General features: G+C 37.8%; 212 protein-coding genes, 3 tRNA genes, 2 pseudogenes and 1 CRISPR repeat array (2 of these 218 cut by a window edge). Of the genes and pseudogenes, 98 read left to right on the top strand and 119 right to left on the bottom strand.

Translation table 11 applies throughout. The annotated features are described in order from the left end of the window. The 3 genes from SDEL_RS05190 to SDEL_RS05180 all read left to right on the top strand — a co-directional run. Positions 1-163 carry the 3' portion of a CoA-binding protein gene (locus tag SDEL_RS05190; RefSeq protein WP_012856798.1) on the top strand. 272 nt of this gene lie to the left of the window's left edge, so only the last 163 of its 435 coding nucleotides appear in the window; the start codon falls outside the window, past its left edge; its stop codon occupies positions 161-163. Next, a complete protein-coding gene (gene ilvA, locus SDEL_RS05185; protein ID WP_012856797.1) occupies positions 160-1371 on the top strand; it encodes a threonine ammonia-lyase in 1212 nt (403 codons plus the stop codon). The genes SDEL_RS05190 and ilvA overlap by 4 nt, the downstream gene beginning before the upstream one ends. 143 nt (positions 1372-1514) lie before the next feature. After that, the gene (locus SDEL_RS05180; RefSeq protein ID WP_041666299.1) at positions 1515-1772 is read left to right on the top strand and encodes a site-specific integrase; all 258 of its coding nucleotides are present in this window, start codon (positions 1515-1517) and stop codon (positions 1770-1772) included. A 254-nt stretch (positions 1773-2026) separates the two neighbouring features. Here SDEL_RS05180 and SDEL_RS05175 read toward each other — a convergent pair whose 3' ends face one another. From SDEL_RS05175 to SDEL_RS05155, 5 genes are all read right to left on the bottom strand, one after another. Beyond that, positions 2027-2839 (bottom strand): nucleotidyl transferase AbiEii/AbiGii toxin family protein, encoded by an 813-nt coding sequence (locus tag SDEL_RS05175; RefSeq protein WP_012856796.1) that lies wholly within the window; start codon positions 2837-2839, stop codon positions 2027-2029. After that, the gene (locus SDEL_RS11680; protein ID WP_012856795.1) at positions 2829-3212 is read right to left on the bottom strand and encodes a hypothetical protein; all 384 of its coding nucleotides are present in this window, start codon (positions 3210-3212) and stop codon (positions 2829-2831) included. Before SDEL_RS11680 ends, SDEL_RS05175 begins: the two co-directional genes overlap by 11 nt. Before the next feature lie 106 nt (positions 3213-3318). Further along, positions 3319-3501 carry a hypothetical protein gene (locus tag SDEL_RS05165; RefSeq protein WP_148209249.1) on the bottom strand — a complete coding sequence of 61 codons (183 nt, stop codon included), beginning with the start codon at positions 3499-3501 and terminating at the stop codon, positions 3319-3321. Positions 3502-3898: 397 nt separating this feature from the next. After that, positions 3899-4318 (bottom strand): hypothetical protein, encoded by a 420-nt coding sequence (locus tag SDEL_RS05160; protein ID WP_012856793.1) that lies wholly within the window; start codon positions 4316-4318, stop codon positions 3899-3901. Continuing rightward, positions 4308-5132, bottom strand: a complete 825-nt coding sequence (locus tag SDEL_RS05155; RefSeq protein ID WP_041666297.1) for a DUF2778 domain-containing protein — start codon at positions 5130-5132, stop codon at positions 4308-4310. Before SDEL_RS05155 ends, SDEL_RS05160 begins: the two co-directional genes overlap by 11 nt. 235 nt (positions 5133-5367) lie before the next feature. On the opposite strand from SDEL_RS05155, the gene istA (SDEL_RS05150) reads away from it, so the two are divergent. Together istA (SDEL_RS05150) and istB (SDEL_RS05145) are read left to right on the top strand one after the other, a co-directional pair. After that, on the top strand, positions 5368-6474 hold the full coding sequence (gene istA / locus SDEL_RS05150) for an IS21 family transposase (RefSeq protein ID WP_012856716.1): 1107 nt from the start codon (positions 5368-5370) through the stop codon (positions 6472-6474). Beyond that, the gene (gene istB / locus SDEL_RS05145) at positions 6465-7286 is read left to right on the top strand and encodes an IS21-like element helper ATPase IstB (protein ID WP_012856717.1); all 822 of its coding nucleotides are present in this window, start codon (positions 6465-6467) and stop codon (positions 7284-7286) included. The genes istA (SDEL_RS05150) and istB (SDEL_RS05145) overlap by 10 nt, the downstream gene beginning before the upstream one ends. Positions 7287-7326: 40 nt before the next feature. On the opposite strand, the gene SDEL_RS05140 is transcribed toward istB (SDEL_RS05145), so the two are convergent. Further along, a complete protein-coding gene (locus SDEL_RS05140; RefSeq protein ID WP_083762459.1) occupies positions 7327-8379 on the bottom strand; it encodes a hemagglutinin repeat-containing protein in 1053 nt (350 codons plus the stop codon). Here SDEL_RS05140 and SDEL_RS05135 point away from each other — a divergent pair. Both SDEL_RS05135 and istB (SDEL_RS05130) read left to right on the top strand, forming a co-directional pair. Then, entirely contained in the window at positions 8360-8914 is a 555-nt protein-coding gene (locus tag SDEL_RS05135) for a transposase (RefSeq protein ID WP_049767067.1), read from the top strand. The two genes, SDEL_RS05140 and SDEL_RS05135, sit on opposite strands and share 20 nt — an antisense overlap. After that, positions 8905-9723, top strand: a complete 819-nt coding sequence (gene istB / locus SDEL_RS05130) for an IS21-like element helper ATPase IstB (RefSeq protein ID WP_012856791.1) — start codon at positions 8905-8907, stop codon at positions 9721-9723. The genes SDEL_RS05135 and istB (SDEL_RS05130) overlap by 10 nt, the downstream gene beginning before the upstream one ends. A gap of 19 nt (positions 9724-9742) precedes the next feature. Here istB (SDEL_RS05130) and SDEL_RS05125 read toward each other — a convergent pair whose 3' ends face one another. Further along, entirely contained in the window at positions 9743-10294 is a 552-nt protein-coding gene (locus SDEL_RS05125; protein WP_041666293.1) for a POTRA domain-containing protein, read from the bottom strand. An 822-nt stretch (positions 10295-11116) separates the two neighbouring features. On the opposite strand from SDEL_RS05125, the gene SDEL_RS12440 reads away from it, so the two are divergent. The 24 genes and pseudogenes from SDEL_RS12440 to SDEL_RS12415 all read left to right on the top strand — a co-directional run bounded on the left by SDEL_RS12440 (position 11117) and on the right by SDEL_RS12415 (position 48751). Further along, the gene (locus SDEL_RS12440; RefSeq protein ID WP_049767066.1) at positions 11117-11365 is read left to right on the top strand and encodes a transposase; all 249 of its coding nucleotides are present in this window, start codon (positions 11117-11119) and stop codon (positions 11363-11365) included. A gap of 75 nt (positions 11366-11440) precedes the next feature. Beyond that, positions 11441-11593: a hypothetical protein gene (locus SDEL_RS12435; RefSeq protein ID WP_245391396.1), complete on the top strand. Its 153-nt coding sequence runs from the start codon at positions 11441-11443 to the stop codon at positions 11591-11593. Then, positions 11586-12296, top strand: a complete 711-nt coding sequence (locus tag SDEL_RS12270; protein ID WP_049767064.1) for a transposase — start codon at positions 11586-11588, stop codon at positions 12294-12296. Before SDEL_RS12435 ends, SDEL_RS12270 begins: the two co-directional genes overlap by 8 nt. 378 nt (positions 12297-12674) lie before the next feature. Continuing rightward, a complete protein-coding gene (locus SDEL_RS05115) occupies positions 12675-13436 on the top strand; it encodes a glycosyltransferase family 2 protein (RefSeq protein WP_012856790.1) in 762 nt (253 codons plus the stop codon). Between the two features lie 130 nt (positions 13437-13566). Continuing rightward, positions 13567-16101, top strand: a complete 2535-nt coding sequence (locus SDEL_RS05110; RefSeq protein WP_012856789.1) for a calcium-binding protein — start codon at positions 13567-13569, stop codon at positions 16099-16101. Between the two features lie 36 nt (positions 16102-16137). Beyond that, positions 16138-16458, top strand: coding sequence for a hypothetical protein (locus SDEL_RS05105; RefSeq protein WP_012856788.1), 321 nt, complete (start codon positions 16138-16140; stop codon positions 16456-16458). Beyond that, entirely contained in the window at positions 16452-16955 is a 504-nt protein-coding gene (locus SDEL_RS05100) for a DUF5625 family protein (RefSeq protein ID WP_041666290.1), read from the top strand. Before SDEL_RS05105 ends, SDEL_RS05100 begins: the two co-directional genes overlap by 7 nt. A gap of 12 nt (positions 16956-16967) precedes the next feature. Then, positions 16968-18716, top strand: coding sequence for a calcium-binding protein (locus SDEL_RS11660; RefSeq protein WP_012856786.1), 1749 nt, complete (start codon positions 16968-16970; stop codon positions 18714-18716). Positions 18717-18755: 39 nt separating this feature from the next. Then, entirely contained in the window at positions 18756-19034 is a 279-nt protein-coding gene (locus SDEL_RS05090; RefSeq protein WP_012856785.1) for a hypothetical protein, read from the top strand. Beyond that, a complete protein-coding gene (locus tag SDEL_RS05085; protein ID WP_041666288.1) occupies positions 19028-19540 on the top strand; it encodes a DUF5625 family protein in 513 nt (170 codons plus the stop codon). Before SDEL_RS05090 ends, SDEL_RS05085 begins: the two co-directional genes overlap by 7 nt. Before the next feature lie 15 nt (positions 19541-19555). Next, positions 19556-21313 (top strand): calcium-binding protein, encoded by a 1758-nt coding sequence (locus tag SDEL_RS11655; RefSeq protein ID WP_012856783.1) that lies wholly within the window; start codon positions 19556-19558, stop codon positions 21311-21313. 39 nt (positions 21314-21352) lie between these two features. Beyond that, positions 21353-21628 (top strand): hypothetical protein, encoded by a 276-nt coding sequence (locus SDEL_RS05075; protein ID WP_012856782.1) that lies wholly within the window; start codon positions 21353-21355, stop codon positions 21626-21628. 20 nt (positions 21629-21648) lie between these two features. Then, entirely contained in the window at positions 21649-22221 is a 573-nt protein-coding gene (locus SDEL_RS05070) for a DUF5625 family protein (RefSeq protein ID WP_012856781.1), read from the top strand. A gap of 17 nt (positions 22222-22238) precedes the next feature. Continuing rightward, positions 22239-24278 carry a calcium-binding protein gene (locus tag SDEL_RS11650; RefSeq protein ID WP_012856780.1) on the top strand — a complete coding sequence of 680 codons (2040 nt, stop codon included), beginning with the start codon at positions 22239-22241 and terminating at the stop codon, positions 24276-24278. Positions 24279-24351: 73 nt separating this feature from the next. Then, a complete protein-coding gene (locus tag SDEL_RS12375; protein ID WP_012856779.1) occupies positions 24352-24483 on the top strand; it encodes a hypothetical protein in 132 nt (43 codons plus the stop codon). After that, on the top strand, positions 24471-25709 hold the full coding sequence (locus SDEL_RS05055; RefSeq protein ID WP_012856778.1) for an ankyrin repeat domain-containing protein: 1239 nt from the start codon (positions 24471-24473) through the stop codon (positions 25707-25709). Before SDEL_RS12375 ends, SDEL_RS05055 begins: the two co-directional genes overlap by 13 nt. Before the next feature lie 14 nt (positions 25710-25723). After that, entirely contained in the window at positions 25724-26047 is a 324-nt protein-coding gene (locus SDEL_RS05050; protein WP_012856777.1) for a hypothetical protein, read from the top strand. Between the two features lie 129 nt (positions 26048-26176). Then, positions 26177-27373 (top strand): ankyrin repeat domain-containing protein, encoded by a 1197-nt coding sequence (locus SDEL_RS05045; RefSeq protein ID WP_012856776.1) that lies wholly within the window; start codon positions 26177-26179, stop codon positions 27371-27373. Next, positions 27363-41759: a calcium-binding protein gene (locus SDEL_RS12265; RefSeq protein WP_012856775.1), complete on the top strand. Its 14397-nt coding sequence runs from the start codon at positions 27363-27365 to the stop codon at positions 41757-41759. Before SDEL_RS05045 ends, SDEL_RS12265 begins: the two co-directional genes overlap by 11 nt. Continuing rightward, positions 41756-43063: a TolC family protein gene (locus SDEL_RS11645; RefSeq protein WP_012856774.1), complete on the top strand. Its 1308-nt coding sequence runs from the start codon at positions 41756-41758 to the stop codon at positions 43061-43063. Before SDEL_RS12265 ends, SDEL_RS11645 begins: the two co-directional genes overlap by 4 nt. After that, entirely contained in the window at positions 43048-45150 is a 2103-nt protein-coding gene (locus SDEL_RS05030) for a peptidase domain-containing ABC transporter (RefSeq protein WP_012856773.1), read from the top strand. Before SDEL_RS11645 ends, SDEL_RS05030 begins: the two co-directional genes overlap by 16 nt. Continuing rightward, positions 45147-46466, top strand: a complete 1320-nt coding sequence (locus tag SDEL_RS05025; protein ID WP_012856772.1) for an HlyD family type I secretion periplasmic adaptor subunit — start codon at positions 45147-45149, stop codon at positions 46464-46466. The genes SDEL_RS05030 and SDEL_RS05025 overlap by 4 nt, the downstream gene beginning before the upstream one ends. 284 nt (positions 46467-46750) lie before the next feature. After that, positions 46751-47932 (top strand): annotated as a pseudogene (locus SDEL_RS12420) (FIST signal transduction protein); the annotation flags it as partial. 162 nt (positions 47933-48094) lie between these two features. After that, entirely contained in the window at positions 48095-48751 is a 657-nt protein-coding gene (locus SDEL_RS12415) for a methyl-accepting chemotaxis protein (protein ID WP_425352956.1), read from the top strand. Between the two features lie 46 nt (positions 48752-48797). Here the strand turns inward: SDEL_RS12415 and SDEL_RS05015 are convergent, their stop codons facing one another. After that, positions 48798-49100: a hypothetical protein gene (locus SDEL_RS05015; RefSeq protein WP_012856770.1), complete on the bottom strand. Its 303-nt coding sequence runs from the start codon at positions 49098-49100 to the stop codon at positions 48798-48800. Positions 49101-49198: 98 nt separating this feature from the next. On the opposite strand from SDEL_RS05015, the gene SDEL_RS05010 reads away from it, so the two are divergent. After that, complete coding sequence (locus tag SDEL_RS05010; RefSeq protein ID WP_012856769.1) at positions 49199-49411, top strand: hypothetical protein; 213 nt, start codon at positions 49199-49201, stop codon at positions 49409-49411. A gap of 37 nt (positions 49412-49448) precedes the next feature. On the opposite strand, the gene SDEL_RS05005 is transcribed toward SDEL_RS05010, so the two are convergent. The 7 genes from SDEL_RS05005 to pnuC form a co-directional block, all read right to left on the bottom strand. Continuing rightward, positions 49449-52478, bottom strand: coding sequence for an efflux RND transporter permease subunit (locus SDEL_RS05005; RefSeq protein WP_012856768.1), 3030 nt, complete (start codon positions 52476-52478; stop codon positions 49449-49451). A 3-nt stretch (positions 52479-52481) separates the two neighbouring features. After that, positions 52482-53180 carry an efflux RND transporter periplasmic adaptor subunit gene (locus SDEL_RS05000; RefSeq protein ID WP_012856767.1) on the bottom strand — a complete coding sequence of 233 codons (699 nt, stop codon included), beginning with the start codon at positions 53178-53180 and terminating at the stop codon, positions 52482-52484. Next, positions 53177-54409 (bottom strand): TolC family protein, encoded by a 1233-nt coding sequence (locus SDEL_RS04995; protein WP_012856766.1) that lies wholly within the window; start codon positions 54407-54409, stop codon positions 53177-53179. Before SDEL_RS04995 ends, SDEL_RS05000 begins: the two co-directional genes overlap by 4 nt. After that, a complete protein-coding gene (locus SDEL_RS04990; protein WP_012856765.1) occupies positions 54406-55020 on the bottom strand; it encodes a TetR/AcrR family transcriptional regulator in 615 nt (204 codons plus the stop codon). Before SDEL_RS04990 ends, SDEL_RS04995 begins: the two co-directional genes overlap by 4 nt. Positions 55021-55113: 93 nt before the next feature. Then, positions 55114-55662 carry a peptide deformylase gene (gene def, locus SDEL_RS04985; protein ID WP_012856764.1) on the bottom strand — a complete coding sequence of 183 codons (549 nt, stop codon included), beginning with the start codon at positions 55660-55662 and terminating at the stop codon, positions 55114-55116. Next, positions 55647-56381, bottom strand: coding sequence for a choline/ethanolamine kinase family protein (locus tag SDEL_RS04980; RefSeq protein WP_012856763.1), 735 nt, complete (start codon positions 56379-56381; stop codon positions 55647-55649). The genes def and SDEL_RS04980 overlap by 16 nt, the downstream gene beginning before the upstream one ends. Beyond that, positions 56381-56983, bottom strand: a complete 603-nt coding sequence (gene pnuC, locus SDEL_RS04975) for a nicotinamide riboside transporter PnuC (RefSeq protein ID WP_012856762.1) — start codon at positions 56981-56983, stop codon at positions 56381-56383. The genes SDEL_RS04980 and pnuC overlap by 1 nt, the downstream gene beginning before the upstream one ends. A gap of 157 nt (positions 56984-57140) precedes the next feature. Between pnuC and ppsA the strand changes: the two genes are divergently transcribed. Then, positions 57141-59513, top strand: a complete 2373-nt coding sequence (ppsA, locus tag SDEL_RS04970; RefSeq protein WP_012856761.1) for a phosphoenolpyruvate synthase — start codon at positions 57141-57143, stop codon at positions 59511-59513. Here the strand turns inward: ppsA and SDEL_RS04965 are convergent. From SDEL_RS04965 to flgL, 4 genes are all read right to left on the bottom strand, one after another. Beyond that, on the bottom strand, positions 59510-60007 hold the full coding sequence (locus SDEL_RS04965) for an FKBP-type peptidyl-prolyl cis-trans isomerase (protein ID WP_012856760.1): 498 nt from the start codon (positions 60005-60007) through the stop codon (positions 59510-59512). The two genes, ppsA and SDEL_RS04965, sit on opposite strands and share 4 nt — an antisense overlap. Before the next feature lie 53 nt (positions 60008-60060). After that, the gene (gene acnB, locus SDEL_RS04960; RefSeq protein ID WP_012856759.1) at positions 60061-62622 is read right to left on the bottom strand and encodes a bifunctional aconitate hydratase 2/2-methylisocitrate dehydratase; all 2562 of its coding nucleotides are present in this window, start codon (positions 62620-62622) and stop codon (positions 60061-60063) included. 19 nt (positions 62623-62641) lie between these two features. After that, positions 62642-64771, bottom strand: coding sequence for an FtsK/SpoIIIE family DNA translocase (locus SDEL_RS04955; protein WP_012856758.1), 2130 nt, complete (start codon positions 64769-64771; stop codon positions 62642-62644). A 68-nt stretch (positions 64772-64839) separates the two neighbouring features. Then, positions 64840-67245 (bottom strand): flagellar hook-associated protein FlgL, encoded by a 2406-nt coding sequence (gene flgL / locus SDEL_RS04950; protein ID WP_012856757.1) that lies wholly within the window; start codon positions 67243-67245, stop codon positions 64840-64842. A gap of 168 nt (positions 67246-67413) precedes the next feature. Here flgL and SDEL_RS04945 point away from each other — a divergent pair, with 168 nt between their 5' ends. Beyond that, on the top strand, positions 67414-67692 hold the full coding sequence (locus tag SDEL_RS04945) for an HU family DNA-binding protein (RefSeq protein ID WP_012856756.1): 279 nt from the start codon (positions 67414-67416) through the stop codon (positions 67690-67692). Positions 67693-67775: 83 nt separating this feature from the next. After that, positions 67776-67860 (top strand) — tRNA-Leu (locus tag SDEL_RS04940). 75 nt (positions 67861-67935) lie between these two features. On the opposite strand, the gene SDEL_RS04935 is transcribed toward SDEL_RS04940, so the two are convergent. From SDEL_RS04935 to SDEL_RS12410, 6 genes and pseudogenes are all read right to left on the bottom strand, one after another. Then, the gene (locus SDEL_RS04935) at positions 67936-68976 is read right to left on the bottom strand and encodes a tyrosine-type recombinase/integrase (RefSeq protein WP_012856755.1); all 1041 of its coding nucleotides are present in this window, start codon (positions 68974-68976) and stop codon (positions 67936-67938) included. A 37-nt stretch (positions 68977-69013) separates the two neighbouring features. Continuing rightward, positions 69014-69253, bottom strand: coding sequence for a hypothetical protein (locus tag SDEL_RS04930; protein WP_012856754.1), 240 nt, complete (start codon positions 69251-69253; stop codon positions 69014-69016). Between the two features lie 22 nt (positions 69254-69275). Continuing rightward, positions 69276-70307, bottom strand: a complete 1032-nt coding sequence (locus SDEL_RS04925; protein WP_012856753.1) for a hypothetical protein — start codon at positions 70305-70307, stop codon at positions 69276-69278. After that, positions 70304-70870, bottom strand: coding sequence for a hypothetical protein (locus tag SDEL_RS04920; RefSeq protein WP_012856752.1), 567 nt, complete (start codon positions 70868-70870; stop codon positions 70304-70306). Before SDEL_RS04920 ends, SDEL_RS04925 begins: the two co-directional genes overlap by 4 nt. Beyond that, on the bottom strand, positions 70860-71360 hold the full coding sequence (locus SDEL_RS04915; RefSeq protein ID WP_012856751.1) for a hypothetical protein: 501 nt from the start codon (positions 71358-71360) through the stop codon (positions 70860-70862). The genes SDEL_RS04920 and SDEL_RS04915 overlap by 11 nt, the downstream gene beginning before the upstream one ends. Positions 71361-71710: 350 nt before the next feature. Then, positions 71711-72130: pseudogene (locus tag SDEL_RS12410) on the bottom strand (transposase); the annotation flags it as partial. 162 nt (positions 72131-72292) lie between these two features. Between SDEL_RS12410 and SDEL_RS04910 the strand changes: the two are divergent. Next, entirely contained in the window at positions 72293-73255 is a 963-nt protein-coding gene (locus tag SDEL_RS04910; RefSeq protein WP_012856750.1) for a hypothetical protein, read from the top strand. Positions 73256-73714: 459 nt separating this feature from the next. Here SDEL_RS04910 and SDEL_RS04905 read toward each other — a convergent pair whose 3' ends face one another. The 24 genes from SDEL_RS04905 to SDEL_RS04790 all read right to left on the bottom strand — a co-directional run bounded on the left by SDEL_RS04905 (position 73715) and on the right by SDEL_RS04790 (position 99200). Then, positions 73715-74254: an NERD domain-containing protein gene (locus tag SDEL_RS04905; protein ID WP_012856749.1), complete on the bottom strand. Its 540-nt coding sequence runs from the start codon at positions 74252-74254 to the stop codon at positions 73715-73717. A 27-nt stretch (positions 74255-74281) separates the two neighbouring features. Continuing rightward, positions 74282-75724 (bottom strand): dGTPase, encoded by a 1443-nt coding sequence (gene dgt / locus SDEL_RS04900; protein WP_012856748.1) that lies wholly within the window; start codon positions 75722-75724, stop codon positions 74282-74284. A gap of 148 nt (positions 75725-75872) precedes the next feature. Then, positions 75873-76742 (bottom strand): DUF7281 domain-containing protein, encoded by an 870-nt coding sequence (locus SDEL_RS04895; RefSeq protein WP_012856747.1) that lies wholly within the window; start codon positions 76740-76742, stop codon positions 75873-75875. Next, entirely contained in the window at positions 76742-80446 is a 3705-nt protein-coding gene (locus SDEL_RS04890) for an ATP-binding protein (protein ID WP_012856746.1), read from the bottom strand. Before SDEL_RS04890 ends, SDEL_RS04895 begins: the two co-directional genes overlap by 1 nt. Next, a complete protein-coding gene (locus SDEL_RS04885; protein WP_012856745.1) occupies positions 80436-81002 on the bottom strand; it encodes a condensin complex protein MksE in 567 nt (188 codons plus the stop codon). The genes SDEL_RS04890 and SDEL_RS04885 overlap by 11 nt, the downstream gene beginning before the upstream one ends. A gap of 1 nt (position 81003) precedes the next feature. Further along, on the bottom strand, positions 81004-82182 hold the full coding sequence (locus SDEL_RS04880) for a hypothetical protein (protein ID WP_012856744.1): 1179 nt from the start codon (positions 82180-82182) through the stop codon (positions 81004-81006). A gap of 21 nt (positions 82183-82203) precedes the next feature. Further along, entirely contained in the window at positions 82204-82890 is a 687-nt protein-coding gene (locus SDEL_RS04875) for a competence protein CoiA family protein (protein WP_012856743.1), read from the bottom strand. 65 nt (positions 82891-82955) lie between these two features. Continuing rightward, complete coding sequence (locus SDEL_RS04870; protein ID WP_012856742.1) at positions 82956-83870, bottom strand: helix-turn-helix transcriptional regulator; 915 nt, start codon at positions 83868-83870, stop codon at positions 82956-82958. Further along, a complete protein-coding gene (locus tag SDEL_RS04865; RefSeq protein ID WP_012856741.1) occupies positions 83870-85348 on the bottom strand; it encodes a DUF2779 domain-containing protein in 1479 nt (492 codons plus the stop codon). Before SDEL_RS04865 ends, SDEL_RS04870 begins: the two co-directional genes overlap by 1 nt. Positions 85349-85357: 9 nt before the next feature. Next, the gene (locus SDEL_RS04860; protein ID WP_012856740.1) at positions 85358-85579 is read right to left on the bottom strand and encodes a hypothetical protein; all 222 of its coding nucleotides are present in this window, start codon (positions 85577-85579) and stop codon (positions 85358-85360) included. Between the two features lie 37 nt (positions 85580-85616). Next, a complete protein-coding gene (locus SDEL_RS04855; protein WP_012856739.1) occupies positions 85617-87428 on the bottom strand; it encodes an ATP-dependent nuclease in 1812 nt (603 codons plus the stop codon). A 16-nt stretch (positions 87429-87444) separates the two neighbouring features. Next, positions 87445-89814, bottom strand: coding sequence for an AAA family ATPase (locus tag SDEL_RS04850; RefSeq protein ID WP_012856738.1), 2370 nt, complete (start codon positions 89812-89814; stop codon positions 87445-87447). Continuing rightward, positions 89801-90919 carry a metallophosphoesterase family protein gene (locus SDEL_RS04845; RefSeq protein ID WP_012856737.1) on the bottom strand — a complete coding sequence of 373 codons (1119 nt, stop codon included), beginning with the start codon at positions 90917-90919 and terminating at the stop codon, positions 89801-89803. The genes SDEL_RS04850 and SDEL_RS04845 overlap by 14 nt, the downstream gene beginning before the upstream one ends. A 187-nt stretch (positions 90920-91106) precedes the next feature. Continuing rightward, positions 91107-91361, bottom strand: a complete 255-nt coding sequence (locus SDEL_RS04840) for a hypothetical protein (RefSeq protein ID WP_041666278.1) — start codon at positions 91359-91361, stop codon at positions 91107-91109. Beyond that, positions 91354-91800 (bottom strand): type II toxin-antitoxin system Phd/YefM family antitoxin, encoded by a 447-nt coding sequence (locus SDEL_RS04835; protein ID WP_012856735.1) that lies wholly within the window; start codon positions 91798-91800, stop codon positions 91354-91356. The genes SDEL_RS04840 and SDEL_RS04835 overlap by 8 nt, the downstream gene beginning before the upstream one ends. A 159-nt stretch (positions 91801-91959) precedes the next feature. Then, on the bottom strand, positions 91960-92238 hold the full coding sequence (locus SDEL_RS04830; protein ID WP_012856734.1) for a hypothetical protein: 279 nt from the start codon (positions 92236-92238) through the stop codon (positions 91960-91962). Between the two features lie 113 nt (positions 92239-92351). Next, on the bottom strand, positions 92352-93173 hold the full coding sequence (gene istB / locus SDEL_RS04825; protein WP_012856717.1) for an IS21-like element helper ATPase IstB: 822 nt from the start codon (positions 93171-93173) through the stop codon (positions 92352-92354). Beyond that, positions 93164-94270, bottom strand: coding sequence for an IS21 family transposase (gene istA, locus SDEL_RS04820; RefSeq protein WP_012856716.1), 1107 nt, complete (start codon positions 94268-94270; stop codon positions 93164-93166). Before istA (SDEL_RS04820) ends, istB (SDEL_RS04825) begins: the two co-directional genes overlap by 10 nt. A 107-nt stretch (positions 94271-94377) precedes the next feature. Further along, positions 94378-94956 (bottom strand): hypothetical protein, encoded by a 579-nt coding sequence (locus SDEL_RS04815; RefSeq protein ID WP_012856733.1) that lies wholly within the window; start codon positions 94954-94956, stop codon positions 94378-94380. Continuing rightward, on the bottom strand, positions 94953-95480 hold the full coding sequence (locus SDEL_RS04810; RefSeq protein ID WP_012856732.1) for a hypothetical protein: 528 nt from the start codon (positions 95478-95480) through the stop codon (positions 94953-94955). Before SDEL_RS04810 ends, SDEL_RS04815 begins: the two co-directional genes overlap by 4 nt. 54 nt (positions 95481-95534) lie before the next feature. After that, complete coding sequence (locus SDEL_RS04805; RefSeq protein WP_012856485.1) at positions 95535-96902, bottom strand: IS4 family transposase; 1368 nt, start codon at positions 96900-96902, stop codon at positions 95535-95537. A 192-nt stretch (positions 96903-97094) separates the two neighbouring features. Further along, positions 97095-97601: a hypothetical protein gene (locus tag SDEL_RS04800; protein ID WP_012856731.1), complete on the bottom strand. Its 507-nt coding sequence runs from the start codon at positions 97599-97601 to the stop codon at positions 97095-97097. 512 nt (positions 97602-98113) lie between these two features. Continuing rightward, positions 98114-98737: a nucleotidyl transferase AbiEii/AbiGii toxin family protein gene (locus tag SDEL_RS04795; RefSeq protein ID WP_223295847.1), complete on the bottom strand. Its 624-nt coding sequence runs from the start codon at positions 98735-98737 to the stop codon at positions 98114-98116. A gap of 19 nt (positions 98738-98756) precedes the next feature. Continuing rightward, the gene (locus SDEL_RS04790; protein ID WP_012856729.1) at positions 98757-99200 is read right to left on the bottom strand and encodes a hypothetical protein; all 444 of its coding nucleotides are present in this window, start codon (positions 99198-99200) and stop codon (positions 98757-98759) included. Positions 99201-99919: 719 nt separating this feature from the next. Between SDEL_RS04790 and istA (SDEL_RS04775) the strand changes: the two genes are divergently transcribed. Together istA (SDEL_RS04775) and istB (SDEL_RS04770) are read left to right on the top strand one after the other, a co-directional pair. Further along, on the top strand, positions 99920-101026 hold the full coding sequence (gene istA / locus SDEL_RS04775) for an IS21 family transposase (RefSeq protein WP_012856727.1): 1107 nt from the start codon (positions 99920-99922) through the stop codon (positions 101024-101026). After that, on the top strand, positions 101017-101838 hold the full coding sequence (istB, locus tag SDEL_RS04770; RefSeq protein ID WP_012856717.1) for an IS21-like element helper ATPase IstB: 822 nt from the start codon (positions 101017-101019) through the stop codon (positions 101836-101838). Before istA (SDEL_RS04775) ends, istB (SDEL_RS04770) begins: the two co-directional genes overlap by 10 nt. A 20-nt stretch (positions 101839-101858) precedes the next feature. Here the strand turns inward: istB (SDEL_RS04770) and SDEL_RS04765 are convergent, their stop codons facing one another. Beyond that, positions 101859-102152 carry a hypothetical protein gene (locus SDEL_RS04765; protein ID WP_012856726.1) on the bottom strand — a complete coding sequence of 98 codons (294 nt, stop codon included), beginning with the start codon at positions 102150-102152 and terminating at the stop codon, positions 101859-101861. Between the two features lie 176 nt (positions 102153-102328). On the opposite strand from SDEL_RS04765, the gene SDEL_RS04760 reads away from it, so the two are divergent. Then, the gene (locus tag SDEL_RS04760; RefSeq protein ID WP_012856725.1) at positions 102329-102586 is read left to right on the top strand and encodes a helix-turn-helix transcriptional regulator; all 258 of its coding nucleotides are present in this window, start codon (positions 102329-102331) and stop codon (positions 102584-102586) included. A gap of 159 nt (positions 102587-102745) precedes the next feature. On the opposite strand, the gene SDEL_RS04755 is transcribed toward SDEL_RS04760, so the two are convergent. The 7 genes from SDEL_RS04755 to SDEL_RS12045 form a co-directional block, all read right to left on the bottom strand. After that, entirely contained in the window at positions 102746-103132 is a 387-nt protein-coding gene (locus tag SDEL_RS04755; RefSeq protein ID WP_012856724.1) for a HepT-like ribonuclease domain-containing protein, read from the bottom strand. Beyond that, on the bottom strand, positions 103125-103415 hold the full coding sequence (locus SDEL_RS04750; RefSeq protein ID WP_012856723.1) for a nucleotidyltransferase family protein: 291 nt from the start codon (positions 103413-103415) through the stop codon (positions 103125-103127). Before SDEL_RS04750 ends, SDEL_RS04755 begins: the two co-directional genes overlap by 8 nt. A 144-nt stretch (positions 103416-103559) precedes the next feature. Next, positions 103560-103817 (bottom strand): hypothetical protein, encoded by a 258-nt coding sequence (locus SDEL_RS04745; protein WP_012856722.1) that lies wholly within the window; start codon positions 103815-103817, stop codon positions 103560-103562. Positions 103818-103822: 5 nt separating this feature from the next. After that, positions 103823-104383, bottom strand: coding sequence for a ParA family protein (locus tag SDEL_RS04740; protein WP_012856721.1), 561 nt, complete (start codon positions 104381-104383; stop codon positions 103823-103825). Positions 104384-104442: 59 nt separating this feature from the next. Beyond that, entirely contained in the window at positions 104443-104673 is a 231-nt protein-coding gene (locus SDEL_RS04735) for a MerR family transcriptional regulator (RefSeq protein WP_012856720.1), read from the bottom strand. A 420-nt stretch (positions 104674-105093) separates the two neighbouring features. Next, positions 105094-105834: a 3'-5' exonuclease gene (locus SDEL_RS04730; protein WP_012856719.1), complete on the bottom strand. Its 741-nt coding sequence runs from the start codon at positions 105832-105834 to the stop codon at positions 105094-105096. Between the two features lie 401 nt (positions 105835-106235). Next, positions 106236-106373 carry a hypothetical protein gene (locus SDEL_RS12045; protein ID WP_190275667.1) on the bottom strand — a complete coding sequence of 46 codons (138 nt, stop codon included), beginning with the start codon at positions 106371-106373 and terminating at the stop codon, positions 106236-106238. A 19-nt stretch (positions 106374-106392) separates the two neighbouring features. On the opposite strand from SDEL_RS12045, the gene SDEL_RS04725 reads away from it, so the two are divergent. After that, the gene (locus SDEL_RS04725; protein ID WP_012856718.1) at positions 106393-106722 is read left to right on the top strand and encodes a hypothetical protein; all 330 of its coding nucleotides are present in this window, start codon (positions 106393-106395) and stop codon (positions 106720-106722) included. 40 nt (positions 106723-106762) lie between these two features. On the opposite strand, the gene istB (SDEL_RS04720) is transcribed toward SDEL_RS04725, so the two are convergent. Together istB (SDEL_RS04720) and istA (SDEL_RS04715) are read right to left on the bottom strand one after the other, a co-directional pair. Further along, positions 106763-107584, bottom strand: a complete 822-nt coding sequence (gene istB, locus SDEL_RS04720) for an IS21-like element helper ATPase IstB (RefSeq protein ID WP_012856717.1) — start codon at positions 107582-107584, stop codon at positions 106763-106765. Next, positions 107575-108681 carry an IS21 family transposase gene (gene istA, locus SDEL_RS04715; RefSeq protein ID WP_012856716.1) on the bottom strand — a complete coding sequence of 369 codons (1107 nt, stop codon included), beginning with the start codon at positions 108679-108681 and terminating at the stop codon, positions 107575-107577. The genes istB (SDEL_RS04720) and istA (SDEL_RS04715) overlap by 10 nt, the downstream gene beginning before the upstream one ends. 228 nt (positions 108682-108909) lie before the next feature. On the opposite strand from istA (SDEL_RS04715), the gene SDEL_RS04710 reads away from it, so the two are divergent. Then, the gene (locus SDEL_RS04710; RefSeq protein WP_012856715.1) at positions 108910-109101 is read left to right on the top strand and encodes a hypothetical protein; all 192 of its coding nucleotides are present in this window, start codon (positions 108910-108912) and stop codon (positions 109099-109101) included. A gap of 66 nt (positions 109102-109167) precedes the next feature. Here SDEL_RS04710 and SDEL_RS04705 read toward each other — a convergent pair whose 3' ends face one another. The 3 genes from SDEL_RS04705 to SDEL_RS04695 all read right to left on the bottom strand — a co-directional run bounded on the left by SDEL_RS04705 (position 109168) and on the right by SDEL_RS04695 (position 111682). Further along, positions 109168-109776 carry a hypothetical protein gene (locus tag SDEL_RS04705; protein WP_148209245.1) on the bottom strand — a complete coding sequence of 203 codons (609 nt, stop codon included), beginning with the start codon at positions 109774-109776 and terminating at the stop codon, positions 109168-109170. A 51-nt stretch (positions 109777-109827) separates the two neighbouring features. Next, complete coding sequence (locus SDEL_RS04700) at positions 109828-110679, bottom strand: SIR2 family NAD-dependent protein deacylase (RefSeq protein WP_012856713.1); 852 nt, start codon at positions 110677-110679, stop codon at positions 109828-109830. A 79-nt stretch (positions 110680-110758) separates the two neighbouring features. After that, positions 110759-111682, bottom strand: coding sequence for a helix-turn-helix transcriptional regulator (locus SDEL_RS04695; RefSeq protein ID WP_012856712.1), 924 nt, complete (start codon positions 111680-111682; stop codon positions 110759-110761). Positions 111683-111790: 108 nt separating this feature from the next. On the opposite strand from SDEL_RS04695, the gene SDEL_RS04690 reads away from it, so the two are divergent. The 4 genes from SDEL_RS04690 (at position 111791) to SDEL_RS04675 (ending at position 115561) form a co-directional block, all read left to right on the top strand. Then, positions 111791-112096: a hypothetical protein gene (locus SDEL_RS04690; protein WP_012856711.1), complete on the top strand. Its 306-nt coding sequence runs from the start codon at positions 111791-111793 to the stop codon at positions 112094-112096. Between the two features lie 139 nt (positions 112097-112235). Continuing rightward, entirely contained in the window at positions 112236-113504 is a 1269-nt protein-coding gene (locus SDEL_RS04685; protein WP_012856710.1) for a PDDEXK-like family protein, read from the top strand. Positions 113505-113648: 144 nt separating this feature from the next. Beyond that, positions 113649-115154: a PcfJ domain-containing protein gene (locus SDEL_RS04680; RefSeq protein WP_012856709.1), complete on the top strand. Its 1506-nt coding sequence runs from the start codon at positions 113649-113651 to the stop codon at positions 115152-115154. Between the two features lie 56 nt (positions 115155-115210). Beyond that, positions 115211-115561, top strand: a complete 351-nt coding sequence (locus SDEL_RS04675) for a DnaB-like helicase C-terminal domain-containing protein (RefSeq protein ID WP_012856708.1) — start codon at positions 115211-115213, stop codon at positions 115559-115561. A gap of 261 nt (positions 115562-115822) precedes the next feature. Here the strand turns inward: SDEL_RS04675 and SDEL_RS11640 are convergent, their stop codons facing one another. Continuing rightward, positions 115823-121930: a transporter substrate-binding domain-containing protein gene (locus SDEL_RS11640; RefSeq protein WP_012856707.1), complete on the bottom strand. Its 6108-nt coding sequence runs from the start codon at positions 121928-121930 to the stop codon at positions 115823-115825. A gap of 15 nt (positions 121931-121945) precedes the next feature. Further along, entirely contained in the window at positions 121946-123061 is a 1116-nt protein-coding gene (locus tag SDEL_RS04665; protein ID WP_012856706.1) for an HD-GYP domain-containing protein, read from the bottom strand. 167 nt (positions 123062-123228) lie between these two features. Here SDEL_RS04665 and SDEL_RS04660 point away from each other — a divergent pair, with 167 nt between their 5' ends. Then, on the top strand, positions 123229-123528 hold the full coding sequence (locus SDEL_RS04660; protein WP_012856705.1) for a DUF6172 family protein: 300 nt from the start codon (positions 123229-123231) through the stop codon (positions 123526-123528). A gap of 15 nt (positions 123529-123543) precedes the next feature. Here the strand turns inward: SDEL_RS04660 and SDEL_RS04655 are convergent, their stop codons facing one another. Next, positions 123544-124152: a hypothetical protein gene (locus tag SDEL_RS04655; RefSeq protein ID WP_012856704.1), complete on the bottom strand. Its 609-nt coding sequence runs from the start codon at positions 124150-124152 to the stop codon at positions 123544-123546. A gap of 129 nt (positions 124153-124281) precedes the next feature. Here SDEL_RS04655 and SDEL_RS04650 point away from each other — a divergent pair, with 129 nt between their 5' ends. Then, complete coding sequence (locus SDEL_RS04650; RefSeq protein ID WP_012856703.1) at positions 124282-124740, top strand: hypothetical protein; 459 nt, start codon at positions 124282-124284, stop codon at positions 124738-124740. A gap of 16 nt (positions 124741-124756) precedes the next feature. Here the strand turns inward: SDEL_RS04650 and SDEL_RS04645 are convergent, their stop codons facing one another. From SDEL_RS04645 to SDEL_RS04635, 3 genes are read right to left on the bottom strand one after another with little or no spacing between them, the layout of a single operon-like run. Continuing rightward, positions 124757-125635: a 3'-5' exonuclease gene (locus SDEL_RS04645; protein WP_012856702.1), complete on the bottom strand. Its 879-nt coding sequence runs from the start codon at positions 125633-125635 to the stop codon at positions 124757-124759. A gap of 57 nt (positions 125636-125692) precedes the next feature. After that, positions 125693-127384, bottom strand: a complete 1692-nt coding sequence (locus SDEL_RS04640) for a monovalent cation:proton antiporter-2 (CPA2) family protein (RefSeq protein WP_012856701.1) — start codon at positions 127382-127384, stop codon at positions 125693-125695. A 31-nt stretch (positions 127385-127415) separates the two neighbouring features. After that, on the bottom strand, positions 127416-128438 hold the full coding sequence (locus SDEL_RS04635; RefSeq protein WP_012856700.1) for a bifunctional 3,4-dihydroxy-2-butanone 4-phosphate synthase/GTP cyclohydrolase II: 1023 nt from the start codon (positions 128436-128438) through the stop codon (positions 127416-127418). Between the two features lie 104 nt (positions 128439-128542). Between SDEL_RS04635 and SDEL_RS04630 the strand changes: the two genes are divergently transcribed. Continuing rightward, a tRNA-Gln gene (locus SDEL_RS04630) sits at positions 128543-128617 on the top strand. 18 nt (positions 128618-128635) lie between these two features. Then, positions 128636-128711 (top strand) — tRNA-Met (locus tag SDEL_RS04625). A 624-nt stretch (positions 128712-129335) separates the two neighbouring features. Beyond that, positions 129336-136505: direct repeats of the CRISPR family, unit length 30 nt; unit sequence GTTTAAATACAAATCTTGTGTCGGTTCGAG. Between the two features lie 164 nt (positions 136506-136669). Here SDEL_RS04625 and cas2 read toward each other — a convergent pair. The 8 genes from cas2 to cas6 form a co-directional block, all read right to left on the bottom strand. After that, entirely contained in the window at positions 136670-136981 is a 312-nt protein-coding gene (gene cas2, locus SDEL_RS04615; RefSeq protein ID WP_012856699.1) for a CRISPR-associated endonuclease Cas2, read from the bottom strand. Then, entirely contained in the window at positions 136978-137982 is a 1005-nt protein-coding gene (gene cas1b, locus SDEL_RS04610; RefSeq protein WP_012856698.1) for a type I-B CRISPR-associated endonuclease Cas1b, read from the bottom strand. Before cas1b ends, cas2 begins: the two co-directional genes overlap by 4 nt. A 6-nt stretch (positions 137983-137988) precedes the next feature. Beyond that, positions 137989-138480, bottom strand: coding sequence for a CRISPR-associated protein Cas4 (gene cas4 / locus SDEL_RS04605; RefSeq protein WP_012856697.1), 492 nt, complete (start codon positions 138478-138480; stop codon positions 137989-137991). A gap of 4 nt (positions 138481-138484) precedes the next feature. Next, positions 138485-140698 carry a CRISPR-associated helicase/endonuclease Cas3 gene (locus SDEL_RS04600; protein WP_012856696.1) on the bottom strand — a complete coding sequence of 738 codons (2214 nt, stop codon included), beginning with the start codon at positions 140696-140698 and terminating at the stop codon, positions 138485-138487. Next, a complete protein-coding gene (gene cas5 / locus SDEL_RS04595) occupies positions 140698-141411 on the bottom strand; it encodes a CRISPR-associated protein Cas5 (protein ID WP_012856695.1) in 714 nt (237 codons plus the stop codon). The genes SDEL_RS04600 and cas5 overlap by 1 nt, the downstream gene beginning before the upstream one ends. Before the next feature lies 1 nt (position 141412). Next, positions 141413-142333, bottom strand: a complete 921-nt coding sequence (gene cas7i, locus SDEL_RS04590; protein ID WP_012856694.1) for a type I-B CRISPR-associated protein Cas7/Cst2/DevR — start codon at positions 142331-142333, stop codon at positions 141413-141415. Between the two features lie 12 nt (positions 142334-142345). Further along, positions 142346-144049: a hypothetical protein gene (locus SDEL_RS04585; protein WP_012856693.1), complete on the bottom strand. Its 1704-nt coding sequence runs from the start codon at positions 144047-144049 to the stop codon at positions 142346-142348. 321 nt (positions 144050-144370) lie between these two features. Beyond that, positions 144371-145093, bottom strand: a complete 723-nt coding sequence (gene cas6 / locus SDEL_RS04580) for a CRISPR-associated endoribonuclease Cas6 (RefSeq protein WP_012856692.1) — start codon at positions 145091-145093, stop codon at positions 144371-144373. 116 nt (positions 145094-145209) lie between these two features. Here cas6 and ybaK point away from each other — a divergent pair, with 116 nt between their 5' ends. From ybaK to SDEL_RS04560, 4 genes are all read left to right on the top strand, one after another. Further along, positions 145210-145686 carry a Cys-tRNA(Pro) deacylase gene (gene ybaK / locus SDEL_RS04575; protein WP_012856691.1) on the top strand — a complete coding sequence of 159 codons (477 nt, stop codon included), beginning with the start codon at positions 145210-145212 and terminating at the stop codon, positions 145684-145686. A 65-nt stretch (positions 145687-145751) separates the two neighbouring features. Then, positions 145752-146804, top strand: coding sequence for an FIST signal transduction protein (locus SDEL_RS04570; protein WP_012856690.1), 1053 nt, complete (start codon positions 145752-145754; stop codon positions 146802-146804). Continuing rightward, positions 146801-148036, top strand: coding sequence for a sensor histidine kinase (locus SDEL_RS04565; RefSeq protein WP_012856689.1), 1236 nt, complete (start codon positions 146801-146803; stop codon positions 148034-148036). The genes SDEL_RS04570 and SDEL_RS04565 overlap by 4 nt, the downstream gene beginning before the upstream one ends. Continuing rightward, on the top strand, positions 148023-149723 hold the full coding sequence (locus tag SDEL_RS04560; protein ID WP_012856688.1) for a two-component system response regulator: 1701 nt from the start codon (positions 148023-148025) through the stop codon (positions 149721-149723). Before SDEL_RS04565 ends, SDEL_RS04560 begins: the two co-directional genes overlap by 14 nt. Here the strand turns inward: SDEL_RS04560 and SDEL_RS04555 are convergent. Further along, positions 149720-150421, bottom strand: a complete 702-nt coding sequence (locus SDEL_RS04555) for a response regulator transcription factor (RefSeq protein WP_012856687.1) — start codon at positions 150419-150421, stop codon at positions 149720-149722. The two genes, SDEL_RS04560 and SDEL_RS04555, sit on opposite strands and share 4 nt — an antisense overlap. 113 nt (positions 150422-150534) lie before the next feature. Between SDEL_RS04555 and SDEL_RS04550 the strand changes: the two genes are divergently transcribed. Continuing rightward, on the top strand, positions 150535-151029 hold the full coding sequence (locus tag SDEL_RS04550) for a peptidylprolyl isomerase (protein WP_012856686.1): 495 nt from the start codon (positions 150535-150537) through the stop codon (positions 151027-151029). Between the two features lie 78 nt (positions 151030-151107). After that, positions 151108-152019: a bile acid:sodium symporter family protein gene (locus tag SDEL_RS04545; protein WP_012856685.1), complete on the top strand. Its 912-nt coding sequence runs from the start codon at positions 151108-151110 to the stop codon at positions 152017-152019. Between the two features lie 33 nt (positions 152020-152052). Here the strand turns inward: SDEL_RS04545 and SDEL_RS04540 are convergent, their stop codons facing one another. The 6 genes from SDEL_RS04540 to SDEL_RS04515 form a co-directional block, all read right to left on the bottom strand. After that, positions 152053-152712, bottom strand: a complete 660-nt coding sequence (locus SDEL_RS04540; RefSeq protein WP_012856684.1) for a LexA family transcriptional regulator — start codon at positions 152710-152712, stop codon at positions 152053-152055. Between the two features lie 226 nt (positions 152713-152938). Further along, the gene (locus SDEL_RS04535; RefSeq protein ID WP_012856682.1) at positions 152939-153502 is read right to left on the bottom strand and encodes a DedA family protein; all 564 of its coding nucleotides are present in this window, start codon (positions 153500-153502) and stop codon (positions 152939-152941) included. Between the two features lie 8 nt (positions 153503-153510). Beyond that, the gene (locus SDEL_RS04530; RefSeq protein ID WP_012856681.1) at positions 153511-154176 is read right to left on the bottom strand and encodes a lipid-binding SYLF domain-containing protein; all 666 of its coding nucleotides are present in this window, start codon (positions 154174-154176) and stop codon (positions 153511-153513) included. A 13-nt stretch (positions 154177-154189) separates the two neighbouring features. Continuing rightward, positions 154190-155962, bottom strand: coding sequence for an ABC transporter ATP-binding protein (locus tag SDEL_RS04525; RefSeq protein WP_012856680.1), 1773 nt, complete (start codon positions 155960-155962; stop codon positions 154190-154192). A 57-nt stretch (positions 155963-156019) separates the two neighbouring features. After that, positions 156020-157576 carry a ribonuclease Y gene (gene rny, locus SDEL_RS04520; protein WP_041666268.1) on the bottom strand — a complete coding sequence of 519 codons (1557 nt, stop codon included), beginning with the start codon at positions 157574-157576 and terminating at the stop codon, positions 156020-156022. Further along, on the bottom strand, positions 157482-158150 hold the full coding sequence (locus SDEL_RS04515) for a 5-formyltetrahydrofolate cyclo-ligase (protein WP_012856678.1): 669 nt from the start codon (positions 158148-158150) through the stop codon (positions 157482-157484). The genes rny and SDEL_RS04515 overlap by 95 nt, the downstream gene beginning before the upstream one ends. Positions 158151-158206: 56 nt before the next feature. Here SDEL_RS04515 and SDEL_RS04510 point away from each other — a divergent pair, with 56 nt between their 5' ends. From SDEL_RS04510 to acpS, 5 genes are all read left to right on the top strand, one after another. Further along, positions 158207-158758, top strand: a complete 552-nt coding sequence (locus SDEL_RS04510) for a TlpA family protein disulfide reductase (protein WP_012856677.1) — start codon at positions 158207-158209, stop codon at positions 158756-158758. Next, the gene (gene ftsY / locus SDEL_RS04505; protein ID WP_012856676.1) at positions 158758-159642 is read left to right on the top strand and encodes a signal recognition particle-docking protein FtsY; all 885 of its coding nucleotides are present in this window, start codon (positions 158758-158760) and stop codon (positions 159640-159642) included. Before SDEL_RS04510 ends, ftsY begins: the two co-directional genes overlap by 1 nt. Continuing rightward, positions 159635-160987 carry a DNA repair protein RadA gene (radA, locus tag SDEL_RS04500; protein WP_012856675.1) on the top strand — a complete coding sequence of 451 codons (1353 nt, stop codon included), beginning with the start codon at positions 159635-159637 and terminating at the stop codon, positions 160985-160987. The genes ftsY and radA overlap by 8 nt, the downstream gene beginning before the upstream one ends. A gap of 61 nt (positions 160988-161048) precedes the next feature. Then, positions 161049-161588, top strand: coding sequence for a flagellar basal body-associated protein FliL (gene fliL / locus SDEL_RS04495; protein WP_012856674.1), 540 nt, complete (start codon positions 161049-161051; stop codon positions 161586-161588). Next, positions 161585-161959, top strand: coding sequence for a holo-ACP synthase (gene acpS, locus SDEL_RS04490; protein ID WP_012856673.1), 375 nt, complete (start codon positions 161585-161587; stop codon positions 161957-161959). Before fliL ends, acpS begins: the two co-directional genes overlap by 4 nt. Here the strand turns inward: acpS and thiS are convergent. The 11 genes from thiS to ilvC are packed head-to-tail and all read right to left on the bottom strand — an operon-like array spanning position 161956 to position 170270. Then, on the bottom strand, positions 161956-162153 hold the full coding sequence (gene thiS / locus SDEL_RS04485) for a sulfur carrier protein ThiS (RefSeq protein WP_012856672.1): 198 nt from the start codon (positions 162151-162153) through the stop codon (positions 161956-161958). The genes acpS and thiS overlap by 4 nt on opposite strands. Then, positions 162153-163178 (bottom strand): SAM-dependent methyltransferase, encoded by a 1026-nt coding sequence (locus SDEL_RS04480; protein ID WP_012856671.1) that lies wholly within the window; start codon positions 163176-163178, stop codon positions 162153-162155. The genes thiS and SDEL_RS04480 overlap by 1 nt, the downstream gene beginning before the upstream one ends. Before the next feature lie 3 nt (positions 163179-163181). Next, positions 163182-164369, bottom strand: coding sequence for an aspartate aminotransferase family protein (locus SDEL_RS04475; protein ID WP_012856670.1), 1188 nt, complete (start codon positions 164367-164369; stop codon positions 163182-163184). A 40-nt stretch (positions 164370-164409) separates the two neighbouring features. Further along, positions 164410-165018 (bottom strand): trimeric intracellular cation channel family protein, encoded by a 609-nt coding sequence (locus SDEL_RS04470; protein ID WP_012856669.1) that lies wholly within the window; start codon positions 165016-165018, stop codon positions 164410-164412. Then, positions 165011-165418, bottom strand: coding sequence for a Holliday junction resolvase RuvX (gene ruvX, locus SDEL_RS04465; RefSeq protein ID WP_012856668.1), 408 nt, complete (start codon positions 165416-165418; stop codon positions 165011-165013). Before ruvX ends, SDEL_RS04470 begins: the two co-directional genes overlap by 8 nt. A 22-nt stretch (positions 165419-165440) precedes the next feature. Beyond that, a complete protein-coding gene (locus SDEL_RS04460; RefSeq protein WP_012856667.1) occupies positions 165441-166244 on the bottom strand; it encodes a sulfite exporter TauE/SafE family protein in 804 nt (267 codons plus the stop codon). An 8-nt stretch (positions 166245-166252) separates the two neighbouring features. After that, positions 166253-167023: a DNA-processing protein DprA gene (locus tag SDEL_RS04455; RefSeq protein ID WP_012856666.1), complete on the bottom strand. Its 771-nt coding sequence runs from the start codon at positions 167021-167023 to the stop codon at positions 166253-166255. Continuing rightward, complete coding sequence (locus SDEL_RS04450) at positions 167023-168156, bottom strand: divergent polysaccharide deacetylase family protein (protein WP_223295846.1); 1134 nt, start codon at positions 168154-168156, stop codon at positions 167023-167025. Before SDEL_RS04450 ends, SDEL_RS04455 begins: the two co-directional genes overlap by 1 nt. 24 nt (positions 168157-168180) lie before the next feature. Then, positions 168181-168420 (bottom strand): cell division topological specificity factor MinE, encoded by a 240-nt coding sequence (minE, locus tag SDEL_RS04445; RefSeq protein WP_012856664.1) that lies wholly within the window; start codon positions 168418-168420, stop codon positions 168181-168183. Further along, entirely contained in the window at positions 168417-169226 is an 810-nt protein-coding gene (minD, locus tag SDEL_RS04440; protein ID WP_012856663.1) for a septum site-determining protein MinD, read from the bottom strand. Before minD ends, minE begins: the two co-directional genes overlap by 4 nt. 21 nt (positions 169227-169247) lie before the next feature. Next, positions 169248-170270, bottom strand: coding sequence for a ketol-acid reductoisomerase (gene ilvC / locus SDEL_RS04435; RefSeq protein ID WP_012856662.1), 1023 nt, complete (start codon positions 170268-170270; stop codon positions 169248-169250). A 144-nt stretch (positions 170271-170414) separates the two neighbouring features. Here ilvC and SDEL_RS04430 point away from each other — a divergent pair, with 144 nt between their 5' ends. From SDEL_RS04430 to rpsR, 6 genes are all read left to right on the top strand, one after another. Next, the gene (locus SDEL_RS04430) at positions 170415-171227 is read left to right on the top strand and encodes an HDOD domain-containing protein (protein ID WP_012856661.1); all 813 of its coding nucleotides are present in this window, start codon (positions 170415-170417) and stop codon (positions 171225-171227) included. Continuing rightward, the gene (locus SDEL_RS04425) at positions 171224-173170 is read left to right on the top strand and encodes an RNB domain-containing ribonuclease (protein WP_012856660.1); all 1947 of its coding nucleotides are present in this window, start codon (positions 171224-171226) and stop codon (positions 173168-173170) included. The genes SDEL_RS04430 and SDEL_RS04425 overlap by 4 nt, the downstream gene beginning before the upstream one ends. Beyond that, on the top strand, positions 173163-174149 hold the full coding sequence (gene holA / locus SDEL_RS04420) for a DNA polymerase III subunit delta (protein WP_012856659.1): 987 nt from the start codon (positions 173163-173165) through the stop codon (positions 174147-174149). Before SDEL_RS04425 ends, holA begins: the two co-directional genes overlap by 8 nt. Positions 174150-174223: 74 nt before the next feature. Further along, the gene (gene rpsF, locus SDEL_RS04415) at positions 174224-174622 is read left to right on the top strand and encodes a 30S ribosomal protein S6 (RefSeq protein WP_012856658.1); all 399 of its coding nucleotides are present in this window, start codon (positions 174224-174226) and stop codon (positions 174620-174622) included. Positions 174623-174635: 13 nt separating this feature from the next. Continuing rightward, the gene (locus SDEL_RS04410; RefSeq protein ID WP_012856657.1) at positions 174636-175136 is read left to right on the top strand and encodes a single-stranded DNA-binding protein; all 501 of its coding nucleotides are present in this window, start codon (positions 174636-174638) and stop codon (positions 175134-175136) included. A gap of 18 nt (positions 175137-175154) precedes the next feature. Further along, a complete protein-coding gene (rpsR, locus tag SDEL_RS04405; RefSeq protein ID WP_012856656.1) occupies positions 175155-175421 on the top strand; it encodes a 30S ribosomal protein S18 in 267 nt (88 codons plus the stop codon). 47 nt (positions 175422-175468) lie between these two features. On the opposite strand, the gene lon is transcribed toward rpsR, so the two are convergent. Then, the gene (lon, locus tag SDEL_RS04400) at positions 175469-177892 is read right to left on the bottom strand and encodes an endopeptidase La (protein ID WP_012856655.1); all 2424 of its coding nucleotides are present in this window, start codon (positions 177890-177892) and stop codon (positions 175469-175471) included. 111 nt (positions 177893-178003) lie between these two features. Continuing rightward, on the bottom strand, positions 178004-178651 hold the full coding sequence (locus SDEL_RS04395; RefSeq protein WP_012856654.1) for an outer membrane protein assembly factor BamD: 648 nt from the start codon (positions 178649-178651) through the stop codon (positions 178004-178006). Between the two features lie 167 nt (positions 178652-178818). Here SDEL_RS04395 and fliW point away from each other — a divergent pair, with 167 nt between their 5' ends. The 6 genes from fliW to hpf all read left to right on the top strand — a co-directional run bounded on the left by fliW (position 178819) and on the right by hpf (position 185788). Further along, positions 178819-179211 (top strand): flagellar assembly protein FliW, encoded by a 393-nt coding sequence (fliW, locus tag SDEL_RS04390; RefSeq protein ID WP_012856653.1) that lies wholly within the window; start codon positions 178819-178821, stop codon positions 179209-179211. A gap of 49 nt (positions 179212-179260) precedes the next feature. Further along, positions 179261-183103, top strand: a complete 3843-nt coding sequence (locus SDEL_RS04385) for a choice-of-anchor L domain-containing protein (RefSeq protein ID WP_012856652.1) — start codon at positions 179261-179263, stop codon at positions 183101-183103. Continuing rightward, the gene (locus SDEL_RS04380; RefSeq protein ID WP_012856651.1) at positions 183103-183771 is read left to right on the top strand and encodes a hypothetical protein; all 669 of its coding nucleotides are present in this window, start codon (positions 183103-183105) and stop codon (positions 183769-183771) included. The genes SDEL_RS04385 and SDEL_RS04380 overlap by 1 nt, the downstream gene beginning before the upstream one ends. Then, the gene (locus tag SDEL_RS04375) at positions 183768-184721 is read left to right on the top strand and encodes a type II secretion system protein (protein ID WP_012856650.1); all 954 of its coding nucleotides are present in this window, start codon (positions 183768-183770) and stop codon (positions 184719-184721) included. Before SDEL_RS04380 ends, SDEL_RS04375 begins: the two co-directional genes overlap by 4 nt. Continuing rightward, the gene (locus tag SDEL_RS04370; RefSeq protein WP_012856649.1) at positions 184721-185182 is read left to right on the top strand and encodes a hypothetical protein; all 462 of its coding nucleotides are present in this window, start codon (positions 184721-184723) and stop codon (positions 185180-185182) included. The genes SDEL_RS04375 and SDEL_RS04370 overlap by 1 nt, the downstream gene beginning before the upstream one ends. Before the next feature lie 90 nt (positions 185183-185272). After that, positions 185273-185788: a ribosome hibernation-promoting factor, HPF/YfiA family gene (gene hpf / locus SDEL_RS04365; RefSeq protein ID WP_012856648.1), complete on the top strand. Its 516-nt coding sequence runs from the start codon at positions 185273-185275 to the stop codon at positions 185786-185788. Here the strand turns inward: hpf and recG are convergent. From recG to SDEL_RS04330, 7 genes are read right to left on the bottom strand one after another with little or no spacing between them, the layout of a single operon-like run. Then, a complete protein-coding gene (gene recG / locus SDEL_RS04360) occupies positions 185785-187629 on the bottom strand; it encodes an ATP-dependent DNA helicase RecG (RefSeq protein ID WP_012856647.1) in 1845 nt (614 codons plus the stop codon). The two genes, hpf and recG, sit on opposite strands and share 4 nt — an antisense overlap. Then, positions 187616-188866 carry a M16 family metallopeptidase gene (locus SDEL_RS04355; RefSeq protein ID WP_223295845.1) on the bottom strand — a complete coding sequence of 417 codons (1251 nt, stop codon included), beginning with the start codon at positions 188864-188866 and terminating at the stop codon, positions 187616-187618. Before SDEL_RS04355 ends, recG begins: the two co-directional genes overlap by 14 nt. 44 nt (positions 188867-188910) lie before the next feature. After that, on the bottom strand, positions 188911-189963 hold the full coding sequence (locus tag SDEL_RS04350) for a dehypoxanthine futalosine cyclase (protein ID WP_012856645.1): 1053 nt from the start codon (positions 189961-189963) through the stop codon (positions 188911-188913). Further along, complete coding sequence (locus SDEL_RS04345) at positions 189947-190453, bottom strand: hypothetical protein (RefSeq protein WP_012856644.1); 507 nt, start codon at positions 190451-190453, stop codon at positions 189947-189949. Before SDEL_RS04345 ends, SDEL_RS04350 begins: the two co-directional genes overlap by 17 nt. Beyond that, the gene (locus SDEL_RS04340) at positions 190431-190739 is read right to left on the bottom strand and encodes an AtpZ/AtpI family protein (protein WP_012856643.1); all 309 of its coding nucleotides are present in this window, start codon (positions 190737-190739) and stop codon (positions 190431-190433) included. Before SDEL_RS04340 ends, SDEL_RS04345 begins: the two co-directional genes overlap by 23 nt. Then, a complete protein-coding gene (gene hemL / locus SDEL_RS04335; protein WP_012856642.1) occupies positions 190736-192022 on the bottom strand; it encodes a glutamate-1-semialdehyde 2,1-aminomutase in 1287 nt (428 codons plus the stop codon). Before hemL ends, SDEL_RS04340 begins: the two co-directional genes overlap by 4 nt. Before the next feature lie 54 nt (positions 192023-192076). Beyond that, the gene (locus SDEL_RS04330; protein WP_012856641.1) at positions 192077-192409 is read right to left on the bottom strand and encodes a c-type cytochrome; all 333 of its coding nucleotides are present in this window, start codon (positions 192407-192409) and stop codon (positions 192077-192079) included. An 82-nt stretch (positions 192410-192491) separates the two neighbouring features. Between SDEL_RS04330 and folD the strand changes: the two genes are divergently transcribed. The 12 genes from folD to SDEL_RS04270 all read left to right on the top strand — a co-directional run bounded on the left by folD (position 192492) and on the right by SDEL_RS04270 (position 201834). Beyond that, positions 192492-193337, top strand: a complete 846-nt coding sequence (gene folD / locus SDEL_RS04325) for a bifunctional methylenetetrahydrofolate dehydrogenase/methenyltetrahydrofolate cyclohydrolase FolD (RefSeq protein WP_012856640.1) — start codon at positions 192492-192494, stop codon at positions 193335-193337. A 7-nt stretch (positions 193338-193344) separates the two neighbouring features. Beyond that, complete coding sequence (gene lepB / locus SDEL_RS04320; protein WP_012856639.1) at positions 193345-194175, top strand: signal peptidase I; 831 nt, start codon at positions 193345-193347, stop codon at positions 194173-194175. Then, on the top strand, positions 194172-194819 hold the full coding sequence (locus SDEL_RS04315) for a site-2 protease family protein (RefSeq protein WP_012856638.1): 648 nt from the start codon (positions 194172-194174) through the stop codon (positions 194817-194819). The genes lepB and SDEL_RS04315 overlap by 4 nt, the downstream gene beginning before the upstream one ends. Before the next feature lie 86 nt (positions 194820-194905). Beyond that, complete coding sequence (rpiB, locus tag SDEL_RS04310; protein ID WP_012856637.1) at positions 194906-195334, top strand: ribose 5-phosphate isomerase B; 429 nt, start codon at positions 194906-194908, stop codon at positions 195332-195334. 2 nt (positions 195335-195336) lie between these two features. Further along, the gene (locus SDEL_RS04305) at positions 195337-195669 is read left to right on the top strand and encodes a membrane protein (RefSeq protein ID WP_012856636.1); all 333 of its coding nucleotides are present in this window, start codon (positions 195337-195339) and stop codon (positions 195667-195669) included. Positions 195670-195959: 290 nt separating this feature from the next. Then, entirely contained in the window at positions 195960-196517 is a 558-nt protein-coding gene (locus SDEL_RS04300) for an adenine phosphoribosyltransferase (protein ID WP_012856635.1), read from the top strand. Then, on the top strand, positions 196517-197722 hold the full coding sequence (gene trpB / locus SDEL_RS04295; protein WP_012856634.1) for a tryptophan synthase subunit beta: 1206 nt from the start codon (positions 196517-196519) through the stop codon (positions 197720-197722). The genes SDEL_RS04300 and trpB overlap by 1 nt, the downstream gene beginning before the upstream one ends. Positions 197723-197726: 4 nt before the next feature. After that, complete coding sequence (locus tag SDEL_RS04290) at positions 197727-198416, top strand: DedA family protein (RefSeq protein WP_012856633.1); 690 nt, start codon at positions 197727-197729, stop codon at positions 198414-198416. Further along, positions 198406-199857: a leucyl aminopeptidase gene (locus SDEL_RS04285; RefSeq protein WP_012856632.1), complete on the top strand. Its 1452-nt coding sequence runs from the start codon at positions 198406-198408 to the stop codon at positions 199855-199857. Before SDEL_RS04290 ends, SDEL_RS04285 begins: the two co-directional genes overlap by 11 nt. Before the next feature lie 11 nt (positions 199858-199868). After that, a complete protein-coding gene (locus SDEL_RS04280; protein WP_012856631.1) occupies positions 199869-200438 on the top strand; it encodes a CheB methylesterase domain-containing protein in 570 nt (189 codons plus the stop codon). Further along, the gene (locus SDEL_RS04275) at positions 200439-201281 is read left to right on the top strand and encodes a CheR family methyltransferase (protein WP_012856630.1); all 843 of its coding nucleotides are present in this window, start codon (positions 200439-200441) and stop codon (positions 201279-201281) included. After that, positions 201265-201834, top strand: a complete 570-nt coding sequence (locus SDEL_RS04270) for an RBBP9/YdeN family alpha/beta hydrolase (protein WP_012856629.1) — start codon at positions 201265-201267, stop codon at positions 201832-201834. The genes SDEL_RS04275 and SDEL_RS04270 overlap by 17 nt, the downstream gene beginning before the upstream one ends. Positions 201835-201856: 22 nt before the next feature. Here SDEL_RS04270 and htpX read toward each other — a convergent pair whose 3' ends face one another. Further along, positions 201857-202708, bottom strand: a complete 852-nt coding sequence (gene htpX / locus SDEL_RS04265; protein WP_012856628.1) for a zinc metalloprotease HtpX — start codon at positions 202706-202708, stop codon at positions 201857-201859. Positions 202709-202819: 111 nt separating this feature from the next. Between htpX and SDEL_RS04260 the strand changes: the two genes are divergently transcribed. Both SDEL_RS04260 and metE read left to right on the top strand, forming a co-directional pair. Continuing rightward, positions 202820-203176, top strand: coding sequence for a hypothetical protein (locus tag SDEL_RS04260; RefSeq protein ID WP_012856627.1), 357 nt, complete (start codon positions 202820-202822; stop codon positions 203174-203176). Positions 203177-203219: 43 nt separating this feature from the next. Then, positions 203220-205415 (top strand): 5-methyltetrahydropteroyltriglutamate--homocysteine S-methyltransferase, encoded by a 2196-nt coding sequence (metE, locus tag SDEL_RS04255; protein ID WP_012856626.1) that lies wholly within the window; start codon positions 203220-203222, stop codon positions 205413-205415. Positions 205416-205517: 102 nt separating this feature from the next. Here the strand turns inward: metE and SDEL_RS11635 are convergent, their stop codons facing one another. The 4 genes from SDEL_RS11635 to SDEL_RS04235 form a co-directional block, all read right to left on the bottom strand. Further along, entirely contained in the window at positions 205518-206273 is a 756-nt protein-coding gene (locus tag SDEL_RS11635) for a hypothetical protein (protein WP_012856625.1), read from the bottom strand. Further along, positions 206270-206992, bottom strand: coding sequence for a hypothetical protein (locus SDEL_RS04245; protein ID WP_012856624.1), 723 nt, complete (start codon positions 206990-206992; stop codon positions 206270-206272). Before SDEL_RS04245 ends, SDEL_RS11635 begins: the two co-directional genes overlap by 4 nt. Before the next feature lie 101 nt (positions 206993-207093). Further along, positions 207094-207705, bottom strand: coding sequence for a 3'-5' exonuclease (locus SDEL_RS04240; protein ID WP_012856623.1), 612 nt, complete (start codon positions 207703-207705; stop codon positions 207094-207096). Beyond that, positions 207705-209510: a DUF294 nucleotidyltransferase-like domain-containing protein gene (locus SDEL_RS04235; protein ID WP_012856622.1), complete on the bottom strand. Its 1806-nt coding sequence runs from the start codon at positions 209508-209510 to the stop codon at positions 207705-207707. Before SDEL_RS04235 ends, SDEL_RS04240 begins: the two co-directional genes overlap by 1 nt. A gap of 80 nt (positions 209511-209590) precedes the next feature. Here SDEL_RS04235 and SDEL_RS04230 point away from each other — a divergent pair, with 80 nt between their 5' ends. Next, on the top strand, positions 209591-209893 hold the full coding sequence (locus tag SDEL_RS04230) for a hypothetical protein (RefSeq protein ID WP_012856621.1): 303 nt from the start codon (positions 209591-209593) through the stop codon (positions 209891-209893). Here SDEL_RS04230 and SDEL_RS04225 read toward each other — a convergent pair. Next, positions 209876-210526: an arylesterase gene (locus SDEL_RS04225; protein ID WP_012856620.1), complete on the bottom strand. Its 651-nt coding sequence runs from the start codon at positions 210524-210526 to the stop codon at positions 209876-209878. The genes SDEL_RS04230 and SDEL_RS04225 overlap by 18 nt on opposite strands. A gap of 74 nt (positions 210527-210600) precedes the next feature. Between SDEL_RS04225 and SDEL_RS04220 the strand changes: the two genes are divergently transcribed. After that, complete coding sequence (locus SDEL_RS04220) at positions 210601-211506, top strand: DMT family transporter (protein WP_012856619.1); 906 nt, start codon at positions 210601-210603, stop codon at positions 211504-211506. 251 nt (positions 211507-211757) lie between these two features. Here the strand turns inward: SDEL_RS04220 and SDEL_RS04215 are convergent, their stop codons facing one another. The 5 genes from SDEL_RS04215 to SDEL_RS04195 all read right to left on the bottom strand — a co-directional run bounded on the left by SDEL_RS04215 (position 211758) and on the right by SDEL_RS04195 (position 217084). Continuing rightward, complete coding sequence (locus SDEL_RS04215) at positions 211758-212384, bottom strand: LysE family translocator (RefSeq protein ID WP_012856618.1); 627 nt, start codon at positions 212382-212384, stop codon at positions 211758-211760. Positions 212385-212438: 54 nt separating this feature from the next. Beyond that, a complete protein-coding gene (locus SDEL_RS04210) occupies positions 212439-213431 on the bottom strand; it encodes a hypothetical protein (protein WP_041666265.1) in 993 nt (330 codons plus the stop codon). Between the two features lie 56 nt (positions 213432-213487). After that, positions 213488-214471, bottom strand: coding sequence for an acyltransferase family protein (locus SDEL_RS04205; protein ID WP_012856616.1), 984 nt, complete (start codon positions 214469-214471; stop codon positions 213488-213490). Continuing rightward, positions 214465-215109 carry a thiamine phosphate synthase gene (gene thiE, locus SDEL_RS04200; RefSeq protein WP_012856615.1) on the bottom strand — a complete coding sequence of 215 codons (645 nt, stop codon included), beginning with the start codon at positions 215107-215109 and terminating at the stop codon, positions 214465-214467. The genes SDEL_RS04205 and thiE overlap by 7 nt, the downstream gene beginning before the upstream one ends. Before the next feature lie 91 nt (positions 215110-215200). Next, complete coding sequence (locus SDEL_RS04195; RefSeq protein WP_012856614.1) at positions 215201-217084, bottom strand: methyl-accepting chemotaxis protein; 1884 nt, start codon at positions 217082-217084, stop codon at positions 215201-215203. 151 nt (positions 217085-217235) lie between these two features. Between SDEL_RS04195 and SDEL_RS04190 the strand changes: the two genes are divergently transcribed. The 10 genes from SDEL_RS04190 to modD all read left to right on the top strand — a co-directional run bounded on the left by SDEL_RS04190 (position 217236) and on the right by modD (position 225770). Continuing rightward, positions 217236-219008: a methyl-accepting chemotaxis protein gene (locus SDEL_RS04190; RefSeq protein WP_012856613.1), complete on the top strand. Its 1773-nt coding sequence runs from the start codon at positions 217236-217238 to the stop codon at positions 219006-219008. Between the two features lie 54 nt (positions 219009-219062). Next, positions 219063-219824 carry a class I SAM-dependent methyltransferase gene (locus SDEL_RS04185; RefSeq protein WP_012856612.1) on the top strand — a complete coding sequence of 254 codons (762 nt, stop codon included), beginning with the start codon at positions 219063-219065 and terminating at the stop codon, positions 219822-219824. A 105-nt stretch (positions 219825-219929) separates the two neighbouring features. Next, on the top strand, positions 219930-220964 hold the full coding sequence (locus SDEL_RS04180) for an ABC transporter substrate-binding protein (RefSeq protein WP_012856611.1): 1035 nt from the start codon (positions 219930-219932) through the stop codon (positions 220962-220964). Then, positions 220961-222001: a FecCD family ABC transporter permease gene (locus tag SDEL_RS04175; RefSeq protein WP_012856610.1), complete on the top strand. Its 1041-nt coding sequence runs from the start codon at positions 220961-220963 to the stop codon at positions 221999-222001. Before SDEL_RS04180 ends, SDEL_RS04175 begins: the two co-directional genes overlap by 4 nt. Further along, a complete protein-coding gene (locus SDEL_RS04170) occupies positions 221998-222780 on the top strand; it encodes an ABC transporter ATP-binding protein (RefSeq protein ID WP_012856609.1) in 783 nt (260 codons plus the stop codon). The genes SDEL_RS04175 and SDEL_RS04170 overlap by 4 nt, the downstream gene beginning before the upstream one ends. A 9-nt stretch (positions 222781-222789) precedes the next feature. Then, complete coding sequence (locus tag SDEL_RS04165) at positions 222790-223317, top strand: FmdE family protein (RefSeq protein ID WP_012856608.1); 528 nt, start codon at positions 222790-222792, stop codon at positions 223315-223317. A 43-nt stretch (positions 223318-223360) separates the two neighbouring features. Continuing rightward, the gene (crcB, locus tag SDEL_RS04160) at positions 223361-223750 is read left to right on the top strand and encodes a fluoride efflux transporter CrcB (RefSeq protein WP_012856607.1); all 390 of its coding nucleotides are present in this window, start codon (positions 223361-223363) and stop codon (positions 223748-223750) included. Continuing rightward, positions 223747-224058 (top strand): DUF190 domain-containing protein, encoded by a 312-nt coding sequence (locus SDEL_RS04155; protein ID WP_012856606.1) that lies wholly within the window; start codon positions 223747-223749, stop codon positions 224056-224058. The genes crcB and SDEL_RS04155 overlap by 4 nt, the downstream gene beginning before the upstream one ends. A gap of 78 nt (positions 224059-224136) precedes the next feature. Further along, complete coding sequence (locus SDEL_RS04150) at positions 224137-224919, top strand: TOBE domain-containing protein (RefSeq protein ID WP_012856605.1); 783 nt, start codon at positions 224137-224139, stop codon at positions 224917-224919. 32 nt (positions 224920-224951) lie between these two features. Continuing rightward, the gene (gene modD, locus SDEL_RS04145; protein ID WP_012856604.1) at positions 224952-225770 is read left to right on the top strand and encodes a ModD protein; all 819 of its coding nucleotides are present in this window, start codon (positions 224952-224954) and stop codon (positions 225768-225770) included. 96 nt (positions 225771-225866) lie between these two features. On the opposite strand, the gene SDEL_RS04140 is transcribed toward modD, so the two are convergent. From SDEL_RS04140 to SDEL_RS04115, 5 genes are all read right to left on the bottom strand, one after another. Next, positions 225867-226766 (bottom strand): formate dehydrogenase subunit gamma, encoded by a 900-nt coding sequence (locus SDEL_RS04140; RefSeq protein ID WP_012856603.1) that lies wholly within the window; start codon positions 226764-226766, stop codon positions 225867-225869. Between the two features lie 11 nt (positions 226767-226777). After that, positions 226778-227380 carry a formate dehydrogenase FDH3 subunit beta gene (gene fdh3B / locus SDEL_RS04135; RefSeq protein WP_190275665.1) on the bottom strand — a complete coding sequence of 201 codons (603 nt, stop codon included), beginning with the start codon at positions 227378-227380 and terminating at the stop codon, positions 226778-226780. A 7-nt stretch (positions 227381-227387) separates the two neighbouring features. Continuing rightward, the gene (locus SDEL_RS04130) at positions 227388-230246 is read right to left on the bottom strand and encodes a formate dehydrogenase subunit alpha (protein ID WP_223295844.1); all 2859 of its coding nucleotides are present in this window, start codon (positions 230244-230246) and stop codon (positions 227388-227390) included. 17 nt (positions 230247-230263) lie between these two features. Further along, positions 230264-230461 carry a twin-arginine translocation signal domain-containing protein gene (locus tag SDEL_RS04120; RefSeq protein WP_012856599.1) on the bottom strand — a complete coding sequence of 66 codons (198 nt, stop codon included), beginning with the start codon at positions 230459-230461 and terminating at the stop codon, positions 230264-230266. Positions 230462-230548: 87 nt separating this feature from the next. Further along, positions 230549-230686, bottom strand: partial view of a TorD/DmsD family molecular chaperone gene (locus tag SDEL_RS04115; RefSeq protein ID WP_012856598.1) — the 3' end only. Its footprint extends 606 nt past the window's final position; the window shows 138 of its 744 coding nt (coding positions 607-744); its start codon lies off the right edge, out of view; its stop codon occupies positions 230549-230551.

Genomic DNA, 230686 nt, shown 5'->3' with positions numbered 1-230686 from the left:
GGAGAGTTTATTAGAAGAAGTGTTACACAAAGGTGGTGTAAAAGTGTTTTGGTTACAGCTTGGCATTGTGAACAATGACGCATGCGAAAAAGCAAAAGAGCATGGGCTAATAGCCATTCAAAATCGATGTACAAAAGTAGAATACGAAAGGTTAATGAAGTGATCCCTCTTAGTGAAATAATACAAGCCAAACGACAAATCAGCCATATCATCACCAATACTCCTTGTGCTCTCGCACCCCTTTTAAGCGAAGAAGTTGGAGCTCAAGTCTATCTAAAAAAAGAGAATTTGCAAATTACAGGTGCGTATAAACTTCGAGGAGCCTACAATAAAATCGCTTCTTTGAGTGAAGAAGAACGCCAAAAAGGTGTCATCGCCGCAAGTGCGGGAAATCATGCGCAAGGTGTAGGGTATAGTGCTCGTAGTTTTGGCATTTCAGCAACCATCGTAATGCCTGAGGCAACACCTCTTCTGAAAGTTTCAGGTACCAAAGCCTTAGGTGCTGAAGTTATTTTGCATGGCGATAATTACGATGAAGCCTATGCCTATGCGCTCACCTACGCCAAAGAGCATGGACTGACGTTTATTCACCCTTTTGAAGATGAAAAAGTGATTGCAGGGCAGGGAACCATTGCTTTAGAGATGATTGATGAAATCAATGATTTAGATGTGGTCGTGATTCCTATTGGTGGAGGAGGGCTCATTAGCGGTATGGCATCTGCTATTAAACAGATTGACCCTAAGATTAAAATCATTGGTGTGAATGCCGCAGGAGCACCTGCAATGTGTCAATCCTTTCATGCCAAAAAAGCCATTAACTCCAAAAGTGTACGCACCATCGCTGATGGTATCGCCGTACGTGATGTAAGCGAATCTAATTTAGTGCATATTTTAGAGTGTGTGGATGAAGTGGTTACGGTGGATGAAGAGGAGATAGCTGCGGCTATTTTATTTTTGTTAGAGCGTCAAAAACTAGTCGTTGAAGGTGGTGGAGCTGCGAGTGTGGCAGCGATTATGCATCAAAAATTTCCTTTTAGTAAAGAGACTAAAATCGGGGCAGTTTTAAGCGGTGGGAACATTGATGTGCAAATGCTCTCGATTATCATTGAAAAAGGTTTGATTAAATCACACCGAAAAATGAAGTTGGTCATTACACTTATCGACAAGCCAGGCTCACTGATGCGTCTGACAGATCTCTTTAAAAATGCGAATGCTAATATTATTCAGATTGATTATGATCGTTTTTCAACGAAACTCTCCTATGGTGACGCACAAATTACCATTATGCTAGAGACCAAAGGACATGAACATCAAGAGGAGATTCGAAAACTCCTTAATGAAGCGGGGTATACGTTTAAAGAAGAGGTGTAAAACCTCTTCATAAACTTTAAGTTTATCCCTCTCACCAATAGCTACAACATAGACTTCAATGAAACCATTTCTATTAATTTTGGAAATGATAATCTAAGCAAGCGCTTCTTGCACAAAGACAGCTAACAGGGCTTTCAACCTTTGTGTTTCATTCAAAAGAGGGCAAACCCTATTTTAGTGAAACAAGCATTACGCAATCTATTCAAGAATTGTGTAAAAAGCTTCATATTGTAGACGGTGGTGGTTTGCAAAAAATGAGGCGAACGCATAATACAATGCTAAAGCAATTTGGCTTGCCTCTTGATTGGATTCTTCATCAAATGGGACATGAAATGGATGAAGTTAATCGAAATCATTATACGGGAACAATAACCGTTGATATCAGCAAAATAATTGCATGATTTTGACAATTATTGACACCTCATTGACACCAGTAAAGTTTAAGGTTGGGAATATCGTATTTTAGGGAGTTAGGGTGGTACTGAGGCCGGACTCAAAGAAATTAAATAAATCCCTAATTATAAGCCTTTTGCCCTTGTTATATAACTGTAGTACCGTAATCAGTACCGCTAAAAATAAAGTACACTGTATTCCACCTCGTTGATTATACTAAAATTAGTCTTTAATCTGATTATTGAGCTTTATAAATATCTTTTTATTTACTATTTTTAAATAATTCAAGTTCATCTATCACTTCATTTAAGGTATAAACTTTTTCTTTTGCTTGATCTGCTTTTTCTGCTAAAGTATAATCTTCTACATCATGCTTTTTGAATATATTGATCAACGCTTCTTTAATTTTAGCAGGTGCATTTTTTGCAACATCCAAATAAGATTCGATAGGCTCAACGAAGTCGATTTCATCTAGATATCTCTGAATATCAAGTTGTGTCAATGCACCATGTAAATCAGAAAAATCTTGGAGCGTAACAGCCTCAGAGTTTAAAAGCTTATCGAAAATCAACCTGTCATGGTGAAGCGCAACGCCTAAATCGATAATATCCCTTGATTTATTTTGATCTTTTCTATAAACAATTTTCTTTGCCAAGATATCTTCTAAACTTTCAACGTAAATCTTTTCATGGAAGAAAGCACGACTATCATCGATAATCACATTACCTATAAAATCTTGAGATACCAAAAGATCAATTTTGATATTTTCTTTCGTTAGCAACCTGATATGATTGGCAAGATCTATATATTTTCCAGTGTTAAACAGAGGTGAATCTTCTAACCAATGCTTTGGGCTTAGGTAATTAAGTACTTGGGGATCAGTCACGAATAAATCAATATCAAAACTTTTTCGATGTTGAAAATGATAAATTGCTAATGCAGTGCCACCGCCAAATCTCATAAATGAAAGGTCATTATTGGGTAGAAGCTTTTTACACTCAAAGAGTAAATCATTTAGTGCTTTAATTTGTTTTGCATAGGTTGCTAGAATAAATTCATGTCTTTTAATATCCATAATGTAGGACTTTATGTACTTTTTTCATTGGTATTTTAAAGTGCATTGCAAAATCTTCAATTTCTTCTTTCAGCGCTTCTGTTTTGATAATATCAAGAGCATATTTTTCAATAGGTTGCTCAGGTGTTTTTCCCATAAGAAGCTTTTTAATATCATTTGCACCAAGATGCTTACTTTCATTTCCAATGGAAGCATTGACCGTTGCTACAAGCATATCATAAGCTGTAGCGGACTTGTATAATTTTAGAATAGATTCTTTATCGACATTGGTTAAAAAATCAGCCAATGCCTTTTTAGAATGCCCTTCTTTTTTCCATTCATTTAAAGTCGATTGAGGAACACCAAAAATGTCAGCGATTTCTTTTGCTTTCATTGGAACTCCTTTTTTAGTAAAATTATACGACTATTGTATTTTTTTGTCAATTATAAAGGACTATACGATTTATCATTGAGGAGAAATGTAAGTTGTAAAGAAGAGATTACTTAACTTTTTTGCGATTATTGTTTACTCTCTTTATCATAGTATCAAGTTCAATATAGCTATCTGTAGGTGTATCCTTGCGGCTTTGAATAATATGATTTATTTCCATGAGCTCTGTTTGATCAACAATTGAGACAATATTTTTTTCAAACATTTTGCTTTTTTTTGCTTTTATATTCATCTGCATCGGTGTCTTCTGGGAGATGGTTTTTGAATTTTTCTAGCTCGTATTTCTGCTTTCTTTTTTTCAATACAATCTCTATTTTATCCTGTGATGCGTAAAATGGTAGTCATTGCATTTTCACTGTTTAAAAATAAACAAGTTTATGAGATGAATAGGTTTCTAAAACACGATGAACAAAAAGTGGCTTAAAGTCAGAAATTGATAGAATTTAAGGGAGGAGAAAGGTGGAAACTGTCCCCTTTATTTCTGCTCTCATTATAAAATTTGTATGCATACGTCATACGAAATATAAACACTGCATAAATACAAAATACAATAATTAGAAAATAAAATACTTTTTTCATTTGCTTTGCTCAATTACAGTTGGATTTATTCCAAGATCATTTTTCATCATTTAAAGTAGCCTGTCCTTTTTACCTCTAAAATAGCGAATAACCTTCAATATAATTTGTGCAAAAATCCAATTTAGTAAAATAAAAATGAAATTGAAAAATATTGCTATATAGAATTTTGAATTTTCGAGTAAAATTAAAAGAGAAGACATACTATCTATTTCATCTTTCCAAAATTGGCTTCCAATTAAATAACCAATAAAAATTGATATAAATTTTAATAAGATTTCTCCATATGATGGATAAATAATAAAATAAATCCATGATATTACTATTGGCAATAAAAACAAAAGAAGCATACGAGGGTCATCAAACCCTTTATGCTTTTCCAAATAGCTAACAATAATAAAACTAACAATAAAACTTATTAGTAAATCAGATAAGAGCCATATTTTTCTGAGTAAAATCAGCTTATTTGTCATATTTAATTTCCACAGGAATTTGAATCGTTGTATCTCGAATTTCTTTTAATATCCATTGATTTGGCGTTTCTCCACAATCAATACATCCAGCAGAACCATCCTTTTCTCCACCGTGCAAATACATTTGTGTTCTTCCAAATGTATCGGTTGTTGTGATAGGTTCAAGAATAACTCGGAAATCGCCCCAATCTCCATATGAGCTTATAATATTTGGACCTTTTTTAAGAAAAAGATTGACGTTACTCATCTCATTGGCTCCTTGATCTCGCCCCAAAATTCTATCAATTAAGCTCATATTTTGTGCTTTGGCTGGGTCTATTGTATATGTACCTGCAGGCGTTGGTCCTTTATCTTTTTGTTTAGGATCAGGATTTTCATTTCCTGATGTAACTCTCACAACACGAGGTTGTTGTTCGCCATCAATATAAAAATAAGCCGTACCAAATCTTGTTTTTCCATCAAAAGCTTTAATAAGAACATCAATTTTATTGATACTATTATCCCCCAACTCTTTATTCAACCCAGCAAACTCAGCATTATTAGCTAGCGTCTGTGATGATGTGCTTATCGAATTTGATCCAGTTGAAAGACTACCTTGTCCAGTAAAGTACAGTGCAAAGTCAGCGTAACTTGCAATGTTACTTCCAAAGTTTTGAGAGTACTCACTTCTGGCATCTCTGTACTCTTTACTTTGATCAAACTTTGAACCTTCTTGCGCATCGATGGCTCTTTGTGTTTCAGTTCCTGCTGTAGTTAGAAGATCAGCATTGCTGTTATTGTAAAAGTCATTCATGTATGCTTTTCCTGTTTCCAATGAAAAGAATCCTTTAATTTGGTATCCATCACGTCCTAGTTCTGTTGTGGCTATGAGTACATTCTCTATTGGTTTATAGCCTAATTCTATCATGACTTGTTGTGTTATGCTGTCAAGGGCGGAGTTAAAATGGGCAGTATAAAAAGCTGCTAAAAAGTAGTTTTTACAACCAAAAGCTTAAATGAGCAGATTAGTTCTGCTAAAGTCTTTTTTCAAATATATTGAAAGGAGACAGATGCTTAAAAAAGGTGATGTAAAAATGATTCATAAGATGCTCAAAGATGGTCTGAGTAAGAGTGCTATTGCACGTAAACTTGACATTAACAGAGATACCGTTGCGAAGTATGCGAAGCTGCCAGAGGGTTATATTCCTGTTATAAAAAGAGAACCTGTAGAGACAACGGTTGATCCGTATCTGCCCAATATAGCAAGAATGCTAGAAGAGGCACACGCATTAGGTATTTCTATCCCCAATACATCCATATATGATGAGATTCAGAAACTTGGTTATCGAGGAAGTCTTCGGTGGATGAAAGATATTATGCTTCGTTATGAGCTTCGTCAGAAAGTAAAAAACGAAGAACCACTTGTCAGATTTGAGACAAACAAGGCTCAACAGATGCAAGTGGATTGGGTTGAATTTCCCAAAGATAATTTATCTGCATTTGTTGCAACTATGGGATACTCTAGAGCATCTTATGTGGAATATGTGATGGATGAGAAAGTAGACACTCTCATAAAATGCCACATGAACGCCTTTAGTTATTTTGGTGGTGTGCCACATGAGGCACTCTATGATAATATGAAGACGGTTATTTCCAAACGCAATGCTTATGGATATGGTAAGCATAAATTCAATGAACAATTCCGCGACTTTGCCCAAAAACATTGTGGTATGGCTTTAAAAGTTTGTAAACCTTATCGTGCACAAACCAAGGGAAAAGTAGAGAGATTTAATCACTATTTCCGATACAGTTTTCACAATATGTTTAAAGTGAGACTTTCCCTGATGGGCTATAAGATGACATTAGAAAATGCCAATGCGGCAGTCATAGATTGGTTAGATTTTACAGCAAATGCGAGAATACATCAAACAACACTCCACAGACCGTTTGATCTGTTAGCAGAAGAGCAATTGCAGTTGCTTCCTCTGCCTAAGACTTATCATGGGATACACCCGCTCAAAGCCACCACTAAAAGTGTAACACAAGATAGCCAAACATCCAATAGAATAACTATTCACATTCCCACTCGTGATCTTCAAAGTTACGATCAATTTATACCTATGTTAGCGTATATAGTTTTACCTGCCTATACGCTAGGAGGTATATTATGGCATTAAATACACATATCGAAACGTTATGCAAAGAGCTTCAACTCTCAACCGTTAATGACGTTCATCATGAAATGGCTAATCGTGCCGCAAAAGAGGGTTGGAAATATGGTGAATATCTTTATGAGATACTCAAACTCGAAGCAAACAATAGAGCTGTACGCTCTCGTGCTACTTTGACAAAAATGGCAGGATTTCCAACCATTAAAACACTTGAACAGTTTGATTTTAATTTCACAGTTGGTGTAAATAGAAGACAAATTGAGGAGCTCTCAACATTAGAGTTTATCAAGCGAAATGAAAATATCATCCTTCTTGGACACTCTGGTGTTGGGAAAACCCATCTGGCTATTGCACTGGCGTATCAAGCTGTTCAAAAACGTATTAAAGCAAGATTTATCACAGTAGCTGATCTTATTTTGCAGATGAGTAACGCAAAAAAAGAGAAACGCTATGATTCATTTATACGTCAAGCCATTATGGCACCAGCGTTATTAGTCATTGATGAGATTGGCTATTTCCCAATGAGCAAAGAAGATGCTCATCATTTCTTTCAAGTGATCTCTAAACGCTATGAACGTGGTGCAACTATCGTTACATCCAATCTCGTCTTTAGTCAGTGGAGTGGCATCTTTGCCAATGATAAAGTGGTAACGACTGCCATTTTAGATAGATTATTACATCACTCCCATATTATCAATATTCTAGGAGATTCATTTCGTTTAAAAGAGAAAAAAGATGAGGGAATCGTAGATTCAGATTTGTATAAGTTTAAAGCTAAAAATTCGGTGAAAGGAGAAGAAATAACGCAAGGTGCTTAAGGTTACGTTTCGTAATTTTTTTACGAAAAAACTGCTGAATTTAACTCCGCCCTTGACATGTTATGCCGTTTGTAATTGCTTTTTTTTGTTCATCGGTGTATGCAGGAGAATTAAGCGCTGCAGCTAGGTCTTTATCTTGTGCAATTCTCTCTTTGACAGTTTCGTAAGTGATTTCTCTTTTTCTAAGCTCTGCACCAAATTCAGAGAGACCTACGGTTTGATTACTCACAACTTGGTTGATGGTATCAAGCAACATACCTGTTTTTACAAAGTCTTGAGCTATGAGCTTCCTTCCATCTTCCGTTAACAACCTATGATCTAACATAGCAGTCACCGAAGTACCTGTACTGCCAGAGTAAAGCTCTTTATTGACTTTTGTGGTATCACGGTTAAGTCTAGTAAGCTCATCGGAGTTGTCTGTATCGTTTACATGTAAAGCACCTTCACCTACCGTTGCTAAGGTTTTAGAGCTGGAGTAGCCCATTTGGTTAGAAAGTGATAAAGATGAGGAGTTAATATGTGTACCACTTTCATTGGTAGTTGGTTTGGCATCTTTAGTATCACCATAACCTATGTTTGTTCCCACACTGTAAGCGTTGCTTGAGTTGTACTGAGAATTGGTAGAGTTGGCGAAGGTTAAGGTATCTGTTGTTAAGTTAAGATTTCCATTGTCTTCAAACGCTCCTTGTTCATTGGTCTCTCCTGCTGCGATGAGTGCACCTTTGATGTGGGTGTTGTTTTCAACTTCGATATTAACTTTATCGCCTGTAAGAGAGGTCAGTACGGTTTGTTTACTTTGAGTGGTTCCTGCATTGGCACCGTAACTTGCCCCTGTACTGCCAAGTCCATCTCCTACTCTAGCACCTACCGTGTTGTTAAGTGCATTTTGTTGTGCACGTGAACTACTGGTGTAGTCTTTATCATTCCCTAAAGAGGCACTGACACTCACATTAAACCCTTTGGAGTTAGAGGAGCTACTATCTCGTTGAGACTCAACACTAAGGTCTCCGCCTACTTTAACATTCAAGGTATCGTCTGTTTGAACGGTGGCTCCTTTAAAGGAAGCATCGTTTGTGGTGGTGCGAACCGTCATTTTAGGACGTAATAGCTATGGTAGAGGCAAACATAAACTCAACCCACTCTTTGAAGACTTTGCCAAACATTCTCGTTTTAGCATTAAAGTCTGCAAACCATATCGTGCTAAGACCAAAGGAAAAGTGGAGCGGTTTAACCACTATTTGCGGTATAACTTTCACAATGGATTGCGTGTAAGACTGGGGATGAAACATTATGCACTTACTTTGGAAAATGCCAATGCAGAAGTGTTGAAATGGCTCGATACAACAGCCAATCGTCGTATTCATAGAACGACACTGCAAGTGCCATTTGAATTGTTGGCACAGGAGCAGCTGCAACTGCGTCCCATGCCTAAAGCCTATCAAGGAATCCACCCCAAAGCTTTGATTGAAAGTGTAGCTAAAAAATATACACCAATCAATTCATATCATGACATCGATAAACTCTATATTCCAAATCGTGATATTCAATGTTATGATGAGTTCATCCCTATTGTTGTTAATATCGTTCTGCCTATTAGTATTTACAGTGGGAGTGTATTATGGAATTAATCTCATCCATTGAAGAGCTCTGCAAAGAGCTTAATCTCTCCACGATTGGGAGCCAATACCATGATATAGCAACTTTGGCAGCGAAAGAGAATTGGCAGTATGTTCAGTTCCTTGAGGAGTTGCTACGCAATGAAGCTGATAGCAGATTGGGGCGTTCTACAAATACCTTAACGAAGCTTGCAGGATTTCCTGCTATTAAAACCCTAGAGCAGTTTGATTATACTTTCTCAGTGGGTGTGAACCGAAAACAGATTGAAGAGTTATCCAATCTAACATTTGTAAAAAAACATGAAAATATCATCCTCTTAGGTGAAAGCGGTGTGGGTAAAACCCATCTTGCCATTGCTCTTGGTTATAAAGCTGTACAGCATCGTTACAAGGTTCGATTTACGACTATCAGTGAGCTTTTAAGCAGTGCCAATAAAGCCAAAAAAGAGAAGAAATACGATAGCTTCCTCAAATCCATCACAGGACCATCGGTACTGGTTATTGATGAAATAGGATACTTCAATATGAGTAAAGAGGAAGCCAATCACTTTTTTCAGATTATCTCGAAACGCTATGAAAAAAGCTCTACCATCTTTACATCAAACTTAGTATTCAGTAAATGGGTTCAAGTATTTGCAGGGGATAAAATAGTCACAACAGCCATATTAGACCGAGTGTTGCATCACTCACATATCATCAATATACAAGGAGACAGCTACAGACTTAAAGAAAAAAAACAAACAGGAGTTTTACACTCAGAAATCTATAAGTTTGAAGCTAAATCTTCAAACCAAAGCAGTCAGAATTCAGAGGTGGTTTAAGTTTCAATTCGCAACTTTTTTACATTAAAAACTGACGACTTCTGCGCTTCGCTTGACAATAATCACCCACTTGTCCCATAAAAGCATTGTTAATGGAACGCTCATCGGGGGAGATGGACTTTATTTTCCCTTCCAGTGCAAAGAGTGTCACTTCGCCTTGAGAGATGTTTTGAGGTTTAAGATAAACTTGAGAGGTGATGTAACCCTTTTCAAGATAGAGCGCACTTAACTGTTTGGCTAAATTTGAAAGTTCTGTAAGTGTTGTGCATTTTCCAATGTATGGGCGGTAAAAAAACTCTTTTTCGCTCTCACGAAGGAGGGTAATGCCCTCATCTTTAATAGCTTTTATCTCAAAGCATGGCTCATCTTTTAAAGGAAGTAATTCAGGTTTTTTCACATCATAGCGTATGATAGTTTCATCTTGACGCTTCTCAAGCTTTTCAAAAACCTCTTTTTGTTTTTCAAATTGCTCACGCTGTTGGATTGCCTCGGTAAATGAATCTGCAAAAATTGCATATTTGTTTCCAAAGAAACAAAAAAGAAGAAGGGTAGAAATAATACGAAAAGGCATAAAATTCCTTATGTGAGATGTGGTGTCCAAACAACGGGACAATGTAGGGTAAAAGTTAAAAGCATTTAAAAGGTGTGATTATATTTATTATTATCTTAAATTTTATAATAAATATAACTTTGATCTTAAGAGGATAGAGATAATTAAACTTTGAAAATTTTAGAAATGTATACAAACACATCCGCAAGCCCCTGTTTTTGGGCACGATAAATAGCAGTAATGTAAAAAGAGGATGAGTTTTCGCTGAATGTTTTATTAATTTAAAAAAGTAGTTTATTAAATTAATAATATAAGAATAACAAAGAGTGTAATATTTCATTGATAAAGCGTAAAACCACACAAGAAACTGGCCAAAGTTTAAAACTTGTGTGGTTATCCTTTCGATTAATTTAAAATAACTTCAGCGATTCTACACCCTATACTATTAATAGTAACTTAAAAATTAAAATACTTTTATCATTAGCAAAAACTAATAAATACTCCTTTTTTCTTACTATCAGATACAATAATTTCTTTGGACATTTAATTGCTCTTCTTGGAATGATGAAATTAAATTAAAGGGTAAGGAATCTTGTTGGAAAAGTAGTCAAAACAGGAATCGATAATGTAAAAAACTATTTGGTGTCAAGTGAAGTGCAATTTTAGTCATATAAAATTTTCTAAAAGGCCTAAAACACGAATAGACCTTTCAAAATATATACTTAGTCGCCCCTGAAAAGCCAATTAATCCCCTAGATTCAAGGCTTTCATAGCCATTTTACAGTATAATTTCGACCATAAACAAGGGGTTTACCCCTCTATTTCTGGTCGAAAAGGATCTCTTTGCTTCCTAAAATGACACCTACAAATCAACCCAATCTTTTCTATGGCTCTTTAATGGATATGCTAGATTGTAATGATCCATTGATTGCTTTGGCTGATGCGATTGATTGGGGAAAAATAGAAGAGGCATTGTGTGGATATTACTCTTTGGATAAAGGAAGACCTGCTAAACCGTTACGTTTAATGGCAGGATTGTTGATGCTTAAATATTTAGAGAATCTTTCCGATGAGAATGTGGTCGTGCAATAGAAACGTAATCCTTATTACCAATACTTCTGTGGGTTGAGTGATTACCAGTGTGGGCTACCCTGTGATGCAACAAAATTGGTAAAATTTCGTAATCGTATTGGTCAAAGTGGTGTGGATGCCATCTTTGGTGCTAGTGTAGCCTTACACCCTGAAGCATCACAAGAAGAAACACAAAGCACGCAGTGCTATGAAACGTTTACACACCATTGCAGGAATATTAATGCGTGATATGCAAAGAAGCTTTACACAAGAACAAATAGAATCCTACACTGAACAATTTTCACTTTACACAAAGGTACTTTCCCAAAAAAGAGGCGATACCCATAAGATTTACTCCTTGCATGAACCTTATATTTATGCCATGGCAAAAGGGAAAGATCATAAAAGTTATGAATTTGGTGTTAAGGCTTCTATTGCCACCACCTATACCCATGGGATTGTGGTAGGAGCCGTTGCCCATGAAACCAATGAGCATGACTCTAAAACATTGAAGGCTGTCCTCGCCCATGCATCCACACACAGACACACACCTATTGAAAAGGCAACTTGTGATGGAGGATACCGTGGTGTCAAAGAGGTCAACACCACACACATTTGCATCCCAGAGATTCATTTAAAACGTGACACGAAAGAAGAAAAAGAACAAAAGAGAAAACAGTTTAGACGCAGAGCGGCAGTGGAGCCTACCATTGGACATCTCAAACATAACCACAAGATGGCACGAAACTATCTCAAAGGCTTTATCGGGGATCAAATCAATTTACTAATGGCTGCATGTGCTTGGAATCTGAAAAAATGGATGAATATCTTCATCCATGCTCTTTTTTTAGCAAAAGATTACAGGCAAGTTATGGTTAGTACCCAGTATATTAAACTCTATTGGAATCTGTGGCTTTGGCTTTGGTTGACTCAAAGAGAAAGCAGGCTATAATTTGTGATGTTTTTGAGTTTTTTCAGGCTCGACTACTTATTTTTTCACTTCATCTCACAACAATTGATAAACAATAATACTATTTATTACTATTTTAAGGTTAAAGGGAATAAAATAATATCCCATTAGACAATCAGATATATTTGCGTAACTCAAAACGGGGGCGTATTGAGCTGTAGAATTATCTGGATGGTAAAAAGTATTGAGTAAACATTAATGGACTTCAATCTCTTTCCTTCCTACTATAGTTTCTCTCTAACATTTCCTCAACGTGTGATAATCGCTCTTTATACATTACTTTAGTCACGTATTGCCTTTACATGTAAAATGTGTCCGTAGGACATAGACAATAACCGCCTTTAAAAAAAACAAGGTTACATGAAAGAAAATAAAATGATCCATCAGCATTTAAGTATTGTAATACCCTTTTACAATCCACCGTATGAAGCTTTTAAAACATGCCTGGAAAATATTCGTGTTCTTGATCCTTTAGAAGTTATCTTAGTTGATGATTGCTCAACAGATACAGCCATTATTGCTCTTGCAAAACAAAGTGGATTTACCTATCTCAAAACACCTTATCAATCAGGGCATGATGGTTTACCTTTTAACATAGGCTTGCAGCATGTTAAAGGTACCTATGTTTGTAAAGTTGATGCTGATGATCTTCTCTTAGAACTACCTGCTACTATGCCCTATAACATCCATCTTGCAAGAATCAATCGTAGTGTAGATCCAACCAATCTAACGCTTGAAGAACTTATCTTAGCTCCAAGGTCGATTCATAACGGTGCTATTATTACCACGGATATAGCAAGAGATGTAACATTTTCAAACGATCATGCTATTTTTAATGATGTCCTAACACTTCTTCGTCTTTTATACCGTAAAGAGCGCTTTAGTGTACATCCCACAATGAATTATATTTACAATGATATTCCTAATTCTATTCAAACCAGTAAACCAAGACATTACCACCGCTTGCGTCATATTCAAACGGTGGCACGCTTTTGTCAGTTAGAGGCTGTATCGCATGAACAAAGCGAATACTTCCTCAAACTTGCCATGCTCAATTTCCGTTATGGTGCCAAAGCGAGAAATATGTTAAAAACACATATTTCTAGTAAGGAACTAGCATAGTGTTCACTCAAATAGAAATAAATCTTTTTACATGTAAAGACAAAAACAAAAACCAAGGGAAGCAAATGATGGGGAAAAGAGTGAAGTGGCGTGAGCTAAAACCAATCACTAGTAAACACAAAGAGACGGTATGTTGAGAGAAAAAAAAGAAAAAAGTAGGATAAAAAGTAGCCTGTCCCCTTTTTTTGCCACTTCCCTCGCCAATCAAGCAAAAACAGACACGGCCACCCTCTACGCCCTCGTTCACTTAAACCCATTTGCCATCCAAGGAAACCTAGAAGCCTACAATACCATCAACCCTGATGACTACTCTGGCATGTACCTCAAAGATCGAAGTGATATGCTTTATTACACAATCCACTCTGATAAGTATGATACAACTGATGTATCTACCTATTATGAAGATAAAACTTTAGGTGTTGTACTAGAAAAATACAATGCCTCTTTGGATAAAGTCATTTTTGGTTCAGATACAAAAGATTCTATTCTGTCAGCTTTAAATGACGATGATGATGGCAGTGGAGATGATCATCTCTATGGTATGGGTGGTAATGATGATCTCTATGGATTTAAGGGGAATGATTATTTAGAAGGTGGAAAAGGTAACGATAGACTCTTTGGTGCTGAAGGTAATGACACCTACTTCTATCAAAAAGGTGATGGAAAAGATACGATAGATGAGAGTGGGCAACAGTATTTATTTTCTTCAAGACAAAATGATCCATCCGATAAACTCCTCTTTGGCAAAGGTATCACACAAGAAGACCTAATCGTCACAGTAAGTGGCAATGACCTTATCGTTAGTTTTAAAAACAGTACGAATGATGGTATCACTCTTAAAAACTGGTATACCAAGGAAAACAGAATTGAATACTTTGAATTTAGCAATGGAACTCGTTTGGATGAAAATGGCATCATTAAACTCATGGCAACCGATGAAGTAGACTACGTTAAAGGAACTGAGAATGAAAATACTATCACTGGAGGAGGAAGTGCCGACCGTTTAGAAGGAGGCGATAACTACGATACCTACCTAGCAGGTAAGGGTGATACTATCAGTGATAGTGATGGAAAAGGACGTGTCAGTTTTGAAGGAAATATGCTCGGCGGTGGAGTGTTTAATAAAAACACTGGAGCCTATGAAGGTGATGGCGGAAGTTATAACTTAAGTGGAGGTGTTCTAACCTTTACCAATGGAGCAGGTACGATCACTATAGAAAACTATTCCAAATCTGATAACTCCTTAGGCATTCATTTGGAAGATAAAGATGATGATGACATTCTCCCAGAAACCTCGGCAGGGGAAGGACATAACGAGAACTTTTCCTCCCCACTCGTGCTAGATCTAAATGGAAATGGAACCACTTCTACCTTTATTGAAAAGACGCAAACCTACTTTGATATGAATGGTGATGGTTTTAAAGAGCGAACATCATGGAGTGAAAGTAGTGATGGCCTCTTAACCCTAGATTTAAACAATGATGGTGTTGTTACTAACGGAGCTGAACTTTTTGGAAATAACACGAAACTAGCAAATGGTACCTTAGCTAAAGATGGCTTTGCAGCCCTAAGCCAATACGATCTAAATCATGATAATATCATAGATACCAAAGATAGCATTTACGCGCATCTTAAAGTCTGGATGGACACCAACAGCGATGGTATCAGTACCTCAGATGAACTTAAAACACTTCAAGAACTAAACATCACTTCTATTAACCTCAATGCAAAAGAGACTTCCACTTCAGAAGCTTACAATACCATCAGTGAGACTTCCACTTTTACTCAAAATGGACAAACAAAAACTATCAATGATGTATGGTTCTACCAAAACAAATCCGATACCACCTATGACTACACCACACCCATCAAAGAAAGCGTTGCGGCACTTCCAACCATCGAAGGCAGTGGCAGAGTCAAAGACCTAAGAGATGCTATGAATGATGACACTGTTCTAGAAGCCAAAGTCACCAACCTTCTTACCAATGCCTCTTCCATGAGTTTTTCAAATTTTAGTAGTGCGTTTAAAGATATGGTAGCACGTTGGAGTGGAGCTGATACCATCAGTGCCACTGCCACTAGAGGGACACAGTCTATCTTAAACCATAACTATGCGAATGCTTCTGCCATTTATGTCAAAGAAGTCTATGCCTATGCCAGAGATGTTGCCATCTTAGAAGCCTTTGCAGGAAAAAGCTTTAGTATGGTTGCCGATGGTGTAACAACAACCGATGTCATAGGAACTGAAGCCAGTGTGGCGATGAATGAAGCTTACAAAGAGCTTCAATACTCCCAAATGATAGCCTTCCTCAGTGATGCCCTGTACGGTGAATCTTTAAGTAAAGATGAACTCATCACCAATCTTCAAACCACACTTACCACTACACCGAGTGACACACTTTCCACCTTACTGCTCTCCACCATGGTCTATCGTTATGGGTTAGATACTTTAGAGGGTTTTAATGACACACTACTTTCAAATACAACCTTTAAAACAGCGCTTGGTACCAATGGCATTAGTTATAGCATCAACGCTTTGGGGGAAGTGGTGGGGAACTTTTACCTTTTTACATGTAAACATTTTACAACACTAAAATCTTTACATGTAAGAAATCAAATTCAACACAAAGGGGCAAATGATGGGGCAGAAATCATGGTGGCGTGAGCTAAAAAAACTACACACAAAAGTGAGGAAAGTAAAATGAACCAAACAGAACAGCAAACCGCACAAGAAGTAGCTAAAAGTGGAGAGATAACACTAGGGATGAATCCATACGAAGCACATCTTGCAGGAGGGGCGTATGCTTTTAGAGTCATAGCAGACCCAAAACATTGGAAAGAAGATGCAGACCCTTACAATGTCATACAAGCACAAATCCTCAATCCTGATGATAGTCAAATCTGGATGACTTTCCAAAACGAAACCCAATACCCCAATGAGGGACTTCAAACTTTTCAAGTTACCTTTCAACAAGGAAAAGTAGTAGATATTCAACTTCTCTCAAAGGAAGCTAAATGCTAAAAATAGGAGTAATCACCATGGCACTACTTAGTTTTTTAAATGCAGGTTGGTTGGGTAATTTGTTTGACTCTACGCCTACACCGTATTATAAGATGCCTATTGATTTGAGTAAAGCAGGGAATGTTACCGAAACGGATATTCGGATTGATGAGAAGTATTCTGTGTATGTAGAGTTGTACTATGACTATAGAAAACAAAAAATAAGTGGAGATAGGTATGGAGAAATTATCGATAAGTATTTTGGAAGACATAAACTATTTCCAATTTTTCCAATTAAACTTACCGTGCTGAAATATGAAAAAACAGGCACAACTATGGTGGTTGATAAAATCTATTATACAAATTCACTCGGAAGAACTTATTCAAGTAGAGAAATTGATGAATTTAAACTTCAAGAAGGTAGTAAATATCACATTAAGGTTGAAACGGTTGAGGATTATCCAGAGTTGGCAGAGTTAAATGTAGAAGTCGTAATCGGCTATATCAAAGCTAAATAAAAAGGAAGAAAAATGTACACAATAACAGTAAAAATATCAGATAGAGGAACAATTTATCATGAAGATGGAACATCAGCTACTGGGCACATGTGGTATTCGATTTCAGATGGAACTTCAACTGAATCCCATGGATTTGCTCCTGCAAAAGACGGTATGCCATTATGGGAAGGAGAAATCAAACCAGATGATGATGAAAACTACGGTAGCACGTATTACACAGGGACAATTGTAATTGATTATAATCAGTATATTAAATTGCAACAGTTTGGAAATTTTGAAAATCTTAACGGTAATCCTTTTGATTTTAGCAGTTTCTACAACGGCTTAACCAACAGTTGCATAGATTACGTATGGAAAGCCCTCAATATCATTGGTATGAACCCAAGCGACTTTGAGGGGCAAACATGGCCAACAAGCAACGCCGACGATGCCGACAAATCACTCTATAACTACCTCTTCGGCAACACCTCAGGATGGAGTAGTTCCAATGCAAGTAAAGGCAATTACGACGCCATCTACGGAAGTAACAACGATGATATTTTAAGAGGTGATTCAAACACAGATGCTATCTATGGCGGTGGCGGAAAAGATGACATTTATGGTGGCTCTTTGGCTGAAAAACTCTATGGTGGAGAAGGTGATGACTTCATTGATGGTAGTGGTGGCAACGATACTATAGAAGGTGCCGAAGGGAAAGACACATTAGATGGCGGAGATGGTACAGATACACTATTGGGTGGCACAGGTGATGATAACCTTTTTGGAGATGCTGGTGATGACACTCTAAATGGTGGAGAAGATAATGACACCTTAAATGGAGGTTCAGGGTTAGATACTTTGTTGGGTGAAGCAGGGAATGATACTCTCATTGGTGGTGGTGGAGCTGACACTCTAAACGGAGGAACAGGTTCCGACACCTTACTAGGAGGAGACGACTACGACACCTACATCGCAGGAAATGGTGACACCATCAACGACAGTGATGGAAGTGGAAGAGTAACATTTGAAGGAGGTATCCTAAATGGTGGAAAATGGAACAAAGACACACAAACCTATGAAGGCAATGGCGGAAACTACAACCTCAATGACGGAACACTTACCTTTACTAGTGGAGCTGGAAGTGTCACTATCGAAAACTATTCCAAATCCGATGAAAGTTTAGGTATCAAACTAGAAGATAAAGACGATGATGAAGATGACCCTATCTTGCCTCCATCAGACACCCAAGGATACAATGAAAACTTCTCCTCCCCACTAGTCCTAGACCTAAACGCCAATAGAACAACTTCCACCTTTATAGCCCAGAGTGAAACTTACTTCGATATGGACGGAGATGGCTTTAAAGAGAGAACCAGTTGGAGTGAATCAACAGATGGACTTCTAGCTTTAGATAAAAACCAAGATGGCATCATCAATAATGGAAGTGAACTATTTGGAAACTACACCAAACTAACAAACGGTACTTTAGCTAAAAATGGATTTGAAGCCCTAAGTCAATACGACCTAAACAAAGACAATATCATCGACAATAAAGATAGCATCTACGCTCATCTAAAAGTATGGAGTGACACCAACAGTGATGGCATAAGCACAAGTGATGAGCTAAAAACACTCCAAGAACTAAACATCTCAAAAATCAATCTAACCACCACTAAAACCATCTTTACATGTAAGACTTTTTCAATTCAAAAAGCTTTACATGTAGAGACAAAAATAAACACCAAGGGAGGTAAAAATGAGGCAAAGAACAAGGTGGCATGAGCTAGACAATATAACCAAAACAAAACAAGGAGAACCAAAATGACAGAAATCACACTAGGGATGAATCCATACGAAGCACATCTTGCAGGAGGAGCTTATGCTTTTAGAGTCATTGCCGACCCAAAACATTGGAAAGAAGATGCAGACCCTTACAATGTCATACAAGCACAAACCCTTAATCCTGATGATAGTCAAATCTGGATGACTTTCCAAAATGAAACCCAGTATCCCAACGAGGGACTTCAAGCTTTTCAAGTGGAGTTTCAACAAGGAAAAGTAGTAGATATTCACCCTCTAGCAAAGGAAACTAAATGCTAAAAATAGGAGTAATCACCATGGCACTACTTAGTTTCTTAAATGCTGGATGGTTGGGTAACCTCTTTGATAATACGCCCACGCCTTATTACACAATGCCTATTGATTTGAGTAAAACGGGAAATGTTGCTGAAACAGATATTAGGATTGATAAAGAGTATCGAACTGGAATTGCTTTAAATTATGATTTTCGGAGACAAAAAAATAAAATGACTCGAAATGAATATAACAATATTAAAGTTTTTTTTGGTAATTCATATACCTCAGGAACAGCTATACCCGTAAAACTCAAAATTGAAAAAATAATGGATAAGAATGAAACGACAATATTGAATGACATTATTATTGTAGATAATAATGGTGGTCATGAGCTTCATTCAAGTTTAATAAAAGAAATTGCACTTTCGCAAGGAAAATACCGTATAAAGGTTGAAACAACCGAAGATTTTTCTGAACTTTCAGATCTCTCTGTATTAGTTGAAATTTACTATATTCGCGCACCAAAATAAAAGGAGAAAAAAATTATGCCTACACTTACACTAAAAATTGCCTCAAGCGGAACAGTTTATGATGTCTATGGAAATTCAGTAACTGGACATATGTGGTTTTCTATCGATATGGATGGACCCGATGGTCCGGCACAAGCGGTATCAAGAGGGTTCGCTCCTGCACTTAATTGGGAGGGATGGCCGATTGCCCCAGGCTCCATTCACAAAGATGATGATCAAAAATACAATTCTACCTACTACACGGGACAAATTGTTATTACGGAAGATCAATATAAAAAACTTGAAGCGTTTGCTGACGATCCTGCTGGTTCAGGTTTTAGTATGTTCTATCTTGGTAATTCCAATAGTTGCATTGACTTCACATGGAAAGCCCTCAATGTCATCGGTATGAACCCTAGTGATTTTGAAGGTCAGCTATGGCCGACAAGCAACGCCGCCGATGCCGATAAATCACTCTACAACTACCTCTTTGGCAACACCTCAGGATGGAGTAGTTCCGATGCAAGTCAAGGCAATTACGACGCCATCTACGGAAGTAACAATGATGATATTTTAAGAGGTGATTCAAAAACAGATGCTATCTATGGCGGTGGCGGAAAAGATGACATTTATGGTGGCTCTTTGGCTGAAAAACTCTATGGTGGAGAAGGTGATGACTTCATTGATGGTAGTGGTGGCAACGATACTATAGAAGGTGCCGAAGGGAAAGACACATTAGATGGCGGAGATGGTACAGATACACTATTGGGTGGCACAGGTGATGATAACCTTTTTGGAGATGCTGGTGATGACACTCTAAATGGTGGAGAAGATAATGACACCTTAAATGGAGGTTCAGGGTTAGATACTTTGTTAGGAGAATCAGGAAATGATACTCTCATTGGTGGTGGTGGAGCTGACACTCTAAACGGAGGAACAGGTTCCGACACCTTACTAGGAGGAGACGACTACGACACCTACATCGCAGGAAATGGTGACACCATAAATGACAGTGATGGAAGTGGAAGAGTAACATTTGAAGGAGGTATCCTAAATGGTGGAAAATGGAACAAAGACACACAAACCTATGAAGGCAATGGCGGAAACTACAACCTCAATGACGGAACACTTACCTTTACTAGTGGAGCTGGAAGTGTCACTATCGAAAACTATTCCAAATCCGATGAAAGTTTAGGTATCAAACTAGAAGATAAAGATGATGATGAAGATGACCCTATCTTACCTCCATCAGACACCCAAGGACACAACGAGAACTTCTCCTCCCCACTTGTCCTAGACCTAAACGGCAATGGAACCACTTCCACCTTCATAGCCCAAACCAATACGTACTTCGATATGGACGGTGATGGCTTTAAAGAACGAATATCATGGACTGAAAGCAGTGATGGACTTTTAACCCTAGATCTAAACAATGATGGTAAAGTCACCAACGGAGGCGAACTCTTTGGGAATAACACTAAACTTGCCAATGGAGTTAATGCCAAAGATGGATTTGAAGCCCTAAGTCAATACGACCTAAACAAAGACAATATCATCGACAATAAAGATAGCATCTACGCTCATCTAAAAGTATGGAGTGACACCAACAGTGATGGCATAAGCACAACAGATGAACTAAAAACACTCCAAGAACTAAACATCTCAAAAATCAATCTAACCACCACTAAAACCATCTTTACATGTAAGACTTTTTCAATTCAAAAAGCTTTACATGTAGAGACAAAAATAAACACCAAGGGAGGTAAAAATGAGGCAAAGAACAAGGTGGCATGAGCTAGACAATATAACCAAAACAAAACAAGGAGAACCAAAATGACAGAAATCACACTAGGAATGAATCCATACGAAGCTCATCTTGCAGGAGGAGCTTATGCTTTTAGAGTTATAGCTGATCCAAAACATTGGAAAGATGATGCAGACCCTTACAATGTCATACAAGCACAAACCCTCAATCCTGATGATAGCCAAATCTGGATGACTTTCCAAAACGAAACCCAATATCCAAACGAGGGACTACAAGCTTTTCAAGTGACCTTTCAACAAGGAAAAGTAGTAGATATCCAACCTCTTGCAAAGGAAGCTAAATGATAAAAATAGGAGTAATCACTATGGCACTACTTAGTTTTTTAAATGCAGGTTGGTTTAGCTTGCTCTTTGGTAGCAATCCAGACCCCATTAGTATTCCTATCGACTTAAGTCAAGCGGGAAGTGTGGTGGAAAGGGAAGTGAAGATAGAGGAAACGTGGGCTTATGATTTATTTTTAGAGTTTGCAGTTCTTGATCGCAAAGAAGATGGCGGACTGGATGGTAAAAAAGTAAGAAAATTTCTAGGATTTAACAGTTATAACCCGTATGATGGGAAAAAGTTAGGATTTGGAGATTATGAACAAGCAAAGCGAAAATTGGGAGATTTGATAGATGAAACGTATGATTGTGATGGAACCATTGCTCCTATCAAATTAACAATACATCAAATCAATAAAGACAATACGAAGAAGTTAATTGTAGATAATCTCTACATGACCAAAGGCTATAGCAGTGGAGCATACGAAAGGGATATCGCAATCATCAGTTTAGATAAAGGCAAATATATTTTTCGAATCGAAAATATTGAAGCATTTCAGGAAATGAATGCTCGAAAAGTCAATTTTATTATCCGCATCCATAAAAGAGATAAATAATATAAAGGAAAAACACAATGTATACAATAACCGTAAAAATAGCAGCAAGTGGAACAGCTTATACTGATCCCGAAGACCTTCATAACTCTTTAACAGGACACATGTGGTATTCATTGGCAGAAGATGGTGTTTCAACAGGTTCTTTTGGATTTGCTCCAGTGATAACAGAGATGGATGGCCCTGGGAAAGTCTATAGGACAGATGATGAATTTTATGCTGGTACGTACTACACAGGAACCATAGTTATTGAAAAAGAGCAATACGATAGATTGAGAAATTTTGGAGATAAGGACAATCTTAACGGGAACCCCTTTGATTTTAGCACCTACTATAATGGTCTCACTAACAGTTGCGTAGATTACGTATGGAAAGCCCTCAACATCATTGGCATGAACCCAAGCGACTTTGAGGGACAAAACATTCCTACTTCTAACGCTGATAACGTCGATGGTTCACTCTACAACTACCTCTTCGGCAACACATCAGGCTGGAGTAGCTCCGATGCAAGTAAAGGCAATTACGACGCCATCTACGGAAGTAACAATGATGATATTTTAAGAGGTGATTCAAAAACAGATGCTATCTATGGCGGTGGCGGAAAAGATGACATTTATGGTGGCTCTTTGGCTGAAAAACTCTATGGTGGAGAAGGTGATGACTTCATCGATGGTAGTTTGGGTAACGATACCATAGAAGGTGCCGAAGGTAACGACACATTGGATGGCGGAGATGGTACAGATACACTATTGGGTGGCACAGGTGATGATAACCTTTTTGGAGATGCTGGTGATGACACTCTAAATGGTGGAGAAGATAATGACACCTTAAATGGAGGTTCAGGGTTAGATACTTTGTTAGGAGAATCAGGAAATGATACTCTCATAGGTGGCGGTGGCAATGACACCCTAGACGGAGGCGAAGGCAGTGACACCCTCATGGGAGGGGACGACTACGACACCTACCTAGCAGGCAATGGTGATACTATAAGCGATAGTGACGGAAGTGGTCGTGTTAATTTTGAAGGCAACATGCTCAGTGGTGGAACATTCAATAAAGATACAGGAGTCTATGAAGGCGATGGTGGAAGTTACAGCTTAAGTGGAGGAACACTCACCTTTACCAATGGAGCTGGAACGATAACCATCGATAACTACTCCAAAGACGCTGACTCCTTAGGCATCCACCTTGAAGATAAAGACGATGAAGATGAAGAGAATCCAAACACCAATAACATCCTCCCCGAAACCTCCGCAGGTGAAGGCCACAACGAGAACTTCTCCTCCCCACTTGTCCTAGACCTAAACGGCAATGGAACCACTTCCACCTTCATAGCCCAAACCAATACGTACTTCGATATGGACGGTGATGGCTTTAAAGAACGAATATCATGGACTGAAAGCAGTGATGGACTTTTAACCCTAGATCTAAACAATGATGGTAAAGTCACCAACGGAGGCGAACTCTTTGGGAATAACACTAAACTTGCCAATGGAGTTAATGCCAAAGATGGCTTTGAAGCCCTAAGCCAATACGATCTAAACAAAGATAATGTCATTGACGCAAAAGACAGCATCTATTCCCATCTTAAAGTCTGGATAGACTCCAACAGTGATGGCATTAGCACAACAGATGAACTCAAAACACTTCAAGAACTAAACATCACCTCCATCAACCTCAATGCTACAGAAACTTCTACGTCAGAAGCTTACAATACCATCAGTGATACCTCTACCTTTACCCAAGATGGACAAACAAAAACCATCAATGACGTCTGGTTCTACCAAAACAAATCCGATACCACCTATGACTACACCACACCCATCAAAGAAAGCGTTGCGGCACTTCCAACCATCGAAGGCAGTGGCAGAGTCAAAGACTTGCAAGATGCTATGAATAATGACACTGTCCTAGAAGCAAAAGTCACTAACCTTCTAAACAATGCTTCTACGATGAGTTTCTCAAATTTTAGTAGTGCGTTTAACTTCTTTACATGTAAGATTTTTTCAATCCAAAAAGCTTTACATGTAAAGATACAAATTCAACACAAAGGGGCATAAAGTGGTGAAGAAAATAGGGTGGCTTAGGCTAAAAAATATCTTACATGTAAAGATAAAAGAGGAGAGGAGAAAGATGTTAAATCAAGACAGAAAAGAGTCAGAAAAGGCTACAAAAGTTAAAAGTTTAGCCTTAAGCTTTATCCTTCCCTTCTTCCCTGCAAAGATTTTAATATTTAAAGAGAGGTTGCATAGATGGGGAAAATAAAAAAAACATTAATTTACTTTGGAGTTATTTTTGTTTTATTGAATATGTATGGCGTATATCAACGCTATAGTCACGGATATTCTGTTTTAGTGGAAGCGGAGTTGAGAAAGGTAGGAGATGTTCAAGAATTTGAGTTTTCTACTAAAAATGGTAGATATAGAATTGGATTATCTGTCAAAAATGGTAAATTTAGTGAAATGAACTTTGATGGTAATTACACGATTGAATATTATGTAGACGGGAAGCATGATAGAACAGAAATTGTCAACAAAACATCTTTATCAGAACTTTATAAAAACAAAGCACTTTATCATGTAAGCAGTAGCTGGTCAGGTGGAGTGTTTTTTAAGCCAGTAACATGGAGTAGCATCACATTGGGACAAGTTATACAAGCTGGCAAGCATAAAATAAAAATAACGGTTCATAAACCAGAAAGTCAGCTAGCAACTATCGATAGCCAACTTTATTTTTTTGCAGATGCTTCACAAGAAAAAGCGATACAAGAACTTGAACATTTTAATACGCAAGAACGTAAAGAGGCAGAAAGAAAAGAGAGACTTTTACAAAACCTCATTGATGTCAATGAAACCAATCAAACACTTATTCCACTAAGACAAGCACTAGATAATCATGATTTAGTGACAGTCAAAGAGATGATAGAAGCAGATAACAACATCACTGTCAATACAGACATGGTATTTCAGCGAAGACCATTGCATTATGCTTCATTTCAAAACAATACCGAGATAGCCAAATATCTTATCGACAAGAGAGCAGATATTCACCATAAAGATGAACTAGGTAAAAATGCTCTAGCGTATGCGATAGAGGGTAATGCGACAAAAACGGCAAAACTACTTATTGAAAGTGGCGTAGATGTAAGTGAGGTGGTATTTGTGCAGAATTATTTGCAGCACAGGATTTATGGAAAGTACTATCCAAAAACTATGGTCATAGCTCCCCTTCAATATACGGCAGGAAATGCATTGTTAGAGATGACGGAACTGCTACTGCAAAATAATATAGAAAATTATGATGTCGATACCCATCCTAGCAAAGCTCAAATGATCGTTCAAAAAAATAGAAATGGTTTGTACTCATATATTTATCAAAATAAAGACAATGGAGGTTTAACTGATGCGGAACAGAAAAAAATAGTTGAGTTGTTTGAAAAATACGACTTCAAACTAGAATGGCAAAAAGTGCCATCACCATTTAAACAATAAAAAAAGGAGAAAACATGGCAACAGCAGAATTCAGTAGTTCAGGTGTAACAATAGGGTATGACCCAACAGTCAAGGAAAGTATTGAGAATCAGCTAAAAACACTCTTTCCTGATGGTTTGAGTGGTGATGCAAACTTGGCAGATTATGCAGTTTTATTTGCTTCGATGCTTTTAAATACTGAAGCCAAAATCGTTAAAGTTTACGCCAATGGAAAATCCCTTATTATTGACGGTACGACAAACCTGATTAGTTCAAGTGGTGGAGGCGAAATAGATGATTGGATCAGATCTTTTTCTGCTGCAGGTATAGCCGGGGAAAAAAGGGACAGGCTACTTTAATTGCTACACAAAACCTCTTTACATGTAAAGATACAAATTCAACACAAAGGGGCACAACGTGGGGAAGAAATCAAGGTGGCATGAGCTAAAACGAGCTTTACATGTAAAGAAAAAAAGGAGAGAAGAAAAGTGAAAAAGAAAGCATTTGCTATATTTATCATTGTGTTTTTTATAACCATTGGAGTGAAACTCTTTTTTTCATCAAGTTATTTCGATGTTTCAAAAGGTATTTTACTCAATGAGCATCAAACATATACTCTTGAAAAAAACCTTCACAATGGATGCTATGAAGTTGGCTTTTACTCAAAAGATAAGCTTTTTGACTCAGCGATGTTTGAAGCTTATACGTTTCAACACTCGCAGTTTGAAGTTACGCTTTTTGACCAAGGGGGAAAAGAGCTTAAAAAAATAGTCATTGACAATAACTCCAGACTCCAACACGGGTTTAGCCCAGGTCGTATTACATCGGAAACAACCAATGTCGCATTAGAGCTTTTTAAAGTACCTTTACAAGGCGCAAACACCATCAAAGCAGTCATTGATGTCAAACAATTAAACGATAAGTTTAAAAACAAAGAGGTGTATCTCTACTTTCGCAAATATGCAAAAGAATGTGATATGGAGCATTTGGCAATGGTGGATAAAAAACATACTTATCCCATCAATAAATCAGAGACAAATACAACACTTATTCCACTTTATCGAGCCCTGACAAGCAAAGATACCCTAAAAGTTGAAACAATTCTTGATGCTAACAAAAGTCTATGTGATAGCAACTTTATCGGCGATAGAACAGTGTTTCACTACAGTGCTTTTCTTGATGATAGAGATACGCTTACCTACCTTGAAAAACAGTGCACGACAAAGCTACTGCATAAGCCTGACATCTTTACTAAAACACCTCTGGTTTACGCTATAGAAAATAACGCTACTAAGGTACTTGACTTTTTATTTGAACACGGCGGTACATGCCCTGAAAGCATAGAAAATACTTACCTTAAAAACTATGTTGGTGGGGGGACGGTGTATAAGAAAGATGCTTGGGGAGATAACATAGCAAAATTTGTTCACAACTATAATCTTCCAGAAGTTGCTGACATTTTATTAAAGTATCAGTGTATAAGTGCAAACGAAAAACGACAAAATTTCGGTCAAGAAAGTACATGGATAGAGTTAATGGAGCGAGACATGAGAGGTACGCAACAAATGAAAAATGATAATGACCCAAGGTGGAAAATTCAAAAAGACTACACCGAACTCATCAAAGTTTTCAAAAAATACACCAAAGATACAAATACAACACAAAGGATAAACGATGGCAAATGAACTTAAACCTTACGTAGAGAGAGTAAATTACAATGAAACCTTTGCAGCTCAAGTTGAAGAAGCAGTACGACGCTCACTTTCAGAATCAGGCAGTACCCTTTTAGATGGTGAAAGCAATGTTAATATTGCTGATTTTACAAGGCTTGTGATTGGGATGATGTTAGAAGCAGCTACCAAAGCCTCTAAGTTGGCTCCTATAGCCGAAAAAACATATACGTTAACCAGTAATGGAACTTCTTTTGCAATTGACTTAACTACCAATGAAATTGCTAGCCATGAAAACATCGACGATATTGCCGACGGTATTGTCGCGGCTTTAGGTGCCGTTGGTGTTGCAGTGTTAGTAGGTACATTTGGCACGGGAATTGCCGTAGGTGTCGGTTTGGCGGCAGTCGGTTTTTTTGCGGGGAACTATGTAGGCTCTTGGATACCTGATATCGCCGATAAATATCTGGGTTCAAACGTCTTTTTCACGTATGATATAAACAGTGGAATGACGGCTATGACGACTAATTCACAGTTTGAGTATGCAATACGAGATTATTGGGATTATCATGATGTGGGTATGGCATATTATGTCAACAACAATATGCCTTTTAAATTTACATCTACTCATTCAATTCATCCATTTAGTTTTACGTTTAAAGAAAATATGTTTACATTTGACAAATCCTCTTCGGAAATTTTAGTAAAAAACGGTGAGTTTGAGGAGCTATTAAAGTATCTTCCTGTGCATCCGAATGATTTAAAAATGGTATTTTCTGATAATACGGATGGTTTTCCATTACAACTAAACTACCTCTCCAAAAACACCACGCAAGCTTTGATTGAAAGTGAGATGAAAGCAGGCAACAAAGATGCACAATTTGCCGTGTTTGAACTAGAACCCTATGTATTTAAAAATGATTCAAGATTGGAAAACTTTCAAATCAAAGATTTAAACACCTATTCGGATAATCATATAGAAGATAGAATAACAATGCTTTATAAAGTCATTAATGATGACAACGAAGGTCGCTACTACTACGACCAAAAAACAGGTATCGGCATCGGACAAACTAACGAACAAAGTCCAGGAAATTATTCCCGTACAGTCTTTGTTGATACTAACTACGAATACGCCCCAGTTTACGGTAAAACTTACGGACAACTAACTTTCTATGGTAGCGATAAAGACAATATCATCACCGCAAAAAGTCGTGCCGACAACTATGTGGAAGGTGGTTTAGGAAGTGACACCATCACAACAGGCATGGGTAACGACACCATCTATACTAATATCAATTTAGACGGAAACAAAGTAGATAATGAAACTGAATCCACCACCAATACCGTCTATGCCGGTGATGGCAGTGATACAATTTACGGTAGTGCAGGTAAAGATGTCATCTATGCTGATAGTGATTCTTCATCCGATCCAAGTGAATACAGCGAAGAAGACTATGTAGAGGGTAGAGGTGGAAGTGATACCATCTATGGTGGAGGAAATGATGATACCTTATATGCTAATAGTGCCACTTCTCATGCCGATACATCAGGAGATTATATCGTAGGAGGTCTAGGGAAAGATAAAATTTATGGTAGTGACGGTAACGATACAATCTATGGTGATGAAAAAGCCAATCAAGGCAATAATTCTTCACTCTTTAGTGATAGCGATACTATCAAGGCTTATGGTGGAGATGATGTTGTTTATGGTGGAAATGATAGTGATATCATCGAAGGTGGCGCAGGAAATGATATTGTATATGGCGGAGACGATGATGATGTTCTTTTTGCAGGTAATAAAATGTTCGCTATGGATGCAGATGATGGAACGCATATAGATGATGGAACAACAAATTATCTCAGTGGAGAAGACGGTAATGATAAATTGCATGGTGGAAGTGGCAATGATACGTTAGATGGTGGCAATGATGATGATACCTTATGGGGTGGTAGTGGAGATGATACCCTCATAGGTGGAGAAGGGGATGATAGCCTATATGGAGGTATTGGTCAAGACACCCTCATGGGAGGAGACGACTACGACACCTACCTAGCAGGCAACGGCGATACCATCTCTGATAGTGATGGAAGTGGACGTGTCAGCTTTGAAGGCAATATGCTCAGTGGTGGAACATTTAATAAAGATACAGGAACCTATGAAGGTGATGGAGGAAGTTACAGCTTAAGTGGTGGAACACTCACCTTTACCAATGGAGTTGGAACCATAATCATAGATAACTACTCCAAAAGTGCTGATTCTTTAGGCATCCACCTTGAAGATAAAGACGATGAAGATGAAGAAAATCCAAACACCGATGACATCCTCCCCGAAACCTCCGCAGGTGAAGGCCATAACGAGAACTTCTCCTCCCCACTCGTCCTAGACCTAAATGGAAATGGAACCACTTCTACCTTCATAGCCCAAACTAAGACTTACTTCGATATGGACGGTGATGGCTTTAAAGAGCGAACATCATGGGCTGAAAGCAGTGATGGACTCTTAACCCTAGATCTAAACAATGATGGTAAAGTCACCAACGGAGGCGAACTCTTTGGGAATAACACTAAACTTTCCAATGGAACCACTGCCAAAGATGGCTTTGAAGCCCTAAGCCAATACGACCTTAACAAAGATAATGTCATAGATAGTAAAGACAGCATCTACTCCCATCTTAAAGTCTGGATAGACTCCAACAGTGATGGCATTAGCACAACAGATGAACTCAAAACACTTCAAGAACTTAACATCACCTCCATTAACCTAAACGCTACAGAAACTTCTACGTCAGAAGCTTACAATACCATCAGTGATACCTCTACCTTTACCCAAGATGGACAAACAAAAACCATCAATGATGTCTGGTTCTACCAAAACAAATCCGATACCACCTATGACTACACCACACCCATCAAAGAAAGCGTTGCGGCACTTCCAACCATCGAAGGCAGTGGCAGAGTCAAAGACCTAAGAGATGCTATGAATGATGACACTGTTCTAGAAGCCAAAGTCACCAACCTTCTTACCAATGCCTCTTCCATGAGTTTTTCAAATTTTAGTAGTGCGTTTAAAGATATGGTAGCACGTTGGAGTGGAGCTGATACCATCAGTGCCACTGCCACTAGAGGGACACAGTCTATCTTAAACCATAACTATGCGAATGCTTCTGCCATTTATGTCAAAGAAGTCTATGCCTATGCCAGAGATGTTGCCATCTTAGAAGCCTTTGCAGGAAAAAGCTTTAGTATGGTTGCCGATGGAGTAACGACATCTGATGTTATAGGAACTGAAGCCAGTGTGGCGATGAATGAAGCCTATAAAGAGCTTCAATATTCCCAAATGATAGCCTTCCTCAGTGATGCCCTGTACGGTGAATCTTTAAGTAAAGATGAACTCATCACCAATCTTCAAACCACACTTACCACTACACCGAGTGACACACTTTCCACCTTACTGCTCTCCACCATGGTCTATCGTTATGGGTTAGATACTTTAGAGGGTTTTAATGACACACTGCTTTTAGACACAACCTTGAAAACAGCATTGAGTACCAATGGCATTAATTATAGCATCAACGCTTTGGGGGAAGTGGTGGGAACGTATGGTGATGTGCAAGAAGGGAGTAGTGGGAACGATACTATCTCAGGATCAGGTTACATCTATGGAGGAGAAGGTAACGATACGCTTTATGGCAGTAGTGGTAAAGATGTCATCGACGGTGGTGCGGGAGATGATGTTATCTACGGTAGAGACAATAACGATGTTTTACGTGGAGGAGATGGCAATGACTATATTGTCGCTGGCAGTTCAACTTCCGATAGTAATTACGGACATGATATCTTAGAAGGAGGCAAAGGCAATGACACCCTCATCGGTACAGCACGTAACAGTACCTATGTCTATAACTACGGCGATGGATACGATACGATTATCGATAGTGGCAATATAGGGGCTACAACGGATGTTCTCTCCTTAAGGGGCATCGTACTCTCAGATCTAAACTTCCGCACGAGTGGCAATGATGTCATCATTGATATACTCGATGTGAACGATGCAACGGTTGTGAATGGTTCAATTACCATCAAAAATGGTGTTGGCAGTGGTGCTATTGAGACATTACAGCTTGAAGAGGGAACGTATAATCTTAATGGACTTCTTAATACACAAGTTATTGATGGGCAACGAGTGTATAAAGTTGAAGATAATTTTGGCTCTTTAACGTTGTCAAGCCTCAATAATATAGGCTTAGTGTTTGGTGAAGGTATCAGTAGCGATGACATCATCGTGCAAGCTTCCTCAAGTAACAATAATCTTGTCATCGCTTTAAAAGAAGAGGGAAAAAGCTTTTCTGAGCTTTCCAATAAACTCACTCTAACCAACTGGTTTAGCGATGCAAGTCGCATAGATACCTTTACCTTTAATGATGGCACAGTTTTATCCGCCAATGATGTTGTTAATCTACAAGGCACTGAAAATGCCGATACTGTGCATTTACTAGACAGTACAAGTGATGTTACACTCTCTTTAGGTCTTGGTAATGATGTCGCTCAAACGTTAGGTGGTAATGATACCGTAGATGGAGGAGATGGTAATGATACCTTAAAAGGCGGAGCTGGAAATGATCTCCTTAAAGGCGGAGTTGGTGCAGATGCCCTTTATGGCGAAGCAGGAAACGATACGCTAGAAGGTGGAAGTGATAATGACATGCTCCAAGGCGGTGAGGGGAACGACACCTACATCTTTGGAAAAGGCGATGGTAAAGATACCATCATCGACACCAGTGGTGAAAATGTGCTTAGCTTTGGTACAGGAATCATCGCCAGTGATTTAGTCTTCAAGAAAAATGGCAATGACCTTATCGTCGCATTACAAGAAGAGGGGAAAAGCTTTGATGAACTAAGTGATGTGGTTACATTACAAAATTGGTATAGCCAAAGTGGTAGCATTAAAACATTTTTGTTTGCTGATGGAACGTCTTATAATGAAGAAGATATCTATACTCAAATGTTACAAGAAGGGCTTGTCTATGGTACGGTCAATAACGACACCATTAAAGGTACAGACAATGCCGATACTATCTATGCTGATGCAGGCAATGATACGATAACTGGTGGACTAGGCGCTGATAACCTCCAAGGAGGAGCCGGAAATGACACCTATGTCTTTAACCGTGGAGATGGAAGCGATACTATTACTGATGACTACCGTTATGCTCCATATTATTGGAATACCAATTATACGATTCAAGGAAATGGGGGCAATGATACACTCAGCTTTGGAGAAGGCATTACCACAGATGATATTATCGTTAAAGCCTCTGCCACTAGTAATGATCTTATTGTTGCCTTAAAAGAAGAAGGAAAAAGCTTCGATGAATTGAGCGATAAGATCGTTCTCAAAGATTGGTTCAATACTAATAATCGTATTGAAAACTTGACATTTAGTGATGGAACAACGTTATCGACCAACGATATTGTCAATCTTCAAGGTACTGTAGATGCCGATACCGTGCATCTACTTGATAGTACCAGTGATATCACTCTTTCCATGCAAGAAGGTGATGATGTCGTGCAAACCAGTGGTGGTAGTGATACTATTGATGGTGGATTGGGTGATGATACCATCAATAGTGGTGCAGGCAACGATACACTTTTAGGCAATGAAGGTAATGATGTTTTGTATGGTGAAGCAGGCAATGATGTTTTAAATGGAGGAAAAGGTGCCGATAACCTCCAAGGAGGAGCCGGAAATGATACCTATATCTTTAAACGTGGTGATGGAAGCGATACTATCTATGATGATTCCCGATATACCCCTTATTATTGGTATCCTAGCTATGTGATTCAACAAGATGGGGGCAATGATACCTTGAGCTTTGGAGAAGGCATCACATCAGCTGATATCATTGTTAAAGCTTCCGCAAACAGTAATGATCTCATTGTTGCGTTAAAAGAAGAGGGAAAAAGCTTCAGTGAGCTTACCGATAAGATCGTTCTTAAAGATTGGTTTAGTACCAATAACCGTGTTGAAAGCTTCACATTCAGTGATGGTACAACGTTATCAACTAACGATATCGTTAATCTTCAAGGAACCGAAGATGCCGATACTGTCCATCTTATGGATACTACGAGTGATGTCACCATTTCTATGCAAGGAGGTGATGATGTCGTTCAAACCAGTGGTGGTAATGACATCATTGATGGTGGTTTAGGAAATGATACGCTTAAAGGTGGGGCTGGCAATGATACGCTTTTGGGCGCTGAAGGTAATGATGTGCTTTATGGAGAAAAAGGCGACGATGTACTTTTAGGCGGCGTAGGCGATGATACACTTTTAGGTGCTGAAGGTAATGATATTTTAGAAGGTGGAATGGGTAGTGACGTTCTTCAAGGTGGAGCAGGGACTGACACTTACCTTTACTCAAAAAACAGTGGAACAGATACAATCATCGATACTTCAGGCAATGACACCCTAAGCTTCGGAGAAGGCATCATGTCAGATGACCTTATTGTTAAAGCTTCCACAAACAGTAATGATCTTATTGTCGCTTTAAAAGAAGAAGGAAAAAGCTTCGATGAACTAAGCGATAAGATTGTGCTTAAAGATTGGTTTAATGTTAATAACCGCATTGAAACTTTTAGCTTTAGTGATGGTGCGATATTGGGAGCTCAGGATATCACAAATCTACAAACTGCAACAGCCGATGGCGACTATCTGCGCTACACGGAGGCAAATGATGTCATCGAAGGAAAAGAGGGCAACGATACCCTAGTGGGTGGAGATGGCGATGATGTCTATCTTTTTGGGAGAGGGGATGGCATTGATACCATCATTGACATTGCCAAGGATAATGACAGTATCGCTTTTAAAGCTGGCATTAGTCTTGATGATATAGTAGTACAAGTCGTTGGAACGCGAATGATTGTGGCACTCAAAGAAGATGGCAAAATATTTGAAGAACTTAGCGATAAACTCATACTAGAGAGTGTTGGAAGCAATGACTATGGCATCGAGTGGCTAAGCTTTGAAGATGGAACAAAGATAGACCCACGGTCGCTTATCCTTCAGTATAATGGAACGGAAAATGATGATACGATTGACCTTGCCTATCTTCAAGCTATCAATCCCGAAGTCACCGCAGATACTGGCATTATCATCGATGCAAAAGAAGGATACGACAGGCTTATTTTAGGCGATGGCAACAACACAATTACCAATGCTGAATATATCACGGTCGGCAATGGTAATAATGAGATAGACGCATCGACCAATCTTGGGAATATATGGGTTTCAGCAGGAGAGGGTGATAACCAATTTGCTGTGAATGACCTAGGGGGCTCTTCTTCTATGGGCAATAACATCAGTGGAAATTTTGGCGATGGCAATAATACTTTTTTGCTAAATTCCGGTGACGGTGGAGTACAAATAGAAAGTGGCGATGGTGAGAATTCGTTTATAATCTCAGGGGATGTTGATAAAGTCTCACTTACTGTGGGTGATGGCAACAATACTATTTATCAAGACGATACGCCAGATGATGACGAGGGGTATTTTTACGGTGATGAACCATTTAAGGTAACAACAGGGGATGGTGATAATGAAATAAGACTGAGTGGAAAAGCACAAGACCACCAAATTACCATAGGGAACGGTGATAATACCATCATGATAGCACAAGAACCAGAATCTTATAATTATTACCGTAATAGCTCTTGGTATAGATCAACATTTATAGAAGGAGGAGATGGAAACAATACTATTTCTGTTCTCAGTGGTGATGGCTATGAAGAAATAAGTTTAGGTGATGGTGAGAATAGTATCGAATTTACCTCAGACCTTGATAATGTCACGCTTGACATTGGTGATGGGGATAACACAATTACTCAGCTACATACAGAAGATACAGATAGAGATGAAGGGGATGATGTATCAAGAGGTGTCATGTCAGCACGTGCTTCAGTATCAGCAGGTTCTTCTTATGGTGACCAAGTAAATGTTGTGTTAGGGGATGGGGATAATAAAGTGAATCTCAGTGGAAAAGCACAAGACCACCAGATATCTGTTGGCAATGGTGATAATACCATTACTGTTGCACAAGAGGATGAGTCCTATAACTATAAACGTACTTCAAGTCGCACTTCCATTGAAGCAGGAAATGGAAACAACACTATTTCTGTTCTTAGTGGCGATGGTTATGAACAGATAAGTGTAGGTGATGGTGAAAATAGTATCGAATTTACCTCAGACCTTGATAGTGTCACGATTAACGTCGGTGATGGTAACAATACGATTACTCAATTACAATACGGTGATGATGATGAGGAAGATAATAGTACAGAATCACCTAGGGCTTATTATTATGGAGATGAAGAACCTATAGTAGCTCTTAGCAATAATTCAACCTATATCAATCTAGGGGAAGGATCAAATCAAGTCTCTTTGGGTGATAGTAACGATAGTGTCTATTATTACGGCGGGGAGGAGATGATTACAGGAAACAATATGATTGATGTTGGTGCTGGAAACAATAATGTTAGTATGTTTTCTGATACAGATCAAACTATTATCACTGGCAGTGATACCTTTAGTGGTTATAGTGGCTCTAGTTATATTGGATTGGGCAATGGAAATAATGACATTACTGTTCAAAATGGGCAAGAAGTTTCTTTAGAACTTGGCAGTGGTGATAATCACATCACTGTGATTGAAAGTTCTCTGGATGATGCGTATTTTGATGGCGGCAACAATACGATTGAAATTTCCAACAAACAGATAAATGATGCGACTCATTCTCTCGACTTTAACGGAGGCATGAATAATATCACCGTCGATGGAAATGGAGCATTGTTAAATGTCGATGGCAATGGAAATAATACGATTAGCTTAACCAATGAGGATGATATTCTTGTTATAAACGGCAATTATTACAATGAGGGACCTGTGGGATATGCTAAAGCCTCAGGTGTGAGTAGTCATGGCACTAACCACATCACTGCGGGCGAGGGGAGCGATATGATTGCTTCGGTTGGTTTTAGTTCTGATACCTATGTCTTTGAAAAAGGTGATGGTGTCGATAGACTCTATGATATGTCAGGCTATGATAGCATTGTCTTTGGAGAAGGCATTACGACTTCTAATATCTCAGTTAGTGTTCTCATGGAAACAATGGGCGATATAGATGTGAAAAATTATGCAGACTATATTTCCTTAGATTCTGATACGACGTTAGCAAGTCTTGTTATTCGTTATGGCGATAATTTAGAGGATCAGATTATCTTAACTGATTGGTACAACACGGGAAGAGTGGAGTCTTTTGTCTTTAGTGATGGAACAAGGCTTAGTGACCATGAAATTGTAGGATTGCTTGGTTCATCGGAAAGCGAAATGGTTGTCGGAACAGAAGGCGAAAATACACTTGAAGGGCGCAGTGGCGATGACATCGTTAGCGCAGGAGAGGGTGATGATATCTATGTTTTTGGCAGGGGCGATGGTCACGATACATTTATGGAGACGGGGGGATTTGATACCATTGGTTTTAAAGAAGGCATCACTAAAGCAGATCTTATCTTAAAATCTTCGGGTAACAATCTTGTCATTTCTATTAAAGAAGAAGGTAAAACCTATGATGAACTTCAAGATAGTATTGCTATTTCTAATTGGTTTGATGAAAGTGGACGCATCGAAAGATTAAGCTTTAGTGATGGTACAACAATGGAGCTAGATGAGATTTTTAGCGCTATTGATGCAAGTGGACATGTATTTTATGGAACTCCCGATGTGGATACAATGGAGGGAAGTGATACTTCTGAAGTTATCATGGCTCTTGAGAGTGATGATGTTATCAATGGAAATGGCGGCAATGATTTGCTCTTTGGTCAAGAGGGCAATGACACCCTTGATGGAGGGGCGGGGGATGATATCCTCTATGGAGGAGAAGGCGATGATACCTATATCGTAACACCCAATAGTGGTAATGATACTATCTTTGATAGCACGGGTGTTGATAGGCTGCTTTTTGCCGAAGGTATTAGTGCTGATGATGTTAACGTTTATTTTGAAGGCAATGATCTTTATGTTGAGATTGAAGGAACGACGCTAAAACTTCAAGATTGGTATAAAGCCGACAATCGCATCGAGAGTTTCAGTTTTAGTGATGGCACAACGTTGGGTGTTAATGATATCTTAGCATTTATGGTCAGTGATGGGGATGACTATGCAAGGACACTCGAAGAGGGAGGAACACTTGAAACACTGGAAGGCAATGATGCTCTTGTAGGTGGCAGTGGCAATGATACACTTATGGGAGGAAAAGGAGATGATTATTATGATATTTCCTTCAAAGGCAATGATATTGCCCTTGATAGTTCAGGAAACGATACGCTCTATTTTGATGCTTCGATCTCTCCAACCAATCTTAAATTGACATGGCAACAAGGAACCCACGATCTCATTTTATCTTCTGATCAATTTCCTGATGCTAGTGTAACACTTCAAGGATGGTACGATGAAGGCAATCGTATTGAATCCTTTGAGTTTTATGATGGTACTGTATGGAGTGTTGCAGACATCATCGATCATTTAGGTACGCAAAATGATGATGTTTACAACGGACTCGAAGGCGTAGATAATATTATTAACGCACGAGGTGGCGATGACATCATTAGCACCTATGAAAGTAATGATACACTTAATGGTGGAACGGGCTCAGATGCCCTAGATGCAGGTGGTGGGGATGATGTCCTTAATGGCGAAGAGGGTGATGACCTTCTCTTGGGTGGAGCTGGTAATGATACTTATCTCTTTAACGGTAATTTTGGACACGATACGATTATCGATGAAGCCAATGATCACAGTGATGGAGGTAGTGCCGATAAAATTGTATTTGGTACAGGGATAGATGCCTCAAACTTAGTGTTTAAAACGTATCTTAATGACACCAATCTGTATATCGGAATCAAAGAGGGGGATACACCGTTTGAAGCACTTAGCAACACCATTACGCTGACCAATTGGTATGATGAAGCCAATCGTATTGAAACCATCTCTTTTGGCGATGGAACGGAAGCTTCTATCCAAGAGTTACTCACAATGGCACTTACAAATAATGGTGAAATAATCAAAGCGTATGAAGAAGGTGGCATATTAGTTGGTACACCTCAAAGCGACTATCTCGTTGGTGGCAGTGGAACTGATGAAATATACGGAAGAGAAGATGACGATACCCTTCTTGGAAATGCAGGAGATGATATCCTTGTAGGAGAAGCCGGTAACGATGTTCTCAACGGTGGATTAGGCAATGATACGTATGGATTTGGCTATGGTGATGGGGCTGATGTTATTCATGATGTGGCAACAGAGTCACAAAGTAGCTTTGCCTTTGTTATAGGAAATGATGGTATCAGTCGTTGGCAAGCAGTCACAACGGAGTATAGTGTTGATGCAGGGAATGATACACTCTACTTCGCAGCAGGGATTAGTTCTAGCGATTTAGTTGTTTCCAACTCTGGGAAAGATTTAATTATTCAACTTAGAGGTGCAACAGACCAAGTCACTATAAAAGATTTTTATGAGAGCAATACTCGTATCGAAAACTTCACCTTTAGTGATGGTACCATCTTAAATGCTACGGCTATTGAAGCGCTTTTATTCACTCAAGGTAATGATACTGTTATCTTTAAAGATAACCTAAATCATAGTGTATCTGGACTTAGTGGTGATGATGTCATTACAACATCCAATGGTAATGACATTTTAGAAGGTGGATCCGGCAATGACACACTCAATGGTGGACTTGGTGATGATGTGTATGTCTTTGGAAGAGGGGACGGCAAAGATATCATTGCTGAAGTTGGTGGAAACGAATGGTGGCAAACCAATGGAGGAAATGATCAAATCCTTCTTACAAATGGTTTGACTCAGAATGATATTATTGTCAAAAAAGTAGGCAATGATATTGTCCTTGGTATTAAAGAAAATGGAAAAAGCTTCGAAAAATTTAGTGATAGGATAACTATCAAAGATGCTTTTAGTGAGACAGGTCGTATTGAAAGTATCGCGTTTGAGGATGGAAGTAGTATTTTAGTGGAAGATGTCGTGATCCTCAACCAGGCTCCAATCTTAGATAATGAGACTGAAGAACTCACTCTCCAAGATACTCGCTCCATAACTCAAACGTTCACTGTCACAGACCCAGACGGAGATACCCTAAACTACACCCTAAAAACAGCTCCACTCCATGGAGAACTTATCTTCAATGAGGAGGGAAGTTTCACCTATAGTGCTACAGATAAGTTTATAGGGATTGATAGTGCAGTTGTAAGCATAGATGATGGCAACGGCGGTGTGGTAGAGCAAACCTTAAACTTCGACCTTAGTGTTTCAGCCCCAACCTTAGAGACCACAAGTGTAGCTTTGGATGAAGATACCACTCTTATTAACTCTTTACATGTAAACAACCCAATAGGTGGAGAATTAAGCTATGAGATAGTTGAAGCAAGTGGTAATGGAAGCTTTAGCTTAGATACTGATGGTTCATATGTGTATAGCCCATTGGCAAACTATAATGGCTTAGATACAGTAACCATTAAAGTAACCAATGAGTATGGTCTAAGTTCTATCCAAACACTAAATCTCAACATCACCCCTATCAATGATGCACCAGAATTAACAGAGGATACCTTAAACTACACGCTTAAAAACATAAGAGTAGCACAAGGAGAAGTAGAAGCTACCGATATCGACGGCGATACCCTAAACTACACCGTAACAACCCAAGCAAATCATGGTGTTGTTAGCATTGATGAAGAAGGAAATTGGAGTTATAAAGCAGAGGGTTCTTACAATGGAAGTGATAGTGCAATCATAAGTATAGATGATGGCAATGGAGGAGTTGTGACGCAAACTCTCAACTTCGAGATACAAGGCTATATCTATGAAGGAGAAGATTTAGTTATCGATGAAAGCACTGGAGATGATATTTTGGTGATGGATACTCTTTCAAAAGAAGATTTGAACTTTATGCGAAGTGGAGAAGATTTAGTCATTACCGCTTTAAATAACCATACCATCACCTTGAAAAACTACTTTGTTGATGTCAATGCAGGTGTACAAAAACTTGTAATGGCAGATGGAGATATTAATCTCACACGAGATGTCATTAATGAGATAAAGTATGGAGGCTATATAGCATTTGATTCAAAAGACCACCTTGTCAGTGGAGATGATAATTATAATTGGCTCATAGGTCATGCAGGAGACGATATTTTACTTGGATCTGGAGGAAATGATTATATTAGTGGAGGAAAAGAAAATGATCTGATTGTCGGTGGAAATGGTGCTGATAACCTACAAGGAAACAATGGTGACGACATCATTTACGGCGATAACGGCAATGATCAAATCTACGCAGGAGATGGCAATGATACCCTGATCGGTGGTACTGGCGCTGATATCCTCTTTGGTGAAAACGGTGATGACACCATAAGTGGCGGCAGTGGTAATGATACGCTGTATGCTGGGAATGGCAATGACACTTTATCTGGTGGTACAGGAGATGATCAAATCAATGGCTCTTACGGAAGTGATACCTACCTCTTTAATATCGGTGATGGAAATGATACCATCGTTGATACTTCAGTCTATGGCAGTAGCGATACGGATACCATCATCTTTGGTGAAGGTATCACCAAAGAGAACCTTCAAATCCTAAGAGATAGCTACGACTTGGTCTTTAAAGTAAATGATATTGATTCGGTGCGCATTAAATACTGGTTTTCAAGCACTCAAAACACCCTAGAACAAGTCACTTTCAATGATGGGACCACCCTTGGTACAAGCGATATTAACGCCTTGGCAATGACACAAGGAACATCAAACAGTGATTGGCTCTTTGGTATCGATGCTTTAGGGGATAATATCTACGGTATGGGCGGTAATGATAGGATCTATAGCTACGGTGGTGATGACTTCCTTAGCGGAGGGAGTGGCAATGACTTTTTAGAAGGTGGCAGCGGAAGCGATACCTACTTCTTTAATCAAGGTGACGGTAACGATACGATTAATGAGTGGGCAAGCTGGAACAGCAGCGATGTCGATGAAATCAAATTTGCTGAAGGGATTACGAAAGAAGATATTAGCTTTATCCTTAGCGGTACAAACCTTTTAATTCAATACGGACAAAACGATACGATTAAAGTTGCCAATACCTATAACGCCAATGCCCCCATAGAACGTATGGAGTTAAGTAATGGTAGCTACCTTAGCAACAATGATATAAGTCTCATTATTCAAGAAATGAGTGCCTATGCAAGTGAAAAAGGTATTTCATTAAGCTCTAATGACACCGTTAGAAACAATGCTGAGCTTATGCAAATTGTAAGTTCAGGATGGCATAACGCATGATGGTAAAAGTCTTTTTAGGAGTCGCAGTTCTCTCTGCGACTCTTACCTTTGCTGAACAGAGTGTTTCCTTTAAAATGTTATTGGATGCCATGGAAAAAAGTTCGCCAAAGCTTGAGCAACAACGCCTTCAAACAAAAATTGCACAGCAAAATCTAAGAACCGCTGAAGCGGCGTATTTACCCACTTTGTCCCTTGGAGGAACTTCTGAGTATTCACATAAGTTTTATGATAGTTATACCCCTTCATCTGTAGGAAGTGATAGCCTAACTCAAACTTCTCAATACCAAAACTCCTCGACCATCTCTTTAACTTATGATCTCTTTCGCTTTGGCGCAACCTACCTTGGAGTTAAAGCAGCTAAGGAGCAGATCAAAGGCTCTAAAGCAGGGGAGTGTGTTAACCTTAAAGAGCAGATAGATTCGTTGTTAGAAGCCTATGTAAAAGTACGTATCGCTACGGCAAAATTAGCGTATTACCAACAAATGCAAAAGCTCTATCAAGACTCCTACATCATGGCAAAAAGATTGAATGAGGCAGGAGAACTGGCGCAAACCGAAGTGATTACGTATGCGCAGAATATCGCTGATCAGTTGGTATTAACAGCTCAAATCCATGAAGAAAAAGAGAGTATGCTAGCGCATCTCTCCTATCTTACGGGAGTGAAGCTTGATGCCACTTCCACGCTGGAACCTTTAACATTGGGTGTAAGTTCTTCTTCTAAAATTACCTTTGAAGAGAGTTCCCGTGCCAAACAAGCCTATGCAAGCATCTCTCAAAAAGAGGCACAACTACAAGCTGAAAAAACACGCTATTTGCCTGTTTTTTCACTCTATGGAAAATACGATCTTTATGGCTCTGATGAAGATCAGTTTAATCGTTCCATGCACGATGTTGAACGCAATGGCTACAGAGTAGGGCTCTCTTTTTCATGGGTCATCTTTGATGGCTTTGCAAGGGAAGCAGCAGTGGAGACACGACTTTTAGAGCTTCAACAAGCCAAAGTAGGTCTTGTTGAAGCAAAGCGAATGTATGAGAAAGAACAATACCTCTTAGAGGCACAAGCACGTGAGCGTGAACAGAGGCTAAAGAGTGCTAAAAAAAGCGAAGCTTCTTCCCAAAATGTCTCTCAGATGATAGAAACACTGCATGAAAATGGGGAAAAAGACAAACTCTCCAGCCTTAAGGCTCAAATCCAATACTATCAAGCAGCCATCGCTTCCCATGAAGCTGAGGAGCTGTTAAGTCTTAGTCAAACCAAAGAGATTCTCTTTGCCAAAAAGGAGTATGAATGCGTAGCGCATTAGTCGCACTTGAAGTGGTGGGACAGCTTAATCGCATTGCGATTGACTCCACTGCAATTGCCAGAAAATATGCTCTTGATGCTAATGAGCCCTCCATTGAGGTATTAGCCAGAATCGCCAAAGAACAAGGTTTTAAAACAAAGCTTAAATCGCTGACTCCTATTCAAATGGAAAAATATCCTCTGCCATGTATCGCACGAAAAAGAGATGCTGGCTATATCACGATCTTAAAAATCGATGGTGAAAAGGAGCAGATGTTGGCTTTTGAAGAGGGTAAAAAAGAGCCTTATTTACTTAGTTTTACAGACTTTACAGCCTCAATGCAACCTAAAATCATTATCCTCAAGCATAAAATCATGACTGATCAGATCAAATTTGGTTTTGCATGGTTTTACAATCAACTTTTACACTATAAACGCATCGTAGGGGAAATACTCTTAGCTTCGTTTGTGATGCAACTCTTTGGACTGGTCACACCTCTATTTACCCAAGTGGTACTTGATAAAGTACTGGTACATCACAGTATCAGCACGCTCAATGTCATCGCCATCGCCTTTGGAGCGGTGATACTCTTTGAGTTTCTCCTTAGCATCGTGCGCAATTACGTTTTTGTGCATACCACCTCAAAAATTGATGCGAGGCTTGGAGCAAGGCTCTTTCGCCATCTTATTTCTTTGCCTTTGGTGTACTTTGAGAAGCGAAAAGTGGGAAATATCATCGCGCGTGTGCGAGAGTTGGACCAAATCAGAGAGTTTATCGCCAATAAATCTGTCACCGTACTTTTAGATATGCTTTTTTCCGTGGTCTTTGTCATTATGATGATGATCTATAGCGTGCAGCTATCGTTTATTTCTTTAGGATTTATCGCCATTATCGCTATACTTTACATTTTCATTACACCCAATCTTCGTAAACGCCTTGAAGCGAAGTTTCAAATGGGCGCGCAATCCAATGCTTACCTTGTTGAGTCAGTCACAGGAATGCAAACGGTCAAAGCCTTAGCGATTGAAGGCAGTATGCAAAAGAAGTGGGAAGAGTACTTAGGCTCTTATGTCAATGCTGGCTTTAACCTAGCGCATCTTTCAAACATTCTCTCAGGCGTGAGTGGTGCTTTGCAAAAGCTCATGACGCTTAGCATTCTTTACTTTGGTGTAGGGCTTGTGATAGAAGGGAAGCTCAGTGTAGGACAATTGATTGCTTTTCAGATGTTCTCAGGGCAGTTTAGTGCTCCTATTATGCGCCTTGTTGGACTTTGGAATGAGTTTCAACAAGCTCTTTTATCGGTCGATAGACTAGGTGATATCTTAAACACACCCACAGAGCAGATGAATGACAAAGCCATCACGCTTCCAAAGGTGCAAGGGGAGGTTAACTTTGACAAAATAGCCTTTCGTTATGCACCCGATGGACCCCTTATTTTAAAGCAACTCTCTTTACATGTAAGTCCAGGAAAAAGCATTGGTGTGGTAGGGCGTAGTGGAAGTGGTAAAAGTACACTCACGAAGCTTTTACAACGCCTGTATTTGCCTCATGAAGGAGCGGTTTACATCGATGGCGTGGATATCAGGCACATGAATCCCTCATGGCTTCGCCATAACATTGGCGTTGTGTTACAAGAGAATTACCTCTTTAGTGGATCCATTAAAGAAAATATAGCCTTTGCAGTTCCAGGATCTTCCATGGAGCGCATTATCACCGTTTCTAAAATAGCAGGTGCGCATGAATTTATCTCAGAGCTTCCTGAAGGGTATGACACCTTTGTAGGAGAACGTGGTTCATCGCTCTCTGGTGGTCAGAGACAACGTATCGCTATCGCAAGGGCACTTCTTGGCGATCCAAAAGTCCTTATCTTTGATGAAGCAACCTCCGCCCTTGATTATGAGTCAGAGAAGATTATTCAAGATAACCTTAAAGCTATCAAAGAGGGAAGAACGATGTTTATTGTAGCTCATAGGCTTAGTACCGTACGGGATTGTGATGAGATTATCGTCATGGATAAAGGGGTGATTGTAGAGCGAGGGAGCCATAATGAACTGATGGCACTTAAAGGGTACTATCACTTCTTAACCACACAGCAGGAGAGGGCATGAAAAAGAAAGAACAGCATAATGACGTGCATGAGTTTCAGCCTCTATTGGTTGAAATTGAAGATAGACCGCTTAATCCTTTAGGTCGTAGCATTTTATGGATTATTTTTGGAGTGATTTTCTTTGGAATTATGTGGCTAAGCTTTGCAAAAATAGACATTGTAGTCAGTGCTCGTGGTAAGGTCGTTCCAAGCGGTGAGATCAAAGTCCTTCAGCCTATTGAAACAGGAGTTATCTCTAAGATATTGGTCAAAGAGGGTGAACATGTAGAGAAAGACCAAGTGTTGATGCAAATTGATCCAAGTGTCACTCAAACCAGCCTTGCTTCTAAAGAGAAAGATTTGATAGTCCATACGTTAGAGAATGAACGCTTAAGCGCATTAGTGGAAAATCGAAAACCAAAGTGGAGTAAGTTTGAGCACCTTGATCAAGCCCTTTTAAGAGAGCAGAAAGATTTACATAGCCATCAACGTGATTCGCTCAGTGCTTCCAAATCACAATACGCTATGAAAAAGTCGCAAGCAAGAGCACAATACAACAGTTCTAAATCGGATGTTCAAAGACTAGAAGGTCTTTTACACAAAGAGCAAACAAGGCTTCAAAGAATGGAAAAAGTACTGGATATCATCGCTCGAAATGAGTATGAAGAAGTACAAAAAAATGCTCATAATTTTCGTGAACAGCTTCATATGGCACGTCATAAAGAACACGAAAGCAAACAGCATCTTAAAGAGGTGGAACAAGAAGAAAAAGTTTATGTGGAACAGAGTATCTCTACATGGTTTAACCAATTGCTTGAGAAGAAAAAAGAGCTTAGAACCCTCGAATCAGAAGTTAACGCCATCGCTTTTCAAAACAGGCAACAGCAGATTAAAGCGCCTCTTAGTGGTTACATTGGAAAACTAATGGTTAATACCGAAGGAGGGGTTGTAACGCCTGCTGAAAAGCTTATTTCTCTCGTGCCTGATGATGCACCGCTTATCATTAAAGCAACCGTACTCAATCAAGATATAGGCTTTATCACAAAGCAGATGAGCGCTGCTATTAAGATCGATACCTTTACTTTTCAAAAATACGGTCTTATAGAAGGAGTGGTAGATAGCATTGGTAATGATGCCATCGAAGATGAAAAGCAAGGGCTGATCTATGAGATTAAAGTTATTCCAACAACAGATTCATTGATGGTTGAAGGAAAGGAAAAACGACTAGAGCCTGGTATGAATGTAACTACTGAAATTAAAGTAGGTAAACGAAGAATTATTGAGTTCTTTATTTATCCGATTATTCAATATATGGATGAGGGGCTTAGTGTAAGGTAAATGATTAAGGCAAAACAATCTGCCTTAATCATCTTAAATCAATTTTTAGTCAATCAATATTAAATTTAAGGTTATATGTGTACTATATAAAATAAAGTATTAATTATAACTATGTAATTTTGAAAATTTTAGTTTTCAATAATTAATGAAGTTGTTTTTTCTCAAGCTATGTGTATAAGTTGTGCATGTATAAATTATTCTCAAACACGATGCTTTTTTTTAAGTACATCTTTACATTTCCTAAGTTAGGATGAATCTTATAATGCTCATAGAAGGAAGCTATCATGTTTGATTTTTTACGCACAAAAACAGATTCATCTTTTACATCTTCTTCATCCGTACGTTTGCCTATAGCAACGCTTAAATTTCAAGAAAGTACACTCACAACCACGTGTGCCAATCTACCATTTCTGCCTAAAATTGTTTTGGGATTTATCTCTTCTGCGCTTCCTTTTACTACCATAGCTCAAAAGCTCAAAGAAGCCTTACCGAAGGACTGTACCTTAATTCTTTCTACCACGGCTGGAGAGCTGTGCAGTATGGTGCAACACCCTCTTCCTTCGCTCTACTCAGAAGCTTCCGTAGGTGAAGGTGACAACATCGTGTTAATGCTTTTTGCACCAGAAATGATTAGCGATGTCTTTGTAGCGTCTATTTCTCTTCGCAGTGAAGATATCGCAACAAGCAGTAAAACTGCGCAAGAGCGGGTTGCTATGATTGGCGAGGAGATTAAAAAGATTACGCTTCCTTTTAAAATGCGCCCTGATGATACGCTAGGCTATACGCTCATTGATGGCTTAAGTTCTAGTGAAAGCTTTTTTATGGAAGCCGTTTACAATGTCGCTAAATTTCCGTGTTTACTTATTGGTGGTAGTGCAGGAGGTAAACTTGACTTTCAAAATACCTATATTTACGATGGCAAACAAACCCTTCGTCATCATGCCGTCGTTACATTTATCAAACTAGCACCACAGTACCGTTTTGGTGTTTTTAAGAGCCAAAATTTTAGAAAAACCTCTACCTCTTTTACCGTTCTCTCCGCCAATCCTCTCGCTCGAACGATCAACGCTTTTTTGGATAAGAAAAGTCATGTGGGTATGAGTGCTGTTTCTGCGTTGATGGAACATTTTAAATGCAGTGCATCTGAACTTAATGCAAAATTGGCAAATTACACCTTTGGTATTGAAATTGATGGAGAAATTTATGTGCGCTCTGTAGCATCGGTGGATATACCAAACGATACAATTCATTTTTATTGTGATATTGAAGCGGGTGAAGAGCTTTTGTTACTCGAAAAGACAGATTTTGTTCAAACAACGCATCATGATTATGAGGCATTTAGTCGTAAAAAACCTAAAGCCATCGGCGCTATTTTTAATGATTGTATCTTAAGACGTTTGTGTAACACGCAAGAGTTGGGGCGTCTTATGACGTTTAAAGAGCTATCGGTAGCTGGATTTTCAACGTTTGGAGAACTCCTAGGAGTCAATATCAATCAAACTTTAACGGCTATCTTCTTTTACCAAGTTGAAGAGGAACAATTTGAAGATGACTATGTGGATAATTTTGTTCAAAAATACGCTGCGTTTAAAAGCTACTTTTTGCTTCGAAAAATTAACCGTCAAGCGATGATTAATAGGATTAATAAAGCCATGTTGGAGCAGATGAAACAGAGTATGCCTGTGCTAAACAGTATAGGTTCTACCCTCACCCATGCGGTTCACTCCATTGATGCGATTGAGTCACAACTTGAAAGCGTGGAGAAGGAGTTTGTTCTTTTTGCTTCACAGATGGAAAAGGGAAGCGAGGAGAATGCGCATTTATCTCAAGATGTTGAGAATCTTGCCAATAATGTACGAGACATTCGCATGGTGTTAAGTGTTATTTCTGATATTGCTGAGCAAACCAATCTTTTAGCGCTGAATGCCGCCATTGAAGCTGCACGTGCGGGAGAACATGGACGAGGATTTGCGGTGGTTGCTGATGAAGTACGAAAATTAGCAGAACGTACGCAAAAAAGTCTCTCGGAGACCAATGTCTCTGTTGCAACCATTATTCAAGCAGTCGAAGGTATTAGTCATACGATGGGTGGTGTGAGTGGCGGACTAAGAGATGTTGCATCCAAAAGCAGTGCACTCTCCACAGACATGGAAAACTTAGCGGAAAAAAGTCACAGTATCTCTTCTGAGCTTCGCTCCCAATCAACATTGACGCAAGAGCTCAACAGAGAACTTGAAAAACTCAGTGTGTATGAAAAAACACTCCATATTTTGCATCAATCCTAACGTATTTGGGGGCGTTTTGGCGCCCTTTTCGTCTTTACATGTAACCTTATTCTTTTGAAATGTTTTTGGTTTCCATCAGCTGTGTGTATTTTTCCTGTAAGGCGATGTACTTTTCAAATAGAGCATGAAATGCACGCTCATAATCAATCGGCTCACCCTCTTCTTTTTCAGCGAACACGTTTTGTTCAGATAAGGATTTTGGGGCAATACTCTCATCCAAAATCCATTCGCCATCGTCTCTTTTAATTGTTTTGAGCACTTTCGTATTGATACGTTTAATGACTGAAAACGTACTCATTTTATATTTTGTCGCATATTGTTGAATGGTCAATAACTGCTCTTCTTGCATCCGTTTCCTTTTTACATGTAAAAATTGAAGCAAGGTTATTGTAGAATAATTTTCTTCAAAAAAAAGACTCCAATATAATGCTAAAGGATAACTAAACTATGGGTGGATTACTCAATAACAGTGTAAAAATGGAAAAAGGTTATAAACTAGCATCGCTCTCAACGATGCAAAAACATACCGCACCGCAAAATGAAAAAGAGAATAAAGTGGGCGAAGTAAACTCTTCTAAAGCAAAACCCAGTGATGCGAAAAAAGCCAAAGCGAAAGCCAAAGCCAAACAAGCAAAAAAAGATAGAAAACGCAATAAATAAGCTGTAAAGGGATACAAGACCCCTTTACATGTAAAGATTATTTTACAATCCCCTTTTCATACCACTTTCTAAGCCACGCATCCAGCGGATAGATAAATTTATAAATCGCAGGTACAACCAATAGGGTTAAAAGGGTCGAACTCACGAGCCCTCCAATAATCGCAAGTGCCATAGGCGAGTTAAACTCATGCCCTGCTCCACTGCCAAATGCGAGTGGAATCATCGCCCCAATCATCGCAAACGTTGTCATTAAAATTGGACGCAAGCGTTTTTCTCCTGCTTCTAACAATGCCTCATCAATGCTTTTGCCCTCGTGAATGGCGCGATTGGCAAAATCCACAACCAAAATAGCGTTCTTACCGACCATTCCCAAGAGTAAAATAACTCCAATCATGACAAATAAACTAAAAGAGTTTCCACTAAGATACAACGCCACCATCACGCCTGTAAAGGAGAGTGGCATCGAAATCATAATAATAAAAGGCTGAATAACAGACTCATACAATGCCGCTAAAATTAAGTAAATCAAAATAACCGCCAAGAGTACCGCCGCTCCAAACGCTTTGTTGGTATCTTCCATATTTTCCACGTCACCTGTGTAACGGTAACTGTACCCTTTGGGTAAAATATCAGGTATCTTTTCATTGATGATGGCTACGATTTTATCCAAAGAAGTGTTAAAAATATTGGCCGTTACCAACACTTTTCGCTCCCTGTCAAAACGGTTGATAGAAGCCGTTCCTGTTCCCTCTTTAAGCTCCAATAATCCCTCAAGGGTTACAAATTCCCCCTCAGCGTTACGTACTTTTAGTTTCTTTAAATCCTCTAATGATTGACGATAATGATCATTGTAACGCACCGTAATATCAAACTGACGTCCATTGTCTTCAAAATAAGAAACAGCGCTATCACTAGAATACGCAGAGGCTAAAACCGCAGTGATTTCTTGTACACTCACCCCTACTCTTTGCGCATTTTCTCTTAAAATAGAGATTTGAACCTCAGGTTTACCGCTTTCAAAATCCCTATCGACATCCACAATGCCTTGCGTATTTTTCAGAATTTCCATCAGTTTTAAAGAGATTTTATCAAGTTCTTCAAGGCTATCTCCCGTTATGACCACTTGCACGGGAGCGGTTGTTCCACCTGTATCAAAGTCATCAACTTTTTCCACCAAAATAGTCATATCGCTAAAGGTTTTGAGCTTCTCACGATAATACTGAATAATCTTCTCTTGCGTTTGCTCACGATTGACAACAGGTTTGAGCTTGACATAAAACTTCCCTTTATGAATCTCCTTAGCTGCGTTATACCCAATCGTTGAAATGGAGTAAACAATATTTTTATCCTCTTTTAAAAGCGCATCAATAGGCTCCATTTTGGCTTTCATACTCTCCAAATTAATCCCCACAGGTGCTTTAATGGAAATTTGAAATTCGCTGTTATCTTGCATAGGCATAAAGGTCATCCCTACCTTTAAGGTCGCAGAAGCCACGAGGAGTCCTATGGTTGCGATAATCGCAACTGTTTTAAAACGAAGGATGGGTTTTAAGAGTGCGACATAACTCTTATCAATCGCTTTTAAAATCGGCTCAGTGGCATGGTAAAACCAACTCTCTTTGGCTTGTAAAACGCGCGCTCCAACACTAGGAATAAACATAACCGCCACAAGATAGGAGATAACGATACCACACGCCACCGTCATGGCAAATGAGTTAAAGAACATACCCACAATGCCATCCATAAACGCCACAGGAATAAAAACCGCCAATAACACTGCAGAAATCGCTAAGATGGAAAACGCCACCTCTTTAATACCCTCAAATGAGGCTTGAAAAGGCTCCATCCCCTCTTCCATTTTTTTCATAATGTTCTCAATGACGACAATGGCATCGTCAATAAAAATACCAATCGCAAGGGTAAGACCAATCAAGGTTAAACGGTTTAAGTCATAGCCTAGCGCATCAATAATGGCAAAAGTACCAATGACTGAGGTTGGAATAGCCAAAGCTGAAACAATGGTCGCTGTGACATTGCGTAAAAAGGCAAAGACAATAACGATGGATAAAAACGCACCAAAAATAAGATCAAATCGAACATTGTTAATGTTAACCATGATTTTTTCAGATTGGTCTTGAAGCACTTTAATCTCAAAATGCTCTCCGGCTAAATGTTGCAATTTGGGTAGAGCTTTTTTCACTTCGTTAATAATTGTTAACGAGTTTTCACCCGCTATTTTTTTTACCTCCAGCGTTACGCCTCTCGCACCGTTGTAAGAAGAGTAACTCTTTGCATCACTCAATCCATCATAAATAGTCGCAACATCTTTGAGCATCACACCAGGTTTCAGCAAAAGCTCACCCACGGCTTCAACACTCTTCGCATCGCCTTCTGCTTTGATGATAATCTCTTGATTTTGATTAATAATCTTTCCAGCCCCTTGCTTGATGTTTTGCTTTGCGATAATAGCACTCACATCTGAGGAGCTTAAGGCATATTTGGCCAGTAAAAAAGGATCAAGAAAGATGCGAATCTCACGGTCTTGGTAGCCTACAATGTTCACTTCCCCCACCCCTTTAATGCGTTGGAGTTGGGATTTGAGCTTTTCATCGGCAAGGCGCATGAGCGCTTTGCTATCTTCACCTTTATCGGCAATAAAAAGACTGATGACTGCTCCTGAAGCGCCCAGTTTTTTCACCACGGGTTTATCCACTTCGCTAGGGAGATTAATCGCTCCTATCTTATCTCTGACATCGTTGGTGGCTTCATCGAGGTCTTTTGTGAGCTCAAACTGAATGGTCACAACGCTAAAGCCCTCATAACTGGTGGACATCAGCTTATCTATGCCATCCACGCCAGAGACCGCTTCTTCGATTTTATCGGTGACTTTAGTCTCCACCGTGGATGGGTCTGCGCCATTGTAGGTCGTTTGCACCGTGACAATAGGAAAATCGACATTGGGAAAAAGGTTAATGGGCATCGTGTTATAGGACATCAACCCAAAGACAATAAAGGTTAAAACACCCATTAACGTTGTAATGGGGCGATTAATGGAGAGTTTATACATAGGCTATTCCACGATGATATTGCCGTTGCCAAACAGACCAGGAAGGAGGTGTTTTGCTTTGACTTCGGCTTGCATTTGTCTGGTACTTGAAATCACGGTAGGGTAAATTTTACTAATGACTCCCTCATAAGCCTTCTCGCTTCCATCGACTTTGTAGAGAAACTTTTGCCCTACTTTGACACTTTGCCAGTACTTCTCATCAAATTTCAATACCAATTTCACATCATCAATGCTCTCAACGGTTAAGAGTTTGGTTTGAGACCCTAAGACAATGTTTCCAAGTTCGGTCATTTTTTGGGTCACCACCAAATCATAAGGGGCACGAAGCTCTGTCTTTTTATAGACAATCGCTTTGCTTTGTGCGGTAAGGCGTTTGACGTCTCTATCGTAGAGGTAATTTTCCATCTTCTCTTTATCAATTACATCTGCAATTTTGGCATAACGCTCATACACTTTTTGGGCATGTTCCGCATTTTTTTGCGCAATTTCATAAGCATTTTTCTCTTCAGCGTTGTAAAGAGAGAGGAGTAAATCACCCTTTTTGGCTTTGCTCCCCACCTCTACATGTAAACTTCCAACCACGCCTGAAATGGAGAGTCCAAGCTCGGAGCTTTTTTCGCTGACCACATCAAATGTGGCATAGACTTCACCCGCAAAAAGGGCTTGAAACATAAATATGGTCGTCATTAAAACTTTTTTCATTGAATAGCTCCTTTGATTTCTTCGCCCATTTCATACAGCAGGACGGCTTTTTGGTACTCCACTTCATGCAAAGCGGTTTGAAGTTGCGCTTGTGCGTTGAATCGCTCACTTAAGGCATCCAAATAGGTCACATTGTTGACAATGCCTTGTTGAAACTTCTTTTTAACCAACGCATAGGTCATCTCCGAGGCGTGAAGTTTGGCTTTGTTGGCTTCAATTTTTGCTAAAGCGGTCTGGTAACTGTTGTACGCACTCAAATAACTCGCTTTGGCTTTGTGCTTTTCATAGGCTAATTCACTGCTTTTCGCCAAATAGTTTTTTTGTGCGGCTTGCACACTCGCAGAAGTGGAGCCAAAGTCAAAGAGTTTCCACTGCATGGAGAGGACAATGCTGTTTTGATTCTCTTTGTCGCTCTCCCCTGCATTATTGGCGTAGTCGTTTTTAAAGCGTGAGTAGGTGTCTTCTAACTTAAACGTGGGTAGATGCGCTGATTTGGCGATGTTCGTCTCTTCTTGTGTGCTTTTAACGCTCTCTTCAAGCGCTAAAATATCCAGACGTTTTCCATCCATTTTAGGCTCCTCTTGAAGCCACACACGTGAACCTTCCTCGACTTCGACTCGTTTGCCTGTTAGGTATTCAAGTGTGTTGGAGATGTTGTTGAGTGTGTTTTGAAGGGTAAGGATGTCCACATTGCTCTGCTCTACGCTGGAGATGATTTTTTGAAGCTCATCTTCTGTGGCAGCTCCCACGCTTAAAAATTTTTCCAAACGGTAACGCTCGGCTAAGAGTTGCTCTTTTTTCTGCTCGGTGGCTTTAAGGCTCTCTTTGGTGCTTAGATAGTTAAAATAGGCGTAGATGACATTGAGAGAGACATTGTTTTGTACCGATGCAAGAGCAAAGGTCGCTGATTTGACGAGGGCGTTTTGCTGTGAAAATTGCGCTTCCCTTTTGCCCCCATCATACAGTGTGAAAGAGAGTGTGGCACTTCCTGTTCGACTCTTTTCGGGGGTAAACATATTTTCTTCTTTGTTAAAGGTTTGATTAGCCCCTAGACTAAGACTAGGTAAATAGCCACTTTTAACCGAATACGCTTTTTCTTGTGCGGATTCAAGTTGATAGCGGGAAGATTGAACATAATCGTTTTGCTCGGCAAGATTTAAGAGTTCACTTAAATTGCCAGAGGCAAAACTGAAAAGTGGGAGTGCAATGAGTAAGGAAATTTTTTTCATCCATGCTTCCTTGTGGCGTGATTTAAAAGAAATTTAACATGCTCAAAGAGGAGATTTTGTGCTTCGTAAAATCCCATATTGGAGGCTTTGGCACGTACGAGTAAGCCTTTAAGCAGTAAAATAATACTGCTACTTAGCAATGCGCTATTTTCAAGCTCAAATTCACCTTTTGCGATACCCTCTTCCAAACAGTGTGAAATAAAATCAAAATCTTCTTGAAAAAAACTTTCAAAATAAGCAGTGTAAAGCCCTGTTTTATCAATAAGCATAGCGCTCACAAAATGTTGATAAAGGGTGAGCATCTTCTCTTTGTCGTGGTCTTTTTCGCATTCACTAAAATTAAAATAGGCTAAGATTTTTTCTTGCGCACTCATTGAGGGATGAAGTCGCTTCTCAAACTCCTCTTTATGGCGTCTTGAGAGCATATCCCAAATCGCAAAGATAATTTCTTCTTTGTTCTTAAAATAAAGATACACCGTTCCCTTCGCCACACCTGAACTTTTGGCAATTTCATCAATACTCGTCTGCGCAATTCCTTTTTCACAAAAAGGATCAATCGCCGCACGAGCAATATCGCACCGTTTTTCTTCTTTATCGATAATCCGTGCCATACCTCTCCTTAAAATGACTGACGGTCATTCATTTTTTGAAATAGTACTTTTTTGAGAGGATTTTGTCAAGAAAAAGAGCTTTACATGTAAAGGTTATATCTGATTTAAAAGTTCTTTTTCAGCCATAAGGCGTTGGTACTCTTTTTCCATGATGATCTCTTGCGTAGATTCCACTCTATCAATAAAAACTTTACCGATAAGATGGTCGTATTCGTGTTGAAAAAGACGTGCTAAGAAGTCCTTAAAGTGGGCATATTGTGCTTTGCCTTCTCTATCAACGTAGCGCACTTCTATGGTGTTATGACGGGGCACAAGCGCACGAATGCCTGGCAGGCTCAAACACCCTTCCCACTCTTTATTGCTCGCTTCAGAATACGAGATGATTTCAGGATTGATGAGTGCGGTGGGTTCCATCAAGGGTGCATACGGATAGCGTTTGTTCGGATACGATGCCATAATGATGATGCTTAGTGAATGTCCGACTTGAGGTGCGGCAATGCCCACACCTTTAGACTCTTTACATGTAAAAATCATGGCATCAATGAGTGATTGAATTTCAGGGTCTAAAATGTCGCTTACTGGTTTTGCGACAAAGCGAATAATGGGACTGCCTAATTGGAAAATTTCTAAACTTTGGGACATTGCGCATCCTTACCATAATCATCAAACCATAGCGCACACACCACTTTATAAATTTCTATGTAGAGTTCCAACTTTTGAAGGTCGTAGGATGCTTTACATGTAAAGTAGGTGCGTAAAAAAAGACGTATTTCTTGGTTTGTAAGTTTAAATTCTACAACAATCGACGCCAAATCAAAATACCTATCGTTGATACGTGCGTATTCCCAATCAATCAATGTAACGTTATGCGCTTGAAAAAGGATGTTTTTTGGGTTTAAATCGTGATGGCACAACACAGGCTCACTGCGTTGGAGGTGAAGCTTTTTAAAGAGCAAAAAGGCTTTGTTTGAGAGCGATTTTTTGTACGCTTTGAGCATATCGTAAGGCTTTTGGTGATGGTTTATGCGATGCAGTTTTTGCAGCGTACGTGCGATGCTTTGCAAGGCTCTTGGAGTGAGTTTTGTGCGATGCTCTCCTGTACCAAACTGGGCAATCATGAGGTTTTGCGTTGTGTCTAAGAGCAGTGGTTTTGGCGCAACTTTTTTCTTAAAAGCTTTTTTCCCAATTTCAAATTCATCTTTGCGGTTGAGCGTATTGGCTTTGAAAAGACGCACAAGGTAGTTTTGTGTTGTGCTCTCAAGCAAGTAATTGGTGTTGTTATAGCCTTGATTTTCTAAAAGCGTGAGCCGTAGTAGTGTCTCATTGGCAAAAAGCTCGTAGGTGCGCAAGTGTTCAAGCATTATGGCTTACTTTTATTTGATTTCCATTGGTAAAAACCTAAAGCTGCCAAAACGGTGTAAAGAAAAAACAAAACAGCCGTGAGATAAAACGCTTTTTGAAGGTAAATGTAGATAGAAACAGCGTCAATGACTATCCAGTAGAGCCAATTTTCAAGAATTTTTTGTGCCAGCATGTAGGTTGTAAACACCGCAAAAACCGTTGTTGCCGAGTCTAAATAAGCAAAATCCGCCCGTGTGTACGTATCCATGACATAGCCAATCAGTAGCGATAAAAAGGTAAGAAAAAGAATGATTTTTAGATGTTTTATCATCCGCCATGAGCTTACTTCTCGCTCTTCATTTCCCTTTTTCCCATGCTTCCACGCATACCAGCCGTACACCGCCATGATGAGGTAGTAGGCATTGAGCGCTGAGTCCATGAGTAAGGAGGCATCAAAGAACAAAATCGCATAAATGAGCGTACTCAAAAATGCCGCAACCCAGCACCAAAGGCTTTGACGCATGGCTAAAAAGAGATATAAGAGTGATAAAAAGACGGCTAAACCTTCCCATGGCGATGTTGCTAGAAGTGCTTCGTAAACCCCTTTTAAAAATTCGTTCATTCGCTTCCTTCTTTTGATTGTGGAGTGGATTATATAAAAAAGAGCTTCAAAAAAGGGATGTTTTTCTTAGCTAACACGCTTTTTAAATTTTTTCTTTTACATCTCTTGATTCACTTTTGTGCTAGTATAAAGCTAATTTTTCTACTGGGAGGATGGGATGCGTTATATTCGTTTTTTCAATGAATTGCAACTGGGTGATATTCCCCTTGTGGGCGGTAAAAACGCCAGTTTAGGTGAGATGTATCAAAAGCTGACATCTAAAGGTATTTTAGTTCCTAATGGTTTTGCTACAACAAGCGAGGCGTACTATTTGTTACTGGAAGAAAATGGTATTAAAGCGATGATTGAAACGCATTTAAAAGGTGTGGATGTGACCGATACCGAAGCGTTGCAAAAAAGTGGTCATGCCATTCGACAAGCACTTTTAGAAGCAACACTTCCCTCTTCTTTGACACAAGAGATTTTAAACGCTTATGCCATGCTTTCTCGTGAATATGGAGTCGAAAATGCTGATGTTGCGGTGCGTTCTTCTGGTACAGCGGAAGATTTGCCTGATGCTAGTTTTGCAGGACAACAAGAGACTTTTTTAAATATCAGTACTCCTGAGATGTTACTTCAAAGTGTCAAAGAGTGTTATGCCTCTTTGTTTACAGATCGTGCCATTAGTTATCGCTCCAGTCGTGGCTTTGAGCATCTTAAAGTCGCTCTTTCTGTGGGAATTCAAAAAATGGTTCGAAGCGATAAAGCGAGCAGTGGTGTTATGTTTAGTATCGACACCGAGAGTGGTTCACAAAATCTTGTTTTAATTAACGCAACGTGGGGACTGGGTGAAAATGTGGTCAGCGGGCGAGTCAATGCCGATGAATTTCTAATCTTTAAGCCTACTCTTTCACAAGGATTTGAAAGCATTTTAAAACGCTCTTTAGGGAGTAAAAAAGAGAAAATGCTCTACCATGAACATCAACGAACCCTCAATGTTCCTACCAGCGAGGAGGAGCAGAACAGTTTTTCTCTTAATGATCAAGAGGTCTTAGAACTTGCACGTCAAGCATTGCTTATTGAGGCGTACTATGAGCGTCCTATGGACATCGAGTGGGCAAAAGATGGGTTAGATGGGAAACTTTATATCGTACAAGCTCGTCCTGAAACCGTCCAGAGTAAAAAAGGAACACTGAGCATTGAAAAATATGACATCAACACTAAAAACGCCACGATCTTAGCCTCAGGTCGCTCCGTTGGCGATAAAATAGGCAGTGGTGCGGTTAAAATTATCCATGATACCTCTGAGTTTTCACACTTTCAAACAGGCGATGTCTTAGTTGCCGATACGACCAATCCTGATTGGGAACCGATTATGAAAAAAGCTTCTGCGGTGGTGACCAATCGAGGAAGCAGAACCTGCCATGCCGCCATTGTCGCCCGAGAAATTGGCGTACCAGCCGTGGTGGGATGTGGCAATGCCACCGAAGTGTTAGCCCCTATTTATGACGTGACCGTGAATTGTTCGAGTGGAGAGATGGGTTATATTTACGAGGGAAAGATTCCTTTTACATGTAAAACGATTGATATGAACTTACAACCCACTAAAACCAAGTTAATGATGAATGTAGGCAATCCCGCTGAAGCGTTTCATCTCTCAAAAATGCCCAATGATGGGGTTGGATTGGCTCGTATGGAGTTTATTATGACGCACTCTATTAACGCTCATCCTATGGCATTGGTGGATTTGCATCAAGGAAAAAGCATTGAAGAGGAGGAAAATATCCGCTCTTTTATGAAACCTTATGTGGATGCCAAAGCCTTTTTTATTGATAAGCTCTGCGAGGGCATAGGACTGATTGCTGCTGCGTTTTATCCCAAGCCCGTCATTATTCGAACGAGTGATTTTAAAAGCAATGAATACGCCAATATGCCAGGAGGCAAGACCTACGAAGTGGATGAAGAAAACCCTATGATTGGTTTTCGTGGGGCGAGTCGTTATTATGATGAGAGTTATAAAGAGGCGTTTGTGTGGGAGTGTCAAGCGCTTAAAAAGGTGCGTGATACGATGGGACTTGAGAATGTTATTATTATGCTTCCTTTTGTAAGAACGCCCGAAGAGGGACAAAAAGTTATTGAGATTATGCGTGAGCAAGGTTTGGTGCAAGGAGAGAATGGACTTAAGATTTACGCTATGTGTGAAATTCCTGCCAATGTCATTATCGCTGATACGTTTTTAGATAGTTTTGATGGCTATTCGATTGGCTCAAATGACCTTACACAACTGGTTTTAGGTGTGGATAGAGACAGTGGTAAAATCGCTCATGTCTTTAATGAGCGCAATCCAGCGGTAAAAGCGATGCTTAAAATGGCGATACAAGCGTGTAAAAGACGAGGAAAATACATCGGTATTTGTGGGCAAGCACCCTCGGATTACCCTGAAATTACGGAATTTTTGGTGAAAGAAGGCATCGAGTCTATTTCACTCAATCCCGACTCACTCTACAAAATGCACCACGTTGTCGAAGCCATCGAAGCAAAAGTGCTTTAAAGAGGTTTTACATGTAAAGACTCAACCTGATGGGGGAGTCTTTGCTCTATCTCTTCGCTGGTGGCTTCACGCACCCCAATCACCGTACCATCAAAAACAACACTCATACCTGCTAAGGAGTGATTGGCATCTAAGACTACTTTATCCTCATCAATATGCGTAATGGTATAGCTCATCATCATTTCGTCCTCTTCACCCTCACCAAAGACCATTTCCATCTCATCACCCACGGCAATGGCTTCATCAAAAAGGGCTCTATCTTCGACTAAAACCAACGCTTCTTGACGCTCACCAAAAGAGTCTTTTGGGCTTAATTCGAGGTGAATACTATCCCCAACACGTTTGCCCTCAAGCGCTTTTTCAATGCTTTCAAAAACATCACCGTATCCACCATGCAGATAAATTAAAGGGTTGGCACCGCTATCAATAAGAGCGTTATGAGTGTCAAAAAGGGTGTAATCTAAAGTTACCATACAATTTTTAGCAATAGTCAAAAGAATCCTTACATGTAAAAAAGATAAAGCCACGCAAAACGTGGCTTTTAGATTTAGGCGTTAGAAAGTTCGTAGTTCTCAATCAGATTAAAATTGAGATATTTATAGACTTTATCGGTTTTACCCGCTAATTTTTTTGGCACTAAGCTCATATACTCTTCTACGCTTGGAAGGCGTCCTAAAAGCGCACACAGTGCTGCAAGTTCAGCACTGCCTAAATAGACTTTGGAGTTGGGTCCCATGCGGTTATCAAAGTTTCGAGTCGAGGTTGAAAAAACAACCGCTCCCTCACGGACATTGGCTTGATTGCCCATACAGAGTGAACAACCAGGAATTTCAATGCGAGCACCCGCATTACCAAAAATAGCATAATATCCCTCTTCGATGAGCTGATTTTTATCCATTTTTGTCGGTGGTGCTATCCAAAGCGTGGTAGGAACTTTTCCCTCACCTTGCAACACTTCACCTAACGCTCTATAATGCCCAATATTGGTCATACAACTGCCCACAAAGACTTCATCAATCTTATGGGGGCGCTCAGGATTGGCTAACACTTCACTGAGTGTTGCCACATCATCAGGGTCATTGGGGCATGCTAAAATTGGCTCTTTTATCTCACTCAAATCAATCTCAATAATCTGCGCATACTGTGCGTTTGCATCTGCCTTTAAGAGTTTTGGCTCTTTGAGCCATGCTTTCATCTTATCGGCACGTCTTTGAAGGGTTGTTGCATCCTCGTATCCTGCTTTAATCATCGATTCTAAAAGCGTGACATTTGATTTTAAATACTCCACCACGCTCTCTTCATCTAAAGCAACACTACACGCCGCTGCACTGCGCTCCGCAGAAGCATCACTAAGCTCAAATGCTTGTTCTACTTTAAGTTTTGGAAGTCCCTCTATCTCTAAAATGCGTCCCGCAAAAATATTTTTTTTGTTCTTTTTTGGAACGGTGAGTAAGCCTTTTTTAATGGCATAGTATGGAATGGCATTGACCAAATCACGAAGTGTAATACCCGCTTGCATCTCACCTTTAAACCGAACCAAAACCGATTCAGGCATATTTAAAGGCATGCTTCCTGTCACAGCCGCAAACGCCACCAGACCAGAACCCGCAGGAAATGAGATACCAATAGGAAAACGGGTATGACTGTCTCCTCCTGTACCTACCGTGTCAGGTAAAACCATACGGTTAAGCCATGAGTGAATGACCCCATCCCCCGCACGTAAACTCACACCACTGCGTGAGGTGATAAAGGAAGGCAGGGTGTGATGCAGTTTAACATCACTAGGTTTTGGATACGCAGCGGTATGGCAAAAACTCTGCATCACCAAATCAGCGCTAAATCCCAAAGCGGCAAGCTCTTTAATTTCATCTCGTGTCATCGGTCCCGTGGTGTCTTGACTCCCCACGGTGAGGGTTTGAGGCTCAACGTACATGCCTGCACGAACCCCCTCAACACCACACGCACGACCCACCATTTTTTGCGCTAAAGTATACCCTACCCCTTGTTGCTCTTTGGGTTGTTCAGGTTTAGCAAAAATATTCTCAGGCTCCATGCCTAAAGAGGCTCTGGCTTTTGAAGTCAGTCCTCGTCCAATAATCAAAGGAATGCGCCCACCCGCACGGTACTCATCGGCAAGCGTATTTGGCATCAGGGTAAACGTACCAACCACTTTGCCCTCTTTTTTAACTCTGCCTGCCAGAGGATAGACGTCAATAATATCTCCCGTCTCCAATGCTTCAACATTCACCTCAATCGGAAGCGCTCCGCTGTCTTCTGCGGTGTTGAAAAAAATTGGTGCGATGGTCGTTCCTAAAATCAATCCGCCTGTTTTTTTATTGGGAACGAAGGGAATCTCTCGCCCCATCCACCATTGAATCGAGTTAATGCCTGATTTTCGGCTACTTCCAGTTCCCACAACATCACCCACATAAGCCACTTCATACCCTTTGGCTTTAAGCTCTTTTATTTTTTCAAGTGAACCAGGCAAGCGTTTCACCAACATGGCATTGGCATGAAGAGGAATGTCGCTTCTGGTGAATGCTTCACTGGCAGGACTTAAATCATCGGTATTGGTTTCACCTGCGACTTTTAAGACAGCAACGGTTATCTTCTCAGGCATAGGTGCTTTACATGTAAACCATTCCGCATTTGCCCATGAGAGCATCACTTCTTTAGCATACGCATTGGTTTTGGCTAACGCTTCAATGTCATTAAAAGAGCCATAGACTAAAACAATGTTTTTAAGCGCAGCACAGGCAGCACGGGCGACCAACGTATCGCCTGAACTCAAAGCATCTACCAAAGGCTGAACATTGTATCCACCTAGCATGGTACCTAAAAGTTCTATGGCTTCTACCGCAGAAATCGCTTTACATGTAAGCTTTTTTTGTGCAACATCATTTAAAAATGCCGCTTTAACATACGCTGCTTCATCCACACCTGGTAAAACACGGTTGGAGAGCAACTCTTTTAAAAACGCTTGATCACCCTCTTCTTTTTTTAGAAGCTCAATCACTTCTGCGGTTTTTTTAGCATCCAGAGGTAAGGCAGGAATCCCCAAAGCGGCTCGTTCATTCACTTCAATGTTATACGTTTCAAAAAAATTCATTTAGACTCCTTTACGTGATTCAAACAATAATTTCTCTCTGACCCTTAGAATTTTGAGAGGAGAGAATGCCCATTGCTTCAAGTTGTTCAACAATGGTTGCTGCTCTATTGTACCCAATATTTAAACGTCTTTGAATATACGAGATGGAACTTTTTCGCTCATTTAAGACAATGGCTTTGGCATCTTCAAACAACTCATCCAGCTCACCACTCTCTTTTCCACCCGAAGCTGAAAATCCCTCTTCGCTCTCTTTTAAAAAGCTCTCATCGTACTGGACAGGGCGTTGTTTTTTAAGGTATTCTACTACCTTATCTATCTCATCTTCTGTGGTATAGGGTGCGTGTAAACGAATAAGCCCTGAAGTACCTGGAGGGGTAAAAAGCATATCACCATTTCCTAGAAGAGAATCCGCACCCATCGCATCTAAGATGACTTTTGAGTCTATTTTTTGCCCTACTTTAAAGCTGATACGTGAAGGAAGATTGGCTTTAATGAGACCGGTGACAACATCGACGGAGGGTCTTTGGGTTGCTACAATAATATGAATACCACTGGCTCGTGCCATTTGTGCCAAACGTGCGATGTAAAACTCCACATCCTTACCACTGGTCATCATCAAATCTGCTAACTCATCAATAATAATCACAATGTAAGGCAGAGGCTCAACCCCAATGCTTTTTGCTTTTTCATTGTAATTTTCAATGTTTTTAGTACGTGACCTACTCATTAGCTGATAGCGTCGCTCCATCTCACTCACCATATTGGCAAGAGCGACAATCGCTTGTTTGGGCTTGGTAATGACAGGTGTTAAAAGGTGCGGAATATCATTATAAATCGAAAATTCGAGCATCTTAGGGTCAATCATTAAAAATCTTAGCGTATCGGGCGAATTACGGTACAACAAGGAGAGTAACATGGCGTTAATGCCCACACTTTTACCACTTCCTGTGGTTCCAGCAACCAGTAAATGCGGTAGCTTTTTCAAATCGGTCACAAAGGCATTGCCCACAATGTCTTTACCGAGCGCAATCGTCAGTGGTGAAGAAGATTTTTGGAAAATCTCACTCTCTAAAATCTCTTTGAGATAAATCGTCTCAATTTTATGATTGGGCACTTCAATGCCCACCACATCTTTGCCAGGAACCGGTGCTTGAATACGAATGGTTTTCGCACGAAGTGCCATGGCAAGGTCATCTTGCAGGGTTAAAATGCGTGAAACTTTCACATGAGGGGCTGGTTTAAATTCAAACGTTGTCACCACGGGACCTGAGTAGGTACGTACCACATCGCCTTCAATTTTAAAACGTCTGAGTTTTTCAAGTAAATCTTGAATTTTTTGATCGATTTCACTCTCATTGACATGAACGGTTTTACTTGGAGGATTAGCTAAAAATGAGAGGGGTGGAAGTTTGAAATCTTTAGGTTTGTCACACTCACCTTGATCAATCTCTAAGAGCAGTTTTTTATTCTCCTCAACTTCACTTAAAATCTCAACTTTTGAAGCACTTTTAAGACGTACAAGGCTTTTTTTCGGTTCTTCTTCTTTAGGTATAGTTTCTTCAATTAAAGGCTCATTGAGCGAAGTTTCATTGATGGGTTCAATCTCTTCTTCACGTTTAATGCGTTCTGGCAAAGAAATTTCTTCTGTATGTACCAAAGAAGAAACATTTTCTTTTTTCGAGAGAGAAACGACTTTAGAGGGTGTTCGTTTCGTAAAGAGAGGTTTCACAAAGGAAAGAAAATCCCCAATCGTTGATTCTACAAGTAAGGTAATTGAAAGAAGGAAAATAGCAAAGATAAATAACCAAACACCCAAAATCCCAATAAAACTTTTTAAAAGTTCGACAATAGAGTGCCCAAAAGTTCCTTGAAAGGTGTTGCTGACAACGATAGATTGTGCCATGAGATACGCAAAAGAAAGAATCATGGAAGCTAGAAAAACACCAATACGTCTCTCATTAATATAACTCTCTTTATACAAAACAAAGAGGGGTAAAATCAAAAGAAAAGGATAAATAAAAGCAAAGTATCCAAAAATAGTTCGATTAAAGGTTCCCATATAAGCACCAAACGTGCCTACTACAGATGCATCAGGTAAAACCGTTGCGACCCCAAAAAAAAGAAAAATGACAAGACATATAATAAAAATGACCTCTTTTAAGATAACAGATCCTTTACATGTAAAAATAATTTGAGAGGTAACATTATAACAAATTATTACATGTAATCTAAAAGAGACATCGAATTGACTTTTGCAATCGCTGAGAGCATCGCTTCATAAGAGTTACTGACCTGAGTCAATTCCAAATACGCTTCCGCCAAATCAATACCCACAATCTCCGTTTGAACCGTTGTGACATTGACTTTTAGTGTTTCTGCTCGTGCTTGAGTTTCTGTCAACGCATTAGACAAAGCACCAATTTGTGTATGTGCTTTTGTTACATGGTCAGTAATATGGTCTAACTGTGCTAAGGCATTTTGAATACCAATATTTCGTGGGTCAGAAGATGTAGAATCCATACGAAAATTACCACTTCTAACCGCTTCAATCATAGTATCTAATTGTTCAAACATATTCACAGAAGGACTTTCAATCGTTACCGAATCATTTGCCATAAAAGAGAGTGCTGTACTTGAGGTTCCATCAAATGTATGAGCGTCACTATCAGAGAGACTAAATTCAATCTTAGATTCAGAGGCTGTTTTATCCATCAGTGAAAGACGACCTTGTTGGTCAAGCCCTACTTCAACGCTATTTTGGGCTGTTTTAATGGCATACTGATACTCTTCTAAATCTGTACTTGTCGCAGTAGGAACACCATTGGTAGGAATAGTGCCTGAAGTAAGCATACTTACGATATCTGATAACTGCTGATAGCTTACATCATCTGCCTTCGTTACATTTCCACTTCCATCGAGAATGGAGAAGGTTGCATCAACAACCCCATCATTATCCGTATCGACGTCCACACTGCTACCCGCATCACTTAGATTAATTGTGGCAGAATGTCTAAGACCATTCAGTGTTTTATAGTCAATATTCAATGCTTTGCCATCAAGCGTATCAGTTCCCGCAACAGCACTTAACTTAGTCGCTTGTGTTGCATATTCATTGGTTTCTTTAACCACTTGTGAAACATTACTCGTGAGTTCATTGCCATCTTTTTCAAATCCACGCTGTGTGTAATTAATCGCATCGGGGATACTAAACCCCGCAGTGGGGGTATTGGAAGCATCACGTGCTATCAACGTAGCATCCAGTGTTCCTGTGGCATCATCTGCGATAATTTGTCCATTTTCAATGCGCACAGAACCAGCACCTAAACTATATTCTGCTTCAATGGCACTCATAAGGTCTTGTACGGTGGTGGTCGCAGTAATGCTCAAAGGTGTAGCCCCTACCAAGATATTATCAGCCTCTGGCATGATGTCACTTAACAAAGTTGTAGCCTTTGCTACACTCCCTTCTGCTGTTTGAAGTTCATACCCGATACGATATACTCCTGCGTTATAACTATCCGCTCTGGAACGAATAGTTGTAGCAGAATTGGTTGAGACATAATCACTCGCATTAAAAGCGATAATATCAACGTTTGAAGAAGCAAGTAAAGCATTAATATCTGTTTGATTCGCATTACCTGCCGTACCAGCAGCCGCATCTCTATCAACTGCGCCAAAGAGATTCATTTCTAAGACTTGATTGCCTGTTGTCAAATCTTTTACTTCAATCTGACCTCTTGCGTTCATACTTACATCGACTAAAGTATTGGTTGATGTATTTCCATACGCTTGACCGATACGCTCCATTAAATCTTCAACAGACGATGTTGTACTCATCTCAATTTTAGTAGCAAAAGTCTCCCCTGCGGTATCTCTTCCTGAGAGGTAAAAGAGAGCGTTAGGATCATTGGTTGTATCACTGTCTGTATCACCTACCATATCACGAATAGTATCTGTTCCTGTTAAATAAACTTCACTAGAACTTGTATCTGTTCCCGAAGCATCCATGATACTTGGATGGAGTTTGGTTTGATTATACATAGCTACATTGGTGGAGACAACTTTACTGTAGTCACTATCTTTTCCTAAAAAAAGAGACTTTCCATCAACATTATACGTCAGCTCAACACCTGAACCCACAACAGCTGTTAAACTTTCTGCATTACCATTATATGTTCCATCTGCACTAATAGGTTTGGTTGAAAGTGCAGAACCTGAAAATAAAAATTGACCATTAATAGAAGTATTTGCAAGATTAATTAACTCTTCTTTGTATGCTTCTAAGTCATTAGCAATCGCCTCTAAGCTTGTTTGAGAATTAGAAGCATTGGCAGCTTGTGTGAGTTTTGTTTTAAATTCATCAAGTTTACTGGTAAAACTATTGAGCGTTGTATCGATGTTATTTGCAAAGGATTTTGCTTTTGAACTGCTTTCGATGGATTGTTCAAGCGTAGTGATTTCATAGTTTAAACGCATGGCATCAATATAGACGCTAGTGTCTTGATAACTCTGCTGTATTTTTGAACCTGAATGTATTTGCTGATTCACGTCATACAACTTCTGAGAAGAAGTACGGTAATTACGCATTGAGTTGTTAAATAAAAGTGAATCAGTGACTCTCATGATTAGACTCCATTAAATTTCATTATATTTAGTACAAGCAATTTTAATTCCTTGTACCAAATATCGACTTCATAGGGAAATTATTTACCTTTTTGAAAGAAATTATTGTCTTTTTTTAAAAAAAATTGTACAATCCTTGCACAAACACTTTATTTTAAGGAATTGGCAATGAAAAAAGCGGAATTTATCCAAGCGGTTTCAGAGAAAGCAGGTCTTTCTAAGAAAGATACTCAAAAAGCTGTGGATGCAGCATTAGAAGCAATCAGTGATGCACTTGTTGCTGGTAAAGAAGTAAGTTTTATCGGTTTTGGTACATTTAGTACCGCAACAAGAGCTGCTAGAAAAGCAAGAGTTCCTGGTACAGATAGAGTTGTTGATGTAGCAAAAACAACTGCTGTAAAATTTAAAGTTGGTAAAAAACTTAAAGACGTTGTTGCTAAAGCATAATTTCTAAAAATAAAAAAGCTTAAATATTCAGTTTTACTGAGCTTTAAGCTTTTTTTTGTATAATTCCAACTCTTTAATTCAATGCCTGAGTGGTGAAATTGGTAGACGCGCTAGACTCAAAATCTAGTATAGAGATATGTGCCGGTTCGAGTCCGGCCTCAGGTACCACCCTAACTCCCTAAAATACGATATTCCAAACCTTAAACTTTACTGGTGTCAACGAGGTGTCAATAATTGTCAAAATCATGCAATTATTTTGCTGATATCAACTGTTATTGTTCCCGTATAATGATTACGATTGACTTCATCTGTTTCATGTCCCATTTGATGAAGAATCCAATCAAGAGGCAAGCCAAATTGCTTTAGCATTGTATTATGCGTTCGCCTCATTTTTTGCAAACCACCACCGCCTACAATATGAAGCTTTTTACACAACTCTTGAATGGATTGCGTAATACTTGTTTCACTAAAATATGGTTTGCCCTCTTTTGAATGAAAGACAAAGGATGAAAGCCCTGTTAGTTGTCTTTGTACAAGAAGCGCTTGCTTCGCTTGCGGTAACAGATCAATCAAACGGATTTTATCGCCTTTTGGCAGATCAACAGTACCTTTTCGGACTCTCATACAGACATCAATCTTGTTTTTGTCAAAGTCTATATTGTCCCACTTAAGGCCTATTATTTCCCCTGCTCTCAGTCCGCTGTAAAAAACAAACTGAATAAGGTTATGAAGTTGCCCGCTTGAATGTTCAATAAGCAATTTTCGATCTTCATCACTAAAGACATCAACGATGCGTCTAGGCAATTTGGGCGACTTAACAGGTGTTAGAGGATTTTTACGGATGAGATCATCATTAAACGCAAATTTAAATACGACACTTAGCGTACTTCGATACTCTTTCACCGTTTTTGGTGCAAGGTTTTTTAAAAAAGTATCTTGCCATGCTTGAATGGTTGATGGTCTAATATCATCTAACGCTATATCACCAAAATACTTGATAAGTCTCTCAACCTTTTTGATCTCTCCTCGTTGCGAAAATTCATTTCGATTACTTTGCGTAATATCCACAATATATCTCGCATACTCAGCAAAGCTCATTCGTTGATCTGCTTCTTTGTTTTTTTGGTAATAAAGCTTCCAAAACTCATCTTCAACGTGAGTTTTATACCAGCCAATTAACCTACTTGTTGCCTTCTTGCCTGTTGATAGGCGGATGGTTTTACCATTAACAACATTTTGTAAAAGAACATTCCCTGTTTTGGGATGTTGAACAACACATGCCACTTGAAAACTCCTTTCAAGTTAGCCAAGAACCATGCAATCATACAATCTTTGGATGTACATTTGCAATCTCACTTTTATGTATATACCAAAACCGTCCTCGTTTCATAAAATGTTCAGGGTGTAAATTTTTTAAGCACCACTTCCGTAAGCCATCAATAGTCATATGATGTTCTTGTGCAAATTCTGTTGTTAATGGAAACCATGTTGGTAGATTCAACAGTGTTGTTTTCATGGCTTTCATTTCATTTTCGAGTCGATTTATTCGTTCTATTAACATATTTATTCCTCATCTTTTTAATTTATCTAAGATAATGCTCTGTAATGTCTGCTCTCTCATGCTTCATTTCCCAAGAAACTTGTTGAAGTGCTTGCTCATATGTTAAATTACCAAAAATTTGCAACTCTTCAAAACGATTTCTTGCAAAATTCCATCTGAAGCCGTGTGTTCCTTGGTAGTCTTGATTTGTAGCTTTTGCAGCATTAATGAGGGATCGCCTATACTGATGTGCATGAACAATAAATACCTTATTTCTTGTAAAATATTCTTCTAGCATGGTATATGTTTTTTCACTTACATAAAGTAAACCTGGCTTACCACCTTTTTCGACATCAAATAGAGTACCTTTTTTATTACCAGTGAATGGATCAATTATAGTACCTTGCATTTGTGATACTTGACAAAAAGTACTATCAATACGCTTATACTCAACAATATTATCTAATTTATTTTCAAAAAGTTTTCGCGTTTGTACAACCATATATTGATCGATTCTATGAACACCATCAAACCTAGCACCACTTTCAAATTGAATACGAGCAGCTATATAAAATTTTTGCTCGTCCAGCGCTTCAATCATAGCTTTAGGATCATCATATTCTCTGCAAAATTTTGGGTCGTCGCTTGTTTCTTTAACTTTTAGTTCGTCTCGTGCTTGAGTAAGAATGATTTTTCGGATAGAAAAGTCATAATCTCTATCTCTTTGTTCAAAATATTTTGGATTTTGATATGAATATGTTGCATTTAAGAGACGTAGTGCAACCTCCAATTTACCTATTGCACATGAAACTAACTCAAAATATTGCTCAGTAATATTTTGATTCGATTTTGCCGTCATATAAGACTGAATATGTTCGCCACTAAGGTCTTGTAGGTCTTTTAGTCCGTACATGCTTTTACAATAGATCCCTAGCTCATTCCATACAGCGCGATAGGTTTCTAGCGTATCTGAATTTGCAATGAAAACACTCTCTTTTTGATCTATTTTTGAAAGTCCTGGTGTGTAAAGTATGGAAACAAGAATTCCTGTTTGAAAATAAATTGAGCCTCTCATTCTAAGACCTTCAAATAGAATCGATTGTTCGAGTAATTACATTTCGTATTGCCATCAAAATCATCTTCTGATTCTGAAATCTCGCCTTTGTTTAGATAATTGAAAAACATACGAATTAAAATTCGACACTCAATTTTATTAATCGATGTAAGAGGAGTAAAAATATTTTTCAGATAATCAAAATTTTCAATATTTAGGATTTTTGATTTTGAATCAATAGTGATTCGAATTCCAAATTGATTTGATACATTTAAAATAACATATTCACCATGTAAGCTCAAATCGTTATGAACGTATGCAAGCAAAACTTCTATAAAATGATGAAGATATAGTGTCCTGACAAGAATATCATTTCCCCAACCAAGCGAATAAATTTGAAAAAAAGTATCTTTTTTCTGAAGTAAATACGTTTTTGATACCTTGCCATAATCATTCATTATAAGTGGTATATTCCTATTGTTTGGAAAAGATATTTTTTTAACATTTAAATAAAAATCTTGTAACAAAGGGATACCTAAGTCTCTTGATTCGTTGCATGAATTTGTAAATTGATTATAATCCATTACTTACTCCTTGATCTGCATCTAGGTTATTTTTCATTTTTTCAACAATGAATGGATAAAGCTTAAATAAATAGGTTTTATCAATTGTAAGTTTATGAAAACGTCTTAAGTAAGCAGCGATCCAAGAAAATTCTTTCTTTTTTTCATATCTAAAACTGTAAATAAGAGCACAATATTGACCAAGAATTTTGTCACGTTTTTTTGCAGCTCTTCGTTTTTTAGTGTCAATCATTTTTTCGCGTGAAGCACTCTGCTTTTGAATAGATTGTAAATCCCTTGCATGGCTTTTTGATGTACCATTATTAATGATATTAAATGATCTTTCTAATGCTATCAAGAAAGACTCAAAATAAAGAGATGCTCGATTTAAGCCTTGATATTCAGGGTTACCTTTCAATGTATAATATGTTTGTATTGTATATTCAAACGTTTCTTCTTGTAAGTTTTTTGGCATTGTTACAAAAAACCTATGTAATTTTTTTGATTCCATCTCAGCTCCAAGTTTTTAAATTCGATATGAGAATTTTAAAGTATATAGATGAGGGGAAACAATTATAAAGCTTGTAAAATATGGACAAATAAGGTAAGAAATAGAGAATTTTTAACAAAATATAAAAAAATTTCAAAATTAGTCATCTAATCTATCTATATGATTAAATGAAGCAAAATTAGTTTAGATCTCTTTATTAAAATATTTGTTGCAAATACAACTCTATATTTTATAGAATTTAATAAACATAAAAAATACAAACTTAGTAGTATATGTTGAGACTCTTCGATGATAATATTAATTTATAAAGCTTGAGATTTTTTGGAGTGTTCAGAAATTTGTGTCGGCATCCATAGCTTTTCGAGTGGACGAACACGCCACTCTTGCAACATCGGTAAGATTTTATCCGCTACAGCGCTTATAGTGGCTTTGGAAAAGTCTACTTCATATATTTTCTTTTAAGTGGTCACTTATTTGGCGGTAACAGTTGCCGAGGGCATACAGTATGAGTATCTTTTGTTTTATCTGATCTGACATATGGGTTTGATTTTTCTTCACGATTTGGAGTTCAAATTTACCTCCATGTCTCTTGGAACATCGAGTTCACAACGGATTATTTCACTCTTCATGGTTTTAGAGCTACTTACTGCAATTTTTATGATTTTTTACTAAATTTTGCGTGAGGTGGGATTCTATCTCTGCTTAAAGTGCTACTTAATCAATGAAGCCAATGCTCCATCTTTCCCGCCAAGGGCTTTCCACTTACGTATTTAGTGTAATATCTATCTAAAATTCTATCTTTCAATCCTTAGGTATTTGAAATACTACCAGATTGACACAATTTCTAACACTCCCGATTTTTTAAGTCCTATTCAATTTTACAACTGTACAATCGTAATAAGATTTTTATCCACTATTGGACGGGGCTCTATATGAATAAACAATATATAGTACTTTTCGAAAAATTATTAAATTGCGTTAGGTCTAAGATATACCAAGATTTATCGAAGAAGAATAAACCTATCATATATCACTTTCTTGAATCTTTTTCTCCTAACTTAATTCGAGTAATTCTTTATAATATGATGTCGTTTCCTACATGTAATAAACAGAATAATGATATTTCTATTATTGATAAGAGTCAAGAAGTGACAACTATAATGCTTGATCAAGGACTTTTTTTAACTTGTAATAGCAGTGAATCACATGTAGAAATTTATAATCGTAAAAAAGATTTTTTTAAAAGTAAAATAACTCGACCGATAAACAATATAAGTAATGAACTAAGCAAGAAAGAGAAGTTAGAAAATTTGTTAAAACAACAATTCATTAATTATTATGATGAAATCATTACTCAAAATTTATCTGGAAAAGAAAAATCTGTAAAGTTAAAAAAGATGACAATTATTTATGATAAATTTTGTACAAAATTTTATTGTTATGAAGATGATGTAAAAGATATACTAGGTCAATATAGATGTGCAATTTTGCCTAAAATGAGAAAAAAACAAAAGAAAGACATCCAACGTCTAAACAAAAATCGTGAATCAAATACTCATACTATGAATTTGGAAAACTCATACAAGTTTATTTATATACGGCAAACTATACAAAACGACTTTAAAAATTTATTTGTTCAAAAAAGACTAGTACTTAATTCATATACACTAGATGAAGCATTTGATATGCTATGGCAAGAATTATTTAATGATTATGAATTTAAGCTTGGTTTTAAACCATATTCGCACAATGATCTCATTAATTATCCTGCTGAATTTTATATATTTGTCGTAATATCAAAAATTTACATTATGGACAAGTACTCTATTAAATATTATCAATACATCAAAAAAGGTTGCTATGACATAGCAATCTCTCTTCATAATCAACTATAAAACAACTATTTTTTGTAAAATTTTTTGAATAAAAGATTGAATTTAGCAACAGAATTAGTATTCTAAATTCAATTATACTTATTTTATAAAAGTCCTATTCCAAGGCTTTTTATACGTGAAAAATACGTTTTCTCGGTATATACCAAAACGGATGAAAATTAAATTATGCCTCAATGCTTCTGATATACTTGCATCATGTTTCTTTTAAACGATTCTTGTTTTTTAAAGTGTTAGTCAAACACTTCTTTGCTAATGTGTGGTGCATTAGTGATGCCTAACCTAGCATTCCATTTTATGAGAAGATTGGTTTTTGGGGACTTGTACCAAAGTCAAAAACGCAAGTAAGTGCCGATGCAACACGCTAAACTTATGCAGATTATATTCAACGTTATTTCGGTTATAGCAACCGTATAGTGCTATAAATTTAAAATAGAAATGGAGCGTATTTAGGAATTTACATTAACTATTCTTCTTAGTATGTTTATCATCAATACTATTATGATTATTTTTAAAGCTCGGTAATCTCTGTTCCCATAATTTTCCGATATCTTGATTGCTGGTTACTTCTGTAAAATCTTCAATTTTAATTGATAGAAAATCAGCTTGCCCTTCTTTAGCAATTAATTTACCTACCTCGACTGCCTTTAATGCACTAATCCATAGCCAAGAAGATTCCTCATTTTTGTAAGCATACCAAACGGGGATTCTAAACATTCGCTCAAACGATAATGTCTTTTTTAGCTCACTTTCATACGGTAATGGGCAGTACTTCTCTTGGTGTTTTTTATAATTTTTTACATCTACAGCAATCAATCCAATAGAATCAATCAAGACTAAAAAATCAGGTCTTTTCACATGATTTTTAAATAGTTGTGGGAAAGAATCAGTATCTTGATTAATGTATAAATACGAAAAGCCATTTTGATCAAGCCATTCTAAAAATGCTTGTTCTCCATCTTTCCCTTTTTGGATATTTTTTTCTAGTTGCTCTTTTTTCATTCTATAAATGCCTTTGATTCTATTATCTTAAAGTGCTAATAATGTTTGATATTCATGCAATGCAAAATCGTCAGTCATGCCACTAATATAGTCAATAACAAGGCGTACTCGATGGTACCATTCAAGAAGTTCAAATTGCTCTGTATCTTCGCGATTCAATGCCTTAACATCATTTTGATACGCTACGATTTGCTTGGATGAGATGCGTTTAATCAGCCTCATTGCAATAAAGCACTCTATTCTTTCATCATGTAGTAGTGCTTCAAAATCTTTGCATGTAAGTTCTAATAATGGTTTGAAAATATTTAAAAGTCCATTGATTATCGTATAACCTTGTAACTCTAGCGTTTGAACATCTTTGTTTTGATATATATGCTTCGCAGAAATCGCTTGTAAGATTTTTATCGCTTTATAGTATTTGCTCTCTTTGTCATATTCAAGCAAAGCACTGTTGAATGATCCTTCAAAAATTGCTTCATGATTGTTGATGTAAATATCAACTACATGATAGACCAAAGATGTTACTAGCTTTGCACGCACCAATGTAAAAAACATACTAAACTGATATGGCTCATCGTTTTTCTTGGCTTGGTCATATCTATCTTGAATAACTTCTAAAAGATATGTTTCACCCTCTTTCTCACACTCTGCTTTTATAAGCTCATAGACTTTATCTAGATTCAAAATGCCTTTTTCAACAGAATCTTCCAAATCAGCTGTTAGATAAGAGATGTCATCTGCAGCTTCCATAATGTAGGTTAAAGGAAATCTACAACCATGTTTGATATTGAGCTTATCTTGAATTTTTTCAATGAAACCTTTCTCGCTATAGTAAAACCCTGGTTTTTTCATCAGATAATCAAACGGCTCACCCTTAGTTGGCTTTTCTTCATATGCGCCACGTGTGTATTTAACCACAGAGGCTATTTGGGTATAAGAGAGATTGAGCCTCTGTAATTTGGTAATGACACGAATTGCTTGTGCGTTGCCATCATAATTACAAAGATCTTGTGAGAGTGTCGCTTTGAGTTCTTTTGTTTTATCAGTGCTTGCAGGGAATGTTTCAATTAAAGGTAGAGCATTTTCTTTTATCCATTTATTGATAGTTTGTTCTGCAAAATGTCCAAAGGGAGGGTTACCAATGTCATGAAGCAAACTTGTCATTTCAGAAGTTGAAATAAATGCATTTTTACACCCTTCTAAGCCATACGTTGCTAAGCCGTCTTTTTCGAGTTTAGACAAAATATTTTTGGCAATAAAACGTGCTGTTTGAGAAACTTCCAAAGAGTGAGTTAGTCTAGTACGTATAGAGGCATTGAGCTCAAGTGCAAAGACTTGTGTACGCTTTTGAAGTCTACGAAATGCTGGTGCTGACAGAATGCGCCCACGATCACTTTCAATGGAGTATTCTAGATCGTTAATAGGATAAAATTCTCTTTCAGTCGATATTTTCTGTTTATAATCAATCATTTATAGCCTTTTTTAAATATCTAAATCGTCGCCTAAGTATCAAGTTACTATTAATATTGCAACAACTACTTCGTACTATATAAAACCGATATAACATGTGTTTTTTAATTTTTGTTTGTTAGTTTTTTGAAATGGTTAAACTTTTAATTCAACTTTTTTTTAATTTTTCTTGTTCAAGTGTTAATTTATTTTTTTTAATAAAGGATATTAATTGTTGTAATTTTTGATCATTTTTTGATTCGATATTTAAATACATTGTTTGTTTTGAATAATCTTTCTTATATTTTTGCTCTTTAAGAATAGTATAAATATTGTCAGGTATTAAATACGAATATGACTTAGAATTTTTTAATTTTGGAATGATTGTGTTAAGATAAATATTAATTCCAGCCAAATCAAAGTCTCCAAAATGTATATATTCACCCTTAAAAGATTCAATCCATTTGTACTGATAAGATGTTTTATATTCACTAATAGAGAGAAATAGATACTTTTTATTCTCGCTAAATAGATGTCTGTATTTATTAACATACCATACTACTTGAGGATTTTCTACTCCAACCAAAATTATATCATCGTCTAGTTCTAGTTTTGAAGTATAATGTATAAATAAACCTGTGCCTTCCATTGGATATAAGTATTGTTTTGTAGCATTATATTTAACTTCTAATCTCTCAAATGTACTTACCATCAAACCGTTAAAGCTTTTAGATTCAACTCTTTTAGTATCTGAATAGTGCGCGGCAATCTCATCACGGCTTATAGGTTCGCATGATTCTATAAAATAATCTATATCATTTATAGAATTAATATTATAGCCATTAGCCCTTATGACACCTAAAAGAGCCTCTTCATCATTTAAATATATTTGTTTTGGTTTTCCATCAATATATACTGAATTACACCCTAAAAATACATCTAAAAGCTTTTCAGAACCAAATAAACTCTTAGATATGTACTTATCTTCTAAAAGTATTTTTATAGCTTTAAAATTATTGCTAGTTATCTTTATAGCCATTACCAATCGCCCATGGCATCTACTGCATCTATTAAAGTTAGCTCAACTTGATTTTGATTTTCTCTAATTCCCATATATATTCTAGGGTATTCTTCAATTATATCATCATCGTTTGCGGCAGTTCCATTTATAAATACAAACTCTAGCTGTTTAGCATATTTCATTAGTTCAGTAAAGTAGTCTGCCGATATTTGACCAATCTCATCAATAATACAATGGTATTTTGTACGTTCACTATTTGCAAATTTATTTGTGACCATTCTAAGTAGTGTTATATAGATAATAGCTTTTACCATAATTGATGTACCTGTACTCCCCACACTATCAAGTGTAGCAATTCCTTTTGTAACTTGACCATTTTCACTTACATCAAAGGTTAAGGTACTAATATCTGCGACGGTAATACTTTTTTTAAATGTTTTATCTAAGATGGTTTGTAAATCTTGCGCTATTTTTACTAGTTCATTTTTAACCTTCTCAGATCTTTCGCTATTTTCATAACCAATCAGCATATTAGCACTTAGCATATCTCCAATACTCTCAATTTTAGTTACGATTTCATCCTTTCCTGTATCTTTAAAATTGAGTCTTATAAAGTCTATTATTGTAATATTTTTAATACCTTCTCGCATAGTTCCATTTATTTTATTGACATCTTTAACAATACTCTCAAATGTTCCTTTGATATGTGATATCTTACTTACGGCATCATTTATAGCCTCAATTAATCTATGAAGCTGTAAACTAGTCCCTTCTATATCAAACTTGGTTTTAATGAAATTTGCGTATGATTTAGCGATTGATATATATTGCTCTATATTGTCCTCAAAACTATTGATATCAAATTTGGTTTTTAATTGCATCATATTATCTGCGGGAATACCATCAATAACTTTTCCCGTTTCAAACATTATTGTTTTTGCTCTCTCACTTTGTTGAACCATAAGAGTTTTATAGTTTTCATGTATATGTATATACTTTTTACTCTCAAGCAATAATACAACCTCATTATCCAAATAAGGTTCATAGCTTTTATTTACATTTAATACAATGTCAGATATTTCTTCTTCAAAGTCCTTAAAAAAGGTTTGATGACTTTTCCAAGCGTTAATTGATTTTTCTATTTCTGGAAGTTTATTTTCTACTATTTTAAGTTCGCCATCAAAATAAGATTTATCCTTATCTCTTTGCTGAGTTGCAATATCTAGTTCTTCCTTTAAGGCAGGTACTTTATTGTAATTTGGTAGCACTTCATCATTATATCTTGTAACATTAGCTCTATTCTCGTTAATTGACTTGAGCTTTTCATCTAGTTGCTTGAAAGTTTGCTGAAGTAATTCAAGAGCATCAGTATCAATATGCTTACTTTTTTTAATCTCATTGTATATTGCGTGAATTCTTTTATCTGATTCATCTATTAGAGCACTATATTTATTATTTATGCTCTTTAAATTTTTTTCACAATCAGTTAGCTCTTGATTTAAGTTCTTCTCTTTGTCATCATATTTATTATTTATATCAGAAAGTAAACCTGATTTTTTTGCTTTTAATCCATCTAAATATTCTTTTAACCCACCCAATTGAATTTTATCTTTTTCAAGTTGCTCTTTTTTATTTATAATTTCACTATCTCGTTCATTTGTTAATCGGAATAGCTCTTCATTTAATCTTGTATTTTCATTGTTTATTTTTATCTCATTATCTTTAATCTTTGGAGATAACCCATAAATCTCTTTGGATTTTTCTTTTAATAGCTTTTGATATTTACTTGATGTTGATTTTAAATTATCTTCAATATCTTTAAACTTTATGTTATGCCTAGCGATTAGTTTGTTTAATTGTTCTTGCAAAGATAATTTACTATTTTCAAGTGTTTCAATATCATACTTAGTTGCAAGAGATTCTACATCACCATTAACCTTTAATCCATAAAAAGTATCATTACTGGTGTCAATTTTAAATTCTAAATGTTGTTCCTCAAATAATATCTCATCGCTAGCAATAGCTAATATCTTTCTTTTATTTGGTACTTCATTTTTATTTAAAAATCCAAATAAATTATTTTTACCTATATCTAACTTTTTGTTAACCTTGTCAATTCTAGATTGAAGTTCTTCTTTTTGTGTTGTATATTCCCCCACTTCATCTTCTATCTTTTTGTTAAGTTCATTGAAGTTATCATCTCTTAATTTTTCAAGATTTAATTTTTCGGTATTGAAGGTATTGAACTGTAATTCAATACCTTTTTTTAGAGTGGATAATCTTTCCATCTCTTCTTTAAATTTTTTAGTGGAACTATTTTCTAAATTTTGCTTAGGAAGTAATGAGAGAGTAGTTTCATCTCTTGATATCTTTTTATCTAACTCAATGTACTCATTAGCTTTTGATTCAAGGTCAGATTCAATAGTATGTATATTTGTTTCAATTTCTATATTTTTATCTTTTAATAGTTGCCATTTACTCTTACTTAGATCATCTTTTTTGCTTTCAAGTTCTTTTTTTTCTGCATCTTTCTTATCATTGAGTTCAATTTTTGCTTTTTGTTTGTCTGAGTTCTCTTTTATTTCTAACTCACCAATACTACTAGATATAGCATTAATCTTAACATCTAATATAGTTAATCCATCTTTATATTCACTTTCTTTTTCTTGTTCTTTGATTAAATCTTCAATTCTATACTTTTGTATGAAAACGTTGTAGATTTCCTCATGTCTAAGAATACTATTGTTTAATTGTGCTTTTTGATCATCATAATTTTGAGATTTTATTGTCCACTCATCGTTAAGTGTATTTTTTTTATCTTGAGTGATTTTTTGTTCAGCTAAAAAATCAACTTGCTTTCTACTTATTACTTTTTGAATAATTTCTTTGTTGTATGCAATAGTCTCTAATTCAAACTTTATTTTATCTATTTCATCAATTAATGCACTATATGTAATAATTGTTTCATCAAGTCTAAGTATTCTCTCTCTTCTTTCTTTGATAATATCAAAGTGAGATACATTTCTTAATGCATCAGCTAATCTATTTTTAAATTCTGAGATAATTAAGGAGTGTTCTTTTTCGCCAATTAAAGAGATGAGCATATCTTTAATACCTCTATCTCTAACTGATGAATTTGAATATATATTAAACAAATATTTACCAAATAGACTTGCTGATTCTTCACTATCATAAAATGAAAAATCTAGTTCTGGCTTATCTTTATTGGGTAATAGATTATAACTTCTTCTACACATAACTTTTTGAAATGTTGGTATAGTTTCACTTTTATAGTATGTCAAACCTTTTTTTGAACAATTTGCAAGAATCTCTTCTAAATTTAAACTTCGATTATTTTCATCAAGATATAAAGTACTTATATCATCTTCATAATTATGTATATTGATAAATGTGTGCTTTACTATGCCCTTATCTTTACTTATGATAATGGCATTTTTACCGATGATATTTTCATAAATATAGACCAAATGAGAATAGCTACCCTGTAAATGCCAATCATAAAAACTAAGTTCTTTTTTAACTGGTCTAGTTTTCTCTTTATCCATAGTATAGAAATAACAAACTGCACTCATAACAGTTGTTTTACCAACACCTGAGCTACCAAGAAAAAGTGTAAAATCATCTATAATTATATTTTCATTGAGAAAATGACCGCTATTAATAAATCTAATCTCTTTTAATCCAAGTTTATTACAACTCATACTCTACTCCATCAATAGTATCTTCAATAAATTTAAATGATCTAAGTATAAAAAACTGACCTTCCTTATTTCCAATACTCTCCGCAAACCCATCAGATTTTAATCTTGCAATAATTGAATCAATCGCTTCACGATGTGTAGAGCGTTTCTTTAAAAAATTCATTTTATATATCATAGTTTGCAATTCAATATCTACATTTAACCTACTTTCCATATCACTTGCACTAAATGGACCACCATCTGATGAGCTAATATTGCTATTTAAAAGTTTTAAAAATCTGTACATATCTATATAGTCAATATAGTTGTTTATATAAGGTTTAGGGATAGTTTCATATCCATCTAAAATAAAGTAAAAGAACCCTACGTCTGTTACAAGAGTATATCCTATAATATGATAGTAATTTTTCACATCCTGTTTATATTGCAATATGAAATTATATGCTTCTTTGATTTTAAAATCTGTACTATTTTCGTTTATAAATTTACCATTTATTCTACAATCTTCAATCACTTGAAAAATATCTTTATACTCGTATAGTTGTAATAAATCCATATTATCCTCTTTTAATAATATAAGGTATCTTGATACCTTTGTGTTCTATAATCTCATCTTTTGAGATAGTTAAAAATTTATTATACTGAAGTGTTATTCTAATCAAAATGGATAAGAACTGTTTTTTATCCAAATCTTTTTGCTTTAAAAATGTTGCTAAGTCTTTATCTTGTCTAATGAAAACTTTATAAACTTTTTTAGTACTAAGCACCACTCTTTGCTTAACCTCTTTATCTTGAGACTGAATAACAGCTTCAGGTCTTTTCTCCTCTTTTTGCATATTTTCATTGACTGAAATATCATTTTCTTTTGCAAGAGCCACTATAGATGTAATCAATTCATCATCATTTTTATATTGAGTTTTAACCTTAAAGGATGTAGCAATATCTTGTAATCTGAAGAATACCGATTCTATGTTGCTTTTTTCAAATAATTCGCCATTCATCTTGAGTTTATATAGATGATTTAACTTTTCAATCTTTTTAGCTTCTTTTTCAATATGAATAAGGTATTTTGAAAGTTCATTAAGTGTTTTACTTATATTTTCTCTTACATCATGTATATGGTGTGCCAATTGGTTCATATGAAATGAAACTGAATCGCTTCCAAGTTCATCTACAAAATAAGATTTATACTCTAGCAAAAATTTATCTGTATTATTTACCGCTTCTGATAATGCAGTCAAGTCAGCTTTACAATCATGCAAATTCGCTTTTTTAACTTCAAAGTTTACTTCGGCTTTAAACTTCATTTCCTTTTCATTAAGAGATTCTATTGCCCGATATATAACCTTTTTAATACTTCTAAAAATAGAGTTGATTTTTTTAATTTCACTAGAATAATCATTTGAATCTTTTATTTTTATATTGATATCTCTAATTAGCTTTTTAATAGTTTTTTGTTTATCTTCAATATCTTTTATATTTACATCTGTATATGTTTTTAAGTGAGCATTGTAATCATCACTTAATAATAAAGAGTATGAATACTCATCATAATCAAATACATTAAAATCAATTAGTTTTTCTATCAAAGGAGATAAATCTTTATTCTTATTGGAATCATAATAAGGTATTCCCTCTACATATTCGATACTACCTTTAAAGTGAGCCTCTATGATTGCTTCTTTAGCATCGTTTTGAGCTTTAATAAATTCTTTTGGATTAATAGTAGTTATCATGTATATTTACCATTTATTTTTTTATTTACCGCATAATACATCAATAGCATCCTGAATATTTATTTGAAATTCTTCTTTTGCAACATCAAACATATATCTGTTAAAAAAATCCTCTTTCTTAAAATACTTTGCATGCATCATAGTATTATGAATCCATACATGAAGTAATTTGTCGTTTGAATGATTAAATTCTAAATATAAATTTGTGTTAGGGGTGGAAGCTAAATCCCATAGCCATGTTCTCTTAGGTTCCCACTCAACTATAAATATACCACGCTCTTTAGATGGTTTTAAGAAGAACCTCTTATTCCAAAACTCTTGAATATCAACTACCCAAATAACTCTTCTATTTGTAGCAAGTTGATAGAATTCTACTCTTTCCCTAGAGTCTCTCATATCAATTTTACTTCTTTGAATTTCTATTACTGTGTTATTGGAACCTAAAATATCTGCCCTATGCTCATTGTTTTCACCAAAAATTACTTCACAATATTCATCTTTAATTGGTGTTTTCCAAGAAATATGCCATTCTGATTCAGGTTCATATCCTTTATCAAATACTGGCTTTTTATCTGTGTAGGCCCAAAATTGACGAATCAGTCCAACATGTGCTTTTACTTCCAAATTACTCCAAGGACATATTCCAAATTCTCCCCGACCAGCGTCTTCTGCTCTTTTTTTTCTATCATAATGAATTGCTAATAACATTATCCCTCCTTTAAAGTTTTAGAAAGTATAAAATATTTAAAGGACAAAAATGTTTCCTCACTATGCTATAGAGTATAATTTTTTAGATTTTCTCGAATAATATTTTTTAGATTTTCTGGATATATGACTTCTATATGTGGTATCCATTGTTGGACTAAAGGCGAGATTTCTCTTAAATCAGATACTGTTATATCCATAATATATTTATCTTGAAACTCTTCATCTTTATATATTTTCTGAGAACTATTAAGTTGTTTACGTTTCAACACTTTCATCGGAGCTTTTGACAATCTAAGGCGTACTTCATTTTTTTCATAAATATTGAAATAAGCATTAATTGCATTTTCTAATTTATCACGATAAAGATGTTCATCCAAATTAAAGATTTGATCAAGTACCTTTATATTTTTTATTCCCTTAAAATGATATATCCAAAATGAACTCTGCTCTAAGTCATAACAAAACAGATACCAATACTGTTCTAAGTTTGTAATTTTCAATGGTTGAACATGTTTAACATTATCATCATAATGAAATGAGAATTTTATCTCTTGTGTTTTTTCAATAGCATTTTTAATTAAATAAAATTCATCTTTACAAGAAGGAAATAATTCTTCAATAGAGTTTTGCTTATAGACAGAATGAGATACCTTTTCTTGAAGAAAATCAAAAAGTTCTATGGATTTATCATAAAGATAAGGGTCTTCATGATAAGCTTTTTTAAGGAGTAACGCAATTGACACTAAATTACTGGCGGTATAAGCACGTATGTCAATAATAGGCTTAGGAACGATCCATTTATTTCCATTATACTCTATAGGTGATTCAAATAAAACAGAGATAATTTTTTCAAAATCACGTGTTATTGTTTTTCTATTACATCCCAAGTATTCAGCAATTTCAACTGGATGCAATTCTTCACCTCTTCTAATTTTCGTGAAAATATATTCATATCTTTCCAAGTCTTTTGCTTTAGTCATTAAACCTCCTTCAATTTCCCCAACACCTTCACCATCGCCAAAGTATCAAGTTCACAATATCGTAACAATTGCTCACGCACTTTCATCTGTTCATCAAAATTTTTTACATGTAAAGAAGCGTATGCGTTCATGGCATCACCGCCATTTTGGATGCCCTCTAACTTTTTATAGGCTAATTCCATCTCAGGAACAAGAGCAGGAAGAACGTATTTGATGGAGTAACTGCCTTGCATGGAGGGGGTGACGTAGTGTCCTTTTTGGAAAGGAAGCATCAAATCTTTGATGTTTTCGTGTATGTGCATAAGCCTTACATGTAAGTCTGGAAACAGCTCGGCAAGTGAGGCGATGACGCCCTTTTCAAAGCTCATATTGTATGTCAAAATGTTTACATGTAAAGGTATGTCTTCGACCAGTTTCTCAGCCAAAGCACGTCTTGGGTCAACTCCCGCTTCTGCTAAAAATGCTTTATGCTCCAAAGTGCCATCACGGTGTTCTACATGTAAAGAGTATTGAAACGGTATTTGTTTGTAAGGGCTGACACCGTTCCACAAAGGCACGGCTTGTTGAAAGGTCTCAAAGTCAAGATGATAGATGGGATAGGTGAGTGTTTCTAAAAACTCGGCGATTGCCTCATGGTCGATAAAGGTGTGTTGCTTTTTCCAGTTATCGACTTTTTGCCATTGGATGGGTGTCATCGCAAAATCTTCGGGTATAGCTTCAATTGCCACGATGTTTTGTGCATAAAGCTCTTGTTGTTTTTTACTGCCAAGATTGAAGATGTTAAAGATGCTGTACTCTGGGATATGTCGCTGAACTTTCCAACAATACGCCTTCGCATCGCACTCGTAAGGGTCATTGCACTGTTTGCCAATGTCGATGTTTGGCTCATGGTATTTATCGTCCAGATACGCCTCAAACGCTTCAAGTTTTGCAGGAATAGAGCCTTGCAAATCTTGCACCTCACCTGTGACATCGACCACCACAAAAAGCTTTTCAAGCTCCAACGCTTCTTCTCGCACATAGCCTGAGTTGATATGCACCACATGACACGCCCCAACCTTAAACCCAAGGGCTTCTAAAACATACAGCTGAATGGAAACATCATGCAGATAGATAGGCTTCACATCGGTGGAACTTTTCACTTCATACAGCTCTAAGCCAAGAGGCGTTTGGCGCAAGATGTCCACCATCACCACGATACCCTCGTAAATAAATGTCGCCTCGTAGATATTTTCCACACCCTCATCAAGATACGCTTGGGTCAGCCTCGCCATGCTTTTAAAATCGTGTGCATCAAAAGGTATCTCACGCCCATCAGGAAACAATTTACACGCCAAATCCCCCACAATATTACCCGTCTCAAACCGTGCTTTGGCACTGGCATCGGGTGGGGTTAAAACCTCTGGTGTGTACTTTTTCAGCCAGAGGGATTTTGGGCATTGAATGGCTCTGGTGTAGAGGGATTTTGAGAGGGTCATGTTAAAACATTATCTAACATATTTATATTTAACATTTAGATTAATAAAACTATTTAAACCATCTCCGCTTTGAGCAAGTTTCTTCATATGTTCAACATTTTCTTTTCCTGCACTTGTATATGAATATACATAAAAATTTGCAGTACCTTTAAATTTAACTTTAATATTATCTTCACCTATTTCATAAGCCGATACACCAGAATCTCCATTGATATCTAAATAAACATTCATTTAATCTCCTTTTTTATTTTTAAACTATCAAATTGTTCTAATTAAAATATTCACTAAAAACAATTTGCATTTTTGTTTTCCAAGTATCAGGGACGGACTCCCAATTTTCCCATTCTTGAGTTTTTTGATATGCATTATATGGTTTTTCACTACTTGGTGCAGGATAACCAAGTTCATCTTCTATACATTCTTCCATCATAATCCTTTTGCTCTCTTGATTATTCATAGCTGTCAAAATATGAATATTATAATTTTCTGCTCTATCTGTACCTCTATCTCTATCATGAATAACGAAATAGTCTAAACCCATAGAATTCAAATATTTTACTAGTGAAATAATCGCTGCTTTACCTCTAGCTTTAACAATTTGAACATTAGATAAGATTTTGTGTTGAATTTCTTCTGGCATTAATTTGATAGTTTCTTTCAAAACAATTTCTTCAGTATCACCTTCGATAATAATGATTTTGTTTGCAAAAAATACTCTTGACATGTAATCATCAAACTTTATCAACATTTTTACATGATTTTTATCATCGTCTAATAAGTCTCTAAATCTTTCTGAAACACTAAACGGATTACAAATAGTACCTTCGGCTTCAGTAATTGAAAATCTATTTAATACTTGATTCTTATCTTTTGATAAATCAATCATATATGTTGAATGTGTAGTACAAACGATTTGTGATTCTTCTCCTGCAAGTTCATAAATTTTCCTTCGCATTTGTTCAGCCGCATTTGGATGTAAATATATTTCTGGTTCTTCAAATCCAATAATTAAGCTTCTGCGTTGAGTAGGATCTTTTGCAGCTTCCCATATTTTTCTATATCTCAATAATCCAAATACGGCTGCTCTAACCGTCCCTGTTCCTTGGTGGCTAATAGGAGTTAAAATATTGCTTTTCATTTGAATATCAAATGTCGCTTTAATATTTTTATCTGGATTGCTTAAATCTGCTTTTGCATGTATTTCTGAATCTGGAAACACTCCTCGCAGAACACCGTTTAAATTTTGCATTAAGGTATAAAAATCACTTGCAGTATTTGATGGATCTAGCTCTTGTGCTAGTAAATTTAGATGCCTTTGTGCTTCTAAATAGTTTGGTGATACATTTCTTACATCTTCAAAAAGTTCATTAAGAGTTTTATGCAATACACCACTAGTTGTCGAAAGTTCTTCCATTCTATCTTGAGCTGGAATAAACAAATATCTTGGAAGTTTACTAGCAACATTTGAGGGGAAACCACCAGGATTAATAAACCATTCTTCAGCTGTTGTATCTATGTCCCAAATTTCATCCAATAAGTCTAATTGTTCAGGTTTTGCTTTTATATTAAAACTTGTTACTTGAAAAATTTCAGTTATCATCTCTTCTGTAATTTCATTATTAGAAGCTACAATAAAATCCTGCCATTTTTGTGCACTTGCATATTCAGATTTTAAAGTCTTTACAGATTGTTTAAATTCAATTACTGGTTTTAGTGTTGCAAGAGAAAATGTTTTTTTATAAATTACTGATAATCCTGTTTCTATACTATTTTCAGGCACAGTATAGTTAAATATTCTTCCTCTAAAGCCTCGCCAAGAATTAGCTTCAGTAGGGACATCCCTAAATTCAGCTGTTAAAACAACTGAATCAACCTGTCGCTGATTTTCATCTTCATGAAATAAACTATAAAAATCTTCAGGACAGATTTTTTGTTCTAAAGATAGCAGTAATTCAATAGTTTTTAAAACACTACTTTTCCCAATGTTATTTTCACCAATTAAAAATGTTGCATCATCAAAATAAATTGTTGTGTCAACAAAACGCCTAAAACCCTCTATCCGTAATGAATGTAATTTCATAGAAATCCTTTCGTTTTTAAAGTTCAATAACCCTCTCAAACATCTCTTTTATCTCCATCTCATGGCTTATTAAAAATATCTGTCTGTACTGTTCTTTTATGGTATGAAACGCTTCTAAGATTTCCATTCTTCGGTTTTCGTCTTGACTTCCGAAGACTTCATCGAAGGCTAAAAATCCCACGCTACTTGCACCGTTCAGTTCACTCAGTGTTTTGGAGATGGCGATGCGAAGCACTAGGTTGGCAAGGTCTATCTCGCCACCGCTGAAGCGTTCTATGGGGTAGCATTTGCCCTCGTCGTAGATGAAAAAGTCAAAGTCGTTGTTCACTTCGATGTATTGGTATTTGCCTTTGGTGATGGTGGCGTACATCTGCGAGGCGATTTGTGAGATGCGTGGGGCTATTTTTGAGTTGAGTTTTGTTTTAAACTCACTAAGGCTTAGTTTGATTTTCTCATAGTCTTGCAAATCGTCTTTTTTACTCTGTACTTTTTTAAGTTGTATGTCGTTATTTTCAAGAGCGTTTTGCAAGGTTTTTATCTCGCCTTCATTCTTGGCTATCTTTTCTTTTAGCTCTGAAATAACGCTGTATTGTTTCTCTTTTTGCTTTTGAAGTTCGTCGTATTCGCTTTGTTTTGCGGTGTGTTTTGGCTCATCGTAAAGTGTTTTTGAAACTTCTGTTTCTTTCTCTTTTGCCTTTACATGTAAAGCTTCTGCACTCTTACATGTAAGCGCGAGATCCTCCCGAACACCCTGCTCTCGTTTGAGTTCTGCTTCAAGACTTAGAACGGCTTCGTACTTTGGTTTTAGCTCCAAAAAGCTTTTTTGTAGGCTTACATGTAAAGCTTCATCGTAAGCGTGTTGTGCGAGTTTATCCAGTTCCTCTTTGTTGCGTTTGCCTTGTTCACTGACCTTCGTAAAATGCTCTTTGGCACTTGCCAAATCTTTTTGTTTGCTGAGTATCAAACTTAATGCCGTCTCATTTACATGTAAGGCTTTTTGCGTTTGCTCTTTTTGAAGTTCAAGCTCTCCTATCTGTTTGGTGAGGAGTTCAAGTTTTTCTTTGGTTTTGTCTATCTTTTGACTTTGCGTCTTTTGCACGATGTCGTTTAGGGATGCGATGACATTGTCGTATTCGTCGAGCAATTGCCTTGTGCATGTCGGGCAGTTTGATTCTCGTCCTAAGCTTTGTATCTTGGCTATCTTTTGTTGTGTGTCTAAGACGACTCGCTGTTCGGCTGAGAGTTCATTTTGAAGTTGTTTTTGCTCTGTTTGCTTGCCCGTAAGTTCGGTTTTTATCTTTACATGTAAAGCTTCATTTTCTTTTTTTTGCCCTAAAAGTGTCTCATAGGGTTTGACTTGCTCTTCCAAAGTTGCGATGTCTGCTTTGGCTTTGGTGTACTGGGCACGTAACTGAGTTTGCTCTTTTTCCAAACCCTCTTTTTTGATCTGGATATTTTTGAGAGTTTCTTGCTCTTTTAGCTTAGTTGACAAAGATTCGTACTCTTTTTTAACGCTGCTTTGCGCTTTAAGTTCTTTGGCTTTTGTTTCTAAGTTTTTGAGCTCTTCGGTGAGTTTGGTTTGAGTGGCTAGGTTTGAAGTTATAGAGTTTTTGATGAGAGAGAGTTCACTGATGAGCTTTTGTTTTTGCTCTTTTGTTTTGACAAAAAGTTCGAGTTCTTGCTTTACATGTAACTCTTGTTTTTTGGTGGTTTCTAACTCTAGGGATTTAGTTTTTACTTCTTTTTCAAACGCTTGTTTTATGACGGTAGTTTCTTTTATCAACACTGTTTTGCTCTTTAACTCTTCTTCGCCTAAAAGAAATTCTGCACTTGCTGCGATGTCTCGTTTGAGTTCCCTGCTTTTTTCGATGAGTTCATTTTCCACAAAGTCTATCTTTTCAAGCCCAAGAAGTTTGCGTATCATCTTTTTTCGATCTTCATTTTTAAGCGTGCTGAGGCTTGTCAGCTCTTTTTGAGAAGCGAAAAGGGTATGCAAAAATGCCTCTTTGCTCATCTTGGTTAGCTTGATGATAGCCGTCGTAACCTCTTTTGCACCACTGGTACTCAGTTCGCCATTTTTATAAAGCTTGGCATTGGCACTGAGGGCTTTGCCTCGAAACTCTCGAACGACTTTGTACGCCATGCTCTCAAATTCAAAATCAAGCTCAACCACAACGGCATCTTTGTCACTCGCACTAGCGTTGCGTATGACTTCTTTAAATTTTTTGTTTCTAAGCTCTCCGTAGAGTGCAAAGAGTATCGCTTCAAAGAGCGTGGATTTACCACTGCCATTTTTACCGATAATGCCTATCAGCCCCTCGCCAAACTCGATGTCAAAAGAGCTATAGCGTTTGAAGTTTTCAAGGTGAAGTTTAGAGAGTATCATCGCTCACCTCTTCGTAACTGACAAATAATTCTTGTATTTTTGATTTGAGCCGTTCAAACGCTTCGGGCTGACTCTCTTCTTTGATGTGTTCTAAAAAATACGTTTCCAAAGAGAGGGCTTCAATGTCATTTAGTGTGGCTTCACCGTTGGTTTGTTTGAACTCTCTTTTGATGCTTACATGTAAAGCTTCGCCAAAGAGATTTTTGATGTCACGAGTTTGAATGTCAATGGACTGCAAAGGGGTGAGATTGGTCAGTTTGACTTCGATAAGAGCGTCTTTTGTATCGTTTACATGTAAAGACTCAACTGAGTGCTCAAAGTCTTCACAATTGATATCGTAGGTTTTGATGGGGCGAATTTGTATCTCGTGGTAGTTTACATATAAAGCCTCATCCAGTGTGACTTCAAGAAAACCTTTGGAGTTTCGTTTGTCGTTTAAACTGGTGCGTTCGGTGGAGCCTGCATAGTAAACATTTTCGTGTTTGCCGACTTTCCCAAAGCCATGCCAATGCCCAAGAGCGACATAATCCACTTTAGAAAAAAGGCTCTCTTTGTCGTGTGGATACACCCATTCGCCAAACTCCGCCATCAAATAGTGCGCGCCCACAGAGCAGTGAAGCATCATGATGTTGCGTTTGGTTGCATCGAGATTTTCTTCACACAGTTCGATTTGAGAAAGTGCTTTTGTCTCATCGTGCATATGGGGCAAGGTGTGAAAGACCACATCATCAAACTCGATTTTTTTGTACTCTTGATTGTATGAGACATAAACATTTTTAAAATTTTCAAATATTTTGAGAATGGGAGAGCTTAAATTGGTACGTGGCGTGGAGTGATTGCCCGCTATCATGATAAATGGGATATTCAGTGCTTCGATGATTTTAAACTGTTCAAGAGCGAAAGTGATAGCTCGATTGCTAGGAGATGGGCGGTGAAAAAGATCACCCGTGTGGATGATGTAATCAGGTTTTATTGCTTTGATTTGCTCAATGACCTGCGTAAACGCATCGTAAAAGTCAGCTTCTCGCTGGTTGATACCGAGCTCATTGATAACATCTAAATCGTTAAAGCCTAAATGCGTGTCCGAAAAATGAATCAGTTTCACGGTGCTTCTTTGTGATGAATTCGTTTGATTATAGCCAATAATATTATGGTTTGACTTTAATGTGTGATACAAAATGAAGTATTATATGAGATGTTTAAAGAAAAAAAGGAGATATTTGTCTTGCTTGTGAAAGCATGGAGTTGCAGCTTCAATGGTTTTCAAACGCCTTGTTAATCAATCGTAAATGTTAACTATTTTTTTTGACCAATCTTCTAAACTCTTTCACCGCACTGCCTAGGATGATTTGGCGTTGCAAATCATCCTCATGATAGACTTTATAGCTAAATTCTGGATGGGTTTCTTGATAAAGCCTTCTGGCAATCTCTTTTGCTAAAAGATGATTAAATACTGCATCATAGCGTCTATGAACAGGTCTTAAGATAAAAACATACATCATACAAAGCACTATCATCACAACAATGGATAGTATAAACTCACTCATGTTCATTCTGCTTTGAAGCGTATTTTTCATATATTTTTGCTCGCAACGTCTCAAATTTCTCCAAAGGATGTGGCTCATTTTTATCTCTTGTATGAAGACACTCTTCTATAATCTTTGCAATCTCTTGATCTTCTAAATACTCTTCAATCGCTTTGAGCCTGTCAAACTCATCGATAGGTAAAAGAACCACTTGAGGCTCTTTTTTTTCATACACAATTCCAAAGGAGCCTTGTTTGATTTTTTCAATGAGTGTTTTAAGACGAAGCATAAAGTGTGGCTCTTCTTGATGTAGGCACCAATACTTCTGTCCTAAAAATTCAATATTTTCAAACGCTTTTTCATGGTCTATTTCAATTCTTTTGGAAACTCTATACGTCCAAATAGCAAGTAGTGTGGCAAGAAGTGCCATGATCCATCCGCCTGTGGGTTCATTGTACATGTAAATATCTCCTGTGTTGTCTTTTTTTTGTGTGTCTCATCTGTTTTTGAAGCAGACATAGAGCTTTATGAATGAAGGTGCATCGAGATAGCTTTAAAGATCGTGCCTGTTGGGTAATAGCCTTTTTCTCTTTTAAAGAGAGTGGTATGCAGAGATATTTCATACTTGATCCTTGCAAAATCTATAAAGTGTGATAGCCAGCTCTGCGATCACCTCTTTGGATATGCCAAGCTCACTGCTTAACTCTTCTAAAAGTGCTTTCGCTCTTGGATTGAGGCTGCTTTCATCCAAAGTGCTTTTCTTACCTTTATGTGTGATTGCTCTCTCCACAGCCTCCATTACATGAAGAGAAGTCTTCTTCTCTTTGGTTGATGATAACTGTTGCCTCTTAGTTTGTTTCTTTTTATTCAAGGAAGCATTGATAATCTCTTTATGCATGATGACTCCTTTGAAGTAGATACTGACGCAACACTTTAAAGAGTGTGACTCTCATTGTCAAGGGCGGAGTTAAATTCAGCAGTTTTTTCGTAAAAAAATTACGAAACGTAACCTTAAGCACCTTGCGTTATTTCTTCTCCTTTCACCGAATTTTTAGCTTTAAACTTATACAAATCTGAATCTACGATTCCCTCATCTTTTTTCTCTTTTAAACGAAATGAATCTCCTAGAATATTGATAATATGGGAGTGATGTAATAATCTATCTAAAATGGCAGTCGTTACCACTTTATCATTGGCAAAGATGCCACTCCACTGACTAAAGACGAGATTGGATGTAACGATAGTTGCACCACGTTCATAGCGTTTAGAGATCACTTGAAAGAAATGATGAGCATCTTCTTTGCTCATTGGGAAATAGCCAATCTCATCAATGACTAATAACGCTGGTGCCATAATGGCTTGACGTATAAATGAATCATAGCGTTTCTCTTTTTTTGCGTTACTCATCTGCAAAATAAGATCAGCTACTGTGATAAATCTTGCTTTAATACGTTTTTGAACAGCTTGATACGCCAGTGCAATAGCCAGATGGGTTTTCCCAACACCAGAGTGTCCAAGAAGGATGATATTTTCATTTCGCTTGATAAACTCTAATGTTGAGAGCTCCTCAATTTGTCTTCTATTTACACCAACTGTGAAATTAAAATCAAACTGTTCAAGTGTTTTAATGGTTGGAAATCCTGCCATTTTTGTCAAAGTAGCACGAGAGCGTACAGCTCTATTGTTTGCTTCGAGTTTGAGTATCTCATAAAGATATTCACCATATTTCCAACCCTCTTTTGCGGCACGATTAGCCATTTCATGATGAACGTCATTAACGGTTGAGAGTTGAAGCTCTTTGCATAACGTTTCGATATGTGTATTTAATGCCATAATATACCTCCTAGCGTATAGGCAGGTAAAACTATATACGCTAACATAGGTATAAATTGATCGTAACTTTGAAGATCACGAGTGGGAATGTGAATAGTTATTCTATTGGATGTTTGGCTATCTTGTGTTACACTTTTAGTGGTGGCTTTGAGCGGGTGTATCCCATGATAAGTCTTAGGCAGAGGAAGCAACTGCAATTGCTCTTCTGCTAACAGATCAAACGGTCTGTGGAGTGTTGTTTGATGTATTCTCGCATTTGCTGTAAAATCTAACCAATCTATGACTGCCGCATTGGCATTTTCTAATGTCATCTTATAGCCCATCAGGGAAAGTCTCACTTTAAACATATTGTGAAAACTGTATCGGAAATAGTGATTAAATCTCTCTACTTTTCCCTTGGTTTGTGCACGATAAGGTTTACAAACTTTTAAAGCCATACCACAATGTTTTTGGGCAAAGTCGCGGAATTGTTCATTGAATTTATGCTTACCATATCCATAAGCATTGCGTTTGGAAATAACCGTCTTCATATTATCATAGAGTGCCTCATGTGGCACACCACCAAAATAACTAAAGGCGTTCATGTGGCATTTTATGAGAGTGTCTACTTTCTCATCCATCACATATTCCACATAAGATGCTCTAGAGTATCCCATAGTTGCAACAAATGCAGATAAATTATCTTTGGGAAATTCAACCCAATCCACTTGCATCTGTTGAGCCTTGTTTGTCTCAAATCTGACAAGTGGTTCTTCGTTTTTTACTTTCTGACGAAGCTCATAACGAAGCATAATATCTTTCATCCACCGAAGACTTCCTCGATAACCAAGTTTCTGAATCTCATCATATATGGATGTATTGGGGATAGAAATACCTAATGCGTGTGCCTCTTCTAGCATTCTTGCTATATTGGGCAGATACGGATCAACCGTTGTCTCTACAGGTTCTCTTTTTATAACAGGAATATAACCCTCTGGCAGCTTCGCATACTTCGCAACGGTATCTCTGTTAATGTCAAGTTTACGTGCAATAGCACTCTTACTCAGACCATCTTTGAGCATCTTATGAATCATTTTTACATCACCTTTTTTAAGCATCTGTCTCCTTTCAATATATTTGAAAAAAGACTTTAGCAGAACTAATCTGCTCATTTAAGCTTTTGGTTGTAAAAACTACTTTTTAGCAGCTTTTTATACTGCCCATTTTAACTCCGCCCTTGACAGCGCTCAATTCCTTCGAGTCTAGCACCACTTTCGTATTGAATCTTGGTAGCAAGTTTGAAAGTAGGATCGGTGATTGCATCTATAAGAGCTTGTGGATCAATATAGGCTCTACAAAAGGTTGGTTCATCGCTTGTTTCTACGACCAGTAGATTTTTACGTGCTTCATCAAGAATTTTTTGACAGATTGAAAAATCATATTCTCTATCTATATTTAAGCTGTAACGTAAACTCTCAAGAGAATATTTTGCATTGAGCTTACGCAAGGCAGTTTCTAGCTTATACAAAGCACTTGAGATGAGTTCCAAGCGCTGTTCGCTAATCTGTTGGTACGCTTTAAAGTACATATAGTGCACAATATGCTTCTCATTCAACTTTTGTAGGTCTTTGAGTGCAAAATGCTCTTTGACATATATACCTAATTCATTCCATACCTCTCGATAGGTTTCAAGCGTTTTGGCATTGGCAACAAAGCCTGTAACTTTTTGCTCACGTTTTGTCATTCCTGGAGAAAAGAGAACTTTTGCAAGTTCTCCTGTTTGATATTGTATTGATCCTCTCATTCTGGTGTCCTCAAAGTAAAACTCTTACCACTATAGTTGCATTTAACATTACCTTCTAAAAATTCCTCTTTGATTTCACCTTTATGCAAATAGTTGTTTATTTCTCGTACGATGATGCAACATTCTAGTTTCGAAAAGCTCTGTACCAAGACAAAGCTATTGGTTTGTTTATCATATACCTCCATGTGAAGATCAGGTTCTTTACTCTTTCCAAAATAGAGCTTGACACCATATCCATATTTTTTATTGAAGATAAAATACTCTTGTTTGCTGCGCAGGCGATTGTGCACAAATGCGATGAAAATTTCATGCAGATGATATATGTAAACACCGCTGACAAGTCTAGTATGATCCCAAAACATAGACTTAATGATGAAATGATCGCGGGATTTTTCAAACAGTTGAGCCTTTAAAATTTTGCCAGAATCGCTAATAGATATAGGAACAATTCTATTTTCTAAAATTTCAATTTTATCGGCAACCAGATAGAGATCGTGCACAATAGGAATAACAACACCTGACATACTAACTCCTTTAGGGTAATTACAATTTGGTATAAAACATAATGCTTTATATACTCATCTTTCGCACCTAAATCCCAGCAATTCTTGAGTTGCACTTCGTAGTGTAGCAATTATACTGGTAAAATCCTTATTGTTCTTTACAATCTCATCAATTTGTGCTATTTTGTCCATTATTTCAATAAACGCTTGCATAGCAATAGAAAGCGTGTAGAGTTCACACTCCAAATCTTTAAATAATCCACCAATGGTTTTTGGCTCATGGCTGATTCTATTGATGTAGCTGACAATATTGTAAGCAAAGAATGAAAGTGTCATTCTAGCAATCAGTGCTTCATAGATTCTATTTTCTTCTTGTCCAAACCCAAAGTATTCTCTGAGCTCTTTATAGCCTTGTTCTATATCCCATCGTCGTTTATAAATCTCAATAATCTCTTCATCATTGAGTTCTAAATCGGTGGAGACAATAGGGATGAGATTGTCGGTGGTTTTAATAAAAACAATTTTGAGTTTCCCTGCATTTTTATGTTCAACAACGGTTGAAAAATAGCTAAAGCGAATCTTCTTGCCATATGTTCCCACTTTGGCATTTTTAAGCTTTTTGTGTTTTTCATACATGGCATTCAGTGTTTTTTCTTTGTCATTAAAGTTCCAAATCTTAGTGTTGTTAGCAATTCTTGAAATGACCTTTAGACCCAAATCGTTCATCTCTTGGATAAAGGCTGGTTTAGAGTACCAACTGTCAACCAGCAAGTAATCAGCGTATATACCACTGTGTACAGCTCTTTTTACCATAGCCAATGCTATCTTAGACTTACCCTCCATAATCTCCATTCTTCGTTTGTAAGCGTTGCAACGGATATCGAGTTCTGTACTAAACTCTTCAACTTTAACGCGGGCATAGTTTCCCATGCTCATTGCAAAATCTATCATAAAATTTGAATAACCATCACTATAATTCAAAGAAACAACATTGATCCCTCTAATGGTTCGCTTCTCTTTATTGCTCCAAAGTCCATCACGACTCCCCTCTATATATTTACCTGTTTTACCCTCAACCGTATCATCCATAATAAAGACTTTTATTGACGAAGCATCTTGGACTTTATGCAAAAGCTTGATGATTTTTAAAGTGCTTAAAGAGAGAAGTTTTCTCCAGTTGTAGCTACTATTTTGCAAAAGTCTGTAGTAGGTGTCTTTTTTAAAACTCTCATTGCTTTGGTGCATAAACGAAGATATCTTTTTATTCATCACCAACATATAGACAAAGTGTAATACAACAAGATAGGGGGCTACGCCTTCTCTTTTCTTTACAAAGTTAGCACGGTGTAAAATACTCTTGATGTTTAAGAGTTGCAGTGTTTGATATATGGGGTTTTTAAGCGTTGTATTTATGGCCGATAGGATCTGTTCTTGAAGATTCATGGATGATATTCTTTATTTTTATTATAGCTAAAAGTGCCTAATATAGGGCTTTAACAGACTTTTTTCATTTGTCAATATGGAGATGGCACTCTTCTAAACGCTCGAAAGAATAGCCTTTTTAGACTATTCTTTTATTGGAATTAGGTGCGAAAGCTCAGTTATATATACTATTCGTTTTGCAATGATTCAATTTTATAAAATGCTGTTTTTTTCCATAGTCATAGCTTTTAAATCTTCGATATTCTGCTTAATAATGGGGTAGAGTTTGCAAAGATAGGTTGTATCAACTTTGAATTTCTTTGATTTGCCAAGATGGAGACAGATTTGCGAATAACTTTTCCCCTCTTTTTCTTTTAATTGATAGATTAATGATGCATATTGATCGAGAAGTTTAGATCGTTTTTTAGCACTTCTTTTCTGAGATGAATCAAACATTTTAAGCTGTAGTTTATTTTTTGCATCTAGGCTATCAAGTTCTTTAGAGTTCTTTTTAGCAGAACCTAGTGTTAAAGTATCATTATATTGTTTCAGAACAAACAGTAATGCTTGGTGATAAAGCATTGAACGATTAAGTCCTTCAGTATTTCTGCTTTTTAAAGTGTAATACTGTTCAAATGTTTTTTCAAGCACTTCCTGTTGGAGAGGCTCTGGCATTCTGGCATAAAAATGCAACAACTGTTTAGAAGAAATTGGTTTCATTGCAGTATCCTTTTTTTAATTGAGATACTACTATTCGTTTTTGTTTTGAAATGAAATAAAAAACGTTGAAAAAAGTGTTGAATTTAGCCATTGAATTAAAAAATGAAATTCAACGGACACTGTTTTTTAGAAGCTCGATAGAGTGGTACTTTTTAGCACTTCAAACTGCTCTTTTCTCTTCATACCAAAACGGGTAAAAATGCAAGAGCATCTTTTTTTGGTGCTATACTTTCATTATCTTCTAATTTAGAGATTCTTGTTATATAGCTACTTAAGCTATGGGTCATGATGCGCAAAGCATACACCCACTTTATATGTACACGAGCTACATATAGAACGCCAACCTTCGTTTAAAAAGGGGATAAGAAACTAACTTATCAAGCACGATGCAATGCTATAAAAGTGCAGATTATATTCAACGATTTATCGGTCGCTACAACCGGAAGTGTAGTAAAAGGTTATTTGAAATGATTCAATTTAGAAGTTTTTGCATGACTAGGTATGTGTTTATTTTACAAGCAATCTAATATGATTTGTGGTGCGTGGTTTGCAAAATCTAAATATTCTTTTGCTGGCTCCATTAAAGCAATTTCATCTTGATAGATTGCCATTAGCTCTTTATTATTAGTAATCATCATCAATGTATTTTTAAATATATCCACATGTTCTTGTGTCAATGCCTTTTCTGATAAACACAGTTGAAAGAAATTAGGGTTCTTTGCTAGACCAACAGCAATATCAAAAATATCTCTTGTATTGCCTTTATGGGCTCGATAGTAAATCTTTTTAACCAAAATTTCTTCAATACCTTCTATGTAAATATCATTAAACTCCCAAATAGAAGTTAAGATACGACCTTGAGGCATTTTTGGTTTTGTTTCAAAAAATTGTATTTTTTCTGTATCTGAAATCAATATTTCAAGGTAGTTGCCAGGAAAGCGTATATCATCACTAATATTCATCTTTTGAATAGCTGCTCTTAACTGTGGTAAACTACCTGACGTTGTAAGAAAAATATCAACATCGGTTGAATAGCGATGATTCCAATAATAAGCACTTAATGCTGTGCCTCCTCCAAAAGAGGCTTGATCGTATACGTTGACTTCTTTTAATACTTGAATTGCATAGCCTAACATTTTTGCTTGAGATGAAAAATCATACATGGCGTGTTCGCGAAAGAGTATTATGAGATACAGTTAGTGCTGAAAATGGTGCTAATGGTGAAGCACTCAACAAATGCAGAAAAGCTTCTTTGGAAACAACACCTTCATTGAAAAGTTCATTGAACTCTTCCTCTTCACATTCACGAACAATTTTGGCAAAGGCCACTCTCTCGCGCGAGGTTAATTTTGCATAACTTTTTTTAGAGAAGAGTTTAAAAATCTCATTGTCACTAAATCGCTCTTCTTGTTTTATATTACGATTTAAAATAATCAGTATTTTTTTAGGAACTTTTTGAGCAATACACGATTCTGCATACGTTGCATCGATATGTTTTAGAAGTAAATAAAGCTTATGTTTTTTATGCGTTGGATTGCTCCACTCTTTAAAGGTGCTTCTTGGAATATCTAAAAGATTAAGTGCTTGTGTTTCTTGCATGGCTAACTCCTAAATGAAATTATAGACTAATATCGGCTATAAAACAATAAGTATAAATGCTAGTTGTCAAATAAAATCTAAAAGAAGGCATAAACTTTTAAAAAAGTGCCCTTCTTTTGAGGGTTCAACAAAACTGTATATGCCTAAAATTGCACTTCGTCTGACACAGGTAAACGGCAGAGATTCTAAAGAGAAGAAATTGTTCTTTTTTACAAACAAAATTTTGGGCCACATTAACAAAAAAGCCATCCTCTCTCTAAACAATATTCTGATACCGAAGGAAGAACGCTCAAATAAAAAAATTCGAGCGTTACACCTAAAAATATGAGGATATTAACGTACAGTAGGATTTTAGTGCAGTAAGCAGTAAAATATGTCTACGCCCAAGTCAATAGTATTATTATTTAGGAACTACTTGTTTAGGGAAGCGTTTGGCTACTTCTTCTTCATTGTATTCATAACCATCTTCTCTATACAGTGCATTTGCTTTTAAATACTCTTTGACCTCTTTAGCATTGTAAGAAAGGATTGTTTTTGGGGCTTCTTTAAAAGTAATAATAAGGAGCCCCTCTTTTACGGTTGTACCCGACAAACTGTCAAGGGCGGAGTTAAAATGGGCAGTATAAAAAGCTGCTAAAAAGTAGTTTTTACAACCAAAAGCTTAAATGAGCAGATTAGTTCTGCTAAAGTCTTTTTTCAAATATATTGAAAGGAGACAGATGCTTAAAAAAGGTGATGTAAAAATGATTCATAAGATGCTCAAAGATGGTCTGAGTAAGAGTGCTATTGCACGTAAACTTGACATTAACAGAGATACCGTTGCGAAGTATGCGAAGCTGCCAGAGGGTTATATTCCTGTTATAAAAAGAGAACCTGTAGAGACAACGGTTGATCCGTATCTGCCCAATATAGCAAGAATGCTAGAAGAGGCACACGCATTAGGTATTTCTATCCCCAATACATCCATATATGATGAGATTCAGAAACTTGGTTATCGAGGAAGTCTTCGGTGGATGAAAGATATTATGCTTCGTTATGAGCTTCGTCAGAAAGTAAAAAACGAAGAACCACTTGTCAGATTTGAGACAAACAAGGCTCAACAGATGCAAGTGGATTGGGTTGAATTTCCCAAAGATAATTTATCTGCATTTGTTGCAACTATGGGATACTCTAGAGCATCTTATGTGGAATATGTGATGGATGAGAAAGTAGACACTCTCATAAAATGCCACATGAACGCCTTTAGTTATTTTGGTGGTGTGCCACATGAGGCACTCTATGATAATATGAAGACGGTTATTTCCAAACGCAATGCTTATGGATATGGTAAGCATAAATTCAATGAACAATTCCGCGACTTTGCCCAAAAACATTGTGGTATGGCTTTAAAAGTTTGTAAACCTTATCGTGCACAAACCAAGGGAAAAGTAGAGAGATTTAATCACTATTTCCGATACAGTTTTCACAATATGTTTAAAGTGAGACTTTCCCTGATGGGCTATAAGATGACATTAGAAAATGCCAATGCGGCAGTCATAGATTGGTTAGATTTTACAGCAAATGCGAGAATACATCAAACAACACTCCACAGAGCGTTTGATCTGTTAGCAGAAGAGCAATTGCAGTTGCTTCCTCTGCCTAAGACTTATCATGGGATACACCCGCTCAAAGCCACCACTAAAAGTGTAACACAAGATAGCCAAACATCCAATAGAATAACTATTCACATTCCCACTCGTGATCTTCAAAGTTACGATCAATTTATACCTATGTTAGCGTATATAGTTTTACCTGCCTATACGCTAGGAGGTATATTATGGCATTAAATACACATATCGAAACGTTATGCAAAGAGCTTCAACTCTCAACCGTTAATGACGTTCATCATGAAATGGCTAATCGTGCCGCAAAAGAGGGTTGGAAATATGGTGAATATCTTTATGAGATACTCAAACTCGAAGCAAACAATAGAGCTGTACGCTCTCGTGCTACTTTGACAAAAATGGCAGGATTTCCAACCATTAAAACACTTGAACAGTTTGATTTTAATTTCACAGTTGGTGTAAATAGAAGACAAATTGAGGAGCTCTCAACATTAGAGTTTATCAAGCGAAATGAAAATATCATCCTTCTTGGACACTCTGGTGTTGGGAAAACCCATCTGGCTATTGCACTGGCGTATCAAGCTGTTCAAAAACGTATTAAAGCAAGATTTATCACAGTAGCTGATCTTATTTTGCAGATGAGTAACGCAAAAAAAGAGAAACGCTATGATTCATTTATACGTCAAGCCATTATGGCACCAGCGTTATTAGTCATTGATGAGATTGGCTATTTCCCAATGAGCAAAGAAGATGCTCATCATTTCTTTCAAGTGATCTCTAAACGCTATGAACGTGGTGCAACTATCGTTACATCCAATCTCGTCTTTAGTCAGTGGAGTGGCATCTTTGCCAATGATAAAGTGGTAACGACTGCCATTTTAGATAGATTATTACATCACTCCCATATTATCAATATTCTAGGAGATTCATTTCGTTTAAAAGAGAAAAAAGATGAGGGAATCGTAGATTCAGATTTGTATAAGTTTAAAGCTAAAAATTCGGTGAAAGGAGAAGAAATAACGCAAGGTGCTTAAGGTTACGTTTCGTAATTTTTTTACGAAAAAACTGCTGAATTTAACTCCGCCCTTGACAGTTTACACTCTAAGGACAATCCATAAGGGAGTGCATTAATACTGGTGACCTTAGTAAATTTACCCTCTACAAAGGTTTTTGTTAATTCCTTATCCTGACTTTTAGCAATTAACTCTTGCGGAGTCTCTTTTTTAGATAACATATTTCCAACGTCTTTAGGACTTGGAATAAACGTGCCACTATCAGAATAACTTGAAGCACACCCACTTAATACAACCGCCATACTCAATGAAACGAAATGCCCCCAATACTTCATACCTATTTCCTTTTATGTAAAATCACACATTTCCTCTTAAAGACTCTTCTAAAAATAATATTTTAAAGCACAGTATATAGTTTTAAATATATTCCTATGGAGAGTATCTCCATAGAGGATTGAAGGAAAACTATAATCAAACTAACCTTATAGAAAAATTATCTATAGGGATAAAAATGTTACAAATTCCGAATATTGTGACAGAAGAAGAGGAAGAAGCCTTTTTTAGAATGATTTCAAGGAATGTAAAGCGTCTTCGTAAAGAAAAAAAGATGAGTCAGCTTGAAGTGGCACTCTCTATTGGGCAAAAGGCTCCTGGCTTTTATGCCAATATGGAAAACTATGCACATGGAAAGCATTTTAATATCTCACATCTGTTTAGACTCTCTAAACTCTTTGATGTGTCTGTGGAGGAGTTGTTTAAAGAAGCGTAATTATTGTCTTTAGATTAAATGCAACAAACCGAGATAGGGATGAGCTAGTGCAAAGATGTAAAAAGTGTTTTTATTTGAGGATTTTAAGAGAATTGGAAATGGCTAAAATTGCCCTTCGTCTAACACAAGTTTTGTTCTAGAAAATAAATATACAGAATTTTAAAGTGAAGACTCTTTTTCTACATCCGCAATAATTCGATTAATGGCATCCAAAAGAGGTTTGATGTCATTTTGGCACACATCATAAACTGCTTCTGCATCCAGATCAAAATAGTGATGTGTAATAATATCTCTCATCCCTTTGACAGCTTTCCAATCAATCTCAGGGTAATTTTTAAGAAGTAAATTGTTGGTAAGTTTATCAATATGTTTAAGGCTCTCACCAATGGCAATAAGTTGCATACAAAATGCATCGAGTTTTTCAAGTCCCTCATCAGTTATTAGAAAATAATCCAAATTAGGAACTTTTGCGAAGCGAAGTAAGATTCTTTCTGCTGAGTTTGCAATCTGTTTTAGTGTCTCTATCACTAAAATGGTATTAGACATAAATAGCTTCTTGTGTAATTTGCTGTTTTAAAAAAGGATTCATTGTATCTCTAAGGCGAATAACATCAACAGGTGTTTTAAAGCTCTCTTGTAATTCTTGGCGAATAGCTGAGAGAGTTAAGAGATTTGGTTTATCGAGCTGAACAATGACGTCAACATCACTTTCATTCGTTGCTGTACCTTTTGCATAGCTACCAAATAAACCAATTTTAGTGACAGAATATTTTTGATAAAGCTCATCTTTATGCGTTTGTAAAAAAGATAAAATATCTTCACGACTCATACCTGCCTCCTTTAAAATTAATTAGCTATATTATAACACATTCATAACTAGTCACTTCATTGTTAGAGATATGTTCATAAATTATGAAATATTTTATGAACATATACTAATATTTTATAATAGTATAATAGCGTTAATAAACAACTATTTTTCTATTTTTGCCATCCTGAGCGCTGCCATTTTTATAAACTTGCCAATGGTCATACCATAACTATTCGCAGCCGATTCAACAAGTGCTAGTTCGCTTGGGCTAAAGTAAGTAGCGAAGCGATTCTCTTTAGCATGTTCACACTCAGGTTTTCTAGGACGTCCACCTTTTTTACGTTCACTCTCTGCAAAAGTAGAAGTCACTGTTGTTTTTGCTTTTCCCAAAATAGAATCAATCGATTTCTTTTCAGCCATGGTGATTATTCTCCTTTAAAAAGATCGAGAATTGTTTTATACTGACGGTACACTGTTTTATAAGCACTTTTTGAAAGAGGTGTTTCATGATAAAGCTCAGTGAGACTCAAACCTGTTTCAATAGTATTTTTAAAGGCTTTAGAAAGTCGAAGCTCAAAAAATTCTAAATTATCAAAATGCTGATTAATAGCACTTTTCACTGTCTCAAAATCACTCTCTTTTTCTGTCTTTGTGACAACAATAAAAAGATTCTCATTCAAAGGTTGAATCTCTTCAATGGTTTCAACAGTACGAAGGATAGAATTATAATCATTGGATGTTGGAATTAAAATAGCAGCGCTTGCTTTTAGAATAGGAAGGACACCTGATGATACAAATCCTCCAAAGTCATACACACAATTTTCAATAATCTCAGGGTTTGATGAGATCTTTGCCATATCGGGGTAAATGGATTCAATGACTGAATTATCATTAGACTGTAAGTAATAGCCGAGATCTTTAGCTAGAGAAAATGAGATAGGTGTTTTACCTACACCACCTTTTTTATTGATAACAGAAATAATCATATATAACCTTTTAATAGTGTTATTTAACTGTTATATTATAGTTTAATATTGATTTTTTATCAAGAATTACTTTTGTCCAAAACCGATTTTAAAATAGCATCAACCCTTTCTTTAGAATGAAGATATTTGTTTTGTGAATCACCTATTACCCATTTATCAATTTCAATTCTATCAAATAGAAGTTTGCCTTTTTTATGAAAATGAATGCCTTCAACAAACTCTTCATCTCTTAATTTATAAATATGATCAGCTGAATATCCAAGGTAGTTCCCAACTTCTTTAACATTCATTCAACGCTTTGTTTCAAAGTTAGCTAAATTTTTTTCAATCAACTTGAGTTTTTCTAAAATCTCTGGCAAAAGAGATAAATGTTCTAATGCCACGTTCATTTGACAATCTTTACATGAAGTTATCAAATTATCTTCCAAATTACAAAAGACCACTTAAGAGTCTTTGGCAACTCTGTCAATGAAGGAAAGTGCATCCACACTTTCCTCTACTTTTCACATTTTTTAATTTATTCTTTTATTTGCTATGTATCCATCCCCAATATTTAGGCCAACGTTAAGCTGATAAAATCTAATCATTGTAATATCTGATATGTACTTATCTAAAAATTTGTGAGTGTTTATAAACCTGTGTTAGACGCCAATAGTTTCTAAAATCTTTGTGTTTGAAGGTTTGGAGCTACCAGTACTTCGATCAACTAACTATCCCTTTATAATCTTATCAAGCGTATATTTCATGTCTTCATCTAAATCCATATTCTTCTTCATCCAATTTATATAACCCATATCTTCATTGCAAACTTCAGCAATTTTACGATCTTTGTATTTACCAAAAGTAAAAGTCTCTATAAAAATTGGTGTGCTAGTAAGCTCTTCCATCTTTATCATTGGATTAACATCTGGATAGTTCTCTTTTACAAGGACTACAAGCTTGGACAAGAGTAATTTCATAACAAGAACATCACCAATCGCATCGTGTGCTTTTATCGTTATATTGTATTTATCTGCTTCAGCTTGTTCATTTTTGTAGAGTTCAAGATCATATCTAAGATACTGAAGTGCTTTTGATGGAGAATTTGGGATTAGATGCTTTGCAACTCTAAGCGTATCGATGATTTTAAGGTCTGGAATAAATCCCTCTTTTTGCAACATACCCATATCAAAAGGCATATTATGCGCTATGAGGTAATTTTCTTGATTATTGAGAGAAAGCAATGTTTTATAAAAATTGGTATCAGTAAAAAGGCCTTTGCCTTCAATTAAATTGGGAGTAATTCCATGGACAGCCATAGCCTCTACTTTAATAGGTAACACGGTGCTACACAACTCATCAAATACTTCTACTTGGCCTTTGGCATCAACAATCATCGCACCAATTTGTATGATTCTATCTTCTTCGTTATTTCCTGTGGTTTCGGTATCAAACAAGATGTATTTTGCCATGCTGCATATTCCTTTTAATTTTAGTGTCAACGCCTTATATTAGAGGCAAACTTATATCTTCATGTTTACTAAATCTGCAAGAAGCTTTTAAAAAAAATTCTATATGTATAGAATTGTACTTCGTCTGACACGTGTCCGAAAAATGAATCAGTCTCACGATACTTCTTTATGATTAATTCATTCGATTATAGCCAATAATATTATGAACCTAAGTTAATTTATGATTAAAATGAAGTGTATTTGAGACTTTGAAAGAAAGAAACGCTCGAACCGGGCAATTCGAGCGTTGGTTATAAAAAAGTGTTAGATTATTCACAAAAAGGAGGTTTTTGTCTTGGTAGTGAAAGTATAAGATAACAGATTAAATAGTTTTCAAACTCTTTGTTAATCAATAGTAAATTTTAAACAGCTTTTTTCATCAATCTCCTAAACTCACCCACAACACTTTCTAAGATAATTTGGTGTTGCATATCATCTTCGTTTTTTAATGCGACATGAATATGTCCACATAAAACTTTAGAATTTCGTTGTTCAAACATTACTCTTTAAAGGTTTATCATGCCACATTTAACTTTTTTATCTTCCTTACCTTCTTCTACGTCTTTGTTCTTTATTGGAGCAATCGAAAAAGAACAAACCTTATTTGTAAAACGTTTTTTAGATGCGTATTTACCACATGCACAATATGAACATATCGAAAGATTCCATACTTTGAATCATCATCTCACAAATGTCAGGGATGGCTTTTTTATCCTTGCATCTGAAGCTTCTTTGGCATATCAATTGATCATTCAACATATTGGAGACATTGGATCACTGGGTTTTGATGGAGACTTTGTGGTGGGGTACAACACAAAAGAGTATTTTATATGTCAAGGGCGGAGTTAAATTCAGCAGTTTTTTCGTAAAAAAATTACGAAACGTAACCTTAAGCACCTTGCGTTATTTCTTCTCCTTTCACCGAATTTTTAGCTTTAAACTTATACAAATCTGAATCTACGATTCCCTCATCTTTTTTCTCTTTTAAACGAAATGAATCTCCTAGAATATTGATAATATGGGAGTGATGTAATAATCTATCTAAAATGGCAGTCGTTACCACTTTATCATTGGCAAAGATGCCACTCCACTGACTAAAGACGAGATTGGATGTAACGATAGTTGCACCACGTTCATAGCGTTTAGAGATCACTTGAAAGAAATGATGAGCATCTTCTTTGCTCATTGGGAAATAGCCAATCTCATCAATGACTAATAACGCTGGTGCCATAATGGCTTGACGTATAAATGAATCATAGCGTTTCTCTTTTTTTGCGTTACTCATCTGCAAAATAAGATCAGCTACTGTGATAAATCTTGCTTTAATACGTTTTTGAACAGCTTGATACGCCAGTGCAATAGCCAGATGGGTTTTCCCAACACCAGAGTGTCCAAGAAGGATGATATTTTCATTTCGCTTGATAAACTCTAATGTTGAGAGCTCCTCAATTTGTCTTCTATTTACACCAACTGTGAAATTAAAATCAAACTGTTCAAGTGTTTTAATGGTTGGAAATCCTGCCATTTTTGTCAAAGTAGCACGAGAGCGTACAGCTCTATTGTTTGCTTCGAGTTTGAGTATCTCATAAAGATATTCACCATATTTCCAACCCTCTTTTGCGGCACGATTAGCCATTTCATGATGAACGTCATTAACGGTTGAGAGTTGAAGCTCTTTGCATAACGTTTCGATATGTGTATTTAATGCCATAATATACCTCCTAGCGTATAGGCAGGTAAAACTATATACGCTAACATAGGTATAAATTGATCGTAACTTTGAAGATCACGAGTGGGAATGTGAATAGTTATTCTATTGGATGTTTGGCTATCTTGTGTTACACTTTTAGTGGTGGCTTTGAGCGGGTGTATCCCATGATAAGTCTTAGGCAGAGGAAGCAACTGCAATTGCTCTTCTGCTAACAGATCAAACGGTCTGTGGAGTGTTGTTTGATGTATTCTCGCATTTGCTGTAAAATCTAACCAATCTATGACTGCCGCATTGGCATTTTCTAATGTCATCTTATAGCCCATCAGGGAAAGTCTCACTTTAAACATATTGTGAAAACTGTATCGGAAATAGTGATTAAATCTCTCTACTTTTCCCTTGGTTTGTGCACGATAAGGTTTACAAACTTTTAAAGCCATACCACAATGTTTTTGGGCAAAGTCGCGGAATTGTTCATTGAATTTATGCTTACCATATCCATAAGCATTGCGTTTGGAAATAACCGTCTTCATATTATCATAGAGTGCCTCATGTGGCACACCACCAAAATAACTAAAGGCGTTCATGTGGCATTTTATGAGAGTGTCTACTTTCTCATCCATCACATATTCCACATAAGATGCTCTAGAGTATCCCATAGTTGCAACAAATGCAGATAAATTATCTTTGGGAAATTCAACCCAATCCACTTGCATCTGTTGAGCCTTGTTTGTCTCAAATCTGACAAGTGGTTCTTCGTTTTTTACTTTCTGACGAAGCTCATAACGAAGCATAATATCTTTCATCCACCGAAGACTTCCTCGATAACCAAGTTTCTGAATCTCATCATATATGGATGTATTGGGGATAGAAATACCTAATGCGTGTGCCTCTTCTAGCATTCTTGCTATATTGGGCAGATACGGATCAACCGTTGTCTCTACAGGTTCTCTTTTTATAACAGGAATATAACCCTCTGGCAGCTTCGCATACTTCGCAACGGTATCTCTGTTAATGTCAAGTTTACGTGCAATAGCACTCTTACTCAGACCATCTTTGAGCATCTTATGAATCATTTTTACATCACCTTTTTTAAGCATCTGTCTCCTTTCAATATATTTGAAAAAAGACTTTAGCAGAACTAATCTGCTCATTTAAGCTTTTGGTTGTAAAAACTACTTTTTAGCAGCTTTTTATACTGCCCATTTTAACTCCGCCCTTGACAGCCGATGAGTATGATCTTACTTTTGATACTCAAACCAATGAAACATTGAGCCTTGATGAAATTTATCTGAGTATATTTTTTTATCAATTAAAAGGTGTCAACGGTGCACAAAAACGATAATGTAACCCATGAAACGATCACCGCAATTCGAAATTTAAATGCTTATTTGATGCAGATTGAAAAAGCGATTGTTGAAAAAGCAGTAGTGTTAAACGTGGCATTAAAGGAGGCGTTAACGTTAAAAAAAGAGGGATTGAATCATTATATCTGGTTTGAACTCCCTATAATCACATAGATTTAGTTTGCTTTTGATTTCTTTGATATAAGAAGAAAAATGAACCATAGGCTTTTGAACGCTCCCTTAGAAAATTTTTGTAAATTGTGTTTTATACAGAACTTGATACTCCATGGTAATGGCTCCAATACGTAGTATCTCATCCCATGAAAGATTTGTATCATCATACAATACATGCATCAATCTGCAATGTTTGTCTTGTTCCATAACATGACCTTCTTTATTTACTAGCACATTATGGCAGTTATTATCTACGATACCATAGTCCCATGTTTCATCATAAAAATAATCATGTATTTCTAAAATAACATTGTCCATATCTTCTAAATATTCGGGATCATTTTTATCAAGATAAAATCCTATAGTAACTTCCACTTCATCAAATATAAGGTCTTTATGTATATGACAATACTCTTTACTATTTTGCATTACTTGCACAACATTGGTTTTTAATTCTTTTTCAAAGCCAGTTAAAAAAACATTGAGTAACCGAATTTTATGAATTTCTTCATCAGTTAATAACCAAATATTATGGATACTCTTGATTTTTTTTAATTCTTTTGTTTTTCGAATACGTTTTAAGTCTTCTAGTGGATCACTAAAATTATATTTTATATTGCCCTTTTCCATAAACATACTCATTTTATATTTTCCTTCCTTTAATTTTTTTTTCAAAACGTTCATCTTGGATATTACTATCACAATAAGACAGTTTTATGTTTAACTCTATAAAATAGTTACATGATTGATGAGCTTTTTTATGCCCTCAAGACCACCCAAGGGAATACTTAGCCCTCTTTTGACACTTTTATCGATAAAATCATCATGAGGGTTAATTCGGATCAAATGTGCATTTAAGAATTGCTTGGTAACTTTTTCACTTTCATAACGTATGGTTGGAATCGCTGTTCCAGCACCAATTTCTATAACAACGATACAGGCTGTTTTATTTTGCTTGAGCCATTTGTTGTATCGTGCTTTTTGTTGGTTATAACGTTTGTCATTCCACGAAGACCAGTCGCCAAACATCAATATATTCGGACGAGCGATAGCGTTACAGTAAGAACATTTGGGTATATTAAGAGCAAGAAATGTGTCTAAATTGACATTAACGAACGTATCGTTTGCACTCCATATCTGTTTTGAACATTGATTTAAGCACTGCAAATGATGAATACTTCCATGAACTTCAACGATTTTCTCTTCATCAAATCCTACTTTTTGAAAGTGCCCATCAACATTGGAGGTATAGATGAAGTAATTGTTGTTTTTTGAATAAACAAGCTCTTTTAAAGCATCAAAGCCTTCATGAGGCGTAGTAGCACGGTATAAATTGAGTCTTTGACCATAAAAAGCCCAGGCAAGAGAGGGATCTGTTTTGAAAAGTTTTGGCGTAGCCATATCTTCAAAGTGAAGTCCTTGATCTTTTAGAAGTGGATAAGCCCTCCAAAAGCCCTCCTCTCCTCTAAAATCGGGTAAGCCACTATCGACACCCATGCCAGCACCTGCCGTGATGAGAATCGCTTCGGCATCTTCAATCAGTCGCTTTGCGATGTCTATTGTTTCTTCAAGTTGCACTTTGTATCCTTTATGTCCATTGCTATGAGTCTGCATTAGCAGAACTTTATCTCATTTTATGGACATAAAGATGTCTTTTTTATTGAAGACTTTGATGATACGCTTGTATTTTTTCTTTCACGATGTCGGCAATCCATTGAGGCTCTAAGACCTTGAGGTAAGGGACATACCAAAAGATTAAAGGTACGATTTCCATTTCATGCGTGATAGGCACAATAATCTCTACTGAACCATCAGCATCTTTGCCGATAATCGTTTGTCCTTTAAGAGGTTTACGCTCAAAATAGGTCATAACTTCTTTGTCAATGAGCAAATGCACATCAAAAAGTTCTTTATCCAAATCAAACCAAATGGAATTTGCTTTTTTTAAACGTTCTTCCAATGTCGTATTGATCGAAAATGTGTTATCTTGGATTGTGAGATCATTGATGGATTTGAGATAAAACTTTTTAAATTTATTGTCATCTTGTATATCAAGTGCTAATAGGTACCAAAAACTGTCAAAAAATGCTAGTTTAAGGGGTTGAACGTCAAAAAGATGTTTTTTATAGGTAAAACTAACCGTATGCTTTGTTTTAATCGCTTTTTCCAACAAAGAAAAAAGCTCTATATGGCTTTCATCCAAGGATTCACTCTCGACATTCGCAAAAATAGGATGTTCTAATTGTTGAGAGATTTGTTTAAGGAGTGAATGGGCTTTGCCGTAAAAACTACTGCCAGCATTTTTTGCCATCTCATCTAAAATACCAAGAATAATGCGCTCATTGGAATTAAGGTTGTCTTCGGCTTTTTTGCTATCAAGTTTCCACATTCGCCCTTGTTTAACAGCTCCATACTCGCCTAAAACCTCATACAAATCACGCTGAATGGTCTTTGTACTGACATCCATTTGTTTTGAGAGATCTTGAATGCTCATACCATCGCATGATTGTTTTAAAAGTTCGTAAATAGTATTGATACGTTCCCATTTTGAGTTATTTGAAGGTCGTTCGACTTTTGGCATCATGTATCCTTAATCAAGTGATAGGCCATTATAGCGCAAGAGATCTTTTAATAACGGTCATTTTTTTGTCCACTTTGATGATTATGATACACACTAGAAAGGGAAAAAATGACAGAAAACATCATTGAGTGTATTCAGGTACCGTCAAATCATGCTTTAAAAAAATGTATGCTGATAAAAAGTCACAATCTTATAAGTATTGAAGAATTAAAAACACTGTTGTCAAAATTTTACGCTTTGGATACCCATTTGAAGTTAGATTTGTACATGTCAATTTCTCACCATGTCTCTATAAAGGGGCTATTAATTTTTTTGCAAGAACTGCAAAGCAATTTTGGTGAGACCATAGAGTGTCAATTTAACTTCAAAATCACGCAAAAGACTTTTTGTGAAATAAAGGTTATGTTATGGTGAAGTATTAATACCTATATGTTAATCGAGATAATCCAATATCTTGACATGGCATTTAGGTTAGATTAGGATGACAGCAATAAAGAGGTTATATTTCATATTTTGAGGTATGCTTCTGTATAAAAATAAGTAAGGATGATTTTTGGAACAACCAAATTTTAAAATTTTATTAGAAAAAATACAAAAAATTTCTGAAAAATATGACAATGAAGACCGAGTCACAGGTCGTAGATTTAATATTTATTCAATTGCAGACATAGAAACTGATGAAGTCAAAACTCACTCAAAAATGATTGCTGAACTTTTGAATCCAAAAGGTTCACATGCGCAAGGGGATAAATACTTAAAGCTTTTTTGTGATGTCGTGAGAATCAACCCTACGTTTAGTGAGAAAATTAAAGTTACTGTTGAAACATCCTTTGATAATGGACGTTTAGACATTGAACTGATCTTTGAAGATTTTTATGTCATTATCGAAAATAAAATTAATGCGCTTGACCAAGAAAGTCAAATAACCCGCTACTATTCACACGCAAAAAAGAAAAATTTGAATTACAATATTTTTTATCTAAATCGCTATGGAACTGAACCTAGTATGAAGGCATTTGAAAATTTTGAAAAAGTACCACCAATTGAAAGAAATGGGAATGATCAAAATGATCAGCCAAAATACAAATGTGGTGACGACGGAGTTGAACTAAAATTAATTTCTTATAGAGAGACTATTCGAACTTGGCTTGAGCAATGTCGAGAAGCCTCTCAAGAATTACCAAATATTCATGCAGGAATAACACATTATCTTAATCTAGTAAAAAAAATCACAGGAGATACGATGTCGGCCAATGAGAGAGAACAAATTCAAGAACATTTAATTAAAAATCCTAACGATTTAACTATTGCACTCAAAATATCACAAGCCTTCAATTCTCCAGAACTGCGCGGAAAAATTTTATATGACTTCTTTGATAAATTAAAAGACAAATTAATCACAGATCATATTCAAGAATGTTATCCACAAAAATACACAAATCTAGAATATAATCTAGAAGCTTGTCAAAACTGGTTTAAGCGTGGAGATAAAGAAAATAAGTGGGAATGTAAAGGATTTTTTCTAAAAACAAAAAATCCTAATATTTTTATTCACGTAGAAGTTGCTACATCTGCATTGCATTATGGACTAATAACAGAAAATATAGATCTTGAAAAAAAACTTCGTGATAAGATTGAAAAACCATGGGAAGAAAGAAACTGGCCATCACTTAGGTGGTTCTCCAAGATGAAAGCTGACAATATTAATAGTTTTACCTCTGAAACAATCTTGCGTTTAACCAATGAAGAGCAAATCACAGAATTTGCAAATCTAATTCATAGGGATGTTAATGATATATTGGAAAAAATTTCTGTTTCATAAAGATGTATTTCCATCGATTGAGATACATCTTTATTTATGCATTGGAAATCGTATACGACAATAGATAATTCTATTTCATATAAAGACAATGTTTTGTCCAAAAAACTCTTTATACTATTTGTATAAAAACAAGAGAGAATTTGGATGCAAACGAGTGCTATACCATGGAAAATCAAATGTGACTTCAATACACTACCAACGCTTTTTCATGGTGAAACACTTCCCTATCAAGCCATTACATATTTATGCTCTTGCTCTCATCAATACACGTATTTGGAAAATAAAACATTGGCAAATCATCAACCCTACCGATGTCCTATCTGTGCCAATGAAACTTTTCTAAACGCAAATTATTTTTTAAAACCGTTCTCATGGTATGACCCAATTGAGAAGCTTTTCCCAAAAGAAATACTTTACGCACTTGAACCAACCATTATTTATGGACAAGGACAATATAAATTAACCTCTCATGTCAATCTTAAAATACCTTATACAATAAATCTTTTACGCAATACAATTATGTATAAAGAGCACCAACTTTTAGAGCTTTCCATTGATAATCAAGGGAAAATAAGTCAACTGTTAAATGTCAATTTTGATTTTTATGGTTATGACAAAGACGTATATGATTTTGAAGATGACTTGTTAAAAGAATCTATCATAGATAATTGCACGCTATTGACACTGTATAAAAGAAAAATAGTTGCTATGATTAAAAACACTAAAACCACCCATAATTTAGAGATACCCGATGAATGTACTTCTATGAATGATATTGCTTTTTTTATAAAATACCCATATCTAAAGTCCTATGAATTTATCTATTGGAAGTCGATAGAATTTTTGCCAAAACATCATTCTTTAACAGTGCTAGATGCTCTAAATTTCATTAATATTCGTAAAGAAAAATCAATTAAAAAAGTCCTCTTTCAGCACTATAAACAACAAATTCAGCATAAAAAGCCTTTTGCTTTCCACTATATATATGCATTGCTACACCATATCAAAGACCCAAACATTATTATCCAAATTCTTCATCTCCCTTTAGATATCAGTGGAGATAGTAGCGGCTCATGGGAGCTGTTTTTTACATTTTTAACATCTCATTTTGATGAAAAACGTATTGCACATCTTTTAAAACAATTTGCACAAGAAGAAGATTATTGGCTGGTCGATACAATGGAGCTTTTGAGCGAAGTTAGTTATGATGAAAACCATAAGAACATACATTACCAAGCAAACAATCCTTTACGTGCAAACTATAAAGAGGTTCATGATTATGTCGTGCATATGCACTCTTCTCTATATAGACAAACACTTACTCATCAAACATTTACCTATACACCAAAAGAGTTAACTCCGTGTATTCGAACTGCAACATATAGTGTACATGTGCCCTATACAGGATTAGAACTTTTTGAGTGGGGAGAAAAGATGCATAACTGTTTAGCAGGGTACGACAGAGCCATTTTGTCAAAAAATAAACTGATCTATGGTTTTTTTAAAGAAGATGAACTGGTATTTGCTATTGAGATACAAGAGCGTAAAATTGTTCAAGCAAAATCAAAATACAACACGGAACTACTTTCCGTAGAAAAAGACTTCCTTAACAGTTGGTTTGAACAATTTTTCAAAGTGAACAATAAATAATTTAAAATAATTGTTATAAGTGTAGAAACTTAAAATCCATGAGGTGAAAATATTAAATGAATTTTAACAATATTATTTTACTGGCGGGAAGACCAGGAAGTGGTAAAACTGAAATGTTGATAGCATATGCAAATCTCTATCCCAAAACAACTCTCTTTATATCAAACGAATCAACCCAAGAAACACTTATCAATAGAGGGTTGAGTAAAGAAATTACGTATCATAATAATTTTGAGAATGTTGATCTATCTACTTATAAAATACTCTGTATTGATTATTTAGAACTCTTTGATAAAGAGCTTATTCAAAAAGTTATTACTAATGCACTTGAACAAAAGTTAAGGATCATTGTTGCTACGCAGATGAAAAAAAATGGAGAAATCAATAATATTTTTGGACAGATATAAGCTTTATCCAGCTTATGAGGTAAATGCTCTAATAATTAAAATTCTTGACTATTTTCTTGACTATTTTTTCTAGTTTGCAATATTTTTTCTTGAAAACTTATTGGATAAAGAGCCTATTTTATGGATGTTTTTTAGATATTATAGAAAATAAATATCATCATAATAAACCCGTGTTTTCATTCTATCCCTTCTTTATTATCTTCGCTATTACTATCACACCAAATATTCTTACATGTAAAAAGATTTTTCAAGTATATCTGCCTATTTTATCTCCTTAAGTAGTGCATAGGCTTTTTCAAAATCGAATGAAGCAAGTGCTTTTTCCATCTCTTCAACTTCTTTTTTATACCCTAAATGAAACAATGAAGCTCGAATATTCGCTAAGACATCAATCGCTTCAGAGTCCAGTTCTTTCAAAAGATACCCAAGGTCATTTAATTTTTCATGCAATGCCTCTTGAGTTAAAATTGCCTCAAAGTCCAAAACTTCTTTATGGGTTGCTTCATCTAAAAACGCCTCTTTTAAATGCGCTATGACCGTTTCAAGATCCTGTTTTGTTTGACATAAAAACAGAGGAATATCGCTTGAAGACTCTTTTAAACTATGCTCTAAATTTTTAGAAGATTCAAAAAGTTCCCTCGCACCGATATTGCCCGATAAACCTTTAAGGGTATGTGCTTCTCGCATCGCTTTTTCTGTATCACCTATACGCAGTGCCTCTTCAATACGTTCAGCACACTCTGCTTGTGTTTCCACAAAACGACGCCACAGGGTTTCTAAAAGTGCGTGATTGTTATTGACATGTAAGAGTGCTTTTTCGATATCCAAACCTTCAACATTTAAGAGTGGTCTATCTGCTCTCTCCTCTTTTTGTATTATCTTCAAAGGGCGTGGATTGGATGGAACAATCCATTTTGCCATGGTTATAAAAAGTTTTGCCATATCAATCGGTTTACTGATATGGTCATTCATCCCACATGCCAAACAACGCTCTTTATCTCCCTCCATTGCATTGGCAGTCATGGCTAAAATGGGAAGCGTATGACCCCCTTCTCGCATCAAACGGGTCGCTTCAAACCCATCCATAACAGGCATTTGACAATCCATTAAAACACCATCAAAAGACTCTTTTTCTATCCATTCCAATGCTTCCTTACCGTGGTTTGCCACGACAATATCCATTCCTTCACGTTCTAAAATCTCTTTGGCTATTTCTTGATTGATGATGTTATCTTCAACCAGTAAAACTTTCGCACCACGAAGGGCATGGATGGATTCACGATAAAGCGCTTGTTTATCTTCCTTGCGAGAAAGGCGCATCACCTCTTTTCCAAGAACATTTAAAATGGTATTTAAAAGCGTTGAAGGACTAATAGGCTTAATCAAAATGCCATCCACAAAAAGCTCTTCAAGCTCTTTTTGAAGCTCCTCTTTACTGTACGCTGTAATCATAATAAACATTAAAGGCTGATCGCTCACAATCTCTTCACGAATTTTCCGAATCGTCTCAATCCCATTGAGTTGTGGCATCATCCAATCAATTAAGACTAAATTATACGGCTGAGGCTCTTTTTGCGCCTCTTTTAAAAGACTCAACGCATGATGCCCATCGCAGACACTGTGAACATTAAAGTGAAACGAACGTAAGATATTTTCTAAAATCTCTCTCGCACTAGCATTATCATCCACAATCAAAATACGCAGATTGCGAACATCCTCATCATTAAATTGTGGTTTTTTCTGCTCCTCTTGCAATTCAAACTGAGCGCTAAAGGAAAAAGTACTGCCTTCACCTAGGGTGCTTTTAACCCAAATTTTTCCCTGCATCATTTCAACCAAATGCTTACAAATCGCAAGTCCTAACCCTGAACCACCAAACTCTCTTGTTGTCGATAAATCTGCTTGAGAAAATGCCTCAAACAATTTTGCCTGCTGTGCTTCATCAATGCCAATGCCCGTATCGTGTACTTCAAATAAAAGATGTACCTGTTTTGCTTCTTGTGCCAGTAGCTTTACAAAAAGCCGTATCTCTCCTTGTGCGGTAAACTTTATAGCGTTATTAACCAGATTAATCAAAATTTGTCCCAAACGCAGGGGATCACCTCTGAGGGCTGTTGGGATGTTGGTCTCAATATCAAATAAAAGCTCCAAACCTTTTTCTTGCGCTTTCATCACAGAAAGATCTGCTAAATGCTCCATCACATCTTCCAAATAAAAATCAATCGACTCGAAACGCATCTTACCTGCTTCGATTTTTGAAAAATCCAAAATATCATTGATGATGCCTAAAAGATGTTTGGAAGCACTGTCAATTTTTACAAGATAATTGCGCTGTTGATTGGAAAGTTCTGTCTGCAATGCCAAATGCGCCATTCCAATAATCGCATTCATAGGAGTACGAATTTCATGACTCATATTGGCTAAAAACGCACTTTTAACCTGTGTCGCTTCTTCTGCAAGAGATTTGGCTCTTTGAATGGCTTCGAGTGCTTCTTTCTCCGTGCTAATATCTTCAACCACTACCACCACACCTTTTTCTTTATCCAAATAATCAATCGCTCGACCCGATAGCCTTGCCCAAAACAGTGTTCCATCTTTACGCATTAAGCGATGTTCAAAACGAACCACTTCACCATGCCACACCTGTTCATAAACGGATTGATAATCAGGTATTTCACGGTACCAAATATCCGTACTTTGGTTAAGTTGTTCTCCTATTTTATAGCCTAACATCTCATCAATGCGCTTATTGCACTGCACAATCAAACGCTCTTTTAAAAGAACAATACCTACGCTCGTCGAGTCAAAAATAGCTTGTTGTTCTTTGTTTAAAAACGCCAAATCTTGCGTTCGTTTCTCTACGATACTCTCAAGCTTTTCACTAAGCTCTTCTAACTCAACATGAGCGGTTACATCATGACGAATCGCAGCGTAACCCACCACCTTTCCTGAAGCATCAAGCTCTTGCTCAATCACACTATCTACCCAATAATATCCACCCTCTTTCGTCTTATTTTTAATACGCCCTTTCCACGCTCCCCCATGCGTAATGACAGCCCACATCTCTTCATAAATTTTCGCATCGTTATCAGGATGTCTGCTAATACGATGATTTTTACCCATCAGCTCTTCACGCTTATAACCGCTAATCTGACAAAACGCATCCGAAACATAGGTAATAACCCCTTTCAAATCCGTCTTAGAAGCAATGACATGGGCATCAAATGATTTCAGCAAAGAGGAGAGTTCAGCCGTTTTACTCGCCACTTGACGTTTAAGTAAATAGTTCCAATAAAAAAGGGCTATAAGCGCTAAGAGCGCAAAAGAAACAACCTCTAAAAAAAGCGTCATATCAAAAGGAGTGTCGATATCTTCAGGTCCCCAGCGTTTGAGGATTTGCTGAAGCTCCTCAGGTGGTATAGCAGCGATGGCTTTGTTTAAAATACCCACCAATGGCTCCCACTCTTTTTTGACATTGAACGCCAAATGCATATTCATATCGGTTTTTCCAATGACATGCAAATTATGCAGTCCCATCGTATGAAGTGCATAGGTTGCTAACCGCAATGAAACAACCATGGCATCGTATTCCCCTGAGGCAACACCTTCAAACCCTTTTTTCGCATTTTCAACTTCCATGTAATGCAATTTTGGATACGCCGCTTTGAGCCCTTGAATATAACTGTAATCTTTTATAATGGCGATTTTTTGATTTTCAAGCTCTAGGAGAGAATTGAGAAAATACTTGTGTTTGTCTTTACGTGTCACAATGACCAAAGGACTGCTGACATAAGGCTTTGTGGAAAGATGTGTTTCACTAAGGATTTTATCGTTTTCATACGCCGAGATCATATCGACCTCTTTGTTTTTTGCCTTTAAAAGGGCATCTTGCCACGTCAAACTTGGAACTTTTTCTATATGAATCCCTAGTTCTTTTTCCATCTTTTGCAGCAAATCAGCCACAATCCCTATGTATTTACCCTCTTTATTAAATGCTTCATAGGGTAAATAACGAGGATCTCCCGTAAAGAGAAGGATAGGGTGCTCTTTGAGCCACGCTTTTTCTTGAGAACTCAGTTGAAAATGCGATTTTTGCTCCGCTTGAAAATTGGTCTCATTGCTAAAAACCCATTTACTACGCAATGCGATATGCTCTTCTGGCGTCATCGCATCTAAGGCTTTTTGTAAAATACTATACAAAATTGCTTTCTCTTTTTTCACCGCAAAATGGACATCACTGGAAAGTTCTTTATCGCTCACATCAATTTTATGAATGCTCAGATTGGTGAGCATCTGCTCCATAATCGCATAACTCATCGTTCCCACACTATCAAAAGCCACATCGGCTTCGCCAAAACTGACCAAATGTAAGGCTTCATAAACATTTGTACACATAATCGGCTTAATTTCAGGAATATCCCTCAGCAATTTTTCACTTGTCCCATACCCACGCATTAGAGCAACTTTTTTCCCTTTTAGCTCAGCTAAAGATTTAATTGAACTTCCTTTACGTACTGCCATAGCAGGATAATTGGTAAAAAATGGCGTGGTAAAATAAGCATACTCTTGACGTTTTTTTGTGAGATAAACACTTTGTAAAACATCCATTTTCCCTGCTTCAAACTGCTTGAGTAAATCCTCCCATGTTGATTGAACATAGCTTACATGTAACCCTACTTTTTGTGCCACAAAGTTCATATAATCCACACCCAAACCAACAGCTCTTCCCTCTTTCATAAAGTCAAAAGGTGGAAAATCAGGCTCATTTGAAACTTTGATAATGGGATGCTCTTTAATCCACTGAATCTCTTCTTTACTCAGCGTTGTCAAAGGCTTTTGCTCACCTTTTAACGACACCGTTTTCATACCATTGCCATTTTTACTTTCCCAACGCTCCTTAATGTTTTTACGCTCATCCAAACTATACGCATCAATAGCTTTGTTAATGATACTCAGTAACAAAGGCTCATCCTTTCGTAAGGCGTACTGAAAACTACTTAAAGCTTCAGAGTAAAACGAATATCCTATCTCCACCTGCGCATCTAAGGATTTCTCCTTTAAAAGATACTCAAGCGAAAGCATCGTATCAATCGCTCCTTCAGCCTCACGCTTTAAGAGCATCGTGATAAGCCCTTGTGTACCCTCTTTAGTATAGACAATTTTTGCCTCAGGAAAATGCTCTTTTACATGTAAAACAACCGCACTACCCTCCATCACCGCAATACGTTTTTGAGCAAAATTTTCATTGATATCACGTACATTATCATGACGTGTGACAACAGCTAAAGGTGAAATATAATACGCATGTGAAAAAGAGAGTTTTTCTAATCGATCAGGCGTCGGAGAAGCTGAGATAATGCCATCAAAATGGTGTGATTTTGCCTGTTTGAGTGCATCTTCCCATGGAAGATGTGTCACGTAAATAGGGACGGAAAGATAGGACTCTAAGAGTTTTAAAAAATCCTTCTCCAAACCTTGCATCTGTCCATTTTTATCTAAAAATGAAAAAGGTTTCCATTCTTCATTGCCCGCCACAAAACGAAGCTCCTTTTTCATCTTTAAATACGCTCTCTCCTCAGAAGTCAAATCTAAACTTAAAGGTTTTTCATTGGACCATTTTGAGAGAATTTTGACCCATGTCTCACGAGGAATCGCCTCCATACTCTTCTCCAAAATAGAAAAAAGCATTGGATTGCTCCTTGGAACACCCAACGAGAGCGGTACACTTTTTCGGCTACGTTCAAGTGCGTCTATTTTTAAACTGTTTAAAAATTCTTGTTCAATTTTATAGCTCATCACCGCACGATTTCCGATATACGCATCCACCTCTTTCATCGCTAATGCATGGAGTGCCATCGAGGTTGTATCATACGTTTGAATCTCAATAAAAGGAAAATTCGTACGCAAATACCCAATCGTACCTACATTTTTCTCCAATGCCACTTTTTTACCGTACAACGACTCCAATGAGCCAAAAGAGGGAGTATCTTGCCTAGAAACAATGACATGAGGAATGTTCAAATACGCTTTGGTAAAATAAAAAAAAGCCTCACGTTCAGGCTTTTTCGTAATATCCATAATCGCATCAATCTTTCCCTCTTTAGCTTGGGTATAAATCTCTTCCCAACTGCCAGAGACAATTTTAAGTTTCCCTTTTAACAGCTTATTTAATTCCGCAACAATTTCAGAGCCAATACCTGAAGCCTTTCCATGGTAATCGACAAAATTAATAGGCGCCCAGTCATCCATCGCCCCAATATAAATCTCTTTTTGTCCATTAAGCCACACTTTTTCTTGATGGCTTAGCACCAACGCTTCTTGTCCAAAAAGGAAAAATGGAACACAAAGCACTATCCATAACCATTTCATGCTCTATCCTTAGGCTTAAAGTCTTTGTGAATCTGAAAAACGCATCGCTATTTCATGGAAAGTCTCTTGTAACGCACGAAAAGCATCCGTAACATCAGGGTCAAAATGCGTTCCTCTTCCTTCTAAAATAATCGCTACTGCCTTTTCATGGCTAAACCCCTCTTTATAGACCCGTTTCGTAATCAAGGCATCATAGACATCGGCAACTGCCATCAAACGCCCACAAATAGGGATTTCATCCCCTTTTAATCCTAAAGGATAACCGCTTCCATCCCATTTTTCATGGTGCGAATACGCAATCTCTTTGGCAACTTCCAAAAATGCCACACTCATCCCTAACTGCTCTTCTGCATGTTCAATCGCTTTTTTGCCAAGCGTCGTATGGCTTTTCATAATTTCAAACTCTTCAGGAGTCAATTTGGCAGGTTTTAGCAAAATGGCATCAGGAATACCTACTTTCCCAATATCATGTAAAGGAGCAGATTTAAACAGAGTTTCTATCATGGTATCACTAAGATAGGGTGCAAAACGAGGGTGTGTTTGCAAAGCTTTAGCTAAAGCTTTAACATAATGCTGGGTTCTTCGAATATGATTGCCCGTATCTGAATCTCTGGTTTCAGCAAGGGAGGTTAAAGCAAAAATGGTGACATACTGAATGGCTGAAATTTCTTCGGTTCGTTTAGCGATTTCTGCTTCAAGATACTCATTTTTATCCCGTAAAAAATCCGCAACAGCCTTATTTTGCAAATGCGTTTTAATACGTGCTAACACCACAGACGGAGAAATAGGTTTGGTAATATAATCCACAGCCCCCAATTCCAACCCTTTTTTTTCATCCTCCACACGACTCATCGCCGTAAGAAAAATGACAGGAATATCTCGTATCTTTGAATTTTTTTTAAGCTCAACAATCACATCAAAACCTGAAAGTCCTGGCATGACAATATCAAGTAAAATCAAATCTGGCACCGCTTCATGTTGCGCAAAATAGACAAGCGCTTTTTCACCTGAAGTAGCAACTTTAACACGATAAAATGGTTTCAAAAGAGTTGAAACCAGTGTTAAATTTTCGGGGGTATCATCGACGATAAAAATCGTCGCTTTCTCGGGTACTAAAATTTCTGCACTCACCTTAGTTACCTTTGTGTCAAGATGGTTTATTATAACATTCAAAAAGACACTTTGCGGTTTTTATCAACAGATTTTGATTGGTTCTTTATTTTTACATGTAAAGAAGGAATACGTTAAAATCAAAGGCAAAATAGACTACAATTCACAAAAAAATAAAGAGGCTTACTTTGAAAAAGATATTTCCACTCGAACAAGAGAATAAAAACAGTGACAGAGTCATCGACGCACTCAAACATGAAATACGAAAATACCTCAAACGTGAACGCAATAAAAAACTCCCAGAGGGTTCACCGTTTTGGATTTTTGAGTGTCGCTTTGGACAGAGTGCAGAAGAAACCTCTTTGGTGTACGTGCAAGACCTCATCGCCGCTTTGGACAATGCATATGCTCAAAAATGGCAGGAGTGCTACATAGAAATTATCGCCCAACCTGCAAAAAATCTCAAACCAACAAAGGAAGCCAACTAGCCTCCTTGTGTTGGACTAGTGTATTTTTTTATAGCTGGTTTTGACACCTAAAAGATTAAGTTCAATCGTTTTATCGTCTTTTAGCTCAAAACGAAGGCGTGTTTGCATCTGTTTATCCACCACCTCCACATACGATTCTTCTATGATATAAGAGACTTCCGTATGAACACCATTGGCTAAAACATGCTCTTTGCGAAACTCAACATCTCCCGTAGGAATAAAAATATTGCTCTTTTTTTGCGGTTGCCACTTACCGAGTAAAGGATTTGGCGTTTCGTGTAGTGCCAAAGAGATGAAAACCGCAATGAGAACTATCACAAAAAGTGCGATAAACGGCTTAGGATTGCGTTTGGGATGCCACTCTCTTTCTTTCATGCAGTGTGCCATTTTTTTTAAGACAGACTCACGGGGAGATTGTTGTTGAGGTGCCTCTTGCCGTGTTTGCCTTAAAGACGCTTCACTTGGACGTGAATTCTCTTCTAATTCCCTAAAAAAAGCCTCTTCGTCATCTTCCAAAGGGTCATACACCCTCTCTTTGTTAGGATTAATGAGTTTCTCTGGATCCATATATTGGAGGGTTTCATCCTCTTTAACTTTAAAAAGATTCGTAATTTTTGAAAGCATCAACACCCTTAATATCGAAAGTTTGATGAAAAAGTATAGCAAAGTAAAGGTTTAAACTGCTTTACATGTAAACCTAAAAAGGAACTGCTATAATGCGCTACACAAAGATAATCAACAAGGTTCCAACTGATGCCAAATGATGAGAAAAAAAGCTCAAAACCACGTACACAACGCAAAGCTTCTGCTTCACGCTCTACACCTAAAACACGCACCTCTAAAACAAAAAAAGAGACACTTTCTCCTGCTTATAAACGCCCCTCTTTGATCCTTAAAGTACTCGCTTTAGCTGTGGTCATGCTCTTTTTTGGCTTTGGCATTAAATTTGCGATTGATCAAACCTTTTATGCCAACCCTTTGCTGGGAAAATGGAGAGCGCAAACGACCTTGGGAATTATTGAAATTGAGTTTGAAAGAGACACTTTTTCCTCCTTTGGCAGTAAAAATCCCATCAGCTATGAGATTTCCAAAGGGAGTGTTGTGGTAATGGATGAGCGCATTAAAGTAGGCAGTACTTATAAAATCATCGATGAAAACACGATTGCTTCCGAAGCGGGTGGTTTCAAAACCATCTATAAACGGGTGAAATAATCCTTACATGTAAAGATTAGGTGTTTAAAATCTTCTCAATCGCCTCTTTAAGTTCCGCATTGAGATTGTCCATCTTCTCAAGCATCCACCGTAAATAGTTTGGGTCTAACTCAAAGACTTCCTGAGGCGTTTTAGTGGCATATTTGCCAAAGCCTATTTTCAACTCAAGCTCTGTTTTTGTCGCATCAAGCGCATGAAGAATAGAGGCTTTAACATCCTCATCAACACCAGTAGCACCTAACATATAGTGCAAATCTTGACGAGCGCTCTGTGCGACCTCTACAAACTTCTTCCCCTTATGTTTACCATAAGGAATGTGGCTTAAAAGAATAGGCGCTTGACATAAAAGCATCATCTGTGGCAAAGAGTGCTCCTCACAAAGCTTCTCAAAAAGATGCTTCAGAACGACCACATCACCTAGTGCATCATGCGCTTCTATGCTCACAGTGTGTTTTTTTTGAAACGTTGCTTCTTGATGGTACAAACCCCATTGGTAACGTTTGTATTGAAGGCTAAAAGAACCCTCATTAGGATAGTACGCTCGTAAAATACGAAACGTATCCACAAGGTTCATCTGTGACACAAACCCCTCTTTTTCAAGCATGGTAAGATCAAACGAGGCGTTGTGAATCACTAAAAGATTGTAAGGGGTATTGAGCTCCAATAATCGCTGATACGCACGTGTTTGAATACAAGAAACCTCATGTGCCACCCGCTCAGGGGTAATATGATGTACCGCCATTGCTTCATAGGAAATCATCACAGGCGGTTGACACAAATCGTTGTGAATCTCCTCCACTTCTAGCTCTTCATTGAGAACCAAAAAAGCCAACTGGCAAATGCGGTCTTTCTCATAAATACCGGTTGTTTCAGTATCGAGTAAAATAATTTTCATACAATCTGCTTTCTAAAAAAGTTCAAAAACGCCCTTTTACATCTTTACATGTAAAGATTATTCTTTGGTGATTTCGCGAATCGCTTCGTACTCGTTTTTACGGAGTAACTCCATCAATGCTAAGACCTCATCATTGGGAACACCCATTTGAGCGAGCGCTTCTTCACCTGTTCGTATACTACTCTCTAAAGTTTCAGCAATCACCCAATTCGCACCCGCAAGCAGTAATTTATCCATCACTTTAATATCCAAAGCTCTGGCTAAAATCTTAATATGCGGATAACTCTCTTTAATATGTTTGACAATTTTAATCGCACTGATACTGTGGTCAATGGAGACAATAAGCATCGACGCTTGATCAATTTTAATGGTATTTAAAAGCCTCATATCCGTAATGTCTCCAAAAAAGACAGGCATGCCATTTTTACGCCCCAGTGAGACTTCTTGTGCATTGACATCAAACACTATAAAAGGAATGCCACTGCTTTTGAGCATCTTCGAAATGACTTTACCGGTACTTCCATAACCCGCTACAACGACCTTTTGCTCCATTGCGGCATTTTCTGTATTAAAATAGGAGAATTGCGATAAATTTGCCAATTTATTAGCAAGGGAACATCCAAAACTATAAAGCACTGGGGTAACAAGCATACTAATAGAAATCACACCAATGCCCACGACAAACAGCGTATCATCAATGACATTAAGTGCTTTGGCTGAACCAAAGAGAACAAAGCCAAACTCACCACTTTGATTGAGCAAAAACGCTAATTTAATCGCACCACTTTTATTGCCTCCAAAGGCTAAAACCAGACCAAAAACCACCAAAGCTTTGAGCACTAAAATCACGATAATATGCCCACTAAAAACCAAAGGATTCTCTAAAATCGCATTGAAATCAATGGACATGCCCACCGCAATAAAAAAGAGGCTCATCAAAATACCTTTAAAAGGCTCCAATGTGGCTTCAATCTGAAAATTGTACCGTGATGTTGAGAGAAACATACCCATCAAAAAAGCCCCCAAAGCCATAGAAAGCCCCGCATGATCCATCAAATACGCTGAGAGCACAACACTGAGCATGGTTAAGAGAAGAAAAGCATCTTTATTACGCTGTTTAGCGACTTTATCCAGCGCATTAGGAATAATATACTGCCCAAATGCGACCAAAAGAATAAACATCACCACCACCGTCGCTAACGATTCCCACCATGGGGTTTGCACCTGTTGTTGCGTAGAAAGCAAAGGCAAAATAGCTAAAAGAGGTACAACGGCTAAATCTTGAAGGAGTAAAATCGCAAACGCACTTTTACCATGCTCGGTGTTCATTTTCCCTTTTTCTTGTAAGAGTTGCATGACAAGAGCCGTAGAGGAAAGCGCTAACGTAAAGCCTATCAGCATCGCAACACCTAAATCCTCTACAAAAAAATGCATGTAAAAACCCAGTACCACACCTGAGGCAATAACCTGCAAAGAACCCAAACCAAAAACCTCTTTGCGCATCGACCAAAGCTTTGAAGGCTGCATCTCAAGCCCAATAATGAAAAGTAAAAGCACCACACCAAATTCAGTAAAATGGCGCAATGCCTCCACCTGACTCGTTACGGTAAAGCCACCTGTATGCGGACCCACAATAATTCCTGCAATCAATAATCCCAAAATAGAACCAAGCCCAATATGTCTTGAGATCGTTACCATAATGGAAGTTACCGCTAAAAGTACCAGTACTGAAAGAAGGAACAAGTCCATTCATACCCCTTTTTAAAGTTACATGTAACGCTTAGAGAACAATCTCTTGATGAATATTTAACCCAAATCCACACAACCCAACATAATCCTTACGTTTTGTGGTTGAGAGAAGATTGATATTTTCAATACCCAGTTTTTTCACGATTTGCGCCCCAATGCCAAACTCACGCAATTCTGGGTTAGAAGTATATTCGCTATCAATAAAAATAAAAAGTCCATGGTGCTTTTTTAAATACTCAATCGCTTTTAACACACCTTGATACTTCTTTTCATTCGCAAAAAGCTCATTATCTGGGATAATATGATGAAATTTAACCGCACTGGTTTTGCCAATCTCTCCAAAGGCATACACAATATGATGATTTCCCTCATGATCTACCATATCAATTTTACGTGTGTGTGCACCAAAAAATTCCACATTGGCTGAAGCCACTTCTCTTACCAATGATTCTGATTGCATGCGGTACGCCACGATATCTGAAATATAAACAATGTTAATACCATGTTTTTTACAAAACAGATCCAAATCATCACGTCTGGCCATATGACCATCTTCTTTCATCACTTCACAAATAACCGCAACTTCTGAAACACCTGCTAAACGACATAAATCCACAGAACCTTCCGTATGTCCTGTGCGAACCAATACTCCACCCTTACGAGCGATAAGCGGAAAAATATGCCCTGGACGCACCAACTCTTTAGGCGTACTCATCGAATCGGCTAAAATCTTAATGGTAACATCTCGCTCATACGCCGAAATACCTGTGGAACAAATACGAGCATCCACCGAAACGGTAAACGCTGTTTCATGCTGTGAATCATTGTTGGTAACCATCGGTGTTAAAGCAAGACGTTTGGCAACCTCTTCTTTTAAAGAGACACAAATCAACCCTTTAGCTTCAGAAGCCATAAAATTGACCTTTTCAGGTGTTGAAAAGGTTGCCGCATACACAAGGTCTCCCTCGTTTTCTCTGTCTTCATCATCCACCATCATGACCATCTTGCCATGTTTGATATCTTCTATCGCTTGTTTGACTCTTTGGATTGGCATGGTTGCTCCCACTTTGCTTTATTTTAAACGCTTTTAAAAATTATAGTCATTTCCCCTTGACAAACAAATTAAAAATCACTATAATTTCACCTCGTTAAAGGCATTGGGGTATAGCCAAGCGGTAAGGCAACTGGTTTTGGTCCAGTCATTCAGGGGTTCGAATCCCTTTACCCCATCCACCTTTTAACTTCTTCCATCGCAGGATAGAGCAGTTGGTAGCTCGTCGGGCTCATAACCCGAAGGTCGCTGGTTCAAGTCCGGCTCCTGCAACCATTTAAACTCCCTATTTTAGGCATTTACAACAGTTTTTTCAAGCGTTTAAGTTTTCTAAAAATCAATGTGTATCAAACTGTGTCAAACTGTGTCAAACTGTGACAAAGGAACAAAATATCATATTAAATTCAAATTTTATTCTCAAAAACTGTACAACCGTTTTTAAAATGTTAGCAATACTATTTTGGAAACCATTTTCCCCAAATTAGATGACATTTCAAATACAAAATCTAAACTTTAAAAACCTTACATGTAAAACAAAAAAAACAATTATGCCAAATAATGACATTAACTCAATAAACATACAATAATTGAGTAAGCGCCTCAGCGCCTACCCTTTGATGATAACTTCCTTAGCTATCTTTTGATTCGCTCCACGTAAACTATAACGTGTGGACACCTCAATAATTTCGTAATCCTTGTACATGTCCTTAATAACCTCACAATCATTGTACAGTAGTACGAACCTTCCTTTGATCGTTTTTAGAATATTTGTGAACTCTATATACTCATTCATGCCAAAACCTTCAGGTGGTTTGATAGTAGCTTTCTATGCCGAAGTATGATGTAATCTTGTGTCGATTTGAGAATCCTAAAAAACCTAATAAGTAAAAGCAGAAACCTGTTTAAATACAAATCTTGTGTCGGTTCGAGTTTTATTTTCTTACCGCCTCCGTAGTATTTCCAAAGGTTTAAATACAAATCTTGTGTCGGTTCGAGTGTGGATCACATATAACTTCATCACCATCATCAATTTCGTTTAAATACAAATCTTGTGTCGGTTCGAGTGCGAACCATCTACATGTAAAGGTTAATAAAATAATGTTTAAATACAAATCTTGTGTCGGTTCGAGAAGAGAATGACAAAAATGTCTCTCGCTCTATTGTTGTTTAAATACAAATCTTGTGTCGGTTCGAGCAGAAGCCTTACATGTAAGGAAATAGCCATTTTTGTTTAAATACAAATCTTGTGTCGGTTCGAGTCAACATCATAAGCGTTCTAGGCTTACCGTTCTTGTTTAAATACAAATCTTGTGTCGGTTCGAGAGGCGCATTTTATTTTTAAGTCCTATCGCTTCCAAGGTTTAAATACAAATCTTGTGTCGGTTCGAGGTTAAGCCTCAGCAATGGGGCTAAGCTTTTAAACAAGTTTAAATACAAATCTTGTGTCGGTTCGAGCAGGTCATGGGTGGATTAAGCCAATTATTCCAAAGTTTAAATACAAATCTTGTGTCGGTTCGAGTTAACGGTAAAAAAATCCCTGTGACGGTGGTTGAGAGGTTTAAATACAAATCTTGTGTCGGTTCGAGAACATCGAATCGCAAAACCTTTACCGTGTCTTCGTCGTTTAAATACAAATCTTGTGTCGGTTCGAGAACGCTATTAAAGATTCTAATGGTTCGGGTACGGACAGTTTAAATACAAATCTTGTGTCGGTTCGAGTGTTGGCGTGGGCATAATTCCCTGACGTGTTGGCGGTTTAAATACAAATCTTGTGTCGGTTCGAGCAAAATTATTTTGATAAAGATGATTTGATTTTGACAGTTTAAATACAAATCTTGTGTCGGTTCGAGTGTATTTGCCTACATAAAAAGAAGCTAAAAGCATGTTTAAATACAAATCTTGTGTCGGTTCGAGGAAATTATTCTCCAATTACCTGTCACGCTTCCAACGTTTAAATACAAATCTTGTGTCGGTTCGAGTATTGATTTGTTTGGGTGTGAACCTTTAATTAATTGTTTAAATACAAATCTTGTGTCGGTTCGAGTGTGTCTATTGTCATCAGAACTATTTTCGCATCATTGTTTAAATACAAATCTTGTGTCGGTTCGAGTAAAAAGGGGATGGTAAAGGAAGTCATCAATAGGGTTTAAATACAAATCTTGTGTCGGTTCGAGCTCTATTCTAAAAACCTCTTTTGAAGAATCATAGTGGTTTAAATACAAATCTTGTGTCGGTTCGAGGATCCATTTTTCTTTACATGTAGAAGAATATTTGCGGTTTAAATACAAATCTTGTGTCGGTTCGAGGGTGGGTTAGAGATTATCACATCCCACTCTTGCCGGTTTAAATACAAATCTTGTGTCGGTTCGAGTTCGGTTAAAATCTTCCATAGAGAAGCCCCCAGCGTTGTTTAAATACAAATCTTGTGTCGGTTCGAGTTTTAACATGTAAGTAGCGCCCATCTCTAAAGATGTTTAAATACAAATCTTGTGTCGGTTCGAGTACGTATCCTTTACATCGATACACCTGAAAAGTAGTTTAAATACAAATCTTGTGTCGGTTCGAGAAACGCTTCTTTTAGCATTGATGTTGAAAGTGAACTGTTTAAATACAAATCTTGTGTCGGTTCGAGACCTTTATGCCTTCGACTGCAAAACGCTCTGTCCACAGTTTAAATACAAATCTTGTGTCGGTTCGAGCAAAAGCCACTAGCGGAGCGATTGTTATTATAGACGTTTAAATACAAATCTTGTGTCGGTTCGAGAAGATACCTGACTACTTAGTTACTATGCGTAAATTACTTGTTTAAATACAAATCTTGTGTCGGTTCGAGCCAAAATTTAATAATAATGGGAAGATGGTTTTTAACGTTTAAATACAAATCTTGTGTCGGTTCGAGCGCCTCAAGCGCCTCAAGAAGAGGCGAAAGTACCTTGTTTAAATACAAATCTTGTGTCGGTTCGAGTCTATTAAAAAAGCATTGCAAGATGGCGTTTATGTCAGTTTAAATACAAATCTTGTGTCGGTTCGAGGATTTGAAGAAAGTTAAGAAACTTTAGGGGGTTGTTGGTTTAAATACAAATCTTGTGTCGGTTCGAGTGAGATTCGATGTTTTGATAAGGCTCTTTGACGTATGTTTAAATACAAATCTTGTGTCGGTTCGAGTTCAATCGGGATGCAAACGACCAAAAGCGATATACTGTTTAAATACAAATCTTGTGTCGGTTCGAGAAGTAGCTTAAAATGAAGCTTGACATTGAAAGCATGTTTAAATACAAATCTTGTGTCGGTTCGAGCATTAGGAAACGTATAAGTGCCATTTTTGGTGTTGGTTTAAATACAAATCTTGTGTCGGTTCGAGATGTCCTCCTGAATTTCATAGATTAAAAAAGCTCAAGTTTAAATACAAATCTTGTGTCGGTTCGAGAATTGCTATTTGTGTGTGTGTAGTTGAACGCTACCAGGTTTAAATACAAATCTTGTGTCGGTTCGAGAATTGCTATTTGTGTGTGTGTAGTTGAACGCTACCAGGTTTAAATACAAATCTTGTGTCGGTTCGAGAAACTCCGTGAAATGGATTGCAGCACACCCATTAATGTTTAAATACAAATCTTGTGTCGGTTCGAGACAGAGGGTATCAAGTATATGTCAAATCCTGATGTAGTTTAAATACAAATCTTGTGTCGGTTCGAGTTACCTATTCGCAGGCTGATATTGCATTATCAACAGGTTTAAATACAAATCTTGTGTCGGTTCGAGATATCGCAGATATTGTAACAAGAGTCGGGTCGCTGTTTAAATACAAATCTTGTGTCGGTTCGAGCTTGATGTAAATCTCTAATCGTATCTTCTAAATAAGTTTAAATACAAATCTTGTGTCGGTTCGAGTGTCATTTTATTTTTTTTTCTACCTGCGTTTTCCATGTTTAAATACAAATCTTGTGTCGGTTCGAGTCTTCTTCATTTGCTTTAACTAATATTTCAGCAATAGTTTAAATACAAATCTTGTGTCGGTTCGAGTTTGAAAAGATAAAGCCCTTAAATGAGGGCTAAAGTTTAAATACAAATCTTGTGTCGGTTCGAGCAAAGTATGCTGAAGACTTATGTCATATTGAACTTAGTTTAAATACAAATCTTGTGTCGGTTCGAGCCAACTGATGCCATTGTAGTACCTATTACTGATATAGTTTAAATACAAATCTTGTGTCGGTTCGAGTTTACCCAATTTACGACTGGAAAACAGAGGATATTGTTTAAATACAAATCTTGTGTCGGTTCGAGTTTTACGTATAAATCCATTTTTTATCCTATTGTGGGTTTAAATACAAATCTTGTGTCGGTTCGAGAATTTTAGAAGATAATTTTCTTTTGCTTCCCATATAGTTTAAATACAAATCTTGTGTCGGTTCGAGCGGTCTGGTCTGTTCTTGTACTAGGTTTCTTTTTTGTTTAAATACAAATCTTGTGTCGGTTCGAGCTTCTAATGTATTTTCTATTCTTCCATCTACTAAGTTTAAATACAAATCTTGTGTCGGTTCGAGTTCGATAATATACATAACCTGAATACTATTAGCTGAGTTTAAATACAAATCTTGTGTCGGTTCGAGAAAATAGTATAAGAGCTTATCATCATCCATCAAAATGTTTAAATACAAATCTTGTGTCGGTTCGAGAATAATTTTTTCCACACTTTCTAAATACTCGAACTGGTTTAAATACAAATCTTGTGTCGGTTCGAGGGGTCTGGTCTGTTCTTGTGCTAGGTTTCTTTTTTGTTTAAATACAAATCTTGTGTCGGTTCGAGATTTCTCATCTTAGTTTTAGAGACTTTTCGTCTATGGTTTAAATACAAATCTTGTGTCGGTTCGAGAAAATAGTATAAGAGCTTATCATCATCCATTAAAATGTTTAAATACAAATCTTGTGTCGGTTCGAGTAGTTTTTGCACCATTTGCATTGTCAGTTCCTTTTTGTTTAAATACAAATCTTGTGTCGGTTCGAGAAGGGTGGGGCGAGGCGTTAAGACCGTGTTTTGCCTGTTTAAATACAAATCTTGTGTCGGTTCGAGTTTTTGGCACTTTTTGGCTCTTTTTTGGCTTTTTTGTTTAAATACAAATCTTGTGTCGGTTCGAGGTAGTAAGAATGTCACCATACCAAGGCATGAAACTGTTTAAATACAAATCTTGTGTCGGTTCGAGCAGGTCAAACGCACTGCTTCCTTCGGTGCTGTACTGGTTTAAATACAAATCTTGTGTCGGTTCGAGATGTGTTGTACTGTTTGCTTTGTATCTATCCATCGTTTAAATACAAATCTTGTGTCGGTTCGAGGATATTGACATCACGGACGACATTATCCCCTTCTGGTTTAAATACAAATCTTGTGTCGGTTCGAGGAATGAGAGATGATTTACCAAAAGAGCTTTATGAGTGTTTAAATACAAATCTTGTGTCGGTTCGAGATATCTATATCATCAAGCGAAACAGTGCTTGATGGTTTAAATACAAATCTTGTGTCGGTTCGAGGATGCAAATTTCGGACGAAACCATTAAGGTATCTGAGTTTAAATACAAATCTTGTGTCGGTTCGAGCCTAACAAGCATGACTTCTTTAACTTCTTCATCCTTGTTTAAATACAAATCTTGTGTCGGTTCGAGCCATTCTCTGTTTCGTTTACATGTAACGCATCTAGGTTTAAATACAAATCTTGTGTCGGTTCGAGTTTCATTATCAATTTTAAAGAAAAGGAGACTATTTTGGTTTAAATACAAATCTTGTGTCGGTTCGAGCAGATTGATTTTAAATTATCGTTTGGCTCAGGATAGTTTAAATACAAATCTTGTGTCGGTTCGAGCTTTGGACGGTTGGAAGTTAGTTTTTCTCAATCAAGTTTAAATACAAATCTTGTGTCGGTTCGAGAAACACTTATTTTAACTTTATAGTGCTCCATTGTTTGTTTAAATACAAATCTTGTGTCGGTTCGAGGAACTATAAAAACGGGCTTATAAAATCTTTAAAGGTTTAAATACAAATCTTGTGTCGGTTCGAGATAGTTCCATCTTCACTAATCATAATAATTCTATCGGGTTTAAATACAAATCTTGTGTCGGTTCGAGCGACCGCCAAGTGCTTACCTACTTCTTACAAATGCTGTTTAAATACAAATCTTGTGTCGGTTCGAGAAAGTGAGGACGTACGATTTCTGTTACCTTATCAGTTTAAATACAAATCTTGTGTCGGTTCGAGAAATTTTAAAGGGGTAGAGATGACAAAAGAAGCAAGTTTAAATACAAATCTTGTGTCGGTTCGAGAAAACCACGTCAACGTCAAAAGAGCTTTTGCACCCGGTTTAAATACAAATCTTGTGTCGGTTCGAGTTCACAATTTGAGACAGAAAAAGAGACACAAATCATGTTTAAATACAAATCTTGTGTCGGTTCGAGTGATTGCCTCCTAACATCTGCAAGCTCTCCACCGGTTTAAATACAAATCTTGTGTCGGTTCGAGTGATTGCCTCCTAACATCTGCAAGCTCTCCACCGGTTTAAATACAAATCTTGTGTCGGTTCGAGCAGTCAATCGCTAAAGGTGTTGAAGAGTTTTATAGCAGTTTAAATACAAATCTTGTGTCGGTTCGAGTGCTTTGTGCCATCATTAAAAAACTTTGGTGGGTCAGTTTAAATACAAATCTTGTGTCGGTTCGAGAGAACACTAGCTTGGAGAAATTTCAAACTATTTTGTTTAAATACAAATCTTGTGTCGGTTCGAGTTAGCTGTTGGTTTTTTCAACACCTAGTTTAGGTAGTTTAAATACAAATCTTGTGTCGGTTCGAGAATCTCTTCCATCTTATCCCCTTTTTGTCTTTATGGTTTAAATACAAATCTTGTGTCGGTTCGAGTAAACGATTAAATAGCCTATAATAACGCCTACTGTTGTTTAAATACAAATCTTGTGTCGGTTCGAGAATTTCACACACAGTACAATGCATAATTATTGTTACAGTTTAAATACAAATCTTGTGTCGGTTCGAGTATGTTTTTCTAAAAAAGAAAAAGAGTTCCCTGATAGTTTAAATACAAATCTTGTGTCGGTTCGAGAATAATAATTTTATAGGCTTTTTATACTCTTCTGTGGTTTAAATACAAATCTTGTGTCGGTTCGAGTTATCATTTATTATACTCTCAACCGTTCTCATTTTTGTTTAAATACAAATCTTGTGTCGGTTCGAGGAAATTCCATTGACAAGCGGAGCAAGCTACGACAGTTTAAATACAAATCTTGTGTCGGTTCGAGAAACACAAAAGCGTGGAAACGCTTTTGCTTCCGTGTTTAAATACAAATCTTGTGTCGGTTCGAGGAGACGATAAGCTCACGGGTCAAGCTCGAAGAGGTTTAAATACAAATCTTGTGTCGGTTCGAGCTTTCCGCCTAGTAGATGAATTTTGTGTTTGTCGTTGTTTAAATACAAATCTTGTGTCGGTTCGAGTGCGCCACCCTTTAGCATAAATGCTTTTTTTAGGATGTTTAAATACAAATCTTGTGTCGGTTCGAGAAGAAAGCGTCTAAGTATCAATTAGCTTTTGGGCGGTTTAAATACAAATCTTGTGTCGGTTCGAGTGTGCTATTTACTGTTAAGTCCCATTGTGAATAGGGTTTAAATACAAATCTTGTGTCGGTTCGAGACAGGCACATAAGTTGGGCGGTCAAATTTCATTTCAGTTTAAATACAAATCTTGTGTCGGTTCGAGAGATCAAAAGCACTTGCGCCATCGGTTGCATATCTGTTTAAATACAAATCTTGTGTCGGTTCGAGCCTACAACTAAAGAAAAAAGAGATAAAGCTCTTAGTTTAAATACAAATCTTGTGTCGGTTCGAGGCAGTTGCAGTAAAAAACATTGAACTTTCTAAATTGTTTAAATACAAATCTTGTGTCGGTTCGAGAAAAGCCAAAAGAGAGCCAAGAAGTGCCAAAAAAGTTTAAATACAAATCTTGTGTCGGTTCGAGTATATTTTTTAAGTGTCTTTTGAGATTGATTAAACGGTTTAAATACAAATCTTGTGTCGGTTCGAGGGCTAGATTATGGTGCTTTCTAAAATACAAAATCCCATAAAATAGCCATTTGTGTCGTTTTTTCCAATTAAAATTAACAATGAATTGTTAAAGATCAAAAAGGCGATTTAACGCCGTATTTTAGCAACTTTTCGCCTAAAAAAGACTAAACTGTGGTTGGAAAATTAGATGAAAATTCCTTCGCTCTCCTTTTTTGGATTGCCTAGCGTTTCTTCGTTGAAGCTTCCTGATGTTATCATCTTGATGATTGTCACAAAGTCAATCTCTTTATCGATCACTTTTTTGAGTTCACTCTGGAGTTTTATTTGGTTGGCAGGGGTGATGTTGCCTCGGAAAATGGACTTTTGGTGATGTTTGAGGTATTTTTTGCAAATCTTAAAAACCTTGGCGACTCGGTATTTGCCGACTTCACTAAATTCATCGGCGATGTCGTAGAACAAAAAGACATAATTGTAATTGGTCGTCTCTTTTTTCACATCTTTTCCTTGAGCAAAAAGGGCGTAAATTCTCGTCCTTCGACGATGGTTTTGATGAGCTTGTAGCCGTCTAGTTTGAGGCAATGTTTGTAGGAGACCTTGCGTTTGAGCTTTACATGTAAGAATGTTTCGTTCATCCGTTCTTCAAACGCATCAATGAAAATCTTCTTGCCCTCTTCGTTTAAAAGTGCGTAGTTTAGGGATTTGTCAAAGTGTTTTAGCACTTGAAGTTTCTTTCGTCCGACCAGATCAAAGATGGTTTTAAAAACGATGACAGGCTTAAACGCTTCGCTGAGATCCAAACTCAAGCTAAAACGCCCTTCTCTTGGACTGTGAAGAAAACTGATGGCTTGGTTGAGATGTGTGTGGTAGATGGAGGCGATGGTTTTGGTGTATAAAAGTGTGTTGCCAAAGCTGATGAGTGCGTTCATAGGGTTGTCGGGTGGGCGTTTGACACGCTTGTTCATCACGAAATCTTCGGGTAAAAAGTACTTAAAACTGTCGTAAAACCGACTCCAAATCTGCCCCTCAACGAACATAATTTGCTCGATCTTGGTCGTTACATGTAACAATGACTCGACATCGTTTTTCAGCCAATCGAGATACGGTTTGAGCTCTTTTTTGTCGTGACGATAGTAATGGTACAACACTTCATGGATATTTTGAGCGATAGCGGAGACGATACTTTTGGCGATAACCAAGCGTTCATTGACAAAACTTAAAGACTGTTTTATGGTCAAATCGCCGCTGATGAGATACTCTTTGGGGTAAAAACTGCCGCTGTAGTTGCCGTGGTAGTTGAAGATGTGCATCGTGATGCCAGCCCTAGCGATGAAGTCCAAAAACTTCGTGTTAAAGCTCACCTCATTGAGGCAGTAAAGCTCTCTCGTCTCTTCGATGGGAAGGTAAAAATTGCCCTTTTCGTTGCTAAAGGCGATGGAGTTGTCTTTACGTTTGAGTTCGCCCATCGAGAAAATGTAGCGTGTGTGATTTTTTGCCATGTTACCTCATATAAAACAGTAATCAAAATAAGCGCATTTTTTGCATTTGTTCTCAAACTTAGGCGGTGGCGGAACTTCGGCATTGATAAGCTGTGTAATTGCCTCTAAAACACGCAAAAGCTCGTGTTCGTTTTGCTCGGTTAATTCGAGTATCTCGCTTTTGGTGTTATGATTTTTCTCATGGTACTCGACTTTGCCTTTGCGCTCGATGCCTTTACCTTTGAGTTTATACAGATAAAGCAACACCTGCCACTTCACCGCTTCAGGGTCGGAGTCGGACTTTTTCAGCTCCACAAGGTACTCTTTGGTAATCTTGTCGATCTTGACATTGTCTATCTTCACTTCGGCTTTTTGTGCTTTCTCTTCGCTGATCTCATGCAACACTTTCCCGATGCGCACATCTTCGCTGTTATCTTCAAGATTGAGGCGATTGGCGTGAAGCCAAAGTTTTGTTTTACAGATGAAATAATAGGAAATGAGAGTGCCGTTAATTTGCATTTATTTATGCTCCAAGTTCTTTCATGCCTTGATTATCCACATCCAACGTTATCCCCTCATCAAGTGTATAGTCAAGCTTTAAGACTTTGTAGTACAATTTTTCATCATCTATTGGATGTATATTTTCTTTATTTTTGCCCTCATAATATAAAGGCAAAGATATGCTGTATTCAAAATAATCCTTCGCTTTTATCTCTTCATTCATATAATCATCATAAAGCAAATAATCGTTTTTAGGCTGCTCAATATCTCTTAAATCATAATTATCCGATGATTTTTCTATACCATGTAATTGTTTAATTGTTGCATCATATTTTAAACAAGCAGGATCAAAAAGTCTTATTTTGACATTTTTTAATTGTGTATCATCTTCAAATAATTTATCATATACAATGTTGAGCCATTCTACATATTGACCGAGTTCATAATATCCGTTTTGAATTGTTTGAAACGTTAAGTCCAACAATGATTCATTTGTATATGGTCTGATATTTTTGTTTTGATAGATAAAGATTTCACCTTTTCGCTCAATAGATTTTTTACGATTAACCCTTCCAAACCTTTGAATAAGAGCATCAATAGGTGCGTTATCGGTAAACATAACATCAAAATCTATATCAAGTGAAATTTCTACTATTTGAGTAGCTATCAAAATAAAAGGTTTTTTTGAATTAAGTTTTTCAAAAATTAAGTCTTCTTTCGTTGCTCTATCTCTTTTTTTAAAAGTAGAATGATAAAGAATCATATCGTCACTTTTTATACCCAATGTTTGTAGTTCATTGTAAATCTGAAATGCGCTTTTAACTGTATTTCTGATGATTAAAACATTTTTTTTCTCATGAAACTTTTGCATCATTGACTCTAAATCATCATCTAAAAACATCTCTTTTTTGATAATTTCATTGGCTTTTTTTGCAAATAAATCTTTCTGAGTCACAAGAGGATAAGTATCTATTCCTAACAGTTTTTTAAGTTGATTGGGGATGGATGCACTCATCAAACAAACTCTCACATCGTATTCTTGGCATAACTCTAAAAATCGTTTTAGAAATCCCATCAACTTAAAATCATAAGCGTGAACTTCATCAATGATAATGACAGAATTTAAAAAGTTTTTTGTTGCAATATTGAATCTTCCTATGTTAATAAAATACTTCAATAACGAATCAATGGTCGATACAGTGATAGGCTTATTGAAACTTTTACTAATGAGAAAATCGCTTTGAAAAACATCATCGACAATGCCATTTTCTTTCTCATAAGCTTTTTCGAGAAATATTTTAGCCGTAGAGTGAATCAATCCGCACTCTTCTTTATCAAAAAAATTCTGGATTCGATCATATAATTTATTGGAAGTTGTTTGAGTAGGAAGCGTATAGATGATTTTGGTATTTTGATTATAAAGATTGTAAATTGCCCAAAGTAAAGAACCTTCGGTTTTACCTTCGCCTGTTGGGATTTCAACAAGTACACTTTTATCTAAAGATGATAATTCTTCTTGAAAAGGTCTTAATTCATCAAACGTTAAATGTGTTACAAAATTTTCTTTTGTTGGTAATGTTAAAAAGGTCGTCGTTGGTTTTGTTTGCGTAAATCTTGCACTTGCTAACCAATCAGCTAGATTTAAAATGCCTGATACATAAGAGTATAGAACTCTAAATTTAAAACAACTTTGTATATCTGCTAATCGTTTTTCCGAAATATCAACATATTTTTGATACAACTCTCTCTTGATTTCTTTAAACTCAAAAAGATAGGGGCATACTTCATTGAAAGTTTTTTCATACAATGATGAGTAATTTTTTAACAACACTGAATATTGAGGTAAAAATGTAAAATTATAATTTGCACTATCATATTGCTTTGGAAATAACGAATGATGTGATAAAACAATAGAAAATAATAGATTATTTTCTCCAATATCTTTATAAACAAAATCTTTGATATGTAACAATAAAGAAGCTCCATACAATGGATGGTATGATTTCTTTCCATTATTTATTGTTTCTTGAAACTCTACCGTTGCTTTTCCAATATCATGAAAATAGGCACTAAAAAATATCAAATCACGAATTTTTTGCTCACTCCAACCCGTACATGTAGAAACTTTATGAAGTATTTGTGGGTCAATTTGATTGAGCGCTTCTTCTACGACCCACTGTGTATGCTCTTCAAGCGTTTGGTACCTTTCATTTGACTTTTTAGCAACTATTTCCATCAATAAAACACCATTTTATTCTCTTTTTCTGTATCTATATAACTTACGACATCGTCTAACTGTATTTCACAATTAATAAACTCTACTTGTGGATATTCCAATAAAACTTCTTTTGAAATTCTATTACCTTTTTTATCAAAAGCATTGAATTTAATCGGTGTTAAATTAGGTGTTGGTAACTCCAAAGGTTGATTGAGATCTTTGATAAATGCTTTATAGTGATATGCTTTATTCAAAAATACAGAATTAATTCTCCCCGATTGATTTAAAGGCAAATCGTCAATCATTGTGACATTTTTGATAATAATTAACTCATCATCTAAGCCTAAAGCAGGAGTATTTTTTGGATTTTTTAAAGCACTGTATATTTCATCAAAAAGTGTTTTATTTTTGATACTTAGATAAATCGTATATTTTGATAAAAAGAGCTTATCTCTTCTTATAACGCTTTTTCCCATATTCCCTTTTTCTAATGTTTTATAACTCCATAAATCTTTTGTTTTTCCATTGATTTCATCAATAATGACAGATACATCTATCAACTCTTGATTTAAAATCTCAAAAAATTCTTTTTGAGATTTTAATGCAATATTACACAAAAGCCCAATAATCGTAGTTTTCGGTGGAGCTAAAAACGTTTTATGGTAGGTTCTAAAAAAAGGGACTCTAAACGAATTCAAAAGTCCCTCAACCTCAAAACGGATGGCTTCCATTTTAAGCTCCTAAATTATTTTTGTACTCTTCAAGAGCTTGTGCAACGCTCACAACATTATCAAAAGAGCTTCTTATTTCTGCCTCATTTGTAAAAATTCCTTTAGTAATTCCGATGGTATATGACTCAGGTTTATTATCTTTTAAAGCTTCTTGGATTGTTTCTATGTCAATGCTCCCATCAGAATCCACGCTTAAAGCATTTAATAAAAAGGGATTTCCTGTTTTTTGCTTTGCGACAATAACAAATTTTGGAGCAATATCTTCAAGATTGCGAGCTTGTTTTGCACCGCCATTAAAGGATTTAATAGCATCAAGAAATACATTTAAACGTTGTTTTTTCTCTTCATCACTTAAAATTGATTTGACTTCATAGGTATATTCGTTAATTTCATTACCGATATGAGAAAGATTTATCATAATATTTCCTCTCATAAAATTCAAAGTATCAATTTCTACTTGTACGATATTGCCGCTTTTTTTACTCTCATCTTCTGTTTTTTGCTTGCGTGTCAAATAGTCATATTCGCCTTTATAGGGAAATATAGAAACCATTGGACTCACTTTGATAGGAGACCATCTTCGACCACCTTTGGGCAACATAAATCCAAACAAATCCAAATCACATACGGATTTAAAAATTTTTTCTCGTTGTTTGTCGTCTATTTTTGCATTGAGCGATGGATACTTACCATTTTCTTCAACCGTTGGATTGCCATCTTCATCAACACTACTGATTTTTTCTCCAAGTTGCATCAAAGTTTCTTTCATGTATCTACGTAACGCTTGCCCTGACACATACGCAAATTCATCGCCGTTTGCATTGGAGATTTTCTTCATGACCGTAACATTACCACCAGAACCTTCGCCACCATTAAGTGAAGCCACATTTACTTTTGTAATATACGCAATATTTAAAAACATTTTTTCTCCTTTTTATTTTGTTTTTGCAAAACTAACTGTTTTAAATTTATCGATTGCATAGATTGCTATATAATCTCTTGCAATTTCCCAATTTTGTTCAACATTGACTAAAAGATTTTCCAGTGATTCATTAAACTCATTAGAAAATCGTGCTTTGTCTGCATTTTTAAGACTTGAAAATTTCAAATCTTTAAAATATGACACCAACTGTTTATAGTTTTTAACGCTTCTTAGCTTAAATAATAAGTCTTTATCACCAAGCTCCGCACAAAAGAAGCCAACACCATCGCCAATTTTCTTAGCATTTTCATGAATACCCATTTCACTTCCTCCTAAAATATTTTTTAAATAACTCTGTTCAAACGCATATAACTCTTTTCCAAAACCTTGTGAATTATTTTTTAAAATAGAAAAACTCGCCGCAAAATACTCTTTTCGCACATTGTTAAATGAAAGTATTTTTTGACACCAATGTTGTAAATTTAAATTAACTTCATCTTTGCTTTGCGATAAAGAAAAAACCTGAAACACATGCCCTAAATATTTAAAAAGCGATTCTTCTTTTAATTTCATAAAGAACTGAATAAGTCGATACGCTTTAGTATATTCACTCAACGAAGTTTTAAAGGTTCCATCATCGGTATAAATAACAAAACTCATGTATTGTAAAAGCTCAAACAATATTTTTGAATTCTCAAGGGTATCGTCGTCAAACAACACTGCCAAATCTTCATCTTGTAAACTCTCATATTCACTTTCAATATGATAAATTACCGAAAAAAGATACATAAAAAACTTCACTTCAAACTCTTCGGCACTTTTGGAAATATAAAAGTATTTATTGACAATTTCATCTTTTCTTAGAATGTTAAAGAAATCTATATTTGAAGACGTAGTCACAACTTTGCCATCATCATTTCTATACTCTTGTCTATTGTCATTGATTTGTAAAAACTTTTTAAAGGTATTGAGTGCTTCCAAGTTAGATGAATTAGGATAAATAAAATACGAATAATTATAAAATCTTTGTACTCGTCCACCAAACCAATACATTAAAGCATTCCATTTGTCTATTTTGTACGTTTGTGGCTGTTTAAGCATGTCGTGAAAATAGTCTTGTCCATCTTCAAAAGAGTGAATTTTTGAATCAATCGATAAAATATCAGTACTGGCAAAGTACTGGCTAAATCGCTCAATCGCCGTATCTAATGCGATAGCAACAATCACTTCATTGTTTTTATTGGGAACTTTTAAAGTACCATTTGACTCTGTTTCTGGCTTTAACTTCGTTCTTTCGCAGAAATCAAGATAAAGTTTTTCAACCTCTTCTCGACTTAATCCTAACTCTGATATTTTTTTGTACAAATAAACACCATTTCGTAAATCATTTTTCTGACCACCTTTGGTGTCAAACTTTTTATCTACAATAAAATCCATTTTAGTTTCATCAAAATACCACCGATCATTATCTGTTTGATAAACTATTTTATTGTCTTTTAAAAACGAATTAAGGATTTGAGTATAAACTTGATCTTCTTTTTGCGCATCAAATTCTAAGGTTAATTCATTTTGATGTAATGAAAAAGTTATATCAAAATCTTTGTTTTGGAGAAACTGGTACAGATTCACGATCCCGTTATTGTAGAAAAAATCCTTATATGTAAAGATTTTTATAATTCCTGTATTGTTAGAACTAAATAAATTTTGTTCCTTCATGATTAATCCTTAAAGTTATAATTATGATCGCTCAATGATACAATTCTTTAAAAAGCTTTATCGTAAAATAAAGCATAGCTAAAATATTTTTCAACATCTCCATTATGAATCTAAAATGCTGCTTCATATGCTCTCCAATTTTATTTTTTGGAAAGTATAACACTTTTTTCAAAAAAACACCAGTTATATTATAAAGTAATTGTTGCTATATTTTTTTCTTTTTGCTACAATTACATTTAGCAACAATATCCACATCAAAGTCGACACACATAGTGTATTTAAACGTTATTTTATAGAGTCTCGGATTTGTTGCTCCTTTTTTCATACACGACCACCCACACAGAACCCGGCCCCATAACTATTCTTCTCCCCAACCCCACAAGCCAACGCAACAAACGCCAACTTCTGACTCACCTCATCTTCATTAGGCACAATCCTAAATTTATTGCCAAAAAAGCGGATGGATTTGCCTTCTTTGGTGATGAGGATATTTTGGGGGACTTTGTTTTTGATTTCGATGAGTTGGATGAAATTTTGGTTTACATGTAAAGACTCCCCGAAGAAGCTTTGGTATTTTTTTTCGGCGTTTTCGTGGAGTTGACGTTGGAGTTGGACGATGTCGCCGCTTTCGTTCATGGTCCAGTATTTGCCGTTGCTTACCGAGACGATGACGGGGGTGGCGCTGTAGAGTTCGGTGATGAAAAACTGGGAAATGGTTTTTTTATGAGCTTCGACGACAAGGAGATTTTCATTGTTGATGTTTTGGCGCAGCGAAGTTGAAAGTGTGTCGATGAGCGTTTCATCGAGGGAGCGAATGGTAAAGGGGTACGTTTCACCGCCTCGGTAAGCTTTCTTTTGAATGTCCTCGTCTTTGGGCTTAAAGCCGCTAAAAACGTAATATTTGAAGCCCTCTTTTTGGTGGACTTCGCCTTCTCCTTCTTGGTACATGCTAAAGCTGATGTATTTGGAAAGCGCCTCAAAACTACGCTCAAAAGCCATCTCTTTTTTCAAATATGCTACGCATCTCAGTTCAAAATATCTCATCCATCATCCTTATTTTTAAGATTAAATAATCTTACTACAAATTTATTATTATGTGATGAAATATTTCAAATCGAAAGATTTTTTTGCTACTATTCTTAAAAACTAAAGAGAAAAATATGAGCCTTAAAAAAACCAATGCGGCGCGGTTTTTAGATACCTTGAAACTACCCTATGAGATGAGTTCGTACGAAGTGGACGAAGAAGATTTGAGTGCGGTGCATGCGGCACAATCACTTGGTGTGGCACCGGAATGTGTTTTTAAGACGTTGGTGGCACGAGATGAGGCAAAGCGAATTTTAGTCGCATGTATTCCAGCTATTGAAGAGATAGACCTTAAAGCCTTAGCTCGTGTTGCCAATGCCAAACGGTGTGAGTTGGTGGCGGTCAAGGAGCTTTTAGCGCTTACAGGATACATCAGGGGTGGTTGTTCACCCTTAGCGATGAAAAAACACTACCCAACCTTCATCGACGCATCCGTCTTAGCGCATGAAAAAATCTATGTCAGTGCAGGGCTTCGAGGAGTACAACTCAACCTCTCCCCTTCTGTGCTTATAAAAGCGACCCACGCCATCTGTGAACCACTCGTAAAATAAAGCGTATACAACGCATTTATCACGTTTGTTTGTTACAATACATTTATCTATATTGGGAGTACTCAATGTTCGAAGAGGTGGCTTTTTTTCAAAGCGTGGAAGATTTACATGTAACGCTTCAATCAGGCTCGTATCTTCTTCTGGTTGCTGAAAAAACAGTACTTCCTTCAGATTTTTTTGATAAAAATAGACGCTGTGTCGGTGCTGCTTTTCCTTACATTTTATATGGGGAACACGCTTATGCAGAAGGCATCATCGCTGCAAAGCTTTCTTTGCATACCAACATCCATGTTGTTTGTATGGAACATTTAGAAAAAAGCATTTTACCCCCACAAAGCCATTCTGTTTTAACCTTAATTGAGAGTAATTCAACGCATACTGATCTTTTCTTAGAGACACTTTATTCCTTACTCCCCGAAAAGGCGAAACTCATTGGTGCGGCAGGGAAAAACCTCTTTATGCACGACACGCAAATCTGTACAACCGCTTATTGTCAGTCAGATAAAGCGATTATTCTCTCTTCTCATTTGCCTATTGGACTAGGTGTTAAACACGGCTGGAAAGCACTTATCTCTCCTTTTATTGCTACACGCTGTCAAGGAAATATCGTCGAAAAAATCAATTTTCAAGATGCCTACCCTGTTTATAAAAACGCCATCGAAAAAAATACACTTTTGCGCTTTAAAGAGATGGATTTTGCCAAAATCGCCCAACAACACCCCTTAGGCATTGTGCGTTATCATAAAGATTTTATTGTACGAGAACCACTCAAAACAGATGGTCAGAGCCTGACCTTAGCTGGAAGTTTAGATGAAAATTCAGTTTTAAATATTCTTGAAGGGAACAAAGATGAACTCATCGAGGCAGGAGAAGAAGCCGCACAAATTGCGCTCAATCACTTTCAAGGCGAAACGCCCTCTTCTGTTTTGTTGATTAGTTGTTACTCTCGTTTTCTCTTTTTAGAAGATGCCTTTGAAACCGAGATGAAAGCCATCGCATCCCTCTATCCACCCCACATTCCTTTCTGGGGCATGTTAAGTTTAGGGGAACTTGCCAATGACAATCAAGAAGGCATCGCCTTTTACAACAATACCTGTGTCGTTGGAGTTTTACCATGACCCATTTAAACCAACAACTGCTCATTGCGTATGAGTGTGTCAGTGCCATTGGTATCTCTTTGCAGCTTGAGGAGATGATGGCACATTTTTTAAAAGTCTTTTCACGAAAAACAGGCGCTTTAGCAGCTATTTACTGGAAAGCTGAAGGAAAAGAAAGCTATAAAAATGGCTGTTTTTATGGTAAAAAAGCTTTTGTGCCACTTTTTCCACATCCCTCTTTAAAAATGAAAGATGGAACCATTCTTGATGTGCCCCATAACAAAAAACATCTTTTACATGTAAAGATTGCGGAGGACTGGATTGTTTTTTTATTTGATGCGCCTAAAGAGGAGATAGAGCTTGTCAAAGCGATTATTACCTCCTTTAATGCCAAACTTGAAAATGCCATCCGTGCGTGTAAAAACCACCTTGAACTTATCACCATCAATCAAACACTTGAAAAACGGGTCGAAGAAGAGGTGCATAAAAACAGGGAAAAAGATAAACATATCCTCCACCAATCACGCCTTGCGCAGATGGGAGAGATGATTAGTATGATAGCCCATCAATGGAGACAGCCTTTAGGTTCCATCTCAACGATTGCCGCATCTATCCGCCTTAAAATCGCACTGAACCGTTTAGAGTGGAATACGGAGGAGGAGCGAACAAGAAGCACCCTCTTTTTAGAAGACTCCATGGAGCGCATTGAATCGTATGTGAAGTTTCTCACGCATACCATTGATGATTTTCGTAACTTTTTCAAACCTAACAAACAAAAAGAGAGCGTCACTCTTCCGCAACTCATCTCTAAAACCCTTGAAATTATCGGTAAAGCTTTAGAGATTAATGGCATCACTCTCAACGTCCAAACCTATGAAAATGAGCCTGTTTTTACCTATACCAACGAAGTGACCCAAGTCATTTTAAATATTCTAAAAAATGCCGAAGATGTGCTTAAAGAGCGAAAAATTGAAGAACCTCACATTGATATTCGTATCCAAAAAGAGGAAGAGTGGGAAACCATTCTCATTGAGGATAACGCAGGGGGCATTTCGCCTGAAATTTTGGAGCATATTTTTGAACCCTATTTTTCAACTAAAAGTGAAAAGAATGGTTCAGGACTCGGTCTTTACATGTCAAAGATTATTATAGAGGAGCATTGCAAAGGAGAAATACTGGTAAAAAATGGTACGATGGGAGCACAATTTATCATCAAACTTCATGGAGCATCACACCCCGATGAATCTCGCTGAATTGATTAAACATACGGCTTCTTTGAATGTTTTATATGTCGAAGACGATCTGACATTGCGTGAAAACACCGTTGCTCTTTTAAAAGATTTTTTCGCCACCGTCCATGAAGCCAATAACGGAATAGAAGCGCTTGAGCGATACAAAGCCTCACCTTCTAGCTATGACATTCTCATTACCGACCTCAATATGCCTCATATGAATGGTATTGAGCTGATTAAGTATATTAAAGCTATTCAGCCTAAGCAGGTGATTATTGTCGTCTCTGCACACAATGAAACCGAATATTTTTTAGAAAGTATTCGCAACAATGTCAATGGCTATCTCCTAAAACCCATCGACTTTGAACAACTCATCGACACACTTTATAGTACAGCCCTTTTAGTCGAAGAGCATAAAAAAGAGCGCTTACAACAAGCACAATTGGATCAAAAACTCTTTAAACAACACCAAATTATACAAGAATTTTTAAGTATCGATCCGATTACACAACTGGAGAATGCTTCTGTTCTCTATGAATCCTTAGCGCATTACACCAAACCCCATCCTCTCACGCTCATGCTCTACAACATTGATGATTTTAGCTTGATTAACCAAATGTACGGCAGTGAATTTGCCGATGAGATTCTCAAAAAAGTGGGAGAATACCTCCACTTTAACCTCCCTGAGGATGCTTATTTGTATCGCTATAATTCGGATGAATTTGTCATAGTGTTTGACCCACAACTTAACACTCCAGAGGCTTTTGCCATTCAGCTTCAAGCTTTTTTCAGAGAAACGCCTCTTTGTGAATACAACGATAAACCCATTTATCTCACACTCTCATGCGGAATTGCAACCTCAAGCGATGCTACGGTACTGCTCTCTAATGCTAGAACAGCCCTGAGAGAAACTCGCCTCAAAGGCGTTCCTAACCAGTTTAGCATCTACAATACCGAAAACAGTGCTCTGAAAAAATCTGAAACCGATAACCAATGGATTCAAAAGTTGCGTATTGCCTTAGAAGAAGACCGTTTAATTCCCTATTTTCAACCTATTGTCGATACGAAAACCCAACAGCTTGAAAAATACGAATGCCTCGCACGCATTGAAGAATACGAAGAGATTATCGCACCTGCTCGTTTTTTGGAAGCAGCTCGCCGTAGTGGACTGATGGAAAATATGACCCGTATGATGCTGCATAAAGTTTTTAAAACCTTTGCGCGAACACCGATGCATTTTTCACTGAACCTCACCCATGAGGACATTCTTTCTGACTCTTTTATTGATTTTCTTCGTGCCAAACAAGAACTCTATGCGATTCATCCAAGCTGTGTCACGTTTGAAATTTTAGAAAATATTATCCTTTTAGAAACAGATACCAAAGCGATGAACACCTTACACCGCTTAAAAGAAATGGGCTACTCTCTTGCATTGGATGATTTTGGGAGTGAACGCTCTAACTTTAGCCGTCTCAACGCTTTAGGAATAGATTTTTTAAAGATTGATGGGCAATTTATTTTGGGGATTGATCATAACAGCAACAATCAAAATATTGTCCATTCCATCACCAAAATGGCGCACAATATGAACATCAAAGTCGTTGCAGAATTTGTCTCTACTCAAGCTGAGTTTGAGATGGTTAAACATTTAGGTGTGGATTATGCGCAAGGCTATTTTATAGGTATGCCTAGAGCTATCGTACATTAAATCGTGACAACGTTAAGTTTATAGCCTCTGTTTTTTAAATTCACAATGCTATCTTCATAACCTAACTTATCCCGAACCCGTTTAACGAGTGCTCGAAGGGTTGAGCTATTGACATCTTCCATCCCCCAAATTTCCTCTGAAAGCTGTTCATTTCTCACAAAATGATTCCGATGCTTCACTAAAATAAAAAGAAGTTTCTCTTCTTTTGCAGTCAATTCTTGCACAATACCTTTTACATGTAACGTATACTCTTCCATATCAAAGAGAACATCTTGATGCAAAATAACCTTTTTTTCAATAGGTCGTACTTCCCCCTCTTTTTGCTGTTTTAAGAGTGCGGTTACCTTAAAAAGGGTATTGATAAGCAACTGAGAATCAAAAGGTTTGGTTAAAAAACAAAAAATCCCTAAATCAATACTTTTGAGAAAATAATCCACTTCTTTATACGCAGAGATGACAATGACCATTTGAGAGGGATGTTGCTTCTTGATTTTTTCAACCAAAGAGAGCCCATTTTGATGCGGTAGTTCGATATCGGTCATCACCAAATCAAAGCTCTTTTTTTGATAATTTTCATACGCTTTTTCCGCACAATCATACGCTTCAATCTCATCAAAAAAATCTGATAAAAACGTCACCAACTCTTCTCTTAAGCTATGGTCATCTTCTACGAGCAATAATGTTAGGACAGGATGCACATCATTTCCTTATCAATGCTTTTGGAAAAAGTATAGCAAAAAGCGTCTAAAACCAATACAAAGGAACGGCTTGTTATAATCATTTTTTAACTTAATTAAAAAGGTTTCAACCCATGAGCAAACTCAAAACATACGACTATACGCAAGAGCAACTCTTAGCGTTTCAATATGCCATCATCAAAACTGAAAAGGGTGACATTGTCATTAAACTCAATCCTGAAGAGACCCCTATTGCCGTAGCAAACTTTGCAACCCTTGCCAATGATAAATTCTACGATGGTCTTATTTTTCACCGTGTGATTAAAAACTTTATGGCACAAGGTGGATGTCCAAGTGGTAGAGGTACTGGAGGACCAGGTTGGAATATCGCATGCGAATGCCATGGTCAAAAAAGCAAACACAAACGAGGAAGCCTCTCTATGGCACACGCTGGTCCAAACACAGGTGGAAGTCAGTTCTTTATCTGCTTTGTAGACTGCCCTCACCTAGATGGCGTTCACACCGTTTTTGGAGCGATTGACAAAGACGATAAAGAGAGCTTTAAAGTCCTTGATAGCATCACTCAAAACGATAAAATGCTTACCATCGAAATCAAACATACACTTTAATTTTGTTTACATGTAAAGTTTTCATACTTTACATGTAACGTTTTTTCCTAACGTATCTTTCAAAAGGAACTTTGATATATGATTGCACGTATTAACGCACTTTTCCCTTTATGGGCGATTTTATTTTCCCTTGCTGCTTACTTTCAACCGCATATCTTTACACCCATGAAAAGCAATATCACTCCCTTACTCGTTGCAATTATGTTTTTTATGGGCGTCACCTTGCGTTTGGAAGATTTTGCACGGGTTTTTAAAACGCCAAAACCTATTCTACTCACCATAGCGCTTCAATTTTTCATCATGCCTTTGAGTGCTTTTTTCATTGCTAAACTCTTTGGTTTCTCAACGCCTATGCTTGTGGGTATGGTGCTAGTTGGAGCCGTATCTGGGGGAACAGCTTCAAATGTTATTACCTATTTAGCCAAAGGAGATGTCGCACTTTCCATTACAATGACACTCTCTTCAACACTGCTGTCTGTGGTGGCAACGCCTTTTTTAACATGGATGTATGTGGGGCAAAGCGTTCCTGTCCCCACTTCTGATATGCTCTTAAGCATTCTATGGATGGTGATTATTCCTGTTGTTTTAGGCGTTGTTGTCAATCGCTTTTTACAAAAGCTTATTGAACGTTATGAAGCATTTTTGGCGACTTTTTCGATGTTTGCTATTGTCATGATTATTGCGATTGTTGTCTCTTTAAACCAAGAGCGCATCGCAACGATTGGCTTTTTAAGTATTCTAGCGGTTATCTTACACAATAGCACAGGACTTTTAAGCGGTTATCTCATTTCAAAAAAGTTGGGGTATTCTCACAAGATTTGTAAAACCATTGCCATTGAAGTCGGGATGCAAAACTCAGGTCTTGCCGTTGCTCTTGCAATGAAATATTTCACGCCTCTTAGTGCGCTTGCAGGCGCCCTCTTTAGTGTCTGGCACAATATCTCAGGCGCACTGCTTGCTGGGTATTGGGCACACGAAAAAAAAGAGTAAAACGAAGCGGTGCATAAGATTTTATGCACCGTTTTAAACATTGGTTGAGAGTTTTCCTACCACTTTTCCTAACACATTCACATCTTCTGCTTGCATCACTTCAGGGGCATACGCTTCATTATCAGAGACCAACGCTACCGTACCATTGGCGTGTACATGTAACCGCTTAATAAAAAGCCCCGCAGGCGTTGAAACGACATAAATACCCGCTTTTCGTGCATTGGTATACTCTTTATGAATAAACACAACATCGCCACTAAAAAGGGTTGGCTCCATCGAATCGCCTAAAACATTAATCGCTTGAATATGTTTAATCATCCCAAGACCGCCTAGTTTTTGGACAATCTCTTCATCCAAATACATCATCTCGCCCTCTTCTTCTTCATTCAGGGCACCTCCACCTGCGGAGGCATAGATGTCTCTAAAATAGTGCACTCTAGCAAACTTATCGGTTTGGGCTTGTAAACTCTCAACAAATTGATCAAACAAAAGCCAATTAATCGAAATTTTACGTTTTGCACAAAACTCTAAAATCTCTTTATAGGGAAGTTTTGCGCGGTTTTTCATCGTAGCAAGGGTGAGTTGATTAATTCCCAAAGCTTCGGCTACATCTTTATCAAACACTTTTCTCTCACCTAACTCTTCAGAGAGAATATCTTTGATTTTTTGCAAAACATTTAAAATATCTGGCATTTTTCGCTCCTAATATTTCATTTTGAAATAAAATTATAGCATAAAAAATATTTTCATTACACTATGGAAAATTTATAAAAAGAGGTGTGCGATGAAAAGTTTAATATGTACCCTAAGTGAAACCAAAAAAGTCTACGATGAATTAATGAGTCGTTTTGAGCAAAAGATGCTTATCATTAGCAATAAAATTTTTTAAATCTAAACGTATCAAAGGTAAAGAAGCGCCTTAGCGCTTCTTCTTTGTAGCTTTTTGAAAGTAAAACCAAATAAGCCCTAAAATAGAGAAAAGAATCACGGGTGCCATAAAAGTGTTGTCTGAAAAATACGCCGCAATACGCATCAAAAGCTCCCCAGCGACATAACTTCCCCATCCTAAAAGAATGGCCCACACAATAGCAGAAAGGGTATTTAAAAGATGAAACTTTGTCTGTGGATATTTGGTTAAACCAATCGTAATAGGTACCAAAGTTTTCAATCCATAAATAAACTTTTGAATAAAAATAATTTTATCGCCATAGCGTCGCATCAAAATATGACTCAACGCTAATTTTCGACGATGTGCTTTAATATATGGCATAAACGCTCTTTTATTGTAACGCCCCATATAAAATAAAAATGAACTTCCAACACTATTGGCAGTGGCAGCAACTAAAATCGACGTTGTCAAATCCATCTTCCCTGCGTAAGAGAGAACCCCTGCTGCAATAATCGCAATCATTCCTCCTCCAAAGGAGTAAAGAAATAAAATAATATACCCATACGTTGTAAGCGAACTTAAAATATCCTCCACAAAAATCCTTAATGACTGAGTTGTTGTATGCTTTTTAAAAACTCGTCAATCGCATAGGAAGCAAGTAACCCATCAGATTGAATAATTTGCTCTGGCATCACGTTGTTACCATAAAGCTCGATATTTTTATCATAGTCATGATTCATCACCGAACCATCAAATGAAACACCTACAAAAGCGCCTTGTGTTTTAGTATAGGTGTAGACTTCTGATGAAAAATCCACTTCACTGCCTCTTCCAGCGCTATCACCCGCAGGGCCTGCGGCAACGGAGGCATCAACACCAAGGGTCATTTTATTATTGGCAAGTTTTTTAACAATATCACGGCTTTTGAAAAGCATTAAAATATCTTTTTTCTCAACACCAACTTGAAAACCAAGCCCTGCTCCACCAAGCTTCACAAAAAATGGGTAACTCCATGTTCCATCACTGCGTTTTACCACCATAACCCCATTGCCTGTTTTGCCACCTAAAAAGAGACTAATCTCAATCGTCGCAGGAAAAACCGCAATCGCTTGAGTATTGGCTAAAACACGTGGAGGAATTTTAATTTTCGAATCACGCATCATATTTTTAATCACATTCGACGCATCCAACACGGTCTCTTCCGCAGAACCATAAAGGCTACTTAATAGACTAAAACTCATCAAAAGACTTATCCAAAATTTTTTCATTTTCTCTCCTTCATTACGATAACTGTTTATAAGTAAAAAAAGCACCCTCTTCACGCATCAATGATTCTTGTGTACCTGATTCTAAAATCTTCCCTTTTTCAAGCACATAGATATAATCTGCTTTTTTTATGGTGCTAAGCCTATGCGCAATAATAATGGTCGTTTTCTCTTCCAAATACGCCTCAAGTTCATGAAAAAGCTTTGCTTCGGTATGCACATCTAACGCCGATGTGGATTCGTCCAAAACGACGACATTTGGGTTTTGAAGTACCATCCGTGCGATACTCAAACGTTGTCTCTGTCCGCCTGAGAGTTTAATGCCATGTTTACCTATTTGTGTATTTAACCCCTCGGGCAATTCATCCACAAAACTCTCGAGCTGAGCGATACGTAACGCCTCTTGAATCAGCGTTTTATCTGTTTTTTCATCTATCATCAAATTTTGAGCCAAAGAAGCATTAAAAAGTTGAGGATTTTGAAGCACTAAAAAAACATGCTCACGCATCACATCCAAGCCAATCTCTTTGCTCGAAATCCCATCCACCAAAATCTCACCCTCTTCAAGAGGATAGAGTCCTACTAGAAGATGTGCTAGTGTCGTCTTTCCACTCCCACTCGCTCCAATAATGGCAATTTTTGAGCCTTTTGGAATCGACATATCCACCGATTCTAAAATCTTTTTTTGCCCATCGTAACTAAAACTCACCCCTTTGATATCTATCGCATTGGTGCTTGTATTTAAAAAAGGATTCTTTACATGTAATCCTCTCTCCTCTTTTTTAAGCTCTAAAATATGATTGATACGCTCCAGTGCTTTTTGGGCATTATGATACGAATATTGAATGTTTAAAATATCTTGAATCGGAGGCATCATCACCCAAAGATAGCCAAAAATTGCCAACATCAATCCAATACTTAAATCACTGTAAGCCACCACAAAAATGCTCGCTGCCCTAAAAAGCTCAAAACCTGAGAGGAAAATCAAGAAAGAGAGACGATTGGCACCATCACTTTTATAGCCAAAAATAATCGAGCTCTCTTTAATTGCAAGTGCTTTTTCTTGTACTCTATCAAAAAAAAGTTTTTCTTTATTGGTCGCACGAATTTGAACAAACATCTCTAAGGCTTCTAAGAGAGATTCTTGAAAAAGCTCAAACGCACTGTTTTGCTCTTTTTTAAGTTTTGCAACCTTTTTTGCCATTTTTGTTGTAATTAAAATCACAATCGGATTGAGGATTAAAATAAAAAGGGCTAACGGCCAATGAATCATCAGAAGAACTGCACCTACACCCAAAATCGTTAAAACAGAGATAATCAAACGGCTGACAAAAACACCTAAGAAATTATCGATTGTTTCTACATCTGTTACCATAAGAGACGCTACTTTACCTGAACCAAAAAACTCAAACTGATTCATCGCAACGTGACTGAGGTGTTTTAAAATATCCTCACGCATTTTAAAAGCAATATTTTTCGAGACAATCGTAAAAAGTTTTGTTTGCCAATAGTTCAAAACAAAAAATAAAAACCGTAAAAAAACAACAATCACTAAAGCAATGAGAATGTAAACATACGCAGGAGTTTCATACCCTAAAATACCATCCACACTTTGCGTAAAAAACCCTCTTTTCTCCAGTAAAACTTCATCAACCAGCATTGGCATCAGCAAAGGCACAGGAGTGTGAATCACCACCGCTAAAAAAGCAATCACATTAGCAAGTAAAAGCTCTTTTTTGTACTGTGTTAACTCATCAAAAAGGGTTTTAAAGGAGTAGAGTCTGTGCATGATTATTCCATTTAAAGAGGCAACATGTAGAGAAAATATCTCTACATGTAAAACGATTTAGCGAGCAAAATCGACCGCACGAAGCTCTCGAATGACATTCACTTTAATCTCACCAGGATACTGCACTTTACTCTCAATTTCCTGTGCAATTTCCTTAGCTAAAAGAACCGCTTCATCATCATTAATCAGCTTCGCATTGGCAATAACACGAATCTCACGACCCGCATTAATCGCATACACCTGCTTAATACCTTGTTTGTTTTTGGCGATATCTTCTATGTCTTGAACCCGTTTCAAGAAGCTTTCCAATACTTCTCGACGCGCACCTGGACGAGCAGCAGAGAGAGTGTCAGCCGCACACACAGCCGCAGATTCTACCGAGGTTGGCTCTTCGTGTCCGTGATGCGCAAAAATAGCATTGATGACTACATCGTGCTCTTTATAACGACGGCAAATCTCCGCACCCAAATCCACATGGCTTCCTGCAGTTTCATGGGTGAGTGCTTTACCAATGTCATGTAAGATACCAGCACGTCTTGCCAACAAGACGTCACCACCTGTTTCAGCCGCAATAATACCTGCTAGATGCGCCACTTCAAGAGAGTGTCCCAAAGCATTTTGACCATAACTCGCACGAAATTTCAAACGTCCAATAAGCTTAACTAATTCAGGATGCATTTTTGAAAGCCCTAAATCAATGATGATATTCTCACCCTCTTCAATCAATCCTTGGTCAAACTCCTCTTTGACTTTCTCATAAATACCTTCAATGCGTGCAGGTTGGATACGTCCATCTTGTACCAAAAGCTCAATCACTTTCGTTGCAATCGCACGACGGTAGAGGTTAAAACTACTTAAAATAATCGCATTTGGTGTATCATCAATGATAATATCTACTCCTAAAAGCATCTCTAAGGTCTTAATGTTTCGACCCTCTTTACCAATAATGCGCCCTTTCAGTTCATCATCTTTAATATTGACCACATTAATCAAACGCTCTGCCGCAAACTCGCCTGCAAAACGGGTGGTTGCTTGGGCTAAGATGTAATTCACACGACGTTTAATATCTTGCTTTGCCTCTTCTTCAAGGCGTCTTACCGTATGAGCAATTTCAGCACGTGATTGTTCTTCCACTTTAGCTAAAACAATCTCTCGTGCTTCATGTTGTGTCAGCCCTGAAGAGCGCTCCAACACCAACAAAGCTTCATCTACTTTTGCTTTATACGTCTCTTTGAGATTTTTACTCTCTTCAAACAGTGCTGTGGCACTCTCTTGAAGTGTTTGAATCTCTTCTCTCTCCTTTGAAATTCTTTTCAATTCATCTTTGTAACCACGCTCTTTTTTCTCAAGTTCAAGTATCTTCTCTGAATGCTCTTTTTTAAGCGTAATTGTACGGTCTTCATATTTGCGCTTTGCCTCAAGCTCAGCTTCTTTAACTTTGATGTTACTGTTACTTAAAACCAACTCTGCTTCATGCTCAATGGCTTTCGCTTTCGCTCTTGCTTGTGCAATATGAATCTCATAGTTGGCAGACTCCATCTTTTTGGCGATAAAAAACCCCGCAACGCCGCTCACTACGGCGGCTCCTCCAACGGCTAATGACTCTAGTACCATTTTTCCCTCTTTTAATAATAGTTTTATATGGGGTTAAATAAATATCTGCTGCAATATCATGTGCTTCGGATAGAAGAGCTGGTGTCATACAAAACTCCCTTTGAACAAATGCTATTGGAGGTTTTGGCTTCAGTGATGCAAAAAAACGATCATACATCCCTTTTCCAAAACCAATTCTCTTAAGTGCTCCATCAACCCCGATGACGGGCACTATGGCTAAATTAATTTTTGGTTTAACAGCAAAGGAGTTTTTAGGCTCTTTGATATTAAAAGTCTTCTTTTCTAAAGGCAATCTCCATTGTACCATCTTGAAACTAATACCTTCCATAAATGGAACATAGACCCTGCATTTTCTACGTCTACACGTAGTAATAAGCGCATCGGTATTGACCTCTAAGGGCAGAGAAACATAGAGCAAAAGCGAGCGAACATTTGTGTGACAAATCAATGACAAAAGTGTTTTTTGCATCTTTTTGTCACGAAGATACGTATTTGAAACATGTATCAATTTTTCTTTAGCAAAGCGTCGAAATTCTGTTTTTGTTTCAAACTTAATTTTTTTCATTGTTGTCATTTTAAGCCTTCTTTGAATACAATCATAGCTATTTTACTATAAAACGAAGGATCGCAATGAAGTTTTGGCTTACCCTCTTTGTTTCATGTTCTATTCTATTTTTTCATGGATGTTCTTCCGATAAGAAAAGAAAAGAAGACGATAAAAATATCAGTTCTTCTCAAAGTGTTATAAGAGAGAGTGTCACACTTCAAGATGTCAATGGCAATGCTATTGTAGCGACACCCACCGAAAAAGGGTTTACCTTTTCAGGCTTTGAAAACAAGGTAGTCTTACTGAATTTTTTCACAACATGGTGTCCTCCTTGTAAAGCTGAGATTCCTCATCTCAATAACTTACAAGAGAAATATAAAGAAAATTTTGTCATTATCAGTGTCCTTTTGGAAGAGAATAAATCCAATGAAGAACTGCTAAGTTTTATCAAGTTTAACGCTATTAAGTATACGATTACCAATGGTTCAGGAAACTTTGCTTTAGCTCAAAGTGTGGGCGGTGTTAAAAATATTCCACTCATGTTCCTTTATGATAAAGCAGGGAACTACGCTACCCATTATGTTGGTGCCATCCCTGAAGAGATGATAGACGCTGACATTAAGAAAGTACTTTGATGTTTAGTTTTATTAAAAAAGGGCTCGATAAAACCCTGGGAGCCATCAAAGAGATTTTGCCTGAAAAAGTTGAGAAGATTGATAAAACCCTTTTAGAAGAAATTCTCATCGAATCTGATATTCCTTATGAGCTTGTGGAAGAAATTATTTACTACCTTCCTCCTTCTCAAACGGTTGCACGTGCAGATGTAAAACGTGTTCTTCAATCGTATTTTATGTACGAAAACACGCAAAAGGATACACCAACAAAACCATTTGTGGAATTGGTCATTGGTGTCAATGGTGCAGGAAAAACTACAACCATCGCAAAACTCGCACACATCTACAAAAAAGAGAATCAAAGTACTCTTTTAGGTGCTGCAGATACCTTTAGAGCAGCAGCCATTGAGCAGCTAAAAAGTTGGGCAGAGAAGATTGATGTGGGTATTGTTTACACGGCACAAGGGCATGACCCCTCTGCTGTTGCCTATGATACTATCAGCTCCGCACTGGCTAAAAAAATCGATCATGTGATTATTGATACGGCGGGAAGATTACACAATCAAGTGAATCTTTCCAATGAGCTTAAAAAAATTGTCCGTATTTGCGACAAAGCTCTTTTAGGTGCACCCCATCGTAAAATTTTAATTTTAGACGGTACACAGGGCAGTTCTGCCATTAATCAAGCCAAAGCTTTCCATGAGATGATTAGCATTGATGGAATTATTATTACCAAATTAGATGGGACGGCAAAAGGTGGTTCACTTTTTGGAATTGCCAAAGCATTACAACTGCCTATCTTATACGTGGGTGTGGGTGAAGGACGAGATGATTTAATTGCATTTAATCCTACGGATTACATTGACACTATTTTAGATTCTATTTTCACTCCAACAAATGGCTAAAAAACAGATTTTATTTGAGTGTCAAGCGTGCGGGCACCAGAGTGCAAAATGGCTTGGAAAATGTCCAAATTGTGGTGCATGGGATGAATATATAGAACTCTCTCAAAACCAAATCGAGGTTTTAAAAGAGATCAACTCCAAACCAACTTCCATTCAAGGTAATGCCATTCCTATCACTGAAGTGAGTTTTGAGCAAATTGAGCGTTACAGCTCGGGCGATAGCGAACTTGATTTAGTACTTGGTGGGGGCATTGTTCAAGGGAGTCTCACACTGATTGGAGGAAGCCCAGGCGTTGGTAAATCAACCCTGCTCCTTAAAATTGCGGGAAACTTAGCCCGTGAAGGTAAAAAAGTACTCTATGTCAGCGGGGAAGAGTCTTCTAGCCAAATCAAACTTCGAGCTAATCGTGTCGATAGCAATTATCCCACCCTCTATCTTCTCTCTGAAATCAGGCTGGATACTATCTTCAAAGAGCTTGAAAAACATGCCTTTGAAGTTTTGATTATTGACTCTATTCAAACCATTTACAGTGAAAAAATCTCCTCTGCCCCAGGCAGTGTCTCACAGGTGCGAGAGATAACTTTTGAGCTGATGCGTTTTGGTAAAGAGAAAAATATTGCTACGTTTATTATTGGGCACATTACCAAAGAAGGGTCTATCGCAGGACCTCGTGTACTTGAACATATGGTCGATACCGTCTTATACTTTGAGGGAGACTCTTCTAGGGAGCTTCGTCTGCTTCGTGGCTTTAAAAACCGTTTTGGAACGACCAGCGAAGTAGGTATTTTTGAGATGACCAAAGTAGGATTGGTGAGTGCCAAAGATATCTCTAAAAAATTCTTCACCAGAGGTAAAGCGCAAGCAGGTTCAGCGATTACCGTGACGATGGAAGGCAGCCGTCCCATTGTTTTGGAAGTACAAGCACTCGTAAGCGATAGTGGCTATCCCAACCCTAAACGCAGTGCCACGGGTTATGAGCTTAACCGCTTGACCATGCTTTTAGCACTATTGGAGCGTAAACTTGACCTTCCTTTTAACCAATACGATGTTTTTATTAACATCGCAGGAGGAATAAAAATCAGCGAAACATCGGCAGATTTAGCCATTATCGCTGCGATTATCAGTTCCTATCGCAACCGTCCTATCAGCAAAGATACGATTTTCATTGGTGAAGTCTCTTTGATTGGGGATGTACGTGATATTTATAACCTTGATATGCGACTCAAAGAAGCTAAATCACAACAGTTTGAAAAAGCTGTTATTCCCTCTTTACCTCTTGAAAATCTTTATGATTTGAAATGCTATGCGATTGATGAAGTCTCAAAATTAATCGAATGGATGTAAATTTTTCATCGCATTGAACGATATACCCTAAGATATACTATTTACATGTAAAGGATAAAAAATGGCTGGTAAAAAACCTGAAGAAAACGATGGTGCCGTTGAAAAAAAACCCAAAGGCAATATGGTTCTTATCATTGTCATCGTTCTTTTAGTGGTTTTACTCATTGGTGGAGGCGCTGCGGCATTTTTGATGCTAGGAGGCAGCCACGAAGAAGAGGCAACGACATCTGCCCCTCAAACACAAGACGTGAAAACAGAAAAGAAAAAAACACCGAAACGCTCCACGGATCATCTTGTGGTAGGTCCTATGTATCCACTGGCTCAGTTTGTTGTCAATTTACTCAGCGAAAGTGGCAATCGCTTTTTAAAAGTAGCGATTGATTTAGAACTCAGTGATGCCAAATTACAACCTGAAATTGATCATAAAAAATCGTTGATTCGTGATATTATCATTCGTACCTTCTCTTCGAAAACCTTTGAGGAGATTAGCACCATCAAAGGCAAAGATAAGCTCAAAGATGAAGTGCTTGAAAAAATCAATGAAAATCTCTCAGATGGGTATGTTAAAAATATCTATTTTACGGACTTTGTCGTTCAATGATTGGCGTTGATCTTGTCAGTATTGAGCGTATTTCTAAACTTAGGGAGCGTTTTGGAGACAAAGCGCTCTTAAAATTTTTATCTCCTGAAGAGTTTTCTCTTGTTAAAAGTGATACAACAGCAGCTGGATTTTATGCGGCTAAAGAGGCTATCTCAAAAGCACTCGGAATTGGGATTAGTGAGCAGTGTGGCTTTATGGATATTCGACTCTCTAAAAATGAAAGAAACGCACCTTCTTTTACCCTTTCAAAACATCTCATCGAGGCTTATGGCATTCGTGATATGAGCCTCTCTATTACCCATGACAACGGTTTTGCCATTGCGGTTGCTATCATTGAGGGACATAAAAAACAAGAGCCACTGTGGCATTAACCTCCACCCACAAACTGCAAAAACTCAATTTTATCGTTTTCGTTAAGTTGAAAACTCTCCCATAACTCTTTTTTGACAACATTCATATTGACCGCTGCTGCCATGACTTTACTCTCAATGCCCAACTCATCTAAAAGAGTTTGAATCGTTTTTGCATCACTCTCTTTTTTTTCACCATTTACCATAAAGTGCATTATCTCTCTCCTTTGCGAAACGATACCATTTTAAAGCGTTCTCCCATAAAAGAGGGATCGATCAATGGCTTAATCCGATTCATCTCTTTTTCATACACGGCAGAAGTAACATGTTTAGAAAAAAGTTCTAAAAGCTCAATTAACCCAAAATCAACCAAAGCTTTCATCTGTGTCATATAGCCATGAAGCCTTATATCTGCCATTTCAAATGCTTTAAAAAGATGATTAAAGGTGACATCATACGTTATGTCAGACTTAGCAAAATATTCCACAAAACTTTTTTGCTCACGCAAAGGGTCTTCCACCAAATCGCTCAGTCCAAAAAAGGGATAGACCTGATGATTCGCATACACCCGCAATGAAAAATCTCCCCTTGCTTCTTTGTCTCCATAATCAAAACTAATAAACTCAAAACGCTTCGCACTTCTTGCCATAGATGTGGCAAATGCTTCATATTCTAAGCAGAGTTCACCCTTGCTCACTCCATATGCTTCTGCCTTTTTACATGTAAACGTATCCATCGTTTCAAAGGATACTTTTTCATTTTCAACCATAAGCATTTTATCATTATAAATGACTTCACACGGGAATGCATCAAAAATTTCATTGGCAACAAAAAACGCTTCATCCACACACAATTCTTCCAAACTCTTTACATGTAAAAGGGAGATAGCTTCACCAAAAGATTCTTGAAAGTACCGTTTTTGCATCATGGCATTCGCCGCAAAAGGCTCAACAATGACAAATGTCAAACTTTTAAGAAGTGTGGGCTGAAGGGTATAGATAAACTGAATCATATCAGCCAGTAAATAACCTTTGTGTGCGCCTATTTCAACGACATAGGTGTTGGGACTTAAAAAGCCCTCTTCAATCGTTGAAATCAGACGCTTTGCGATACTGCCACCAAAGAACATACTCGTACTCACCGCCGTGTAAAAATCGCCCTCTTTTCCGATGGTACGCTCTTTCGTGTAATAGCCCTCTTTTCCATAGAGCCATTCATGCATATAATCACTAAATCTCAAAGCTTATCCAAGCATTTGACACGCATTTTCTAAGCGCTTAAATCCTTCATCTATCTCTTCTTTAGAAATAGTAAGCGGTGGTAAAAAACGAAGGGTGCTCTGTCCTGCTTTAAGCACCAACACACCATTTTCAAACCCCTTTTTGATAATCGAAGCTAAGATATCATCGTTTTTGCAACGAATACCTCGCATCATTCCAAGCCCTTCTACCGTGGTAAAGAGTTCAGGGAACGCACATGCCAAAGCTTTTAATTTACCATCAAAGTAGATGAGAGCCTCATCTAACATGCCACTTTGTTTGTATTCATCCAAAATAGACAATGCTTCTAAACCTGCACGAGTTGAGAGAAAATTTCCTCCAAATGTGCTGCCATGATCACCCGCTTCAAAAATATCTTTGTGTTTAGTTACCACCGCACCAATAGGCACACCACCAGCTAAACCTTTAGCTAGGGTAATAATATCAGGTTCAATTTCATACAAAGAGGTCGCTAAAAATTCACCGCTTCTAAAAATCCCCGTTTGTACTTCATCCACAATCAATAAAATCTCTTTTTCTTTTAAAAATTTTGCTAAGGCTTGAATATCTTCTTTAGGGAATGCTTTAACCCCACCCTCTCCTTGCACCAACTCTATCATCACCGCAACGGTTTCATCATCAATACTTTGGTACAAATCTTCAATCGCTTTTTTATACGAAAATCCCTCAGGATAAGGAGCAAATGCGCTTTGTTGGAATTTTTCTTGTCCAGTGGCTTTCACCGTTGTGATGGTTCTTCCATGAAAAGAGTGTTCAAGCGTGAGCACTTTGTAACGTTTTTTTGCAAACTTCTTTTCACCGTATTTTCGCGCAAGTTTGATGGCACCCTCATTCGCTTCAGCCCCTGAATTTCCAAAGAAAACAGCTACATCAAAACCTGTAAGTTCATGAATTTTTTTCGCTAATTTTGCTTGAGGTTCAATCAAATAAATATTAGACGTATGAATCAAGTGGCGTGCTTGATCGCTAATCGCATCAGCCAGTCTTTGATTTCCATGTCCAACACTAACAACCCCAATACCACTGGTAAAATCAATATAATCTTTTCCTTTATCATCAAAAAGTGTTGCATTGACACCGTGTTTAAAATTGACATAATTTCGTGCATACGTCTGCAACACATATGTTTTATCCATTGTTTCAAAATCCATAACTTGCTCCTTCAAAAAATGCAATTATAGCGAAAAAAGATTACCCAATTTTAGGTAAATTCCACTGCTTATAATACGCCAACAAGCGTAACCCCACACCAAACGCAAAGAGTACCATTAAGGGAATATACCCACTAATATGAAATTGCGCAAAAAGGTATAAAATCGCCCCCACTAAAAGTGAAACTGTGCCATAAAATTCACTGGTCAAAAGAAGAGGAACACGGTTCAATAAAATGTCTCTCACCACACCACCACCTACGGCGGTAATCAAAGCCAACAATACCACACCAAAAAAGTTAAACTCCGCTTGCAAGCCTATCAAAGCTCCTGAGATGGAAAAAGAAACCAACCCTAGGGTATCACTCACAATAAAATAAAACGTTTTTTCAATCTCATTTTTACGGTGTAACTTCAATAAAATACTAAAAAAAACAACCCCTAAAACCAAAAGCGTGGGCATCAGATTTGTAAAAGTATACGGGACTCTATCTGCTAGGGTATCCCTCACTAAACCACCTCCCAGTGCTGTTAAAAACGAGGCAATAAAAATACCCAATAAATCAAGCTTCTCTTTAATCGCCACGTAAAAACCACTGAGGGCAAACGCTACCGTTCCTATAATTTCAGCCACCATCAGTTCAACCATAAGATGCCTTTTGTGTATCCAAATAACGCTCTAAAATCACTTTTGCCGCTATAGAGTCTATCTTGCCATCTCGTTTCTGACGCATAATGCCTTGCATCATCTCTTTGGCTTCAAGACTAGAGCCATACTCATCTTGATAGACCACTTCACCGCTGAAGGCAAGAAGGCTTACAAAATGCGTAATGCGACGCTTCATTTCTTCTTCACTACTCCCGCCCTTAGGAAGCCCTACCACCAAAAGCTCAATCTCCCACTCTGTTAAAAACGCATCGACCTCTCGTGCGGCTTGGTCACGATTTTTACGCAATATCGCCTCTTGTGGTGTGACAATACCTGAGGCTAGGCACAGCGCAACACCAATACGCTTCAATCCCACATCCAAACTCGCTATTTTTTTCATTCTGACTCTTTACATGTAAAACTTAAAGAACAGATGTTAGCATTTTAAAACTAAGAATCATCAACAAGAGTGCAAAGATTTTTTTGAGTTTGCCAACAGGTAAACGATGTGCCATTTTAGCGCCTAGTGGTGCGGTAAAATAGCTCATAAGAGAGATTAATATCACCGCAGGCAAATAGACAAACCCTGCCATCATTTCTACACCATGAGAGCCTTGAAACATTCCATTCACGATGTACCCCACCGTCCCCGCAATCGAAAGAGGAAAACCAATCGCAGCTGAAGTCGCTATCGCTTTTTTTAAATCCACATTTTGCCACACCAAATAAGGCACAGTTAAAGAACCTCCTCCAATAGAAACCAACGCTGAAATTATCCCAATGAAAGAACCAGCACCAAACAGATACGGAGGGGTTGAGAGAGAACGTGTGGGTTTTGGCTTTTTATCAAGCGCCATCTGAATAGAAACGTACGCCATAAAGAGAGCAAAGAAAAGCGCTAGATGTGATGATTTCATAGAAGCGGCTAAAAAAGTTGCGGCAAACGTTCCTAAGACAACACCACCCGCCATCATTTTTACTACATTCCATAAAACCGCCCCTTTTTGATGATGGGCTCTCATACTGGAAAAAGAGGTAATCACAATAGAAGCCATTGATGTTCCAAGCGCCATATGCACCACTTGTTCCACAGGAATCCCTTGTGCTAAAAAGATAGATGTTAACACCGGCACCATAATGCCTCCTCCACCAATGCCAAGAAGCCCCGCCATAAATCCTACCACACATCCCAAAACTAAAAATGCGATGACCCACTCTACGCCCATAACGCCTCCTAGGTACGCTTTAAGCGCCCATTTTCAACACTAATTGTTCCCAAACATTCATATTCAAACACTTTTTCTGGAAATTTTTCCACAGCTTCATGATACAAAGGATGGGTATCAACATAAACCAAAAAATCATCGTTACATGTAACGTCTAAAGGACTAAATTGCGCAACAAACGCATCTATGTTATACAACGGTTTAGCCAAGCCTTTTTCAAGCAACATCGCTGTTCCCTCAGACTCTCCTAAACGATGGGGTAAAACATAGATAGGCTTCTTCATTTTGAGTGCAAACGTGACACTGTGCATACTACCACTGTTCAAATCTGCTTGCATCACGACTAGCGCATCGCCTAGCGCAACCACTAACTCATTACGTTTAGGAAAGTTCCATTTGGTTGAAGGGTGTCCTGCCTCAAACTGACTCAGCACCAACCCCTCGTTTTCAATCCCCTCAATCATCTTTGCATGGATTGCAGGATAGCGTCTATCTAGTCCTGTACCTGCGACCATAATGGTATTGGAAAAACCAGCAGCACTATGCACCAAACCATCCACGCCCTGCGCTCCTCCGCTTACAAGACAAACTCCTGACATAGCAAGTTGCCTCGCTAGACGCTGTGTTACTGTTTTGGTGTACAAGATAGGATGGCGTGTCCCTACAATCGAAATTTTGGGGCGTTGAAGGAGCGCTACATTGCCACGATAATAAAGAGGACTCGGATAGACTTTCATCTGTTCACACGCTAGAATGTGAAAATCTATGGTTTGAATCATTATAACTCTTTGAGATAAACCATTTCTACACCCTCTAAAAGCACTTGTGAATCACGTAAAACCTCGAGGGTATTTTTATGAGGATGCCCAATGGCAATCGCATAACCATATTTTTTTGCTTTAAACACAGCTTCTTTTAACTGTTTTCGAATCGCACTTTTTTCCAAGGAGTTATCTAAAAAAACGTCCCGTGAATACAAAAACATTCCATATTTTTTCATCACTTCTGGCGCTTTTGAATTGCCGACCGTACGACTGTCCACAAAACTAAGATTGTGATCTTTCATAACTTTAATTAAACGATCCATAGCGGCATAATCAGCCGTAAAATATCCACCGGTATGATTGTTGTAATAATGAATATGTGGGAACCACGCTTTAATACGTTTGATTCTCTTCTCAATCACATCCAAAGAATCTGTTGTATTTAAGGTATCCTCTTCAGGACGAGAGTAATACTTTGCTTCTAAGGGAAGATGCACCATCGCAAAAGGAAATTCATGCGAGAGTCGTACTGTTTCAGGATGACCTTTAGTCGGAGGGAAAAAAGCAGGCGTTACTTTATAAGGAATCTCTTTCATCAAACGTGTTTGCCATGGGAAAGAGACATCGTCAATAATAATCGCTAGTTTTGGCGTTGTGCCCTGAGGATACTCTTTACGAACCACCGTATGTGGCTTATGCGAAGATTTACTCTCTTTAAGGCTTTGCTGATACTCATGTACTTCTGAAAGTTCAGGTGCTTTTTGAACCAAAGCCTCGTTGTTTTGAGTCGTCTCTAGACTGCTATTCTCTTCTACTTTGGAGGGCACAATGGCACTTTCCACAAGAGGAGCTGGTTTGGATACATTTGTCTCAGGAAGTGGAGGAAGGGTTGCTTGACGCAACTTTTCACTTTCAAGCATTTGCTGCATTTTTAGCATCAAAGCATCCGTCGAAACAGATTCTTCTTTGGTTGGAACAGCTTTTTGATGTTTTAAAAACGGCAAAGAATGATTGACATACCAGTAGCCACCGATGCCTATACCTAGAGCGATGAAACAAAGAGCCAGTCCTATCAAAAAAGGCTTGAAACTGATTTTACTTTTTTTATGTCGCAAAGTATCATTTGTCTTACTTTGCTTTTTTTTCATCTTTTTTACCATAAATGCGAAAAACTACTTTCCTAAAATAACTTCTACTTCAAGTAACTCAAGATTTTGATTATTGTGTGATGTAATTTTGACATCTTCAACTTTTGTGTACTTTTTAATCACATTAATCAAATCATTACGTAAATCATCTAAATAGGGTAATTTACAACTGGCTCTCTCATGTGAGAGCATAATGGTCAGACGATTTTTGGCAACATCAGCGCTGCTCTTTTTCTTCCCAAACAGACTTTCAAAAAGACTCATTTGAACATTCCTTTAAGCGCTGAAAGGAATCCTTTTTTAGCTTTAATATCTAAAAATTCAACCTCTTCACCCAAAATTCGGCGAGCAATATTACGATATGCCTCAGCAGAGAGTGATTTTTCTTTCGTCACAATCGGTGTTCCTGTATTGGTTGACGTAATAATATCTTCATCATCAGGGACAATACCAATCAGAGGCAAGGCTAGGATACTCAGGACATCTTCAACACTGAGCATATTTCCTGCTTCAACCATCTCAGGTTTAATACGATTGATAATAATATGTTTTTCAACTTCCAAGCCATTTTTCGCTTTTTCACTCTTTGCATCAATAATACCAATAACTCTGTCCGCATCACGTACAGAACTGACATCAGGCGTAGAGACAATGAGCGCTCGATCCGCCAAGAAGATAGAGTGTTCAAAACCGCTTTCAATACCCGCTGGAGAATCCAACATAATAATGTCAAAACTCTCTTTAAGACTCTCAATCAAGGCTTTGACTTTCTCTTTATTGAGTATATCTTTATCTTTGGTTTGACTCGCAGGTAAGAAATATAAGTTTTTAGACTTTTTATCATTAATCAAAGCCTGTGCAAGGTTACAACGCCCTTCCATGACATCGACCACATCGTAAACAATACGATTCTCAAGGCCTAAAATCATATCAAGATTTCGAAGCCCTATATCAAAGTCAATGGCTACAACTTTTTTTCCTAAATTTGCCAATCCAACCGCTAGGTTTGCAGTGGTGGTGGATTTACCCACCCCACCTTTACCAGACGTTACGGTGATAACAATACCCATGTAACCTCTTTTATTTCAAAATTAATTTTTGTCTTTGTTGATGATTTTTTTAGAAGTGATCCACGGCATCATCGCACGTAATTTCTCACCTGTTTTATTGAGTAAACTTCTCTCAGTTTTAGCACGCTCTGCGTTCATACGAGTATAACCTGCTTTGCGCTCTAAAATAAAGTCTTTCGCAAAACGACCATCTTGGATCTCAGCCAAAATCTCTTTCATCGCTGCTTTTGATTCAGCATTAATGACACGTTTTCCACTCACATAATCACCATACTCTGCGGTGTTAGAGATAGAATAACGCATATCCGCAATACCACCTTGGTACATCAAATCAACGATGAGTTTTAACTCATGTAAACACTCAAAATATGCCATTTCTGGCTCATAACCCGCTTCGACCAACGTTTGGAAACCCGCTTCAACCAACGCCGTAGCACCACCACAAAGAACCGCTTGCTCACCAAAAAGGTCTGTTTCAGTCTCGTCTTTAAAGGTTGTCTCGATAATACCCGTTCTACCACCACCAATCGCTGACGCATAACTGAGTGCTAACGCTTTTGCATTGCCTGTTGCATCTTGATCCACTGCGATAAGATCAGGAATTCCTCCGCCGTTTACGAATTCGCTTCGTACGGTATGACCTGGTGCTTTTGGTGCAATCATAATACAATCAACACCTTTTGGAGTAATAATTTGACCGTAATGAATGTTGAAACCATGTCCAAATGCAATCGCTTTTCCTGCAGTAAGGTTTGGCTTAATTTCAGCGGCAAATACATCACCTTGCATTTCATCTGGCAATAAAATCATAATGACATCCGCATATTTGGTTGCCTCAGCAACGCTCATGACTTTAAACCCTTTTGCTTCTGCTTTCGCCCATGAACTACCATCTTTTCGAAGACCTACAACAACTTCAACACCACTATCACGAAGATTTTCAGCGTGTGCGTGTCCTTGAGAACCAAAACCAATCATCGCTACTTTTTTTGAGCGAATAATGCTTAAATCACAATCTTTGTCGTAAAAGACGGTTATAGCCATTTGTCAATCCTTACATGTAAATATTAAATCCCGCCATTGTACAAAAGTGTTACTTAAAAACTTTACATGTAAAAGGCGTAAAGCAAACTATAAACCAACACGAGATAGAATTTGTCACTTACCACACCATTAGGAATTTACATCATGGATGAAAACATTTTAAGAAAAGTCAAATCACTTCCTCCTTTGGACGATACGATTGTCAAAATTCAGCGCATTTGTGTCGATAAAAACAGTTCTTTGGCTGATTTAGTCAAAGTCGTAGAAAGTGACCCAATGCTCACTGCAAATATTTTAAAATCATCCAATTCACCTTTGTATGGATTTAGCCGTGAAATCAAAAGTATTGCACATGCTGTCTCCCTTTTTGGAATGGCGACAGTACGGGGATTTGCGCTCTCTAGTGCCATCAAACAAAACATCAAAATAAATTTAGACCCCTACAATATCAGCAACACTGACTTTTTAGAAATTAGCACCCTCCAAAGTACTTTTATGTTCAAGTGGTATTCCAAAGTCAATAAGGCAATGCTCGATGTTTTACAACCCGCTGCTTTTATGATGGAAGTAGGAAAGATTATTATTGCTCATGAATTGATAGAACAAAACAAAAATGAAGCGTTTAAACACGCTCTTTTAGCCATTAAAACACCTTATGAACTCTCCGTTTTAGAAAAAGAGTTTGTTGGTTTTTCCAATGAAGAGATTACCGCTAAAATTTTTGAGCAATGGAATTTAGAGAGTGAACTGGTTGAATCGATTCAGTTTTCAAACTATCCTTTAAGTGCAGAAGAATCTATCCGCCCTTATGCAGCTGCACTCAATATTGTCAAACAAAGCATCAATATTTTTGGACAATTTACAGAAGAGTTTATTAAAAAAGCACTTCAGCTCTTAGATGAACATCACTTAGACCATGACTCTTTTTTAGAGACGATTGAGCAATTTAAGCAGTGAAAACCTTTCTTTTAACCCTTCATGAGGGAATAGCCAAAGAAGAGGTTCCCTCCTCTTTCCTTCCGCATCTTCAAACCCTTCTTCAACTCAAAGCTGTTGTTCTCAAAAACAACCACTACTTCTTTGAAGAGGGATATTGTGCAGGGAAGTTGGATGTCTCTTTTAGCGGCACAGGTTATTTATCTCCTTTACTTCTAACCCCTTCTAAAGACATTGTCATCGAAGCCTCAGGATTGCATGGAGGGATGAGAGGAGACCTCGTCGTTGCCAAACGCATTCCCAATAAAAAAAGCCGCCGTGCCAAAGCGATTGTTGTCTACATTGCCCAAAGAGCTTTTGCCAAAAGTATCGTTTATACGAAAATGAGCAAGGGAAAAGTGGTTGGATGTAATATTAAAAATGAAACACTTTTTGACATTACTGCAAGTCAAAAATCACTCAAACAACTCCCCTTAGGAAGTGTCCTAAAAATAGACAATGTCAGCAATGTCATTGAAGAAGTGCTGGGCATCTTAGATGACCCCAGTGTGGATGAAAAAATTTCTCTCGCCCTTTTTGACAAAAAAGAATTTTTTAGCTCTGCAGCAGAAACGGAAGCAAAAAGTCATGGGGATTATGTTGAAAAAAGTTACTATCCTCATCGTGTAGATTTAACGCACCTCCCTTTTTGTACCATTGACCCAGTAGACGCAAAAGATTTTGATGATGCTATCTATTTTGATGTAGAAAATCACATCCTTTATGTTGCCATTGCGGATGTAAGTGAATACGTTTATCCGCTAGGAAATATTGATAAAGAAGCCATTGAACGAGGTTTTTCCATCTATTTTCCCCACAAATCCATTCCCATGCTCCCTCGCTCCCTTAGTGAAAATATCTGTTCTTTAAAACCAAACGTTGACCGCCTTGCGTACACCTTTAAAATCACACTTGACCCTTTTACATGTAAACCTTTAAAAGAAGAACTTTTTGAAAGTATTATTCACTCTTCAAAACGCTATACCTACGAGACCATTGACCTTTTTTTACAGGGCAAAACCAATGAAGCAGATGCAACCGATCAGAGCATTTTAACCTATCTCTTGCCCTTGCATACATTAACACAAAAACTAAGAGATATCCGACTTGAAAATGCCTTTTCGTTTCGCTCTTCTGAGGTAAGAATGCGTCTCGATGAAACACAAAATCTTCTTACAACGACTATTGAAGAAGAGACCCCTTCGCATGGGCTCATTGAAGATTGTATGCTGCTTGCGAATAAAGCAGCCGCTAAAAAACTCGGTTTTGGAATTTTTAGAACCCATGAAAGTCCTTCATTTGAACGTATGGAAGCATTGTTAAACGATTTGGCACTCATTGGAATTCACGTCAAGTTACGTGCAGATATTCCCAAAATGATTCAAGAGATTCAACGAAAAGCAGATGATTTAGATCTTCGAGAAGAAGTGGATAAATTGATTATTAAAAGTCAAAAAAAAGCTATTTATGAACCTGAAAACAAAGGGCATTTTGGCTTAGGATTTGACATGTATACCCATTTTACGTCTCCTATTCGTCGTTACAGTGATCTCACCTTACATCGTCTCTTAAAAGCCAAAATGGCAGGAGATGAAAAAAAACTCTCTTTTTTACTCAAAGAGATTGATCCACTCTGTGAAAAGATCAGTGCTTTGGAACGAGAGAGTGACAAAGTCGCATGGGATTATATGGATCGTAAATTTGCACGCTATATGGCGTTACATGTAGGTGATAATTTTAAAGCGATTGTGGTTGAAACGGAGCAAAACCCCGTGGCAAAGCTTGATGATGAACTCAAGGGAGCTCGTATTTTTTTATTGGATAATGAAGTGCACCTCCTTCAACGTATTGAAATTAAAATTGTCGAAAGCAATATCGCAACAGCAAGGATTTATGGACGTGTTGTGAGGAGTTTGGATGTATAAACGCGAATTTGAAACCACACTCAAATCAGGCAAAATTCCAAAATCAACGCTCTTATACGGAGCGTGCCACTACCAAAATAATTTTCTAGCAACAGAGATATTGAGGCTTTTAAAGGTCAATCCAGATGAAAAAACAGTGATGTATTTTGATGAATACGCTTTTGCCTCTGCTAAAAATTTTCTCTCTCAATCTTCCCTTTTTGGGGATAGAAATATTTTTATTCTAAAGAGCGATAAAACAGTTCCAACCAAAGAGTTAGAAGTGCTTATAGACCTCTGTGCAAAAAATGATTCAAGCTACTTCATCTACCAATATTTTGGTGAAGATAAAAAAGCAACGCCGATGAGTAAACTCTTTGAAAAAAAGAATGAAGGGGCTTTTGTGCGTCTCTTTAAAGCAGATTTTAACGAAGCATTACAACTTTTGCAAAATCACGCCAATGCGCTAGGTCTGTTAATTGACCGTTATGCCTTACAACACCTTTATATGATTCATATGGAAGATCTCTCTTTGTGCGCCAATGAGTGTGAGAAACTCTTAAGTCTTAATAAAGAGATACATATCAATGATATTAATACTTTAGTGTACGGACTAGGGTCTGTTTCTATGGATCGTTTTATTGCAAAACTCCTTGAAAAAAAAGATATTAAAGAAGATTTTGAGCGTCTAGTAGAGGGTGATGGCATGGATGAAATTCGTATTATTAATGCCATTGAAACCTATGTTTCTCAACTTTTTTTGTTTCACTCCTATGTTAAACTCCACGGCAGTTTTGATGCCAAAGCCATTTTAGGGTATCCTCTGCCTTCCCAGTTGGCTACACAACGCTATGAGCAATCGATTAAAATACAATTAGCCACGTATCAAGCACTCTTTTCGCTCCTCACATCCACAGAGTATCATCTTAAAAAAACGTCACATTTGGATAAAAACTGCTTTCTTCTTTCTAGCTTAATAAAACTTCAAAGTTATTTATAGTAAAATCCGCCTCTATTCTAAAAAATCCTTACTCATATAGACAACTATTTGGGTGAAATCCATAAGGAGAGATTATGCGACATTATGAGTTGCTTGTTGTAGTAAAGCCTACATTAACCGTAGAAGAGCTACAAGCAAAACTAAGTTATCTAAAAGAAATTTTAGAGAAAAATGGTGCAGTGATTGCTGCAACACTTGAAATGGGTACACGTAAACTTGCGTATCAAATTGATAAATTTGAGCGTGGTACATACGTTGTGTTCTACTTTACTGCCCCTACAGCTGCTATCGCAGAGGTTGAGCGTTTAATTCGAATTACTGAAGAGTTTATCCGCTTTATGACTGTAAAATTTGAAAATCAAAAAGAACTTGGATTCTGGAATAAGCAAGTTGAAAAAATCACTAAAAAAGTTGATGTACCTGCTGCTGTTGAATCTAAAGAGATCGTAGAAGATACTGTAACTGAAGCCTAATTAAGGAGCCACTATGTTCAACAGAGTCATTATGCTTGGGAACCTTACACGTGATTGTGAACTTCGCTATTTACCCAATGGTGGCGCTGTTTGTACCACAGGTCTTGCAACCAATCGAAAGTTTAAAAAAACAGATGGAAGTCAAGGCGAAGAGGTATGTTTTGTTGATATTACATTTTTTGGACGAACCGCAGAAATTGCGAACCAATACTTAAGCCGTGGCAAAAAAGTATTGGTTGAGGGTCGTTTAAAGCTGGATCAATGGACAGACCAAAGCGGTGCAAAGCGAAGCAAACACTCAATCACTGTAGAAACTCTTCAGATGATTGATTCACGTGGCGGACAAGAAAGTGGTGGTTCTGATATGGGAAATACATACGGTGATATGCCTTCACCCGTAGGCTATACCCCCAATCAACAAAAACCAACATCATATCCAAAGCAATCGACTCCTGAGTACAGTGGTCATGACATTCCAGACATCGATATTAACGATGATGAAATACCGTTTTAGTAAATAAAAGGATAAAAAATGGCAGAGAAAAGAAAATTTGCACGCAAATACTGCAAATACTGTGAAGCAAAAGTAGAATACATTGATTATAAAGATGCAAAAATTTTGAGACACTCACTTTCTGAGCGTTACAAAATTATGCCACGTCGTTTAACAGGTAACTGCAAAAGACATCAAGAGATGGTAGAACTAGCAATCAAACGTGCTCGTGCGACTGCGGTTATTCCTTACATCATTGACACACAAAAAGTTGTGGCAGTGCCTTTTGAACAACTTCAACAATAGCCTTTACATGTAAAGCTAGATGGTTTCACCATCTAGCTTCTTCTTTATTACTTCACCAACGCAAATTCTAAAACTTCTTCAATTCGTGAAACGGGGATAATCGCCATTTTCTCTTTAACTTCTTCAGGAATCTCATCCAAATCTTTTTCATAATTTTTCTTTGGAATCAAGGCAGTTTTGATTTTCGCTTTATACGCTGCAATGAGTTTCTCTTTTAATCCACCAATAGGCAATACTTTACCACTTAACGTCAGCTCTCCTGTCATTGCCACATCACTTTTGACTTTTTTATCGCAAAGAATCGATGCAATCGCCGTTGCCATGGTAATACCAGCACTAGGTCCATCTTTAGGCGTAGCGCCTTCTGGAACGTGAATATGTAAATCATAGCGTCTGTACACATCACTTGCTTCTATTGGTTTAGAACACTCCTCTTTATCCAAACCTGATGTTGGAACAATAGAAAGTGGCACATCAATCTTTTTATTATCAATAAGTACCTTAACCACACTCAAAGCAATTTTGGCAGACTCTTTCATCACATCACCCAGTGAGCCTGTAATCTGAATACCACCCTTACCTTGAATACGAATCGCTTCTACCTTTAAAACATCGCCTCCAACACTCGTCCACGCAAGACCATTAACAATACCCACGCTGTTCTCTTTATCAACTTCATCAATCTCAAAAACAGTCTTTGGCAAATACTCTTTTAAATTAGCATTGCTAATGTTTACTTTCTCAAGAGTAGGATTGATTAATAACTGTTTGGCTACTTTTCGTAAAATATCAGCAATCCTACGACGTAAATTTCTTACACCTGATTCTCGTGTATAGTTAGAAATAATCAACTGCAATGTCGGTTTTGAAATCGCAACTTCACTGTTTTTCAAACCATGCTTTTTCAACTCTTGAGGAATTAAATATTTTTTTGCTATTTCATACTTCTCTTGTGGTGTGTATGAATTTACAAAAATAAACTCCATTCTATCTCGAAGGGGAGCAGGTATTGAGCCAACTTCATTTGCCGTAGCAATAAAAATAACCTTACTCAAATCGATGTTAAAGTTCAAATAATAATCTCTAAATTTATTGTTTTGCTCAGGATCTAACACTTCTAAAAGCACCGCCGTTGGGTCACCTCTAAAACTACGAGCGACTTTATCGATTTCATCGAGCACCACGACAGGATTCATCTCTCCTGCTTCAATAATTCCCTGAACAATGCGCCCTGGCATTGCGCCAATGTAAGTGCGTCTATGCCCTCTAAGTTCATTCACATCTTCTAATCCACCCAGTGCAATACGCACCAATTTGCGTTTTAATGCTTTTGCAATAGAATTTGCCAAAGAAGTTTTACCCACACCTGGAGGGCCTGCAAAACATAAAATTGCCCCATTGGCAGCTTTTTCTCCAATGCCTCGCTTATCTAAAAGCTCACGCACCGCAAAATACTCTTCAATACGTTCTTTAGGTTTTTCAAGCGAATAATGGTCTTTATCAAGCTGTGATTTCACCTCTAAAACATCTAAACTTTTTTTAGAGAGTTTGCCAAAGGGAAGCTCAATCACCCAGTCAAGATAGCTCTGAATGAGATTGGCATCCGCAGAGTCTGGATGCATACGAGAGAGCTTCTCAATCTGCTTCTTAATCTCTTTATAGGCATCCTCTTCCATATGCTCTTTTTTTGCTTCTAGTTTTTTACGGTACTCTTCTATCTCTTCTTCACGTTGATTATCGGTTCCTAGCTCTTTTTGAATCTGTTTAAGTTGTTCTTTGAGGAAATACTCTTTATTGACTTTTTCAATCTGAGAATGTACTTTTGTCTTAATCTCTTTTTTTAAACGACTCGATTCAATCTCTTCAATCACATAATCAATCAGCTTAAGTAGACGTGCCTCATCATCTGTCTCTACAAACAGCTGAAATGCCTGTTCTTTCTTAAGTCGCATACTGCTTGCCACCAAATCGGTAATGCGTTGAACATCACTGTTATCTTCAATGGTTTTAATCAAATCAGGTGGAAACTGTCCTCCTAAAGAGCCTAAAAGCGCTACTTTTTCACGCAGTACAGAAAGCGTTGCCTCTACCTTAATCGCTTCAGAACGCTCCGTTTGGATAATATCTACCGTTCCTCTAAGCGGAGAGGTGGAGAGCTCTTTGAGGATTTTCCCTTTTTGCATCCCTTGAAATAAAATCTTAACACGACCATCAGGCAAATCCACTTTACGCATAATGGAACCAATCACACCTGCTGTGTAAATCGCATTAAAATCACGTCCATGCTCACTCCCTGTTTTTGCGGTACACACCATCACTAAAGAGTTGTGCTCTAAGGCATCATTGGCAGCTCTAATATTCTCTTCATCCGCCAAAAAAAGAGGAGAAATCATAAAGGGATATAAAAAAAGGTTATCTTCTACGATAATTGGAATGTCCGCAGGAAATGCGGTATAGTCACTGAGTTTCATCTCTGTCTCCCTAGTAATGTAAGTTCATTGTATTTTACATGTAAGCGCATAAGAGCTAAGCTCCTATGCGTTGGTTAGATTATATAGTAAAGAAGTAAATAAATTTCGTGTTTATTGTTTTTCAAACCATGAGCGATACCATGGAATATTCGGCTCTATGATTTTTGCCTCTTTTAAAGAAGAGTTATTGAGTTTTTCTTCATATAATTTTGCTGCCTCAGGCTTGTCAATACGAGCATAAAGTGATTGAATATTTTCATCTAAAAAGTACTCACCCATCTGCAATCGTACTAAAATAGTCTGTGCTAAAGGAGCAAATTTTGAATCAGGATAACGTACCAAAAAATCTTTTGTTTGAACAATCGTATCTAAGAGAAGTTGTTGATTACGATTTGGATTAGGGAACGCTTCATAATTTGCTTTGATTTTCATAAAACGCACATGATCAGCATTCTCTTTATTTCCATAGCGTCTTAAGTATTCATCCAGATAAAAATTCGCTAACAAATACTCCTCATCTTGCGAATGTGCATTGGCTAACATGAGCATCGCTTCTGGTAAAAGTGGGGATTCAACATGCTCACTTGCTAAAGAAGTATAAAGCGAATCAGCCTTTTCCAAATCTTGATTTTTAATCTCTTTTGTAATCTCGCCATACCAATACGTTGCTGGCATATTAAAAACATCCTTCTCTTTAGAAGCACATCCACTGATAAATGCCATAAGTGAAGCCACAATAAGAACATTTGCTATTTTCATACACACTATCCTTTCTGTTAAAAATTCTATTGTATCTTCTTTTTTGTTATCTTAAAATAAAAGAGATTTTTTTACATGTAAGAGATTTTTTTAGAAACCTAACTTAACACATTTAATTGACAAAATGCTACAATGTAAAAAATCGTTATTTTTTAAAGGAATTACGCATGACGTTCTCTGTTAAAGCACCGATCCCTGGGTTTGAAACCATTAAAGAAGTAGAGCTTGAAAAAATTGATGAATTTTTCATCAAGTTTATTTCCAAGTCTGATACAACAACGTTTACACTCATTAATCCCTTTATGCTTCGCCCTTACGAATTTGAAATCCCTGAATACTTTAGAAACCTTTTGGGCATTGAAGAAAATTCCAATGTGCTTATTCTCAACATTATGATTATAGCAACACCTATTGAAACTTCAACCATCAATTTTATCGCACCTTTAGTCTTCAATGTCGATACACACAGTGTCGCACAAGTGATTTTAGACGCCAACCAATATCCTAAATTTGGTTTAATGGAGAGTATTTCAACGTATTTGAATAAAGAGAAAATTTAAACTCTTAAAAAAATAAAAATTAAATCTTTCGTTACAATGAAGGGAAAAAATGTATAAATTGTTTCGTTTTTTTCTTACTATTATCCTTTTAAATACTCTTGTATTTGCAGCAGCAGTATATACTTCTGGTTCAAATGCTACACAACTTGCTACTGCCATACAAGGAGAAGGATTAACCATAACAAATCCTGTTTTAAGACGTGGCAATAGCAATCAAGCAGGAACATTTTCAAATGGAATAGCAGGAGCAAACCTTCAAGTTAACCAAGGTATCATTCTTACTACTATGAGTGTTGCTGAATCGTTTACAACCAATAATAGCACGCAACGTACCGTTGATAACCCTGATACTTATACCGATGCTGATTTACGTGCAATTGACACACTGGCACGATATGACACTATTATTTTTGAATTTGACGTAACCTTAGACTCTAATACTAGACTTCTTCTTGTCGATTATCAATTTGCATCTGAAGAATATCATGAATACGTTGGTTCAAGATTTAACGACGCCTTTGGTTTTTTTATTTCAGGAGGAGACTTAAACCAAACTTATAATATTGCACGTGTTGTTGATAGTAATGTTCAAATTACAACAGAAAATATCCAAAATTATGCTACGGTTACTGTTAATAATGTCAATAATGGTAGTGTAGGACAATACAATGACGCTACACCAGAAATTCTTACAAATTCAGCATATTTTATCGATAATAATCAAAATAATATACACGGAACTTCCCCTGTTATCGTAGAATACGATGGTCTTACCAAACGACTACAAGCCGCCATTGACAATCTAACGCCTGGAGTTACCTACCATTTTAAAATGGCAATTGCAGATACAGGAGATTCCCAATTAGATACAGGTGTTTTTGTCTCAAAAATTGTTGGCGTAAGAGAACCTGTTTTTTGTTACGACTATGCATACCATCAAAATAAGCGCTATTTTACGCAAAATAATGATGGTACTTCTCAACCGTATATTCAAGGAACGATTATTCCAAACGAAGATATTAATGTCTCTCTTTACATTCGTAACGAAGAAACATCGGATGTTTTAGCAAAAAATATTACCCTTGATATTCAAGATATTAATACAACACAAGCTATTTATGCATCTGAGAGTGTATTTGTTATTAACTATGGAGAGATTCTCCCTAACCATATTTCAGATAGTGCGTTAACTTCAACAAGCAATTCTGACATTGTGGGTATACCGATTAATAACCTTGGTGACCAGCAATCTGCTTATGCCTACTACTCACTCACTCCCCAAAATAGTCTATCTGATATCAACATTTCTTTAAACGCATATTTTAACTATACGGTTACTTTTGATATTGGAGGGGGTATGACACTTAATAAATCATACCGCACAAAATTTGGAAGTAACTCGCTTCCTATGTGTTCAGGGGATAATACACGTTATGAGCCTAGTTGGGGAAGTTTTAATGTTGATACAAAAGGTATTTACACAAAAGCAAACCCAAAATTCAATCTTCCTACCCAAGTCGTGCGAAGAGCAGGAGAATTTCTCGTAACAGCGCATGATGCCAACAGCACACCAGTTCCTTATGTTGATGAACTAAAAGCATCAACCGTCGTCGGTGTTGAACTGATTGATGCAGGGAAATTTCACAGTACCAAAGCAAGCTGTGATGAACCTTCCAGTGCGATTAGTGAACGAGTTTGGATTCCTTTTGTTGATGAAAATGGTGCAAAATCACAAGTTGAGTTTACAACAGCCCTTCAAAATGCCATTGATGAGAAAACAATTTCCATTACAAATATAAAAGATTACTTTAACGAAGCTCGTAAAAACACCGCTTTTAGAATACAGGTGAATGAACTGAACGATGATAATAATACGGTTATACAATACGAAAGACTTGCAGATGGAAAATATCGTATGTTGAATTTTCCAGACCTTGTTAAAGATTATGGTACATGTAAACAGCCTGTACGTAAATTTCCTTATGGACACAATAATACAAGCACAACCATACAAGTTGCCGAAGCATGTGGAAATGCAGGTAGCACAGGTGTTGATTTCTTTACGCTCAGTAAATGTAACGAATGTATTTTAGGATATAACACTGTCTACATCTGTTCACGGGATAATTTTGCCACACGCCCTGAGAGTTTCAACATAAAACTGAGTGATCTCAATCAAACCAATAAAATACAAAAAGTACGTTTCGCAGATGATAGAACGGGTATTGTCACAACGGGTGAGCCAAATTCTGCTCCAGTACACATCGCCACAGGGTATAGCTATGGCTTTGATATCAATGCAACAACACATGATGATAATAATAACTCATCAGGCTATACAGCATTTTTCACCACATCGTCAACGAACGATAGAAATATCTCTTTTAACTGGAACCCTTCAATCCCTAATCCATCGTTATGCAATGACACCACCAGTAAACCACTCACTTTTAGTATGGTTAATGGTACAGTATCAAGTGAAGCGAACATTAGCAATGTCGGAGAATACCTTTTAGGCATGATTGATACAGAATGGACGGTTGTCGATAATAATCTTTCTCGTATGAGCCATCATAAATCTGTCAAAATAAATGGTACAACTTATAATGTAAGCAATTATTTTGTAGGTTCGGGCAACGCACTTGATTGTCTTAGTAGTAGTGCTGTCGTTCAAAACACAAGCACACTACCTTCTATTTCTGGAAGCTCTTTAACACGTATTAATGGTTGTTGGATTAGTAGTGAGCATAACAATACAGATGAAAACCTTAAATACCGTGATTATAATATTACAGCACATCCTTATCATTTTTTAATGCCCATTATTCCCTCACATGGCATGAGTGAAGACACAAACTTTACCGATGCATGGGTCTATATGAATGATTTAAATGATACGAATGATCTAACTAAAATTGCTGATATTAATGAGTCCATACATTTTAGAGGTGATATTATTGCTGCAGGTCATGATAATACCACCATGACAAATTTTGTCAAAGGATGCTACGCCAAAGATGTCAATCTTACCTTAGATCATAACTTTTCAAGAGTACCACCAGTCGAATACAATTATCGACTTTTTGATCTTAACAATAGCAATGAGGTCATTAGTATAGTCCCTCCTCAAACAGAAAGTCCTGGTCTTGCTAGTGCAATAGAAATTTTAGATGATGGCAATTTTACCAAGGATCTTATTGGTGCTGCTCGTATTAACCTTAATTTAAATTTTGATAGAAACCTTTCGTTACCTATTAATCCCATTATCGTCACATATAAGAGTTTAGATGTACAATGTAAAAATGATGCGGATAACAATTGTACCATGCAAGCAGACCTAAAAAGTAATCACACCACTGAGGGTAATTTAACTATGGAAGATACAAATCTTACCCATTATTATGGTCGAGTTTATTCAACTGATTACAGAGAAGAAAGCCCTATTGTAACGACCATTCGTTATGAAGTATATTGTGACCAGAATTGTAATCCTGATGATTTTAATATTACAGGAGTACAAAGTCCAACTTCTCTTCGATGGTACCAAAACACTTTACATGTAAATGCTGATGGCAATGTAACAACCAATGGATTTACATCGGTTGGTACGACATTAATTAATAATGCAAACGCCGCAACGTCAGGCAATATTGTCAATGGACTTGAAGGCAATACACTCAGTTTAGCCAATGGAACACCCGCTCCCTACACCGACCGTATTCAAATGCGACCCTTTTCATGGCTTTTACATAACCTCTATAACCCAAATGCGACTACCAATGATTTTAACGTAGAGTTTATTCGTTCGGGTAACTGGGCAGGGCAAGGTAGTCTTGGTGAAACAGTCGATATCAATACCTCAAAGCGTACTAATCGCAGGATGGAGTGGTAATGCGTTTAGCGATGTCAATGATAGAACTCGTTATTTCCATTGTGGTTATGGGCATTGTCGTGATGAGTTTACCGCTCATTCTCACACAAGTACAAAACAACAACGCTTTTGCCTTGCAACAAGAGGCAATTTTAGCGGCAAAAACAAAAATAGGAAATATCCTCACCCATGAATGGGATGAAACAACCTACGCTGCCTCAGCGGGACGCTCATTCGTCCTAGATACCGCAGGTGATGGTGAGCTTAATCGAGTAGGAACAAGCACACAAAGAGTAGGTCATGTAGATGCAGATTATCGTAGAAAGCTTTTTCCAAACACGACCAATGCTACCAATATCGCGACCCATGGTACCAGCGATATCGATATGTTCCACAATCAAAATGTCACTTTGAGTGTTGCACCTATCGGTGAAGGAGCAGGAGCACTGAGTTATATTTTCAACCTTAGATTAGACCCTAGTATCGTCTATGTAAGCGATACGGCAACCTACAGCAATGATCCTCTAAATTTTACATTTGGTGTTAATGCAGCAGGTGGCACGACCAATATCAAACGTATTGCAGTTCAAGTACGTGATACAGACGCCAATGCGCTTATAACTACCCTTCGAGCTTTTACATGTAACATTGGAGAATCTCCTTCACTTCCTTCAAGGCCTTATCAATGAAAAAACGCTCTGCTTTTACCTTAATTGAATTGGTCATGGTGATGGTTGTTTTTGGCATTGTTGCGGGAATTGGTGCGGACATCGTTGCGAGTCTTTATGAAAATTATTTGCGAACCCGTGCAATTAATCGCTTACAAAGTCAAAGTGAAATTGTTTTAGAGCAAATTGCAAAACGTTTGCAATACCGTATCAAAGAGAGTGTTCGTGCCAGTGATAATAACGGTGCGACATGGACGGCTCTTTCTGGTGCAACGGCTGGATTTAACATCATCGAATGGATAGGTGTGAGCAATGAGAGTTTGCTGGGTGAAAATGGTCTGCCTGGCTGGAGCGGTTTAATCGACATGGAAAGCAATGAAACGCAACTGGCAAATCGAACCCTTGAAACACCTGGAAGTAGGCTCGATTATGCGAGGGATATTATCCTTGGATTAACATCAGGCTATCCCAATGGTGCCATTGATATGAATGATGCCGATGGCAAACTCCCCGCACTGATTTTTAAAGGGGCTAAAGCCGCAACAGCAACTTTGGCTTACAATGTAAATAACTATTACTCACAAGGTGGCAATAACTATACAGTACGTGTTGCCAAAGTTGCGGGTGCAAATACCCGTTTTGTCATTCCCGACGATGACAACCTGACCGATTTTGATGGCGATGGGTTTGGAGACCTTTTTGAGCAATATCATCTCTCCCATAGTGCTTATGCCCTTGTTCCTGTGGGAACTGCGAATAATTTTAATTTAACCCTTCGTTTTAATTACCAACCATGGAACGGAGAAAACTATAATGCAGGAGACACACCCTCTTTTGTCCTTGCTGAAAATGTCAGTACGTTTAGGATTCGTCAAGATGGCGATGTCATTCGCATGAAGCTCTGTATTCATGACAACAATCAAAGCGGTGATTTTGATTTTAGTGCGTGTAAAGAAAAGGTGATTTACTGATGCGTAGCGGATTTTCATTGATTACGGCAATTATTTTTATTGTTTTGGTGGCAACACTCTCCATGTTAGCCCTCTCCTTTTCTAGCTTTTCCACCAAACAAACCAGTGACCTTTTTCTTAGGGAACAAGCCGAACTTCTGCTTCAAAGCGGAACAGAATTTGCCCTGTTAGCCATCAGTGGTCATCAAATTACTGCTGCAAATGGTTGTCTCAATCAAATTAATTCCCAATACCCCGAAGCAGGAGCCAATGCTATTTTCGATATTAATATCACCATCAATTACATGGGCAATGGACTCAACGCTGCTTCTGGGGGAAATTGTAATCTCTTAAGTGATATCGTTGATACCAATGAATCTAATGTCACGGTTATCATTGATACGATTGTGGAAACCACCCCTGCTAACACCATCTCAACGGAGCCAATTCGTCTGCATCGTCGTACCATCCAAAAGCCGTAATTTCAGCCTTTAAACCTCCTTTTCATTTAAGGTTTTATTTGTTATACTGACCTTACAAACCCTTAAAAAAGGGAAGGAAAAGGAGACAAGATGAACACAAGTATCGTAGGAAAACAATTTGATTTGACCGAGCCCATCAAGGCTTACATTGAAGGAGCGGTTGATGCCCTTGGCAAATACAATTTAGATATTATCTCTGTGCGAACTGTGATCTCAGCAGATGAAAAAAATGGCAAAAAAGGCTTTAGTGTTGAATTTGCTATTAACATGGCGCATAAAAACACCGTTGTAATCCAACAAAAAGATAAAGATGTCTATGCTGCGGTTGATTTAGCGGTTGAGCGTGCTAAAAAAGTCCTTAGACGTCACCACGATAAACTTAATAGCCAGAAAAAAGTGGAAGAGACACTTGAAGTCATTGAAAACAATGAAGGAAGCGATGATGAAATCGTTCCAATGCGTCCTGATTATTTCAAACCTATGGAAGTCGAAGATGCCATGAATGAGCTTAAAGAATCTGATAAACAATTTATTGTATTCCATGATATGGAAGATAAATTTAGAGTGATGTATAAAAAAACTGACGGACGTTTTGGTCTTTATTAAGACCTTTGAACGAGGGGACTTTGTGTTCCCTCAATCCTGCTTTTTGCCTCTTTTAAAATTTCTTCATCACTGCCTACTTCAAACCAAACTAGTTTTTTACCACTTTGAATACTTCCTTCCACCACGTCTCCTCCTTGGCGGTACTTCAAATCCAACTCAGCAATCTCAAAACCATCCAATGTTTGAGAAAACTTCTCTAAACGCTCACTTTTGGCAAGATTGGTATACAAAAAGCAGTACCCCTTTAATCCATTGCGACTTACACGCCCTCTGAGTTGGTGCAAACTCGCAAGACCCAAACGCTCAGCACCCACAATCACAATCGTAGAAAGCCTAGGCAATGAAATACCCACTTCAACCACTGTGGTAGAAATAAGCAGATTGCCTTTTTCTTTGAAAGCATCTAAAATTGCCTCTTTATTTTTATCTTTACCATACGTGACATAAACACTCTCAAAATTCTTCTCCCAAAAACCACGCCCTTCATCAATGGATTGGTAATTGATCACCTCACTCTCTTCCACAAGCGGATAGACGATGATGCATTGATGATGCTTTGAAATTTCTGCATGTATATGTGCTACCAAATCCTTAAAATGCTCTCTGCAAATCACTTTCGTGGTAATATCTTTGGGGTAAGGAAGCATTTTGATAAATGAAAAATCAACCAATGAAGATTGAATCATGCTGAGTGTCCTAGGAATCGGGGTGGCTGAAAACTGAATATAGTGAGGATGCCACGCTTTTTTTGAGACCAATGTTGCAAGTAATGAGCGCTGTTTGGTACCAAAACGATGCTGTTCATCGACCATAACCAGTACGCATTGAGGAAGCTCTTTATACAACAAAGCATGCGTACCTATCATAAAATCAAACGCCTCCAAATCCTCTTTAACATCGCTTTCTTGCGTCACTAAAACACTCTTTACATGTAAAGGCAAAAACTTTCTTGCCTCTTCAAAAAGCTGGCGTGCTAAAACCGTTGTGGGCGCCATAAGCACCGATTTTTTAGGGTATGCCATCATCACTGAGCTTAAGATGACCATGGTTTTTCCACACCCAACGTCACCCATCACCACCCTTTTTGTGGCATTTTCACCCAAAAAATCACGTTTAATCTCCCCAATGACCTTTTGTTGGTCTTGGGTTAAAGTAAAAGGAAGCGAGGCAATAAAAGCAGTTTCGTCCCCAGCCAATTTAGCACACGAGGGAAATGTCACTTTTTTCGTTGAGAGTTTTTTGAGGTAATTGTATATCTCTGTAAATTTTAAACACTTTTGTATTTCAGGAGGATATCCCTGTTTTTCAAAAGCACTTACCTCCTGTGGTGTAGGAAAATGCAAGCTTAAAAGGCTCTTAGCTTCTTTTACATGTAAGCCCTCATTTAAGAGAGATTCAAGGCTTAGGTGGCGTTTCATTAACTCCAAAACCGTTTTGTTTTGAAGTGGCGTTTTGTATTTGGGGATAAGTTGATTGATCTGTGTGATAATGCGTGGCTGGAGCATCTGTAAACGCCCATTTTTATAACTGATTTTTCCACTGACATAACATTCAACGCCTTGTTTAAACAGTGCTTTTTGATAGGGTTTTGGTGCAAAAATTACCCCATCACATTGCATATTCCACACCTCGCAAAAAAGAAGCATTTGCAAGACTTTGGGGCTTTGCTTGATGGAAAGTATTTTTACATGTAAGGTATTATTCTGCTCCAAAAGAGGAGCAGAGGAAAGGTAGGTATTTTCATACGAATGAGGCAGAAGCAGCGCTAAATCAAGCAGGGTTTGAATCCCTAACTTTTTTAAGCGCTCTGCTTCTATGGGATCAATGTCACTTTTTATCACGCTTTGTCACTATGGAAAAACTAAGAGCGGTAATTTCGTCGTGTTTTTTAATGAATTGATTGAGTTCTTCAAGACTTAAAGCTTCAATTTTTTCCAACTGTTTTTTAGAGTGTCCTAGCTCATACCCATTGTAATACTCAAAAAAAGCACGAGAGAGTCTTTGGGAGAGGGTTTCATTGCGTAAAGGCTCACTCCCTAATAAAAAGCGTTTAGCTTGGGCTAACTCTTCCGCACTTACACCCTCTTCTACAAAACGCTTAATCTCAGCGGCTACGATTTTCTTCGCTTCATCTAAATTCTCATTTTTGGTTTGAAGATGTCCTGTAAAACTACTGTGGGATTTGCCAATGGACGTTCGGCTGTAACTTGAATACGCCAGTCCCCTCTTCACACGAATCTCTTCCATTAAACGGCTTCCAAAACCACTCTCACCTAAAATAAAACTCGCAACTTTGGCTTTGTACGCCTCAACATCACCACTTTTCATATAAAAAGGTGCGCCAAAATAGATATAGGCTTGCTCACTCTCTTTATCAATGACCAACTCTTTTGCATTTTTATTGGCATCAAAATAAGGCATTGCTTTGACTTTTCCATGAGCCATTTCTAAAAGGAGTGGCGTTAAAAGGTGTTTTAATTCTTCAAGCTCAATATCGCCACCTGCAACAATAATCAAGTTTTCCAAATTCAAACGCTCTTTGTAAAAATGTTCCACTTCTTTAAGTTTCAAGGCTTTAATGCTTTTTACATCCCCATTGTAAGCGTGTGCAAAGGGTGTATTTTCAAAAATAAGCTTTTGAAGATTAAGATTGGCAATGTAGTCAAAATCGCTCTCTTTGCTTGAGAGCATTCCTAGGGTTAAGCGTTTGATTTTTTCAAAACTCTCTTTGCTGAAGTTAGGGCTTTTTAAAAGCTTGTGAAGCATCTCAACACCATACGGAAACTGCTCTTTCAGTGCTGAGACTTCAAACACCAACGTTTCAACTCCCGCATAAGCGCTTAAAGAGATTGCACGAAACTCTAAGGCTTCCGCAAAAGCAGTTGCACCCATCTCTTTGGTTCCTTCACCGAGCATTCCTGCGGTAAATTTGGCGATACCCTCACTATGACCATCTTCCATACTGCCCGCATTTTTTATGACAAGTTGCACAGAAACCAAGGGCAAAGAGCTCTCTTTTTCAAACACCACAGGGATATTCACACCCTTTACATTGATTTGACTCACCTCTTGCGCCACTACTACTCCTTGTAAAAAAATCATTATTGATAACACCAGTTTTTTCATGCGAATCTCTCCAAAATAGTGTAAGAGGTATCACGTTTAGCAGGAATAGAACCAATATCTTGAATCAGTTTCACCATCTCCGCTTGATTCATTGAATTCTCCGCTCCCGCAGCTTTGACCACATTTTCTTCCATCATGGTACTTCCCAAATCATTCGCACCAAACATCAGCGCCAACTGACCGATATAACTACCCTGTGTCACCCATGAACTCTGAATATTTTTAAAGTTATCCAAATACAAACGACTCACGGCTAAAAGCCTTAAATAGCGATTGGCAGATTGTTTTTTAATTTCGGGATGTTCCTCTTTAAGCTTGGTAAAGGCACTTTGAAAACTCCACATGATAAACGCCCGAAAGCCCTCTGTTTCATCTTGAAGTGTGCGAATTTTCTCCCAATGCTCCACTATTTCCTCATCACTCTCCACCGTTCCAAACATCATCGTAGCAGTGGATTTCATACCGATTTGATGCGCCGCTTTATGCACATCAAGCCATGCTTGGCTACTCAGCTTCTTAGGCGCAATAATATCTCTGACCCTATCACTTAGTATCTCAGCCCCTGCACCAGGGATGCTAAAAAGCCCTTTTTTTTGAAGACGTAGCAAGACTTCTTTGTAGCTAATTTTTGAAATTTTGGCGATATAATCAATCTCTATCGCAGAAAATCCATGAATCGTTACGGTGGGATAATTGGTACTAATCCACTCTACCAAATCCTCATACCACTCAATTTTAAGCTTTGGATGCACCCCACCTTGAAATAAAATCTGCGTTCCACCAATAGCCAAAAGCTCTTCGATCTTTTTGCCAATCTCTTCATACGAGAGCACATACGCCTCATTTTCATCGTTAGTATGACGATAAAATGCACAAAATTTACAATCCACCCAACAGACATTCGTGTAATTTATATTTCTATCAACGATAAATGTGGTGATATTGTCAGGATGCAGTTCCATCTTTCGCTCATACGCCATTTTCCCTAGCGTATTAAAATCCGCCTCTTGAATCAGACGCAACGCTTCTTCATTACTCATTCGTTTCATTGTAACCCTTTTTACTCATCACTGCAAGAATTAAACTGCTTAATGGAACCACACTAAGCCCTGCGAAAAACGCAATCGCATCTAACTGTTCATGGCGTATTAAAAAAAGCACGACCAAAAACAACACGCCATACCCCGCTATGCGATAAAGTGACAGCGCACTTTTATAACTTAAAAGTACATTTTTGGCACTTATCTTAAACGAAGAGGGAGCTTTTTTAACCTCTTTTTCATCCTCTTCCTCATCTTCTAAGCCTTCATCGACATAAAGATGCTCAAATTTATCCTCAGGAATTTCCCCCGTATCCAAACGGTTTTGAACCATTTTTTGGTACGCATAAAAGGACGCAAACGTAATCATAAGGGAGCATAAAAAAGCAAGTTGACTATTTAAAAGCCACGCTTCGCCCATCATTAAAGAGAGCAAGATAAGTCCCATATCTATAAAAAGATAAACACGTAAAAGTTTAGTCGCGTTTGGTTTCATCATGCTGTTTTTGTTCTTCATATTTTTTATAACGCACTTCAGGTTTGAGTTCATCAAACGACTTCACATTTTTTTGGTAGGCTTTATAAATGTTTAAAATCGCACCACCCACACCCCAAAAAACACCCAGCCAAAAAACACCCAGCCAAAAAAGCCACTCATAGCCAAACCAATCACGCATCAACCAGCCTAAACCAATGCCCATTAAAACAGCCACTACCATAGAAACGCCTAAAGAGAGGTTGTCCGCACCTTCGATTAATTTGCCATATTTTGGTTTTTCGCTCATACCATCTCTTTAAACACTTTAGCTGCCGCTTCGATGCACTCATCTATCATTTCATCATCCATAGCATCGCAAACAAAACTCGTTTCAAACTGAGAGCACGCAAAATAAAATCCCTCTTGAAGCATCCCTTGATGAAAAGCCGCAAAGCGTTTCGTGTCAGATTTGAGGGCGTCGTCAAAATTTTTCACGGGGTTATCGTTAAAAAAGAAACCAAACATCGAGCCAATCGCACCCACTTGAAGAGGAATCCCTACGTTTTGAGCTTCTGCTTTTAAGCCCTCAATGAGTCGTTTTGCTTTCGCTTCCAATCTTACATGTAACGTCTCATCTTCAATGATTTGCTCCAAAGAAGCAAGCCCAGCTGCCATGGCTACAGGATTTCCACTGAGTGTTCCTGCTTGGTAGACGGGACCATCTGGAGAGAGTTTATCCATGATTTCTTCCCTTCCACCAAACGCACCCACAGGCATACCACCACCAATGACTTTACCAAACGTCACCAAATCAGGCACGGTTTTGTAAACCCCTTGCGCACCTTTTAAAGAGGCTCTAAATCCACTCATCACCTCATCAAAAATCAAAAGCGCTCCATGGGCATCACACAAGCTACGAAGCTCTTCTAAAAACGAAGCATCAGCAGGCACAAACCCCATATTTCCAGCAATAGGTTCAACAATCACACACGCAATATTCGAAGAGTTCTCAAAACATTTTTTAACACTCTTGATGTCGTTGTATTTTGCAAGGAGCGTATGCTTGGTCAAATCCGCAGGAACACCTGGTGAGCTTGGGCTTCCAAAAGTCACCGCTCCGCTTCCAGCTTGGACTAAAAGCGAGTCACTATGTCCATGATAACATCCCTCAAATTTGATAATATCATCTTTACATGTAAAGCCTCGAGCGAGACGAATCGCACTCATCACCGCTTCGGTTCCACTGCTGACAAAACGAATTTTATCGATGTTTTCAAAGAGAGAACAAATCGACTCTGCCAGCTTTGTCTCTGCTTTCGTGGGTGCTCCAAAACTGAGTCCTTTTTTCACTGCTTTAATAACTGCTTTTTCAATCACTTTATTCGTATGTCCAAAAATCAACGGCCCCCAACTTTGCACAAAATCCACGTAGCGGTTACCATCGACATCTACTAAATAGGCTCCCTCACCTTTTTTAATAAACAAAGGCGTTCCACCCACACTTTTAAACGCACGTACAGGCGAATCTACACCACCTGGAATAACGTTGCGTGCTTTTTCATATGCTTTCATACTTTTAGTGTATTGCATCTGCTATCCTCTATATTTTTTAAAATTTTACTTTATCTTTGTAAATAACGTCTTTTATTTTTGAACTTCGCTGGAAACATAATAATACAAACTATCAATCTCTTGCCATGTTAAAAAATAAGTTGGCATCACTTTGTGTTGGGTGGTTAAAGCGTGAAAAAAACGCTCTTTTGAGAGATTGGTAATATTTGGAGCTTCAAGCCTTACCCGTTTGTTTTTGTGCACAAACTCAGAAATAATGCTCCCCTCACCCTTTTCTCCATGGCATTTATTACATCCAATGCCTCTAGGGTTAGAATAAAGCATTTTGGCATACTCCATCTTAGTAATAAAATCTTCACTTAAAAGGGGCGTAAAGCTTATCAGAAGTACTAGAAAAAATCTCAAAAAAACCCGCTTCAAAACTACTTTATCCTCTCTTTATTCATGATTGGGTATAGTACCAAAAATGAATTTAAAGGATGTTTGAATGCAAATCCTTGATGGTAAAGCACTCTCAGATACAATCAAAATTGAACTTAAAAAACAAAGTGACGTCTTAGGCTTAAGCGGTATTACACCCGGTCTTGCGGTGATTTTAGTGGGTGATGACGCAGCCAGTCAAACCTATGTCAAAATGAAAGAAAAAGCGTGTGATGTTGCGGGTATTTACTCCATCATTCACAAAATGCCCAGTACTATTTCGCAAGAAAAAATCCTAGAAACCATTGCAATGATTAACAACAACCCAAACATTGATGGCGTTTTAGTGCAACTTCCCCTTCCAAAACACATTGATACGACTAAAATTATTGAGGCGATTGACCCTAAAAAAGATGTCGATGGCTTTCATCCTTTCAATGTAGGTCGTTTAGTGTCAGGACTTAATGGGTTTGTTCCTTGTACGCCTTTGGGTGTTATGCGTCTGCTTTCACACTACAACATTGATGTTAAAGGCTTAGATGCGTGTGTGGTGGGAGCAAGTAACATTGTGGGTAAACCGATGATGAACCTGCTTTTAAACGCAGGAGCAACGGTTGATATTTGCCACATTTTTACCAAAGATTTAAAAGAGCACACAAAAAAAGCCGACCTTGTCATTGTGGGTGTGGGTAAACAAAACCTCATTACCGAAGATATGGTGAAAGAAGGGGCGATTGTGGTAGATATTGGCATTAATAAAACCGCTGAAGGTCGTATTGTTGGGGATGTTGATTATGAAAATGTCGCACCTAAATGCGCTTATATTACGCCTGTACCAGGAGGTGTAGGACCTATGACGATTGCGATGCTGTTGGAAAACACCATCAAAGCAGCGCACAATCGCTTGGTATAGGACAGATATGAAAAATTTACTCAACCGTTTTTATCACTTTTCAAATAGCTGGACAGGCACACTGATTATCGTTTTGTTTGTTATCTTTTTTATTGCACAAGCTTTTGTCATTCCAAGTGGTTCGATGAAAAGAACGTTGCTTATTGGTGATCATCTTTTTGTTAAAAAATTCTCCTATGGTATTCCAACACCTCATCTTCCATGGCTTGAAATTCCCGTCTTACCTGATTTTAATAACAATGGACATCTCATTGAGGGTGAAAGACCTAAACGAGGAGATATTGTGGTTTTTCGTTACCCAAAAGATGAAAAAATCCACTACGTGAAACGCTGTGTTGCCACAGAAAATGATGAGATTTTATATCAAGAAAAGAACCTCTATATTCATTTTTCAGAGGGCGATGAATACATTAAAGCTAATTATCCTGCCAATAAAATCGTCACGATTGCAGGAAAACTCTGGGTGAACAACCCCTATATGGAAAAATTTCACGGCATTGGATACGATGAGAGCATCGCACTCTTTGAACAGATGAAACTTCATCTAGGAGCGAATCAACTGGCGATGAAACCTGCCCTTGTTGAAGAGTTACCTTCCCTAAGCGGGCAATCGTTTAATGCTTTTTATACCAAAGTGGAAAAAGATAACTTTTTTATGATGGGCGATAACCGTGACCACTCTAATGATAGCCGTTTTTGGGGAAGTGTACCCTACAGTCTTATTGTTGGGAAACCATGGTTTATCTATTTTTCATGGGATGATGACTACGTCATTCGATGGAACCGTATCGGAAGGTTTATTGATTCGATGCAGTATGATGAGCAGTTTTTCCAATGACAACCCTCTCTTTTCTTGAAATTATCGCTACGATTTTAGCCTTAATGGTCGCAATTATTGGGCATGAAATTATGCACGGATACGTCGCATACCGTTATGGAGACAATACCGCACGTTCGCAAGGACGTTTGAGTATTAATCCTTTGGTGCACGTTGACTTAGTAGGTACCATTATCGTCCCCGCAGTTCTTTTTTTCAGTGGTGCTCCGTTTATGTTTGGTTGGGCAAAACCTGTGCCTATTTTTATTCCAACGGTTATTCGAAACGGTGGCTATAAAGCAGCCATTCATGTCTCTTTAGCAGGTATTGCATACAACTTCACCCTAGCCCTTAGTGCGGCATTGATTCTCAATCTTTTTCAAGGTGACATCAACGACTATTTGAGTTATTTCTTCCTCTACTTTCTAACACAAACGCTTATTTACAATGTCGTTTTGGGCATTTTCAATCTCTATCCTATCCCTCCATTAGATGGCTCACATGCCCTGAGCTATCTTGCTATGATTTTAGGATGGGATAGTGTGGTTCGCTTTTATGAATCCATCGAACGTTATGGTATGGTTATTCTGATTCTCTTCATCGCGACACCCCTTTCAAACTACTTTTTTATGCCCATTCGCTACGTCATTGAATGGTTATATTAAGAGGCTTACACCTAAGCCTCTTTTTTGGAATTTATAATAATCCTTGTGCTATAATCCTCTATAATTCGCAATTTAAAGGACATTTCTTGAAGTTTTTTATCGCAACAGATCACGCAGGGGTTGCCATTAAACCAGATGTTACTGCTATGCTCCAAAAACTTGGTCATGATGTTATTGATTTAGGACCTTTTAATGATGAGAGGGTGGACTACCCCGATTTTGCACACAGACTGTGTCTTGAGGTTTTAAACCATGAGGGTACACAGGGTATTTTGATTTGTGGCTCAGGGATTGGCATGAGCTTGAGTGCCAACAAACATGTGGGGATTCGAGCGGCTTTGTGTCATGATGCGTACACCGCACAGATGGCACGGGCGCACAATGATGCCAATGTACTCTGTTTTGGACAACGTATTGTAGGACTGGGTGTCGTTGAATCTATCCTAGATGCATGGTGCAAAACCTCTTTTGAAGGTGGCAGACATGCACAGAGAGTCTCGAAAATAGAGCTGTAACCATGGCACTTGAATGGGTTTTAACAACGGTACTTTTTTCCGCTTGTGTTTATTTGCTGGTTATGGTTTTTTACTTTAAAACGCTTCTTCGCAAAGAAAAACGTAGCAATATTGTTGTCAAACAAACCCTCAATGATGCTGAAATTGTTATCCGAAAATATCAAGTCCAACTCCAACGCTCCCTTGGAAATATTGATGTTTTAACCGATGAACTAAAAAAAGTAAAAAATGATCTCAAATCCCTTCGTACACGCAACAGTCAATACCGTATGGAAGGGGACAAACTTCGCCAACACATTAAAGAGCTTGAAGGGAAAATTGAGGCATTGTTATAATAGACATCTTGCAAAATACCTTTTGCAAGAAAGAAAAGCACCAAGGGTGCGTAGGTGGGCATTCCGCCGAGGAAAAACCCAGCGTTAGCATAGCCTTTAGAGCTTTGCTTTAAAGGCATATTACGAGTTCTGCAAGAACTCTAATGAATTTTGGATGGCATTTTGTTTCCTTCACACCTTTACATGTAAAGACTTTATGGAAACTTTTGCCTTGTTTTATGCCCTGATAGGGCACGTCACACGTTTTGAACTTTACTTGAAAAGTATCTAAAAATTATAAAGGCTATACGATGCGTCATCTGAGTGAAACTGACAAAAACTACCTCCTCCATTCTATTCGTGAAATTGAAGACTTCCCAAAACCAGGTATTAAATTTAAAGACATTACCACGCTTCTAGGCGATGCAAAAGCCTTTACTATGCTCATGGAGCATTTAGTAGCACGTTATAAAGATATGGATATTGACTATGTAGCAGGTATTGAAAGTCGAGGATTTATCTTTGGGGCAGCCCTTGCTTCACAACTTAAAACATGCTTTGTTCCTATTCGCAAACCTGGTAAACTGCCTTACACAACCATTAGCGAAAAATACTCTTTAGAATATGGCGTTGATGCGGTTTCCATTCATATTGATGCCTTTAGTACCGCAGGTAAAAGTAAACCCAATGTGCTCTTAATAGATGACTTAATTGCCACGGGCGGAACGGCTACTGCTGCAGTTAATCTTATCAACAAAGCAGGTGCGCACTGCATCGAAGCGTGTTTTATTTTGAATCTTACTTTCTTACAAGGGGATTTGGATATCAAAAAAACCACCCCTGTTTATTCTGTTTTAGAGGTTTTATAATGTACATTCCAAGAGCTTCAAAATTTGACCCAGACGCAAATGGACACTTCGGTATCTTTGGTGGGCGTTATGTTCCTGAAACCCTCATGCCTATTTTAATTGACCTAGAAAAAGAGTATGAAGCCCTTCGCTTCAATGAAAATTTTTGGAGTGAAGTGGATTATTACTTTAAAGAGTATGTCGGACGCCCTTCTCCACTCTATTTTGCGAAAAATATTTCACAAGAGATTGGTGCGAAGGTCTATCTTAAACGAGAAGATTTGAACCATACAGGAGCACACAAAATCAATAACACCATTGTGCAAGGTTTAATTGCAAAAAAAATGGGTAAGAAACGTGTCATTGCTGAGACAGGTGCAGGACAACACGGTGTAGCAACCGCAACCGTAGCGGCACTTTTAGGCTTAGAATGCGAAATTTTTATGGGTGAAAAAGATGTAGAGCGTCAAGAGCTGAATGTCTTTCGTATGAAACTATTGGGTGCAAAAGTGCATGCGGTTAAGAGTGGAAGCCGTACTTTAAAAGATGCGATGAACGATGCGATTCGCTACTGGGTCACACACGCACGTGATACCTTTTATATTATTGGAACCGTGGCAGGTCCACATCCCTATCCCATGATGATACGTGATTTTCAATCCATCATTGGCTATGAAGCAAAAGCTCAAATTTTAGTCAAAGAGAAGCGTTTGCCTGATTATGTGATTGCGTGTATTGGTGGGGGAAGTAATGCCATGGGCATTTTTAATTACTTTTTAGGCGAAGAAGGGGTCTCGTGTATTGGTATTGAAGCAGGCGGACTTGGCATTGATACGACAAAGCATGGCTGTTCCTTAGCCAAAGGAAGCCCAGGGGTACTTCATGGGCAGATGAGTTATTTATTGCAAGATGAGGATGGGCAAATTTTAGAAGCGCACTCCATCTCCGCAGGACTTGATTATCCAGGAATTGGACCTGAACACGCTTATCTTAAAGAGTTAGGTGCGGCACGTTATGACCACGCCACCGATCAAGAAGCGTTGGATGCCTTTGTGTGGCTCAGTCGTAAAGAGGGTATTATTCCTGCGTTTGAAAGTGCACATGCTATTGCTTATCTTAAAAAAATGGATAAAGAAGCCATTAAAAATAAGGTCATTATTGTCAATCTTTCAGGTCGTGGTGATAAAGATATGATGCAAGCAAAATCGCTTCTTGATATAGGATAAGACCATGATAGAGTTTTTTAATAAACACTCTGGAAAGTTATTTGCTCTTTTTATGACACTATTGCTCTCTACCTTAGGCTATTTTCTCTATTTTGCCCCCGTACAAGGCTTGGAAAATAAATTTGTCTATTTGATGAAAGAGTATGGTTATATTATTCTTTTTTTCTGGGGAATGTTAGAGGGTGAAATGGGTCTTGTGATGGCAGGACTTTTGACTCACACAGGGGATATGAATCTTTTTATGTCGATTTTTGTGGCAGGACTAGGTGGTTTTGCAGGAGATCAAGTCTATTTTTATATTGGTCGCTTTAACAAAGCGTGGGTACATAAGAAGCTTCATGGTCAGCGCCGCAAGCTTGCTCTTGCCCATCTTCTTTTAAAACGTCACGGTTGGCCTATTATTTTTATCCAGCGTTACTTGTACGGTCTTAGAACCGTGATTCCTATCTCCATCGGACTTACCCGTTACAGTGGTAAAATGTTTGCCTTAATCAACCTTATCTCCGCATGGATATGGGCTGCTCTTACGATTATTCCTACATGGTATTTTGGAGAGCAAATTTTAATTGTGATTCATTGGGCAAAAGAACATTGGTATTTTGCACTTCCATTAGCAGGAATAATTGGTGGGGGTATCTCTTATTATTTTCATAAAGTCACAGATAAAACATTAAAGGAAAAGCATGAAATTTGAAATTATTAATCAACCTTTATCAGAGGCGAAAGCAGATATTAACGTTATTTTTATTATTCAAAAAAATTTAACACACACATGGGTCAAAGATAAAGAGAGTTTAGAACTTTTAGGCTTTAAAGGCGAAAATGAAGAGAGCCTTTTAATTCCTAACAGCCGTACGCTTTATGTAGGATGTGACTCCTTAGAGACGGAAGATATCCGTCTTGCAGCGGCTAAAGCTTTAGAGAGTCTTCAAAAAACAACTTTTACAACGCTAAGCATTGGTACGTACTTGGGCGAATGCCCAAAAATGAGTTTGATGGCTTTGATTGAGGGATTTATTTTAGGAAGTTATACATTTGATGCCTATAAAAGTAAAAAAGAGCCTTCGAAAATTGAAAAAATCATAGTGTGTTTAGAAGATTACGGCACACACACGCTCTCCATGCAAACAGCGCAAGAAGCGTTAAAAATAGCCACAGCCATTGCAGAAGCAACCAATTTTGCCAAAGAGATTGTCAATACGATTCCTAACGATATGACACCTATTGCACTAGCAGAAGTTGCGCAAACACTCAGCTCTCTTCCAAACGTTACATGTAAAGTCATGGATGAGCACTTTTTACAAGAGCAAGGAATGAATGCCTTCTTAGCAGTCAATCGTGCAAGTGTGCATCCTCCACGTCTTATTCACTTAAGCTATACCCCAAAAGAGGCTAAAAAACGCCTTGTCTATGTAGGAAAAGGTCTTACGTATGATAGCGGTGGACTCAGTCTAAAGCCTAGTGAGCATATGGTCACGATGAAAGCGGATAAAAGCGGTGGCGCTGCGGTTATGGCTATTTTTAAAGCGGCGGCAACCCTAGAGCTTCCTTATGAAATTCATGCCATTATTGGAGCAACTGAAAATATGATTGGAGGCAATGCCTACAAGCCTGATGATGTTTTAGTCGCTAAAAATGGTAAAACCATAGAAGTACGTAACACCGATGCTGAAGGGCGTTTGGTCTTAGCAGATTGTTTGTGTTATGCGCAAGAACTTAAACCTGATTTACTCGTCGATATGGCAACACTCACAGGTGCATGTGTGGTAGCGCTTGGCGAATATACCACGGGTATTATGGGGCATAGCAGTGAACTTAAACAGACTATGCAAAAAGCAGCCACCAAAAGTGGTGAGCTTACAGGCACCCTTCCGTTTAACAAATACCTTAAAAAATTACTGAAAAGCTCTGTGGCTGATATGTCGAACATTAGTTCAAGCCGTTACGGTGGGGCGATTACAGCAGGACTCTTTTTGGATAATTTCATTGAAGAAGAGAACAAAGAGAAATGGCTACACCTTGATATCGCAGGACCTGCCTATATTGAAAAATCATGGGGTTACAATCAAGCGGGGGCTAGTGGGGCAGGAGTGAGAATGAATCTCTATTGGATGCTTGAGGAAAATAAACACTAAGTGTGGGATTTATGAAACCAAAAATCGTCTTGATCGGGGCTTCTACAGGAGGTCCTGGTCATTTAAAAAAAATTTTAGCTGCTATTCCTGAATCTTTTCATGCTACGATTATTATTGCACAACATATGAACAGTATGTTTATTCCTAGCTTTATTACTCAGTTTCAAAACGAATTACCTTTTTTGGTACATGGTGTGGACAAGAAAATGAGCCTTCAACCTTCGAGCATTTATATTTGTCCTCAAAATTGCCATCTTCTACGAGGAGAAGTAAGCCCCAAAATCGAACCGATTATCGAAGGCGATACTCCTTATAATCCCAGTATTGATACTCTTTTTTTATCCTCTCTCTCCTGCCTTCATGATGCGGATATTTTAGCCGTCTTGCTCACAGGTATTGGACATGATGGTGCTAATGGTCTAAGTGAGTTGCAAAAACATGGGGCAAAATGTATTGCAGAGAGTGAAGAAAGTGCTATCGTCTATGGTATGCCAAAGCGTGCGGTCGAAATCAATCCGAACATTACCTCAATGCCCCTGCATCAGATTATTGATGCCATTAAACTATTTGGAGCGTCCTAAATGTGGTTTTGGAACAGAAAAAAAGAGCCTGAAATTTCGCTCACACAAGAAAAAAATTTACCTCAAGAGTTTAATCCTTTTGGGCTTCAAGACGTTTTATACTACATCAAACGAGAAATAGGCATAGACCTTTTTTCAAAAAACAGTGTCATCGAGACCAAACTAAGGCTCTTTTGTGAACGCAAAGAGATTTACAGTTTTCGAAAACTTTTTGAAACACTTCAACATGACACAAAACTTAGACAAGAACTCATTGATTTGGTGACCGTCAACGAAACCTATTTTTACCGTGAAGAGTCTCAACTCAATCTTGCCGTTGAATTTGCACTTGAAATTCCTAGTGTACGAATTCTTTGCGCTCCATGTGCCACAGGTGAGGAGGTTTACTCTTTATCTATGATGTTACAAGAGAAAAGAAGAGAAGCGTACTCGTTTCATATTACAGGAATTGATATTAACTCTGAGGCGATAGAAAAAGCACAGCGTGGGCTTTTTTCAGAGCGTTCCTTGCATAAATTAGATGAGCGTCTCAAAGAGAAATATTTTTTAAAAGATGAACGATTTTACAGCGCTAAAAAAGAGTATTTTACCTCTATCTCTTTTCGTAAAGTCAATATCTTTGAAGGGGATTTTCTCTCTTTGGGCAGTTTTGATATTATCTTCTCACGCAATATGCTGATTTATTTTGATGATACCTTTAGGCTTAAAACGATTGAGCGTTTCTCTTCCTTGCTTAAACCTCAGGGTAAACTCTTTTTAGGACATGCGGATATCATTCCAGAGAACCATTACTTTACCAAACATACCGAACATAGGCTATCTTATTATGTTAAAAACAGTTAAACTAACAAACTTACGTATGAATCCTTCTGTGCTGATACTCCCCGGCTATCAAAATTCTGATGAGAAACATTGGCAAACATACTGGGAAAAAGCGCACCCTGACTTTTACCGTGTCATGCAAAAAGATTGGGATCATCCCAATGCTACCGAGTGGGTAGAACAGCTTGAAGCAACCCTTCAACAGTGTCATTCCCCTGTCGTGCTTGTGGCACACAGTTTAGCGTGTTTAGTCGTTGCTCAGTGGGCAAGTCGTACACATACCAAAATTAAAGGGGCATTGCTGGTTGCTCCACCCAATCCTCAAGAGCCTATTTTTCCAAAATCGGCTCAAGGATTTGAAGAGATACCGATGACGCCATTTGATTTTCCCTCCACTGTACTAGCGAGTACAAATGACCCTTACGCGACCTTTCCACATGTTCAACGCTTAGCTAAAGCATGGGGAAGCCGACTGGTTAATTTGGGAAAACGAGGACATATGAATAGCGAGAGTGATTTGGGCATATGGGAAGAAGGGTATGATTATTTGGAGACCTTACTGCATATCAAATAAAAAAGAGGCTCTTTGCCTCTTCTTAACGAATCTGTGACTTTAATACTTCTAACCTTGCAATTCTATCTTCCGTTGAGGGATGGGTAGAAAAAAGTGACGCAAACGAGATATTTTTCCCTGCAAAAGGGTTGATAATAAACATATGCGCACTCTCAGTCGTTGCTTCGTGCACCGTGCCTCGCTTGTTGTAAGTTGAGAGCTTTGAAAGGGCACTTTGCAACCACTCAGGATGGCGTGTTAAGCGTGCAGCTCCCTCATCTGCCATGTACTCACGGTTTCGACTAATCGCCATTTGAATCACCCCAGCTGCTAGAGGCAAAACTAAAGATAAGACCAACATCAAAATGGGATTGGGACGGTTTTCTCTATCGCCTCCAAACATCGCACCAAATTGGAGCATATTGGCAATCATAGCAATCGCACCTGCAATGGTGGCCGCAATCGTGCCGATTAAAATATCATAATGACGTACATGGCTTAACTCATGCGCTAACACCGCTTCGACTTCATTTTCATCTAAAAGTTCTAACAAACCCTCCGTCACCGCAACAGCGGCATTTTGAGGATTTCGCCCTGTGGCAAAAGCGTTTGGTGTGTGATCAGGAATAATATAAACCTTTGGCATGGGAATAGCCGCACGATTGGCTAATTTCTGAACAATCTCAAATAAGCCCTTCGCTTCTTTAGGGCTTACTTCAACGGCGTGGTAATGACGAAGCACCAGAGTATCGGAGTAAAAATAGCTCACAAAATTCATCACACCTGCCATCACAAGGGCAATCAGCATACCTTGAGTCCCTCCCATGATACCACCAACCCAGACAAATAACAGTGTCATGAGAGTCAATAATACAACGGTTTTGACAACTTCCATTTTCGTTCCTTTATCAAAATAATAGGACTATTCTAACGCAAATTGGTAAATATTTTTTTTACATGTAACGCTTTGTGCTATAATGCCCCCACATTTTTATAAGGATACTTCGTGCGTCTACCTCGTGGCTTTGGCAAAAAAGGCTACTTTTCATTATCAGCTATTCAAGCTTCTACCAGTGAAGTTAAAACCAAACGCCAACACGCACGCCTGATTCATACCACACGCCTTTTTTGTGAAGAGAATGAAAAAGAGCTTCACGAAGATGACCCACCACCGCTTCTTCTTTCACTTTTTTCGACCCTTTTTCACTACCGCCCTCGTGTTTGCAGATGCAGTCGTTTATTTGCCTCACGTGCCCACTCCGCCATAAAACACGCCAAAAAACGCCGTAAATGTAACTGCTCTTGCCGCTATTTTAGCTTTCGTCGCACAGGTATTCATCCTCCACTTCATTTATTTTTATAACACACTTACTGAATTAAAAAATGAAAATGATAAGGATAAAATAATGTTAAAAACCTATGTAACAGGCTTTCCACGCATCGGAGAGAAGCGTGAGTTAAAATTTGCTCTTGAGTCCTACTGGGCAGGAAAATCGGAGCTTTCAACCCTTCAAGACGTTGCCAAAGAGCTTCGAGCACGCCACTTTGAATACCAAAAAGCGCACGGCATTGATATGATTTCGTGCAATGACTTTAGCTACTACGATTTGATGTTAGATACCATCACCCTTTTAGGAGCGATTCCTGAGCGATTTGTAGGCATTGAAGATGCTACAAAACGCTATTTTGCGATGGCAAGGGGCGATGAGAGTCGCTCTGCGATGGAGATGACCAAATGGTTTAACACCAACTACCACTACATTGTTCCCGAACTGCACGCAAACACTCGTTTTAGTGTCGATACGAGCAAAATCATCGAAGCGTTTAATGAAGCCAAAGCGCTAGGGATTACGCCAAAGATTAATCTTATTGGACCGATTACTTTTTTAGCGCTTTCTAAAACCATTGATAACACGGATGCCTTTGTGCTTTTTGACGCCCTTTTAGAAGCCTACGCAAGTGTACTTAAAAGCATTGAAACTCTAGGAGATGGCATCATTGTTCAGTTTGATGAGCCGTTGTTTGCCAAAAGCTTAGAGCCAAAATTTTACACGCTTCTTAAAATCGCTTATGAGAAATTAGGCACGGTTTCACCTAAACTAAAAATCGCAGTCGTGAGCTATTTTGATAGAGCCAATGAAGCGGTGGCTGTCTTAGGAAAGTGCCCTATTTGGGGAATTGGGCTTGATTTTGTGTATGGGGTAGAAAACCTTGAAGCACTTTTACATGTAAACAACAAAGTGCTGATTGCAGGAGTGATTGATGGGCGAAACGTTTGGAAAAACAACGCTTCCAAATCCTATGAACTTTTGGAAAAAATCACCGCTGTGATTGGCGAAGAGAGGCTCATTTTAAGCACCTCGTGCTCACTGCTTCATGTGCCCTATTCCACCACCTTTGAGCAAAAACTCCCTTTACATGTAAAAGAAAAACTGAGCTTTGCACTTGAAAAATTGGCTGAGCTTCAAACGCTTCAAACACTCTGGGAAAACAAAGAAAAACCAGCACAAAACGAAGCGATAGAAAAACCCACCATTCAAGCGCACACCAACCACTTTGCGAAGCGCTCACCGTATGACATACGTGCGCTTATTCAACAAAAAGCGCTCAATCTTCCCCTTTTTCCAACCACAACCATTGGCTCGTTTCCTCAAACCAAAGAGACACGAGCGCTTCGTTTAGCCTATAAAAAAGGTGAGCTGACTCAAGAAGCCTATGAAAACGCTTTAAAAGAGCTCATCAAGGAGTGTGTGGCGTTTCAAGAAGAGATAGGACTAGATGTCCTAGTACATGGCGAATTTGAGCGCAACGATATGGTCGAGTACTTTGGTGAACTCCTCGAGGGTTTTGCTTTTAGCGAAAACGGATGGGTACAAAGCTATGGAAGCAGATGCGTCAAGCCTCCTCTTTTGTACGGCAATGTCAAACGAAGAAAGCCTTTAAGTGTCGAGTGGAGTGTCTATGCGCAAAGCTTAACCGATAAGCCAATGAAAGGAATGCTCACAGGACCTGTGACCATTTTAAACTGGTCGTTTGTGCGTGATGATATTCCTAAAAGCGAGGTGGCGTACGAGGTTGCACGAGCGATTGCCGAAGAGGTTGATGAACTTCAGCGCAATGATATTAAGATTATTCAAGTGGATGAAGCGGCGTTTAAAGAGGGGTATCCTCTGCGGAATGAAAAAATCAAAGCCTATGAAAAATGGGCAGTGGAGAGCTTTAAAGCCTCCGTGTGCAGTGCGTGGGATCAGACGCAAATTCACACCCATATGTGTTACAGCAACTTCAATGACATCATTGAGACCATTGAAGCGATGGATGCGGATGTCATTACCATTGAGACGTCACGCAGTGGCAATAAACTCTTAAAAGTGTTCCAAAAAGCCCACTACAAAGCGCAAATTGGACCAGGCGTGTATGACATTCACTCGCCTCGTGTGCCCAGTGTTGAGGAGATGAGCGAGCAAATCAAAGCCTTTTTAGAGGTGCTGCCTAAAGAGCAACTCTGGATTAACCCTGATTGTGGTTTAAAAACCAGAGGCTGGAGTGAAACCAAAGCAGCCCTTGCCAACATGATACAAGCAGTCAAACGCTTCCGATAGCGTGTTATCACGAGGGAAGTTTCCCTCGTGGTTTTGGTTTTACATGTAAAGATATTTAAAGGGTGATTTCTTCAAAAAGTTCTTTGAGTTTTTGAAGCTACTTTAAAACAAACTAGATTGCTGTGGTTTTTTTTCTTCTTTAATATGTTTCTCTATCCAATCGAGAAATTCATTTTTAAATTTAATACCTTTTACTTTTCCATGATACTTATCAATAATAAATAAACTTTCATATTGATTCGTTGGTATATAAATTTCATTATTTTTTTGTATTACTAACTTTTGTATCAAATATCGATTCAAATCTTGGCTTTTTTGAAAAATTTCTTCAGCTTCATTTTTCAAATACTCAACCACTTCTGAAGCTGTATAGCCATTATTTTCTCTGTAAATAAATTCTATGTTTTTTGTAGTTATCTCATTTTGGTTCAAAAATAAATCTTTATTTGAAAGATATACTTTAATTTTTTTCCCATGAGCTAACCCTCTGAGAATATTTGCATAACTGCCTTCACTTCGACCATCCCATATTGTAAAAAGAAATTCACTATCTATGGTCATTGCATTATCTTTAACTTCTTGTCTGTTTCTTTCTTTTTTTATATCATGATTAACTTCAATATATTTTGTTCTAAAATTCTCATTTGCTTTATACCTTGGACGTGCATAAATAGAATAAACAGTAACATTAAAATAATTCAATGATGAGCAATATTCTTGGACTAAAGTATCAATCCCTGAGGCATCGCCAACAAGTATTTCAATATTTTTTTCTATAATTTTATTAATGCTATTTTTAACTTCTATGGGAAGCTTTTTAATTGATATAGAACCACTGATAAAAACTTTATTTTTCATCTTTTAACATCTTTTACAGGGATAAAGAAAAAATTAATTCGTTCATTAAAATGATATAAAGCATACATCGTTTCACATAATGAAGCACATGTACCCATCACATCATCAATCAATATAAAATTGGCATCTGTGTTTAAGCCTCTTAAATCAACAGTATATTTATTCAACGATTGACCTGAGACAGTCGTCAAAGTCTTACTAGCTACTTGGCTATTTTTGGAGATGATTTTTTTAAGGGGTAGCGCGTTTATTATGGAAAGTTTATCAGAAATCTCATCTGGTAGTAAAGAACTTGAGGGAATCAATGTGATGTTTAAGTTATCGTGATTTTCTTTTAAATGATTAATATATCCATTGAAATGAGAAATTATTTCATCAACATATGATTCTCTGTTTTCATGTTTTATAGGAGGGCTTTTTAAGTATTTCATTTCATATATCATTTTACCAAATCTTGTATATGACTGATATTCATGACCATTGTATTCAAATGTTAAAATATGCGTAAAAGGGTTTCCATTAAAATCTTGAAGTATCTCAAACTCTTTATAAAAATCAAGGACAATACCTTGAGCAATGAGCACTTCTCTAAAAAATATTTCACATTGTAAATGATTGTTTTGTAATGTCAAATCTTGGATATACTCAATAATGTAATTATTTATATTAACAGGGATTTTCTTTGCTCGAATTTTAATTTTAAAATCATCAATAACCATAATATTTTCCTTGATTTTAAAGGGATAGCTTTTTGTTACTTAATTATCCAATTCTAGTCATTATTGCCTTAAAAAAGAAAATTATTCAACTTTACGGCTTCCTACAATTTCTCCACATTGCGCAACTTCACATACATCATTGCACTCATCATAGCATCATTTAACGCATCGTGTTTTCCAAAGATGGGAAGACCCAACTCTTTCATCATCACATCAAAGCGCAGGTCGATGACCCCATCGGGGATACGTTTGATTTTTTTGTCGTGGTAGAGTCCTGAAAGTTCGATTTGGGGGTTGGGGAGGTAGATATTCAGCCACGCTTTCAGGTATTTGTTGATCATTGCAACGTCAAATTCTAAGTAGTAGCCCACCAAAGGGCGTGCGCCTATGAAATGTAAAAACTGCTCAATGGCTTCACGAGGAGAGAGAGCATTTTGTACGTCAATGTTGCGAATTTGATGAATCTTAATGCTCGTCTCATTCACCTCAAAGCGAGGTTTCACAAAAAGCTCAAATTTTTCGGACATTAAGATTTTATTGCCCCGCACTTTCACCGCCCCAATGGAGAGAATCTCATCTTTTTTAGGATTGAGCCCTGTGGTCTCGGTGTCAAACACCACCACCTCATCGTCTGGTGCTTCTTCAAATAAAAAACGAAACCGCTCATCGTTTAGATTTTTGGCGTTGCGTTTGGCAAAAAAGGAGCTAAACATTAGCTCACCATCGAGAGTTTAAAGTGGTGGGTGAGAAACTTTTTAAATTTATTGACAATTTTAAAGCTGTCTTTTAAAAGCTCCAACTCCAACTCATTGAGCGCTTCAAGATTGACATCATTTCCCAAAATTCCACCTCGTTGCAACTGCTCTTTAAGACGCAGGTTTAAAAAGGTATCGAGCGCTTCGATGAGTGCGCCTGAGAAGTCACTCTCCAACACGCCTAAATGTGCAAGCTTTTTGATGCGCCCTACGGTGTCACACACATCCATTTTCTGCTCCAATGCCAAACTTCGAATACCATGCACAATGGGGAAAATACCCCCTTTTTTGACATCGATTTTATTCTCTTTAGCAATCAAATTGGCAAAAAAACCTATGGGCGTCTCAAAGGCAAGTATGGGCATCGCAAAGTGCGCCATAAAGGTATTTTGCGCCTCAATGTGCCTAAACAGTGCTTTTTTTACTTCCAAAAGCAAAGAGCCATCTCCCGCAACAGCAGTCGCATCAAAGAAAATGGCTAAGTGCATGGCATCGTCCATGCTTGGGGTATCAAACCAGCGTTCCACCTCATCTAAGTACGCTTTTTTTGACTTGCACCAGTAGGGATTTGAAACCATAATGTTTCCCTCGCACGGCGGATAGCCAAACTCAATAAGCGTTTCACTCAAACGCTTCATATAAGGCTCATACACACCCACATCCATCCCATCTTCAATAATCAACGCATTGTCTTGGTCGGTTTTTAAGAGCTGTTCTCTGCGCCCTTCACTGCCCATCACCACCAAACACGCTTTGGAAGCCAAATCTTCAGGAACTATCATGGAGTAGAGCTTTTCATATACTTTTGCGTTGAGTTCAGAGACAAGCTTAGCGATATAATCCACCTTTGTCCCTTTTACATGTAACTTTTTGATGATATGAATAAAATCCCCACTCGCCTCTTTGAGCTCCTCAATGCTCCTCGCTTTTTTAATTTTTACCGCGGCTAAATAAGAGTGATTGGCAAAGTAACTAAGCAAATCCAGCTGTTCTAAAATACCAATAATCTTCCCATTCTCCATCACCACTAGACGCTTAATGGCATGTTTGGTAAAGCTTAACAAGGCGTTAAAGAGATAATCACTCGCCTCAATGCAGATAAGCGGAAATAGCGCAATCGCCCCAATGGAAGCATGTTTATCATATCCGTTAAACAACACATGCTTACGAATGACACTATCCGTCACGATGCCATACCCCTCTTCTAGGCGCACCACAATACAACTGCTCTTTTTCTCCTCCATCTCTTGAAGTGCCTCCATAATGGAACACTCTTTTTCCACAATGGTGGGCGTGTGCAAGTAACATTCCCCAACCAATGCCATCATAAACCCTGAAAGCTCCGTGGTGTACTCTCGTTGTTTGGCGGAGTGAATTTTAGTAGCGAGGTCTTGAATAAAGTAGGCTTTAAAGGCTTCATTGCTCTGCATTAACGCCAAAAAAGAGGCTTTGTCTAACTCGTAGCAAATGAGCTCTTCTAAGACTTTAAACTGCTTGGTGGTACTCCCATAAATCAAAGCGTCCGCATCAAATGAGTTGGATTTGCTGTACACCTTTAAGAGTTCATCTTCGCTAAACTCCCCCACTTCGCCTTTTAGAATGATGTACAAAAAAGAAGAAGCTTTGCTAGGAGAGATGAGTATCTCATCTTTTTTATAGTAGGCAATATTCATCGCACCAGTCGCTTGAGCCAACTCAAGTTTACTTAAAAGCTCAAAAGGATAAATGGAGCGTACAAACGCCTCTAAATCATGCATGCTCATAAAAAATCCTTTTACATGTAAAGATAGTTCATTGTAACGTGCAAAGGAGAAAAAGGATTTTACATGTAAGGATTTTTTAGATGATTCTTAGTCAAATGTGGCATAATTGCACACAAAAAAAAGGAATTCTTTTGCATCCAACACTGGAAAGATTTTTAGCCAACATTACCGCTCTTCACCAACTCGAACCCAAAAATCTTCCCAATGAAGTGGTTGAAGTGATGGTGCGCATGAGCCCTGAGGAACTTTATAAAACCTGTACGCAACTCTCTGTTTTACTGCATAATGTCCCTAGCCAAAATGCACCCATTACGCTAAGTGAAAGCGAAATAGCCTCATTGGCGGAGGCTTACCTCAAAGCGCTTTTAAAACGTTTTCGCTGAGGGGTGATAATGCTCGCTTAAGATAATGGCAATATTTTTCGCCATCAAAGCATACCCCTCACTATTGGGATGAACTCTGTCCGCTTTTAGAGTATTTTCATGATTGAAAATTTCTTTTAGACTTTCATCGTCTAGCTCAATGTTATGCGCTTTAGCCACATCATAATAAAGCGGTGAAATACCAAAAGAGAGTGTTCCCATGATTGGCACACCGACTAAAAGCACATAAACCCCTTTTTCACGAGCCAAAGAGACCATTTTCGAGAGATTCTCTTTGGTTTGAGCGCTATTTACTTTTCTTAAAATATCATTGCCACCATGACAAAGAATCAAAATATCGGGTTTATGCTCTTGCAAAAGCTTTGGTAAACGCTCCAACCCTTGCGCACTTATTTCGCCTGAAATACCCGCATTAATGACAGGAGCATGCACCAATTCACTTAAAATGGAAGGGTAACTTTGAGAGGGCGTTGCACCTGTTCCCAACGTTAAACTATCGCCAAAGGCTAAAATCTTCGTATCTAAGGGTAAAATCAAACTGTGATTATCCACCTCTTTGGTAGTGCTAAAATAGTGAAAGGCACCCATAAGAAGCATTAAAAAAACCACGTTACGTAGTGTAAAAATTCCCATCTACTCTCCTTTTTAGGCATCTTTTTTTAGTAAAGTATAGATACAATATGCCACATTTTACCCAAAGAAGTTTCATGAATCAACCAAAAACCGATCCTATTGGTATTTTATTTTTGCTCATTGCGATGCTCACATGGGCAAGTTCATTTATTGCCCTCAAATCCGCCATTGGCCCACTAGGACCCATGAGCGTTGTTTTTGGACGTATGGTTATTGCGAGTTTATGCTTTGTCTATTTTATCAAGCAATTTCGTGCGCTCTCTTTTACACGCCATGACATCAAATACATCCTTTTACTTACCCTTTTTGAGCCTTGTTTTTATTTTATTTTTGAAGCCAAAGCACTTCAACTCACCACTGCCTCTCAAGCGGGAATGATCACCTCCATGATGCCTCTTATGACAGCGATTGCAGCCAGTTTTGTCCTCAAAGAGTACCTAAGCAAACGCATTGTCATTGGCTCTGTTTTAGCCGTTGTGGGAGCCATTTGGCTTAGCCTTGGTGCCCAAAGCAGTGAAAATGCTTCCAATCCTCTTTTAGGCAATTTTTTAGAGTTCTGCGCCATGATTTGTGGAACGTGGTACGCTATTTCCGTGCGCTATTTAAGCCAAAAGTTTTCAGCGCTCTTTCTAACAGCCATTCAGGCTTTTGTAGGAACTATTTTCTTTTTTCCACTTGCGATTTGGGAGTATTTTACCCTTCCAATGCACCTCAGTCTTGAAGTGTTTGGGTGGCTTTGTTATTTGGGTATTGTGGTAACCCTTGGAGGTTATGGCATGTTTAACTTAGCGCTTAGTCGCATTGAAGCATCCAAAGCTTCGGTCTTTGTTAACCTCATTCCCGTCTTTACCGTTTTACTCGCCTACCTCTTTTTAAACGAACGTTTAAGCCAGACGGAGATGTTAGCAAGTTTTGTGATTTTTGGAGGAATTATTATCTCGCAACTCCCCAATCTTACTAAGAAAAAAGAGTCCATTTAATAGAGTTCTTGAAGACCTCTTAACACGCCTTTCAAGCAAAACTTTAAAGGCTACGCTAACGCTGGGTTTTCCTCGGCGGAATGCCCACGCACCCTTGGTGCTTTGCTTTCTTGCAGAAGATATTTTGCAAGATGTCTCACCTTTACATGTAAAGATTAAATGCCTCTAAGATAAAAGCGTTTGTAGAAAAAATTCTATCACTAACACTCCACAAAAGAGCGCTAAAACCACAGCTAAAAGGGTACTTTTTTTCATCGTGATGCCAATGCCAATTTAAGAGCTAAAGCCGCAAAAATCGTCCCTGCGATGCGATTGAGAATTTTCTCACCGTTTTTCGTACGCATAAACCACGCCCCAATCCGTCCTGCTAACAAGGAAACGCTGATAAAAACCACCAAAGCGCTGAGCATAAAAAGAGCACCTAAGCTAAAAATCTGCACCGTGACATTGCCCAATGCTGGATTGGTAAATTGGGGAAGAAAAGCTAAAAAGAAGATGGAAACTTTGGGATTGGCGATATTCATCAAGATGCCTCGTTTATAGAGTGTACTAAGACTTAGAGGTGGTTGTGTCATATTGAGTTTGCTTTTTGTAGCATCTCTAAATGCCATGAAGGCTAAGTACAGCAGATAGCCCGCTCCTATAAATTTTAAAAGACTAAACGCTAAAGCGGAAGTTTGAAAAATGACCGCAACACCAAGTGCCACAGCGGTTGTATGAAAGATAAGTCCACTGCACAGCCCTAGGGCTATCACGATGCCTGAGCGGCTTCCTCGCACCATCGCTTGGGTTAAAACAAAGAGAATATCAGGACCAGGACTGAGAGCCAAAAGCGTTGAAGCCCCTATAAACAGGAGCATGGTATGAAGTTCTAACATAAGATTTTCCTTTTACATGTAAGCATGTAAAAGTGTAACGCAAAAAGGCTGAGATTAGCCACCTAGCTGAACAATGCGTAGAGATAACTCAAGAATTTGAACCATCAATGCGTTTTTCTCACCCTCATTTTCTGCTTTGGGAAGACGTGCTTGCAAGACTTTCAAACGCTTTTTCAAGCCATCGACCAAACTATCACTCTCTTGGGTGCTAGACGCTTTTAGCTTTGAGAGGCTAGAAGGTTCTAAAGAGATACGACTCTGCTCTTCACTACTTTGTTGAAGCGTTGTTTGGTTTTGTGTACTGGCTGGAGGCGTAATAGAAAAATCCAAATGCGACATCCACCCCGTTTTGCCATCTTCAAAAAGTACCACACTGCTCTTTTTTAACGCTGCATTAAGGGTTTCATCATTTTTATAGCTAAATGCAGATTCAACACTCTCCAGTAACAGTGCGCCTACTTTTGCCTCACTGAGGCTTATGAGTTTATCTTCTAGCGCACTCTTTTGCCAAATTTTTAGCTTGGAAAAGATTTCATCGTTGGCATCAATCCAGCCATTAGCATCATCATCGTAAGCAGACAAATCTAAAAAACCATCGCCACTTTGGGTACCAAAGAGTTCACTTCCATCATCAATCAGCCCATTTTCATCACGATCTAACGCTAAAAAACCACTGTTTTGAGCCAATAAAGAGAGTGTATCCTCTACGCCATCGCTGTTTAAATCAAACGAAAATGTCTTCTCTTTTTCCACATTCACCAGCCCACCTTGAAGATTCATCACCAAAGGGTCAACCATCTGAGCAAGGCTTTGGCGTATTTCAACACGGTAACTATCGTAGCGAGATAAGTGTGTCTCCAAAGAGAGTGCAATACTTTTGCCTTCCTGTGTTGTTATCTCGCCATGCGCTTGAAGGGAGAGCTTTTCTGCCTCATTGGTCTGAATCTGAGTCTTTACTTCTTCTGCGGTTGTACGAGAAAAACGCATGCTCTCTTCGGAGCTTTCATAAAGAGAAGAGAGTGCTATGTTAGAGGTTGCAATACGCATCAAACATCCTTTGTCGTTTCATTACGATTTTCTAATGAAACAAAATCGGATAGTTTCTAAATGAGTTTATCAAATCCAATCAAGCTCTTAAACCGCTCGATAAGCATTGAAATCATCAAACAAACCCCTAAAAGGACTAAGAAAATCAGCAAAGGACTGTAAAATCCATAGATAAAGTCAGGGAAATAGTAGTAGTAAATAAAGGTATGAAACAAAAAGATATTAAACGAGTGAATCCCTATAAATTCAAGGGCATATTTTATCCACGAGAAAAAAAGAGAGACTTTCGTCGTCCAAAGAATCAGTAAAATACCAAAAAAAGTATCGGCACGAACACTATCAAACAACCATCCATTTTGTCTGTACCACGCCATAAACACCGTCGCACCTAAGAGCATGAAAAAACCCCATAAGCCCTTGTTTTGAAACCAGTTAAACAGCCAAACAAAACCATTGCGTTGCGAGAGAAAAATACCCACAGCAAACGGAAAAATCCAATCATTCACCAAAGGAATAGGCATAAAAAGGATAAATGCACACACCGCTAAAAACCACCACCCAAAACGAGCCGTTAAAAAATGCATCAATGGGAAAATCGCATACAGCACAACAATAAGGCTCATAAACCACCATGTTGCATTATAGCCATAGCCGACCCACGTGAACATCTGAAGCCCTAACATCTGAATCATAAAGCCCTCAAACGAGTGTTCTCCATAGACACTAAACAGAGTTCTGCCCATAAACCATGCGCCAAAAGGAACAAACAAAAGAGCAATCAACCAATAATTCATATAAAGCTTCAGAAGCCTCCGTTTATAAAAAGCTCTAAGCTCCATGCCTCGTTTTTTAATTGATTCTGCTAAACCATAACCGCTTAAGATGACATAAATACCCACGCACACCTTAGCTAACAAGGCGGTTTGAAACACAAACCAACCACTCTCAGGTTCTTCATAAAAAAGATGATGCCACAAAATAAGCATCAATGCCATGCCTTTACTCGCATTGGTAATGGAGACATCAAATTTTTCTAGCACATAGAAGCCTTTTGTATAATGGCGTGCATTTTTTCTACATTGTCTTCAATGTTATCCTCTTTATACACCGCACTAATCACCGAATACATCGCTAATTCATAGGCATGTAACTGGGAAATATTTTCTTGATTAATCCCCCCAATCGCACAGATAGGTGCTTTTAGACGCTTTTTGGCTTCTTCTAATATCGAAGGTGACACAACCTGTGAATGAGGTTTCGTGGGCGAAGGAAAAAATGAGCCAAACGCCACATAATCCGCTCCTAAAGCTTCATAGTGCAACGCTCTCTCAATATCGCCATAACACGAAACGCCAATGATTTTATCTTTACCTAAACGCTCCCTCGCCTCTTCATAACCAACATCATCCATGCCTACATGTAAACCATCAGCATTCATCTCGTACGCCACATCCAGCCTATCATCCACAATAAAAAGTGCCTCATAATAATCACACAAAGCTTGAAGCCGAATGCAATCTCTCAGCGCTTCTTCCTCATTAGCGTTCTTATTGCGGTACTGAAGGACGCGCACGCCACTTTTCAGCACACGCTCCATCTGTTCTAGTAGGGTTTCATTGGGAGTTAAAAATTCATCGGTGAGGACATAGAGTCCTTGAAGGAGAGATCTATCTAGCATAAAAACCTCACATTATTTTTTAAGGTGATTGTACAAACTCGAAGCTTAAAATGCCCAAGCAATAAAGCATTGCTTGAGCATGAAGAGTGATTTAGGACTTAAACTTCCCTAATTCATTATTGAGATTTTCGGTCATAACATGGAGATGTTCAGAGGCTTGTGAGACATTATCAATGCTTCCGACATTCTCTTTAGAAATGACATTGATTTTTTCTATTTCATCGACAATCTTTTTAATCTTAGATGCGGTATCAATAAAGTCATTAACGGTATGATGAGAATCATCAATGGTTTTATGAATAATGGTAGCTACACTGTTCATGCCATCTTGCAGTTCCACAGAGATAGAAGCTAGTGCATTGACCTCTTGTGCGTTAGCGGTAATATCGGTATTAGCATCCATAATCGATTGAACCACGACATTGATGGTGGCATCAATCTCCACTAAGCTTTTTTGGGTTCGTTCTGCTAGTTTTCTTACTTCATCGGCAACCACAGCAAAGCCACGTCCATGTTCTCCAGCCCTTGCAGCTTCAATGGCGGCATTAAGCGCTAACAAATTGGTTTGGTCTGCAATATCTCGAATGATATTAAGGACATCTTTGACTTCATTGGCATTATGACTGACGGTATTAAGGCGTTCGGCTAAGTTTTGCTCTTTAGCTGCGGTAGCTTGCATGGTGTATTCTAGTTGTTCCACTTTGGTTTTAACATCACTGATATCTTTTTGGGTATCAGAGAGTGCTTTTTGAGAATCTTTGGCTTTAGAGACAGAGTTTTCTATACTTTTTACTAAAGAAATACCTTCTTCTTTCGTATGTTCAACAATACGAGATTCTGCATCCACATTGCGTACGACTTCTGAAGCAGTACGAGAAAGCTCTTCAGAGATAGAAGCGTTTTCATTACTGATAGTTTTTGATTTTTTGACAATCTCATGGAGTTTTTCAATAAATTTATTGATATTACGTGAGACTTGGGCAAATTCATCATTGGCTGTGGCACTTAAGCGTTGTCTTAAATCTCCCTCACTGCTGGAAAGCTCTTCTACCACACCATTAAGGTTATCGAGTGGTTTAAGTAGGGCTTTAATGAGCAGAATCATGATACCTATGGAGAGGATGAGCATGATGATGCCTGCAACCATTAACTCTTTAATTTGGGCGCTTAGGAAAGCATAAGCTGTCTCTTGATCAAAGGTAATGGCAGGTACCCAGCCACCTGTCTCTTTGGAAACTTTAAAGGCAAAGACTTTGGCTTTGCCACCATGAACATACTCGATCAATCCCGCATCTTTTCCTGCTATTTTTTGTGCTAATTCTGCATTCACACTTTTCAGCTCTTTACCTAAAAGCTCTTTATTTGGATGGGCTATAAAAATACCTTGTGTATCAATTAAAGTTCCATATCCGCCATTAAAAGTGACATCTGAGGTCGCTTTAATAAGTACATCCAACGCAATATCTAAAATCACACCGCCTAAAAATTTTCCCTCTTTCATAATGGGTGCCATAATGGAAACAATCAGTTTATTCGTCGTAGCATCCACATAAGCATCCGTCACACCAACTTTTTGGCTTGCTTTAATCGTTTTATACCAACCACGTACTCGTGGGTCATACCCTTTTGGCATAGCAGTTCCTGAACCCGTATATGCCGTTCCATCTTCTAAACCAACGGTTGTATCAAAACCACCCAACGTTTTAGTCGTCTCTTTCAAAATCATTATTACAGAGGCTTGATCCATCATTTCAATATCAGTTAGATAGCGACTTGCACTCTCAACCCCGCTCTTTTTCCCCGCAATCCATACATCAATATAATCGGTAAGTGCCCGTGATGCCATTTGAAGACTCTGTTCTACTTGCGCTACGCTGTTTCTCTTAGTATCCAGATAACTAATCAACCCAAAGATACTTAAACTAGCAAACATAAGCACCGAAATGGTGGTTAAGATTTTGGCTTTGAACGACATACGAACTCCTTTGAAAATAATATCTACAAGCATTATATCGACCATGCGTTATAAATGTGTTACAAAAAATGGTAAAAAAAATAACTTTTCGTTACCAATTCGCAATGAACTTAGTTTACAATCGCTTTAGTATACACATTAGGAGTGATTGATGCCTTTTTCTTTTTTAAAGCAACTTAGTATTAAACAGCGTTTTTACTTTGGATTTTTAACGATTTTTAGTGCCTTTTTTATTATGACACTCATTTATGGTCTTAGTTTTCTCCACCAACAAAACTTTTTTCATACGCAAATTGACCAATCCAAAACCCTTCGCTCTCACCTGCAAGAGACTACCCAAATGAACACCAACATCATTCAAAAATTTTCTGCGCTTGAAAAAGACGCCCAAACGATTGCGCAGTTTTACAACGACCTTTTTGCCTTACGAACCCTTCGAAATGAGCTTCAAACCCTCAATTTCAAACCCTCTCAACAGCGTAAACTTGAACGCTTAAGTGAGGAACTCAAAGCATGGCAAAAGAGCGCTGCGGGAATGCATCCTTTTATAGAGCCGTATGCTTCGCAATTTACCATCCTAGCAGAACGATTGAAATTAGAATCCAATGAAGATGTGGTACGAGACATTGCGCTGGTAATTGAGGATATTACAGGAAAAGTCATTGATGAAGCACTCACATTTAACGATAAAACACTCAAAAGTATGCAGACCTTAGACAAAAATATTGCCTATCTCAATACCCAACTAGAAGAAGGTACACAAACACTCTCTTCTAGCCATCTTGCCTTAGAAAACCTTCTTAAAAGTACCCAAAAAGACACCTTATATCTCTTTATCGCCGCACTCTTTTTTATCTCAACCCTTTTTCTTTTATGGTTTGCCATCCGCTCTATCGTACGCCAAACGCTTCTGATGCGTGATGAGTTGGAACGTATGATTACCGATCAACAACACATTGATTTGCGCCAAAAAATTACAACACCTAAGGCAAAGAGCAAAGATGAGTTAGATGGTATCGCTCGTATGATGGGTTCTGTCTTTTTACATGTAGAAAACACCATTGTCCAGATTGACGATATCGCACAAGACGCACGCCATTTTGCCCAAAGCCTTCAAGGGACATCACAAAGTTTACTGGAGACCATTCATGCACAAGAAAACAGCATTGAAAAAATGAACCAACCCATTGAAACACTCAAACAGACCCTAAGCCAATCGGAGGGGATGAGTGAACAAACCAAAGAGGTTTTAAAACAGAACATGCATGTTATGGGGCAATTTATGAGTGATTTAGAAGCGTTAAACACCGATGTCAATCAAAGCCAACACGAACAAAATGCCATCTATAAACAGATGCAAGAGTTGAGTATGCATGTGGCGCAAATGCAAACGGTTTTTACCTTGATTGATGAAATTGCAGAACAAACCAACCTTTTAGCCCTCAATGCCGCCATCGAAGCCGCACGAGCGGGGGAACACGGAAGAGGCTTTGCGGTGGTTGCCGATGAAGTTCGAAAACTCGCAGAACGTACCCAAGAGAGCTTAAGTAATATTGATGTCATTGTCAAAGAGATTATTGGGGGCGTTGTTCAAAATACCAAACGCCTTGATTGTGTCACAACATTAATGGAAGATACCGCCAAACGTATGGCTTCGCTAGGGAATATTGCCACCCGTACGCAAAAAGAGATTAACCACTCACTGGGCATTGCTGATGAGGCCGTACACCTCTCCCATGATGTCTCCTACACTGTCAATCTGCTTATCGAACAGATGCAGTCCACGCTTAAATTAAGCCTCACTAACAAAGATAAAGGCAATGCTGTCGCAACCGTCTCAGAGGAACTTTTCACCATTTCACATACCATGATGCATACACTTTCACGCTTTTTACATGTAAAGAATACATCTGTGACATCATAGTTTTAGTAAGGTTTCGTTATAGTTTTAAAACCATAACGAAACAAGGAGACTTTTATGCCGATGCCAACCCATTTTTGGGATATTCTCGCAAAGCGCTACCCCCGTTTTAATACCGACTCAATGCGTCAAGATGTAGAGACGATTTTGGCATGGACAAAAGAGCAAGGCGTAGCGTATGCCCCACAAAGCACCCTGTTAGATATTGGCTCAGGAACAGGCACGTTTAGCATTCCTTTAGCGCTCTTACATGTAAACGTAACTGCCATAGATACCTCAGCTAAGATGCTGGCTATTTTAAAAGAAGATGCTCAAAATGAGGGCATTGAAGGGTTCATCAAAACGTATCAAAGCGATTGGGATAGTTTTGCGCTCACCACACCTTACGACATCGTTTTAGCCTCCATGACACCTGCGATTCATGATGGTACAACCATCGACAAAATGATAAACGCCTCGACAAAATACGGCATTTTCGTCTCATGGGGAGCGTATCGTATCAATGCATTTGTTGATGCGCTGCTTCTTTCCCATCGTCCTCATGAGCACTTTAGCCAAACAGGAAGCATCAAAGCTGAAGATGTCATCGCTCAACTGGAAAAGAAAAATATTTCCTATACACACAAACGTTTTGAAACACAATGGAGCGATACGTATAGCCTTTATGACGCCAAAGCGTATGCCAAAGAGCAGTTGGAGCGCAGAGGCATAGAAGCGGATGAAGAGAAGATAGAACGCCTTATAACAGATTTTTCGCACAATGCCTCTGTCAACATTTCTACAAAAGCTGAAAAAATTATAGTAGTATGGAAACATTAGCCATACACTCTTTTTCTTAATCTTTGTGAGGCTATAATAATACAAGATTTTTATTAGTGTTATTATGGCTTTTAGAAATATTCATCTTCTCACAAGGAACGCTCTATGAAAAAAGTGATTTTTTTGCTTTCATGTTTTGCCTCTTTACTTTTTTCCCAAACCTACACCGATATGCTAGGCAGAGAGGTTAGCATTGAAAAGAGTGACAAAATAGTCTGTATAGGACCAGGAGCCCTTCGTCTTGCGGTCTATTTGGGACTTGAAAATCGTCTGGTTGGCATTGAAAAGACAGAAAATGAAGCAAGTCCTTTTTCACCCTATCGCACTTTTTTAGGTAAAAAGAACATTGCAAAATTACCGCTTATTGGCACAGGTGGTCCTGGAAAAATGCCTGATTTGGAAGCCTTGATTGTTGCCAAACCTGATTTTATCATTGCCTCTTTTGTCGATAAAAATCAACTTGAACTCATTGCCTCAAAAACCAATATTCCACTCATTGCCATCAGTTATGGCGCTTCGTATGGTGGAACGAGTGAAAAAAATCTTGAAGATATTAAAAACTCTTTGCTTCTTTTGGGAAATATCACACGAACAAACCCACGTGCCAAAGCGTTAGTGACGTTTATTCAGACACAAGAAGAGAATTTGCGTACATTAAAATTTCCTGCTAAAAAACTCTATGTCGGCGGTATTGGCTACAAAGGAGTGCAAGGGCTTACCAGCACAGAAGTGAGCTACCCTCCTTTTGAACTTTTAGGGCTTAAAAATACCCTGTTTGAAAAAAGCGGTGCGCAAGGGCATCAGTTTATTGAACTCGAAGCCTTAATGCACCACAATCCCGATATGATTTTTATTGATCAATTTGGTAAAACAAAAGTGGAGCAAGAGTACCACGCCCAAAAAGCACTCTACGATACCTTAAGTGCCTATAAAACAGGCAATGTCAAAGAGGTTTTAGGCTTTAATTTTTACAGTACCAATGTTGAAAATCTTCTTATCATCGCATGGCAAATCGCCGCCTATTTAGGCGAACCTGTGGATGTCAATGAAAAAGCGCATGCTATTTTTAACGCCTTTTATGGTGATCCCAAAGGAAGTGCCCTGCTTGAGTCACTGCCCTATGGATTTGCGCGTCCATGAGCATCCAAACGCTTTATAAAAAACGTTCTTTAAAACGCCTGTTAATTGCGTGTGGTTTTATAGGAGGCATTGGGATATTACTATGGATAGCGCTTATTAGCGGTTCAAACGGTATTGTGTGGAGCGATAGCGCAAAACTTTTACACCTTGAAAGCGAACCTGAATCCTTTAGGATGATTGTCGAGTCTATTCGTTTACCTAGAGCCTTGGGAGCATTATTGGTCGGGATGCTCTTGGGACTCTCAGGGGTTGCCATGCAGGGCGTTTTACACAATCCCTTAGCCTCTCCTTTTACCTTAGGTATCTCTCAAGCGGCAGGTTTTGGTGCGGCCTTTGCTATTATTGTCCTAGAGAGTTCAGCTATTTCTCACCCTTTTTTATCCAAATTTAGCATCGCTTTATCTGCATTTCTAGCGAGTATGCTCTCTACCTTTTTAGTCATCTGGATAGGGAAAAAAGTACAAATGCGCCCAACGAGCATTATTTTAGCGGGGGTGGGTCTTGGCTCTTTATTTCATTCAGGAACGATGTTCCTCCAATACTTCACTACCGAAATGAATGCCGCAGCAGCTCTGTTTTGGACTTTTGGTGATTTAAGTAAGGCAAACTATGAGACACTTGCCTTTCTAAGCCTTATCTTTATTCCCTCTTTGATTTTATTATGGATAGGGCATTGGAAGTTTGATGCGCTCTGTTTTGGAGATGAAAATGCTTTTAACAAAGGCGTGCATGTCAAAGCCTTTCGCAGTGGTGTGTTTATGCTCTCTTCTTTGTGTACGGCCATCGCAGTAGCATTTTTTGGCATTATTGGGTTTATCGGATTGATTGCACCGCATCTTATTCGCTTACTTTTAGGCGGTGCGCACAGTATGCTCATTCCTCTCTCAGCCTTGTGCGGAGGCGTTTTACTTTTAGGAGCGGACTTACTGGCTCGTATGCTGTTATACCCTTCCATTCTTCCCGTGGGCATTTTAACCTCCTTGCTTGGCGCACCCGTACTTTTATACCTTCTTATTATGCAAGGAAAACGACTATGACGCTTCGCATTGAAAACCTTTCGTATACCGTGGGTAAAACACCTTTGTTACATAACATTACAACCCATGCACATAGCGGTGAAATTATAGGAATCATTGGTCCTAATGGTGCGGGAAAGAGTACTCTTTTAAAACACATTGCAGGAATTTTTGCCTCACGCCACATCTTTTTGGATGACGTGGAATTAAGCACGTTAAGTGTGCGTGAACGTGCCAAAACCATCGCCTATCTCTCTCAATTTGCCACCACACCTTCCATGAGCGTTTTAGAGGTTTTAGAACTTGGGCGAAGAGCTTACAGTGGCATGTTTCTTAACCCAAACGATAAAGCCATGATTCATGAGAGCATTGAGCATTTTCATTTAACCCCTTTACTTGAGCGCAATATTGCAACCCTAAGCGGTGGAGAGAGGCAAAAAGTGCTCATTGCCAGTGCACTTTTGCAAGAACCAAAGGTGCTGTTACTCGATGAGCCTATCTCTCATCTTGACCCTAAAAATCAGCTTGAAATGCTCTCTGCCATGCGCCACGCAACCCATGAAAAGGCATTGATTACGTTTATTGTTCTGCACGATATGCAACATGCCATTCACTACACCCATCGACTGCTCATGCTTCAAAATGGAGGTATTGTCTATGATACCCCCACAAAATCGCTAGAAGCTTCGATGTTAAGCACACTTTTTGAGGTTGAAACCTCTTTACATGTAAACAATGGGCATACGTTTGTGTACTACGGTCACGAACACGAAGAGACGCCTCATAAACACCACCATTAAGGAGAAAGTATGAAAGCATTATGGGAAAGATGTGTTGCCTTTCACGGGCACGAGTGTCCAGGACTTGCCATTGGATTTAGAGCAGCAGAAGCAGCACACGTTTGGCTGGGTATGACAGGATTTTCACAGGATGAAGAGTTGGTCTGTGTGACCGAAAACGATGCGTGTGGAGTTGATGCAATTCAAGTGCTTCTAGGATGCAGTTTTGGCAAAGGCAATCTTATCTACAAAGATACAGGCAAACAAGCCTTTAGTTTTTTTGACCGCAAACACAATAAAAAAGGGCGTGTCGTATTTAACCGTTCACTTATGCCAAACGTAGATAGAAAAGCTTTGCAAGCGCATATTTTAAATGCACCCCTTGAAGAGCTGTTTAGCCTGAAAGAACCCTCTTTTGAACTGCCAACCCACGCAAGACTTTTTACTTCCATTGCATGCGAAAAGTGTGGAGAATATGCCCCTGAACATAAAATGCGCCTTGAAGAGGGACAAAAAGTTTGTTTGGATTGCGCCACATCATATAGCCGTGGATTTTAGCTTTATGCTATAATCTACACGAGTTCTTTGAAAAGGTTTTATGATGGCTTATACCCTTTTAGCGATTTTCTCAGGTGCGGGATTTGGTGCGGTATTGCGCTGGTTTTTGGGAACAAAACTCAATGCCCTCACCCCCTCTATTCCGCTTGGAACACTCAGCGCAAATCTGCTAGGGGGTTATTTGATTGGTTTTGCTATCGCTTTTTTTGCAACCCATAGTGCGCTCTCTCCTGAATGGAGGTTGTTTGTCATCACAGGTTTTTTAGGCGGACTCACCACCTTTAGTACCTTTAGTGCTGAGATTGTTACGTTGCTACAACAAGGGCGTTTTAGCGTAGGCTTGATGGCAATTTGCCTTCATCTTGCAGGCTCTATTGTGATGACATTTTTGGGTATTGCCACCTATACCCTTTTGAATAAAGGAGATTTATGAAAGGTTTTCAACTCACCTTTTCCACGCTTACAAGCCGTAAACACCCTGATGGAGAGCGACTGAGTGATTGGCTGATGCATCAAGCAGAAGAGCTTGGTATCGTAGGCGTTACGCTCCTTAGGGCGGCACAAGGCGTAGGTCGTGATGGAAAAGTCCACTCTCAAACATTTTTTGAACTAGCCGATGAGCCTCTTGAAATCGTAATGAATGTCAACGAAGAGCAATGCGACACACTTTTAGCGTATCTAAAAGAGGAAAAATTAGGGCTTTTTTACACCAAAATCGCCATTGAATTTGGTACGCTTTAGCGTTACATGTAAAGATTTTAAGTGTGACGTGTTACACTTTCAGAGTCGTTATATATCTAAACTATATAAGGAAGGCATATGGGCGAAACACTTAGTGATGGTTTACTGCAATTTGATAAACCCGCACTTTTGGAAAAACGCATTAAATTATTAGAAGCCATTTTAGATTGTGGGTCTATCACAACAGCTGCAAAGCGTGTGGGACTGAGCTATAAAACGGCGTGGGAAGCTATTGATACCATGAACAACCTCTCAGCACAACCTCTGGTAGTTCGCACCACAGGTGGCAGTGGCGGTGGAGGAACAACGTTGACAGCATTTGGAAAAGAGATGATTGAAAACTATACGATTTTGAAACATGAGTATGAACGTTTCATTCACCATCTCTCTTCCCTTTCATCGCTGAATATGGAACATGTCAAACATTTACAAAGGATTAGTATGCACATTAGCGCACGCAATCAGCTGGTCGGAAAAATTCATAGCCTCAAAGTCGCAGATGTCAGCGCAGAGGTGATTATTGAACTTAAAAGTGGCGTTTTATTGATCTCGAATATCACGCACAGTGCCGTAGAAGAACTGAACCTTCACGTGGGTGATGAAGTGGTAGGCATTATCAAAGCATCAAGCGTTTTACTTACCACAACTTTAGATATTGCCACAAGCGCACGTAACAAATTGCTTGGGAAAATTACAGATATCAAACGAGGCGATATTAACACGCAAGTCAGTGTAGACATCGGGAACAACGATATCATCACGGCAACCATTACCACCGAATCGGTTGATACGCTAGGACTCAAAGAGAGTGTTCAGGTGTGTGCGCTGATTAAATCGAGCAGTATTTTGATTGGAAAATAAAACACGTTTTACATGTAAAAAGGATTTTTAAAATGATGGATATTTTAGAAGAAGATATAGGACTGATGGATATTACCACAGAGGGGCTGGGTTTTGGGGCTAAAGCGGCAAAAATCTCTTTTGCACCTAAGGAAGAAGTGATTATCTGTGGGGTTGATTTGGTCGAAGAGATGTGTCAACGACTTGGACTTGAAACCAAACGTTTTAAACAATGCGGTGATAGAGTGAGTGCCAACGAATGTGTGCTCGAAGCCTATGGTAGAGCAGATAATGTGCATAAAGTCTGGAAAGCAAGTCAAAATCTTTTGGAATTTTTAAGTGGTATCGCCAGTAAAACAGAAAAAATGCTCTCTTTAGCACGTCTGCATCAACCGCATATTGAGCTTTTAACCACACGAAAAATTTTCCCTCGTACCAAAGCCTTAGCCCTCAAAGCCGTCTTTGCAGGAGGTGGAGCGCACCATCGTTTAGGGCTGTATGATTCGATTTTGATTTTTAAACAACACCGTGTTTTTTTCCCTGATGAGGCAGAATTTGAAGCTCAGTTTGCACAAATGAAACGAAAGTTTTTAGAGAAAAAAGTAGCCGTTGAAGTAGAAAATTATGAAGAGGCTCTTTATTTTGCGAGGTTAGGAACAGATATTTTACAGTGTGAAAAGATGGATTTTGAGATGCTCAAACGCTGTGTTTCGCTCAAGAAAATTTTTCCTTCTTTACTGCTTTCTGCCACAGGTGGCATTGGCGAACATAACATCGAAGATTTTGCTAAGACGGGCGTGGATTTTATTGTCACTTCTTCACCCTACCATGCTAAACCCTCAGACATTCGTGTTACCATCGAAATGCTCTAAGTAAAGGCACCACTCTGCCTCAAACGAGGCAAGCTTTAGTGCGTAGTCGCAACGTAGACTCTTGAGCTTTGCTCAAGAGTCGTGTCAAAATATGCCTTAGAACTTTCCTTTTTCTTTGAGCTTTTTATACCATGCATTGTGAAGGAATTTTACTTCCTCTTCTTCCACATAGCCTGTGATAATGCTATTAACCGCTCCTTTAATCGCAAACATTGACATATACACATGGGTAATAAACAAAGCGACAACCGCAAAGCCCATGACATTATGCACAATGGCAGCCACACGAAGCAAATCAATTTGGCTAAGCCCTGTTAAGTTATGCAACATCTCCATCTTAAAATCTAAGAAGAACATCATCGCACCACTTAAAATCATGGTAATACCACCTAAGATAGCCACCCAATACCACATCTTTTGACCTGCATTAAATTGACCTGCGTTAATGATCTGTTTCTCTTTGGAGAGATACCCTCCTAAAATCATAAACCATTTGACATCTTCAAAGTTAAAGAGTGCCTCTTTAAGCCACATAAGCGCCATAGGAATAACGACAATCGCAAAAGGAATGGTAAAAATACCATGAAGGTTTTTTGCCATTCGAACCAACGTTCCACCCCCAAAAAAATCACCAAACACGATAATAAATCCTGTTGGAACGAGCACTAAAAAGCTAACCGCTGCTACTTGGTGAACCGTTCTATGGAACAGGTTAAAGGCATAGTGTTTTTTATGACTGTGTGGAAACACCTTAGGACCGACAAGTTTATAATGCACAAAGAAGACCGTTGGAACACCAATAAGGACTGCTAAAAAGATCCATGCAAAGTATTTACTTTGAAGGAAGGTAAAGAGTACTCCAAGTTTTAGACTCTCTTCTTGACCGTATCCTAAAATATTTTGTATGCGCATCTCACCCCAAATTTGGCTTTCTGTAGCCAATGCCACAGATGCCAAAGCGAGGGTCGCAATGAACATGTAAAGATATTTTTTCATTGCGAATCCTTTCATTGATTTTTATACGCCTTATCCCATCCATAAGGAGCGTTCGCACCTTTGCCACGCGCTGCCACACGAGCTCTAAAGATATTAGAGACGGATTGTGCGTCGCCTACTAAGAGGGCTTTGGTTGAACACATTGCCGCACAAAGAGGTACTTTTCCCTCAGCGATACGGTTTTGACCATAAAGATGACGCTCTTTTTCTGAGTTCGTCTCTAAAGGTCCTCCTGCACACATGGTACATTTATCCATTGCCCCTTTAGCACCAAAAGCGCCATCACGAGGAAATTGAGGTGCGCCAAATGGACATGCGTATAAACAGTAACCACACCCGATACACTTCTCTTTATCATGAAGGACAATGCCGTCTTCTCTGATATAAAAACAATCCACAGGACAGACTTGCTCACAAGGAGCATCCGTACAATGCATACATGCCACAGAGGTTGAAAACTCTTTGCCTGGGATGCCCTCATTAATCGTGATGACTTTACGTCTGCTAATACCCACAGGTAGTTCATGCGCTTCCGCACACGCAATACTACATCCATCACACTCTATACATCTGCTCTCATCGCAGTAAAACTTCATTCTTGCGTATTCCATCATCCGCCCCCTACGCTTTCTCTATGCGACATAAGCCGCCTTTAGTTTCAGGAATCTGAGTAATGATGTCATAACCATAGTTTGTAACGGTATTAACACTCTCACCACTTGCAAATGGTTTCGTTCCTGCTGGGAAATTACCTGTTCTGTCCACGCCTTGGAAATATCCTGCAAAGTGGAATGGCATAAAGACCATATCAGGTAAAACTGTATAAGAGTATTTTGCCTTCACCTTGATTTTTGTGCCTTCTGGTGAATGAATCCACATCATATGACCATTTTTAATACCATGCTTGTGCGCTAAATCTGGATGAATATCACAGAACATCTCAGGCGTTAAGGCTGCAATGTATTTTGACGCACGGTTTTCAATACCCGCACCGTTCATCGTGACTAAACGTCCTGTTACCATGTTAATTGGGAACTCTTTAGAGTAATCTTTCGCACTTTGAACAGAGATATATTTGGTCATAACACGGAAATGATTTGCTTTATCCGCATACGCTGGATATTTGAGTGTCAAATCATGACGTGGTGAATGGAGTGGTTCTCTGTGCATTGGGATATGATCAGGGAAGTTCCACACAATCGCACGTGCTTTAGCGTTACCGTAAGGACAAACACCTGCTTCCATACACTTTTGAACCAAAATACCGCTGTTATCCACTTTCCAGTTTGCACCACACGCTGCTTTTTCTTCTTCTGTAAGTGTAATTCCAAGCACGGCTTCAATATTCGCTTTGGTAATCTCAGGATACCCTGTCTCAATTTTTGAGCCTTTAGGGAAAGAGCCTTTTTCTGCTAAAAGATTGACACCATCTTTTTCCAAACCAAAGTTATTTCTAAAGCCCATACCGCCCTCTTTAACAGAGATAGAGGTATCGTAAAGGTTTGGTGAACCACCGTGTGTTTTTGTCCAACATGGCCATGGAAGTCCATAGTATTCGCCCTTCATTGGTCCCATTCCAGCACCTGTAACTTCATCAAACATATGCCAGTTGTCAGTATGTTTTTTAACCCTCTCAGCTGTCCAACCTGTTAAGCCGATGGTTTTGATGATACGTGCAATTTCATTGGTCGCATCTTCTGGCCATACAAAATCTTTTTTGTTAGGAATCATCTCTAATTTGCCATCTTTGGTCTCTTGCATCAACATACCTTTGGTATATTGCTCATAAAAACCTAAACGCTTAGCTAGTTCAAACATAATCTCTTGATCAGGTTTGCTCTCATAAAGAGGCTCAACAACTTTATAACGCCATTGTGCACTTCTGTTGGTTGCAACCACTAAACCGCTGGTCTCAAACTGTGTTGCAGCTGGTAAAATAAAGACATTGTCTTTTTTATCGGTCAAAATCGCTGCTTCGTTCACAAATGGGTCTGCAAGAACGAGCATATCAAGATTGTCTAAACCCTCTTTGATTTTTGCTTGTTGTGCAACAGAGGTAATTCCGTTACCAAACACCAACAATGCTTTAAGCGATGTACCTGCATTTTCGATTTTTTCATCTGATTTGACATTTTGTACACCTGCCCACCAACGAGCCAATGAAAAACCAGGCTTTTCCATCCATGATGCATCTTTAAATTGCTTCACAAGGTATTCATAATCCACACCCCATGATTTTGCGAAATACTTCCAAACAACGGGAACTAAACCATAATATCCTGGAAGTGAGTCAGCTAAACATCCCATATCAGTCGCACCCTGGACGTTATCATGACCTCTTAGAATGTTGGTACCACCACCTGCTTTACCCATATTACCAAGCGCTAATTGGAGAATTGGTGCCATACGTGTATTGCTGGTTCCAATGCTGTGTTGGGTTAGACCCATTGCCCAAATCAACGTTCCTGGACGATTTTTTGCATAAAGATTGGTAATTTGAATGAGTGTTTGAGCTGGAACGCCTGTGACATCTTCAACGAGTTCAGGTGTCCATTTTTTGGCTTCTTCACGAATTTTATCCATACCAAAAACACGTGCGTCAACATACTCTTTATCGTCCCAACCGTTTTGGAAAATAATATTAAGCATTCCGTACATAAAAGGAATATCAGTTCCTGGACGAATTTGTGCATAAATATCTGCTTTTGCCGCCGTTTTTGTAAAACGTGGGTCAATAACAATCAACTGAGAGTTATTGCGCTCTTTTGCTTTTAAGAAATGTTGGAAACCAACAGGGTGATTCACCGCTGGGTTTGCACCAAAAATAATAATCGCTTTAGACTTTTGAATGTCGCCTAAAGAGTTTGTCATCGCACCGTATCCAAATGTGTTCGCTACACCAGCGACTGTGGAAGAGTGTCAGATTCTTGCTTGATGGTCTGTATTATTGGTTCCAAAAAAGGCTGCAAACTTTCTAAAATAGTACGCTTGCTCATTGCTCATCTTAGCTGAACCTAAGAACTGAACGGCATCTGCGCCATCTTTTTTCTTTAAATCTGCTAATTTGGTTGCGATACGATTAAGCGCATCATCCCAACTTAAACGTTTCCATTGACCATTTTCTTTGACCATTGGATATTTAAGACGTACTTCAGATCTGACCATATCGATCATATCTGCACCTTTACAGCAGTGTCCGCCTAAGCTTATTGGGTGGTCTTGAGCAACTTCTTGACGAACCCATACGCCATTTTGAACTTCTGCGATTACACCACATCCGACAGAACAAGATGTACAGATAGTTTTAACTTTTTTACTTCCAGGAAATGGGTTTTTAACCTCTTCCTCTGTTGCGGCTCTCGTTACTTTTTCACTCGCAAAGCTTGATGTTGCACCAAAAACGCTTGCAACCGCTGCCATTTTGAGGAAAGAACGACGACCCACAGTCGTGCTTAGAGCACGGATGGTATCATTTTGCATGATGTGTGCCTCCTAATTTATAGAGCAGATTTATAATAATCTTCCCACGCTTGTGTTTTCTTATAGGTAATCTCTTTTTTGGGAGACTTCCCTACAACAACGCCATTTGAACTTTTTGAACCAGAAGAACTTGCGTGTGCACTGGCTACGCCAACGGCGGTCATCGCACCTGCAAGTGCAGCTTTTTTAACAAAGCCACGTCTGCTTTCGTTCATTGAGCACCTCCTTATGAGATAATCCCTCTTTCAAGGGATTGCTCAAAGCCATCTTTATAGCCTTGGGCAATCCCTTAGGACTGCCTTTTAGACTTCTGCCATTTTTTTGGCTTTGTCTGCCTCTTTTTTAGCCTTATTCTCTGCTCTACGTTTGGCTTCCGCACCTGAGACCATCTCCAAAGGTTGTGGTTTTTGAATACGCTCCACCTCTTTTAAAGGAGGTTT

Origin of the sequence: Sulfurospirillum deleyianum DSM 6946 (assembly GCF_000024885.1) — a bacterium.
Classification (GTDB): Bacteria; Campylobacterota; Campylobacteria; order Campylobacterales; family Sulfurospirillaceae; genus Sulfurospirillum; species Sulfurospirillum deleyianum.
Note: the sequence above shows the minus strand (reverse complement) of the source record. Positions and strands in the feature narration are given on the sequence as shown.

What these genes read in the sequence shown, in the direction of transcription:
- SDEL_RS05175 (WP_012856796.1), bottom strand. Translation starts at nt 2,839, where the DNA reads ATGGATATTAAAAGACATGAATTTATTCTAGCAACCTATGCAAAACAA.
- SDEL_RS11680 (WP_012856795.1), bottom strand. Translation starts at nt 3,212, where the DNA reads ATGAAAGCAAAAGAAATCGCTGACATTTTTGGTGTTCCTCAATCGACT.
- SDEL_RS05165 (WP_148209249.1), bottom strand. Translation starts at nt 3,501, where the DNA reads ATGAATATAAAAGCAAAAAAAAGCAAAATGTTTGAAAAAAATATTGTC.
- SDEL_RS05160 (WP_012856793.1), bottom strand. Translation starts at nt 4,318, where the DNA reads ATGACAAATAAGCTGATTTTACTCAGAAAAATATGGCTCTTATCTGAT.
- istA (WP_012856716.1), top strand. Translation starts at nt 5,368, where the DNA reads ATGCTTAAAAAAGGTGATGTAAAAATGATTCATAAGATGCTCAAAGAT.
- istB (WP_012856717.1), top strand. Translation starts at nt 6,465, where the DNA reads ATGGCATTAAATACACATATCGAAACGTTATGCAAAGAGCTTCAACTC.
- SDEL_RS05140 (WP_083762459.1), bottom strand. Translation starts at nt 8,379, where the DNA reads ATGACGGTTCGCACCACCACAAACGATGCTTCCTTTAAAGGAGCCACC.
- istB (WP_012856791.1), top strand. Translation starts at nt 8,905, where the DNA reads ATGGAATTAATCTCATCCATTGAAGAGCTCTGCAAAGAGCTTAATCTC.
- SDEL_RS05125 (WP_041666293.1), bottom strand. Translation starts at nt 10,294, where the DNA reads ATGCCTTTTCGTATTATTTCTACCCTTCTTCTTTTTTGTTTCTTTGGA.
- SDEL_RS12270 (WP_049767064.1), top strand. Translation starts at nt 11,586, where the DNA reads ATGCGTGATATGCAAAGAAGCTTTACACAAGAACAAATAGAATCCTAC.
- SDEL_RS05115 (WP_012856790.1), top strand. Translation starts at nt 12,675, where the DNA reads ATGAAAGAAAATAAAATGATCCATCAGCATTTAAGTATTGTAATACCC.
- SDEL_RS05110 (WP_012856789.1), top strand. Translation starts at nt 13,567, where the DNA reads ATGTTGAGAGAAAAAAAAGAAAAAAGTAGGATAAAAAGTAGCCTGTCC.
- SDEL_RS05105 (WP_012856788.1), top strand. Translation starts at nt 16,138, where the DNA reads ATGAACCAAACAGAACAGCAAACCGCACAAGAAGTAGCTAAAAGTGGA.
- SDEL_RS05100 (WP_041666290.1), top strand. Translation starts at nt 16,452, where the DNA reads ATGCTAAAAATAGGAGTAATCACCATGGCACTACTTAGTTTTTTAAAT.
- SDEL_RS11660 (WP_012856786.1), top strand. Translation starts at nt 16,968, where the DNA reads ATGTACACAATAACAGTAAAAATATCAGATAGAGGAACAATTTATCAT.
- SDEL_RS05090 (WP_012856785.1), top strand. Translation starts at nt 18,756, where the DNA reads ATGACAGAAATCACACTAGGGATGAATCCATACGAAGCACATCTTGCA.
- SDEL_RS05085 (WP_041666288.1), top strand. Translation starts at nt 19,028, where the DNA reads ATGCTAAAAATAGGAGTAATCACCATGGCACTACTTAGTTTCTTAAAT.
- SDEL_RS11655 (WP_012856783.1), top strand. Translation starts at nt 19,556, where the DNA reads ATGCCTACACTTACACTAAAAATTGCCTCAAGCGGAACAGTTTATGAT.
- SDEL_RS05075 (WP_012856782.1), top strand. Translation starts at nt 21,353, where the DNA reads ATGACAGAAATCACACTAGGAATGAATCCATACGAAGCTCATCTTGCA.
- SDEL_RS05070 (WP_012856781.1), top strand. Translation starts at nt 21,649, where the DNA reads ATGGCACTACTTAGTTTTTTAAATGCAGGTTGGTTTAGCTTGCTCTTT.
- SDEL_RS11650 (WP_012856780.1), top strand. Translation starts at nt 22,239, where the DNA reads ATGTATACAATAACCGTAAAAATAGCAGCAAGTGGAACAGCTTATACT.
- SDEL_RS12375 (WP_012856779.1), top strand. Translation starts at nt 24,352, where the DNA reads ATGTTAAATCAAGACAGAAAAGAGTCAGAAAAGGCTACAAAAGTTAAA.
- SDEL_RS05055 (WP_012856778.1), top strand. Translation starts at nt 24,471, where the DNA reads ATGGGGAAAATAAAAAAAACATTAATTTACTTTGGAGTTATTTTTGTT.
- SDEL_RS05050 (WP_012856777.1), top strand. Translation starts at nt 25,724, where the DNA reads ATGGCAACAGCAGAATTCAGTAGTTCAGGTGTAACAATAGGGTATGAC.
- SDEL_RS12265 (WP_012856775.1), top strand. Translation starts at nt 27,363, where the DNA reads ATGGCAAATGAACTTAAACCTTACGTAGAGAGAGTAAATTACAATGAA.
- SDEL_RS11645 (WP_012856774.1), top strand. Translation starts at nt 41,756, where the DNA reads ATGATGGTAAAAGTCTTTTTAGGAGTCGCAGTTCTCTCTGCGACTCTT.
- SDEL_RS05030 (WP_012856773.1), top strand. Translation starts at nt 43,048, where the DNA reads ATGCGTAGCGCATTAGTCGCACTTGAAGTGGTGGGACAGCTTAATCGC.
- SDEL_RS05025 (WP_012856772.1), top strand. Translation starts at nt 45,147, where the DNA reads ATGAAAAAGAAAGAACAGCATAATGACGTGCATGAGTTTCAGCCTCTA.
- SDEL_RS12415 (WP_425352956.1), top strand. Translation starts at nt 48,095, where the DNA reads ATGATTAATAGGATTAATAAAGCCATGTTGGAGCAGATGAAACAGAGT.
- SDEL_RS05015 (WP_012856770.1), bottom strand. Translation starts at nt 49,100, where the DNA reads ATGCAAGAAGAGCAGTTATTGACCATTCAACAATATGCGACAAAATAT.
- SDEL_RS05010 (WP_012856769.1), top strand. Translation starts at nt 49,199, where the DNA reads ATGGGTGGATTACTCAATAACAGTGTAAAAATGGAAAAAGGTTATAAA.
- SDEL_RS05005 (WP_012856768.1), bottom strand. Translation starts at nt 52,478, where the DNA reads ATGTATAAACTCTCCATTAATCGCCCCATTACAACGTTAATGGGTGTT.
- SDEL_RS05000 (WP_012856767.1), bottom strand. Translation starts at nt 53,180, where the DNA reads ATGAAAAAAGTTTTAATGACGACCATATTTATGTTTCAAGCCCTTTTT.
- SDEL_RS04995 (WP_012856766.1), bottom strand. Translation starts at nt 54,409, where the DNA reads ATGAAAAAAATTTCCTTACTCATTGCACTCCCACTTTTCAGTTTTGCC.
- SDEL_RS04990 (WP_012856765.1), bottom strand. Translation starts at nt 55,020, where the DNA reads ATGGCACGGATTATCGATAAAGAAGAAAAACGGTGCGATATTGCTCGT.
- def (WP_012856764.1), bottom strand. Translation starts at nt 55,662, where the DNA reads ATGTCCCAAAGTTTAGAAATTTTCCAATTAGGCAGTCCCATTATTCGC.
- SDEL_RS04980 (WP_012856763.1), bottom strand. Translation starts at nt 56,381, where the DNA reads ATGCTTGAACACTTGCGCACCTACGAGCTTTTTGCCAATGAGACACTA.
- pnuC (WP_012856762.1), bottom strand. Translation starts at nt 56,983, where the DNA reads ATGAACGAATTTTTAAAAGGGGTTTACGAAGCACTTCTAGCAACATCG.
- ppsA (WP_012856761.1), top strand. Translation starts at nt 57,141, where the DNA reads ATGCGTTATATTCGTTTTTTCAATGAATTGCAACTGGGTGATATTCCC.
- acnB (WP_012856759.1), bottom strand. Translation starts at nt 62,622, where the DNA reads ATGAATTTTTTTGAAACGTATAACATTGAAGTGAATGAACGAGCCGCT.
- flgL (WP_012856757.1), bottom strand. Translation starts at nt 67,245, where the DNA reads ATGAGAGTCACTGATTCACTTTTATTTAACAACTCAATGCGTAATTAC.
- SDEL_RS04945 (WP_012856756.1), top strand. Translation starts at nt 67,414, where the DNA reads ATGAAAAAAGCGGAATTTATCCAAGCGGTTTCAGAGAAAGCAGGTCTT.
- SDEL_RS04930 (WP_012856754.1), bottom strand. Translation starts at nt 69,253, where the DNA reads ATGTTAATAGAACGAATAAATCGACTCGAAAATGAAATGAAAGCCATG.
- SDEL_RS04925 (WP_012856753.1), bottom strand. Translation starts at nt 70,307, where the DNA reads ATGAGAGGCTCAATTTATTTTCAAACAGGAATTCTTGTTTCCATACTT.
- SDEL_RS04920 (WP_012856752.1), bottom strand. Translation starts at nt 70,870, where the DNA reads ATGGATTATAATCAATTTACAAATTCATGCAACGAATCAAGAGACTTA.
- SDEL_RS04915 (WP_012856751.1), bottom strand. Translation starts at nt 71,360, where the DNA reads ATGGAATCAAAAAAATTACATAGGTTTTTTGTAACAATGCCAAAAAAC.
- SDEL_RS04910 (WP_012856750.1), top strand. Translation starts at nt 72,293, where the DNA reads ATGAATAAACAATATATAGTACTTTTCGAAAAATTATTAAATTGCGTT.
- SDEL_RS04905 (WP_012856749.1), bottom strand. Translation starts at nt 74,254, where the DNA reads ATGAAAAAAGAGCAACTAGAAAAAAATATCCAAAAAGGGAAAGATGGA.
- dgt (WP_012856748.1), bottom strand. Translation starts at nt 75,724, where the DNA reads ATGATTGATTATAAACAGAAAATATCGACTGAAAGAGAATTTTATCCT.
- SDEL_RS04895 (WP_012856747.1), bottom strand. Translation starts at nt 76,742, where the DNA reads ATGGCTATAAAGATAACTAGCAATAATTTTAAAGCTATAAAAATACTT.
- SDEL_RS04890 (WP_012856746.1), bottom strand. Translation starts at nt 80,446, where the DNA reads ATGAGTTGTAATAAACTTGGATTAAAAGAGATTAGATTTATTAATAGC.
- SDEL_RS04885 (WP_012856745.1), bottom strand. Translation starts at nt 81,002, where the DNA reads ATGGATTTATTACAACTATACGAGTATAAAGATATTTTTCAAGTGATT.
- SDEL_RS04880 (WP_012856744.1), bottom strand. Translation starts at nt 82,182, where the DNA reads ATGATAACTACTATTAATCCAAAAGAATTTATTAAAGCTCAAAACGAT.
- SDEL_RS04875 (WP_012856743.1), bottom strand. Translation starts at nt 82,890, where the DNA reads ATGTTATTAGCAATTCATTATGATAGAAAAAAAAGAGCAGAAGACGCT.
- SDEL_RS04870 (WP_012856742.1), bottom strand. Translation starts at nt 83,870, where the DNA reads ATGACTAAAGCAAAAGACTTGGAAAGATATGAATATATTTTCACGAAA.
- SDEL_RS04865 (WP_012856741.1), bottom strand. Translation starts at nt 85,348, where the DNA reads ATGACCCTCTCAAAATCCCTCTACACCAGAGCCATTCAATGCCCAAAA.
- SDEL_RS04860 (WP_012856740.1), bottom strand. Translation starts at nt 85,579, where the DNA reads ATGAATGTTTATTTAGATATCAATGGAGATTCTGGTGTATCGGCTTAT.
- SDEL_RS04855 (WP_012856739.1), bottom strand. Translation starts at nt 87,428, where the DNA reads ATGAAATTACATTCATTACGGATAGAGGGTTTTAGGCGTTTTGTTGAC.
- SDEL_RS04850 (WP_012856738.1), bottom strand. Translation starts at nt 89,814, where the DNA reads ATGATACTCTCTAAACTTCACCTTGAAAACTTCAAACGCTATAGCTCT.
- SDEL_RS04840 (WP_041666278.1), bottom strand. Translation starts at nt 91,361, where the DNA reads ATGAGTGAGTTTATACTATCCATTGTTGTGATGATAGTGCTTTGTATG.
- SDEL_RS04835 (WP_012856735.1), bottom strand. Translation starts at nt 91,800, where the DNA reads ATGTACAATGAACCCACAGGCGGATGGATCATGGCACTTCTTGCCACA.
- SDEL_RS04830 (WP_012856734.1), bottom strand. Translation starts at nt 92,238, where the DNA reads ATGCATAAAGAGATTATCAATGCTTCCTTGAATAAAAAGAAACAAACT.
- istB (WP_012856717.1), bottom strand. Translation starts at nt 93,173, where the DNA reads ATGGCATTAAATACACATATCGAAACGTTATGCAAAGAGCTTCAACTC.
- istA (WP_012856716.1), bottom strand. Translation starts at nt 94,270, where the DNA reads ATGCTTAAAAAAGGTGATGTAAAAATGATTCATAAGATGCTCAAAGAT.
- SDEL_RS04815 (WP_012856733.1), bottom strand. Translation starts at nt 94,956, where the DNA reads ATGAGAGGATCAATACAATATCAAACAGGAGAACTTGCAAAAGTTCTC.
- SDEL_RS04810 (WP_012856732.1), bottom strand. Translation starts at nt 95,480, where the DNA reads ATGTCAGGTGTTGTTATTCCTATTGTGCACGATCTCTATCTGGTTGCC.
- SDEL_RS04805 (WP_012856485.1), bottom strand. Translation starts at nt 96,902, where the DNA reads ATGAATCTTCAAGAACAGATCCTATCGGCCATAAATACAACGCTTAAA.
- SDEL_RS04800 (WP_012856731.1), bottom strand. Translation starts at nt 97,601, where the DNA reads ATGAAACCAATTTCTTCTAAACAGTTGTTGCATTTTTATGCCAGAATG.
- SDEL_RS04795 (WP_223295847.1), bottom strand. Translation starts at nt 98,737, where the DNA reads ATGTTAGGCTATGCAATTCAAGTATTAAAAGAAGTCAACGTATACGAT.
- SDEL_RS04790 (WP_012856729.1), bottom strand. Translation starts at nt 99,200, where the DNA reads ATGCAAGAAACACAAGCACTTAATCTTTTAGATATTCCAAGAAGCACC.
- istA (WP_012856727.1), top strand. Translation starts at nt 99,920, where the DNA reads ATGCTTAAAAAAGGTGATGTAAAAATGATTCATAAGATGCTCAAAGAT.
- istB (WP_012856717.1), top strand. Translation starts at nt 101,017, where the DNA reads ATGGCATTAAATACACATATCGAAACGTTATGCAAAGAGCTTCAACTC.
- SDEL_RS04765 (WP_012856726.1), bottom strand. Translation starts at nt 102,152, where the DNA reads ATGAAGTATTGGGGGCATTTCGTTTCATTGAGTATGGCGGTTGTATTA.
- SDEL_RS04760 (WP_012856725.1), top strand. Translation starts at nt 102,329, where the DNA reads ATGTTACAAATTCCGAATATTGTGACAGAAGAAGAGGAAGAAGCCTTT.
- SDEL_RS04755 (WP_012856724.1), bottom strand. Translation starts at nt 103,132, where the DNA reads ATGTCTAATACCATTTTAGTGATAGAGACACTAAAACAGATTGCAAAC.
- SDEL_RS04750 (WP_012856723.1), bottom strand. Translation starts at nt 103,415, where the DNA reads ATGAGTCGTGAAGATATTTTATCTTTTTTACAAACGCATAAAGATGAG.
- SDEL_RS04745 (WP_012856722.1), bottom strand. Translation starts at nt 103,817, where the DNA reads ATGGCTGAAAAGAAATCGATTGATTCTATTTTGGGAAAAGCAAAAACA.
- SDEL_RS04740 (WP_012856721.1), bottom strand. Translation starts at nt 104,383, where the DNA reads ATGATTATTTCTGTTATCAATAAAAAAGGTGGTGTAGGTAAAACACCT.
- SDEL_RS04735 (WP_012856720.1), bottom strand. Translation starts at nt 104,673, where the DNA reads ATGAATGTTAAAGAAGTTGGGAACTACCTTGGATATTCAGCTGATCAT.
- SDEL_RS04730 (WP_012856719.1), bottom strand. Translation starts at nt 105,834, where the DNA reads ATGGCAAAATACATCTTGTTTGATACCGAAACCACAGGAAATAACGAA.
- SDEL_RS12045 (WP_190275667.1), bottom strand. Translation starts at nt 106,373, where the DNA reads ATGTTTGAACAACGAAATTCTAAAGTTTTATGTGGACATATTCATGTC.
- SDEL_RS04725 (WP_012856718.1), top strand. Translation starts at nt 106,393, where the DNA reads ATGCCACATTTAACTTTTTTATCTTCCTTACCTTCTTCTACGTCTTTG.
- istB (WP_012856717.1), bottom strand. Translation starts at nt 107,584, where the DNA reads ATGGCATTAAATACACATATCGAAACGTTATGCAAAGAGCTTCAACTC.
- istA (WP_012856716.1), bottom strand. Translation starts at nt 108,681, where the DNA reads ATGCTTAAAAAAGGTGATGTAAAAATGATTCATAAGATGCTCAAAGAT.
- SDEL_RS04695 (WP_012856712.1), bottom strand. Translation starts at nt 111,682, where the DNA reads ATGCCAAAAGTCGAACGACCTTCAAATAACTCAAAATGGGAACGTATC.
- SDEL_RS04690 (WP_012856711.1), top strand. Translation starts at nt 111,791, where the DNA reads ATGACAGAAAACATCATTGAGTGTATTCAGGTACCGTCAAATCATGCT.
- SDEL_RS04680 (WP_012856709.1), top strand. Translation starts at nt 113,649, where the DNA reads ATGCAAACGAGTGCTATACCATGGAAAATCAAATGTGACTTCAATACA.
- SDEL_RS04675 (WP_012856708.1), top strand. Translation starts at nt 115,211, where the DNA reads ATGAATTTTAACAATATTATTTTACTGGCGGGAAGACCAGGAAGTGGT.
- SDEL_RS11640 (WP_012856707.1), bottom strand. Translation starts at nt 121,930, where the DNA reads ATGAAATGGTTATGGATAGTGCTTTGTGTTCCATTTTTCCTTTTTGGA.
- SDEL_RS04655 (WP_012856704.1), bottom strand. Translation starts at nt 124,152, where the DNA reads ATGCTTTCAAAAATTACGAATCTTTTTAAAGTTAAAGAGGATGAAACC.
- SDEL_RS04650 (WP_012856703.1), top strand. Translation starts at nt 124,282, where the DNA reads ATGCCAAATGATGAGAAAAAAAGCTCAAAACCACGTACACAACGCAAA.
- SDEL_RS04645 (WP_012856702.1), bottom strand. Translation starts at nt 125,635, where the DNA reads ATGAAAATTATTTTACTCGATACTGAAACAACCGGTATTTATGAGAAA.
- SDEL_RS04640 (WP_012856701.1), bottom strand. Translation starts at nt 127,384, where the DNA reads ATGGACTTGTTCCTTCTTTCAGTACTGGTACTTTTAGCGGTAACTTCC.
- SDEL_RS04635 (WP_012856700.1), bottom strand. Translation starts at nt 128,438, where the DNA reads ATGCCAATCCAAAGAGTCAAACAAGCGATAGAAGATATCAAACATGGC.
- cas1b (WP_012856698.1), bottom strand. Translation starts at nt 137,982, where the DNA reads ATGGCAAAAAATCACACACGCTACATTTTCTCGATGGGCGAACTCAAA.
- cas4 (WP_012856697.1), bottom strand. Translation starts at nt 138,480, where the DNA reads ATGCAAATTAACGGCACTCTCATTTCCTATTATTTCATCTGTAAAACA.
- SDEL_RS04600 (WP_012856696.1), bottom strand. Translation starts at nt 140,698, where the DNA reads ATGGAAATAGTTGCTAAAAAGTCAAATGAAAGGTACCAAACGCTTGAA.
- cas5 (WP_012856695.1), bottom strand. Translation starts at nt 141,411, where the DNA reads ATGGAAGCCATCCGTTTTGAGGTTGAGGGACTTTTGAATTCGTTTAGA.
- cas7i (WP_012856694.1), bottom strand. Translation starts at nt 142,333, where the DNA reads ATGTTTTTAAATATTGCGTATATTACAAAAGTAAATGTGGCTTCACTT.
- SDEL_RS04585 (WP_012856693.1), bottom strand. Translation starts at nt 144,049, where the DNA reads ATGAAGGAACAAAATTTATTTAGTTCTAACAATACAGGAATTATAAAA.
- cas6 (WP_012856692.1), bottom strand. Translation starts at nt 145,093, where the DNA reads ATGAGATATTTTGAACTGAGATGCGTAGCATATTTGAAAAAAGAGATG.
- ybaK (WP_012856691.1), top strand. Translation starts at nt 145,210, where the DNA reads ATGAGCCTTAAAAAAACCAATGCGGCGCGGTTTTTAGATACCTTGAAA.
- SDEL_RS04570 (WP_012856690.1), top strand. Translation starts at nt 145,752, where the DNA reads ATGTTCGAAGAGGTGGCTTTTTTTCAAAGCGTGGAAGATTTACATGTA.
- SDEL_RS04565 (WP_012856689.1), top strand. Translation starts at nt 146,801, where the DNA reads ATGACCCATTTAAACCAACAACTGCTCATTGCGTATGAGTGTGTCAGT.
- SDEL_RS04560 (WP_012856688.1), top strand. Translation starts at nt 148,023, where the DNA reads ATGAATCTCGCTGAATTGATTAAACATACGGCTTCTTTGAATGTTTTA.
- SDEL_RS04550 (WP_012856686.1), top strand. Translation starts at nt 150,535, where the DNA reads ATGAGCAAACTCAAAACATACGACTATACGCAAGAGCAACTCTTAGCG.
- SDEL_RS04545 (WP_012856685.1), top strand. Translation starts at nt 151,108, where the DNA reads ATGATTGCACGTATTAACGCACTTTTCCCTTTATGGGCGATTTTATTT.
- SDEL_RS04540 (WP_012856684.1), bottom strand. Translation starts at nt 152,712, where the DNA reads ATGCCAGATATTTTAAATGTTTTGCAAAAAATCAAAGATATTCTCTCT.
- SDEL_RS04530 (WP_012856681.1), bottom strand. Translation starts at nt 154,176, where the DNA reads ATGAAAAAATTTTGGATAAGTCTTTTGATGAGTTTTAGTCTATTAAGT.
- SDEL_RS04525 (WP_012856680.1), bottom strand. Translation starts at nt 155,962, where the DNA reads ATGCACAGACTCTACTCCTTTAAAACCCTTTTTGATGAGTTAACACAG.
- rny (WP_041666268.1), bottom strand. Translation starts at nt 157,576, where the DNA reads ATGGTACTAGAGTCATTAGCCGTTGGAGGAGCCGCCGTAGTGAGCGGC.
- SDEL_RS04515 (WP_012856678.1), bottom strand. Translation starts at nt 158,150, where the DNA reads ATGACAACAATGAAAAAAATTAAGTTTGAAACAAAAACAGAATTTCGA.
- SDEL_RS04510 (WP_012856677.1), top strand. Translation starts at nt 158,207, where the DNA reads ATGAAGTTTTGGCTTACCCTCTTTGTTTCATGTTCTATTCTATTTTTT.
- ftsY (WP_012856676.1), top strand. Translation starts at nt 158,758, where the DNA reads ATGTTTAGTTTTATTAAAAAAGGGCTCGATAAAACCCTGGGAGCCATC.
- radA (WP_012856675.1), top strand. Translation starts at nt 159,635, where the DNA reads ATGGCTAAAAAACAGATTTTATTTGAGTGTCAAGCGTGCGGGCACCAG.
- fliL (WP_012856674.1), top strand. Translation starts at nt 161,049, where the DNA reads ATGGCTGGTAAAAAACCTGAAGAAAACGATGGTGCCGTTGAAAAAAAA.
- acpS (WP_012856673.1), top strand. Translation starts at nt 161,585, where the DNA reads ATGATTGGCGTTGATCTTGTCAGTATTGAGCGTATTTCTAAACTTAGG.
- thiS (WP_012856672.1), bottom strand. Translation starts at nt 162,153, where the DNA reads ATGCACTTTATGGTAAATGGTGAAAAAAAAGAGAGTGATGCAAAAACG.
- SDEL_RS04475 (WP_012856670.1), bottom strand. Translation starts at nt 164,369, where the DNA reads ATGGATTTTGAAACAATGGATAAAACATATGTGTTGCAGACGTATGCA.
- SDEL_RS04470 (WP_012856669.1), bottom strand. Translation starts at nt 165,018, where the DNA reads ATGGTTGAACTGATGGTGGCTGAAATTATAGGAACGGTAGCGTTTGCC.
- ruvX (WP_012856668.1), bottom strand. Translation starts at nt 165,418, where the DNA reads ATGAAAAAAATAGCGAGTTTGGATGTGGGATTGAAGCGTATTGGTGTT.
- SDEL_RS04460 (WP_012856667.1), bottom strand. Translation starts at nt 166,244, where the DNA reads ATGGGCGTAGAGTGGGTCATCGCATTTTTAGTTTTGGGATGTGTGGTA.
- SDEL_RS04455 (WP_012856666.1), bottom strand. Translation starts at nt 167,023, where the DNA reads ATGATTCAAACCATAGATTTTCACATTCTAGCGTGTGAACAGATGAAA.
- SDEL_RS04450 (WP_223295846.1), bottom strand. Translation starts at nt 168,156, where the DNA reads ATGAAAAAAAAGCAAAGTAAGACAAATGATACTTTGCGACATAAAAAA.
- minE (WP_012856664.1), bottom strand. Translation starts at nt 168,420, where the DNA reads ATGAGTCTTTTTGAAAGTCTGTTTGGGAAGAAAAAGAGCAGCGCTGAT.
- minD (WP_012856663.1), bottom strand. Translation starts at nt 169,226, where the DNA reads ATGGGTATTGTTATCACCGTAACGTCTGGTAAAGGTGGGGTGGGTAAA.
- ilvC (WP_012856662.1), bottom strand. Translation starts at nt 170,270, where the DNA reads ATGGCTATAACCGTCTTTTACGACAAAGATTGTGATTTAAGCATTATT.
- SDEL_RS04430 (WP_012856661.1), top strand. Translation starts at nt 170,415, where the DNA reads ATGGATGAAAACATTTTAAGAAAAGTCAAATCACTTCCTCCTTTGGAC.
- holA (WP_012856659.1), top strand. Translation starts at nt 173,163, where the DNA reads ATGTATAAACGCGAATTTGAAACCACACTCAAATCAGGCAAAATTCCA.
- rpsF (WP_012856658.1), top strand. Translation starts at nt 174,224, where the DNA reads ATGCGACATTATGAGTTGCTTGTTGTAGTAAAGCCTACATTAACCGTA.
- SDEL_RS04410 (WP_012856657.1), top strand. Translation starts at nt 174,636, where the DNA reads ATGTTCAACAGAGTCATTATGCTTGGGAACCTTACACGTGATTGTGAA.
- rpsR (WP_012856656.1), top strand. Translation starts at nt 175,155, where the DNA reads ATGGCAGAGAAAAGAAAATTTGCACGCAAATACTGCAAATACTGTGAA.
- lon (WP_012856655.1), bottom strand. Translation starts at nt 177,892, where the DNA reads ATGAAACTCAGTGACTATACCGCATTTCCTGCGGACATTCCAATTATC.
- SDEL_RS04395 (WP_012856654.1), bottom strand. Translation starts at nt 178,651, where the DNA reads ATGAAAATAGCAAATGTTCTTATTGTGGCTTCACTTATGGCATTTATC.
- fliW (WP_012856653.1), top strand. Translation starts at nt 178,819, where the DNA reads ATGACGTTCTCTGTTAAAGCACCGATCCCTGGGTTTGAAACCATTAAA.
- SDEL_RS04385 (WP_012856652.1), top strand. Translation starts at nt 179,261, where the DNA reads ATGTATAAATTGTTTCGTTTTTTTCTTACTATTATCCTTTTAAATACT.
- SDEL_RS04380 (WP_012856651.1), top strand. Translation starts at nt 183,103, where the DNA reads ATGCGTTTAGCGATGTCAATGATAGAACTCGTTATTTCCATTGTGGTT.
- SDEL_RS04375 (WP_012856650.1), top strand. Translation starts at nt 183,768, where the DNA reads ATGAAAAAACGCTCTGCTTTTACCTTAATTGAATTGGTCATGGTGATG.
- SDEL_RS04370 (WP_012856649.1), top strand. Translation starts at nt 184,721, where the DNA reads ATGCGTAGCGGATTTTCATTGATTACGGCAATTATTTTTATTGTTTTG.
- hpf (WP_012856648.1), top strand. Translation starts at nt 185,273, where the DNA reads ATGAACACAAGTATCGTAGGAAAACAATTTGATTTGACCGAGCCCATC.
- SDEL_RS04350 (WP_012856645.1), bottom strand. Translation starts at nt 189,963, where the DNA reads ATGAAACGAATGAGTAATGAAGAAGCGTTGCGTCTGATTCAAGAGGCG.
- SDEL_RS04345 (WP_012856644.1), bottom strand. Translation starts at nt 190,453, where the DNA reads ATGATGAAACCAAACGCGACTAAACTTTTACGTGTTTATCTTTTTATA.
- SDEL_RS04340 (WP_012856643.1), bottom strand. Translation starts at nt 190,739, where the DNA reads ATGAGCGAAAAACCAAAATATGGCAAATTAATCGAAGGTGCGGACAAC.
- hemL (WP_012856642.1), bottom strand. Translation starts at nt 192,022, where the DNA reads ATGCAATACACTAAAAGTATGAAAGCATATGAAAAAGCACGCAACGTT.
- folD (WP_012856640.1), top strand. Translation starts at nt 192,492, where the DNA reads ATGCAAATCCTTGATGGTAAAGCACTCTCAGATACAATCAAAATTGAA.
- lepB (WP_012856639.1), top strand. Translation starts at nt 193,345, where the DNA reads ATGAAAAATTTACTCAACCGTTTTTATCACTTTTCAAATAGCTGGACA.
- SDEL_RS04315 (WP_012856638.1), top strand. Translation starts at nt 194,172, where the DNA reads ATGACAACCCTCTCTTTTCTTGAAATTATCGCTACGATTTTAGCCTTA.
- SDEL_RS04305 (WP_012856636.1), top strand. Translation starts at nt 195,337, where the DNA reads ATGGCACTTGAATGGGTTTTAACAACGGTACTTTTTTCCGCTTGTGTT.
- SDEL_RS04300 (WP_012856635.1), top strand. Translation starts at nt 195,960, where the DNA reads ATGCGTCATCTGAGTGAAACTGACAAAAACTACCTCCTCCATTCTATT.
- trpB (WP_012856634.1), top strand. Translation starts at nt 196,517, where the DNA reads ATGTACATTCCAAGAGCTTCAAAATTTGACCCAGACGCAAATGGACAC.
- SDEL_RS04290 (WP_012856633.1), top strand. Translation starts at nt 197,727, where the DNA reads ATGATAGAGTTTTTTAATAAACACTCTGGAAAGTTATTTGCTCTTTTT.
- SDEL_RS04285 (WP_012856632.1), top strand. Translation starts at nt 198,406, where the DNA reads ATGAAATTTGAAATTATTAATCAACCTTTATCAGAGGCGAAAGCAGAT.
- SDEL_RS04280 (WP_012856631.1), top strand. Translation starts at nt 199,869, where the DNA reads ATGAAACCAAAAATCGTCTTGATCGGGGCTTCTACAGGAGGTCCTGGT.
- SDEL_RS04275 (WP_012856630.1), top strand. Translation starts at nt 200,439, where the DNA reads ATGTGGTTTTGGAACAGAAAAAAAGAGCCTGAAATTTCGCTCACACAA.
- SDEL_RS04270 (WP_012856629.1), top strand. Translation starts at nt 201,265, where the DNA reads ATGTTAAAAACAGTTAAACTAACAAACTTACGTATGAATCCTTCTGTG.
- htpX (WP_012856628.1), bottom strand. Translation starts at nt 202,708, where the DNA reads ATGGAAGTTGTCAAAACCGTTGTATTATTGACTCTCATGACACTGTTA.
- metE (WP_012856626.1), top strand. Translation starts at nt 203,220, where the DNA reads ATGTTAAAAACCTATGTAACAGGCTTTCCACGCATCGGAGAGAAGCGT.
- SDEL_RS11635 (WP_012856625.1), bottom strand. Translation starts at nt 206,273, where the DNA reads ATGAAAAATAAAGTTTTTATCAGTGGTTCTATATCAATTAAAAAGCTT.
- SDEL_RS04245 (WP_012856624.1), bottom strand. Translation starts at nt 206,992, where the DNA reads ATGGTTATTGATGATTTTAAAATTAAAATTCGAGCAAAGAAAATCCCT.
- SDEL_RS04240 (WP_012856623.1), bottom strand. Translation starts at nt 207,705, where the DNA reads ATGTTTAGCTCCTTTTTTGCCAAACGCAACGCCAAAAATCTAAACGAT.
- SDEL_RS04235 (WP_012856622.1), bottom strand. Translation starts at nt 209,510, where the DNA reads ATGAGCATGCATGATTTAGAGGCGTTTGTACGCTCCATTTATCCTTTT.
- SDEL_RS04230 (WP_012856621.1), top strand. Translation starts at nt 209,591, where the DNA reads ATGATTCTTAGTCAAATGTGGCATAATTGCACACAAAAAAAAGGAATT.
- SDEL_RS04225 (WP_012856620.1), bottom strand. Translation starts at nt 210,526, where the DNA reads ATGGGAATTTTTACACTACGTAACGTGGTTTTTTTAATGCTTCTTATG.
- SDEL_RS04220 (WP_012856619.1), top strand. Translation starts at nt 210,601, where the DNA reads ATGAATCAACCAAAAACCGATCCTATTGGTATTTTATTTTTGCTCATT.
- SDEL_RS04215 (WP_012856618.1), bottom strand. Translation starts at nt 212,384, where the DNA reads ATGTTAGAACTTCATACCATGCTCCTGTTTATAGGGGCTTCAACGCTT.
- SDEL_RS04210 (WP_041666265.1), bottom strand. Translation starts at nt 213,431, where the DNA reads ATGCGTATTGCAACCTCTAACATAGCACTCTCTTCTCTTTATGAAAGC.
- thiE (WP_012856615.1), bottom strand. Translation starts at nt 215,109, where the DNA reads ATGCTAGATAGATCTCTCCTTCAAGGACTCTATGTCCTCACCGATGAA.
- SDEL_RS04195 (WP_012856614.1), bottom strand. Translation starts at nt 217,084, where the DNA reads ATGTCGTTCAAAGCCAAAATCTTAACCACCATTTCGGTGCTTATGTTT.
- SDEL_RS04190 (WP_012856613.1), top strand. Translation starts at nt 217,236, where the DNA reads ATGCCTTTTTCTTTTTTAAAGCAACTTAGTATTAAACAGCGTTTTTAC.
- SDEL_RS04185 (WP_012856612.1), top strand. Translation starts at nt 219,063, where the DNA reads ATGCCGATGCCAACCCATTTTTGGGATATTCTCGCAAAGCGCTACCCC.
- SDEL_RS04180 (WP_012856611.1), top strand. Translation starts at nt 219,930, where the DNA reads ATGAAAAAAGTGATTTTTTTGCTTTCATGTTTTGCCTCTTTACTTTTT.
- SDEL_RS04175 (WP_012856610.1), top strand. Translation starts at nt 220,961, where the DNA reads ATGAGCATCCAAACGCTTTATAAAAAACGTTCTTTAAAACGCCTGTTA.
- SDEL_RS04170 (WP_012856609.1), top strand. Translation starts at nt 221,998, where the DNA reads ATGACGCTTCGCATTGAAAACCTTTCGTATACCGTGGGTAAAACACCT.
- SDEL_RS04165 (WP_012856608.1), top strand. Translation starts at nt 222,790, where the DNA reads ATGAAAGCATTATGGGAAAGATGTGTTGCCTTTCACGGGCACGAGTGT.
- crcB (WP_012856607.1), top strand. Translation starts at nt 223,361, where the DNA reads ATGGCTTATACCCTTTTAGCGATTTTCTCAGGTGCGGGATTTGGTGCG.
- SDEL_RS04155 (WP_012856606.1), top strand. Translation starts at nt 223,747, where the DNA reads ATGAAAGGTTTTCAACTCACCTTTTCCACGCTTACAAGCCGTAAACAC.
- SDEL_RS04150 (WP_012856605.1), top strand. Translation starts at nt 224,137, where the DNA reads ATGGGCGAAACACTTAGTGATGGTTTACTGCAATTTGATAAACCCGCA.
- modD (WP_012856604.1), top strand. Translation starts at nt 224,952, where the DNA reads ATGATGGATATTTTAGAAGAAGATATAGGACTGATGGATATTACCACA.
- SDEL_RS04140 (WP_012856603.1), bottom strand. Translation starts at nt 226,766, where the DNA reads ATGAAAAAATATCTTTACATGTTCATTGCGACCCTCGCTTTGGCATCT.
- fdh3B (WP_190275665.1), bottom strand. Translation starts at nt 227,380, where the DNA reads ATGATGGAATACGCAAGAATGAAGTTTTACTGCGATGAGAGCAGATGT.
- SDEL_RS04120 (WP_012856599.1), bottom strand. Translation starts at nt 230,461, where the DNA reads ATGAACGAAAGCAGACGTGGCTTTGTTAAAAAAGCTGCACTTGCAGGT.